The following is a 228015-nucleotide window of genomic DNA, read 5'->3' on the forward strand; positions in this document are numbered from 1 at the left end:
AAGTTATGCCTGATGACCATAGCAAGTCGGTCCCACCCCTTCCCATCCCGAACAGGACCGTGAAACGACTTTGCGCCGATGATAGTGCTGCAACCAGTGTGAAAGTAGGTTATCGTCAGGCTAGTTATTAGAAAAGCCCCGCTCAGTTGATCTGAGCGGGGCTTTTCGCTTTGGGCGAACAGTATTCAACGATCGGGCAGGTCAATCCGGACTATTCTGCAATTTTTCCCTCTACCTTCGTTGCCGTATCTATACTGAGGCTTCTCTTTGCCACTTCTGGATACCAATGACGCTTCCATTCTCATTCCTGCTGAGGCGACTGACCCTGCTCGCGGCGATGATGTCGTCCAGTGCTGTACTGGCACAAACACTGCCTGCCGGTTGCGAAATGAACGAGCAGCAAACTGTCCCGCTTACCTTCACCGATGACATGCGGCCACTTGTCGATGCCAGCATCAACGGCAACCTGGTGTCGGCAATGCTCAATATCGGCTCGGGACAGCATACGGTTCTCAACAAGAAAATGCTGGATCGTTTTGGCATCAAGGTACGTCATGTCACGAGCAGTGTCTTCCGTAAAGAAGGTGAGGGAGAGTCGAGTAACAATATCACCAGCAATCTCGTGTTCAGGGAGGGACTCTCTGCCTTCGTCGACGACTTCTCGTCAGGTGTCGTCAAGGGCAAAGCAGCCTCGTTCCCGGTCGAGGATTTTATCGATGACGCGTTCGGGGCCAGGATTGGCGCAGGCAGCTTGTTACAGGCGGATCTCGAGATCGCTCTCGACGAAGGTTTCGTCAAGCATTTCAAACCGCGCGGATGCAATACCGCGCACCTTGCCTACTGGGACCCGGCAGCGATATCGGTCCCGATCATTGTCGACGTCTGGAAGCGCGATCCGCGACCGCTGCTGCGCATCCAGATCAATGGCAAGGACGTTTGGGCACTATTATCGACCGCGACCCCATACTCCTATCTCCCACTCGTCGCAGGCAGCCATCTGGGACTGACCCCGGCATCGCCCGGCGCCGCGCGGGAACAGCCTGTGCCAGGCCATGGCCAGGACCAACCGGTATGGCGCATTCCCGTCCAGCAGATGGCGATTGGCGGGATGGAGATCAAGGATTTCGATATGCGTCTCGTCGAGCTGGGGTATTCGGGCGAGATCGCAATCCTGGGCGCCGACTTCCTGCAGCGCCATCGGGTTTATATCGCCATGGGACAGAGGCGGGCGTATTTCTCTGCAGTCGAGATAGACGCCAACCGCAAACGCGGTTCGGTGGATGTCATTCCGCTTCCCGACAATTAACGTATGCCCAAGGCGCACGTATTACTGCGCCGTCACCGTCACCGGCTCCACCGTCTTGACCACGTCCTGCCCGCGACTGATGCTGTCGCCATCGTCACGGCGCAGGCGCCAGAAGACCAGGGACGAGAACAGTGTCAGGATTGCCAGCGCCATGAACCCGTGGTGCATCGCCTGCGTCACTTGCCCCTGATTCGTCTGTGACACGTCACCCAGGAACCACGCGGTAACGAGCGAGCCTGCTGCCAGGCCAAAGCTCATCGACAATTGCTGCAGAGAGCTCGAGATCGTGCTCGCCATGCTGGAGTCCGCCGGCTCGATGTCGGCATACGCCAGCGTATTCATGCTCGAGAACTGCAGCGAGTTGAAGAACCCCAGCATCAGGCTGATGCACACGATCATGATCAATGGTGTGCCGGCATCGACCAGCGTGAACATGGCAATCGTCACGCCAATCATGATCGTATTGGCCAAGAGCACCTGGCGATACCCGAAGCGCGCCAGTAACCGCGGCGCGAACAGCTTCATCCCCATCGCGGCCAGCGCCGACGGCATCATCATCAGCCCCGACTGCCATGCCGGCATGCCCAGGCCCAACTGATACAACAGCGGCAGCAGGAACGGCAGGCCGCCCACGCCAAGACGGGTGACAAAGCCACCCAGAACCGCGATACGGAAGGTGCGCACCTTCAGCAGCGTCAGGCGCAGCAGCGGAAACTTTATGCGACAAGCGTGCCAGGCGTACGCGCCGAGCAGACTCAATGCCAGCAAGAACAGCAACCCGGCCGTCATGCCGCTGAGTGTGTGCTCACCAAACACTTCCAATACCCACGACAAGAGCGCCGTGCCGCTGCTGAACAGGAGCAGGCCAACGACATCGAGCGGGCGTCGCTGCTCTGCGCGGTAATCCGGCATATGGCGCCAGACAAAATACAGCGCGATCAAGCCCACCGGAATATTGACAAAGAAGATCACGCGCCACGACGTCCAGCTCACGATCAGGCCGCCAATCGTCGGCCCCAACAGCGGCCCGATCAGCGCCGGAATGATCACGAAGTTCATCGCCCCCAGCAATTCGTTCTTGGGAAACGTGCGTACGATCGCCAGTCGCCCGATCGGAATCATCATCGCGCCGCCCAACCCTTGCAGCAGGCGTGCGCCCGTCATCATGTGCGCATTGAGCGACAGGCCGCACAACACGGAGGCAAAGGTGAAGATCGCGATCGCAGTGAAGAAAACGCGCCGCGTGCCGAAGCGGTCGGCCATCCAGCCACTGAGCGGAATCCCGACGGCCAGGCCCAGGATATAGCTGGTGACAACCGATTTCAGGCTCAGCGGCGTGACACCGAGACTGGCGGCAATGCTGGGAATAGCGGTGTTGACGATGGTCGCATCGAGCTGCTCCATGAACAGGGCGATGGCGACAAGCCAGGGAAGATAACGTTTGAGGGTGGGCGAAGGAGTCAATCGGGCCTCGAAAAACAGCGCGCGGACAGCGCCGCGAAAGGCCCGATTGTGTCACGAATTGCTATTTGCCCGCGCCATATACCCACAGTGGATGCGAGTATGCGGCGGGCAACCAAACACATCAGAAGCGGTAAGCAGCCTTGGCGACCAGCCAGTTAGCGCCGGCATTCGGGCTCTTGATGCTGCCGTTCGAATAGTGCTGGTACTTCAGGCCGAAGTCCCACTTGGCGGTGGTGTAGCCCACACCAATATGGTCGCCGAACTGGAACGCCGTCGAGAGTTCCTTGTCTTCATTCTTGTACAGCGTCGACAGCAGGTTCAGGCCGATACCGATTTCGCCGTACAGGCCCAGCTTGTTATCGTTCTGGTAGCGGAACACCGGCGTAAAGCCCAGCACGCCGATATTCTTGTTGCGGCCGCGGACGTTCTCGTACGAGTTCAGGCGCCACAGGGCCAGGTTCGTTTCAAAATAGCCCGACAGATGGCGGCCATTGCTGGCAAACCAGCGCTTGTCCCAGTCGGACTGGATCGCGACACGGCCCATGCGCTGTTGCGGATTGGTGCCGTATTCGAACGAGACGGAGTCGATATAGCCATTGGCCACGGTGGACTGGGCAAACGCGGCAGGCGCGCACAGCGCGGCGCTGGCCAGCGCCAGCATGCTGATTTTTTTGAAAGTGATCATGGTCTACCTGGAAAGGGGGAGGGATGACAGTTTGAACAATGCGGTATTGTACTAGCGAGAACAATAGCGTGCTGCCAGCCACGCAAGCGGGCAGCGCGGGTATCATAGGCGCCCGCCGCAACGACATCGATCAATACTCATGGCCGAACCAACCATCACCCCGCTGTATCCTTTGACCGCGCCAATGCAGCGCCAACCGGACACCGTCGTGCTGCCGCATGACCCGGTCGCCGAACACATTGCCACGCACCTCGGCGCGCCCGCGCTGGTCTTCCACGAGACAGACGCCGGCGCCATCCAGGTCGACATCCACGTGATCGGCCCGACCCCGGCCTTCCCATTTGTGCGCCTGGTGACTTCGGGCATGAGCAGACGCCCGATGACGACGCCGGAAGGCGCGCCGCCGTTCGCCGAACTGATCATGACCTTGCCGGCGGACTGGCAGCTCGATGAAGCGGCGGTCAAGGAAGAGCGCTGGTACTGGCCAGTCGCGTTGATGCGCCACCTGGCGCACTATCCGCACAACCAGGGAACCTGGATTGGCCTGGGTCATGCGATGCCCAATGGCGCCCCGCCCAAGCCATACACCGACAGCGTCGGCTTCTGCGGCGCCATCTTGCTGCCGCCGGTCTCGGCGCCGGAACCATTTCACTCGGTGACGGTCGACGGCAGGGACGTCTATTTCCACTGCGTCGTGCCGTTGTTCAAGGAAGAACTGACGTTGGCGCGTCACCGCGGCTTTGCCATCCTGATCGACAAGTTCAACGACAAGAACGTCACCGACGTCGTCGATCCGGCGCGCAAGAACACAGTTAAAAAGAAATTCCTCGGCCTGTTTTAGGCGAGAAAAAAGGCCGGGCGCATGCCCGGCCTGCCACGCCATCAGCCAACCGGCAGACGCATCTCCGCCAGGCGCACCCAGTAACTCGCGCCAATCGGCAGCAGGTTGTCGTTGAAGTCATAACTTGCATTGTGCAGCTGGCACGGCCCAAGACCGTGCCCGCCAGCGCGATGGTCGCCTTCGCCATTGCCGATAAACACATAGCATCCCGGCTTGGCCTGCAGCATGAAGGCGAAATCCTCGGCGCCCATGGTCGGTTCGACATTCGCATTGACCCGGCCCGGGCCCACTACCGCGCGCATCGCCTCGATCGCGAACGCCGTGTGTTCGGTGTGATTGACCAGCGGCGGATAATTGCGTTTGAAGCCGAAATCGATCGTCGCGCCAAAGCCGGCCGCGATCCCGCCCGCCATTTCTTCCATGCGACGCTGGATCAGGTCGAGCACCTCGGTCGTAAACGTGCGCACCGTTCCCACCAGCACTGCTTCGTCCGGAATGATGTTGGTCGCACTGCCCGCGTGGATCTGGGTGATCGACAACACCGCCGTGAGCAGCGGATTTTTTTCGCGCGAGATGATGGTTTGCCACGCTTGCGCGATCTGCACCGCGACCATGATCGGATCGATGCCGCGGTGTGGCTGCGCCGCATGGGCGCCCTTGCCGCGCACGGTCACGCGAAACTCGTTACTCGACGCCATCATCGGCCCGTCGACCACGGCGAACGTGCCCTCGGCGATGCCTGGCCAATTGTGCATGCCATACACGGCGTCCATCGGGAATTGCTCGAACAGGCCATCCTCGATCATGCGCCGCGCACCGCCGCCGCCTTCTTCGGCCGGCTGGAAAATCAGGTACACGGTGCCGTCGAAGTTGCGGTGCTGCGCCAGGCGTTGTGCGGCGCCCAGCAGCATCGCGGTATGGCCATCGTGGCCGCAGGCGTGCATCTTGCCGGCGTGGGTCGATGCGTGCGCGAAGCCATTGAGTTCTTGCATCGGCAGTGCGTCCATGTCGGCGCGCAGGCCGATCGCGCGCGCGGACGTGCCGTTCTTGATGATGCCGACGACGCCCGTCACGCCCAGCCCGCGCACGACGGGAATGCCCCACACTTCGAGCTGGTCGGCCACGATCTGCGCGGTGCGGTGTTCTTCGTAGCTCAGTTCGGGATGCGCGTGCAGGTCGCGCCGGATTGCCTGGATTGCGGCGTGCGACGCCAGGATAGGTTCAACCAGTTTCATGATGTTCTCCGCGATGGGGACCTCGGTGACGCTGCCGCGCGCTGCCTCGCGTGATGCGATGCAGGCAGGGGGAGCTGGAGGCCCCTCGGTTATCTTGCCACCCTTGCATGGCATGGTTTTAACTATTGTAGCGTGCCTTAAACAGACTTGACAGGGGAGGTCACGAAGCCCGCCCGAATCGTATAAAGTATTGGTTTCACGCAGTTTTTTCAGCGCAGCCTGCATTTTCAAGCCCAAATAACAATATGACCACCACCATCGTCCGTGCGACCTGTCCCCACGATTGCCCCGATACCTGCGCGCTGCTCGTCAAAGTCGAGAATGGCGTCGCGACAGAAGTGAAAGGCGATCCGGAGCATCCCACCACGGCCGGCGTGTTGTGCACCAAGGTCTCGCGCTATGTCGAGCGCACCTACCACCCGGACCGCGTGCTGTATCCGATGCGCCGTGTCGGCCGCAAGGGCGAAGGCAAGTTCGAACGTATCACGTGGGAAGCCGCCATCGACGAAATCGCCACGCGCTTGAGCGCCATCGCGGCGCGCGACGCCCAGGCGATCCTGCCATACAGCTATTGCGGCACCATGGGCCTGGTGCAGGGCGAATCGATGTCGCTGCGCTTCTTCAATCAACTGGGCGCATCGCTGCTCGATCGCACCATCTGCGCCACCGCCGGCGCCACCGGCTATCGCTATTCCATTGGTAGTTCGATCGGCACCGACCTCGAACAGTTCCAGAACGCCAAATTGATCCTGATCTGGGGCGGCAACCCGATCGCCTCGAACCTGCATTTCTGGATGCGCGCGCAAGAAGCCAAGCGCAATGGCGCCACGCTGATTGCCATCGATCCGTATCGCTCCCTCACTGCCGAAAAATGTCACCAACATATTGCGCTGCTGCCTGGCACGGATGCGGCGCTGGCCCTGGGCATGATGCACGTGCTGATCAAGGAAGATTTACTCGATCACACCTACATCGACAAGCACACGCTCGGCTTCGAGCCACTCAAGGCGCGCGCCCTCGAATGGACGCCCGAACGCACCGCCGAAACCTGCGGCATCACGGTCGATGAAGTGGTGAGCCTGGCGCGCCTGTATGGCCAGATCGTGAAGAATGGCGAGGCCGCCGCGATCCGCATCAACTACGGCATCCAGCGCGTGCGCGGCGGCGGCATGGCGGTGCGTAACATCGCCTGCCTGCCGGCCCTGGTGGGCGCCTGGCGCCAGCCGGCCGGCGGCATCCAGCTGTCGAGCTCGGCGTCGTTCCCGACCAACCGTCCGGCGCTGCAACGCCCGGATCTGCTGGCTGGCCGCACTCCGCGCACAATCAATATGACCACGATCGGCGACGACTTGCTGAGGGACAGCGCGCCCGATTTCGGCCCGAAGATCGAGGCCGTCATCGTCTACAACGCCAACCCGCTGGCGATCGCGCCCGATTCGCGCAAGGTGCAGCAAGGCTTCGAGCGCGAAGACCTGTTCACTGTGGTGCTCGAACACTTTCACACCGACAGCGCCGACTACGCCGACATCCTGCTGCCGGCCACCACCCAGCTCGAACACGTCGATGCGCACCTGGCCTACGGCCACCTGTACATGATGGCCAATAACGCCGCCGTGCAACCGGTGGGCGAATCGAAGCCGAACACCGAATTCTTCCGCCTGCTGGCAGCGCGCATGGGCTTTACCGACCCGTGCTTTGCCGAGAGCGACGACGCCATCGCCGCCAAGGCCTTCGACAGCAAGGATGCGCGCGCGGTGCACTTCGACTGGGAATCGCTCAAGCGCACCGGCTGGAGCAAACTCAAGATGCCCGACGCGCCGTTTGCCGAAGGCGGTTTCACGACGCCATCGGGCAAATGCGAGTTCTTCTCCGAGAGCATGCTGGCCGACGGCCTCGATCCGGTGCCGACGTATATCCCGCCGTACGAGTCCGTCGCATCGAACCCGGCGTTGGCGAAAACCTATCCGCTCGCCATGATTTCTCCGCCGGCGCGGAACTTCCTCAACTCAACGTTTGTCAATGTACAGAGCCTGCGCGCAACTGAGGGCGAACCGCACCTCGACATCCACCCGTTTGATGCCGCCGCACGCGGCATCGGGCACGGTGACATGGCGCGCATTTATAACGACCGCGGTTCGTTCCTCGCCCGTGCACGCGTGACCGACAAGGCGCGCGCTGGATTGGTGGTGGGCTTGTCGATCTGGTGGAAAAAACTGGCCACCGACGGCAAGAACGCCAACGAAGTCACCAGCCAGCGTTTGACCGACATGGGCCGGGCGCCCACTTTCTACGACACCCTGGTGCAGGTTGAAAAAGCTGCGCCCCCATTGCGAGATGACACCCTCTAGATTCTCACTGGCCTTCCGGCCCCTCATGGCCGCGGCAGCTGCGGCCCTCATGTTGACAAGCTGCTCATCCCTCTCGTACTACACCCAGGCCGCGCAAGGCCAGCTGCAATTGCTGTCCGACGCGCGCCCGATCGACGACTGGATCGCCGATACCAGCACCAACGTCAAATTGCGCCACCGCCTCGAGGCGGCGCGCCAGATCCGCCGCTTCGCGATCGGCGAAATGAAGCTGCCCGATAACGGCAGCTACACCAACTACACGAGTTTGAAACGCCCCTACGTGCTGTGGAACGTGGTGGCCACGCCCGAGCTGTCACTCAAACCAATTCAATGGTGCTTTCCGGTGGCCGGCTGCGTGAATTACCGCGGCTACTACAGCAAGAGCGACGCCCAGGCGTATGCCAGGCAACTGCGCGCGCAAGGCCACGATGTGGAAGTGAGCGGCGTAAGCGCTTATTCGACGCTCGGCTGGTTCAGCGATCCGTTGATGTCGACCTTCATCAATTACCCGGACGCCGAACTGGCGCGCCTGATCTTTCACGAACTGGCGCACCAGGTGGTGTACATCGCGGGCGATTCGCAATTCAATGAATCGTTCGCCAGCGCCGTGGAGCAGGCTGGCGTGGAAGCCTGGCTCGAACGCTTTGGCAACCCGGCGATGAGCGACGCCTATGACCGCTACAAGGCGCGCAAGAGCGACTTCCTGGCCCTGCTGCTGCGCTATCGGGGCGAACTCGAGCGCACCTACAAGAGCATGGAGCCGGACGACACCAAGCGCGCCACGAAAGGGCGCCTGTTCATCGCCCTGCAAAACGACTACCAGGTGCTCAAGGCAAACTGGGGCGGCTACGCCGGTTATGACCGCTTCTTTGCCGAGCCGCTGTCCAATGCCCACCTTGCCTCGGTGGCGACCTACAACGATCTGGTGCCGGCATTTCGCGCATTGCTGCGGCGCGAGAAGACCTGGAACGGGTTCTACAAGGCCGCCAACCGCATCGCCGCACTCGATAAGGAAGAGCGAACCCGTGTCTTGAAGCGCCTGGCTGCGACGACGCCGCCCGGCATGCAGGTGGTGCAGCGCACCATCGGAGCTCTGCCGTAGAGGGGCGGTTCCAATCGGCGTAAAACCGCTTGCGTACACGGGCGCTGCCCGATAGCATCACACCCAGCGATAGCAAAGGCATAAGCTTCGTGCGCATGCGAGCCGGCAACATAGCACGGCCGCCGACAAGAACGATCACGATCCGATCAGGATCACGAGACAGAGGCAACCCATGGACAAGATTTGGCTGCAGTCGTATCCCCCGGGCGTGCCCGCAGAGATCAATCCTGATCAGTACTCATCCCTGGTGCAGTTGCTGGAAGAATCCTTCAGCAAATTCGCAGACCGCAATGCCTTTGTCTGCATGGACAAGTTCATCACCTACCGCGAGCTCGACGCCTGTTCGCAAAAGCTCGCTGCCTGGCTGCAAAGCCGCGGCCTGACGCCGGGCGCGCGCGTGGCGATCATGATGCCCAATGTTCTGCAATATCCGATCGCGCTGGCCGCCGTGCTGCGCGCCGGCTACGTCGTCGTCAACGTCAACCCGCTCTACACCGCGCGCGAACTCGAACACCAGATCGCCGACTCGGGCGCCGAAGCGATCATCGTGCTGGAAAACTTCGCCCATACCGTGCAGAAGGTGATGGGCAAGACCCCGCTGCGCCACGTGGTGGTGGCCAATATGGGCGAGCTGCTGGGCGGCGTCAAGGGCATGGTGGTCAACCTCGTCGTTCGCCACGTCAAGAAGATGGTGCCCGACTTTTCGCTGCCGAACATGGTCACCTTCAAGGATGCGCTGGCGCAGGGCGCCCGCATGACCTTCAAGCCGGCCACGCTCAAGGTGGGCGACGTCGCCTTTTTGCAGTACACGGGCGGCACCACCGGACCGTCGAAAGGCGCCACGCTTACGCACCGCAACGTGATCGCCAATGTGCTGCAAAGCGAAGCGTGGTCGCAGCCGGCGCTGGGCGAAGCGGGCGGCGAGCAGCTCACGATCGTGTGCGCGCTGCCGCTGTATCACATCTTCGCGCTGACCGCGTGCGCCATGTGGGGCATCCGCATGGGCGCGCTGAACGTGCTGATCGTGAACCCGCGCGATATCCCCGGCTTCGTGAAAGAGCTGGCCAAGTACCGCTTCAACATGCTGCCGGCGGTGAACACGCTGTACAACGCGCTGGTAAACAACCCTGATTTCGCCCACCTCGATTTTTCGGGCCTGCGCATGTGCAATGGCGGCGGCATGGCCGTGCAAAAAGCCGTGGCCGACAAATGGCGCGATGTCACGGGCGTGGCGATCATCGAAGGCTACGGCTTGTCGGAGACATCTCCTGTGGCCACCTGCAACCGCGCCGACGGCACTGAATTTACCGGCACCATTGGCCTGCCGGTTCCATCGACCGACATCGCCATCATCGACGACGACGGCAAGCACATGGCCCTGGGCCAGACCGGCGAGATCGCGATCCGCGGCCCGCAGGTCATGCTCGGCTACTGGAACCACCAGGGCGAAACCGACAAGGTCATGACGACCGACGGCTTCTTCCGCTCGGGCGACATCGGCGTCATGGATGCGGGCGGCTACGTCAAGATCGTCGACCGCAAGAAGGACATGATCCTGGTCTCGGGTTTCAATGTCTACCCGAACGAACTCGAAGGCGTCATTGCCGGCCATCCGGGCGTGCTCGAATGCGCCGTGATCGGCGTGCCGGATGCCCATTCGGGCGAGGCGGTGAAGGTATTCGTGGTAAAAAAAGACCCGGGCCTCACGACGGACGACCTGCTGGCCTACTGCAAGCAGGAGTTCACCGGCTACAAGCGACCGAAGTACATCGAGTTCCGCGACGAGCTGCCCAAGACCAACGTCGGCAAGATCCTGCGCCGCGCGCTGCGGGATGAAAAGCAGGCCGAGGCGGTGGCGTAAAAAAATCAGGTAGCGTCAGATACGTCGTTCCCGCGCAGGCGGGAACCCAAGTTTGCCGGTGTTGACGATACGCCGGCAAAATTAGGTTCCCGCCTTCGCGGGAACGACGTTTTTAAGCCCACAGGGCGGTATGTGCGTTTTATTGGCATTAACAAGGAAGGCAGTGGAATACATGGACAAATTCTGGCTCACGTCGTACGAGAGCGGTGTACCGGCGGAGATCGATGCGACGCAATACCGCTCGCTGTCGCATTTGCTGGAAGAGGCGTTTCGCAAGTACGCCGACCGCAAGGCCTATGCCTGCATGGGCAAGTCCATCACGTTTTCCGAACTCGACACGATGTCGCAGCGCATGGCCGCCTGGCTGCAGGCCAAGGGCCTGAAACCCGGCGCGCGCGTGGCGCTCATGATGCCCAACGTGCTGCAGTATCCGGTGGCGCTGGCCGCCGTGCTGCGCGCCGGCTACGTCGTCGTCAACGTCAACCCGCTCTACACCCCGCGCGAGTTGCAGCACCAGCTGGCCGACTCCGGCGCCGAGGCGATCGTGGTGCTCGAGAACTTCGCGCACACGCTCGAGCAGGTGATAGGCCAGACTGCGGTCAAGCACATCGTGCTGGCCACGATGGGCGACCTGCTGGGCGGCGTGAAAGGCACGCTGGTCAACCTGGTGGTCCGCAAGGTCAAGAAGATGGTGCCGGCCTACTCGCTGCCAAGCGCCATTGCCTTCAACAAGGTGCTGGCCGAGGGCGCGCGCGAGACCTTGGGGCCGGTCGCGATCGGCCATGACGACATCGCCTTCCTGCAATACACGGGCGGCACCACGGGCGTCTCGAAAGGCGCGGTGCTGCTGCACCGCCACGTGATCGCCAACGTGCTGCAGAACGAAGCCTGGTTCGCGCCGACCCTCAGCCGCATGAAGGCAGGCGAGCAGGCGCAGTTCGCGTGCGCGCTGCCGCTGTATCACATCTATGCGCTGACGGTCTGCGCGCTGCTCGGCCTGCGCGTAGGCGGCATGAACCTGCTCATTCCGAACCCGCGCGACATCAAGGGCTTCATCAAGGAGCTGGGCGGCTACCGCATCAACATCTTCCCGGCCGTGAATACGCTGTACAACGGCCTGCTGAACAACGACGATTTCTCCAGGCTCGATTTCTCGGGCCTGATGGTGTGTCCGGGCGGCGGCATGGCGGTGCAAAAAGCGGTGGCCGACAAGTGGCTCAAGACCACCGGCATCCCGATCGTCGAAGGCTACGGCTTGTCCGAGACCTCGCCCGTGGTCACTGCCAACCGCTGCGACATCAGCGACTTCACCGGCACCATCGGCCTGCCGCTGCCATCGACCGAACTGCGCATCCTGGACGATGCCGGCAACGCCGTCCCATTCGGCACCGCCGGCGAGATCGCCGTGCGCGGCCCGCAAGTGATGGCCGGCTACTGGCAGCGCGACGACGAGACGGCCAAGGTCATGACGCCGGACGGCTTCTTCAAGACCGGCGACATCGGCATCATGGACGAGAAGGGCTACACACGCATCGTCGACCGCAAGAAGGACATGATCCTGGTCTCGGGCTTCAATGTGTACCCGAACGAAGTCGAAGGCGTGGTCGCGGCGATGCCCGGCGTGCTGGAAGTGGCGTGCGTGGGCGTGCCAGACCAGAACTCGGGCGAAGCGGTCAAGCTGTACGTGGTGAAAAAGGACGCGAGCCTCACCGCCGACCAGATCACCGCGTTCTGCAAAGAGCAGCTGACCGGCTACAAGCGGCCGAAGTTCGTCGAGTTCCGCGAGACGCTGCCGAAGACGAACGTCGGCAAGATTCTGCGGCGTGAACTGCGGGATGAGAAGAAGCCGGGTTGATTTTTAATCTATCTTGGCGCGACTGACTTGGATCCCCGCCTTCGCGGGGATGACGTGCTGGGGCAAGCTGCTAACGCAAGTCGTGGCGACTAGCCTCTGAACGTCGTTCCCGCGGAGGCGGGAACCCAAGTTGCACGCACCCCCTATCGCATCACCGGTTCGCAATCAGCGATTCCAGCGGCGGCAACTGGCGCGGCTTGCGATCCGGGCCCGTGGCCACATACGTCAGCGTCGCCTCGGTCACCTTCACCACCTCCGCCGCCAGTCGGTTGCGCTCGGCGTACACCTCCACGAACACCGTGATCGACGTATTGCCCACCTTGGTGATATCGGCATAGAACGACAGCAGGTCGCCCACGAACACGGGATTCTTGAACAGGAACGAGTTCACGGCGATGGTCGCCACGCGGCCATTGGCGCGGCGCGTGGCCGGCAGCGAGCCGGCCAGGTCGACCTGCGCCATGATCCAGCCGCCGAACACATCGCCATACACATTGGCGTCGGAAGGGGCGGGCATGACCCGCAGTTCCGGCATCTTGCCGGCGGGGAGTCGAACGGTGCTGGGCGTGGTAACGGTATTTTCGGGCGTGGTCATCGTGAATTCTCGGTAAAAGCTACAATCGACCCGAATTGAACCACAAAAGTCTCTCCATGCGCCGTAATACCTCACTTCCGCCCGAACCCTCGGGCATGCCCCGCAACGACTGGGCCACGCTCAAGACGCTGTTTCCCTACCTGTGGGTCTACAAATGGCGCGTGCTGGCCGCCATGGGCGCGCTGGTCGCGGCCAAGATGGCCAACGTCGGCGTGCCGCTCGTGCTCAAGCGGCTGATCGACGGCCTGGCCATCGACCCCGCCCATCCGCACGCGCTGATGGTGCTGCCGGTCGGTGTGCTGGTCGCGTATGGCCTGCTGCGGCTGTCGATGACCGTCTTCACCGAGCTGCGCGAATTCCTGTTCGCACGCGTGACGCAGCGCGCCGTGCGCACCATCGCGCTGCGCGTGTTTCGCCACCTGCACGCGCTGTCGCTGCGCTTTCACCTGAACCGCCAGACCGGCGGCATGACGCGCGACATCGAGCGCGGCACGCGCGGCGTGAACTCGCTGATTTCATACTCGCTGTTCAACATCCTGCCGACGCTGGTCGAGATCACGCTGGTGCTGGCCTACCTGGTGCTCAATTACGACATCTGGTTCAGCATCATCACCGCGGTGGCGCTGGCGTCGTACATCACCTTCACCGTGATCGTCACCGAATGGCGCACGCACTTCCGGCGCACGATGAACGACCTCGAATCGAAAGCCAGTACCAAGGCCATCGACTCGCTGCTCAATTACGAGACGGTGAAATACTTCGGCAACGAAGACTACGAAGCGCACCGCTACGATGAAGGCCTGAAGAACTACGAGAACGCCGGCGTGCGCTCGCAGACGTCGCTGTCGTTCCTGAACACCGGCCAGTCCCTGATCATCGCCGTGGCCGTCACGCTGATCCTGTGGCGCGCCACGCAAGGGGTCATCAACGGCACCATGAGCCTGGGCGACCTGGTGCTGGTCAACACCTTCATGATCCAGCTGTACATGCCTTTGAACTTCCTGGGCGTGATCTACCGCGAGATCAAGCAAAGCCTGGCCGACATGGAGCGCCTGTTTGGCCTGCTCGACCAGAACCGCGAAGTGGCCGATGGCCCCAAGGCCCTGCCGCTGGCGGTCAAGGGCGCAGAGGTCGAGTTCTCGCACGTGGATTTCAGCTACGAGGCCAAGCGCCAGATCCTGTTCGACGTCGACTTCACCATCGCCGCCGGCACCACGACGGCGGTGGTGGGCCACAGCGGCTCGGGCAAGTCCACGCTGTCACGTCTGCTGTTTCGCTTTTATGACGTCAATGGCGGCGCGATCCGCATCGACGGGCAAGACCTGCGCGACATCACGCAGCAGTCGCTGCGTTCGGCGATCGGCATCGTCCCGCAAGACACGGTGCTGTTCAACGACACCATCGAATACAACATCGCCTACGGCCGGCCCGGCGCCAGCCGCGACGATATCGTCGCGGCCGCACGCGCGGCGTCGATCCACGACTTCATCGATAGCCTGCCCGATGGTTATCAAAGCATGGTGGGCGAACGCGGCCTGAAACTGTCGGGCGGCGAGAAGCAGCGCGTGGCGATCGCGCGCACGCTGCTGAAAGACCCGGCACTGCTGATTTTTGATGAAGCCACGTCAGCGCTCGATTCGCGCGCCGAGCAGGCGATCCAGGCGCAGTTGAAAGAGATCGCGAAGAACCGCACGACGCTCGTGATCGCGCACCGCCTGTCGACGATCGCCGACGCGCAGCAGATCATCGTGCTCGATCACGGCAAGATCGTCGAGCGCGGCACGCACGGCGCGCTGCTGGCGGCGCGCGGCCTGTATGCGCAGATGTGGGACCGGCAACTGGCGCGGCCGGATGAAGACGTGGCGTCGCCGGTTGAGCATGTCGGCGACGCAGGGTTGGCAGCTTCGCTGCCGACGCGTTCAAACCTGCTGCCGTGAGCCCGTCAGCTCACGGCTTCTTGTAGACCACGCCATCCTTCATCACGAACCTGACCTGCTCGAGCAGCTTGATGTTGGTCAGCGGATCGCCCTCGACTGCGATGATATCGGCCGCGAATCCCGGCGCGATCGCGCCCAGGCGCTTGGGCTGATCGAGCAGCACGGCAGCATTGACGGTGGCCGCGCGGATCGCCTCGAGCGGCGTCATGCCGCCTTCGACCATATACCCGAACTCCTTCGCGTTCTCGCCGTGCGGGAACACGCCGGCGTCGGTGCCGAACGCCATCTTCACGCCGGCCTTGTGGGCGCGCGCGAACGTGGCCTGCAGTTGCGGCCCGATCGCGGCCGCCTTCGGCTGCACCAGCGCCGAATAGTAATTCGGGATCTTCGCTTTATCCGCCACGAAGCGGCCGGCCGAGATGGTCGGCACGTACCAGCCGCCGGTTTTCTTGAACAGCGCGATCACTTCGTCGTCCATCAGCGTGCCATGTTCGATCGAGTCGACGCCGGCGCGCAGCGCGCGCTTCATGCCTTCGGCGCCGTGGGCGTGGGCCGCAACCCGAAAGCCGTAATCCTTCGCGGTCGTGACCACGGCGCGCAGTTCATCCTCGGTGTACTGCGAGTTCTGGCCGCTGGCGGCCTGGCTCAGTACACCGCCCGTGGCCGTCACCTTGATCAGGTCCGCACCATCCTTGTAGCGCTGGCGCACCGCCTGGCGCGCTTCTTCCGGACTGTCCAGCACACCTTCGGTCGGGCCGGGCGTGCCAATTTTTTCGCTCAGGAAGTGCGACAGATTGTTGGTCGGGTCGGCATGCCCGCCCGTGGTAGCCAGCGATTTACCGGCAGTGAACATGCGCGGGCCCGGCACTTCGCCGGCGGCAATCGCGCGCTTGAGCGAGATATTCAGGTTGTCTGCTGCGCCCAGGTCGCGCACCGTCGTGAAGCCGGCCATCAGCGTGCGCTCGGCATACTTGATCGAGCGGTAGGCCATGTCGGCCGGGTTGGCGATGAGACGGTCGCGGTACGAGTCGACGACCGGCTGCGTCTCGCTGGTCAGGTGCACGTGCATGTCGATCAGGCCGGGCAGGCAGGCGTGGCGCGACAGGTCGATGTTCCCGGCCGCGCCGGTCATTGGCCCGACCGAGACGATGCTGCCGTTCTCGATGACGATGCTGACGCGCTCGCGCCAGGTGCCCTTTTGCATGTCCAGCAAGCGGCCGCAATCGACCGTCTGGGTGGCGGCGTGGGCGCCGTTCAAGGCCAGCAGCATGCCGGCGGCCATCATGATTTTCATCGTTCGTTCCTCTTGTTTTTCATGAAAAAAAAGGCCCTCCATCGCTGGAAGGCCTTCCGGTATCAGGCACTTGCCCGCCGCGCCTAGCGCAGCGGTGAAATGGCGGGATCGGCGTTCGGGTCGCCGAGTTCGCCTTCCCACTTGGCGACGACGGCGGTGGCGATGCCGTTGCCGATCACGTTGGTGGCCGAGCGGGCCATGTCCAGGAAGTGGTCGATCGCCAGCAGCAGCAGCAGGCCTGCTTCAGGGATGTCGAACTGGTTCAGCGTTGCGGCGATCACGACCAGCGACGCGCGCGGCACGCCGGCCATGCCCTTGGAGGTCAGCATCAGCACCAGCATCATCGTGATCTGGGTGCTCAGCGACAGTTCGATGCCGTAGGCCTGGGCGATGAAGACGGCGGCGAAGGTGCAGTACATCATCGAGCCGTCGAGGTTGAACGAGTAACCGATCGGCAGCACGAACGAGGCCAGGCGGTTCTTGACGCCGAAGCGCTCGAGGCCTTCCAGCGTTTTCGGGAATGCCGCTTCGGACGAGGCGGTCGAGAAAGCCAGCAGGGTCGGGCCACGCAGTTCGGCGATCAGGCGCAGGATGCGCGGGCCGATGAAGGCCATGCCGATGCCGATCAACACCACCCACAACAGCGCGATGCCGAAGTAGAACTGGGCCATGAAGACGCCGTAGGTCGACAGCACGCCCAGGCCGCTCTTGGCGATGATGCCCGACACCGCCGCGAGCACCGCGATTGGCGCGAAGTTCATCACGTAGCCGGTCAGCTTGAGCATGACGTGGGCAACGCCGTCGATGGCGTCGATCAGCGGCGTGGCGCGCGCGCCGACGGCGGCGGCGGCGGTACCGAAGAACACCGAGAACACCACGATCTGCAGGATCTCGTTGCGCGCCATGCCGTCGACAATGGACGTCGGCACCAGGTGCGTGATGAAGTCCTTCATCGTCAGGCCGGTGGTGGCGAAGCCGGCATCGGTGCCGACCGGCGGCATCATGCCGGCGGCGAACAGCGCGTCGCCCGGACGGAACAGGTTCACCAGGATCAGGCCCAGCGACAGCGAGATGAGCGAGGCGATGAAGAACCAGCCCAGCGCCTTGACGCCGATGCGGCCGACTTCCTTGGCGTCGCCCATCTTGGCGATGCCGACCACCAGGGTTGCGAACACGAGCGGCGCGATGATCATCTTGATCATGCGAAGGAACAGCGTCGTCACCAGGGACATCGTGTCGGAGAAGCTTTGCGCGCCGGCCGTATCCGTATTGGCATTGACCAGATAGCCGACCAGAATACCGATCACCAGCGCGATCAGGATATAAGTGGTCAGGCGGTTTCGATTGTTCATAAAGCTTCCTGTCTTGGGGACCTGTGCGACACCAGCGGCAACGGTGTTGTCGCTGGCGAATTGTTCGGGCAGTGGCTGGCTGTCGAGGACCGAAAGACCAGTTGGTTCTGAAGATTATGGCAAGTTCCGCAGTATCCTAGGCGCTGTTAGTGCTGTCAAGCATGCTGTCGGGTGTGTCATTACGCCACGTCGCGCGGCGCTCCACGGCGCCCCGGCACAGGTAAAATACGCCATTCGTTATCCGAGAGCCGCCATGTCCACCATCGAAATCCCCGACACCATCACCATCACCCGCCCAGACGACTGGCACCTGCACCTGCGCGACGGCGCAGCCATGGCCAGCGTGCTGCCGCACAGCGCGCGCCAGTTCGCGCGCGCGATCGTGATGCCGAATCTCCGGCCGCCCGTCACCACCACCGCCATGGCGCTGGACTACCGCGCCCGCATCCTGGCCGCGCTGCCCGAGGGCATGCAGTTCGAGCCTTTGATGACGCTGTACCTGACCGATAACACCAATCCGGACGAGATCCGCCGCGCGCAAGACACGGGCTTCATCCACGCCGTCAAGCTGTACCCGGCCGGCGCGACCACCAATTCCGACGCCGGCGTGACCGACCTGACCAAGTGTTATAAAACGCTGGAAGTGATGCAGGAAATCGGCATGCCGCTGCTGGTGCACGGCGAAGTGACCGACAACGACATCGACCTGTTCGACCGCGAAGCCGTATTCATCGAGCGCGTCATGCGTCCGCTGCGCCGCGACATGCCGGCCCTGCCGGTCGTGTTCGAGCACATCACCACCAAGGACGCGGCCCAGTACGTGGCCGAAGCCGAAGGCCCGATCGCCGCCACCATCACCGCGCACCACCTGCTGTACAACCGCAATGAGCTGTTCCGCGGCGGCATCCGCCCGCACTTCTACTGCCTGCCGGTGCTCAAGCGCGAAGAACACCGCCTGGCGCTGGTCACCGCCGCCACCAGCGGCGACGAGCGCTTCTTCCTGGGCACCGACTCGGCGCCGCACGCCGTGCATACCAAGTACGCCGCCTGCGGCTGCGCCGGTTGCTATACGGCGCTGCACGCGATGGAAATGTATACCGAAGCGTTTGCGCAGGCCGGCGCGCTCGACCAGCTCGAGGCCTTCGCCAGCTTCAATGGCCCGGCGTTCTACAACCTGCCGCGCAACGAGGGCACCATCACGCTCAAGCGCGAAGCCTGGACCCTGCCTGAATCGGTGCCGATGGCCGAGCACCAGCTGGTGCCGCTCAATGCGGGCGAGAGCATCAACTGGAAGATGCTGTAACAACGATGGCATTGCCGCCGATCGACTGGGCGCAGCCGTGGTACGACACGGTGCGCCCGGCCTTTGAGCGCGCCGCGCCGCCGCAGGACGGCTTCATCGACGCATTCAATGCGGCGGCGCGCGCGCTCGATCTGCGCAACGGCGCCGGCCAATCGCTACGATTCGTGCCGCAGTCGAGCCTGCCCGACGGCACGGCGTACGAACAATTCATCGGCGCCACCGGCCAGGTGCCCACGCGCGACAACCTGCACGACTTCTTCAATGCGCTCGTGTGGCTGACCTTCCCGGGGATCAAGCGCGCGCTCAATACCCTGCAGGCGGCGCAGATCGCGCAGGCCGGCGTGGGCAAATCGCGCGGACCGGCGCGCGACGCCGCCACGATCTTCGACGAGAACGCCGCGCTGCTGGTGGTGCGGGCCGATGCGGCGGGCCGCGCGCTGGTGGACGACTTGCGTGCGCATCGCTGGCGCGAAGCCCTGTACGATCAACGCGCCATGTTTGGCCGCGACGCCGAGGTCTGGCTGTTTGGGCACGCGCTGATGGAAAAGCTGGTCACGCCGCGCAAGGCGATCACCGCGCACACGCGCGTCGTGTTCGTGGACGATGATTATTTCGCGCTGGCGCCGGCTGCGCGGCGCGCGCGGATCGACCGTGACGTCGCCGCCATGCTGGCGAATGAAGCATTGACGCCGGGCTCCTTCACGCCGCTGCAGGTACTGGGTGTGCCGGGCTGGTGGCCCGGGCAAGGTCCCGATTTTTATGGCGATATCACCGTGTTCCGTCCACGCCGGACGGACTGATTTGACAAACTGACCAAGGAGAATGTGCATGGCTGAAGCGGTACGCTGGGGAATCCTCGGCACGGGCAAGATTGCCCGTGCCTTTGCCACTGCACTCAAGGACGTGCCGGGCGCGGTGCTGGCCGGCGTGGCGTCACGCAGCCAGGCATCAGCCGACACGTTCGGCCACGAATTCGGCGCGCTGGCCAGCTACGGCTCGTACGACGCACTGGTCGCGGACCCGGGCATCGACCTGGTCTACATCGGCACGCCGCATCCGCAGCACGTCGAGAACGCCTCGATGGCCCTGCGCGCCGGTAAGGGCGTCTTGTGCGAAAAACCGTTCACGATGAACCTGCGCGAAGCCGAGCAGGTCGTGACGCTGGCACGCTCGAAACGGCTGTTCCTGATGGAAGCGATGTGGACGCGCTACCTGCCGGCCTACCAGGAAGTGCAGCGCATCCTGGCCTCGGGCGAAATCGGCACGCCACGCCACGTGGTGGCCGACCTCGGTTTTGCCGCCACCTTCGGCCCCGAGCACCGCGTGTTCAATCCCGAACTGGGCGGCGGCGCGCTGCTCGACCTGGGCATCTATCCGCTGTCGATCGCCGCTGGCCTGCTTGGCCCGGTGACAGAAATCCGCGCGCAGGCCGAGATGGGCCCGACCGGCGTCGACGTGCAAACGGGCTTCACGCTCAAGCACGAAGGCGGCGGCATGTCGGTGTGCAGCTGCTCGCTGCTGGCGCGCACGCCGGCCGAACTGACCGTCTCGGGCGAGCGCGGCCAGGTGCGCATGAACACGCGCTTCCACTGCGCGACGTCGATCACGGTCTCGCTGGACGACGGCACGGTGCGCACGATCGACACGCCGTTCCTCGGCAATGGGTATGTGCACGAAGCGATCGAAGCGCAGCGCTGCTGGCAAGAGGGCTTGCTGGAAAGCCCGGCGATGACGCTGCGTGAGACGCTGGCGCTGATGGGCGTGATGGACGAGATCCGGCGCCAGATCGGGCTGCGCTACGAGGCCGACCGGGTACGCTGATGCGGCGCGCTTACGCGACGCGCTGACCGTATGCATGTTGACAACAAATCCGGCTGAGCGAATACTGGGGCGCTGTTTTGATCCCACACCTTTGCCCGGAGATGTCATGCATACCGTTCGCTTCCTGTTGCTGGCCACTTGCATGCTGGCCGGCGCCGCCCACGCCGATCCTGTTCCAGAGTCCAGGCTGGCCTACGTCGGGCACTGGCAGGGCCAGGACATGGAAATCACGCTGCACAAGGATGGCAAGCTGCTCTACAAGCGCAGCAAGCCGAAGTTCAAGGCCGACCTCACCATGGACATCGGCGGCTTCGAGGGCAACGATTTCTATGCCGGCGTCGGACCGTTTCGTTCTACCTTCGTGGTCAGCAAGCCGCCAAGCCGTGTCGGCAAGGCGTGGAAAATGACCGTCGATGGCGTCGAGCTGACGAAAGCAGAGCAATGACCATCACCGCATTGATCCGATGACGCTGGGCGCCGTCACCCCGATCCTGCGCATTTTCGATGACGCCAGGGCCAGGGAGTTCTATGTCGGCTACCTGGGCTTCAAGGTCGACTGGGAGCACCGCTTCGCGCCCGATCTGCCGCTGTACCTGCAGGTCGCGCGCGGCGATTGTGTGCTGCACCTGAGCGAACATCATGGCGATTGCTGTCCCGGTGCCGCGCTGCGCATTGCGGTCGATGATATCGATGACCTGCATGCCGAACTGACGGGCAGGCAGTATGGCTACGCACGGCCGGCGATCGAGGATACGCCATGGGGCTCGCGCGAGTTGAGCGTCAAGGATCCGTTCGGAAACCGGCTCACGTTCACACGTTAAAACATCCAGGGAAGCCATGGGATGCTTTCTGTCTCCGCACCATCTGGCGTCACTACCGCCATCCAGCGGCGAGACCCGGAATGGGCATGATCGTACCCAATAAGGGAACGTTCGAAGTCAGACGACTGGTTGCTTCGCCGCGATCGCTGCGTCCAGCCGCCTGAACAACTCCCGATGCAGATCCCGCGTGTGCTTTCCCATGTGCTTGCGTGCGTGCACGATCTCTTTCAGCTCGCGTTGCGCAACGTCGTCGCTGCCATTGGCAATCGCCCATAGCACCAGTTCGACGCGCGCTTCGACACTACCGAAGCGTTCCACTAGCGCCTCGAACTGGACGCCGGCCTCGTTCTGCTGATTGTTGGCGGCATACGCGCGCCCCAGCGCCAGCCCGACATCGTCGGCGCGAAAGCCCGGCTGCCTGTCTTGCAGCGACACGAGCAATGCGATTGCCGCCGCCGGCCGACCATGTGCCGCGTTGGCGCGCGCGGCGCCCAGCGCCACTTCCGGATCGCCCGCGAACGGCCCGCCCAGGCAGGCATCGTAATGCTGCACGGCCTCGTCGGACTGGCCGGCGTCGAGCAGGGCCGCGGCCAGGCGCATCTGGTTATGGGCAGTCGGGGTCAGGTCGAACACGCGCCGCGCATCGCGCACGTCGCGGCCCGGGTCGATGCTTTTCTGCAGCGCGCGGCCGGCGATGCGGCCCTGGCGCTCGAGGCGCGACGCCGGCAGGTACTCGGCCACGAAATAGGCCAGGCTGCCGAGAAGCGGAAACGAGAACAGGATCAGCAGCCAAACCATCTGACGCCCGTTGCGTAGCGCATGCACCGCGAAGAACAGCGCGATGAGAAAGTGCAGTGCAAGTCCGATGATTGGCATTCCAGGCTCCGTGTCTTGTATGAAGAGACGCTGCAACGCTGCCTGGCAGGCGCTACACCGCAGCTACGATAGCTGCAAATGGTGGGCAAATTTCTAACGGATTGTCACAGTGCGTTTGTACAACACGGTGACTGCCCAAGCGCGAAATGACGCGACCCGGCTGTCAATACCCTGCTAGAGTTGGCGTAGTTGCTCAACGGGAATTCTCATGCCGATGGAACCGAATGTCGCTGTCCTCGTGGACTGCGAAAATGCGCAGTCTGCCGTGCTCGATCGCGCGATGCAGCATGCCACCACTCTGGGACGCGTGGCATTGCGGCGCGCGTATGGCAATGCGGCGTCGCTGACAAACAAGTGGCAGGATGGGTTGATCCGGCATGGATTTGCCCCATGCCTCCAGTTCCAGTACGTGGGAGGAAAGAACACAGCCGACATTGCGCTGGCGCTCGATGCGCTCGAGATGCTGCTTGATCGGCGCGCCGATCAGTTTGTGATCGTGACAAGCGACTCGGATTTTGTCGGCCTGTGCCGGAAATTGCAGGAGCGTGGCGCCGGCGTGCATGTATTCGGCGAGGCGAAAACGCCGGCGGCCCTGCGTCATGCGTGCGACCGGTTTCATGAAGCGGCACCGCAGACAATCGACGCACCGCGTGCGATGCCAGTTGCGGTGGAGGACAAGGCGACCAATCCGGTCAAGCGCAGACCGAGATTCGTCGTTGAGGCAGTGCGTGTGCTGGCAAGTTCTGCTGCCGATGGCAGAGTCGATCTTGGCGCCTTGGGTAACCACCTGCGCCAAACACATGCCGGATTTACCCACGCTGCGAATGGCTACAAGAATCTGCGCTCCATGCTGGAGGCCTATGATCTTCTGTGCATTCATCAGGATGACCGGGGACACTGCCGGGTAGGGCTTGCGTCGGCAGTGCCACCGGCTGCGCCCATCCTGCGCGCCGTCTAAACCTTCAAGAACTCTTCACGCCCACCGAGCCAGCGCGCCAGATGCGCATCGACGACGGCCATCTTCTCGGCCGATTCGCCATCCAGTAACCACTGCGCCACGTCGCGCGCCCGATCCACCATCCACTGGTCGATCTCCAGGTCGGCAAAGCGCAGCATCGCCTGCCCTGACTGGCGCGCACCCAAAAATTCACCGGGCCCGCGAATTTTCAGGTCGCGCCGCGCGATCTCGAAGCCGTCGGTCGTCTCGCGCATCGTCATCAAGCGCTGCTTGGCCACCTGGCCCAGCGGCGACTGATACAGCAGCAGGCACACCGAGGCCGCCGAGCCCCTGCCCACGCGCCCGCGCAACTGGTGCAGCTGTGACAGGCCGAAGCGCTCGGCATGCTCGATCACCATCAGCGACGCATTCGGCACGTCCACGCCCACTTCGATGACGGTCGTCGCCACCAGCACATGCACCTGGCCGGCCGTGAACGCGTCCATCACTTCCTGCTTCTCCGCTGGCTTCATGCGGCCATGCACCAGTCCCACCTGCAGGTCGGGCAGCGACTCGGCCAGCGTTTCGTACGTTTCGGTCGCGGTCTGCAATTGCAGCGCCTCGGATTCCTCGATCAGCGGACAGACCCAGTACACCTGCCGCCCTTCGAGCGCCGCCGCGTACACGCGCTCGACGACTTCGTCGCGCCGCATCTGGTCGATCGCGCGCGTGACGATCGGGCTGCGACCCGGCGGCAGTTCGTCGATCACCGACACCTCCAGATCGGCGTAATACGTCATCGCGAGCGTGCGCGGGATCGGTGTGGCCGACATCATCAGCTGGTGCGGCACCAGGCCGTCGCTGCCCTTGTTGCGCAAGGTCAGGCGCTGGCCGACGCCGAAGCGGTGCTGTTCGTCGACGATCACCAGGCCCAGTTTTGCAAACTGCACCGAGTCCTGGATCAGCGCGTGCGTGCCGATCACCAGGTTCGCTTCGCCCGATTCGATCAACGCGTTCGATGCGGCCTTGTCCTTTTTCTTCAGGCTGCCGGTAAGCCATGCGACCTTGACGCCCAGTGGCTCCATCCACGCGGCGATCTTTCTGAAGTGTTGCTCGGCGAGGATCTCGGTGGGCGCCATCAGGGCCGCCTGGTAGCCGCTGTCGATCGCCTGCGCGGCGGCCAGCGCCGACACCACCGTCTTGCCGCTGCCGACGTCGCCCTGCAGCAGGCGCTGCATCGGGTAACCGGCGCGCAGATCGGCGCGGATCTCTTGCACCACGCGTTGCTGCGCGCCGGTCAGCGCAAACGGCAGGCCGGCCAGAAAACCTTCGGACAGCTGGCCCACTGCGCGCAAGGGCGGCGCGCCTTTTTCGCGGCGCGCACGCTGCGCGCGTTTCAGCGACAACTGCTGCGCCAGCAGTTCGTCGAACTTCATGCGGTCCCAAGCCGGATGCGAGCGCTCGATCAGCGCGTGCTCGTCGACGTCCGCCGGCGGGTAGTGCAATAGTTTGACGGCCGGCTCGAAGTCCATCAGCTCCATGCGCTTGCGGATCGCGGGCGGCACGGTATCGGCCCAGTCGATGCGCTTCATCGCGTCGGCGATCGCGCGCCGCAGCACCGTCTGCGACAAGCCTTCGCCGGCCGGGTACACGGGCGTGAGCGAGGCGGGCAGGGGCGCGCCTTCGTTCACCACCTTGTAAGTCGGGTGGACCATCTCGGCCCCGAAAAAGCCGTGCTTGAGTTCACCGCGCGCGCGGATGCGCACGCCTTCGGCCATCTGCTTGACCTGGCTGCCATAGAAATTCATGAAGCGCAGCAGCAGGTCGCCCGATTCGTCGGCGATCGTCACCAGGAGCTGGCGGCGCGGCTTGAACGAGATCTCGTTCTTGGTGACGATGCCCTCGACCTGCCAGGTCTGGCCGCCGCGCAGGCAGGCATCCCGGATCGTGATGATCTGGGTCTCGTCCTCGTAGCGCAGCGGCAGGTGCAGCACCAGGTCCATGTCGGTGCGCAGGCCAAGGCGGGCGAGCTTGCTTTCGAGCGTTTTTGGGGGCGTTGTGGTTTTTGGGGCGGGCATATTGCGGCAAAGTGGCGCTTGCTGACGTAAAATAGAAGGTTCGCCGTATGCGCTTCAAGCCTCTATTGTAAAGCTGGCAGCACTGATTTGCCGAGATTTGCCTAACCAATTGAACATCATGTATTCGCTATCCGATTTCGACTTCGACCTGCCACCCGAGCGCATCGCGCAATTGCCGCTGCCGGACCGCAGCGCCTCGCGCCTGCTGCATCTCGATGGCGAGCAAATCATCGACCGCCAGTTCGCCGACATCGTCGACCAGTTGCAGGCCGGCGACCTGCTCGTGATGAACAACACGCGCGTGCTCAAGGCGCGCTTCTTTGGCGTCAAGGCATCCGGCGGCCAGGTCGAGGTGCTCGTCGAGCGCGTGCTCGACAACCGCACCGTGCTGGCCCAGGTGCGCGCGTCGAAGTCGCCCAAGCCGGGCAACCGCATCCGCCTGGCCGACGCCTTCGACGTGGTCACGGGCGAGCGCGCCGGCGAATTCTTCACGCTCCATTTCGAGGGCGACGTCTTCGACCTGATCGAAGCGCACGGCCGCCTGCCGCTGCCGCCCTACATCGAACACACGGCCGACGAATTCGACGAGCAGCGTTATCAGACCGTGTACTCGAAAGAGCCGGGCGCCGTGGCCGCGCCCACTGCCGGCCTGCATTTCGACCAGCCACTACTCGACAAGCTGGCTGCGAAAGGCGTGAACTTCGCCTACGTCACGCTGCACGTCGGCGCGGGCACCTTCCAGCCGGTGCGCGTCGAAGACCTGAGTGAACACAAGATGCACACCGAGTGGTACACCATCGCGCAAGAGACGGTGGACGCGGTGCGCGCCACGAAAGCCGCCGGCCGCGACGTGGTGGCGGTGGGCACCACCAGCCTGCGCGCGCTCGAATCGGCCTCGCAAAGCGGTGAGCTTGCCGCCGGCAGCGCCGATACGGCCTTGTTCATCACGCCCGGCTACACCTTCAAGACGGTCACGCGCCTGGTGACCAACTTCCACCTGCCCAAGTCGACGCTCCTGATGCTGGTGTCGGCCTTTGCCGGCTACGCGCCGATCCGCGCGGCGTATGCGCACGCGATCGCCAACGAATACCGCTTCTTCAGCTACGGCGACGCCATGCTGCTGACGACGCAGTCACGCTAATCACCCGTTAAAGAAAAACGATGCTCGAATTTACCCTGCTTAAAAAAGACACCAGCGGCCTGTCGCACGCCCGCCGCGGCCGCCTCAAGCTGAACCACGGCACCATCGAAACCCCGATCTTTATGCCGGTGGGCACGTACGGCTCGGTCAAGGCGATGGACCCGATCGAACTCAAGGACGTCGGCTCGCAAATCATCCTGGGCAATACCTTCCACCTGTGGCTGCGCCCGGGCGTGGACGTGATGAACAAGTTCGGCGGCCTGCACAAGTTCATGGGCTGGGACGGTCCGATCCTGACCGACTCGGGCGGCTTCCAGGTGTTTTCGCTGGGCGCGATGCGCAAGATTACGGAAGAGGGCGTCAAGTTTGCCTCGCCGATCGACGGCTCGAAACTGTTCCTGTCGCCAGAAATCTCGATGCAGATCCAGCGCGCGCTGAACTCGGACATCGTGATGCAGTTCGACGAATGCACGCCTTACGAGATCGACGGCCGTCCGGCAACGAGCGAAGAAGCAGCGAAATCGATGCGCATGTCGCTGCGCTGGGCCCAGCGCTCGATGAACGAATTTACCAGCGGCGAGAATCCAAACGCGCTGTTCGGCATTGTCCAGGGCGGCATGTACGAGCACCTGCGCGATGAGTCGCTGGCGGGCCTGGAAGACATCGACTTCCCGGGCCTGGCCATTGGCGGCCTGTCGGTCGGCGAGCCAAAAGAAGACATGAAGCGCATCCTGGCCCATGTCGGCCCGCGCCTGCCCGAGAACAAGCCGCACTACCTGATGGGCGTGGGCACGCCGGAAGACCTGGTCGATGGCGTGGCCAACGGCGTCGACATGTTTGACTGCGTGATGCCGACCCGGAACGCCCGCAATGGCTGGCTGTTCACCCGCTTCGGCGACGTCAAGATCAAGAATGCGCGCTATAAAGAAGACATGGCGCCGCTCGACGAGAGCTGCACCTGCTACTGCTGCCAGAATTTCTCGCGCGCGTACCTGCACCATCTGCACCGCTCGAACGAGATCCTGGGCGCGCGCCTGAACACGATCCACAACCTGCATTACTACCTGAATCTGATGCAGGAAATGCGCGATGCGATCGATGCGGATGGCTTCCAGGCCTTCCGCGTGCAGTTCGCAGCCAACCGTGCGCGCGGCGTGTAAGCACTTGCTTGCATTGAAAAAGCGATACCAGCACCGCTAGCCTCAAGACCGTCGTTCCAGCGGAGGCTGGAACCCAAGTGTGCGCGCATATCGGCTACGTTTGACTGTAGGAGCTGCGCATCAAACTTGGGTTCCCGCCTCCGCGGGAACGACGTGGTATTGCGAGTGGTATTGACAAACGCTACCAGATACCAATTAGGTGCGGCCAGATTTGGTTTCCAGCCTCTGGCCGATGCTAGAATACACCGCTTATTTTTTTAACTTCACCATCGGAGTTCTTGTGTTCATTTCCAACGCGTACGCGCAAACTGCCCCTGTCGCCGATGCTGGCATCATGGGTAGCCTGACGACTTTCCTGCCGCTGATCCTGATGTTCGTGGTCATGTATTTCCTGATGATCCGTCCTCAGCAAAAACGTCAGAAAGAGGCGAAAGCCATGATGGACGCACTGGCCAAGGGCGACGAAGTCGTCACCGCCGGCGGTATCGTCGGCCGCGTGTCGAAAGTGGCCGAAGCCTATGTGACGTTGGAAGTCGCCGTCGGCACCGACATCACCGTGCAAAAGAATTCGGTGACCACGCTGCTGCCAAAAGGCACGCTGAAAGCCCTGTAAGCCAAGCTGTGCGGGGTAACCCGCACTGCCTAACCTGAACGCCGGAACACTATGAATCGCTATCCCGTCTGGAAATACATACTGATCGTCATCGCGCTGCTGCTCGGCGCCTTGTACACGGCGCCTAACTACTTCGGCGAAACGCCGGCGTTGCAGGTGACATCAGGCCGTTCGACCCTGAACATCACGAGTGCGTCCACCACCGTGGTCGAGGATGCGCTCAAGCGTGCCGGCATTCCCTCCACCGGTATCACCCTCGAAGGCACGGGCCACACCACCTCGGTGCGCGCGCGCTTCGCCGGTACCGAAGAGCAGTTCAAGGCCAAGCTGGCGCTTGAACGTGAACTGAACCGCGACCCTGCCAATCCCGATTACATCGTCACCGTCAACCTGGTGAAGAACACCCCGGCCTGGATGACGGCCATTGGCGCAGCGCCGATGAGCCTGGGCCTGGACTTGCGCGGCGGCGTGCACTTCCTCCTGCAGGTCGACACCAAGGCGGTCCTCGACAACAAGGTCAAGGCCCTGCAGTCGAGCGTGCGCAGCAACCTGCGCGACAAGAACGTGCGCCACAGCGGCATCGAGCGCGTGCGCGACAGTATCGAAGTGCGTTTCAGCGATGCCGCCACCCGCAGCGCCGCGCGCAACGTGCTGGCCGCCCAGTCGAACGAGCTTAACTTCGCCGACGCCGCCGATGGCGCCGACATGAAGCTGGTCGTCAGCCTGAAGCCCGATGCCATCAAGCGCACCGTCGAAGACGGCATCAAGCAGAACATCATGACGCTGTCCAAGCGCATCAATGAGCTGGGCACCACCGAGCCGATCATCCAGCAGCAGGGCGCCGACCGCATCGTGGTCCAGCTGCCGGGCGTGCAGGACGTCGCCCGCGCGAAAGACATCATCGGCCGCACCGCCACGCTCGAACTGCGCATGGTCGATACTACCGTAACCCCGGGCACCGAGCTGTCGGCCGCGATTCCGCTGAACTCCGAACTGTTCACCGAAGGCCGCGGCGCACCGATCGTCGTCTCGCGCGACATCATCCTGACCGGCGAATCGATTTCGAGCGCCACCGCCAGCTTCGACCAGAACCAGCAGCCAGCCGTCTCGCTCGACCTGAACGGCGACGGCGGCCGCCGCATCCGCATGGCCACGCGTGAAAACGTCGGCAAGCGCATGGCGATCCTGCTGAAAGAAAAAGGCGTCTACAACGTGCTGTCGGCCCCGACCATCCAGAGCGAACTGGGTTCGAGCTTCCAGATCACCAATATGGGCACCTCGCAAGACGCCAACGAACTGGCGCTGCTGCTGCGTTCGGGCGCGCTGTCGGCCCCGATGGAATTCGTCGAAGAACGCGTGATCGGCCCGCAACTGGGCGCCGAAAACATCGAGCGCGGCCTGCATTCGACCATCTGGGGCTTCGTGGCGATCGCGATCTTCATGGTCATCTACTACCACCTGTTCGGCGTGTTCTCGGCGCTGGCGCTGGCGGCCAACGTGCTGTTCCTGCTGGCCCTGTTGTCGATCCTGCAGATCACCCTGACCCTGCCGGGCATCGCCGCTATCGCGCTGGCGCTCGGTGTGGCGATTGACTCGAACGTGCTGGTGAACGAACGTATCCGTGAAGAGCTGCGCGCCGGCGCGACGCCGCAGGCAGCGATTGCGGCCGGTTCCAAGCACGCCTGGGACACCATCGTCGACTCCAACGTGACCACCCTGATCGTCGGCCTGGCGCTGTTGATCTTCGGTTCGGGTCCAGTGCGCGGCTTTGCCGTCGTGCACTGCCTGGGCATCCTGACCTCGATGTTCTCGGCCGTTGTCGTGGCGCGCGGTTTCGCCAACCTGTGGTACGGCCGCAAGAAGAAGCTGACGAAGATTTCGATCGGCACGGTCTGGCAGCCTGGCATGTCGCCAAACAAGAAGTAAGTACCGGGATACGACAATGGAATTTTTCAAGATCAAACGGGATATCCCGTTCATGCGCCACGCCCTGATCCTCAATGCGATCTCGGTGATCACATTCGTGGCGGCGGTGTTCTTCCTGATCACCAAGCCCCTGAACTTCTCGGTGGAGTTCACTGGCGGCACGGTGATGGAGCTGCTCTATCCGAAGGCGGCGGACCAGGAAAAGATCCGCAACACGCTGCGCGGCATGGGCTATTCGCACCCTGAGGTGGCCAGCTTCGGCACCGCGCAGGACATCATGCTGCGCCTGCCGATCGTCGAAGGCGCGCCGGCGGCAAGCAGCTCGACGGCCGTGTTCAACGCCATTTGCCGCGACGAGCAGGGCACCACCAAACAAACGCAGACCACCACTGACAAGGGCGAAGTGCTCAACCGCACCAGCTGCGTCGCGCCAGGTGGACAAGAGCTGATCGGCCTGCAGCAAGTGCAGTTCGTTGGCCCGTCGGTCGGCGACGAGCTGGCCCAGAACGGCCTGAACGCGCTGTTGATGGTCATCCTGGGCATCGTGGTCTACCTGGCGATCCGCTTCGAATGGAAATTCGCCGTCGCCGCCGTGGTCGCCAACCTGCACGACGTGGTCATCATCCTGGGCTTCTTCGCGTTCTTCCAATGGGAATTCTCGCTGACGGTGCTGGCGGCAACGCTGGCGGTGCTGGGCTACTCGGTCAACGAGTCGGTCGTCATTTTCGACCGGATTCGCGAGATGTTCCGCAAGCAGCGCCGCATGAGCGTGCCCGAAGTCATTGATCACGCGATCACCAGCACCATCTCGCGCACGATCATTACCCACGGCTCGACGCTGATGATGGTCATGTCGATGCTGTTCTTCGGCGGCTACGCGCTGCACTACTTCGCCATTGCGCTGGCCATCGGCATCTGCTTCGGTATTTACTCGTCAGTATTCGTGGCGGCGGCCGTGGCGATGTGGCTGGGCGTGAAACGTGAAGACCTGATCAAGCCGGTCAAAGAGAAAGACGACACCGACGGCGCCGTGGTCTGATCGCTTTTGAATTTGCGGCTTTGTGTGTGTCAGCGCACGGAGTCGCCAAGTCCATGAACTTATAGTGGAACTGTCTCTTTCAGGACATCCCTAGTTTTGGACTTCACCCGCTCCGGCAACGGCGCGGGTTTTTTTTATCCTGCTTTCTCTACAACTGCCACGGATGGTTGTTCCTGCCATCGAGTGCGCTGTCGAGATACGTCGCGGCGCTGATCAGGGCCAGGTGCGTGAACGCCTGCGGGAAGTTACCGAGCAGCTCAGCCTTGCTGGTGAACTCCTCGGCATACAGGCCCACATGGTTGCCATAGGCGAGCAGCTTGTCCATGTTCTCGTGCGCCTGCTCCAGGCGCCCGGCGCGTGCCAGGCATTCCACATACCAGAACGAGCAGGCCGCGAACGCGCCTTCCTCGCCCTCGAGGCCATCATCGCGGTCATAGCGCAGCACCAGCGCGTCGTCACCCAGCTGCTCGCCGATGGCGTCGAGCGTGGCCAGCCACTGCCGATCGGTCGAGCCGATGAAACGCACCAGCGGCATCATCAGCATCGCCCCATCGAGGTCGGTGGAGTCCTTGCTGCGCACGAAGTGGCCCAGGTCCTTGTTCCAGAACGTGGCCCAGATATAGTTGGAGATGTCGTTGCGCGCTGCGATCCAGCGGTCGAACGGGGCGGTCAGTGAGCGCTTGCTGGCCAGCCGGATCGCGCGGTCGACCGCCACCCAGCACATGAGCTGCGAGTGCAGGTGCTCGCGCGGCGCTTCGCGGCCCTCCCAGATGCCGGCATCGGGCCGGCGCCAGTGTGCGCACACAAAATCGACCACGCGGCACACGCCGAGCCAGTCGGCATGCGAGATCGCCTCGCCATACTTGTTGCTCAGGTAGACCGCGTCGAGCAGCGCGCCGAAGATGTCGAGCTGCAGCTGCGTCGCCGCGCCATTGCCGATGCGGACGGGCGTCGACCCCGCGTAGCCGGCCAGGTGATCGAGTTCGATTTCTTCGGCGACTTCGCCACCGTCGAGCGCATACATGATCTTCAGGTGGCCGTCCTGCGGGCCGTGGCTGGGCCGGTCGGCTGCCCAGCGCGTGAACGCCTTGGCTTCGTCGACATAACCGAGCCGCATCAGCGCATACACGGTGAACGACGCATCGCGGATCCAGGTCGAGCGATAATCCCAGTTGCGCGAGCCGCCCAGCACTTCGGGCAGGCCGAACGTGGCGGCGGCCACCATCGAGCCGTGCCGGCGCGACGTCATGAGCTTGAGCACCAGCGCCGAACGGGTGACGTCTTCGCGCCAGCGGCCCTTGTAGCGCGAGTGCCCGGCCCACTTGCGCCAGCATTTGATCACCTCGGCCACCAGTGCATCGCGCGCTTGCCCGTCCAGCAGCGGGTCGCCATCCTGGTCCATGACGATGTCGATCGTCTCGCCGGCACGCAGCGTGAAGCTGGCGCTGGCGCCCCCCTCCGTAGACGTGAAGTCGACTGGTGCGTACAGGCGCAGCGCCGGTGCGCCGGGGGCACTGAACACGGCCTGGCCTGCGCTGATGGCGACTTCGGGCTGCTGGCGCGCGTAATCGAAGCGCGGCTGGCAATCGAGCCGCATGTGTACCTCGCCCTTGGTCACGTGCACGCGCCGCAGCAGGCATGCAGCGCCATGGCCGATTTCTTCGGGGCCGGCCATCAGGTCGGTGATCTGGACGCCGGCATCGATGCCCAGCCATTGCGTAAGCAGCACGTTGGTATCGGGCAGATAGGTCTGCACGACGCGCGCCCCCTCGATCTCCGGGGCGAGCGTGAAGTGGCCGCCTTGGTCCGGGTCGAGCAGGGCGGCGAATATGCTCGGGCTGTCGAAGTCGGGCCAGCATAAAAAGTCGATCGTGCCGTCGGTGGCGACAAGCGCCATCGTGGCCAGGTTGCCGATGGCGCCGTGGGCGGCGATCGGGCGCGGTGGCGCGGTGGGCTCAGCCATTGTCTTCAAAGCCCGGATACAGCGCCATGCCGCCGTCAACGTACACCGTGGTGCCGGTCATGTAGTCGGCCAGGTCGGACGCCATGAACAGCGCCAGCGCCGCCACGTCTTCGACGTCGCCGATGCGGCCATACGGGATCAGCTTCAGCAACTTGTTGCCCGCCGCGCCTTCGGTGGCCTCGGCATTGATCGGCGTACGGATCGCGCCCGGCGCGATGGCGTTGACGCGGATGCGGTCGGGCGCCACTTCCTGCGCCAGGGAGCGCATCAGCATGCCGATGCCGCCCTTCGATGCGGCGTAGTTGACGTGGCCGGCCCACGGAATCGTCTCGTGTACTGAGCTCATGCACAGGATGGCGCCGTTGGCGCGCATGCGGCCGCGGTTGCCCTGCGCGCGAAAATGCCGGATCGCCGCGCGCGTGCACAGGAACTGGCCGGTGAGGTTGACGTCGATGACCGCTTGCCAGTCCTTGAGCGTCATTTCGGCGATCGGCGCGTCTTTCTGGATGCCCGAGTTGGCGACCAGGATGTCGATGCCGCCAAGGGCCTTGACCGTTTCGTCGAACAGGCGCTCGACATCGGCTTCAACGCCCACATTGGCCTGGACCGCCATGGCGCGCCCACCGCCAGCGGTGATCTGTTCGACGACTTCTTCCGCCTTGTCGCGGCTGCTGTTGTAGTTGACGACCACGTGCGCGCCGGCATCGGCGAAGGCGAGACTGATGCCGCGTCCGATGCCGGAATCGCCGCCGGTGACGAGCACTACCTGGTCCTGCAAGCTGATGTTCATGGGATTCTCCGGAAGGCCTGGGCGCACAGGTACGTGCGCCAGCTATTGGAACGACCTTAGCAGAAAGCGGCGATGCGACCGGTACGCCTGTGCCGGCAATGTCGTACGGAAAAAGAAGCGAAGAATAATGTGCCGTGAGTGTGAGTCAACGCACCGAGCTGGCTGCCCACAGGGCATAAGATCGACCTGTCTCTTTCAGGACATCCCTAGTTTTGGACTTTTGCCCGCTCCTCACCGAGCGGGCGTTTTTTTGCCCAGGGAAACGCTGATTTATTCTGGGGGTTGGGATTGGCCAGCAAAAAAGGTGGCCTGCAAGGCGCGAAATCGCAGCAATAGCTAGCTATTGCAAGATTTTGCAACGCCGCAGGACGCCTGTTTTTGCGGCCAAGTCCGCCCTCATGAATAAATCAGCGCTTCCCTACAGCAGCGCCGAGGTCAAACTCTTGACCTCTTCGCCCGACTCTTCCATCACGCCCTTGAGCGTGCCGTGGCCGAATACGAAGTCAATCGTGGCCGCGCCTGCATAGGTCGTGGCGCCCACCGGTGCAAACAGCGGCGACGGGAACGGCGACAAATCATTTGCCAGCAGCAGCGTGTCGCCCAGCGTTTCGGGCGGCAGCGCGCGCATGCCGTCCCACAAGGCTTCGATGGCGCTCATCACCGGCGCCGGCACGCCGAGTTTGCCCAGCACGCCGCGGCCGATGACGGCTTCGCCATGGTCGAGCCAGGCGTCGAGATTATCGTCCAGCAGGCCCGGCATGGCTTCGGCGCGCGACAGCAGATAAAAGCCGCCGACCTCGTGCACGATGCCGGCGAACAGCGCGGTTTCATGATCGACAAAGGAGACGCGGCGCGCGATCACCTGCGCCAGCGCGGCGACGTGCGCCGAGTGGGTCCAGAGTTGATCGGCCTTCTTGCGCAGGCTTGGTTCGCGGATTTCGCTGGCCAGCTGGCGCACGATGACGGATGCTGCCAGTGCACCCAGGGTGCGAAAACCCACCCGTTGCACGGCCGCGCGCACATTGGTGACGTCGTTCCCGGACCGGTTATAGGCGACCGAGTTGGCGATCGCCACCGTGCGCGCGGCCAGCAGCGGCTCGGCCTGCACGAGGCGCGCAGCGGCGTCGATGTGGCAGTCGGGTTCGCTCAACGCCCGCTGCAGCTTGAGCGATGCGTGTACGCTGGTGGGAAACGTGAGTTCGCCACGGTTGGCTTCCGCAGCGATGCTGTCGAGGGAGGAGAGTTGATCCATGAAAAAATTATACCCCCAACGCATCGGAACGCCGCCAAATATATTGCTCTAGAGAACCACCGGCACCGGCATGTGGCGTCCCGACGACCGATTACGCTTCGCTGAAGATCGCGTCGCAGCCTTCTTTTGGCTCTTCGGTGTTTTCCAGTTCGTCGGCCAGGCCCAGGTCGAACAGTTCTTCGCACGCGTTCATGTAGCTGTTGGGCTTGGTTGCGCCGATGAGGCGATAGATCTCGCCGGCCTCATTGCGCACGCCGATCAGCATCGCTTCCTGCTGGACTTCATCCAGTGGGGCGACGTCGAGCAGGATATTGCCGATGATGTGCTTGTCGAAATGGGCGGGCTTCTTGTCGTCGATGAGGGCGGTTTTCAAGGCATTTCCTTCAGGTGGGGTGGTGATGGCGGGGGACCGTCGCCGTGGCTGGTGATGCGGGTGCGCAGCAGCGCCAGTGCCGCTTCGAGCGTGGCGAAGTCGGTGTCGCTGTACGCGTGAAACAATTCTTTGCCGCGTGCAATCACGATCGGGAACACGTCGCAGAATACCTGTTCGCCGGCCGGCGTGAGGCGCACGAAGAACGACCGCTTGTCATCGCAGCTGCGCTCGCGCAGCACCAGGCCTTTGTGCTCGAGCCGCTCGATGACGCCGGTGAGCGTGCCCTTGGTAATCAGGGTGCGCTCGCCCAGTTCCTTGTAGCTCATGCCGCTGGTATTGCCGAGCGTGGCGATGATGTCGAACTGCGCATGCGTCAAGCCATTCTGGCGCACCGCATCGCCCGAGACGCGCTCGAAGCCCTGCATGCACTCGGCCAGCAGTCGGACGCTTTTTAGATATCGTTCCCCCATGGGCGGGGATTATAGCTGCCCGCCGCGCCGTTCGTTGCTCCGCCCGTTACAGCTCGTGCAATATTGCGCTATTGGCAGCCACAGGGCCATTGACGGCGATTGTTCTCCGGTATGATAGACGACCATGTCGTTTGCACAGGCCTGTGGCCCTCTACCGTTAGTGAACCTGCCCGTCCGCCGCGATGCAGCCTGACCTGTCCCTGCTGGCGCAGGAGCGGCTGTTGCGCGTGCTCCTGGTCAATGCCGGCGAGCCCGATGCGCTGACCTGGTCCGGGCTGTACCAGCCGCTACGGCTGGCCGCCAAGGTGCTGGGGCCCGAGCGCCTGCACGTCGACGTGCGCAGTCCCGATAAATTCATGGGCGACGCCCAGCGTCACTGGCACCTGGTGCTGCTGGTCGCCGACGAGGCCGAAGCGGCGCTGCGCCCGGCCAACCTGCGCGCCCTGGTCGAACGCTGCCGCGCCGCGCCGTTCTGGGGCGGCGTCGGCGCCGGCGTGCTGTGGCTGCTTGACGCCGGCGCGCTGCATGGCGTGCGCACCGCGCTGCCGTGGGCGCTGTACCCGGACGTCAATGCCCAGGCTGCGCAAGCCCTGATCACCCCCAACCTGTACGAATTCGACGTTAACCGCCTCACGTGCTGCGGCGGCGCGGCCAGCATCGACTTCGCCCTGACACTGGTCGACCTGCTGTTCGGCGCGACCGTCCAGGCGCAGGTGAAAGAAACGCTGTGCATTGACCGCGTGCGCGGCCCGGACGAGCGCCAGCGCGTGGCGCTGCAAGCCCGCTTCGGCGTGCTGCAACCGCAGTTGTCCGAGGCGGTGGCGCTGATGGAGGCCAATATCGAAGAGCCACTCTCGACCGATGAAATCGCGCAGTTGTCAGGCATCTCACGACGCCAGCTCGAGCGCCTGTTCAAGCAATACCTGGGCAGCCTGCCGTCACGCTACTACCTCGAACTGCGCCTGCGCCGCTCGCGCCAGCTGCTGCTGGACACCAATCATTCGATCGTGCAGGTGGGGCTGATGTGCGGGTTTTCGTCGGGGTCGCACTTTTCGACGGCGTTCGGGGCGCTGTTTGGCAATACGCCGCGGGAAGAGCGGCAGAGGAAGCTGGCGCAGTAATCTGGAGGCAATGAATCGATTGATCACGCGTTGTACATCCAGTCGCGCAGGTTGAACACGTTGGCGGCGTAGGGTTGGCAGGTTTCCTGCCGACGCGTTCACGCCCCAACGACCGCCGGGAGACTTGATCCCACTTTCACGCAAGGAGCCGCCATGACCGAACACGATCACACCCCGGTATCCGCTTGGCACGCGGGCGAAATCACTCTGCAGCGCCACGTCGGCGTAGATGAGCAAATGGCGCGGGTCGGCCACGCGATCTTTCGCCCGGTGATGCAGCCCCAGCAGCAGGCATTCTTCGCGCAGTTGCCTTTTGTTGTCATCGGCGCCGTCGACCCGCACGGCATGCCATGGGCGACGCTGCGGGCCGGCTTGCCGGGCTTTCTCGGTTCGCCCGATCCGTCGCTGCTGAGCGCCGAACTGGCGCGCGATGCCGCCGATCCGGCCGAACGCGGCATGGAAGAGGGCGATCAGGTCGGCCTGCTCGGCATCGACCTCGCGACACGCCGCCGCAGCCGGCTCAACGGCACACTGCAGCAACGTGATGAGCAAGGATTGTCGGTGGCTGTCGGCCAAAGCTTCGGCAATTGCCCCCAGTACATTCACCGTCGGGGGCTGACGTTCGTCCGTGAGCCATCGGTACTGTCGTCCGTGCCGGCCCTCGTCGCGACTGCACTGGACGAGTCCGCGCGCCGCATGATCGCCGCCGCTGACACCTTCTTCGTCGCCTCGTACGCCGACCGGCCCGACGCCGGGCGTCAGGTCGATGTCTCGCACCGTGGCGGCCCGGCTGGCTTTGTCCGCATCGCGCCCGATGGCGGCCTGGTCGTGCCGGATTACAGCGGAAACCAGTTCTTCAACACGCTCGGCAATTTTGTCGTCAATCCCCGCGCCGGCTTGCTGTTTACCGATCCGGCCAGCGGCGATGTCCTGCAAATCAGTGGCAAAGTCGACATCATCCTAAGCGGCCCCGAGGTGGATGCCGTTGAAGGCGCCGAACGCCTGTGGCGCGTGTTTCCTGAAAAGATCGTCCTGCGGCGCGACGCCTTGCCGTTTCGCGCCACAACCGTCCTCGTCCAAAAATGAAAATGCCTGTCGCACTTCTAAAAGAAGTTGTCATCAAGCGTTTCTATAATGGATCGATCATGCGGGAGAACTGACCCCGCGCCATTCACAATGATTGATGAGGACAAAGCCATGAACGCACAGCTTGATTCGGGTATCGCCACGCGGTCTGTCACCCGGCAGACCTTCGACGAGGTCCTGGTCCCGACCTACGCCCCGGCTGCCATGGTGCCGGTGCGCGCGTCGGGCCTGGACCTGTGGGACCAGGAAGGCAAGCAGTATCTGGACTTCACCTCTGGCATCGCCGTCACCTCGCTGGGCCATGCCCATCCGGAAGTGAACGCCGCGCTGACCGCGCAACTGAACACCCTCTGGCACCTTGGCAACGGCTATACCAACGAGCCGGTGTTGCGCCTGGCCAGCGCGCTCACCGAAGCGACCTTCGCCGAGCGCGCGTTCTTCTGCAACTCGGGCGCCGAAGCCAATGAAGCTGCCCTGAAGCTGGCGCGTAAATACGCGCATACCAAGTTCGGTCCGCACAAGTCGCGCATCGTCTCGTGCCTGGCCTCGTTCCACGGTCGTACGCTGTTTACCGTGTCGGTCGGCGGCCAGTCGAAGTACACCGAAGGCTTCGAGCCGCTGCCACCTGAACTGAGCCACATCCCGTACAACGACGTCGAGGCCGCGCGCGCCGCGATTACCGACGATGTCGCGGCCGTGATCGTCGAGCCGATTCAGGGCGAGGGCGGCGTCATCCCGGGCAACCCGGATTACCTGAAAGCGCTGCGCGAGCTGTGCGACCAGACCGGCGCGCTCCTGATCTTCGACGAAGTCCAGTCGGGCATGGGCCGCACCGGCACGCTGTTCGCCTACGAGCAGATGAACGTCAAGCCGGACGTGCTGACCTCGGCCAAGGCGCTGGGCAACGGCTACCCGATCGGCGCCATGCTCACCACCACCGAGATCGCCCAGCACCTGGGCGTGGGCAGCCACGGCACGACTTACGGTGGCAATCCGCTGGCCACTACCGTCGCCCTCAAGGTCCTGGAGATCATCAATCAGCCGGCCTTTTTGGCGCGCGTGAAAGACGCAAACCTGGCCATCATGACCAACCTGCTGCAACTGGCGGCGGACTTCCCGCAAGTGTTCGGCCAGCCACGCGGCATGGGTCTGCTCCTGGGCCTGCCGATGGCTGACGCCTCGAAAGGCCGCTCGAAGGATTTCACCAAGATCGCCGAGAAGATGGGCCTGATGCTCCTGATCGCCGGCCCGGACGTCGTGCGCCTGGCGCCGGCGCTGATCGTCTCGGACGCGCAGATCGCGGAGGCCGACCGCATCATGCGCGCCGCCGTGGCCGAATTCCTGGCTGAATCCGACGCCATCTGAGTCTGGCCTGGCGGACCACGCCAGCGGCGCTTTACCCAAGGCGCCGCTGGCAGCACCGTCGTTCATGAGGGAGTCCCTATGTATGTTGTCCGTCCGGTCGATCGCGCGGATATCGGCGCGCTCGAAGCGATGGCCGCTATCTCGATGCCGGGGGTGCACACGCTCCCGCGCACGCGCGAAGGCATCAACGCCGCCGTCGAGCGCTCGCTCGCCTCGTTCGCCGCGCAAGTCGATATCCCCAGCGAAGAATCGTATCTGTTCGTGCTCGAAGACCTGCGCTCGCGCGAGGTGCTTGGCACCGCCGCCATCCACGCGTCGGCAGGTTCGAATGGCACCTATTTCGCGTTTCGCAACGACGTGATCCAGCAGGTCTCGCGCGACCTGAACATCAGCCACAACGTGCATGCGCTCACGCTGTGCTCCGAGCTGACCGCCTACTCGCACTTGTCGGGCTTTTTTGTCCGCAACCGCGACAGCGCCGGCATCGAAGCCGCGCTCTTGTCACGCGCGCGCCTGCTGTACGCGATGCTGGCGCCGCACCGCTTCGGCGACCGCTTCTTCGTGCCGCTGGCCGGGCGCGTCGATGCCGACGGCCAGTCGCCATTCTGGAATGCGCTGGGCCGCAAGTTCTTCAAGATGGACTTTCTCGAAGCCGAGCGCCTGATCGAAGGCGCGCGCAACCGCACCCTGATCGTCGAACTGATGCCGCACTATCCCGTCTACGTGCCGCTGCTGCCGGGCGACGCCCAGGCGGCACTGGGCCAGATCCATCCGGGCGGCCAGATGGCATTCGACCTGCTGGCCGAAGAAGGTTTTGAGGCCGACGAGTACATCGACATCTTCGATGGTGGCCCGATCCTGCAAGCGCACAAGAACGCGCTGCGCTCGTTCGGCGCCTCGCAGCGCCTGCGCGTGGCCGCCGGCGGCCAGGAGTTGGCTGGCAACGGCGCGCCGGTGGAATACGCCGTCGCCAGCGTCGACAATGGCTTTCGCGCCGTCACGCTGCGCTGCGCACCGCTCGATCATGCGTCGACGATCGCGCTGCCGCGCGACGTCCAGCAAGCCCTTGGCGTATCTGCCGGCGACGAGGTCGTGTGCCTGCGCATCGAAGGAGAATCGTCATGCTCGTGATCCGCGCCGCCAAAACGTCCGACCTGGACGCTCTGATCGACATGGCGCGCCAGGCCGGCAGCGGCATGACCACCCTGAAGCCCGATCCCGAGATGCTCGGCCAGCGCCTGGCCACGTCCGAAGCGTCGTTCGCCGAGATCATCCGCCCGGAGCAGCGCGACTACATGTTCGTGCTCGAGCAGCCGCAGGACGGCAGCATCGCCGGCGTGTGCGCGATCAAGGGCGCGGTGGGCCTGACCGAACCGTTCTACAACTACCGCATCGGCACGCTGGTGCACTGCAGCCGCGAGCTGAACGTCTTCACGCGCATGGAGACGCTGTACCTGTCGAACGATCTCACCGGCTCGACCGAACTGTGCTCGCTGTTCCTGCTGCCCGAATACCGCGTAGGCTTCAACGGCAAGTGGCTCTCGAAAAGCCGCTTCCTGTTCATCGCCCAGTTCCAGCAGATGTTCACTGAAAAGATCATCGCCGAGATGCGCGGCTACCAGGACGAGGCAGGCGATTCGCCGTTCTATGAGGGCCTCGGGCGCCACTTCTTCAAGATGGATTTCAACCACGTCGACGGCCTGACCGCGATCGGCAAGAAATCCTTCATCGCCGAACTGATGCCGCGCCAGCCGCTGTACGTCGACTACCTGCCGCAATCGGCGATCGACGTCATCGGCAAGGTACACACCTCGACCCAGCCGGCGCGCCGCCTGCTCGAGCAAGAAGGCATGTACTACGAAGGCTATGTCGACATCTTCGACGCCGGCCCCGTGCTGCAGGGCCGGGTGTCGGAACTGCGCGCCGTGCGCGACAGCGTGCTGGCGGTGGCGGCCGAAGGTTTGCCGGCACTTGACACCGGCGAGAGCGCCGTCGATTCGCCACCGGATTCGGCGGGCGACACCGAGCATATGCTGGTGTCGAACACCCGTCTGGACGACTTCCGGATGATCCTCACGCGGGCCGTGCCGGGCGCGAGCAGCGTGGTCCTGAGCCCCGACGAGCTGGCGCTGCTGCGCATCGACGCGGGCGACAACGTGCGTACCCTGACACTCAATACCAGGAAGAACACCCATGGCTAACGTTTCCAACTATATTGCCGGCGAATGGCTCGCCGGCAGCGGCCCCGAACTCGCGACGATCGACCCGTCCACCGGCCGCCAGACCTGGACCAGCAATGCGTCGACCGCTGACGACGTCGCGCGCGCCGCGCAAGCCGCGCATGCCAGCTTCGAAGCGTGGGCCTTGACGTCGCTGGCCGAACGCGTCGCGATTGCCACGCGCTTTCGCGATCTGCTGAAAGAGAACGCCGAGTCGCTCGCCGCGACGATCGCCGAAGAAGTGGGCAAACCCCTGTGGGAAGCGCGCACCGAGGTGGCCACGATGGCCAACAAGATCGACATCTCGGTCCAGGCGCACGACGCGCGCACGGGCGAGAGCGCAGCCAAAATCGCCGACGGCACCGCCGTGCTGCGCCACCGTCCGCACGGCGTGTTCGCGGTCTATGGCCCATATAATTTTCCGGGCCACCTGCCGAACGGTCACATCGTGCCGGCGCTGATCGCCGGGAACACGCTGGTGTTCAAGCCAAGTGAGTACGCACCGCGCACGGCGCTCAAAACCGTCCAGCTGTGGGAACAGGCCGGCCTGCCGAAGGGCGTACTCAATCTGGTCAACGGCGGCCGCGACACCGGCATCGCGCTGGGCCAGGAAGCGCTGATCGATGGCGTGCTGTTTACCGGCAGCAGCCAGACCGGCGCCGCGCTGCACAAGCAGTTCGGCGGCCAGCCGGGCAAGATGCTGGCGCTGGAAATGGGCGGGAACAATCCGCTCGTGGTGTGGGGAATCAGTAAACACCCCGAGGACATCGACGCGGCCGTGCACCACACCGTGATGTCGGCCTTTATCTCGGCCGGCCAGCGCTGCACGTGCGCGCGCCGCCTCGTGATCGAAGATAGCCCGGCAGGCCAGGCCTTCCTGGCGCGCCTGATCGAGGTGGCCGCACAACTGCAGGTCGGCCCGTCGAACGCCGAGCCGCAGCCGTTCATGGGCCCAGTGGTCTCCAGCGCCGTCGCCGCCCGCCTCGTACAGGCGCAGGCCGACATGGTCGCCAAAGGCGGCAAGGTGCTGCTGCAAATGCGCCAGCTTGATCCGAACACCGGCTTCGTCACGGCCGGCATTGTCGACACCACCGATGCCCAGGGCATCCCGGACGAAGAATGGTTCGGTCCCTTGCTGCAGGTGATTCGCGTGGCGAGCTTTGACGACGCGCTGCGCGTGGCCAACGCCACCGAATTCGGCCTGGCGTCAAGCCTGCTGTCGCCATCAGAAGAACTGTGGCAGCGCTTCGCCGTGCGCGCCCGTGCCGGCATCGTCAACTGGAACCGCCCGACCACGGGCGCAGCCAGCTCGGCGCCGTTCGGCGGCGTGGGCAAGTCGGGCAACCATCGCCCGAGCGCGTATTACGCCGCCGACTATTGCGCCTATCCCGTCGCCTCGATCGAGAACGCCGCGCTGGAAATGCCGGCCAAGCTCTCGCCGGGCTTGACCTTCCCGGCCGCAGGAGCGTAATCATGCGTGACGCACGCGAGTTCAATTTCGATGGCCTGGTCGGGCCGTCGCACAATTACGCCGGCCTCTCGTTCGGCAACGTGGCCTCGTTCAGCAATGTGCGCAGCAGTTCTAATCCGCGCCAAGCCGCCTTGCAGGGCCTGGCCAAGATGCGCGAACTGGCTGCACGCGGTTTCGCGCAGGCGGTGATGCCGCCGCAGGGCCGGCCGAACTTCCGCTTGCTGCGCAGCCTGGGCTTTTCGGGCACCGACGCCGATGTGCTGGCGCGCGCCTGGCGCGAAGCGCCGGTGATCCTGGCCTGCGCCTGGTCAGCCGCGCCGATGTGGACCGCCAACGCGGCCACTGTCAGCCCGTCGGCCGATTCGCTCGACGGGCGCGTGCACTTCACGGCCGCAAACCTGAACAACAAGCTGCATCGCTCCGAAGAACACGTGCAGGCCACGCGCACGCTGCGCGCGATCTTCGGCGACAGCGAACATTTCATGGTGCACGACCCGCTGCCATCGGTGCCGGCGTTCGCCGACGAAGGCGCGGCGAACCATACGCGCTTTGCCGCCAGCCATGGCGCCGCTGGCGTCGAATTGTTTGTGTATGGCCGCGTCGAGTTCGACCCGTCGGCTCCGGCGCCAAAAAAATACCCGGCGCGCCAGACGCTGGAAGCCTCGCAGGCCGTCGCGCGCCTGCATGGGCTGGATCCGGCGCGCACCGTGTATGCGTCGCAGAATCCCGACGTGATCGACCAGGGGGTGTTCCACAACGATGTGATCGCGGTCGGCAACGGCAATGTGCTGTTCTATCACGAGCAGGCCTTCGCCGATGAAGCAGGCACGCTCGACGCGCTGCGGCGCGCGCTGGCCGTCGCCGGCACCGAGCTGCATCCGGTGCGGGTGGCGAGCAGCCAGGTTGCTGTCGGCGATGCCGTGACGAGTTACCTGTTCAACAGCCAGCTGCTGTCCAAGCAGGACGGCCGCATGGCGCTGGTGGTGCCGCACGAATGCCGCGAGAACGCCGCGGTCGCCGATTATCTGGCAGGCTTGCTGGCAGGGCGTGGCCCGATCGATGAGCTGATCGAATTCGACCTGCGCCAGAGCATGCGCAACGGCGGCGGGCCTGCGTGCCTGCGCCTGCGCGTGGCATTGACCGATGCCGAAGCAGTCGCGATGCACCAGGGCGTGATCATGACCGAGGCCCTGTATGCGCAACTGGTCGCGTGGGTCGAACGCCACTACCGCGACCGCATCGAGACGCAGGATCTGATGGACCCGCAGCTGGCGCTCGAATGCGCCGCCGCGCTGGAAGAACTCACACGCATCCTCGGCTTGCCGGGGCTGTACGACTTGTAACGATGTAGTATTCGGACCGGTAATCCCTGTCCATATAAGGCAGGCGGCGCCATGCCACGAGCTGCGGCGCCCCAGGCACACAACTTTGGAGAAGCAAGATGAAAGATATGCCCAACGATTTGCGCAGCCAGACGCTTGCGCTGGTGAATGAGAACGGGTCGGCCAGCAGCGCGCAGGTCAATGCCCTGATCGCCGCCTGGCTCGAGTCGCTCGACGACGAAGACCTGGCCGGCACCGCGCCACAGAGCCTGGCGCCGGTGCTGATGGACGGGTTCTCGCAGCTGGCCCAGCGCACTGGCCCTGGCGCGCAGATCGCCACGATGGGTTACTCGGACGGCCGCGGCGGCAAGGCCACCGCACTCTTGATTCTGAACGATGACCGCCCGTACCTGGTGGACTCCTTCGTCATGGCATTGCGCAAGGAGCGCATCGTTGCCGCAGGCGTCATGAACGCCGTGCTGCCGGTGCGCCGCGATGCGTCGGGCGCCCTGGTCGCCATCGGCGAAGCGGGCAGCCCGCTCGAATCCATCGTGCTGTGCCTGCTGAACGACGAACTGCAGTTCGAAGAACTCGACAAGCTGACCGCGCGCATCCGCATGGTCGCCAGCGACGCTGCCACCGTGCAGCGCGACGCGGTGGCCATGGGCGACCGCATGACCGCCGTGGCCGCAGCCGCTGCCGCCGCCGGCACGCCGGACGGCCAGGAAGCCGCCGCCTTTCTCGAGTGGGCCAAGAACGAAGGGTTCGAACCGTTCGGCTACGCCTACTACGTCGTCAAGGCGGGCGAGCGCGAACTCGAACGCGACCTGGCCAGCCGCATCGGCGTGCTGAAAGACACCACCCATCCTGTGTATGGCGATTGCCTGGCCAGCATCCCGGGCGACCTCGAGACGCTGTCACGCCGCGCCGATACGCTGTCGATCGTCAAGGCCGACGTGGGCGGCACGCTGCACCGCGACCAGCCGCTGGATTTCATCGGCGTGCGCGATACCGACACGCAGGGCCGCATTCTGGGCGAGCATTGCTTCATCGGCCTGTTCACCCGCGCCGCGACCTCGACCCCGCTGGCGCGCCTGCCGTTCGCACGTGGCCGCGTGGCCAAGGTGCTCGGCATCGCCGGCGTGCGGCAAGAGGGGTTCCGCGCCGAAAAATTCATCGAGATCCTCGAATCGCTGCCGCGCAACGAGGCGCTGGAAGCCGAGCCGGAATGGCTGGCCGAAGTCTGCAGCGCCGTGGTGTCGCTGTACAAGCAGCCGCGCGCCAAGGTGTTCGCGCGCCGCGACGTGTACCGCCGCCACCTGAACGTGCTGGTGTACCTGCCGCGTGAGCGCTTCAGCGCCGCCGTGGCCGCAAGTCTGGCCGGCGCCCTGAAAGAAAGCTCGGGCGCGCGCGACGTCGATGTCCAGACGCTGGTGGCCGATGGCCCGCTGGCGCGCGTGTACCTGATCGCGCATGCGGCCCGCTATCCGCTCGACCTGGAAACCGATCTTCAGGCGCCGCTGCTGGGCGTGCTCGATGGCTGGCATGACCGCTTCGCGCAACTGACCAATACCGTCGATGAAAGCCGCCTGCGCAGCCTGATGCGCAAGGTCGTGCCGACGCTGCCGGTGGGTTTTGTCGCCGCCACCGCGCCCGAAACGGCGTTCCGCGACGTGCACGCGCTCTTGACGCGCTGCCGTCCCGACCGCGTCACCGCGCGCATCGAGCAGGATGACGCCGCCGGCACCTCGATCCGCCTGTACTCGAGCGAGACCGTGCCGTCGCTGTCGCGCATCCTGCCGGCGCTGCAGAACGCCGGCATCGCGGTCGACCGCGAGCAGACCTTCCGTCACACGGGCCTCGATGGCGTGCGCCGTTACGTGACCGCGCTGTCGGTCGACGCCGAAAGTGCTGCCAAGCTGACCAAGCCGGGCATCGGCAAGGTGGCCGAAGAACTCTTCAGCGCCCTGTTCAACGACGAAGCCGAAGACGGCCGCATGAACGGCCTGACCATCGAAGGCGGCCTGTCGCTGCGCGAAGTGCAGCTGGTGCGCGCGTACATCAGCTACTGGCGCCAGCTCGGCTCGAAGTTCTCCGTACGCTACATGGCCGAGACGCTGCGCGCGCAGCCTGGCCTGGTGAAGGAATTCGTCAACGGCTTCATGCAGCGCTTCGATCCGGCGCTGACCGAAGAGCAACGCAACGAAGGCAGCAGCGCGCTGTACCTGCTCAAGACCAGCCTGCCGGGCGTGAACCACGCCGACACCGAAGAAATCATGGCGGCTCTGGTCGACCTGGCGCTGGCCACCGTGCGCACCAATTACTTCCAGAACGACGGCGAGAAGATCATTTTCAAGATCGACACGAGCGACCTGGCGCTGGCGCCCGAGCCGCGGCCGTTCCGCGAAATCTACGTGTTCTCGCGCCGCTTCGAAGGCGTGCACCTGCGCGGTGGCCCGGTCGCCCGCGGCGGCCTGCGCTGGTCGGACCGTATGGAAGACTACCGCACCGAGGTGCTGGGCCTGGTGAAGGCGCAGATGGTCAAGAACGCGGTCATCGTGCCGGCCGGCTCGAAAGGCGGCTTTGTCTGCAAGCAGATGCCGAAGGATGCGGCGCGCGACGTCGTTGCGGCCGAGGGCGAGGCAGTGTATCGCCTGTTCATCGCCAGCCTGCTGGAAGTGACGGACAACCGCGTGCGCGGCGAGATCGTGCCGCCGGAAGCGACCGTGCGTCATGACCAGGACGATCCATACCTGGTGGTGGCGGCCGACAAGGGCACCGCGACGTTCTCGGACATCGCCAACAGCATCGCCGTGCAGCGCGGCTTCTGGCTGGGCGACGCGTTCGCATCGGGCGGCTCGAACGGCTACGACCACAAGAAGATGGGCATCACCGCCAAGGGCGCGTTCGAAGCGGTCAAGCGCCACTTCTATGAACTGGGCCACGACCTGGCCAACAACCCGATCACCATGACCGGCGTGGGCGACATGTCGGGCGACGTGTTCGGCAATGGCGTGCTGCTGTCGCGCCAGCTGAAACTGGTGGCCGCGTTCGATCACCGTCATATCTTCCTGGACCCGACCCCGGATGTCGAAGTGTCGTTCAAGGAGCGCGAGCGCATGTTCGCGCTGCCACGCTCGTCGTGGGAAGACTATGACAAGAGCCTGATCTCGGCCGGCGGCGGCGTGTACCCGCGCAATGCCCGCTCGATCGAGCTCTCGCCACAGATCCGCGAAGTGCTGCAGATCGAAGAAGCAGCGCTGTCGCCGCAGGAACTGATGCACCGCATCGTCAAGGCGCCGGTCGACCTGTTCTACAACGGCGGCATCGGCACCTATATCAAGGCCTCGACCGAGACGCACGCGCAAGTGAAGGACCGCGCCAATGACCAGATCCGCGTCGACGGCAATGAGCTGCGCTGCAAGGTGGTGGCCGAAGGCGGCAACCTGGGCGCGACCCAGGCCGGCCGCATCGAATTCGCCCTGGCGGGCGGCCGCATCTTCACCGACGCGATCGACAACTCGGCCGGCGTGGATTGCTCGGACCATGAAGTCAACGTCAAGGTCTGGCTCGACACCGAAGTCAATGCCGGTGAATTGTCGGAAGCTGACCGCAACCGCACGCTGAACGAAATGACGGGCGAGATCGAACGCCTGGTCCTGCGCGACAACACGCTGCAGACCCATTTGCTGACGCGCGAAGTGCAGGCGCAGGCAACGGGCGCGGTGGTCGACGGCTACATCGCCCTGATCGCCAACCTGGAAGCCGACGGCGCCGTGTCGCGCGAGCTCGAACAGCTGCCGACGGACGTCGAGCTGCAGCGCCGCAAGTCGCTGGGCCTGGGCTTGAGCGCGCCGGAACTGGCGGTGGTCATCGCCAACGTCAAGAACCGCTTCAAGCGCACGCTGGCCGCGCTGCCGCTGGTCGAGGAAGTCTGGGCCGACACGCTGCTGCGGCCGTACTTCCCGGCGCAGCTGGTTGCCACGCGCGATCCGCTCGACCATCCGCTGGCCAACGCCATCCTGGCCACCGTGCTGGCCAACGAAGCCGTGAATCGCTGCGGTCCGCTGATGCTGCGCGACCTGGCGCTGGAACACCGCATCGACGACACCGAAATCGTCAAGGCGTGGGCCAAGGCCTGGGCCGCGCTGCACCTGGCGCCGGTGTTCGACGCGCTCGACGCCGACGCCCTGGTGGTGCCGCGCGACGTGTCGGTCTCGGTCGACAACCGCACCCGCGCGCTGCAACGGGCGACCATTGAAGGCGTGCTGTCGCTGCCACTAGGCTCGCAAGGCCTGGACGAGCTCTCGACGCTGTTTGCCCAAGCCGACGAGAGCGCAGCTGCCAAGTTCCGCTCCGAGGCCGATGGCCACACCGGCCTGCCGACCGGGTTTGCGAAAGCCTGGAAGGCCGTCGAGATCATCGAGTCGCAAGCCTCGTTCCTGTTCGCGGCGGTGTCGGTGTCGCGCCCAAGCGGCATGACGCTGCTGCAGTTCCTGCAGGTGGGCACGCTGCTGCGCCAGCAGGTCGGCATCGACACGCTGGAACTGGGCCTGAAGCTGCCGGCGCAGAGCAAGTCGCAGGAACAGCTGCGCAACTACGCGCTGCAGTCGCTGCGCCGCGCGCAACAGCGCCTGCTGCTGCAGGTGATCGAGCATGCGGGCCAGAACGGTAACGACATGCAAGGGGCGGTGGACGAAGTCACTGCTGCACGCGGCCTGACGGGCTTTGCCCCGCCGGTCGAACTGGAGCAGGCGATGCTGGACGTGTGGGCGCTGTCGGAAGGCCTCACGCCGGAACGCCTGGCCGCGTGATATGAGCACCGTGCCTGGTTCGAACCTGCCGGAAGCGGTGCGCGCGCTGGCGGAAGCCGATTTCGGTGCGGTCGCGCAGCGTTTTCGTGATGCCGGTTTTGTTGTCGCCTTGCCTGCGCCGGGGATCCTGACGGTGCGTTCGGCAACCCCCGACGCAGACCGGCCCAGCGTGCTGGTGTCGGTCGGTGTGCATGGCGACGAGACGGGGCCGATCGAGATGGTGGCGTATCTGGTCGATGCGCTGTCGCGCTCCGCGCACGCGCTGGCGGTGGATCTGATGCTGTGTGTCGGTCATATCGACGCTATCCGTGCCGGCAAGCGTTTCATCGACGCGGACCTGAACCGGATGTTCCGCGCCGAGCGTGGTTCGCTGGCCGGCACGTTCGAGGCGGGGCGCGCCGATGTGCTGATCGAAGCCACACGGGCGTTCTTCGAGGGCAGCGGGCCGGCGCGCTGGCACGTGGACCTGCACACGGCGATCCGTCCGTCGCACTATCCGATGTTCGCGATCGTGCCGGAGCTGATTGCGGATGCTGCGCGCGAAGGCTTGATGACGTGGCTGGGCGAGGCGGGGATCGAAGCGATCATCATGAATCCCGAGTCGGCCGGCACCTATAGCTACTTCACGTCCGAGCATCTCGGCGCGGCCGGCAGCACGGTCGAACTGGGCCGGGTGGGCACGCTGGGGCAGAACGATCTGTCGCAGTTTGCCGATGCCTCTGGCGCGCTGGATCGCCTGCTGCGCGGCCAGCCGGCGCAGGCAGCCAAAGTGGGGCCGCGTGTGTTCGCGACGGCGCAGTCGATCATGAAGCTGTCCGACGCATTCAGCATGCGCGTGGGGCGCGAGACCTGGAACTTCACGCCGATGCACAAGGGCGACGTGATCGCGCAGGATGGCGATACCGTCTACACGGTGCAGCATGATGAAGAACTGGTGGTGTTCCCGAACCCGGATGTGCGGGTGGGTTTGCGCGCCGGGATCATGGTGGTGCGGATTTCATAGTTACACCTCGCACGTCGTTCCCGGCCTCGTCGGCCACCTTGGCGGGAACCCAAGTTATTTGGCGCAGCCACTACGCTCGATGCAGCCACAGTGCTGACAAGCTTGGGTTCCCGCCTCCGCGGGAACGACGTTTCCAGGCAGCGTGCAGCAAGGACTTCTCCACCGCGCTAGACTGGTGCTCTTGATTTGCAGGAGCCATCATGACCATGCTGTTTTCCCCTTACGCGCTCGGCCCCCTCGAGCTGTCCAACCGCATCACCATCGCGCCGATGTGCCAGTATTCCGCCGTTGACGGCCTGGCCACCGACTGGCACATGATCCACCTCGGTCACCTGGCACTGTCCGGCGCCGCACTGCTGACGCTCGAAGCCACCGCCGTCGTGCCCGAAGGGCGCATTTCGCCGAATGACCTGGGCCTGTGGTCCGACGCCCACGCCGAGGCGCTCGCGCCCATCGTCGCTGCGATTCGTCGCCACTCGCCGATCAAGGTCGCGATCCAGTTGGGTCACGCCGGTCGCAAGGCCTCGACGAATGTGCCTTGGGAGGGCGGCGCGCAGATCGCACCGGATGCGCCGAATGGCTGGCAGGCCGAAGGCCCGTCCGCAGTTCCGCATACCGAAGGCGACGCCGCGCCGCTGGCGCTCGATACCGCCGGCCTGCTACGCGTGCAGGATGCGTTCGTCGCCGCCGCGCGTCGCGCGCAGGCGCTTGGCCTGGACGCGATCGAGCTGCACGCCGCCCACGGCTACCTGCTGCACCAGTTCCTCTCGCCTCTGGCCAACCACCGCACCGACAACTACGGCGGGTCGCTCGAGAACCGCATGCGCTATCCACTTGAAGTGTTTGCCGCCGTGCGCGCGGCGGTGCCGTCCATGACGGTGGGCGTGCGCATCTCGGCCACCGACTGGGTCGACGGCGGCTGGGACATCGAGCAGAGCGTGCGCTTCGCCGACGAACTCAAGACCCTTGGCTGCGATTTCATCCACGTCTCGAGCGGCGGCGTGTCGACGGCCCAGAAGATCCCCGTGGAGCCGGGCTACCAGATCGGCTTTGCCGAACGGATCAAGCGCGAGACTGGCCTGCCGACGATCGGCGTGGGCCTGATCACCGAAGCGCGCCACGCCGAAGCGATCCTGCAGCAGGGCCAGGCCGACGTCATCGCCCTGGCGCGCGCGATGCTGTACGACCCGCGCTGGCCGTGGCATGCGGCGGCCGAACTGGGGGCGCACGTCAGCGCGCCGCCGCAGTACTGGCGCTCGCAGCCGCGTGAATTCAAGACGCTGTTCGACACCACGCGGCCCGGCGAGGGCTGATACCGTTCGCGTCGCGGGCGAAGCAGTTCAGGCCGCGCTTCCTGCAATCCGTCGCATGCAGCGTGCTGCAGGGCAGGGCGATTGTTAGAGTGCCATCACTCGAACAACCACCTGTCAGGACTGCCATGCGTACCCTCTTCGGCCTTGCCGCTCTCGCCGCCCTTGCCGGCTGCGCCATCATCGTCGCGCCGCAGGATGGCAGCGACATGCGTGTCCATACGTCGTGGAGCAGCGGTACGAAGGAGGGTGACGGTGTCGCGCTGCGCGATGCCCGCGCCACCACGGCGCTGCCGGCGCTGGACGTGAGCGGCGCGCTGCCGGTCGAGGTGCGCGTGGGGCCGGTCGCGTCGCTGGTGGTGGAAGCCGACAGCAACCTGGTGCCCTTGATCCGCACCGAGACGCGCGGCGACACGCTGCGCATCTGGTCCGAGCAGGGCTTGCGCAGCAAGACGCCGCTGCGCATCGTCTACACGACGCCGCGCCTGAGCGAAGTGCGCGCATCGGGGGCGACGCGTGTCGACGTCAGTGGCCTGAATGGCGCGCCGCTCGACGTCCGCAAGAGCGGTTCGGCGAGCGTGATGCTGGCCGGTACGGTCGACAATCTGAATGCCCGTGCCAGTGGGTCTGGCTTGCTGGACGCCGCCCAACTGCGCAGCAACAGCATCGACATCACGCTGTCGGGGTCGAGCCGGATGCGTCTCGGGCCGGTCACGGGCGATGTCGCGCGCGCCGAGTTGAGTGGATCGAGCTCGCTCGATGCCAGCGGCGCGGTGCGCTCGCTCAGTACCCGAGTGAGCGGTTCGGCCAGCGCCGATCTGGCGGGGCTGACAACGCAGGACGCCGATCTGAGCGCGAGCGGCGCCGGCAGCATCCGGGCCACGGTCAGGCAGTCGCTGTTTGCCCGCACCTCGGGCGCGGGCGGCATCCGCGTGTATGGCCAGCCGGCCAAGCGCAGCATCACGGGCGAGCGTGTGCACCTGCTTGACTAGAGCAGTGCCTGGCCTCTAAACAAAATATCTGCAGCGACGGCAGAGTCCCATATAATCGCAGCTTCGTTTTGAGACTGTGTTTCGGGACTGCTTACCGGCGGCGTCGAAGCGCGATTGCAACCGCGTACCGAAGGACTCGCCGTGAATCAGACCCTGGGCCAAAAGCTGCTACGTACCAAACCGGCGGGACGCCATCACGACGAGGACACGCCTGTCGGTGTTGCCGGCGCCTTGCCTGGCCTGCAACGATCGCTCGGGCTGTTCCCGCTGACGATGATCGGCGTGGGCGCCACGATCGGCACCGGCATCTTCTTCACGATGGTCGAAGCGGTGCCCAAAGCCGGACCGGCAGTCGTTCTCTCATTCTTGCTTGCGGCGATCACCGCCGGCCTGACCGCGCTGTGCTACGCCGAACTGGCCGGGCGCGTGCCGGCATCAGGATCCTCGTACTCGTTCGCGTACGCGACGCTCGGCGAATTCGCGGCGTTCGTCGTCGCGGCCTGCCTGCTGCTCGAATACGGGCTGGCGGCCAGCGCGACATCGATCGGCTGGTCCGATTACCTGAACAACTTCCTGCTCAATGCCTTCCACTGGCAGATACCGGCCGAACTGCGCTCGCCGATGTTCGTGTCGGACCACCATAACGTGTCGTTCAATCCGGGGAACATCAACCTGCCGCCGATCATCCTCGTGATCATGTGCGGCATCATGCTGGTGCGCGGCACGAAGGAATCGGCCACGACCAACGCCATCATGGTGATGATCAAGCTGGCGATCCTGGTGTTCTTCGCCGCGATCGCGTTCACGGGCTTTGACGCCAACAATTTCCAGCCGTTCTTCAATCTCGACGAGAGCAAGGGCTACGCGGGCATGGCCGGCGTGACCGCCGCCGCCGGTACCGTATTTTTCTCGTTCATCGGCCTGGACACCATCGCCACTGCCGGCGAAGAGGTCAAGGACCCGCGCCGCAACGTGCCGATCGGGATCCTGTCGGCGCTCGTGATCGTGACCGTGTTCTACATGCTGGTGGCGGTGGCCGCGATGGGCGCACAGCCCGCGCACCTGTTCGAAGGCCAGGAAGCCGGCCTGTCGGTGATCCTGCAGAACGTAACGGGCCAGGCCTGGCCGGCGCTGGTGCTGTCGGCTGGCGCCGTGGTGTCGGTGTTCTCGGTGACGCTGGTGACGATCTACGGCCAGACGCGCATCCTGTACGCGATCAGCCGCGATGGCCTGATCCCGAAGGTATTCCAGAAAGTCAGCCCGCGCACCCAGGCGCCGGTGGGCAATACGATCATCGTGTGCAGCGTCGTGGGCCTGGTGGCCGGCACGGTCGACTCGACCTTCTTGTGGGACATGGTGAGCATGGGGACGCTGACGGCGTTCATGGTGGTCTCGATCGCTGTGCCGGTGATCCGTCACAAGCAGGGCGCTGATGCGCCGGCGGGCTTCCGCGTGCCGTTTGGTCCGTATGTGGTGCCGGGGCTGTCGGTGCTGGCCTGCCTGTACATCATGAAGGATTTATCAAGCACCACGTTCCGCGTGTTCTTCATCTGGATGGGCGTGGCGGTCGTGACCTATTTCCTGTACAGCATGCGCAACAGCCGCCTGAACAGACAACAGGCGTAACAGGCGGTTGCGGATGATGGAAAAGTTTGAACGACGGCGCGACCGTTTCGCGCTGTTTGACAGCATGGACAGCCCGGCGCTGAACCTGTGCTTCACGCTCGAGTTGCCGGACTTTCGGCCGTGGTGCCGCGCACAGGGCCTGGCACCATTTCACGTGCTGCTGTGCGCCACGCTGCGCGCGGTGCTGAAGATCGAAAACTTCTGCTACCGCATCCTGGACGGCGAAGTGATCCGGATCGAGCGCCTGACGCCATCGTTCACGGTCACGAACGCCAACGACGACCTCAATTTCGCGACGTTCGCGTGGTCCGATGACCTGCACGATTTCGTCGCCCGCAGCCGCGCCGCCGGCGCCGAGGCCGCCAGCATGGCAGGATTGAATGCCACCTACGCGACCTTGTCGCCGCGCGCCGCGAAAGAACAAGTCTTCGTCACCTGCATCCCCTGGCTCGACTTCACATCGATCCAGCACCCGACCGCGCACCTGGCGCAGCCCGACATCCCATCACTGGCCTGGGGGCGCTTCCGCGACGCCCCGAACGGCAAGCTGACGCTGCCATTCTCGGTGCAAGCCCACCACGGCTTCGTCGACGGCCTGCATATCCACCGCCTATCCCAACAAATCGCCGCCGAACTCACCACCATCCTCCAATTAGGGTCAGAGTAGAATTATTGGCCAATTGCCCGGCAGATAACTAGGGTCGGAGTCGAATTAACGGCTCATCCGCAAAAGTTGTCAAAGAATTCGACTCTGACCCTAATTGATTTTGGGGTTATTTTCTGCTTGAGTTTGGTAGAAATTTCGAAGCGTTTAGATACTCTTGCCATTAATTTCTGGCGGCTAATAAAATAGCCGATTTCGACCAAAAATTAATTAGGGTCAGAGTCGATTTATTGGCCAATTTCCCATGGGATAACTAGGGTCGGAGTCGAGTTAATGCCTCATCCGGGAAAGTTGTCAAAGAATTCGACTCTGACCCTAATTGATGAGCAATTGTTTTGGGAACTAATTGGGTCGGCGTTGCGTTATTATTTTCGATTATTGATTACAAGGTTGACTGATGGCTTCTTCTTCCCCGCGCACCGGCAATGTTAGCCATGTTCTCTTTATCGTGATCGTTGCCCTGGCTGGGTTGCTGCTTCCGGCTGTGTTCGGCCAGACGGTCACGGTGTCGCCGCTGGTGCTATTTGCCGTGGCGGTGGTGCCGAATTTCATTGCGTATCTGATTCCGGCGCAAGGCGGTGACGATAATGGGATGTTTTCGCGCGTGTTCTTTTTTCGCCTGGGGCATCGTGTGCTTGTGCGCTGATGTTTTATGCCATTGATCGGATTGCTTACGCTGTTGGCGCGTAACCTCCTGCGCAACCTTCGCCAACTAAAAAGGCCGCGCCCCTTTCGGTAGCGCGGCCTTTATCAACAGCAGAAAACGCGGAATTTACAGCGCGTTCATTTCTTTCAGCAGATTATCCGCCTTGTCCACATACTGCATATTCCACAGCATGTAACGGGTGTCGACCTGGATCGAACGGGTCATCGCCTTGTTGAAGTCCCAATCCGAAATGATCGAGTCGAGCGTGCCGTCGAAGGCCAGGCCGATCAGCTCGCCCTTGGCGTTCAGCGCGGCCGAACCCGAATTGCCGCCGGTGATGTCCAGCGTTGCCAGGAAGTTCACCGGCAGCGTTTTCAGCTTCGGATCGGCATACTTGCCGAAGTCCTTCTTCTGGATCGCGGCCAGCTGGTTGTCTGGCGCGTCGAACTCGCCTTCGCCCGTGTGCTTGGCAGTGACGCCCGCCACGGTGGTGAAGGCGGTCCAGCCGGTGGTGCCGTCGGCGCCTTGCGGGCGGCCGGCGATCTTGCCGAAGGTGACGCGCAGCGTGCTGTTGGCGTCAGGGTAGACGGCCTGGCCGCGGCTGTTCATGTAGGCGATCTTGGCCTTCATGTAGTTGCCGTAGGCTTGCTGGATCTTGCCAGCCGATTCTTCCTGCTTGGCTTCATCGGCCATGTCGGCGTCGTACATCGCCACGGCTGCCTTGATGAAGCTGTCGTTCGATGCCTTGAACTCGGCTGGGGTCTTTTTCAGCCACGCGGTGCGCGCTGTCTTGTCGGCCATCTTCGAGCCGGCATAGATGCGGTCGAGTGCGGCCTTCAGTTCGGCGTCGCTCATGCCGGCGCGGATGCCCAGTGCGGCGTCGAATGCCGCGTCGTGTTCGGCGGCCGGCTGCGCGTTGTACTTGGTCAGGAAGTTCAGCACCAGCGCCTTGTCGACTTTTTCGTCGTAGGTGCGGTCCTGGCCTTCGACGACCGATGTCAGGCGCGGCAGGTCGCGATCCTGGTAGCCGGTCTTGCGCTCGGTGTCCGGCTTGGTGCGCTCGTTGGCCAGGCGGTACAACGTGCGCGCCGACGACAGGAACTTCGGCTGAGCATAGGTCTGGAAGAAACTCTTCCTGGTGCCGGCATCGCGCTCGGCGATCAGCTTTTCGGCCGTGTCGATGTCGGCCGCGTACTGCGCCTTGCGCGCCGCATCGCCATTGACCCAGACCTTGAGCGCATTGTGCTCGGCCGTTTTACGCTGCAGGAAGTCGCTGCCCTGGTACGAGACCAGCATGCCCTTGCGGTTCTTGTAGTAGTTGTTCACGCCCGCGATCTGGCCGGCGTATTTCAGCTTGGCGGCCGGGTCGGTCTTGGTTTCGCGGTCGATGATCGCCAGCGTTTCGCTCGAGGCCTGGATGAAGGCCGGATAGTTCCAGTCGAACGTGAACGCCACTTCGGACGGCAGGCGGTGCCGGTTGGTGCGGCCCGGGTAGCCCAGTACCATCACGAAGTCGCCTTCTTTGGCGTTGTCCTTGGCGACCTTGATGATGTGCTTTGGTTGGTACGGCACGTTGTCCTTCGAGAACTCGGCCGACTTGCCATCCTTGCTCACGTAGGCGCGGTAGAAGCCGTAGTCGCCGGTGTGGCGTGGCCACATCCAGTTGTCGGTGTCGCCGCCGAACTTGCCGACGCCCGACGCCGGCGCATGCACCAGGCGCACGTCGCGGATTTCGAGCTGCTTCAGGCGATAGAATTCCAGGCCGCCGTAGTAGCTGGCCACGGTGCAGCGATAGCCGGCGTCTTGTTCGCAGGCTGCCACCAGGGTCTTCTGGTTCTTTTCGATGGCGTCGATGCGGGCCTTGCCGGTCAGCTTGGCCACTTCTGGCGTGATGATCTGATTGCTGACATTGGCCACTTCGTCGGTGACATAGATGCGGCTGCCGGGCGAGGCCGGCAGTTCATCGGCCATGGTCTTGGCCAGGAAACCGTTGGCCAGCAGGTCGCGCTCGGGCGTCGAGTTGACGGCGATGCTGTTGTACACGCAGTGGTGGTTGGTCACGACCAGACCTTGCGGCGAGACGAACGAAGCCGAGCAGCCGCCCAGGCTGACGATCGCACCCATCGGGAATTCGGTCAGCTTGGTCAGGTTTGCCGGGTCCAGCTTGAGGCCGGCGGCTTTCAGTTGCTTGGCTACTTGTGGCAGCTGTTGCGGCATCCACATGCCTTCGTCCGCGTGTGCGGCGAAGCTGGTGAGGATGGCGAGCGAGAGAAGGGTCTTTTTCATGCGCTTTGGTCTGGTTGGGAAGGGGATGAGATGAACTCATGGACTCCTGAAGAGTGTCCATGAGTATCGTTAATCCCCTATCGGATCGTCAACCAGTATTTCAGCCATGGCAATGAAAAAGCCCACGTGTGCATATACCTGTGCCTACAGCTGCGCCTCGAACAGCGACACGAACCAGGTCGTCCCACGTTCCCACCACGGCCGCTTGGCGAGTTGGCGCGCCGTCACCGGCTTGGCCAGGGCCCAATCGGCCTCGTAGACCTGCGTCATTTGCGCGGCGAAGCCAGGGTCCAGCACATTCAGGTTCGCTTCGTCGTTGATGGAAAACGAGCGGTTGTCGAAGTTGGTCGAACCCACCGATACCAATAGCTTGTCGACGATCAGCGTCTTGACGTGGTACATCGTCGGCTGGTACTCAGAGATCTGCACGCCCGCCGCCAGCAGTTCGGGCCAGCGGTCGCGCGAGGCGGCCCGGACCAGGTCGGAATCGATGATCTCGCCCGGCGTGATCAGGCGCACCCGCACGCCGCGCCTGGCGGCCGCGATCAGCGTGCGCACCGTCAGTTCATCCGGCACGAAATACGACGCGGACAGGTCGATCGTCTCGCGCGCGGCCGTGATCGCCATCAGGTACATCAAATGCATGCTTTCGCTGCCGCCGGTTGGCGAGCTGGAGAACATCTGCGCCGGCATCGTCCCCTTCGGCACGAGCGCCGGGAAGTATGCCGGGCCGTCGAGCACCACGCCCGTGGCCTTGGTCCAGTTGTCGTTGAACACGGCCTGCATCTGGCCGACCGCCGGGCCTTCGACGCGGAAATGGCTGTCGCGCCAGTGGTCTTCGTCCTGCGCATTGCCGCGCCATTGATCGGCGATGCCCACGCCACCCGTAAAGCCGACCGTGCCGTCGACAACGAGCAGCTTGCGGTGGGTGCGGTTGTTCATGCGCGCCAGTTTCCACCACACGGGCTTGTGATAACGCTGCACCTGCACGCCGGCCGCTTTCATCTTCTCGACCTGGGCATTGTCCATCTTCATGCTACCCATGAAGTCGAGCATCACGTGCACCTTGACGCCGGCGCGTGCGCGCTCGGACAGCGCTTCGGAAAACTCGGTGCCGATCGATTCCGACCAGTAGATATAGGTTTCCAGCGTGATCGTCTTTTTTGCCCCGCGAATGGCGTCCAGCATCGCGGGGAAGATCTGGTCGCCATTGAGCAGCGCCTCGACCTTGTTGCCTTCGATGATCGGTGGCCCGAGCAGCACGCCGAGCGAGCGGCGGAACTGCGGATCGGCGGTATCGTATTGCCGCGTCAGCTGGCGTTCGATCTGTTTTTCGCCCGGCATGAAATTCAATGCGAGCACCCCGATTACAAGGGTGGCGGCCACTGTCAGCAACAGTGTCCAGAACATTTTTGAGCTCATCAGTAAAACCGCAGAGGAAAAAAAACCAACGCAGCCGGCGTTGGTTTTTTAGAAGTGGCGAACCACCGTATTAGCGAACGCGACCGCGACGCAGCAGATTCACGATAGCCAGCAGGATGACTGCGCCCAGGAACGAAACCAGGAGCGAAGCGACACTGAAGTCATCGGAGTTGATGGTGCCGGTGCCGAACAATGGCGAGAGCAACCAGCCGCCCAGGAAGGCGCCGATGATACCGACCACGACGTTCAGGATGATGCCTTGTTCTGCATCGGTTTTCATGACCATGCTGGCCAGCCAACCCAGAATACCGCCGACGACGATCCAGATAATAAATAACATGGTGCTTCCTCCTCAAGTGAAAAGACATAACCCCCAGGCCCAACAAATGCCGTGACCATGTGAAAAAGTCTAGAGAAGGGTCGACCACGGGTCGGTGCGGCAGCGTACCTTCGATGCCGATTTTGCATCGTCATCGCCATGCGGCCGGACCCGATCCCAGCAGGCGTTCCAAGCGTGCGTCATCGAACAGAGCCATGCCGCTGCCGGGCCTATGGTGGAGGTCCTTGCCAGCCACCGCTCACCAGCGTTCGGCTGCCGAAACCAACCAACAAAGGATTCATCATGAGCAGCTTCGACACCACCCGCACCACGGATAATCAGCGCATGGTCACCGGCCTGTTCCCTGACCGCGCCAGCGCCGAACGCGCCTATGGCACCGTGTCCGAGCGCGGCTACAACCGCGACGACGTCAACCTGATGATGTCCGACGCCACCCGTCAAACCCACTTCGCCGATAAAGATACGGAACTGGGCAGCAAGGCTGCCGAAGGCGCGGGCATCGGCGCCGGTATCGGCGGCACCATCGGCGCCGTGCTGGCCGGTATCGCGGCCGTTGGTACCACCCTGGTACTGCCAGGCCTGGGCCTGGTGGTTGCCGGCCCGCTGGCAGCGGCCCTTGCCGGCGCTGGCGCGGGTGGTATTACCGGTGGCCTGATCGGCGCGCTGATCGGCGCCGGCATTCCTGAAGAACGCGCACAACACTACGAAGACGGCATCAAGGGCGGCGGCATCCTGCTCGGCGTGAATGCCCGTTCGGATGAAGACGCAGCGCATATCCACAAATCGTGGACTGACCAGGGCGGCTCGCATGTGATCGGCGCCGGCCTGGGCGTGGCAGGCGGCGCGGCGCTGGGCGCCACCGTCGGCACCGTTGCCGGTCCGATCGGCATGGCTGCGGGCGCCGTCGTCGGCGGCATCGCTGGCGGCATCGCCGGCCAGGGCGCAGCCGAAGTGGTCAATCCAAAAGCGAATGACGATCTGGCCGAGCACCATCTGGCCAAGGGCGTCGGCGCAGGTTCGGGCGCGGCGATGGGCGCGGCAGTGGGCGCCGTTGGCGGTCCGATCGGCATGGCGGCCGGCGCCGTGGTCGGCGGCCTGGCAGGCGGCGCAGCCGGTCGTGGCGCGGGCGAAGTGGTCAATCCAAAAGCAACCGACGAACTGCACGACCATAACCTGGCCCAAGGCGTCGGCGCTGGCGGCGGTGCAACGGTCGGCGCAGTGATCGGCGCAGCAGCCGGCCCACTGGGCGTTGCGGCCGGCGCGGCGATCGGCGGCATGGTCGGCAGCGCGGCAGGCAAGGGCGTTGGCCACGTGGTCAATCCACACGCCGAGAACGAATACTGGCGCACCCAGTACCAGACCCAGCCGTACTACTCGCCAGGCTACACCTACGACGACTACGAGCCAGCCTACGCACTGGGTTACAACAGCTACGACAAGTATGACGGCGGCTACGATGCCAACGAAGGCCAGCTCTCGACCGAATGGGATCGCTCAAAAGGCAATTCGCGCCTGAGCTGGGACCAGGCCAAGTCGGCCACCCGCGCCGGCTGGCACCGTGTCGAGCGCGCGATTCCGGGCGACTTCGACCGTGACGGCCGCTGATCGCAACTAATCGATAGAGCGCGCAATAAAAAATCCCCGCCGGTGCGAACCGGCGGGGATTTTTCATGGTCGAACCAGATTACTTCTTGACGGCTTCAACCTGGATCGCCAGCTTCACTTCCGGCGAGAAGTTTGGCAGGCCGAAGCTGATGCCGAAGTCATCGCGCTTGAAGGTGCCAACCACATCGGCGCCGCACGCTTCTTTCTTCAGCATCGGGTGCATGACGCACTTGAACTTGTTGATCTGCAGGGTCAGCGGCTTGGTCACGCCGTGCAGGGTCAGTTCGCCGTCGACCGAGGTCGGCACGTCGCCGGTGAACTTGATCGCTTTCGACTTGAAGGTGGCGGTCGGGTACTTGGCAGCATCGAAGATGTCAGGCTTTTTCGCGTGCTCGTTCATCTTTTCGTGGCCGAAATCGATGCTGTTGATATCGACGGTAATGTCCAGCGAGCCGGTCTTGGCTTCGCGGTCCAGCGTGACGCTGCCGCTCGACTTGTTGAACTTGCCGCGCCATACCGACAGGCCCATGTGGTCGGCTTCGAAGCTCGGGTACGTGTGGTTCGGCTCGATGTCATAGGTGACTGGCGCAGCGAAGGCCGAGGTGGCGGCAAAGGCGGCGGCTGCCGCGATCAGGTGCTTGATGTTCATGTGGCGCGATTCCTGTAAAAAGGGTGGTGAAACGGATTATTTTGCTGCAACGGCAGGTGAGGCGGTAACGCGAAACTTGATGACGACTTCATCGGCGACCATGCTGGTGTCTTTCCACTCGCCTTCGCCGATATTGAACGCCAAACGCTTGATTGGCAACTGGCCTTCGAACACGGTTTTCGCGCCGGCAGCCTTGACCGTCAGCGGGAAGGTCACGTTGGCGCTCTTGCCCTTGAGGGTCAGCTGGCCCGTCACGGTCAGCTTGCCGGCGCCGGCCGGTGCGATGCTCGTCGAGACGAAACTGGCTTTCGGGAACTGCGCCGAGTTAAACCATTCTTTCTTGGCCACTTCCTTGTTGTACATGGCGTCGCCAATATCGAAGCTGGCGGTCGTGATCTCGACGCTGGCCCTGGCCGCCGCCGGCTTGGCCGCGTCATAGTCGATCTGCGCGGCGAAGGTGCGAAACGGCGCTTCCACCGGCACGTTCATCTGCTTGAACACGGCCGAGACGCCACTGGCCGCAAGCTCGGTCTTGAGTGGCGCGGCTTGCACGGCGACGCTGCCGGCAACCAGGCCGGCCAGCATCAGTGCCTTGATCAATTTCATGGTTTTTCCTTCGGGGTAGGGACGGGGAGCATGCGCTGCATGATGCCGTCGCGGTCGATGAGCAGGTGCTTGAATGCGGCCAGCACGTGCAGCGCGACCAGGGCGGCCAGCAGCATATTGAGCCAGTAATGCAGCTCGCGCAGTGTGTCGCGCAGTAGCGGATCGGGGCCGATCAGCACCGGCAACGGGATTTTGCTGAAATACACGACCGGGTAGCCCGCCGCCAGGCTGAAGAAATAACCGGACAGCGGCACCGCGAACATCAGCACGTACAGCGTCAGGTGCAGGCCGTGGGCGGCGCCATGCTGCCAGCGCGGCATTCCGGCCGGATATGCTGGCGGCTTGTTGAACAGGCGCCACAGCAGGCGCAGTGCGGCCAGCGCGAGCACGGTCACGCCGGCCCACTTGTGCCAGCTCGTGTAGCGCAGCTTGGCCATGCTGATGCCCTGGATATCGGTCATCACCAGGCCCAGCGTGAAGGTGCCGATGATCGCAATGGCGATCAGCCAGTGCAGCATGATCGCGGGGATGGAATAGCGGCGCATATTTCCTGTAGATAACTAGTACGGGTTAGAACTAAGTCACTATATCAAAAAAGTGGCGTCGTGGTATTGCCGCGCTTTTCCACGACTGCTTACCCTCGCCGCATTGCAAAAGATACACCAACGGACGCGCCGAATGTAATATCCGGTTATGACCGCATTTATACGCCGCAGGCCGTTCGCCGTCGCTCACTGCACAGCCGCTGCCTGCATTTACCTTGCCTGCGCGCTGCCTGTCGTGGCCGTTGAATACGGGCAGACGAGCCAGGCCGATCTCGCCGATCTGTCGATCGAAGAACTGGCCAATATCCAGGTGACGTCGGTCTCCAAGCGCCCCGAGCGCCTGCAGGATGCGCCGGCGGCAGTGTTCGTGATCACCGCCGACGACATCCGCCGCTCCGGCGCCGACTCGTTGCCCGAGGCGCTGCGCCTGGCCCCCAGCCTGCACGTGGCGCGCGTCAACGGCTATGCCTATTCGATCAGTGCGCGCGGCATGAACAGCGGCGCCAGCGTCCTGTCGAACAAGCTGCTGGTGCTGATCGACGGCCGCTCGGTCTATACGCCGCTGTTCGCCGGCGTGTTCTGGGATGCGCAGGACGTGCTGCTCGAAGATATCGCCCGCATCGAAGTGGTCAGCGGGCCTGGTGGCATGATGTGGGGCCTGAACGCCGTCAATGGCGTCATCAACATCACCACGCGCTCGGCGCGCGACACGCAGGGCAGCATGGCGGCGCTGCACGGCGCCAGCGATGGCGCGGCCGGCGCCGCGTTTCGCCAGGGCGGCACGAGCGACAACGGCGTGGCCTGGCGCGCCTTCGGCAAGGTCACGCGGCGCAGCGACAGCGAACGCGCTGGCGGCGGGCGTATCGACGACAGCTACCGGCGTGCGCTGGCCGGCGTGCGCGCCGACTGGGCGCAGGGCAGCGACGCCTTCACGATCATGGGCAATCTGATGCGCGGCCGGCTCGATCAGCCGGCGCCGGGCGAGCTGGCCACGCCGAATGGCCCCACCGCATTCGGCCGCGTGCGTTCCGACGGCGCCAACCTGTCGGCGCGCTGGCAGCGCACGCTGGATGCCGGCGCCAGCGTCGCACTGCAAGCTGTTCTCGACCACACGGTGCGCGACGCGCCGCCGCTGTTTGCCGAGCGCCTCACCACCGCCGACATGCAGTTCCAGCACACGCTGGCCACGATCGGCCGCCATGACATCATGTGGGGCGCCAACTACCGCAACACGCGCGACCGTGTCAGCAACAGCCGCTGGGTCGCGTTCCTGCCGGCGAACACCACGCAGCGCTGGGGCAGCTTGTTCGTGCAGGACGCCATCGCGCTGCACGACGACTGGCGCCTGACGCTGGGCGGGCGCGTCGAATACAACTACTACACCGGTGTCGAATGGCTGCCGAGCGCGCGCCTGTCGTGGCGCATCTCGCCGCAGCATGCGCTGTGGGCGTCGGCCGCGCGCACGGTGCGCTCACCGGCGCGGCTCGACGTCGACGCCTGGGTGCCGGGCCAGCCGCCGTTCATCCTGCGCGGCGGGCCGCAAGTGCGCAGCGAAGTGGCGCGCGTGCTCGAACTGGGCTACCGTGGCCAGCCGGCGCCGGCGCTGTCATACACGGTCACGCTGTACCACAACGACTACGACCACCTGCGCACGCAGCAGCGCGATCCGAGCGGAAGCTTCGTCGTGTTTTCCAGCCTGATGGAAGGCCGCGCCAGCGGTCTTGAAGCGTGGGGCAACTGGCAGGCGCTGGCGCGCTGGCGCCTGTCGGCCGGCTGGACGGCGCTGCACCAGCGCCTGCGCCTGAAGCCCGGCGGGAATGACGTGGCTGGCCTGGCGACGGCGCGGCGCGACCCGTCGCACACGCTGCAACTGCGCTCGAACTACAACATCGACGATGCGCGCGAGATCGACGTCACGCTGCGCCGCGTCGGCGCGATGCCGGCCTCGCTGATCGCGTCAACGACGGCGCTCGACGCGCGCTTCGGCTGGCGCCTGCGGCCGGGCCTGGGGTTGTCGGTGTATGGAGAGAATCTGAATGGCGGGCGCCCGGAGTTCGGTTCGAGCACGTACTGGGCGGAGTTCGAACGACGGGTGGGGGTGAAGCTGCGGTGGGATTATTAAAGGGCGCACAGCGTGTGCACTGTTTTTTTTCGCCGCCCTCAAGACCGTCGTTCCAGCCTTCGCTGGAACGACGGTCTTGAGGCTAATGAATACTGCGGATATTACTCAGATCTCCGCAGCCAGCTTCGCCGCCAACCCGATGTAATTCGCCGGCGTCATCGCCAGCATCAGGTCTTTCGCTTCCTGCGGCACGGCCAGCGTCTCGATGAATTCACGCAGCGCGTCGCGGGTGATGCCCTTGCCGCGCGTGAGTTCCTTGAGCTGTTCATACGGGTTCTCGATGCCGTAGCGGCGCATCACGGTTTGCACCGGCTCGGCCAGCACTTCCCAGTTCGCGTCCAGGTCTTGCTCGAGGCGCGCCGCGTTCACTTCCAGCTTGTTCAGGCCGCGCAGGCAGCTGTCGTAGGCCAGCAGCGCGTAGCCGAAGCCCACGCCGATATTGCGCAGCACCGTCGAATCGGTCAGGTCGCGCTGCATGCGCGAGACCGGCAGCTTGTCGGCCATGTGGCGCAGCAGCGCGTTGGCCAGGCCCAGGTTGCCTTCCGAGTTCTCGAAGTCGATCGGGTTGACCTTGTGTGGCATGGTCGATGAACCGATTTCGCCGGCCTTCAGCTTCTGCTTGAAGTAGCCCAGCGAGACGTAGGTCCAGATGTCGCGATTCAGGTCGAGCAGGATCGTGTTGGCGCGCGAGAATGCGTCGAACATCTCGGCCATGTAGTCGTGCGGCTCGATCTGGATCGTGTATGGGTTGAAGGTCAAACCGAGGCGCTGTTCAATGACTTCTTTCGAGAACGCCGGCCAGTCGAAGCCTGGATAGGCCGACAGGTGTGCGTTGTAGTTGCCGACCGCGCCGTTCATCTTGCCCAGGATTTCGACGTCGGCGATGCGCTTGGCCGCGCGCTGCAAACGGGCGACGACGTTCGCCATTTCCTTGCCCAGCGTGGTCGGGCTGGCCGTCTGGCCGTGCGTGCGCGACAGCATCGGCAGCGCCGCATTGGTGTGCGCGATCTCGGTCAGCTTGGCGATGATCGCCTGCAGCGCAGGCAGCATCACGCCGTCGCGCGCCGCTTTGAGCATCATGCCGTGCGAGGTGTTGTTGATGTCTTCCGAGGTGCAGGCGAAGTGAATGAATTCACTGGCCGCGACCAGTTCCGGCACGTCCTTGACCTGCTCCTTGAGCCAGTACTCGACCGCCTTGACGTCGTGGTTGGTGACCGCTTCGATTTCCTTGATGCGGGCTGCGTCCTTCTCGCCGAAGTTCGCCGCCATGCCGTCGAGGTGAGCGACCGCTGCGCTGGAGAATGGCTTGATCTCGGCGAAGCCGGCCTGCGACAGCGCCTGCAGCCACGCGATCTCAACCTTCACGCGGTGGTGCATGAAACCCGTTTCCGACAGGATGGGACGCAGCTTGTCGGTTTTGGTGGCGTAGCGGCCGTCGAGCGGGGACAGGGCCGACAGGGTCGGCGACAATGCAGTAGAGGTCATGGCGGGCGTGTCGGTCAAAAACGCGGATTTTACCACTGGCCGGCTTCCCACCCGTTGCGCATGCCGCGTTTTCGCGGCGCTCAGGGCCGGCGGCGGCGCAGGTTTTGCGGCAGGGGCCGATGCTATACTGAGGGTCGATTTCCACTTGCCTACATCCATGAAACTCATCGGTTCCGTTGCCAGCCCCTACGTGCGCAAGGTGCGTGTCGTGCTGGCCGAGAAAAAGCTCGATTGCGCCTTCATCCTCGAAGACGTCTGGTCGGCCGACACCACCATCGCGCAGACCAACCCGCTGGGCAAGGTGCCATGCCTGATCATGGATGACACCAGCGCGCTGTACGACTCGCGCGTGATCGCCGAATACCTCGACACGCTCACCCCGGTGTGCAAGCTGCTGCCGCCGAACGGGCGCGAGCGGGCCGAGGTCAAGGTGTGGGAAGCGTTGGCCGACGGCGTGCTCGATGCGGCCGTGCTGGTGCGCCTTGAACACGTGCTGCGCCCCGAGGCCCAGCAAAGTCCCGAATGGATCGCCCGCCAGTGGGGCAAGGTGCATGCCGGCCTGCGCGTGATGGCCGAGCGCCTGGGCGAAGGCGCCTTTTGCCGCGGCAACCAGTACACGCTGGCCGACGTCGCCGTCGGCTGCGCGCTGGGCTGGCTCGCGTTTCGCTTCCCCGAGATCGACTGGCGCGGCGACTACCCGAACCTGGCGCGCCTGTTCGACAAATTGTCCGAACGCCAGTCGTTCAGGGACACCGCGCCGTTCGTCGCATGATGACCATGAACGCACCGACCACCGTCGTCTTCGGCGAAGCGCTGGTCGACGATTTCAATAACGAACAGATCGTCGGCGGCGCACCGTTCAATGTGGCGCGCCATCTGTCGGCCTTCATGGCGCCATGCCTGGCCATCACGCGCATCGGCGACGATCGCAGCGGCCACCTTGTGCGCGCCGAATTCGAACGCTTCGCGATGAGCGACGCCGGCCTGCAGATCGATCCGATCGAAGAGACCGGCCGTGTGCTGGTCGAGCGCGGCCCGCGCGGGCACCGCTTCACGATCCTGCCGCACCAGGCCTACGATTTCATCGACGCCGCCGCAGCCGGCGTCGCGCTGGCGGGCGTGCAGCCGGCCATGGTCTATTTCGGCATGCTGGCCCAGCGCAACGCACAGTCGCGCGCCGCCCTGAGCGCGGTGCTGGCCGCGAGCGCCGCGCCACGCTTTCTGGATCTGAACCTGCGCGACGGCCAGTACGACGAAAAAGGCGTCACCCGCTCGCTGCAGGCGGCCAATATTGTCAAGGTCAACGAAGAAGAATTGCAGGTGCTGTTCGGCTGGCACTTCCAGATCCAGCCCGACGCGCCGGCGCTGTCGGCCGACGAAGTGCGTGCATCGTGCCAGGCCTTGCTCAAGATGTTTTCGCTCGACGCGCTGATCGTCACGCTGGGCCACCGCGGCGCGGTGTACTTCGGCCGCGACGGCAACGTGATCACGCAGCACGACACCCCGGCGCCGCCGTTCGTGATCGACACGGTCGGGGCGGGCGACGCCTTCGCGGCGATCTTCCTGCTCGGAGCGGCGCGCGGTTGGGCGCTGGACGTCACGCTCGCGCGCGCGAACGAATTCGCCGGCGCGATCTGCGCGATTGCCGGCGCGGTGCCAAGGGATATGGGGTTCTACGACAAATGGATGACGCGCTGGCGCTGAAGGTGCGTGGTGGTGCGGGCGAACTTGGATTCCCGCCTGCGCGGGAATGACGTCGTTCCCGGCCTCGTCGGCCACCTTGGCGGGAACCCAAGTTGCAAGATCTGCCAGTAGCGATCGATATCACCACCAGCAAAAATAGCTTACTCGCCGATCTGGCTTTGCAGGTAGTTCTGGATGCCGACCTTGACGATCAGGTCGAGCTGCGTTTCGAGCCATTCGATATGCTCTTCGGTGTCTTCCAGGATCATCAGGAACAGGTCGCGCGAGACGTAGTCGGCCGCCGCTTCACAGGCGCCGATGCCTTCCTTGACCGTCGCGTGCGCGGCGCGTTCCAGTTTCAGGTCGCATTCCAGCATCTCTTGGGTCGACTCGCCGATCAACAGCTTGTGCAGCGCCTGCAGGTTCGGCAGCGCGTCGAGCATCAGGATGCGGTCGATCAGCTTGTCGGCGTGCTTCATCTCGCCGATCGATTCTTCGTATTCTTTCTTCGCAATCTTGTCCAGGCCCCAGTGGCGGTACATACGCGCGTGGAGGAAGTACTGGTTGATCGCGGTCAGTTCGTTGGTGAGCTGCGCGTTCAGCAGACGGATGACGTTTGGATCGCCTTTCATGGGGTGCCCTCGATAGTGTTTTGAATGACCTCCATGATAGCAAACAGACGGCCATTAAAACGCTATAAATTGCGCCAAAAGAGGTAAATAAGCGCATTAAATGACAGTAAATGCGACAAATTGCGCGTAATAGCAACCGTTCTCACTCAGTTGTGCGAACGGTTCTCACTACCCCGCATCACGGTCACAATGGACGAAAAAAAGCCCCGCGAAATAGCGAGGCCAGTGACCGGCAGAAAGCGAAAGAGAGTGGAAGAATCAGGCGGCCTGTGGCAGGCGGCGCACTTCGGTGATCGTGGTCTTGCTGTCGATGTGTTCGTGCAGCACTTCGCGTGCATAGCTGACGCATTTGCCGCACATGGTGCCCACGCCGAGTTCCTTGCGCAGCTCGGCCATCGACGAGATGCCCAGGTCGGCCGCCTGGCGGATTTCACGATCGGAGATGTTGTTGCAGACACAGACAATCATTGAAGCGACCCTTTTGAAGCAACCATTGCAGTTTAGTCTATAAAATGCGAATCATTCTCATTTGCGTTGATATTCTCTGTAAACTCGACCACGAACGCAAGCGGAATTTGCGGTTCGAACGCACTTTATTTGCGCGTTACCTCCAAGCGATGACAAGCTGCAAATAGAAATAATTCCTATTTAGGTTTATGATACCGGCATCGTTCCAGTCGCTGTCTCATACGCGCAACAACTATTTGGAAGCTCTCATGAACCACGCTGCTTTGCCCACACTCGACTCGCTCACGACGGGGCAGAGTGCTACCGTCGTCCACCTTGCGCCCGGCGCGCAGGAGGGCGGCATCGATGTCCAGCGCCGCCTGATGGAGCTGGGCTTCGTGCCGGGCGAACGTATTCGCGTGATCAAGCGCGTGATGAAAGGCCCGCTGGCCGTCAAGGTCGGCGAGTCGACCTTCGCGCTGCGCCGCTTCGAAGCGGCCCTCGTCTCGATCAAGGCCGACTGATGGGTGTCATGGAATCGCAAGTCGCGTCGCGCACGCCACTGGTCGCACTGCTGGGTAATCCCAACTGCGGCAAGACCGCGCTCTTCAACCGCCTGACCGGCGCGCGCCAGAAGGTCGCCAACTATGCCGGCGTCACCATCGAACGCAAAGAGGGCAGCTTCACGTCGCCCGCCGGGCGCGCGTTTCGCGTGCTCGACCTGCCGGGCGCGTACAGCCTGAATGCGCAGACGCCCGACGAAGGCATCACGCGCGACGTGGTCGCCGGCCTGCGCGCCGGTGAAGTGGCACCTGACGCCATCCTGTGCGTCGTCAACGCCACCAACCTGCGCCTGAACCTGCGCCTGGTGCTCGAACTGCGCCGCCTCGGCCTGCCGATGGTGCTGGCGCTGAACATGGTCGACGTGGCGAAAAAGCGCGGCATCGAGATCGATACCGCCAAGCTGTCGCAAGAATTGGGCATGCCGGTGGTCGAGACGGTGGCCATCCAGTCTGGCGGCGAGAAGGCCTTGCTGGCCCAGCTCGACGCGATGCCCTTCGGCGTGCCGGTCGCACCGAAGCCGCTGTCGGCAATCGACGAAGTGTCGGTCGAAGACACCCAGCGCGAAGTGCGCCGCATTCTGGCCATCGCCGTGTCGTCGGCCAAAGATACCGGCAACCTGAGCGAAAAGATCGACAACGTCGTGTTGCATCCGATCGCCGGCCCGGTCATCCTGGCGCTGCTGATGTTCGTGATTTTCCAGGCCGTGTTCAGCTGGGGCGACGCGCCCATTGAACTGATCGAAGCGGGCATGGGCGCCTTTGGCGAGATGGTCGGCTCGTGGATCGGCGAAGGCCTGCTGCATAGCCTGATCGTCGACGGCATCATCGCCGGCGTGGGCAGCGTGCTGGTGTTCCTGCCGCAGATCCTGATTTTGTTCTTCTTCATCCTGCTGCTGGAAGACGTCGGCTACCTGCCGCGCGCTGCGTTCCTGCTCGATCGCATCATGGGCAGCGTGGGCCTGTCGGGGCGCTCGTTCCTGCCTTTGCTGTCGTCGTTCGCCTGCGCGATTCCCGGCGTGATGGCCGCGCGCACGATCCAGAACCCGCGCGACCGCCTGGTGACGATCATGATCGCGCCATTGATGACGTGTTCGGCGCGCCTGCCCGTGTATGCGCTCCTGATCGCCGCGTTCATTCCCGACCAGACCGTAGGCGGCTTCATGAACCTGCAGGGCATCGTGCTGTTCGTGCTGTACCTAGCTGGCATCCTGTCGGCGATGGCGGTGGCCTGGTTCATGAAGCGCCGCAATGGCTACAAGCAGCACGCCCTGATGCTCGAACTGCCGGCCTACCACTGGCCGCATCCGCGCGGCCTGGCCGAAGGCCTGCTCGAGCGCGCCAAAATCTTCCTGATGCGCGTCGGTACCTTGATTCTAGCCATGATGATCCTGCTCTGGCTGTTCTCGAGCTTCCCGGGCGCACCGGAAGGCGCGACCAATCCACCGATCTACTACAGCGTGGCCGGCATGATCGGCCGCGCACTCGAAGTGGTGCTGGCCCCGATTGGCTTCAACTGGCAGATCGCCATCGCGCTGGTGCCGGGCATGGCCGCGCGCGAAGTGGCCGTCGGCGCGCTGGGCACCGTGTATGCGCTGTCGGGCGGCGACGAAGTCGGCGACACCCTGGCGCCGCTGATCGCCCAATCGTGGTCGCTGGCCACCGGCCTGGCGCTGCTGGCCTGGTATGTCTACGCGCCGCACTGCCTGCCGACGCTGGCCACTGTGGCGCGCGAAACAGGCAGCCGCAAATATGCCTGGATCATGGCCGGCTACATGTTCGCGCTGGCCTACGTGGCGGCGTTCATCGTCTACCGCGTCACGCTGGCACTCACCGGAGCATGATCATGGCAATCCCCATGCAGGAACTGGCCGTCATCGTCATCGTGTCCGTCGCCGCGCTGTACCTTGGCGCGAAGTACCTGCCGGTTACACTGCGCGCGCGCCTGGTGCTGCGCCTGACGAAGGACGGCCGCCAGTCGGCGCTGGCGCGCTGGTTTGACGCCAGCGCCGGCGGCGCCTGCGGTGGCGGCGGCTGCAGCAGCTGCGGCCCGAAGACCGCAGCGCCGGCCCCCGGCAAGCACCGCGTCATCAAGCTGCACCAGCGCTAGCGTGACAGGTGTGCGTGGCCAACGGTGCTAAGCTGGCCGCCACATCCACTTCACCATTCACGCCATGATCGTCGTCCACCACCTGAACAACTCGCGCTCGCAGCGCATCCTCTGGCTGCTCGAAGAGCTCGGACTGGATTACGACATCAAGCGCTACCAGCGCGATCCCAAGACCATGCTGGCCCCGCCCGAACTGAAGGCCGTGCACCCGCTGGGCAAATCGCCCGTGATCACCGACGGCGACCTGGTGGTGGCCGAATCGGGCGCCATCGTCGAGTACCTGACTGCCCGCGCGTCTGGTGCTGAGTCCGGCCGCCTGGTGCCCGCCGCCGGCACGCCGGCGCGCCTGCGCTACACGCACTTCCTGCACTTCGCCGAAGGCTCGATGATGTCGCCGCTGTTGTTGAAACTGGTGTTCGACAAGATCGAAAGCACGCCGATGCCGTTTTTTGTCAAACCGATCGCGCGCGGCATCGCGCAAAAGGTCAAGGGCACGTTCGTGCTGCCGCAGATCGCGCTGCAGCTGGGATACCTCGAGGCTGAACTGGGCAAGCACCCGTGGTTCGCCGGCGAAGAGTTCACCGCCGCCGACATCCAGCTGAGCTTCCCACTCGAAGCGGCGGCCTCGCGCGGCGGGCTCGATGCCAGGTACCCGAACCTGACCGATTTTTTGGCCCGCATCCATGCGCGGCCGGCGTATCGCCGCGCGCTCGAGCGCGGTGGCGAGTACGCCTACGCGAAGTAGGCAATGCCGCTTGAAAGTCATGCGGCGATAGCAAAAAATAGCTGTTGTAAATACACATCCTTGTAATTTTTGTATTTACGGGCATGCCATACTTCCCGCATAACCTGCCGGAGTCAACATGTCCATCAGATCGTCCCGTCGCTTGCGCCGCTGGCGCTTGCTGCCGTTCCTGTGCGTGCTGTTTGCCTGTAGCCGCGACGGTGAAGAGGCGCCGCCGACGGCACTGAGCGCGTCGAGCGGTCAGGTCCAGCCGGCGTCGGGCGGGGTGGTGTCGCGCCACGCTGCGGCGCGGTTTGCCGACCAGGCCAGCTTCGGCGCCACGCCGGCCCTGGTGGCCGAGATCCAGGCCAAAGGGTTCGAGCGCTGGATCGACGACCAGTTTGCGCTGCCGGTATCGAGCATCGACACCAGCCCGATCGCGCGCTACGACAGCCAGATCGCGGCCGAAAGCACGCGCGGCTACGCATACGCGACCAACGCGCTGTACGTGTCGCTCCTCGGTGCGCCGGACCAGCTGCGGCGCCGGGTAAGCTGGTCGCTGTCGCAGTTCGTGGTCACGGCGATGAACAAGATCGAGCCGTATGGCGCCCTGACCTGGTCCAACCTGCTGCAGCGCCAGGCCTTCGGCAACTACGGCGCGTTGCTGCGTGCGGCCACGGTCAGCCCCGCCATGGGCTGGTACCTCGACAACCTCTCCAACCGTCCGACCAGCGAAGAATGTCCGTGGTGCGCCCCCAATGAGAACTACGCGCGCGAGTTGCTGCAGCTGTTCGCCATTGGCGTGGTCGAACTGAATATCGATGGCACATTGCGGCGCGACGCCGCCGGCAAGCCGGTCGAAACCTACACGCAGAAAGATGTCGAGGAACTGGCGCGCGCACTGACTGGCTGGTCGGTGAACGGCAACTTCGACCGCACCGATTTTCGTCGCTACGACGGCGAACTGGTGCCCGACACCTGGGGCGCCGCCCACGACCGCAAGGCCAAGACCGTCATGGGAACGGGCTTTGCGCCCAACACCGAGGCGGCGCAAGAACTTGATGCCGTCATCAGGCTGCTGATGGCGCATCAGAACATCGCGCCATTCGTCAGCCTGCGCCTGATCCAGCACCTGGTCACCAGCGACCCGAGCCCGGCCTACCTGGCGCGCGTGGCCACGGTGTTTCGCGATAACGGACAAGGCGCTGCGGGCGACCTGCGCGCCGTGGTCAAGGCAATCCTGCTCGACCCTGAGGCGCGGCGCGGCGACCAGATCGGCGCCGATGGCGTCGGCTTCGGCAAGATGCGCGAGCCGGTGCTGTGGTACACCGGCCTGTTGCGCGGCCTTGGCTGCACGGCGCCGCCACGCTGGAACAATGGCGCCGATTCCGGGCTGGCGGCGCCGGCCCAGCGCCCGTTCGACCCGCCCAGCGTGTTCAGCTTCTATATGCCGACCGACCGCGCGCCCGGCAGCAATCTGCTGGCGCCCGAGCAGCGCCTGCTCAATGCCGAAGAGCTGTCCTGGCGCCTGAACAATACGATTGCCGAAGGCGTGCTGCGCGCCGGCACCGGGTGCGACGCCAGCACGTTCGGCCGCGCGTATGCCGCCTCGCCAACTGCCTTTGTCGAGCTGGTCAACCAGCGCTATTTTCGCGGCGCGATGCCGCCGGTATTGCGCCAGAACCTGATCGAGCTGGCCCCCACCACCTGGGGCAATACGCCCGACCAGAAAGCCATCAGCCTGCTGCAGTTCGCACTTGCCACCCCCTACTATGGAGTGATCCGTTAATGGACCGTCGCCATTTCTTGCGTTATGCCGGCGCCGCGCCGGTTGTCAGCCTGCTCGGGGGCACCGGCCTGATGGGCGAGCTGGCCCATGCCGCCGGTGACGACTACCGCGCCGTGGTCGTCATCTTCCTCAACGGCGGCAACGATGGCCTCAACAGCCTGGTCCCGCTCGATGGCGCTTATGGCGACTACGCCACTGCGCGTCCCGAGCTGGCGCTGGCCAGGAGCGTGCTCACGCCGCTGGCCGGCAGCAGCGCCGGCCATACCTTCGGCCTGCATCCGGCACTGGCGCCGCTGGCGCCTTTGTACGATCGTGGGCGCCTGGCCTGGATCGCCAATGCCGGTCCGCTGGTGGCGCCAGCCAGCGCGCGCCAGGTGATCGAGCGCGCGGTGGCGGTGCCGTCGTTTCTGCTGTCGCACAGCGACCAGGTGATGTGGCAGCAAGGCTGGCTGGGCGATGCCGACAACAGCGGCTGGGCCGGGCGTGCCCTTGAACTGCTGCCGGGCGGGCTGCGCAACGCGACCAATGCCGTCACCATGAACACCGACCGCACCCTGGTCCTTGGACGCAATACGCCGGTGTCGTTCCTCAGTCCCTGGGATTCGCGTTATTGGGGGCAGGCCGACCTGGCCCAGCCACAGACGCCGGCGGCGCAGTCCCTGAACCGGATGGCGCGCTGGCAGTTCGCCAATGGCTACGAGGCCGAGTACGCACGGACCTTCGGGCGCAGCGTGCAGGAATCGACGCTGTTTACCGAGGCGGCGTTGCAGGCCGCCGAACCGCAGGGCGACTTCGGCAGTGACGACCTGTCGCGCAGCCTGCGCAAGCTCGCCTCCCTGCTGCCGGTGTTCAAGCGGCGCGGCTTCAAGCGCCAGGTCTTCCTGGTCCAGTGGGGCAGCTTCGACACCCACGCGGCCCAGCGCGGCACCGCACCGACCAGCCAGGATGCCCAGCTGGCGCAGTTTGCGCGCGCGCTCGCCGCGTTCGACGCGGCCAACCAGGCATCGGGTATGGACAGCAATGTGGCCTCTCTCATGATGAGCGACTTCGGGCGCACGCTGCGCCAGGCCTCGGGCGGCGGCAGTGACCATGCCTGGGGCAACCACTGGCTGGCGCTGGGCGGGCCGGTGCGCGGCGGCCAGGTGCTGGGCGAGTTCCCCAGCCTGGTATTGGGCGGCGCCGACGACAGTGACCCCAACAAGGGCGGGCGTTTCGTGCCGACCACCTCGACCGACCAGGTCGGCGCGACGCTGATGCAGTGGCTCGGCCTGGCACCGTCGGATCTCGAGAAAGCGTTCCCGAACCTGGCCAACTTCAGCCAGAAGACCATCAACCTGCTGCACGCATAGGATCGCCATGGACATCAACGGCAGCGAGAATGACGACGTCATGACGTCGCCCGACGACGGCGACACCTGGCACAACTACTTCGGCAAGGGCGGCAACGACACGATCCGCATCCGGCAGGGCACGGTCATCGGCGGCGCTGGCAACGATGTCATCGAACTGCTGCCCAGCCCCGACTGGTGGAGAAACGTCCAGGCGGCTTACTGGGACAGTCCGAACGGCGTGGTCGTGGACCTGGCCGGCGGCTGGGCCGAGGATGGCTGGGGCACGCGCGATACCTTGATCGGCGTACGCAACGTCAGCGGCACATGGCGCGACGACCGCCTGTATGGCGATGCTTACGAGAACGTGTTCTATGTCGGTGGCGGGCGCACGCTGGCCGACGGCCGCGCCGGCGACGACATCGTGTGGCTGCCCGAATTCAACGAGGGGATGGCGCTGTCCGAGTTCACGATCCTGGCCAGCATCGACGGCGCCAGCGCGCTCGTGACCTGGTCGGGCCGGCCGGAGTTTCGCGCCGAGATCACCAATGTCGAACGTATCGGCGTCGGCTATGACGTGTCACAGCAGGTGGCCGACTTCATCCAGCCCGCGCAGATGGCGCGCGAAGGCTTGCTGGGGACCGACGGCCAGCGCTGGAACGCCGGCCGCGCGCTGGGCACGGCGATCGAGCTGACCTATGGCTTCGTGACCGCCGCGCCAGCGGGCGGTCCGGGTGCAACGGGCTTTGCCGCGTTTGACGAAGCGCAGCGCGCGGCGGTGCGCACGATCCTCGACGAGGTGGCGCGCGCGACCGGCCTGAGTTTTCGCGAAACGCCCGCCGCTGGCGCCAGCCTGCGCTTTGGCGCGAGCAGCCAGGACGCCACGCGTGGCCTGGCCGCCATGCCTGGCCAGGTCGATGCCGGCCAGGTCTGGATGGACATCGACTCGCTGCGCGACCTGCGCCCCGGGAGCGAAGGGTATGCTGCGTTGCTGCACGAGATCGGTCACGCGCTGGGACTGCGCCATCCACGCAACGTCGAACCGGGCGATGCCTGGAGCGCGCAATGGCGCGCCATCGATGACGTCTCGGGCTCTTCCGTGATGGCGCACGGCGCCAGTTCCGACGGGCTGTTTGCCGCCACCTGGGGCGCACTCGATATCGCTGCGCTGCGCCACCTGTACGGCAGCCGCGCCGTGAATGCCGGCGACACCAGTTACCGGCTCGACGCGGCGCGCTTCGGCGCGCAGACCAGCATCGCCGACGATGGCGGCTTCGATACCATCGACGCGTCCGACTCCGGCGTCGGCGTCGAGATCGACTTGCATCCCGGCGCGCTGTCGAGTGTCGGGGTGACCGGCGCGGGTATCGCTGCCGTCGACAATCTGGGTATCGTCCCCGACAGCTGGATCGAGGCCGCGACCGGCTCGTCCCACGACGATGTCCTGCTCGGTAACGCGCGCGACAACCTGCTGCGCGGAGGACTCGGCAACGACTGGATCGACGGCGGCGCCGGCCGCGATACCGCCCTGTTCGAAGGGCGGCGCTTCGATTACCTGCTCGACGCCGCATTCGGCAAGTTGTTCGTCACCGCACGCGACGGCAGCAGCGGCTTCGATACCCTGCAGGGCATCGAGGTGCTGCAATTCGCCGATGCCGGGATGGTGCTGGGCATTGATGCCGGTTCCGCGCGCATCGATGGCGGCGTCGGCTTCGACCTGGTGCGCTACGAGGCCGCGCGCGCGGGCTTTCGCTTCGTGCTGCGCGCGGACGGCGGCTTCGATGTCGCCAAGGGCGCAGGCAGCGACCAGCTGGTCGGGATCGAACGCGTGCTGTTCGCCGATGGCGCGGTGGCGCTCGATCTCGACGGCGCCGCGGGCAAGGCTTACCGGGTCTACCAGGCCGCGTTCGATCGCGTGCCGGATGCCGGCGGTCTGGGGTTCTGGATCGACGCCATGGATCGCGGCGCATCGCTCGAGTCAGTGGCGGGCGGCTTTGTCGCTTCGCAGGAATTTTCTGACCTGTATGGCGCCAACGCGACCGCGACCGAGTTCGTCGCCAGGCTGTACGCCAATGTACTGCATCGCCTGCCTGACCAGTCGGGCTTCGATTTCTGGGTCGGGGCGCTGGACCGGGGCCTGTCGCGCGCCGGCATGCTGGCGGAGTTCTCCGAAAGCCCCGAGAATCGCACGCAACTGATCGGGGTGATGCAGGACGGGATCGATTACGCCCCGTACGGCGTATGAGCGGGCCGCGCCGCGCGGGCGCGATGATCGCCGCCATGCTGCTGGCCGGGTGCGGCGGCGAGGGCGCCGCACCAGTGGCGCCGCCGGTGCGCGCGGTGCATGCCGACGTGACCGTGCTGCCAGTGGCGAGCGTCGACGCCGAGGCCCTGGCTGCGCGCCTCTACCTGGTCTATCTCGGCCGCCCCGCCGAGCCGGCCGGACTGGCCTATCACGCCAATGCGATCCGGGTGGCCGGCTTGCCGGCCGCGCCGGCGGCCCTGCTGGCGCGCTATCGCAGCGACCCGCAAGCGCGCCAGGTGCTGGACAGCCTGGCCGCCAGCGCCGAAGCGCGGGCGCTGGCGCCGGACGACGCGACAGCGCTGCTGCTCGCCTATCGCCAGCTGTTCAACCGGGCGCCCGATCCGGGCGGCGCCGCTTATTGGAGCACGCTGCTCGCCAGCAGCGTCATCACGCGCGTTGAGTTGCCGCTGGTGCTCCTGGCCAGTGCCCATCCGCTCGACGTCGCGCAGTTCGAACGCAAGCTTGCCGTCGCCATGGCGTTCACGGCGGCGCTCGACACGCCGACGCGGCTGGCCGCTTACCAGGGCAGCGCCGCCGGTGCGGCCGTGCGCGAGGTCCTGGCCGAGGTAGACGCCGCCACCGATCCGAACGGCACCCAGCGCCTGGTCGATGCCGCACTGGCGCGCCTGGCCAGCGTGCCTGTCTTCTCGCAGGTCGAAGCGATCGTGCAGACCCGCTGTCTGGGCTGCCATTCGGTCACGCCGACCATGCCGGGCTTTGCCACCGCGCCGCGCGGTATCCGCTTCGACAGCGCCGACCAGATTCGCGCCGACGCGCGCCGCATCTACGTAAACGTTGTCCAGACCGAGTTCATGCCGTACGGGAACCGGACCGCGATGACGCCGGCCGAGCGCGCGCTGGTGCGTACCTGGTTCGAGCTCGGGCAGCCGTAGGCCGGCGGGGCAGGCTGGCGGGACGCTGCCGTTGTCCGGCGCGGCTTCCGGCGCGGCTTCCGGCGCGGCTTCCGGCGCGGCTTCCCGCGCATCTTCTCGTAACTGCGCAACCGGTTTATCATGGGCGCCTTCGACCTTCTCCATGCCCACACCACATGCCTAACCCGGGAAAGCTGCTCGCGATCGACGGCCTGAACATCGTGCGCCGCGTCTATGAAGCCAGCCCCGAGCCCGATTCCGACCTGAAGGCCAGTATCGCGCTGCGCCACGCGTTTTCGTCGTTTCGCCATGTGCTCGAGGCGCATGCGCCGACCCACGTGCTGGCTGCGTTCGACTACGGCGGCCCGACCTGGCGCCACGCGCTGTATCCGCGCTACCGCGAGGGCCGGGCGGCGATGCCGGCCGAACTGCGCGCGGCGCTGCCCGAGTTTCATGACCGCCTGCGCGCGGCCGGCTTGCACGTCTTGATGGTGCCCGAGGTAGAAGCCGACGACGTGATCGCCACCGGCGTGATGCGCTGGCTGTCCGAAGGGCGCGGCGAAGCGGTCGTGGCCACCACCGACAAGGACCTGCATCCCCTGATCGCGCACGGCGCGCTGGTGTGGGACCATTTCAAGAACGAGTGGCACGACGACGCCTGGGTGCGCACGCGCTTTGGCGTGGCCCCCGAGCAGCTGCACGACCTGCTGGCGCTGATGGGCGACCCTACCGATGGCGTGCCGGGCGTATCGAAGGTAGGCATGAAAACCGCGGCGCGTCTTCTCAATGCGTACGGCAGCCTCGAGGCCGTGGTGGCCGGTGCCGGCATCCTCAAGACACCGCTTGGCGAGAGGCTGCGCGCCGAGCGTGAGATACTGGAGATGTCGCGCTGCCTGGTGTCGCTGAAACTGGATGTGCGCCTGGGCGTGACCTGGAACACACTGGCGTACGAAGGCTGATTTCTCCGGCAAACTGAATGGAATTGTGACGCTATGCTCAAGGCAGTAATCGTGGATGGAAACGCCGTCTCGCGCGCGATGCTCGGCACCGTGCTGGCCGATGGCAGCTACGACGTGGTCGGCGCCACGCACACCAGCGCGCTGGGATTCGCGCTGGCGCTCAAGCACCATCCGCACGTGATCTGCATCGCGCGCGAACAGGTCGAGGATGGCAGCGACGTCGTCGAGCAGTTGCGCGCTGCGCTACCCAAGACGCTCGTGTTCCTGGTCTCGGGCACGCTCGATGCCGCAGCGGTCCAGAATGCCCTCGCGCGCGGCGTGCAGGGCTTTATCGTCAAGCCCTTCAAGGCCGACACCGTCCTCAAGACGATCCGCAATACCGTGCTCGCCTTCATCAAGCAGCAGCAGGCGCCGGGCAACCCGGGCTGACACTGGGTGGGCACATTGTGACCTGGCGTTGAATCACGTGCGCCGCCGGACCTCGTCCGACGCGATTGCGGCCAGTTCGCGCAGCGCGCGCATCTCGCGCTCGCGCAGGCGGCGCGGCTCGGTATCGAGCACGCACAGTGAGCCCAGCGCGAGCCCGTCGGCGGTGCGTACCGGGTAGCCGGCATAAAAGCGGATGTACGGCGCGCCCACCACCAGCGGATTGTCGGCAAAGCGCGCGTCGGCCGTGGCGTCCTCCACCACGAACGGTTCGTCCTGCATCAGGGCGTGACTGCAAAAGGCTGCTGCACGCGCGGTTTCGCGGCCCTCGATCCCGGCGCGCGACTTGAACCACTGGCGCTGCGCCGACAACAGGGTGACCAGCGCCATGGGACAACCGGTGGCATGGGCGGCGAGCCAGGTCAGGCGATCGAATGCGTCGTCATCCGCCGAATCCATCAAGCCGCTGGCGCCCAGCGCCGCCAGGCGCTGCGCCTCGTTGCCTGGCACTGGATAGTCCGGCGCGGTGGCCGGCAAGAACTCTCCCGTCAACTGCGGTAACTGCACCGGCGTTCCCGGTGGCGCCGCACGTTGTTTCACCAGGCGCATGACGGCACTGTAGCGCACCCGGCGGTGGCCGCCCGGCGTTTTCCACGCCGGCAGATCGCCGCTTTCCATCCATACCTGCGCAGTACTGACGGCAACGCCGAGCAACTGCGCCGCTTCGCGTGTCGTCAGGATCGGATCGTTGAATTCATGCGGTTTCATGACATCTTTATGAGGTGATTTCGCGACTTATTTTACATGAAGCAACAAAAATTGACGAATTTAATGTTCCGGCCGCAGAATTCGATTGACCCAGGGTTTATTTTTGGCAACAATAGATTCCCGTTCGTCATTTTCGTCATATTTAGGTGCATCCGCGCGTCTTCTCCATGAATTCTCCCACCGCTATCCTGCCCTGTGCGCCGTCGCCATACGAGACTGCCCGTCTCGATGCCTTGCGTCGCCTGGAATTACTGGACAGCGCGCCAAGCGAGGCCTTCGATCGCATCACGCGCATGGCCGCGCAACTGTTCGGGTTGCCGATCGCGGCGGTGTCGCTGACGGACGCCAACCGCCAATGGTTCAAGTCGAAGGTCGGCATCAGCCATGACACGATCCCGCGCGTACAGGCGCCATGCGCGGTGGTGTCGGACAAGCGCGAAGTACTTGTCGTGCCGGATCTGCTGCAGGACCCGGACCTGCATGACAGTCCCCTGGCCGCCAGCGGCATCCGCTTCTATGCCGGCGCGCCGCTCACGACCAGCGAAGGCTACTGCCTGGGCGCGATGTGCGTGCTCGGCACCGAGCCGCGCCAGGTCAGCCAGGCCGAGCGCCAGGCACTGAAAGACCTGGCGACGATGGTGATGGCGCAGATCGAACTGCAGCATGCGTTCGGGCGCGTCGATCCGGTCAGTGGCCTGCCCAACCGGAACCAGTTCATCGTCGACTTCAACGACCTCGAATTGTCCGAGCCGCACGGCGACGTGCGCATCGCCGCTTTGATCAGCCTGGCCAGCCCGCAAGAACTGAGCGACGCCCAGCGCGTGATGGGTTCCGGCTATCTGGATGACATGGTGCGCGAGACGGTGCCGCAGCTGCGCCTTGGCGGCGCCGGCAAGATCTATCATGTCGGCAGCACCCAGTTCGCCTTCCTGGCGCCGCCCGGGCTGTCGATCGAACCGTTCTGCGAGCAGATGCAGTCGTGGCTCGATGCGCGCGCCAGCTATGGCCAGGCGCGCCTGATCACCACCACCACGGTGGGCATCGCGCCGTTCACGGTCGGGCAGACCGAAGGCCTGGATTTACTGCGCAATATGCACAGCGCCGCGCACGATGCGCTGGCCGCCGAGCGCTGCGTGCGCGTGTTCTCGTCCGAGCACGACGCGATCCTGCAGCGCCGCTTCTGGCTCGTGACCGAATTCGGCGCTGCGCTCGAGGGCGGCGACGAACTGCATCTGGTGTTCCAGCCCAAGGTCAGCCTGACGGACGGTGTCTGCGTCGGCGTCGAAGCGCTGCTGCGCTGGAACCACCCGACGGCCGGCGCCATCTCGCCCGGTGAATTCATTCCGGTGATCGAGACGACGTCGCTGGCGCGCGCCACCACCGAGTGGGTGCTGCGCGCGGCGTTGCGCCAGATGGTGGCGTGGCGCCAGGACGGTCTGGCGTTGCAGGTGGCGGTGAACGTCTCGGCGGTGAACCTGGAAGAACCGGATTTTTGCGACCGCGTGCTGATGGAACTGCAGCACCACGGCCTGGCGCCATCGTGCCTGGTGATCGAGCTGACCGAGAGTGCGCTGATGCGCAATCCGAAGATCGCGCAGGCCACGCTCGAGCGCCTCGCGCGCGCCGGCGTGCAACTGGCGATCGACGACTTCGGCACCGGCTACAGCAGCCTGTCTTACCTGCAAAGCCTGCCGGCGAACGTGGTCAAGATCGACCAGAGTTTCATGCGCAACCTGGCCCAGGACGAACGCCGGCGCGCGCTGGTGGGCACGATGATCAAGCTGTCGCACGACCTCGGTCACAAGGTCGTGGCCGAAGGCGTCGAGACGGTGGAGGTGGAAGACTTTCTGCGCAGCGCGGGCTGCGACGAGATCCAGGGCTATCTGCACGCGCGGCCGCTGGCGCCCGGTGTGCTGGTGGACTGGCTGGTTGCGCGCCAGCCCTGAGGCGCTCAGGCGGCGCTTGAGCGCAGGTCGATGATGCCGCCGCCCAGGCACACGTCGCCGTCGTACAGCACGGCCGACTGGCCCGGCGTGACTGCCCATTGGGCTTCATCGAAGTCGAGCGCGAAGCGCGCGTCGCCGTCGGCCAGCACGCGGCACGCCATGTCGGCCTGGCGGTAGCGGGTCTTGGCCGACAGTGCGCCCGGCGCAGGCGCGTGGCCGGCGATCCAGCTGGCCTGGCCGGCCTCCAGGCGGTTCGACAGCAGCCACGGATGGTCGTGGCCCTGCACGATATACAGCGTGTTGGCCTCGATGTCCTTGCGCGCCACGAACCACGGCTCACTGATGCCATCAGCGGTCTTGCGTGACTTCAGGCCCCCGATGCCGATGCCCTTGCGCTGGCCCAGCGTGTAGAACGACAGGCCCACGTGCTCGCCCACTTGCGTGCCGTCGTCCAGGCGAATCGGGCCCGGCTTGTAGGCCAGGTAGCGGTTGAGGAAATCGCGGAACGGCCGCTCGCCAATAAAGCAGATGCCGGTCGAATCCTTCTTGGCCGCGTTGGGCAGCTGGAGTTTCTCGGCGATCTTGCGCACTTCGGTCTTCGGGATTTCACCAAGCGGGAACAGCGATTTGGAGAGCTGCGCCTGGCTCAGGCGATGCAAAAAGTAGCTCTGGTCCTTGGTGGCGTCGAACGCCTTGAGCAGCTCGAAGCTGCCGCTGGCCGTGTTCTCGCGCACGCGCGCATAATGGCCGGTGGCGATCAGGTCGGCGCCCAGCTTCATCGCATGGTCGAGGAAGGCCTTGAACTTGATCTCGGCGTTGCACAGCACGTCGGGGTTCGGGGTGCGGCCGGCCTGGTATTCGCGCAGGAACTCGGCGAACACGCGGTCCTTGTATTCGGCGGCGAAGTTGACCGCCTCGATGTCCACGCCGACCACGTCGGCCACGCTGGCCGCATCGATCCAGTCCTGGCGCGTCGAGCAGTATTCGGAATCGTCATCGTCTTCCCAGTTTTTCATGAACAGGCCGACCACGTCGTAGCCTTGTTCCTTGAGCATCCAGGCCGCGACCGAGGAATCGACTCCGCCCGACATCCCGATCACGACTTTTTTCTTGCGCATGTTACGTCCGTATTGAATTCTTCAGATCCCGCCTTCGAACACCGAAGGGTGGGTGTGCAGCAGGGACAGCGGCGTGCTCTGGCCGGCCAGGTAGTCGTCCACGCAGCGCAGCACGATCGGGCTGCGGTGGCGATCGACAGTGGCGGCGATTTCATCGCGCGTCATCCACATGGTGCGCAGGATGCCCTCGTCAAGGGGCTGGTCGAACTGGCGTCCGACGCTGCCGGCAAAGGTAAAGCGCAGGTAAGTGACATCGGCATTGCGCGATTTCGAGTGGTAGCGCGACATGTACATGCCCACCAGCGAACGCGGGATGAACTCGTGCGCGGTCTCTTCGAGCGCTTCGCGCACCACCGCCTGTTCAAGCGATTCGTGCGGGTCGAGATGGCCGGCGGGCTGGTTCAGCTTGATGCCTTCGCTGGTCTCTTCTTCGATCAGCAGGAACCGGCCCTCGTGCTCGATGATCGCTGCCACGGTAACCGATGGTTTGAAGATGTCGCTCATGCCTGTCCTTGAAAATGAGCCGGTATTCTACCTTGACAAGGCCGGTGTTTGCTCAGCCTGGCCTTTCCTTCAACGCTTGCCTGTCGTTAATTGGGCTTGATCTGTCGCAAAAACAACCGTATTCGTCTGGCAAGCGCTGCGCCGCATCAAAAGATTACCAAATTCGCCACTGAAAATTAATATTTGAACAATGGTTGTAAAGACGTGATAGATTTGCTGGCGCGGCAGTTCAACGAATGGAGGGATCCATGAGGATAGGCATTCCGGCCGAGACCCGGCCGGGCGAGACCCGTGTTGCAGCGACCCCCGAGACCGTGAAAAAGCTCGCCGCGCGCCATGCGGTCGCGGTGCAGGCTGGCGCCGGACTGCATGCGGCGGTGCCGGACGCCGCCTTCGAGGCCGCCGGCGCCGTCATCGTCGATGCTGCCGGCGCATTCGACGCCGAGCTGGTGCTCAAGGTGCGCAGCCCCGCCAGCGCCGAACTGGCCATGATGCGCTCTGGTGCGGCGCTGGTCGGGATGCTCGATCCGTTCGATGGCGATGGCCTCTCTGCGCTGGCCGCCGCCGGTATCACCGCCTTTGCACTGGAAGCCGCGCCGCGCATCACGCGCGCGCAGTCGCTCGACGTGCTGTCGTCGCAGGCGAATATCGCCGGTTACAAGGCCATCCTGCTCGCGGCGAATACCTACGGGCGCTTCATGCCGATGCTGATGACCGCCGCCGGCACCGTCAAGGCGGCCCGCGTGTTGATCATGGGCGTGGGCGTGGCCGGGCTGCAGGCGATCGCCACCGCCAAGCGCCTGGGCGCCGTGATCGAAGCGTCCGACGTGCGCCCGCCGGTAAAAGAACAGGTGGAGTCGCTGGGCGCCAAATTCATCGACGTGCCGTATGAAACCGATGAAGAGCGCGAGATCGCGGCCGGCAGCGGCGGCTATGCGCGCGCGATGCCGGCCGACTGGATGCGGCGCCAGGCGCTGCTCGTGCACGAGCGCGCGAAGCTGGCCGACATCATCGTCACCACGGCCCTGATCCCCGGGCGGCGCGCGCCGCTGCTGATCGGCGAAGAGACCGTGCGCGCCATGAAGCCAGGGTCGGTGATCGTCGACATGGCGGTGGCGCAGGGCGGCAACTGCGCCTTGAGTGAACCGGGACAGACCGTGCTGAAGCACGGCGTGCACATCATCGGCGAGCCCGATCTGGCCACGCTGGTGCCGGCCGATGCCTCGGCCCTGTACGCGCGCAATGTGCTTGATTTTCTCAAGCTGGTGATCGACGCTGAAGACCATTTCCATCTTGACCGCGAAGACGAGATCGTGCGCGCCACCCTGATGTGCAGCGGCGGAGAACTGCTGCGCAAGTAAGACCTTGGCACCGTTGAACAAGAACAGACAGGAGACCAGCATGGACATCAGCCACACCGTCATCAACCTGATCATCTTCGTGCTGGCGATCTACGTCGGCTATCACGTGGTCTGGACTGTCACTCCCGCGCTGCACACGCCGTTGATGGCGGTGACCAATGCGATTTCGGCGATCGTCATCGTGGGCGCGATGCTCGCCGCCGGCCTCACCGAAGGCATGACCGGGCGCGTGGCCGGTACGCTGGCCGTCGCCCTGGCGGCGGTGAATGTGTTCGGGGGCTTTCTGGTCACGCAGCGCATGCTGGAGATGTTCCGCAAGAAGGAGCCGAAGGCGGCATTGAAGCCCGGGGTGCAGTCCGTCGTGAAGGAGGAAGCGGCATGAATGCCATCAGCATGAACCTCGTCACGCTGTTCTATCTCGTCGCCTCGGTGTGCTTCATCCAGGCGCTCAAGGGTCTGTCGTCGCCGTCGACGGCGCGCCTCGGTAACGCGTTCGGCATGGCCGGCATGGCGATCGCGGTGGTCACGACGATCGCGCTGATGCTCAAGCTGCAAGAGAGCCTGCAGCAGGGCGGGGGCCTGGGCTTCGGCCTGGTGCTGCTGGGCGTGATCGTGGGCGGCGCGATCGGCGCCTTCGCCGCGAAAAAGGTCGAGATGACCAAGATGCCCGAACTGGTCGCGGCGATGCATTCGCTGATTGGCCTGGCCGCCGTGTGCATCGCGATCGCGGCGGTGTCGGAACCGTGGGCCTTCAACATCACGACACGCGGCGCGCCACTGCCGTTCGGGAACCGGCTCGAACTGTTCATCGGCACGTTCGTCGGCGCGGTGACGTTTTCGGGCTCGGTCATCGCCTTCGGCAAGCTGTCGGGCAAGTACAAGTTTCGCCTGTTCCAGGGCGCTCCGGTGCGCTTTGCGGGGCAGCACATCCTCAACCTGCTCGTCGCGCTTGCCATCGTCGCGCTGGGGCTGATCTTCTGCTTTGCCCACGGCCTTGAACCGGCGTGGGGCGCGTTCATCGTGATGGCCGCACTGGCGTTCGTGCTGGGCGTGTTGATCATCATCCCGATCGGCGGGGCCGACATGCCGGTGGTGGTGTCGATGCTGAACTCGTACTCTGGCTGGGCGGCGGCGGGGATCGGTTTTTCGCTCAACAACGCGATGCTGATCATCGCCGGCTCGCTGGTGGGCTCGAGCGGCGCGATCCTCTCGTACATCATGTGCAAGGCGATGAACCGCTCGTTCTTCAATGTGCTGCTGGGCGGCTTCGGTGGCGAAGCGGTGGTCGATGCCGGCGGCGCGAAAGAGCAGCGGCCCGTCAAATCCGGCTCGGCCGAAGACGCCGCGTTCATCCTGCAAAATGCCGAGTCGGTGATCATCGTCCCCGGCTACGGCCTGGCGGTGGCGCGCGCGCAGCATACGGTCAAGGAACTGGTGGACAAGCTGACCGCCCACGGCGTCACGGTACGCTACGCGATCCACCCGGTGGCCGGCCGCATGCCAGGCCACATGAACGTGCTGCTGGCCGAGGCCGAGGTGCCGTACGACCAGGTGGCCGAGATGGAAGACATCAACGGCGAGTTTGGCCAGACCGACGTGGTGTTGATATTGGGCGCGAACGACGTGGTGAACCCGGCCGCGAAAGACCCGAAGTCGGCCATTGCCGGCATGCCGATCCTGGAGGCCTACCGGGCCAAAAGCATCATCGTCAACAAACGCTCGATGGCCTCCGGCTACGCGGGCCTGGACAACGACCTGTTCTACCAACCGAACACGATGATGGTCTTCGGCGACGCCAAGAAAGTCATCGAAGCGATGGTCAAAGCAGTCGAATAGGCTGGTTTTTGCCTTTTTGGCCGACCTGAAATTAACTCTAGACGACTGGTCTAATTTGGTCTATAGTTCGTTCATGGCAAAAGCAATGACAACCGATACCTCTGGCGTTCGCGACAATATCGTCGCGGTGGGGCAGCGCATCATGGCCGGGAAAGGGTTCTCGGCCGTGGGCCTGAACGAGATCCTGGTCACGGCCGGGGTGCCGAAGGGTTCGTTCTACCATTACTTTGGCTCGAAGGATGCATTCGGCGAAGCGCTGCTGGCCAAGTATTTCGACGATTATCTGGCGGACATGGACATCACGCTCAGCGACGCGGCCACGACGATGGCCGAGCGATTGCTGACCTACTTCGGGCAATGGCGCGCGAACCAGTCATTCGAGGATTGCCAGGGCAAGTGCCTGGCCGTCAAGCTGGGCGCCGAAGTGGCCGACCTGTCCGAGCCGATGCGCTTGACGCTCAAGCAAGGCACCGCCGGCATCGTCGACCGGTTGGCCGTGGCGCTCGAAGGCGGCGTGGCCGATGGTTCGTTGACGGTGGAGGGCGACGCATCGCAGGTGGCGCAAAGCCTGTACCAGCTCTGGCTTGGCGCCAGCCTCATGGTCAAGATCGTGCGTGACGCGGCGCCGTTCGACGCCGCGATGACGAGCACGCAACGCATGCTGCATCTGCCTCGATAAAAGAGGCAATGATCGAACGCTTCTCAGGAGGCGTTTTTTTGACCGAAAAACTAGACGACTGGTCTATTAATATCACCAAGGAGCCACACCATGAACATCCTGATCGTTCTCACCTCGCACGACACCCTGGGCAACACCGGCCGCAAGACCGGCTTCTGGCTCGAAGAGCTGGCCGCCCCCTACTATGCGCTGAAGGAAGCCGGCGCCAACATCGTGCTGTCCTCGCCCGCCGGCGGCCAGCCACCGCTCGACCCGAAAAGCAACGAGCCATCGTTCCAGACCGATGACACCCGCCGCTTCGAAGCCGATGCCGCCGCCACCGCGCAACTGGCCGCGACCGTGCGCCTCGATACCGTCTCGCAGGCCGATTTCGACGCCGTGTTTTATCCCGGCGGCCACGGCCCGCTGTGGGACCTGGCCGAAGACCGCCATTCGATCGCGCTGATCGAAGCGTTCATCGCCGCCAACAAGCCGGTGGCGCTGGTGTGCCACGCACCGGGCGTGCTGCGTCATGTGAAGAGCCCCGACGGCACGCCACTGGTGCAGGGCAAGCGCGTTACGGGCTTCACCAACACCGAAGAAGCCGCCGTCGAACTCACGGACATCGTGCCGTTCCTGGTCGAGGACGAGCTCAAGGCAAAAGGCGGGATTTATTCGCGCACCGATGACTGGGGCTCGTACGTGGTCGCCGACGGCTTGCTCATTACCGGCCAGAACCCGGGTTCGTCGGCCGCCACCGCCGCCAGGCTGCTGGACACGCTGTCGCGCGCCGCCTGATCCAGCGCCGTGGGCACTGGCCGCGTGGCAATTTTAAAAAAAGTTGTCAAAGAAATCGACACTGACCCCAATTGTTGGACAATTGATCGCTAGCGGCGGCCGAACATCATCAGGTCGGCCAGCAGCGTGCGGGCGGGGCGGGTCAGGTCGAGGGTGGCCAGGCCCAGGCCCAGCAGCGGCTGCAGCGGGCCGCTGCCGGTGAAGGCGCGGGCCATCGTGTCGGTCAGGTTGATTGTCGTGCGGCGGTCGCCTGTGCGGTTTTCCGTGAAGCGGGTGATCGCTTCGGCGTCCGGTCCGCGCGCCAGTTGACGTGCCAGCACGGCGGCGTCGCGCAGGCCCAGGTTCAGGCCCTGGCCTGCCACCGGGTGCAGCGTTTGCGCGGCGTTGCCGATGGCGACCGTGCGGGCCGTGGCGCGCGCTTCGGCGTTCAGGCCGAGCGGGAAGGCAATGCGCGGTGAGACTTTGGTGAACGCGCCCAGGCGGGTGCCGAAGGCGGCGCTCAGGTGCTGCAGGAACTGGGCGTCGTCCAGGGGCAGCAGTTCTTGTGCGCGCGCCGGGCGCATGCACCAGACCAGCGCGTACCCATGGCCGTCGGCGCCGTCTTCGGGCAGCAGCGCCAGCGGGCCTTCGTCGGTGAAGCGCTCGAACGCGCGGTGGGCGATTGGCAGCGATGTCGTCACGCGTGCGATCACCGCGCTTTGTTCGTAGTCGCGGCTGTGTGCGCGCTGTTCTTGCGCGCCGAAGATGCCGCCCTCGGCCTGCACCGCCACCTGCGCGCGCACCGTGCTGCCGTCGTCCAGGTGCAAGAGGGCCGCATCGGGTTGTTCGTCCAGAGACGTTACGCGCGCCGGGCGCAGCATCTGCACGCCCGCCTGCTCGCACACCTTCGCCAGTGCATCGACCACCGTGCCGTAGCGCGTGACGTAGCCCAGCGCCGGCACGTCGTGATCGAGCCGGTTCATCAGGCTGCGGCCAAGCTGGCCGCGGCGCGAAACGTGGATCTCGTGGATCGGCGTGGCGGCCAGCGGCCAGGCGCCCACTTCTTGCAGCAATTGCGCGCTGCCCCATGACAGCGCAATCGAACGCGGGTCCGAGATCGCCTGGCCAAGGGACTTGCCGTCGATGAGCGTGATGCGCGCGCCCGCGATGCCGCGCCGGACCAGGAAACCCGCCAGCGCCACGCCCACCGGGCCGGCGCCGCAGATCGCCACATCGACCTCGTGCACTTGCTGCGTCATCATGCTGCCTTCATCCATGCTTCAATCTCCGCCACGTCTTTCGGTACGCCGTTCGTCAGGATGCGCGCGCCTGTGTCGGTAACGATCACGTCGTCCTCGATCCGGATGCCGATGTGCCAGTATTGTTCGGGCACGCCCTCGGCCGGCCGCACATAGATGCCCGGTTCCACCGTCAGCGCCATGCCCGGCTGCAGCGCGCGCGATGGTTTGTCCGCTTGCGAGACGTCGCGGTACACGCCGACGTCGTGCACGTCCATCCCGAGCCAGTGACCTGTCCCGTGCATATAGAACTGGGCGAACGCGCGTGTGCCGATCGCGTCGTCGAGCGTGCCGACCTTGCGTTTGTCGAGCAGGCCCAGGTCGAGCATGCCTTCGGTGAGCACCCGCACGGCCGCATCGTGGATGCCGCTGTACGGTTGCCCAGGTTTGACTGCCGCCAGCGCCGCCGCCTGCGCGCGCAGCACCAGTTCGTACAAGGTGCGCTGCGGCGACGTGAAGCGGCCATTGGCCGGGTACGTGCGCGTGATGTCGCCCGCGTAGCCATCGAATTCGCAGCCGGCGTCGATCAGTACCAGTTCGCCCTCGAGTACGCGCCTGTTATTGGCGTTGTAGTGCAGCACGCAGGCATTCGGGCCCGATGCGACGATGGACGAATACGCCGGCGCCTGCGCGCCATTGCGGCGAAACTCGTACAGCAGCTCGGCCTCGATCTCGTATTCAAGCATCCCCGGGCGCGTGGCGCGCATCGCGCGCGCATGCGCCGCCGCCGAGATGGCGCCGGCACGCGCCATCAAGCCCACTTCGTGTGCGTCCTTCAGTAGCCGCATCTCGTCGAGCAGCGCCAGCAGATGATGCATCGTCGCCGGCGCGGTCACGCCCGTGCGGCCCAGCGCGCGCACGGCGTTCAGCCAGCCGGCCACCTGCAGGTCGGGTTGCGCCCCGAGCGCGTAATACAACGCCGGCACGTTCGACAGGATGCCCACCATGCGCGCATCGAGTTCGTCGAACGGATAGGCCTCGTCGAAGCCGAACGTTGTGCGCGCCGCATCGGGCCCGTACCGAAAGCCGTCCCAGATTTCATGGTCGGGATTCTTCGCGCGGCAGAACAGGATGGCGCGGGCAGTGCGCTCGCCCAACGCCGCCACCAGCACGATGCAGCTTTCCGGCTCGGCGAACCCGCTCAGGTAATAGAAGTAGCTGTCATGGCGATACGCGTACTCGCTATCGCCGTTGCGCGTGACTTCGGGCGCCGTGCCCAGCACCGCCACCGCACCCGGCTGCATCTGCGCCAGCACGCGCGCACGCCGGTCCGCATACGGTGTCATGACCTTGACGCAGCCGGGCGCAGCGGCGCGTTCAGTTCTTCCAGCTGGCCGACCGTGCCGACATTGACCCACTGGCCGTGATACAGCTCACCGCCGATGCGGCCCTGCTCGATGTAGCGGCGCATCAGGGGCCCGAACTTGACGAACTCGCCGGCGCGGATGCCGTCGAACATCTCGGGCCGGTACACGCCGATGCCGGCGAAATTGAACTTGGCCTCACCGTCGTTACGCAACGTGTACATGTCGAGCGCGAAGTCGCCCTCGGGGTTGTGCCACGGGTTCGGCGTGAGCCACAGCCAGGCGATGTCGCGCTGGTCGACCGGATATACCTGGCCTACCGCATCTTTATCCTTGAGCGCGTCGAGCGCCTCGCTGAAATCGAAGTAGGGCGCATAGATATCGCCCGACACCGCCAAAAACGGTTCATCGCCCAGCAGGTGCAGCGCATTGGCCACCCCGCCGGCCGTCTCGAGCGGGCTCGGTTCGTGCGAATACACGATGCGCGCGCCGTAGCGGCTGCCGTCACCCAGTTCGGCCTCGATCATGTGACCCAGGTGCGAGTGGTTGATGACGATGTCGACGATCCCGGCGCGTACCAGGTTCAGCACATGCCAGGTAATCAGGGGACGGCCGCGCACCTTGAGCAGGGGCTTCGGGCAGGTGTCGGTCAGCGGCCGCATGCGCTCGCCGCGACCGGCGGCAAAAATCATCGCTTTCATGATTGTCTTCAGAAGGTGTAGCCGAACTGCTGCGGCTTGTCGTCGAATGCATCGAGCAGGCGCAGCAGCGGCTTGAGCTCGTTGTAGCGGTTGGCCGTCTTGCGCACGTAGTCGAGCACCGTCGGCAAGTCGCCCATGTAGTGGGCCTTGTTGTCGCGGTAGTTCAGGCGGCAGAAGATGCCGAGGATTTTCAGGTGGCGCTGCAGGGCCATGTATTCGAAATCGCGGTAGAACGCGTCGATGTCGGGATTGACCGGCAGGCCGACGCTCTTGGCGCTTTGCCAGTAGCGCACCACCCAGTCGAGCACCATGTCTTCGTCCCACTGGATGTAGGCGTCGCGCAGCAGCGAGGCCAGGTCGTACGTCACCGGCCCGTACACGGCATCCTGAAAATCGAGCACGCCCGGGTTGTTCTGGTCGAGGAACATCAGGTTCCGCGAATGGAAATCGCGGTGCATGAAGACCTGCTGCTGCGCCAGCACGTTGGCGGCGATCGCCTCGAACACGCCGTCGAGCTGCGCCTGCTGCTTGGCGTCGAGCGTCACGCCCAGGTGCTTGCCCAGGTACCACTCGGGGAAGATGCCCAGTTCGCGCATGACGAAGGCGCGGTCGAACTCGGGCAGCACGTCCGGCTGGCTGGCCATCTGGAACTTGAGCAGCGCGTCGACGGCGTCGGAATACATGAAGGCGGCATTGTCGATCGACAGGCGCGCCAGGTAGGTGGTGGTGCCCAGGTCGGACAGCAGCAAGAAGCCTCGCTCGACGTCACGCGCGGCGATCGCCGGCACGTTGACGCCGGCGTCCAGCAGCAAGCCCTGCACATGGATATAGGCCGGCACGTTTTCGCGCTCGGGCGGGGCATCCATCGCGACCAGGGTCGCGCCCAGCTTGTCTTGCAGGCCGGCGGGAACGTCGTAGCGGAAGTAGCGTCGGAAGCTCGCGTCGACCGAGGCCGGGCGGCCGGAGGCGACGTCGACCAGGCCGGTCGTGGCCAGCCAGTCGTTCAGTTGCGCCAGCCGGGTATCGGACACTGCGTCGGCGGAAGCGGGGGAGTTTTGAGACAAAGATGACATGAAGCGGCCTGATGAATCCGGTTGGTTGAGCTAATTCCCCTATAATAAGGGATTCATCCCAAAAAAACCGCCCTTTATGGCGCACGTCGATTCTCCATGAGCTGCGATTTTCCATGAGCTGGTCCTCGGCCCAACCATTCCCACCACGACACGTGCTCGCACTGTATGCAATGGCTTCGGTCACTGCGATGCCTGCGTTCGCCCAGACTCCCGCCACCGTCAACGTTACTGCCCCCGCGCCCACCGCGCAGACCGAGGACGAGTTGCCGGTCACCGTCAAGGCCGAGGACATCGCCGGCCGGCCCGACCGCCGGCTCGACCTGAATCGCAACGTCGAGATCACGCGCGGCCAGACCGGCATGAAGGCCGATACGGCCTGTTATCTGATGGTCGAAGACGAGGTCACGGCCGCCGGCAACGTCGATATGTGGCGCTTTGGTGACCGCTATAAAGGCGACGAGCTGCAGCTGAACCTGGAAACCGGCAAGGGCTACCTGCTCAACCCGACGTACTTCATGGCCTCGAACAATGGCCAGGGCCAGGCGAGCCGCATCGACTTTCTGGGCGAGCAGCAGGCCGTCGTGCGCGACGGCACCTACAGCACCTGCGAAGGGCCGGATCCCGACTGGTATCTCAAGTCGAGCACCCTGCGCCTCGACAAGGGCCGCGACGTCGGCACCGCCGGCAAGACCGTCATCTATTTCAAGGACGTGCCGATCATCGGCACGCCGGCGATGTCGTTCTCGCTGTCGGGCCAGCGCAGGTCGGGCTGGCTGCCGCCGACCGTGGGCTTCGGTTCGCAAGGCAAGGCCGAGGTGATGGTGCCGTACTACGTCAACATCGCCCCGAACCGCGACCTGACGCTGTACCCGCGCATGATGTTCGACCGCGGCTTCCAGCTGGGCGCGACCGGCCGTTACCTGGGCAGCACCTACAACGGCGAAACGCACGTCGAAGTGCTGCCGGACGACCGCGAAACGGGCACCACGCGCTGGCGCGCCGACTCGCTGCACAGCGGCGTGATCAAGCCGAACTGGTCGTACGGCTGGAACCTGCATGGCGCGTCGGACGATGAATACCCGTCCGACTTTTCACGCACCGTCGCCGCCAGCGCCGAGCGCCAGCTGCTGCGCGAACTGCGCACCGATTATTCGGGCCAGTTCTGGAGCCTGTCGGCGCGCGCCCAGAATTACCAGGTGCTGCAAGACCCGGCCGCCGCCACCAATCCCAGCCTGACGGTGCCGCGGCCGTACGACCGCCTGCCGCAGATTAACTTCCGCTCGGCGCGCTACGACGTGGCGGGCTTCGACTGGGCGGTGGACGCCGAGGCGACCCGCTTCGCCCACCCCACCGACGTCGACGGCTCGCGCGCCGTGATCCAGGGCCAGGTGAGCTACCCGATCGTGCGGCCGGGCTGGTTCGTCACGCCCAAGGTGATGTACAACGCGGCCAAGTACGATCTCGAAGATCATGCGACGCGCCTGGGCAAGCCGACCAAGCTGTCGCGCACGATTCCGACGGTCTCGCTCGACAGCGGCATGGTGTTCGAGCGCGACGCGTCGCTGTTCGGCAAATCCACCACGCAGACGCTCGAGCCGCGCCTGTTCTATGTCTACACGCCATACGAGAACCAGGACGACGTGCCGCTGTTCGACACGGGCCGCGCGGGCTTCAACTACGCCCAGCTGTTTTCCGAGAACCGCTACGTCGGCCTGGACCGCGTGTCCGACGCCAACCAGCTGACCGCGGCGCTGGTGTCGCGCTTCATCCAGGAAGACGGCGCCGAGCGCCTGCGCCTGGCCTTTGGCCAGCGCCTGTACTTCGAAGAGCCGCGCGTGCGCATCGCGGGCGAAGCGGCGCAGCAAAGCCGGTCCGACCTGCTGCTGGCCGCCGCCGGTACCATTTCCGAGTCCTGGACCTTCGATAGCGGCGTACAATACGATGCGGCCGGAAGCAGTTTGTACAGCTCGAACGTGAGCGTACAGTGGCGTCCGGGGAAGATGAAGGCGGTGAATGCGGAGTATCGTTATCAACGTGACAGTTTCCGCAATATCGACCTGTCGGCGCAGTACCCGATCTCGAAGCGCTGGTATGGCGTGGCGCGGGTCAGTTACGCGCTGCGCTCGTATGGCGTGGGGCAAACGGTCAACCCGTCCACCGGCGGCAAGCTGATCGAGAGCCTGATCGGTCTCGAGTACCAGGCCGATTGCTGGGTGTTCCGGATGGGCGCGCAGCGTTTCGTCACTGCAGCCCAGACCGAATCGACGCCGATCTTCTTCCAGCTCGAGCTCAATGGCTTGTCGCGCCTGGGCCTGGGCAATCCGCTCGAGTCGTTCAACAAGAGCGTGCCGGGCTATACGCGACTGAATGCGGCGAATTCGCGCCCCTAAGGCAAAATTCAGACTCGGTGTCCATACTTCGTCGTCCAACCTGACGTGAACAATCCTCAAATGAGTGCTTTCCAGATGATGCGTACTACCCGTTTGCAGTCTCTCCAGTTGGCAGCCGCGCTGCTGTGCGCGCTGAGCGCGGGCCAGGTCCTGGCCCAGGCCGCGGCGCCCGCCGCCGCCACGCCTGCGCCTGCCGCCGGCTCCGGCTTCCTGCCGCCAGCCTCGGCCAATGCCAAGGTGGTCGACTCGATCCAGGTCGTCGTCAACGACGAAGTCATCACGCGCAACGAAGTGGCCGGCCGCCTGGTCCAGGTGACGGCGAACATGAAGGCGCGTAACGCCCAGATTCCCGACACCGCCACGATGGAGCGTCAGGTGCTCGAGGCGATGATCGTCGAGCGCGCCCAGCTGCAGCTGGCCAAAGAGATGGGCGTCAAGGTCGACGACCGCACCCTCGACGCCACCATCGGCCGCATCGCCGAGAACCAGAAGCTGTCGGTGCAGGACATGCGCAACCAGATGGAAAAAGAAGGCATGCCGTTTTCGCAGTTCCGCGAAGACATCCGCAACGAGATCATGATGCAGCGCCTGCGCGAGCACGAGGTCGACAGCAAGGTGCAGGTCTCGGAAGCCGAGATCGACACCTATATGGCCGCCGCCAAGGCCGCTGCGGCCGACCGCATCGAAGTCGACATCGCCCAGATCCTGGTGCGGGTACCAGAGAACGCATCGCCCGAGCAGATCGCCGCCCGCGCCGCACGCGCGGAAGAAGTGATGCGCCAGCTGCGCACCGGCGCCGACTTCGCGCGCATGGCCTCGACCTATTCCGACGCACCGGACGCGCTCAAGGGCGGCGAAATCGGCTGGCGCGACGCCGACCGCCTGCCGCCGAATTTCTCGGCCGAGCTGCGCAAGATCGAGCCGGGCCAGGTCACGCCGATCCTCAAGACCAACGTCGGCTTCCACATCCTCAAGCTCGCCGGCAAGCGTTCGCTGGCCAGCGAGACCGACAAGGCGATCGTCGAGCAGACCCGCGCGCGCCACATCCTGATCAAGGTCACCCCGACCATGACCGAGGGCGAGGTCAAGCGCAAGCTGCTGGAAATCAAGGAAAAGATGGCCAACAACGCCGGCACCTTCGAAGAGCTGGCGCGCCTGCACTCGCAGGATGGTTCGGCCAGCAAGGGCGGCGACCTGGGCTGGCTATATCCGGGCGACACCGTGCCTGAATTCGAGACCGCGATGAATGCCCTCAAGCCGGGCGAGACGTCCGATATCGTGCAGTCGCCGTTCGGCTTCCACCTGATCCAGGTGGTCGAGCGCAAGAGCGAAGACGTAACGCAGCAGAAAGAGCGTAACGTGGCCCGTCAGGTGCTGCGCGACCGCAAGATGCAAGAGGCGATGGAAGACTGGATGCGCCAGGTGCGCGACCGCGCCTACGTCGAGTTCCGCGAGGAGCAATAAGCCATGGTTGCGCCGCAGGCGCCTGCGCGCCCGCTGGCGCAGAATCGTCCCGTAATTCGTCCCACCCTGGCGATCACGGTCGGCGAGCCGGCCGGCATCGGCCCCGAGATCGCGATCCGCGCCGCCTGGGCCTTGCGCGATGACGCCAACTGCGTGCTGGTGGGCGACGCGGCCTTTCTTGCGCTCACCGCCAGCCTGATCGATCCCGCCATCCGCCTGGCCGCCTTGTCCACGCAAGCGCTGCGCAACGGCGGCCTGCCGCATTTCGGCGCCGAACGGCTGGCGGTGATCGACGTGCCGCTGGACGCCCACGTGGTGCCGGGCCGGCTTGATCCCGAGAACGGCCGCGCCGTGCTGGCCACGCTCGACCTGGCCATTGAAGGGTGCCAGCGCGGCTGGTTCGACGCCATCGTCACCGCGCCGCTGCAAAAAAGCACCATCAACGATGCCGGCGTCGCGTTTTCCGGGCACACCGAATACCTGGCCGAACAGACCGGCACGCCGAAGGTGGTGATGATGCTGGCCGGTTCGCCGCAGGGCGATCAACCGTACCTGCGCGTCGCGCTGGCCACCACCCATCTGCCGCTGAAGGATGTCCCGGCCGCGCTCACGCGCGAGAACCTGACCCAGGTGCTGAACATCGTGCACAGCGATCTGACACACAAGTTCGGCATCGCCGCGCCCGTCATTCTGGTGACCGGCCTGAACCCGCATGCGGGCGAAAACGGTTACCTGGGCCGCGAAGAAATCGATGTCATCACGCCGGTGCTCGAGGCGGCGCGTGCGCGCGGCATCGATGCGCGCGGTCCGTATCCGGCCGACACGCTGTTCCAGCCGAAATACCTGAAAGACGCCGACTGCGTGCTGGCGATGTACCACGACCAGGGCTTGCCGGTGCTCAAGCACGCGACCTTCGGGCGCGGCATCAACGTCACGCTCGGCCTGCCCCTGATCCGCACCTCGGTCGACCATGGCACCGCGCTCGACCTGGCCGCGCAGGGCCTCGGCCTGGCCGACTGCGGCAGCATGATCGAAGCGATCCGCGCCGCCATGCAGATGGTGCAGGCGCAGCGCGCTGCCGGCGCAGTAAACATTTAAGAAAGCATTCATGAAACACGTTGCACGCAAGCGCTTCGGCCAGAACTTCCTGACCGACAAGCAAGTTCTCTCCGACATCATCGACGCCATCGCGCCGCGCCAGGGCGAGACGATGGTCGAAATCGGGCCGGGACTGGCCGCGATGACGGCGCTGCTGCTCAAGCAGCTCGAGCACATGCATGTCGTCGAGCTCGACCGCGACCTGGTGACGCGCCTGGAAAAAGCGTATCCGCGCGAGCGCCTGACGGTGCACTCGGGCGACGCCCTGAAATTCGACTTCGGCGCGATTCCGGTGGCCGAGGGCAAGAAACTGCGCGTGGTGGGCAACCTGCCATACAATATTTCCAGCCCGCTGCTGTTCCACCTGGCCGACTTCGCGGACCAGATCGAGGACCAGCATTTCATGCTGCAAAAGGAAGTGGTCGAGCGCATGGTCGCCGAGCCGGGCAGCAAGACCTATGGCCGCCTCTCCGTGATGCTGCAATGGCGCTATGACATGTCGCTGATGTTCATCGTGCCGCCAACCGCGTTCGATCCGCCGCCGCAGGTCGAATCGGCCATCGTGCGCATGGTGCCGGTCAAGCAGCAGCTGCCGTGCGACGCCAAGCGCCTCGAAGCGGTGGTGGCCAAGGCGTTCTCGCAGCGGCGCAAAGTGATTCGCAATTGCGTGGCGGGGATGTTCACCGAGGCGCAACTAGTGGAAGTGGGCATCGATCCGGGCGTGCGGCCGGAAGCGGTGAGCCTGGCGCAGTATGTGGCGCTGGCCAATTTGCCTGCCCAGGCATAAGCCACGCCAAAAACGCGGTTGAATCCCCGAAGCGCCTGATCGGCGCTTTTTTCATATCTGGAAGTTTGCGTGAGCGGCCAAAAAAAAGGCCCGCTACAAGAGCGGGCCGAAATCCAATTCTTTTCTGAGGAGAGTTGGAGGAGACAGGTCCAGTATGCTGCGTTACAGCATATAAGTCCAATCATCCTTTCGCATACTCGACATAAGAATTACGTATAACTTTCAAATTACGTGGCAACGCAGGTCACGTTGATGTTGCTGACAGCGGCATCGCCCATGGTGCCGGTCGGGTTCACGATCGTGCACACCTGGCCGGCTGGCTGGGCACTGATCGTGACGCCGTACGTGGTGTTGTAGGAAACGGTTGGCAGTTGATAAACGAACGGCGTTGCGGTGGTGCCGGCAGTCGGCGCGGTCGCCGTGTAGGTGCCGCCGGTGCTACCGTTGGCCAGCACCAGGCCGGCGCCGGTCAGCCCGGTGATCGTGCCGCCGATGGCGTAGGCATTGATCGCGCACGAAATCGCGATGTCGATCGTCACCAGGCGGCCGGCCGTATCGGCATTGTTTGAGTAATACGCGCCTTCCGGCACGCCCGGTGCGCAGGTCTGGTGCGCCGGTTGCGTGCCGACGGTGACGTCATAGGTGTCGCCGTATTCCAGCTTGTCGGCGAAGGCGAATCGTACAGCTGCGCCGGCCGTGGTTGGCGGCGCGACCGTCAGTGGTACGCCGGCGTTACGCAGCACCAGGCCATCATAGGCAAGACCGGTTACCGAACCGGCAACGGTGAACTCGGCTTTGTCGCTGCCGCCGCAGGCGGCCAGGCTTGCAGCCAGCGCCAGCGCAAGCGCCGGGCGGATCAGGGAAGACTTCATGCGTTTGACTCCAGGAAAAATTAAGGTGCGCACGTGACGGCCACGTTGGTCACATCGGACTCGCCCATCGTACCGACACCGTTGGCGATGGTGCAGCTCTGGCTGGCCGGGTTCGTCAGGATCGAGACGCCATACGGCGCATCTTGGGCAACACGGGCCATGGCAAACGTCGTTGCACCGGCCGGCACAATGACGCGGTCGGAGCCATTGATCAGGACCAGGTCGGCCTTGAGGTTGCTGACGGTGCCGGTCAGGGCGTGGGTCTTGAAGCCGCAGGCAATCTGGATGGTCGTGACGTCGAAGCCGGCGCGGCCCGAATTATAGAGCAGCTGGCAAGTCGACCGGTCGACATTGGTCGGCACGCTCTTGATTTGCACGTCGTACTTGTCGTCGGACGAAATCAGGCCGGGGAAGAAGAACGTCGTCACGCCGGTGCCGTTCGACGGCACCGGAATTTCATAGTCCGAACCGCCGTTATTGGTCAGGACCATGCCGGTCTTGGTGACACCGGAAATCGTGCCGCCCAGCAGCAGTTGGCCATCGTCGCCACCGCAAGCAGTCAACAGGACCGCGCATGCCAGCGCTGCGCTTGCGCGCAGGTAGGAACTCTTCATATATTCTCCAAAAAATCTAGCGGGAAAGCGCAGGCTGCGCGGTTGGAATTAAAAAATCGCTCAACATTTTAGTTCATTTATTAGGCAGTCGGACCATTTGCGTCCGATTTGCATGTGTATCAGCTTGTAAGCGCCATGTCACAAAAGCAACTCAGGTCGGTGTACATTGCTTTTGAGCGGACGCCTCGCTATGCTGGCGTAGCGCAATTCTCCTGCCTGTCCCCAAAAGCCGATGACCCGCCGCCCCTGGCCCAAAGCCGTACTGTTCGACCTCGACGATACCCTGTGGCCGATCGCGCCGGTGATCCGGGCCGCCGAAACCAATCTCTACGCGTGGCTGCAGCAGCATGCGCCGCGCGTGGCCGCACACTTCACGATCGACAGCCTGCGCCAGGCACGCCTCGAATTGCTGGCGCGCCAACCCGAATACGGCATTGACCTGGCCGCGCTGCGCCGCGCCGGCCTGCTCGCCGCGTTCGAACAAGTGGGCGAAGACATTGCAAAGGTGGGCGACGCCATGACCCTCTTCAGCGCCGCCCGCAATGCCGTGACGCCCTACGCTGACGTGGTGCCCGGCCTGGCGCGCCTGAGGCAACGTGCGCTGGTTGGTTCGGTCACCAACGGGGTGGCCGACCTGGCCGCCATTGGCCTGGCCGCGCAGTTCCAGGCCTCGGTGGCGGCGCGCGACTTCGGGCGCGCCAAGCCCGACCCGGGGATTTTCCTGGCCGGCTGCACGGCGCTGGGCGTGCTGCCTGCCGATACCGTGTATGTGGGCGACGACTTGCTGCTCGACGTCCAGGGCGCCCAGCAGGCAGGCTTGCGCGCCGCCTGGATGAACCGCAGCGGCAAGCGCAATGACCTGGCCGACCAGGTGCAGCCCGATGTCGAGGTCGACAGCATCGATGCGCTGCTCGATTGGCTCGACAACCAGCACGAACATCCACACACACAACAGCAGATACGCGTATAACACGGGGATCGGTCGTGTGGACGAGTAAGCCTTGCACTGCCATGCCGCGCCCCAATCTTATAATGCAGCGTCACAAACCGTTTCCTGGACCCATGCAACTCGATCACCGTGCCCAAACCCTGCTCAAAGCGCTTGTCGAACGCTATATTGCCGACGGCCAGCCGGTCGGCTCGCGCGCGCTGTCCAAGCTGTCGGGCCTGGAATTGTCGCCCGCGACGATCCGCAACATCATGGCCGACCTCGAAGAGATGGGTTTTGTTGCCAGTCCCCACACGTCGGCAGGCCGGATCCCGACGCCGCGCGGCTATCGCGTATTTGTCGACACGCTGCTCACGGTCAAGCAGCTCGATGAAACGACGGTCGGCGCCGAACGCATGCGCCTGCCGCTGCAGCATCCGCAAAAGCTGATCGCCAATGCGGCGCAGATGCTGTCGTCCCTGTCGCAGTTCGCCGGCGTGGTGCAAAGCCCGCGCCGCGAATCGGTGTTCCAGCAGATTGAATTTTTGCGCCTGTCCGAAAAGCGCATCCTGCTCGTGATCGTCGATCCGCGCGGCGACGTGCAGAACCGCCTCTTGCTGACCGATGTCGACTACACGCCGACGCAGTTGTCGCAGTCGGCCAATTACCTGAACCAGAACTTTGCCGGGCAGTCATTCGACGGCGTGCGCCAACGCCTGAGCGGCGAGTTGCGGCAACTGAGCGACGATATGGGGCGCCTGATGCATGCCGCGGTCGAGGCCGGCAGTGAGGCGATGGCCGAAAGCGACGACGTGGTTATTTCCGGCGAGCGCAACCTGCTGTCGGTGACCGACCTGTCGTCCAACATGAGCTCGCTGCGCCAGATGTTCGAGATGTTCGAGCAAAAAACCGGCCTGATGCAATTGCTCGACATGTCGAGCAAGGCCGGCGGGGTGCAGATCTTCATCGGCGGCGAATCGAACCTGGTGCCGATGGACGAGATGAGCGTGGTCACGGCGCCGTACGCCGTCGATGGCCGCATCGTTGGCACCCTTGGCGTCATTGGCCCCACCCGGATGGCCTATGAGCGGGTCATTCCCATCGTCGACATTACCGCCAAGCTGCTGTCGAACGCACTCAGCCAGCCTTGACCGTCTTGTTCTGCCAGACGAAAAAAGGGCGCACGGTAACTAACCCGTGCGCCCTTTTTGTCGTCAGCCCTGCCGGCTGCGGATGGCTTAACTTGTCTTGCGCGCCGCCTTGCATTGCGGGCAGCTGCCGTAGATCGCCAGCGCATGGTCGACGATCGTATAGCCGTGGGTTTCGGCGATCATCTTCTGGCGCTGTTCGATTTCGTCGTCGTAGAACTCTTCGACCCGGCCGCAGGTGACGCACACGAGGTGGTCGTGGTGCGAGCCGGCGTTGAGCTCATAGATGGCCTTGCCGGTTTCGAAGTGGTTACGGTTGAGCAGGCCGGCCTGCTCGAATTGCGTCAGGACGCGGTAGACGGTGGCCAGGCCCACGTCCATGTTTTCGGCCAACAGGATCTTGTAGACGTCTTCGGCGGTGAGGTGACGCACGGCGCTGTTCTGGAAAATTTCCAGAATTTTCAGGCGCGGGAGCGTGGCCTTGAGGCCGCTTGCCTTCAGGTCGGTCGGATTGTTACTCATGTTTGTTACTCGCATATTGGCGGAGTGCTTTATGATATAGCGTTTTGAAAGCTCCCGCTCGAACGATTTGAGGTTACCTATGCGCGTCAAACAAGCCGTACCCCATCGATTTTCCGCCAAGGCGGTGCTGGCGGCAGGTCTCGTCTGCACGCTGACGCTGTCCGGCTGCGCCTCCTGGCGCAACCAGACCCGTCCGGCGCCGCCGGTGGCAACGGACGCTGCGGCCACCGCCGCCGACGCTGACAAATCGGCCGCCATCGCCAATGCCGGCGCGCAGACCGTGCAAGCCTCGCGCCTGCAGAAATTCTTGTGGGTGTTCTCGCCATACCGCCCGGACATCCAGCAAGGCAACTTCGTCTCGCAAGAGATGCTCAACCAGCTGAAGGTCGGCCAGTCGCGCGATCAGGTGCGCTTCCTGCTCGGCTCGCCGCTGCTGGTCGACGTGTTCCACGCCGACCGCTGGGATTATCCGTTCTACCTGGCCCGCGGCAATGGCGAACTGACCACCAGCCGCGTCACCGTATTCTTCAAGGATGACGTGGTCGAGCGTTTCGAGGGCGGCAACCTGCCGAGCGAGCGCGACTACATCAACCGCATCGCCGGCCCGGCCAAGGTGCCGGAAAAGAAAGACAAGCCGGAAAGCCGTCCAGTTGCACCGATCACGGTGACCGCGCCGGCAACCCAGCAGTAAGGAATCGCCATGACGATGTTGAATATCGCCGTTGCCGGCGCCAGCGGCCGCATGGGCCGCATGCTGATCGAAGCCATCCAGTACGCCCCCGACGCCCGCCTGGCCGGCGCCCTCGACCTGCCCGGTTCGCCGTTCATCGGCCAGGATGCCGGCGCCTTCGGGGGCTTTCTCACCGGCGTGATGATAGAAGACAGTATCAAGCACGGCCTGCACAATGCCGACGTGCTGATCGACTTCACCCGTCCCGAAGGCACGCTGGCGCACCTCGCGTACTGCGCCGCCAACGGCAAGCAGATGGTGATCGGCACCACCGGTTTCGATGACGCCGGCAAGGCCGCCATTGCCGCCGCCGCCGAAAAGGTCGGCCTCGTGTTCGCGCCGAACATGAGCGTGGGCGTGAACGTCACGCTCAAGCTGCTGGAACTTGCGGCCAAGAGTTTCAATGAAGGCTACGACATCGAAATCGTCGAAGCACACCATCGCCACAAGGTCGATGCGCCGTCGGGCACCGCGCTCAAGATGGGCGAAGTCATTGCCGACGCCATCGGTCGCGACCTGAAAGAATGCGCCGTGTACGGGCGCGAAGGCGTCACGGGCGAGCGCGACCCGTCGACGATCGGCTTTGCCACCGTGCGCGGCGGCGACGTCGTGGGCGACCACACCGTCATGTTCCTCGGCACGGGCGAGCGCATCGAGATCAGCCACAAGTCGAGCAGCCGCGTCACCTACGCGCACGGCGCGCTGCGCGCGGCGCGCTTCCTGGTCGACAAATCCAGCGGCCTGTTCGACATGCAGGACGTGCTGGGCCTGAAAGCCTGATATGGCCGTTGCAGAACTGAACGGCGCCGCCATCGTCGACGAAGCGGCGTTTCATGCGCAAAGCCGGGACGCATTCGGTTTCCCGGCGTCGTACGGCAACAGCATCGATGCCTGGGTGGATTGCCTGAGCTACCTGCGCGACGACGAAAACATGACCAAATTCCGGCTTGGGCCGGACGAAGTGCTTGAAGTCGTCATCACCGGCGCCGACGCCATGAAGGCGGCGGCGCCGGATCTGTTCGAGGAGCTGGCCTTTTGTATCGGCGGCATCAACGAGCGGTATGAGGATTATGGCGAAAAGCCGGCACTGGAGTTGGTGCTGCGCTGAGGTTGTTGGCGGCTTGTCGACACTTGGGTTCCCGCCTTCGCGGGAACGACGGTCTCAATAGCAGAGGTACTAACGCCGTTACCCTGCAGCGCTCGCACGTCGTTCCCGCGGAGGCGGGAACCCAAGTCAGCCAGCATCACCGCAAACCCCGCTTCCCCCACCTGCACCACGCCACGCGTTAGTGCAAAATCAACAGGTTATAATGACCGGTTCCATCCCCCACATTACGTCTGCAGAAATCATGCAAGAAAAATATAGTCCAGCTGAAGTCGAACAGGCCGCCCAGGCCTACTGGAAATCGATCGACGCCTACAAAGCCGTCGAACACGATCCGCGTTTCCCGAAGGGCAAGTACTACGCCTGCTCGATGCTGCCTTACCCATCGGGCAAGCTGCACATGGGCCACGTGCGCAACTATACGATCAATGACGTGATGTACCGCTACCTGCGGATGAACGGCTACAACGTGCTGATGCCGATGGGCTGGGACGCGTTCGGCATGCCTGCCGAGAACGCGGCGATGGCCAACAACGTGCCGCCCGCCGAATGGACCTATTCGAACATCGCCCACATGCGTGGCCAGATGGAGTCGATGGGCCTGGCGATCGACTGGTCGCGCGAGATGACCGCCTGCAAGCCGGACTACTACAAGTGGAACCAGTGGATGTTCCTCAAGATGCTCGAAAAAGGCATCATCTACCAGAAGACGGGCACCGTGAACTGGGACCCGGTCGACCAGACCGTGCTGGCCAACGAGCAGGTCGTCGACGGCCGCGGCTGGCGCTCGGGCGCGCTCATCGAGAAGCGCGAAATCCCGATGTACTACGTGCGCATCACCGAATACGCCGACGAACTGCTCGAGCATGTCGACAACAAGCTGCCGGGCTGGCCCGAGCGCGTGCGCACGATGCAGGCCAACTGGATCGGCAAGTCGACCGGCGTGCGCTTCGCGTTCCCGCACACGATTGCCGATGACGCAGGTGACTTGATCGACGACGGCAAGCTGTACGTGTTTACCACCCGCGCCGACACGATCATGGGCGTGACTTTCTGCGCCGTGGCGCCGGAACACGCGCTGGCCCAGCACGCCGCAAAGAACAACCCGGAACTGCAGCAATTCATCGCCGAGTGCAAGCTCGGTTCGGTGATCGAAGCCGACATGGCGACGATGGAAAAGAAGGGCATGCCAACCGGCCTGTTCGTCACCCATCCGGTCACGCAGGAACAGATCCCTGTCTGGGTCGGCAACTACGTGTTGATCACCTACGGCGATGGCGCCGTGATGGGCGTGCCAGCGCATGACGAACGCGATTTCGGCTTTGCAAAAAAATACAATCTGCCGATCAAGCAGGTGGTGGCGGTCGAAGGCCAGGCATTCTCGCTGGACGCCTGGCAAGAATGGTACGGCGACAAGGACAACGGCCGCACGATCAATTCGGGCAAGTACGACGGGCTCGATTACATCTCGGCCGTCAATGCGGTGTCGGGCGAACTGGCGAGCCAGGACCTGGGCGCCAAGAAGGTCACGTTCCGCCTGCGCGACTGGGGCATCTCGCGCCAGCGCTACTGGGGCACGCCGATCCCGATGATCCACTGCGCCGAGTGCGGCATCGTGCCGGTGCCCGAGGCCGACCTGCCGGTCGTGCTGCCCGAACACCTGGTCCCGGACGGCACCGGCAACCCGCTGAACAAGGACGAAGCGTTCCTGAAGTGCGACTGCCCGAGCTGCGGCAAGCCGGCGCGCCGCGAGACCGACACGATGGACACCTTCATCGATTCGTCGTGGTACTACATGCGCTATACGTCGCCAGGCTCCAACGACGCAATGGTCGATGAGCGCAATGACTACTGGATGCCGATGGACCAGTACATCGGCGGCATCGAACACGCCGTCATGCACTTGCTGTACGCGCGCTTCTGGACCAAGGTGATGCGCGACTTCGGTCTGGTGAAGTTCGACGAGCCGTTCGTGAACCTGCTCACGCAGGGCATGGTGCTCAACGAAACCTACTACCGCGAAGAAGCCTCGAGCAAGAAGACCTGGTTCAACCCGGCCGACGTCGAACTGACCTTCGACGACAAGGGCCGCCCGCAAAGCGCCGTGTTGAAGAGCGATGGCCAGCCAGTGCAGATCGGCGGCACCGAAAAGATGTCGAAGTCGAAGAACAACGGCATCGATCCGGCAGCGCAGATCGAGCAGTACGGCGCCGACACCGCGCGCCTGTTTACGATGTTCGCGTCGCCGCCGGAGCAGACGCTCGAGTGGTCCAACAGCGGCGTCGAAGGCGCCAGCCGCTTCCTGCGCCGCGTGTGGGCCTTCGGCTACGCGCAGCGCGCGCGCATCGCCGCGGCCCTGAGCGGCGAAGTGCAGGGCACGCACAGCGACGAGCAAAAAACGCTGCGCCGTGAAGTGCACAAGGTGCTGCAGCAGGCCGACTATGACCTGAAGCGCATCCAGTACAACACGGTGGTCTCGGCCTGCATGAAGATGCTCAACACGCTCGAATCAGCCAAGCTCGATGACAGCGCGGCGTCGAACGCCATCATCGCCGAAGGCTTCTCGATCTTCCTGCGCTTGCTGAACCCGGTCGCGCCGCACATCACGCACGCGCTGTGGCAAGAGCTGGGCTTTGCCGGCGTCCACGGCGACCTGCTCAACGCGCCATGGCCAGAAGTCGACCCGCAGGCGCTCGAGCAGTCCGAGATCGAGATGATGATCCAGGTGAACGGCAAGCTGCGTGGCTCGGTCAAGGTGGCCAAGGATGCCGACAAGGCGTCCATCGAAGCGGCTGCACTGGCCAGTGAAGCGGTGCAGAAGTTCATCGAAGGCACGCCGAAGAAAGTCATCGTCGTGCCGGGCAAACTCGTCAACATTGTGGTCTGATGATGAACATGTCGAATAATTTCCTCGTGCGCGCCCTGGGCGCAGTGCTCATGGTTGCGGTCCTTGCCGGCTGCGGCTTCAAGCTGCGCGGCAGCGACGGCCAGTACAACGTGCCGTTCAAGAGTATCTGGCTGTCGTTCAATGAAGCCTCGCCCCTGGGCACGGAGCTCAAGCGCAACCTGCGCGCGGGCGACAACCTGCGCATCGAAGCCGATGCGTCCAAGGCCGAGGCGTTGTTCGACGTGATCAGCGAGTCGCGCGGCAAGTCGATCCTGTCGCTCAACAGCCTGGGCCGGGTGCGTGAGTACTCGCTCAGCTACACGCTCGTGTTCCAGGTGCGCGACGCGAACAACCGCCAGTTGCTGGCGCCAACCGAGATCACCCTGCGCCGCAATATCGCGTTCGATGAATCGCAGGTGCTGGCCAAGGAATCCGAAGAAGCGCTGCTGTACCGCGACATGCAATCCGACCTGGTGCAGCAGATCCTGCGCCGCCTGGTGGCGATCAAGCCGCTGGAGCCCGTTGCGGCGCCAGCGACACCGGCGGCTGCTTTGCCGACGCCATAAGCGATGCAACTGCGGCTTGAAGCGCTCGACGGGCACCTGACCAAGAACCTGGCGCAGCTGTACGTGATCGCCAGCGACGAGCATCTGCTGGCGCTGGAAGCGGCCGACCGCATCCGCAAGGCGGCGCGCGCGCAAGGTTATACCGAGCGCGATGTATTGAGCGTCGAGCGCACCTTCAAGTGGGGCGAGCTGCTGGCGGCGAACCAGGCCTTGTCGCTGTTCGGCGACAAGAAGCTGATCGAGCTGCGCATCCCCACCGGCAAACCGGGCAAGGATGGCAGCGCCGCACTGCAGGCGTACGCGAAAGACCTCAGCCCCGACAACCTGACCCTGATCACGCTGCCCAAGCTCGATTGGCAAACGGCCAAGGCGTCATGGGTGACGGCGCTGCAGCAGGCGGCCGTCTACATCGACATCCCGAATATCGAGCGCGCGCAGCTGCCGGCCTGGATCGGTAACCGCCTGGCCGCGCAAGGGCAAAGCGCCGAGCGCCAGAGCCTGGACTTCATCGCCGACCGCGTCGAAGGCAATCTGCTGGCGGCGCACCAGGAAATCCAGAAGCTCGGGCTGTTGCACGAGCCGGGCAAGCTGAGTTTCGAGCAGGTGCACGATGCAGTGCTGAACGTGGCGCGCTACGACGTGTTCAAGCTGTCCGAGGCAATGCTGACGGGCGACACGGCGCGCCTGGTGCGCATGCTGGAAGGCTTGAAGGGCGAGGGCGAAGCGCTGCCGCTGGTCTTGTGGGCAGTGGCCGAAGAAATCCGCACGCTGCTAAAATTGAAGAGCGGGATGGGGCAGGGGCGGCCGTTGAACGCCCTGCTCAAGGAATACCGGATATGGGGCCCGCGCGAGCGGATGATGGAGCCGGCGCTGCGCCGCGTGTCGCTCGCGACGCTGGAAGCGGCGCTGCAAGAAGCAGCGCAGGTCGACCGCATGGTCAAGGGCCTGCGCGCCAAAAAATTCGCGGGCGACGCGTGGGACGCGATGTTGCAGCTGGCGTTGCGGGTGGCGCGGTAAATCGCGATCGGCCATCGCGTTCAACGCACGCCTGAATACCGATAACGTAACGGAAATCACGATGGACATCACCGCACACATGCACCTGCTGGGCCAACAAGCCCGCGCCGCTTCGCGCGCCATGGCGCGCGCCGACACCGCCACCCGCAACCGCGCCTTGCACCTGATCGCCGATGCGATCGAACGCGATGCCGGGATTCTCCGCGCCGCCAATGCCAAGGACCTCGAAACCGCGCAAGCGGCCGGCCTGGCGCCGGCGCTGATGGACCGCCTGGCCTTGTCCGATGCTGCAATCTCGACGATGGTCGCCGGCCTGCGCCAGATTGCAACGCTGCCCGATCCGGTCGGCGAAATCTCGAACATGAAGGTGCGCCCGAGCGGCATCCAGGTCGGCCAGATGCGCGTGCCGCTGGGCGTCATCGGCATCATCTACGAAGCGCGCCCGAACGTCACGGTCGATGCGGCGGGCCTGTGCATCAAGAGCGGCAATGCGGCGATCCTGCGCGGCGGCTCGGAAGCGATCCACTGCAACCGCGCGCTGGCCAGGCTGGTGGCCGAAGGCCTTGCTGGCGCCGGCTTGCCGCAGGCGGCGGTGCAGGTAGTCGACACGGTCGACCGCGCGGCGGTGGGCGCCCTGATCACGATGCCGCAATACGTGGACGTGATCGTCCCGCGCGGCGGCAAGGGCCTGATCGCGCGCCTGATGGCCGAGGCGACGGTCCCGATGATCAAGCACCTCGACGGCATCTGCCACGTCTACATCGACGACAAGGCCGACATCGACAAGGCGCTGGCCATCGCGTTCAACGCCAAGTGCCACCGCTACGGCACCTGCAACACGATGGAAACGCTGCTGGTGGCGCGCGGTATCGCGCCGACCGTGCTGCCACGCCTGGCCGCGTTGTATGCGACGAAGGAAGTCGAACTGCGCGCCGATCCGGAAGCGTTCGCGCTGTTGAACGGCTATCCGCACCTGGTTGCGGCGACGGAAGAAGACTGGAGCACCGAATACCTGGCCCCGATCCTGGCCGTGAAGGTGGTGGCCGGCATCGACGAGGCGATGGACCATATCGACGCGTACTCGTCGAAGCACACCGAAGCGATCGTCACCGAAGACCACAGTGGCGCGATGCGTTTTTTGCGCGAAGTCGATTCGGCCTCGGTGATGATCAATGCGTCGACCCGTTTTGCCGATGGCTTCGAGTACGGCCTGGGCGCCGAGATCGGCATCTCGAACGACAAGCTGCACGCGCGCGGCCCTGTGGGTCTTGAAGGCCTGACCTCGCTCAAGTATGTCGTGTTCGGGCACGGCGAAGTACGCAACTGACATTCAACGTTCACCACAAGGAAAGCATGTATCTCTGGATCAAAGCACTGCACATCGTCTTCATCGCGTCCTGGTTCGCCGGCCTGTTCTACCTGCCACGCCTGTTCGTCAACCTGGCCGAGGAAACCAACCCGGCCGCGCGCGAGCGCCTGCTGGGCATGGCGCGCCGGCTGTACCGCTTCTCGCTGATCCTGTCGGTGCCGGCGGTGCTGCTCGGCCTGTGGCTATGGATGGGTTACGGCATCAAGGGCGGCTGGCTGCACGCGAAACTGCTGCTCGTGTTCCTGACGATCGGCTACCATCATATGTGCGGCGGCATCCTCAAGAAATTCGAACGCGGCGTGAACACGCGCAGCCACACGTGGTATCGCTGGTTCAATGAAGTGCCGGTCGTGCTGCTGCTGGCGATTGTCGTGCTGGTGACGGTCAAGCCGTTTTAAGTGGTAGCAGAGCGCAGGACGTACGGCGCAGGGCGCATGGCGTCCATCGGCCCGCGCCCTGTAAACGTCATTCCCGCGGAGGCGGGAATCCAAGTCCTCAGCGCAGCCACAAGCGCATGCCCGTCTGGCTGCGCGGGCACCTTGGATTCCCGCCTCCGCGGGAATGACGGTTTTGAAGTTAGCGGTATAAATAATCCAACGGTCATCCACCTTCACGGCTGACGCGTTATCTCCACAGAACCACCAACGGACAAAGGGTACACCTCATGGCCTCATATTTTTGCCCATGCCCGCGCGGCATGGAAGCGGCGCTGGCCGAAGAAATCGGCGAGATCGCCGCACAAAGCACCACGCTGAAGGTGCACAACCAGGTGCCCGGCGGCGTGCACTGCTCGGGCACGATGCAGGACGCCTGGCTGCTCAACCTGCACTCGCGCATCGCCTCGCGCGTACTCATGCGCATGGGCCAGCGCAGCTACACCACCGAAAACGACATCTACGACCTGGTGCTCGAGCAGGTGTGGGAAGACTGGTTCGGCCCCGACCACACGATCCGCGTCGACGTCACCGCCGTCAAGTCGCCGCTGCGCAGCCTTGAATTCACGACGCTCAAGATCAAGGACGCTATCTGCGATCGCTTCCGCGACCAGTATGACAAGCGCCCGTCGGTCAACACGCGCGAACCCGACATGCGCATCGTGGGCTTTCTCGATTCGCGCAACTTCATTGTCTACCTCGACACCTCGGGCGAAGCGCTGTTCAAGCGCGGCTGGCGTGAAGAGACGGGCGACGCGCCGCTGCGCGAGAACCTCGCCGCCGGCTTGCTGCGCGTGTCGGGCTGGAAGCCGGGCGTGCCGCTGTTCGACCCGATGTGCGGTTCGGGCACCATCCTGGTCGAAGCCGCCCAGATGCTGCAAGGGATTCCATCCGGCGCGCGCCGCAGCTTCGCCTTTGAAAAATTCGCCGACCACGACCGCCAGGCCTGGGCCGCGATGAAGGCGGCGGTCAAGCCGAACGTGCTGCCGCAAGAACCGACCATCTTCGGCTCGGACATCTCGGGCGACATGGTCGAAATGACGCGCCATAACCTCAGGATCGCCGGCATCACGTTCGACGTGCCGCTCAAGCAGATCGAGGCGCAGCACGTGGCGGCGCCGACCACCGAGCCAGGCATCCTGCTGACCAACCCGCCGTACGGCGAGCGGATCGGCGTGCGCGGCGACAGCACCGTGCCGCAAGACGACATGGCGGCCGGCTTCTACGCCGCCTTTTCCACCACGCTCAAGCAGCGCTTCGCCGGCTGGACCGCCTACCTGTTCACGGCCGATCTGGGCTTGCCGAAGATGCTGCGCTTGAAAGAGTCGCGCAAGACGCCGTTCTTCAACGGTGCACTCGAATGCCGCCTGTTCCGCTTCGATATGGTGGCGGGCTTCAACCGCCGCGAGGAAGCAAAACCAAAGCAGGACTGACCCGGACCGCCACCATGCTGCCAGAACCATCCGATCTGCCCAAGGACCCCGTCACACCCGTGCCGGCGCCCATGCCCCACAAGATTGCGATGCTCTCGGCCGGCGGCCTGGCAACGCTGCTGGCGGCGTTGTCGATGCTGGGGCCATTCTCCATCGACGCCTACCTGCCGGCCTTCCCGCAGATCCAGGCCCAGCTGGCCGCCACCCCGCTGCAGGTGCAGCAAACCCTGACCGCCTACATGCTGGCCTTTGCCGGCATGGTGCTGTGGCATGGCGCGCTGTCCGATGCGTTCGGGCGGCGCAACGTGATCCTGGTGGCGCTGGTGGTGTTTGCAATCGGCAGCTTCGGCTGCGCCTCGGCGGCGTCGGTCGAGTACCTGTGGGTGTTTCGCGTGCTGCAGGGCGTGTCCGCCGGAGCCGGCGTGGTGGTGGGGCGCGCGATCATCCGCGACCTGTATTCCGATACGGCGGCGGCGCGCCTGCTGTCGATGGTCACGATGATCTTCTCGATCGCCCCGGCCATCGCGCCGGTGGTGGGCGGCTGGATCGTGACCCTGCTCGACTGGCGCGCGATCTTTCTGGCGCTGTCGATCTACACCGTGCTGCTGTTCTGGTTCTGCTGGAAGCACCTGCCCGAAACCGTGCCGCGGGATCAGCGCCAGCCGTTCAACCCGCGCTTCCTGGCGCAGAGCTACGGCGCCATTTTCAGCTCGTTCCTGTTCCACATGAAGGCCGGCGTGACGGCGCTGAACTTCGCCGGCCTGTTCCTGTACATTGCCGCGGCGCCCGTGATGCTGCCCGAAAGCCTGGGCCTGGGCCCGTCGCAATTTGCCTGGCTGTTCGTACCGACCGTGAGCGGCATCTTCCTCGGTTCGCTGGTGGCCAACCGGCTGGCCGGCAAGATGGATTTCGCGCGCCAGATCCGGATGGGCTTTTTCTTCATGCTCGGCGCGGTGACCTTCAACGTGACCTACCACGCGTTCTTCCCGCCGGCCCTGCCATGGACGGTGGCGCCGATGTTCTTCTTCACCTTCGGCAGTTCGCTGATCGCGCCCGGCGCCACGCTGCTGGCGCTCGACCTGTTCCCGCGTATTCGCGGCACGGTGGCGTCGTGCCAGTCGTTCATCGTCACACTGCTCGGCGCGATCGTGGCTGGCGCCGTTGCGCCGGCGCTGTCGCATTCGGTGCTGGCGCTGGCGCTCGGCCAGGCATTTTTCGTGCTGCTGTCGCTCGCCTTCTGGGATACCGCGCGCCGCCATCGGCGCAAACTGCGCGCCAGGGGCGAATCCACACCCTGATGATTCGCACCCATCAAGCATGAATCAAAAGAAACAGTCGTATCGTTGCAACAAGTTTCGACGTGCGGCTGCTTTTACTACTAGAGGACATCCTCAGCAAGCGGTATTCGTGTAACTATTGTTCCTGATCAGAAATGTATATATGCTACGATACGTTTTTAACATCCGGAGCAGTGGGCACAACCCTTGCCTGTTCCATGCACTGAAGTGCACGGCGACGTGGCATGCCTGTTTGGGCGCGATCGCCACCTACCTGAACCCTTCGACAAGTGGCGGCCGTGTTTGATAACATGCTCCTATCCGACCAGGATATTCGCAATCGTTTGCTGATCGCCCGGCTGCCGGCCATGCCGCAGATCCTGGTCAAGCTGATCGAGCACCTGCAGGCCGACGATCTCGGCATGCCAGAACTCGCCGGGCTGATCGCGAAGGATGCCGGCATGACCGGCAAGCTGCTGGCCGTCGCCAACAGTTCGGCGTATCACCGCAGCACGCGCAGCGCCAACCTCGAACAATCGCTGGTGGCGCTTGGCACCGACATGATCAAGACGCTGGTGATCAGCGATTCGGTGTTCCAGACCTTTAACAGCTTCCCGCACGCCGGCAGCATCGACCTGCGCGCATTCTGGAAAAACTCCCTGACGGCGGCGGTGATCGCGCGCGATGCGGCGCGCATGCTCGACTACGTCCATCCCGAAGAAGCCTACCTGGCCGGCCTGCTGCACAATGTCGGCCGCCTGGCGCTGCTGGCGGCCGCGCCCAAGGAATACGCCTTCAACTTCACTGCGATCGATGACGAAGACCTGTGCGCGGTCGAGCAGCGCACGCTCCAGATCACCCACACCGAAGCCGGCGCCTGGTTGATCGAGCGCTGGCAGCTCGATTCGTTCCTGGCCGACGCGGTGCTGTACCACCACGAGCCAGGCGACCGCCTCGAAGGCAGCCATCCCCTGATCCGCATCGTGCGCCTGGCGCATGTGCTGACCAGCCATGCGGGCGACGAGGCAATGGTGCTTGATGCCTGCGCGCTGTGCGGGATCGACGCCCCACGCGCGGCGCAACTGATGGCCGGCGCCGCGCGCCAGGTCGAGCAGGCCGCCGCGCACCTTGGCATCGACCTGGCGGGCGCCGACGACATGCCGCGCCCACCGGCCTATGCGCCGCCGCCGCCGGTCGACCCGGTGCAGCAGCGCCTGAACGAAGAAGTGCGCAATATGGTGCTGGTGTCGGAAGTGGGCCAGACCCTGGCGCGCCAGCAGGGCGAATCGGGCCTGCTCGACGCGATGACGCGCACGGCCCGCATCCTGTTCGATTTCGAGAGCGCCGTGGTGCTGCTCGAGAACCCGACCGGTCACCTGCTGGCGGGCGCCCCGGCGCCGGGCGTGGCGCGCATCGCCGACTTTTCGGTGTCGCTGGCCAAGGGCGGCCCGGTCGCGCGCAGCGCACTGGAGCGCCGGCCGGCGTTCGTGGGGCGCGAGCGCCAGCCGCTTGGCCTGGCCGAAGAGCAGCTGCTGCGCATCCTCGGCACCGACAGCCTGGTGGTCGTGCCGCTGGTGGCCGGCGCGCGCTGCCTGGGCGTGCTCATTGGCGGCGTGCCGGCCTGGCAGCTGCCGCATTGCCAGCGCCGCGAGCGCTTCATGCAGGCCTTCGGCGCGCAGGCCGCCGGCGCCCTCGAGAATCTGTTGTCGGAGCGCGGTCACGCGCGCCGCCAGCTGGCCAACGTGGCCGAAGAGTTCCGCGACGCCTCGCGCCGCGTGGTGCACGAAGTGAACAATCCGCTGGCGATCATCAAGAACTACCTCAGCATCCTGGACGGCAAGCTGGCGCGCCAGGAGCCGGTGGGCGGCGAGCTGTCGATCCTGAACGAAGAGATCGACCGCGTCGGCCAGCTGATCGGTTCCCTGGCCGAACCGCAGGCGCAGGATGCCGGCCCGCGCCCGGTCGATGCGACCCGCGTCGTCGACGACGTGCTGCGGCTGTTTCGCACCAGCGGCTTCGTGCCTGGCGGCGTGCAGATCGTGGCGCGCATGGACGGCGACAGCGCGATCGAGGGCGACCCCGATGTGCTCAAGCAGATCCTGGTCAACCTGGTCAAGAACGCGGTCGAAGCGCTTGGTCCCCAGCACAAAGAGGGCGGGCGGATCGAGATCGTCAACCGTGGCCATGTGAACCGCGAGCGCCACCTGTACCTCGAACTGGGCGTAAACGACAACGGCCCCGGCCTGTCGCGCGAAGTGCTGGCCAATCTGTTCATGCCGGTCAAGAGCAGCAAGGAAGGTGCGGCCGATGGCAAGCGCGGCCTGGGCCTGTCGATCGTCCATGGCCTGGTCAAGAAGATGGGCGGCCATATCGCCTGCCGCAGCGCCAGTTCCGGCACCTCGTTTGAAATTCTCCTGCCGGCGTACACCGGCGCCGGCACGGCGCTTGCGCTACCGGCGCGCGCGCTCGGTTCCGTTTAAACCTCACCATGCAAGCGCACCCTGCCACCATGCTCCCTGGTGAACCGCTCCCGTTTTCCCCGACCCTTGACGCCGACAGCCAGCCACGCCTGCTGCTGGTCGACGACGAACCCCGCCTGCTGTCCTCGTTGTACGAATTGCTGCAGGGGCGCGGCTACCGCCTCGTGACCGCGCCATCGGGCACCGAAGCGCTGGCGCAGCTGTCGCGCCAGCGCTTCGACCTGGTCCTGCTCGACCTGCGCCTGCCCGATATCGGCGGCCACGAGATCATGGACTTCATCAACGAGAAGGGGATCGACGCCGACGTGATCGTGATGAGCGGCGAAGTAGGCATCGACGCCGCGATCGGCGCGCTCAAGCGCGGCGCCTACAGCTACCTGCGCAAGCCTTACAGCCGCGAAGAGCTGCTCTCGACCGTCAGCAATGCACTGCAGCGCCGGCGCCTGGCGCTGGAAAACACGCGCATCGCGAACCAGCTCGAGAACTCCGAGAAGATGTACCGCTACCTGGTGGATTCGTCGCCGGACATCATCTATACGCTCAACCACGAAGGCCGCTTCACGTTCGTCAACGACCGCGCTTACCAGCTGCTCGGCTACGCGCGCGAAGAGCTGATCGGCCAGCATTACTCGATCGTGGTGCACGAAGAAGACCTGGAGCGCGCGCGCTATGTCTTCAACGAGCGCCGCATCGACGAACGCGCCTCGCGCAACGTCGAACTGCGCCTGAAGTGCAGGGGCGGGAATGGCAACAGCAGCAACGACCGCACCTTCAACACGACGTTGATGACGATTTCGCTCAACGCGATCGGCATGCACGTGCCGGACCAGGAAGTGAAAAAGCTCGAGTTCTTCGGCACCTATGGCGTGGCGCGTGACATCACCGACCGCAAGCGCGCCGAAGAAGTCATCGCCTATCAGGCCTATCACGACATCCTGACCGACCTGCCGAACCGCATCCTGTTCAAGGACCGCCTGGGCCTGGCCGTGATCCAGGCCAAGCGCAAGCAGACCGAACTCGCGGTGATGTTCATCGACCTCGATCGCTTCAAGCTGGTGAACGACACGCTGGGCCATGTGAAGGGCGACGAGCTGCTGCAGCAGGCGGCGGGCCGCCTGAAGGAATGCCTGCGCAAGGGCGATACGCTGGCGCGCCAGGGCGGCGACGAATTCACCATCGTGCTGCCCGAATTGCTCAGCCACGACGACGCGCGCATGGTCGCCGACAAGTTCCTCGAGTGCCTGCAACTGCCGTTCGATCTCGATGGCCACGAAGTGCACATCTCGGCCTCGATCGGCATCGCCATCTACCCGAAAGACGGCGAATCGATCGACGAACTGCTGCGCCACGCCGACATTGCGATGTACCAGGTCAAGGCGCTGGGCAAGAACGGCCACAGCTTCTATCACGACTCGATGCTCGAAGTGTCGCACCAGAAGATCGCGCTCGAGCAGGCGCTGCGCCGCGCGCTCGAGCACGACGAGCTGGAGATGTTCTACCAGCCGCAGATCGACGCCATGACCGGCAACATCACCGGCGCTGAGGCGCTGATGCGCTGGAACCATCCGACGCGCGGGCGCCTGTCGGCCGGCGAATTCTTGCCGTTCGCCGAAGAGAATGGCCTGATGCTGCCGATCTCGGACTGGATGATCGGGGCGCTGTGCCGCGACATGCTGCGCTGGAACGCCGTCGGCGGCAGCGACATCCGGCTCTCGCTGAACCTGTCGCCGCAATACCTCGACCGCGGCGACTTCTTCGAGAAGATGCGCGGGGCGCTGGCGCGCTATGCGATCTCGCCGCAGCAGATCGAAGTGGAGATCACCGAGAACATCTGCATCCGCAACCCGCAGTATGCGATCGAGCAGCTCAATAAACTGTGCGAGCTGGGCGTGTCGATCGCGATCGACGACTTCGGCACCGGCTACTCGTCGCTGTCGTACCTGCACCGCTTCCCGATCCACACGATCAAGATCGACCAGTCGTTCGTGAAAGAGATCCACGAAGAGGACGGCCACTATCCGGTCATCCTGGCGATCATCTCGATCGCGCGCGGCCTGGGCCTGAACCTGATTGCCGAAGGCGTCGAGACCGAAGAACAGGCGCGCTACCTGCGCGCCAACGGCTGCATGACGATGCAGGGCTACCTGTTCTACCGCCCGATTTCGCTGGGCGACTTCATGGTGGCGCTGCGCACCCGGCCCGGATCGAACCTGCGCGCCGTGCTGGCATAAGCCGCCATGCCCGACGCACCTTCCTATAGTGCTGAGTTCTTGCGTGTAAAAGGGCTGGCCGAGCGCGGCGTGGCCGAGGCCCAGCACAGCCTGGGCTTCATGTATGTCAATGGCCAGGGCGTGGCGCAAAGCGACGCACTGGCCGTGAGCTGGTACCGCCTCGCGGCGGCAGCCAACCTGGCGCAGGCCCAGTACAACCTTGGCGTAATGGTGCAAAAGGGCCAGGGCGCGGAGCAGGACTTCGCGCTTGCCGCGCACTGGTACGAGCGCGCGGCAAGCCAGGGCTATGCGCTGGCCCAGTACAACCTGGGCTGGCTGTACGCCAAGGGCCAGGGCGTGGCGCAGGACGTGGGCCGCGCGCTGCACTGGTTCAAGCTCGCCGCCGAACAAGGTGAACCGGGCGCCCAGCACAATCTGGGCATGATGTACGACACCGGCAAGGGCGTGGCGCAGGACCAGGACGCGGCCCTGGGCTGGTATCGCTGCGCGGCAGAGCAGGGCTACTCCCGTTCGCAGTACAGCCTGGGCCTGCGCTACGACAGTGGCCAGGGCGTGGCGCGCGACCCGGCGCAGGCGCTGGAGTGGCTGCGCAAGGCCGCGCTGCAGGGCTATGCGCCGGCCCAGTTCAATCTGGGGCTGCGCTACGACAAGGGCCAGGACGTGGAAGCCGACGGCGAACAGGCGATGCTGTGGTACGGGCGCGCCGGCATCCAGGGCCATGCCAGCTCGCAGTTCAATCTGGCGCTGATGTACGACACCGGCCACGGCGTGCCGCAGGACGACTCACTGGCCGCCACTTGGTACCGGCGCGCCGCGCAGCAGGGCCACGCGGGCGCGCAGGACAGCCTGGGCATGCGCCACGAGCACGGCCAGGGCGTGGTGCAGGATGCGGCGCAGGCAGCCATCTGGTACCGCCGCGCGGCCGAGCAGGGCTTGCCGGTGGCGCAGTACCATCTCGGGCAGTTGCTCGATACCGGCAACGGCGTCCCACAGGATCCGGTCGAGGCCACCGAGTGGTATCGCAAGGCGGCCGAGCAGGGGCATCTGCACGCGCAGTTCAACCTGGGCCTGCGCCATGAAAATGGCGAGGGCGTGGCGCAGGACGGCATGCAGGCATTGACCTGGTACCGGCGTGCGGCGGCGCAGGGTTACGCGGCGGCCCAGTACATGGTGGGCGCGCTGCTCGACCGGCTCGATCTGGGCGATCCGGCGGAAGCGACCGACTGGTTCCACAAGGCCGCCGAGCAGAAGCACGCGCTGGCGCAGTTCGAGCTGGGCCTGCGCTACGACTGCGGCAAGGGCGCCGAGCGCGATTACGAAGCGGCCCATTTCTGGTACCTGTGCGCGGCGCGCCAGGGCCATGCGCGTGCCCAGTTCAACCTGGGCGTGATGTATGCGGCGGGGCAGGGCGCGCAGCGCGATCTGGTCGAAGCGTATGCGTGGCTGCACCGGGCCGGTGGCGCCGGTGTGGGGCCGGCGCTTGATTATCTGGCACGGACCGCGCGCCGGATGGATGCACAGCAGTTGTCGCTGGCCGAACGCTTGCTGCTGGCGTGAGCTGCCCCGCCACACGTACCGGATTTGAACCGGCGGTTCGTGCGCACGCCTGGCGGGCGCACCCTGTGTCATGACGCGCCACGGTATACTGTATGCCCATACAGCCACGGGCGTCCAATGGAACTCAACGACAAGCTCGAAATCCTGGCCGACGCGGCCAAGTACGACGCATCCTGCGCCAGCAGCGGTGCGCCCAAGCGTGGCTCCGAGGGCAAGGACGGCCTGGGCGCCACCACCGGCATGGGCATCTGCCACAGCTATACGCCCGATGGCCGCTGCGTCTCGCTGCTCAAGATCCTGCTCACCAATTTCTGCATCTACGACTGCCAGTACTGCATCAACCGGCGCACGTCGAACGTGCCGCGCGCGCGGTTCGCGGTCGACGAAGTGGTCAAGCTGACGCAGGATTTTTACCTGCGCAACTATATCGACGGCCTGTTCCTCAGTTCCGGCATCATCCAGTCGGCCGACTACACGATGGAGCAGCTGGTGGCGGTGGCGCGCACGCTGCGCGAGGTGCACAACTTCCGCGGCTACATCCACCTCAAGACGATTCCCGATGCCGATCCGCTGCTCATTACCGAAGCGGGGCGCTGGGCCGATCGCCTGTCGGTCAATATCGAGCTGCCCACGCACGACAGCGTAACGAAGCTCGCGCCCGAAAAGAGCGTGCACACGATCAAGCTGGCGATGGGCTCCATCCGCCGCAAGCTCGATGAAAAGGCCGAAGAACCCAAGGCGCCCGCATTTGCGCCAGCCGGCCAGAGTACGCAGATGATCGTCGGCGCCGACGCCAGCGACGACCACACGATCCTCAATACGGCCGAGACGCTGTACGGCAGCTATAAGCTCAAGCGCGTGTACTACTCCGCGTTCAGTCCCATCCCGCAAAGCCCCAAGAGCGTGCCCCTTGCGCCGCCGCCGCTGCTGCGCGAGCACCGCCTGTACCAGGCTGACTTTTTACTGCGCAGTTATGGCTTCACGGCGGGCGAGATCATGCCGCAGACGGGCAACCTGGCGCTGGACATCGATCCCAAGCTGGCCTGGGCGCTGTCGAACCGCGACCAGTTTCCGATGGACCTGAACCGGGTCGATGCGACGCTGATTGCGCGCATTCCCGGCATCGGCCTGCGCAACGCCAAGCGCATCGCCGACCTGCGCCGCCTGCGCCGCATCCGCTGGGAAGATCTGTCGCGGCTGCGCTGCAGCCTGAAAAAACTGGCGCCGTTCGTCGTCACCGCCGACTACAAGCCGGCGCAGGGCGCGACCAGCTCCGATCTGCTGCGCAAGCACATGGCCGACGCGCCGCAGCAGATGAACTTGTGGCCGGAATTGCAGGCCGCGTGAATCCCATGGTTGCCGCCAGCGAGGCGGTCGCCGCAGTGCGCGCGGGGCAGCCACTGCTGGTGTCGACGTTCGTCGAGTGGCGCGCCACGGCGCGCGCCCTGCTGCGCGCCGGTGTGCCGCCCGAGGCGGTGACCTGGGGCGCGCCCGGCGCCGACCTATTTTCAAGTGCGCCGGCATCAGCACGGGAGACGGTGCATCCGAGCGGCGATCTGCTTGCGACACCCGCGCCGGCACTCACCGAACGCACGCTTGAGGCCACGCCAAGGCCGCAAGTGCCGCGCTCCCTGATGGAGATGCTGCAAACCGCCGCCTGCTACCGCGACCATGACCGCTGGGCTTTCCTGTACCGCGTGGTGTGGCGCTGGCAGCAGGGCGAGCACGATGTCCAGTCACCTGCCGATCCCGATGGCGCGCGGCTGCACACGATGGTCAAATCCGTGCGGCGCGAAGTGCACGACATGCACGCCTACATCCGCTTTCGCGAGCGGCCGCTCGAGGCCGGGCCGCCGCAGTTTGTCGCCTGGTTCGAGCCGGCGCACGATGTGCTGCCGCAGGTGGCCGAACACTTCGTCGCGCGCATGGGCAAGATGACCTGGATGATCGCCACGCCCGAGGCCAGCGTGCTGTGGGACGGCGCCACGCTGCACGATGCAGGCCCGCTGATGTCGGGCCCCGCTGACCTGGAAGACGACGGCGAGGCGCTGTGGCTGACGTACTACCGCAGCATCTTCAATCCGGCGCGCCTGAACACGCAGGTCATGCAAAGCCATATCCCGTCGCGTTTCTGGAAGAACCTGCCCGAGGGCGCGCTGGTGCCGTCGATGGTCAGCCAGGCCGGCCTGGGCGCGCGCCGTATCGGCCAGGTATCGACGGTGGGCCAGCGCGGCGGCACCACGATCCCGATCACCGCCGAGAAAGCGCAGCCCGACCGTGAGCAGCCGTCGAAACTCGACGAATGCCGGCGCTGCGAATTGTGGCAGCACGCGACCCAGGCTGTCGGCGGCATCGGGCCGGGGCACGCACAGATCATGGTCGTCGGCGAGCAGCCGGGCGACCAGGAGGATTTGTCCGGCCAGCCGTTCGTCGGCCCGGCCGGGCAGCTGCTCGATCGTGTATTCGCGCAGGCGGAGGTGGACCGCAAGGGCGTCTACATCACCAACGCGGTCAAGCATTTCAAGTGGGAGCCGCGCGGCAAACGGCGCCTGCACAAGACGCCGGCGCAGAAAGAAATCGAGGCCTGCCATTACTGGCTCGAAAAAGAAATCGCCACCCGCAAACCCAAGGTGATCGTGGCGATGGGCGCGACGGCGCTCAAGTCGGTGCTGCAGACAGGGAGCGTGACGCTCAAGGACAAGATCGGGCAGCCGATGCGGCATGGCGATGCGTGGGTAGTGACGATCTATCACCCGTCGTATGTGCTGCGCGTGCCCGATGAAGCGACCAAGCACGCGGCGTTTGCGGCGATGGTGGAGGGGCTGCGGGTGGCGCAGTCGCTTGTCGACCGGATAGAGGACAACTGATCGCCATACGGCGCATATGCATTCAAATGTCCTTGTTGGTGCTGAGCATCCAGCGTCATAATCGGCGCAAGCTCTGGTTACTTTCACAACAGGATGTCTCATGCGCGCACTCGTCGTTCCAGTACTTTGCCTGTCATTGTTGGCCGCCCCGGCACGGGCGCAATCGCTTGATGCGGTGGATGCGACGCCTGCCGCCAGCATCGTTGTCGCGGACGGTTCCGAGCCGGCTCCTGAACAGATCCACGTTGTCGCCCAGCGCCCCGGCCCAGGCATGTGGAAGGTGACGAAGGGCGATCACGTGCTGTGGGTCTTCGGGACCTACGCGCCGTTGACGAAGGATATTGCGTGGCGCTCGCAGCAGGTCGAAAACGCCATCAGGAATTCGCAGGAGTATTTGGCGCCTCCGGGCGCCACTATCAAACCGGGGTTCTTCAAGACGATCACTTTGCTGCCGAGCCTGATCGGCGTGCGCAAGAATCCCGATGGGGCGCAGCTGCGCGACGTGATGCCGCAAGAGGATTACGCGCGCTGGAGAACCCTCAAGGCCAAGTACCTTCCGACTAACAGCGACGTCGAGCGCGAGCGGCCGATCTTCGCAGCCCAGACCTTGTCGGAAGCGGCGCGCAAGCAAGCTGGGCTGGTGTCAGGCAACGTCGTGCGCAAGAAGGTCATGGATCTGGTCAAGCAGAACAAGCTGACGGAAACGTCGTCCACCTTTGTGATTCCGTCGGACAATGCCGGCGCCTTGCTGAAGAACTTCAAGAAGACGACGCTGGCTGATGCCGCTTGCCTGACGCAGACGATGGCCACGCTGGAAGCCGATATCGACGCCGCCAGCGCGCGCGCCAATGCCTGGGCCAAGGGCGATATCGACGCCATGCGAGCCTTGAACCATGCCGAGCGCAAGGCCTGCTTCGAATCCCTGGTCAACAGCGCCGCGTTCGATGCCGAACCCGAGGTCAAGAATATGGAAGCGCGCGCCAATGCCAAGTGGCTCGTCTCGGCCGAGAATGCACTGGCAGCCAATACGTCGACGTTTGCGATGCTGCCGATCGACGATGTGTTCGATCCGAAAGGCGTGATCGCGGCGCTGGCGGCGAAGGGGTATGTGGTGGAGCAGCCTGATTGATTGCAGGCTGCGCGCGCAGGTGGGTTGAGAATTTGTCAAAGCTTCCCAAACGCGCGTAGAATGCTGGCAACGCGGGTGTAGCTCAATGGTAGAGCAGAAGCTTCCCAAGCTTACGACGAGGGTTCGATTCCCTTCACCCGCTCCAGCCTTGCCACATCATCCGCACCACAATCCCCTTCACCGCATCCTGATCACCACCTTGCCCTTCGCACGTCCCTGCTCGACGTAGGTGAGCGCCTCGGCCGCCTGCTCGAACGGCACGACACGATCGATCGTGGGCCGAAGATGCCTGGCATCGACCAGCTCTGCGATCCAGGCCAGTTGCTCGCCCTCGGCGCGCATGAACATGAAGGTGTAGTCGATGCCGCGCCGCCTGGCCGCGCGCCGGATACCGTGGCTGAGTAGCCGCAGCACTTGCTGCAGTGGCCAGGCCAGGCCTTGCGCCTGTGCAAACTGCGGCGTCGGCGGCCCCGAGATCGAGATCAGGCGACCGCCAGGCTTGAGCACCTTGACTGACCGTTGCAGTTCGCGGCTGCCCAAGCTGTGCAGCACCACGTCATAGTCGCGCAGCACGTCGGCGAAATCCTGCTGTGTGTAGTCGATGACGCGATCGGCGCCCAGCCCCGCCACCCAGGCGAGGTTGCCGGTACTGGTCGTGGTGGCGACAAAGGCGCCCAGGTGTTTGGCCAGCTGGATGGCGATGCTGCCGACGCCGCCCGAGCCGGCCTGGATGAACACTTTCTGACCGGGCGCCAGCCCGGCCAGTTCAACCAGCGCCTGCCAGGCGGTCAATGCCACCAGCGGCAGGGACGCCGCTTCTTCCATGCTGAGCGTGGCCGGCCTGTGCGCCAGCGCGCCCTCGCGCACGGCGGCGTATTCGGCGAAGGCGCCGATGTGCATGTCGTCCAGTCGTGCAAAGACTTCGTCGCCCGGCTTGAAGCGGCGTACCTCCGGCCCGACGCGCACGACCTCGCCGGCGATGTCGTGGCCCAGTACCAGCGGCACGCGGTAGGGCAGGATCAGCTTGAACTCGCCATTCTTGATTTTGGCATCGAGCAGGTTCACGCTGGCGGCGTGGACCCGCACCAAAATCTCGTCGGCGCCCGGCTCGGGCTGCGGCACATCGCGAATCCGGCAGTCTGCCTGCTTGCCATAGCGGTCGATCGTCAAGGCTTTCATCGTGGGTCGGCTTTCATGGTCAAGGATCATGCGACTGCGCGGTATCGTTCCGCAGCCTGTGCTTGCCGGATGTCGCCAAGCAGTTGCTGGCGCGCGCCGTCGAGGGCGTCCCAGCGCGCCGCCACGTGCAGCGGCGGAATGGTGACGGCTTCGCGCCGGTCGAATCCCGCCAGCGCGGCGTCGACCAGTTCGCCCACGTCCATCATGTCGGCCAGCGTGGCGACGTCGATCCCGGCGCGCGTCCAGATTTCGGTGCGGGTTGCCGCCGGCAGCACGGCCTGCACATACACGCCCCGCGGCCCGAGTTCGTGCGCCAGCCCCTGCGACATGAACAGCACGAACGCCTTGCTGGCGCCATACACCGTCATGCCGAATTCAGGTGCAAAGCCCACCACCGAACCGAGATTGACGATGGCCCCGGCGCCGGCCTGCACCAGGCGCGGCGCGATGGCGGCGGCCAGGCGCGTCGGCGCGGTGATGTTGAGCGCGACGAGGCGCTCGATCGCGGCGCCGCCTTGCTGCACGAAGCCGCCCGACTGGGCCATGCCGGCGTTGTTGATCAGGATGCCGATGCGGGCATCGTCGCGCAGGCGCGCCTCGACCAGCGCCAGGTCGTCGGCATCGGTCAGGTCGGCTTGCAGCACGTCGATCGCCACGCCGCAGCGCGCCGTCAGGCCAGCGGCCAGGCTATCGAGGCGGCCGCGGTCGCGCGCGACGAGCACGAGATCGTGGCCGCGCAGGGCGAGGCGCTCGGCATAGGTGGCGCCGATGCCGCTGGATGCGCCGGTAATGAGGATGGCAGGAAGTGCAGTCATGGTGGTTTCTCTGACATTGGATTGAGCAGGTGCTGATGCCGACCTGCTGGAACGGGATTAATAATGACGATCATAATCTTTAAAGTCAAGGCTTTGATGATGGTCAACATCAATGTACACTGGCGGCTGATGCAATCACCAGGCGGAGCGATCACACCATGAAGGTCACCAAGGCGCAGGCGCAGGCCAACCGGGCACACGTCGTCGAGACCGCGTCCACGCTGTTTCGCGAGCGCGGCTACGATGGCGTCGGCGTGGCTGACCTGATGGCGGCAGCCGGCTTCACGCACGGCGGCTTCTACAAGCATTTCCGTTCCAAAGCCGATCTGATGGCCGAGTCGGCAGCCTGCGGGATCGCGCAAACGGCGGCGCTCAGCGTCGGCGCGGCGCGGCCCGACTTCGTGCGGGCCTACCTGTCGCGCCAGCACCGCGATGCCCGCGCTACCGGCTGTACGATGGCGGCATTGGGGGGCGACGCCGCGCGCCAGCCGCATGAGGTGCGAACCAGCTTTGCCGACGGCATCGAACGTCTGCTCGCCACGCTTGCACTGACCGATGCCGATGCCGAGCCGGCAGCGCGGGCAGTCACGCTCGACCAGCTTGCCCATATGGTGGGCGCGATCGTCATGTCGCGCGCCTGTCCCGATGATTCGCCGCTGGCCGACGAAATCCTGGCCGTGTGCCGCGACCGGATCCTGGCCGGGGCAGGCTGAAAGCGCGCAAGCGCCAATCTGGACCACCTGGAGAATGCGATGCAATACACCGTCTTTGGCAACACCGGCCTGCGGGTCGCGCAAGTGGCGCTTGGTACCGGCAATTTCGGCACGGGATGGGGGCATGGCGCGGATCCTGCAACTGCAGAAGCGATCCTGCATGGCTACGCCGAGGCCGGTGGCAATTTCATCGACACGGCCGATGCCTACCAGGCCGGCCAGTCCGAAACACTGCTTGGTACTTTGCTGCAAGGACGGCGCGACGACTTTGTACTGGCCACCAAGTTCAGTAACGGCGCCGGGCCAAACGCCAACCGGCTGGTGACCGGCAATAGCCGACGCGCGATGATTGCGTCGGTCGAGGCCAGCCTCAAGCGGCTCAAGACTGACCGGATCGACATCTACTGGGCCCACCATCCCGATGGCGTCACGCCGCTCGACGAGATCGTGCGTGGCTTCGACGACCTGGCACGCGCCGGCAAGATCGTGTACGCCGGCTTGTCGAACTTTGCGGCCTGGCGCCTGGCGCGCGCGGTCACGTTGGCCGAGCTGACCCGCGCCGTGCCGATCGCCGCGGCGCAGTTCGAGCACAGCCTGGTCCAGCGCGTGCCGGAAGCCGACCTGTTCCCCGCCAGCCGGGCCTTGGGCCTGGGCGTAGTGACATGGTCGCCGCTCGGTGGTGGCATGTTGACCGGAAAATACCGGCAGGGTGAAACCGGCCGCGCCGAGGGCTTTGGTGGACGCGTGTTCCAGCCGGAGAACTCGGCGCAGCGCACGCAGATCCTCGACACCGTGCTGGCGATCGCCGGCGAGGTCGGGGCCAGTGCGGGCCAGGTCGCCATTGCGTGGGCCGGTTCGCACGGTGCGATACCGATCATCGGACCGCGTTCGCCGGCGCACCTGGCTGACAATCTTGGGGCACTGACGATCAACCTGTCGCACGAGCAGCTGGCCCGACTGGATGCCGCCAGCAACATCGTCCCTGGCGCGCCGGCGCGTGTTCCCGTGACATGGGGAGAGGCTCCGCCGCGGGACGTGGCCTGAACTGCACAGCGGAGCGCCCCCTGGTCCCTGGCTACGCTATGCTGCGCTGTCCAGTCCAGGCCAGGAGGCCGCATGCTACCGCATCGCCCTGCACGGCGCCGCCTGTTGGCGTCGTTGCTCGCCATCCCAGGCGCGATCGCACTGCCATCGCTGCAGGCAGCGCCGGCGCCTTTGCTCACCCGCGCAATCCCCTCGACCGGCGAACACATCCCCCTCATCGGCCTTGGCAGCTGGATCACCTTCAACGTCGGCCGCGACCCGCAAGGCCGCCGTGAATCGATCGACGTGATGCGCCAGTTCTTCGCCGGCGGCGGCAGGCTGGTCGATTCGTCGCCCATGTACGGCTCGGCCCAGGATGTGATCGGCGAAGCGGTGCAGGCGCTCACGCCCACAAAGCTGTTCGCTGCCGACAAGGTCTGGGTCAGCGGAGGCGCGCGCGGCGTGGCGCAGGCCGAAGCCTCGCGCAAGTTGTGGCGCGTGGCGCGCTTCGATCTGCTGCAGGTACATAACCTGCTGTCGTGGGAAGAGCATCTGCCGATCTTGCTCAAGATGAAGCGGGATGGCCGGCTGCGCTACGTCGGCATCACCACGTCCGAAGGCCGGCGCCACGCCGAGATCGAGAAAATCATGGCGGCACAGCCGATCGACTTCGTGCAGATTTCGTACAACGCGCTCGATCGCGACGTTGAGCAGCGCATCCTGCCGCTGGCGCGCGAGCGCAAGATCGGCGTGATCGTCAACCGGCCGTTTCGCCAGGGCGACCTGACGCAGGCGCTGGCCGGCAAGCCGCTGCCCGGCTGGGCGGCCGATATCGGCTGCACCACCTGGGCGCAGGCGCTGCTCAAGTTCATCGTGGCGCATCCGGCCGTCACGTGCGCGATTCCTGCGACATCGAGCGTGGCGCACGTGCGCGAGAATCTGCTGGCCGGCACCGGCCGCATGCCGGACGAGGCGCTGCGCAAGCGCATCGCCCAGGATGTCGGAAGGCTGGCATGAGCGAGTGGTGGACGTATTCGCTGTTCGACTTCTTGATGTTTTCAAGCCGCAGCTATTACCGGCTTATCGAGAGCTATAACGAGACCATGTGGCCTGCGCATCTGCTGGCGCTGGTGGCCGGCGTGGTGGTGATCAACGCCATCGCGCGGCCAAGCCAGCGCGCGCAGACGACTGCCGCGCTGGTGCTGGCCGCAGCCTGGGGCTGGGTCGCGTGGGCGTATCACCTGGAGCGCTATGCCGACATCAACACGGCGGCGCCATGGTTCGCGGCGGCGTTCACAGTGCAGGCACTGCTCATGGGCGCGATGGCGTCAAGGCCGATCAACGCAGCGGCGACGCGCATGCCGCTGAGTCTCGTCGGCCTGGCCGTCTTCGCCTATCCCTTGCTGGCGCTTGCTCGCGACAACGGCGGCTGGCGCCAGGCGGAAGTCTTCGGCATCGCGCCCAATCCAACGGTCTTGGCGACCCTCGGCGTACTGCTCGCATGGCGGGCACCCATGATCTTGTGGCTGATCCCCGTGAGCTGGTGCCTGGTCAGCGGCGCCACCCTGATGACACTGAAGATCGGCCACGCGTGGCTGCTGCCCGCGCTCGCACTTTCAGCCATTTTCGCCCGACTAATGCGCAACCGCGCCGGTGACATCAGCTCGACAACAAATCCCCGATCCTGAACGAATCCGTCCCCGCTACCTTACACACATGCATCCCGCGCAGCAGGTGCCGGTGCGCCGTGCACGCAAACAGCAACCCTGGCCGACTCGCGGCCACCGGCGTGACCTGCCCGCTGACCGGATTGACGATATCCGCAATCGCCTCGCCCGCCTCGACCCGGTCCCCAAGCTGTTTGCGCAGCACCAGCACGCCCGCATGCGGCGCGGCCAGCGGCTCTACTGCGTCAAGGGGCGTCGGCGCGCACGCGTAGGCGGGCATGTGGCCCAGCGGGATATCGAGCACGCCCTGGTGCGCCAGGTATTGCAGAAGCGCGTCGGTATCCTTGCGGGCGTAGTCGTACGTGACGTCGTTCTCGCCCCGCAGTTCGACCGTGACGGCCACGCAGGCCGGCGGAATCGCGGCGTCGGGATAGTGGCGCGCCAGGTCCCACCACAGGCGGCCGCACGCTTCGTCGAACGGCTCGCCGCCCGATTCCGTCGCCACCAGCAGCACGCGCGCTTCCATCAGCGCGGCCAGCGGCAGCACCGCCTCGACCAGCGGTGTGCCGGCGTACATGTGCAGCACCGCCTCGGTGTCGCAGTGCAGGTCGAGCATGATGTCGGCGTCGATCGCCATCGTGAGCAGCGTTTTCTTGAGCACGGACGTCGCGTTGCCAGACTCCCAGCTGGCGACCGAGCGTCGTGCATGTTCGCGGATCAGCGCGACGTTGGCGGCGGCGTCCTGCCCGAGCCGGCCGTCGACTGCCGCCTTCACATCCTGCGCCACGTGGCGGTAGGCGCGATTGAAGTTGGTGCCGGTCGCCAGGTCGTAGCGGCCGAACGGCGCGCCGTGGATCACCTGGGCCAGCCCGATCGGATTGGCCACCGGCACCAGGATCACCTCGCCCTTGATGCGGCCTTCGGCGTCCAGGCGTTCCAGTTCCTGGCGCAGCACGTGCGCGACCAGCATGGCCGGCACTTCGTCGGCGTGCAGCGAGGCCTGGATATAGACCTTCTTGCCGCTGCCAGGCGCGCCGTAGTGGAACGAGGTCAGGTTGACGGCGGCGATATGCTCGTCGATGGCGATGGGGTGGGTCGTGGAATGCATGGGCAGGCTCCGGCAATGCTGAGGTGAATGCACGATTATGGCCGATCCGGGCGGCGCGGCGCGTCGGCTATAATGACAGCCGCTTTTTCCTCTTCACTTTCTTCGTCCTCGAATCCCATGTCTCTTGATAAGCCCAACAATGGCCCGGCGCGGTCCATGCTGTACGATCCCACCGAACACCGCATCCGCAGCTTTGTCACGCGTGCGGGCCGGCTGTCGACCGCGCAGGCGCGGGCCTTCGATGAACAGGGCCCGAAGTTCCTGATCGAGTACAAGAAAGAACCGCTCGACATGGCGCAGGCCTTCGGCCGCAGCGCGCCGGTGATCCTGGAAATCGGCTTCGGCATGGGCGACACCACCGCCCACATCGCCAAGCTGATGCCCGAGAAGGACTTCATCGGCGTCGAAGTGCACACGCCGGGCGTGGGCAGCCTGCTCAAGCAGATCGGCGAGCAGGACATCGCCAACCTGCGCCTGATCCAGCACGATGTGTTCGAGGTGTTGAATCACATGATCGCCGACGGCTCGCTCGATGGCGTGCACGTGTTCTTCCCGGACCCATGGCACAAGGCGCGCCACAACAAGCGCCGCCTGATCCAGCCGGCGTTCGTCAAGCTGCTGTGCCAGAAGCTGGCGCCGGGCGGCTACCTGCACCTGGCGACTGACTGGGAAGACTACGCGGTGCAGATGCTGGAAGTGCTGGGCGCCGAGCCGGAACTGACCAATACCGCCGAGGGCTATGCGCCGCAGCCGGCGTACCGCCCACTGACCAAGTTCGAGAACCGCGGCATCAAGCTCGGTCACGGCGTGTGGGACCTGGTCTTCACGCGTAAATAAACAAGTCAGTCGTCGTTCGCACCACCGCCTTCGTCGTTCGTCACCCGCCGCTGGCCACAGCGGCGATCCTTTCCTAGACTGGTCTCGTTGCTATACATTAACGGGAACGGAGGACGCCATGTGGGCACGGATTGTGAAGTGGTACAGAACGTGGGAACAGGAGCAGCTGGCGGTGATGCAGAACCCGGGCCTGGCCCAGCAGGCGCCGGCCGGCTACCGCCGCTATGTCGCCTGCAAGCTGGCGGCGCTGTCCGCGAACGAGCGCGGTGAGTTGTACAAGTTCTCCACCACGACCCGCGGATCGCAGCTGTTGCTTGCGTTGCTCAAACTGTGCGTCATCCTGTCGGCAGTCGGTCTGCTGGTCAAGCTGGCGTTCCTGCCCGATACGCACTGGTGGCGGGCAGTCGTTGTCGCCAATGTCATCGGCGTGGCGCTGGCCGCGTCCCTGCTCGGGGTCTGGTTCAACTACCGCAAGATCGCGCATGCCAAGGGCAGGGCGCTCGTCAAGATGGTCGGCCTGGGCGTGATCGGGGGCGTGTATGGCGGTATCGTCGCCACGCTCGTCAAAGGCGAACCGTTACAGGCCGTACTCGAGACGCTGCCCCGCACTATCGCCATCGTGACCATTGCCGCGACTGTGCTGGTGGCCGCGCCCCTGATCCTGGTCGCGACGCTGCGCAACCGCCACTACCAGGCGCTCGCCATGCAACTGCAGCGCGACGCCGAGCAGGCCCGCCTTGCGCGCGAACTGAGCGAAACCCAGTTACGCCTGCTGCGCGCACAGATCGAGCCGCATTTTCTGTTCAACACCCTCGGCGCGGTGCAGCAACTGGCCGAAGACAAAGCGCCGCGCGCGGCCGAACTCACGTCGCACCTGATCGATTTTCTGCGCGCCAGCATGAGCGATATGCGCCGCGAGCAGGTAAGCCTAGCAACCGAATTCGGCCTGGTCGAATCGTACCTGGCCGTGATGCAGATCCGGATGGGCGAGCGCCTGCGCGTGCGCATCGATTTGCCGCCTGCGCTGGCAGCCACGCCCATCCCCAGCATGCTGGTGCTGACGCTGGCCGAGAACGCGATCAAGCACGGCATCGAGCCATCGCTGCGCGGCGGCGAAATCACGGTCACCGCCCATGAAGATGCCGATCACATTCGCGTCGCGGTGCACGACAGCGGCCTGGGCATGAGCGACACGCCCGGCAACGGCACGGGCCTGGACAATGTGCGCAGCCGCCTGCGCCTGGCCTACGGCGACGATGCAATCCTGGCGCTGAGCGAAGCCGAACCTGGCCTGCTGGCCGAGATCCTCATCCCGCGCAAGGAAGAACAATGACGGTCACGCTACTGGTCGCCGAAGACGAACCGTTGATGCGCGAGCGCCTGACGGACATGCTCGCGCGCGCCTGGCCCGGGGCGCAGGTGGTGGCCGCCGTCGACAACGGCCTCGATGCCTGGGACGCGTATCTGGAGCACACGCCGCGCGTGGTCTTCCTCGACATCCGCATGCCCGGCCTGACCGGCCTGGAAGTGGCCGAGCGCATCGGCCGCAAGGCGCACGTGGTGTTCGTCACCGCCTACGACCAGTACGCGGTCGACGCGTTCGACGCCGGCGCGGTCGACTATCTGCTCAAACCCATCCAGCCGGGGCGCCTGGACAAAGCGCTGGCGCGGTTACGTGAAAAACTCGACAGCAGGCCAACTGACATGAGCGCCATCGTCAGGCAGGTGCAAGCCGCGTCGCCCGCGCCGGCACGCGAAAAACTGAAATGGCTCAAGGCCAGCGTGGGCAAGCAGATACGCCTGATCGACGTGAATGAGGTACTGTTTTTCCAGGCCGATACCAAGTACACGCGCGTGGTGCTGGAAGGCTCGGAGGCGCTGGTGCGCATCCCGCTGAAGGATTTACTGGGTGGGCTCGATGCCGACAAATTCTGGCAAATCCACCGCGGCACGGTGGTGAAGGTGACGGCGATCCGCGCCGCCGAGCGCATCGACGCCGAACGCATGCAGGTGCTGCTGCGCGGCAGCAGCGAAGTGCTGCCCGTCAGCCGCAGTTTCACGCACCTGTTTCGCGAATAGGACTACAGCATCTCGTTGATGATCGCGACAATCTCGTCGCCATACGACACGAGCTTTTTCTCGCCCACACCGGTCACGCCGCGCAGCTGGTCGATCGAGGTCGGCTTGACCTTGGCGATCTCGCGCAGCGTCGCATCCTGGAACACGACATACGCCGGCACGCCGTGCTCGCGCGCGGTGCCCATGCGCCACGAGCGCAGGCGGTCGAAGATGCCCTGCTCGGAGCGCGACAGCTCCACTTCGACAAATGTCGAGCGTGCCGTGGAAGGGCGCTTGGCCTTGACCGGTTTCTGGTACTGGCGCAGCTGCACCGTCTGCTCGCCCTTGAGCACCGGACGCGCGGCGTCGGTGAGCTTGAGCGAGCTGAAGGCGTCGTGATCGACCGTGACCAGGCCCAGCGCAATCGCCTGGCGCAATATTGCGCGCCACTCTTGTTCGCTGCGGTCGGCGCCGACGCCGTACACGGTGAGCTTGTCGTGGTGCCACTGGGTGATGCGTTCGGTGGTCGCGCCGCGCAGCACGTCGATCACGTGGCCGCCGGCAAAGCGCTGGTCGACCCGGTAGATGGTGGAGAGCAGCTTTTGCACCGGCACCGAACCGTCGAAGCTCACCGGCGGGATCAAACACGTGTCGCAGTTGCCGCAGGGGCCGGAGCGTTCGCCGAAATAGTCGAGCAGGCGCATGCGGCGGCACGACAGCGTTTCGCACAGGCCGAGCATGGCGTCGAGCTTCATCGACAGCACGCGCTTGAAGGTTTCGTCGGCCTCGGATTCGTCGATCATCCGGCGCTGCAGCACCACGTCTTGCAGGCCGTAGGCCATCCAGGCGCTGGCGGGGCCGCCGTCACGGCCGGCGCGGCCGGTCTCCTGGTAGTAACCCTCGATGCTTTTTGGCAGATCGAGGTGGCACACGAAGCGCACGTCGGGTTTGTCGATCCCCATGCCGAAGGCGATGGTGGCGACCATGACGATGTTTTCTTCGCGCAGGAAGCGCGCCTGGTTCTTGGCGCGCACGGCGTAGTCCATGCCGGCGTGATACGCCATCGCGCGGATGCCGTTTTCATTCAGGAAGTCGGCCGTTTCTTCGACCTTCTTGCGCGACAGGCAGTAGACGATGCCCGAATCGCCCGCGTGTTCGCCGGCGATGAAGTCGAGCAGCTGCTTGCGGCCGTTGGCTTTCTCGACAATGGAGTAGCGGATATTGGGGCGGTCGAACGACGAGACGAACTGGCGCGCTTCGCCCAGTTGCAGGCGCAGCGCGATTTCGGCGCGCGTTTGCTGGTCGGCCGTCGCCGTGAGCGCGATGCGCGGCACATTGGGAAAGCGCTCGTGCAGGATCGACAGGCGGATGTATTCGGGCCGGAAATCATGGCCCCACTGCGAGACGCAGTGCGCCTCGTCGATGGCGAACAGCGAGATATTCGATGCGTCGAACAGCTCAAGACAGCGCGTGGTCATGAGGCGCTCGGGCGCCACGTAGACCAGGTCGATCTCGCCGGTGCGCACGAGGCGCTCGATGCGCATGGCTTCTTCGAACGTCTGCGTCGAATTGAGGAACGCGGCGCGCACGCCGACTTCTTCGAGCGCATCGACCTGGTCTTGCATCAGCGCGATGAGCGGCGAGATGACCACGCCGACGCCGTCGCGCAGCAGCGCCGGAATCTGGTAGCACAGCGACTTGCCGCCGCCGGTGGGCATCAGCACCAGCGCGTCGCCGCCGCTGGCCACGTGCTCGACGATCTCGCCCTGCTGCCCGCGGAAGGCGGGATAGCCGAAGACGGTTTCGAGCACATGGAGCGCGCGCGTGCTGAGGTCGGCGCCAGTGTCGGCGCCGGTATCGGGATTCATGCTTTCGATGTCGGACAAAGTGTTCAAGCTGTGTGTTGGACCGGCTGTTGCTGCAGGTTTATTCCGCCCAGGTGAGCAGGTTGAATTGGGCGGTCACGAGGATCAGGATACCGAATACGATACGGTACCAGGCGAAGATCGTGAAGTCGTGCGTGCTGATGTAGCGCAGGAGCCAGCGCACGCACAGGAAGGCGGAAATAAACGCCGAGAAAAAGCCCAGACTAAACAGCGGCACGTCGGCCATCGACAGCAGGTCGCGTTCCTTGGCGACCGAGTAGACGGTGGCGCCAAGCATCGTCGGCATGGCCAGGAAGAACGAGAACTCGGTGGCCGCCTTGCGCGACAGGCCGAACAGCATGCCGCCGATAATGGTCGAGCCCGACCGGCTGGTGCCGGGAATCAGCGCGAAGGCTTGCGCGCAGCCGACCTTGAGCGCGTCGAGCATGGTCATGTCGTCGACCGTCTCGACCCGCGCCGGCTTGGGGTTCTGGCGATTGCGATGCTCGACCCACAGGATAATGACACCACCGAGCACCAGGGCAATGGCCACCGGTACAGGGTAGAACAGCACTTCGGTGATGGCCGCACTGAACAGTACGCCGGCGATCGCGGCGGGGAAGAACGCGATCACGACATTGCGCGCAAAGCGCTGCTGGACGGGATCGGAACCCAGCCCGCTGGCCACCGTCGCGATGCGCGCGCGGTATTCCCAGACCACGGCCAGCATGGCGCCGGCCTGGATCACAATCTTGAACACGGTCGACTTGGGGCCGGTGAAATCGAGCAGGCTGCCCATCAGGATCAGGTGGCCGGTCGATGAAATCGGAAGGAATTCAGTGAAACCCTCGACCAGGCCCATGATGATTGCCTTGATGGCGAGAACAATATCCATGGTTATTTTTAGCTGTGGAAGTGAACTGTGGAAGGTACGTGCGCGGGGGCAAAGCTTACCATGAGCGGCGTGGCTGCCGTCGGTCTAACTGAACCGTACGAGACGGCCGGGCATGCCGCAAGGCCGTTTTTAATCTCGCCGTAAAGATGTGTCATGCGCAAAAACGCGTGCTACACTCAACCCATGAGTCTTTTTCTTGTCCTCATTCTTGCTGCGCTGGCCTGGGTAGCATTTCATGATTGGCAGTTGCCCAACGCCTTGCGTTACCGTCCTTTTCAAGGCCGGGCGTGGCGCAGTTCTTTCCCTTCCGCTTCCCGTAAAGACATCCGCGAATTCCTGACCGTCTTCGGCAAGGCCTGTGCCTTTGGCGACTGCGATCGCCTGCATCTGCGCCCTGATGATCCGGTGCTCAATGTCGTGCGCGCCGCCAGGCCGTCGCGCTGGATGCCCGACGCCGCCGACATCGAACCGCTGGCACGCGCGCTGCGCGAACGCTACGGTGTCTTGCTCAGCGATATCTGGCACGACGGCCTGACGCTTGGTGGCTTGTTCCAGCGGGTGCAGCAGGCGCGCGGCAAGCCGGCGGTGTAAGCTCCGGCCTCATGTCTTGTCGGGCGCCGTCAGTCGCTCCAGCTCGCTCAACCAGAACATCGCCTGTGCACGGGTATCGCCACACATCTCGTGCGAGGGTTGCAGACCGCCGCAAAAGGCTGGCCGCTCCGGTTGCCCGAAAATGCGGCAGCGCTCGTCCTCTCCCAATTGCACGCAGCGTACGCCAGCCGGCTTGCCATCGGGCATACCCGGTATCGGGCTGGTGATCGACGGCGCGGTGCAGCAGGCGCCGCATTGGGGGCGGCACTGGAAGGGGGCGGAGGTGGAAAGCATGGATCGTGGGCGTGGACAGGGCGCCAGTATACATCGGCCCCGGCGCCGCCAGGCGAGAGTGACTTTAGCGACCGCTTGTGGCGCGCAATTAATATAGTTTCGGTTGCGCAACGGCCGCTTGACGACATCAATAAGACAGGTCTATATTGGTTGTTCCTTAGATAATTTCCGGGTGGGAAAATGGACTGCCAAACAGACGGTAAGCCACGCTGGGAACGTCGCAAGGAAGCGCGGCCGCAAGAGCTGCTCTCTGCCGCGATCGAGCTGTTCGTGGAACGGGGATTTGCCTCGACCCGCCTGGAAGACGTGGCCAAGCGCGCTGGTGTCTCCAAGGGCACCTTGTACCTGTATTACGCCAACAAGGAAGACCTGTTCAAGGCTGTCGTGCGCCAGAGCATCGTGCCGATGCTGGGCCAGGCCGAAGTCTCGGTGGCCGAGTTCGAAGGACACAGCGCCGAGCTGTTGCGCAACGTGATCCTGTCGTGGTGGCATAGCGTGGGCGCCACCAAGGCGTCAGGCATCAGCAAGCTGATCTTCGCAGAAGCCGATAATTTCCCCGAGCTCGCGCGTTTTTACCAGACCGAAGTGATGAGCCGCGGCATGCGCATGATCTCGAGCATGCTCGAGCGCGGCGTACAGCGCGGCGAGTTTCGCGCCATCGATATCGCGCAGACGACCCAGGTCTTGATCGCGCCGATGCTGATGCTGTCGACCTGGAAGCACACCATCGCCCCGTGCGAACGCTGCGACCTGCAGCCGGAAGCGTTCCTCGACGCCTTCCTCGACATTACGCTCAATGGCCTCGTGCCGAGTACCCCGGCAATTTCCCACTGAGTTCGTCCACTGAGTTCCCCCACTGAGTTGCCCTTCACGCCAAGGACGGTTTTCTGGCGTTCATCCCCTCCAAACTGCAGACTGTCGCAATTTACCGCTGGGGACGCCGTGCGTCGATAAGATGTGCATCGAGACATCTATTCAGATAGGTTCCAGCACCGTTCACGGATTAGAATATCGGATTGTTTATTTTTCCACCGAGAACTGAAATGAATATCGAACAAGCCCGCTTCAATATGATCGAACAGCAGATCCGTCCTTGGAATGTGCTGGACCAGGACATCCTCGACCTGCTGCACGTGGTCAAGCGTGAACAATTTGTCCCACAGGCCTACCAGAACCTGGCATTTGCCGACACCGAAATCCCGCTGCCGGGCGGCGAAGCCATGCTCAATCCGAAGGTCGAAGCGCGCATGGCGCAAGAGGCCGCGGTCAAGCAGGGCGACAACGTGCTGCAGGTCGGCACCGGTTCCGGCTACCTGGCTGCACTGCTGGCAAGCAAGGCGCGTCACGTGACGAGCGTTGAAATCCTGCCGGACACCGCAGCCCAGGCCAAGCAGAACCTGGACGCCGCCGGCATCACCAATGTGTCGGTCGAAGTGGGCAATGGCGCGCAAGGCTGGGCCACTGGCACCGACTACGACGTGATCGTGGTCTCGGGCGCGCTGCCGCTGCTGCCGGAAGCACTGATCAAGCAACTGAAAATCGGCGGTCGCATGATCGCGATCGTCGGCGCGGCGCCGGCCATGACTTGCCAGCTGATCACCCGCACGTCGGCCACGGCGCATGACGCGGTCACCGTGTTCGAGACCGTCGCCAAGCCATTGACGGGCGCATCGAAGCCGTCGGGCTTCACGTTCTAAGGGCGCCGCAATGCAACAGATTACTGCTCCCGAATTGGCCGCCCGGCTGGCCGATCCGGCGCGCGAGCAGCCGCTGCTGCTCGACGTGCGCGAGAACTGGGAATTCGAAACCTGCCAGATTGCCGGCTCGACCCAGATTCCGATGAACCTGATTCCGGTGCGCGTGACCGAGATCGACGACGACCGCGAGGTCGTCTGCATCTGTCATCACGGGGCGCGCAGCATGCAGGTCGCTGCCTTCCTCGAGCGCAATGGTTTTAGCAACGTAACCAACTTGACGGGCGGGATACACGCCTGGGCCTTGCAGGTCGATCCGTCGATGCCGACGTACTGACCTGATCGAAAAAACTTGATGACCCCTGTGGAGATAGCAATGCAGAAACCCCTTATCGCCGTGCTGCTTGCGAGCGCGTGCTTCTCGCTCAACGCCAGCGCTGCCGACCTGATCCAGGTGTACCAGCAGGCGCTGGCCAACGATGCGACGTACGCGAGTGCGCGCGCGTCGCTATCCGCGGGCCGCGAGCGGATCACGCAGGGGCGTGCGGGCTTGCTCCCGACCGTTGGTATCAGCGGTGGGTTGTCCAAGAACGACAATGATTTCGATCCATGGAACGTTGGCCAGCTCGGCACCTTGCCGAATGGCCAGCCGGGCATCATCGGCAGCAGCGGTTCAAACCTGCGCACCAATGAATACACGCTGTCGCTGCAACAGCCTCTGTATCGCTGGGATCGTTGGGAAACCTACCAGCAAAGCAAACTCCAGCAAGCCATTGCCGAAGCGCAGTTTGCGCAGGCCCAGCAAGACTTGATCACGCGCGTGGCGCAAGCCTACTTTGACGTACTGGCCTCGCAAGACGCGCTCGAATCGACCCGCGCCCAGAAGGACGCGACCACCGAGCAACTGGCCTCGGCCAAGCGCAACTTCGAGGTCGGCACCCAGACCATCACCGACACGCACGAGGCGCAAGCGGCGTACGACCTGGTGCTGGCGCAGGAATTCGCTGCCGTCAATGATCTGGACAACAAGCGCAATGCGTTGCAGGCGATCATCGGCACCGCACCGGGCAATCTGGCGGCACTGAAACCTGGCACCACGCTGGCCGTGCCGCAGCCGGCCACGGTCGATCCATGGGTGTCGTCGGCCGAGAACCAGAACTATGGCGTGACGGTCGGCCAGCTCCAGGTGGAAATCGCCACGCGCGACATCTCGCGCAACCGCGCCGGCCACTTGCCGACGCTCGACCTCGTGGCCAGCTCGACCCGCCGCGACGTCAACGGCCGCACCGGCAGCTCGGGCGACACCAATAACAACGCCATCGGTCTGCAGTGGAGCGTGCCGATCTTCAGCGGCTTTGCTGTCACCAGCCGTGTGCGTGAATCGATCGCGCTGGAAGACCGCGCGCGCAACGATCTTGAAGCAACCCGCCGCAATGCAGCGCTGCAGGCGCGTCAGTCTTTTTTGGGTGTGAACAGCGGTCTGGCGCAAGTAAAGGCATTGGAAGCGGCGGAAGTGTCGAGCCAGTCGGCGCTCGAATCGAACAAGCTCGGTTACCAGGTTGGCGTGCGGATCAATATCGACGTGCTCAATGCGCAGCGCCAGCTGTACCAGACCCGCACCGACCTGTCGCGTGCGCGCTATGACGTGATCATCAATGGCCTGCGCCTGAAGGCAGCGGCCGGTTCGCTGCGCGAGGCAGATCTGACGCCGGTGAACAGTCTGCTGGCCGAATAAGTCTGCTGCAAGATCATTCGAACGTCGCTCCCGCGGAGGCGGGAGCCTAAGTTTTCTCAGCCAACCTCTACGCTTACAGCGCGCGCGCCCGGCGCCACTGAATCAATTCAGCGATCGTCAGGATCGGAAAACCGCGCTCTTCGGCGAACTGCTCGATCTGCTCGCCGCGCATCATGGTGCCGTCAGCATTCATCAGCTCGCACAGCACCGCTGCCGGTTGCAGGCCCGCCAGCCTGGCCAGGTCGACCGAGCCTTCGGTATGGCCGGCACGGGCCAGCACGCCACCAGTCGTCGCGCGCAGCGGGAACACATGGCCTGGGCGCACGACGTCATCCGGTTGGGCATTGCGCGCGATGGCGGCCTTGATGGTGGTAACGCGGTCGGCGGCCGACACACCGGTGGTCACGCCATGGCGCGCCTCGATCGACACCGTGAACGGCGTGCCGTAGCGGCTGCCGTTTTCCGGCGCCATTGGCGGCAGTTCCAGCGCGCGCACCTTGTCATCCGACAGGCACAGGCAGACGATGCCGCTGCATTCGCGGATCATCAGGGCCATGGTTTCATCGTTGATTTTCTCGGCGGCGACAATCAAATCGGCCTCGTTCTCGCGGTCGAAATCGTCGAGCAGGATGACCGGCACGCCGGCACGGATGGCTTGCAACGCGATGGCGATGCGACCTTCGAGATCGTTACTGTAGAGGGTATAGGTAGGGACCAGCATGTGAAACGCTCCTCGCATAAGTTGGCGAAAAACGCATCAGGGCACAGCGAAGCCGCGCACCCGGCCCACCGCAAGTGAGACTTGTGGCAGGCCGGGCGCGTGAAAGCGCACATCTTCTTTCATCCGGACTATACCGTCGGCTCTGGCATCGCACCAGATCTGCTGACCCTGCCCGGCAATGCCAGGCAGGCGCTCGCGGGCTCGACCGTTGCCGGTCATACCGCCGGTGGGGAATCGCACCCCGCCCCGAAGACGTCATTGTAAGTTGTTGCCTGCAACGTGCAGGCGCGGCGATTGTAGCAGCGCCGCGCGATCTCTGCAGGCGGCCGGCTTGGTTGCTCAGTTAGTTGCTCAGTTACCTGCTCAGGCCGCCACCGCTGGCATGGTCGGCACGTTCGATCAGCTCGACCTTGTAGCCATCCGGATCGGTAATGAAGGCGATCACGGTGCTGCCGCCCTTGACCGGGCCCGGCTCGCGCGTGATGTTGCCGCCGGCTGCGCGCACCTGGTCGCAGGTAGCGTAGATGTCGGTCGCCGAGATGGCGATGTGGCCGTAGGCCGTGCCCATATCGTAACTGTCGGTGCCCCAGTTATAGGTCAGCTCGAGTTCGGCGTGATCGGGATTGCTGCCATAGCCGAGGAAGGCCAGGCTGTATTTGTATTCGGCGTTCTCGCTCGTGCGCAGCAATTTCATGCCCAGCACGTTGGTGTAGAAGTCGATGGAGCGTTGCAGGTCGCCGACCCTCAACATGGTATGCAGGATGCGCATCGTGTGTGCCTTATCTGGTTCGCAAAAGACCGTCATTTTATGCGTTTGACGGTTTCCTTGCCGGACAAGGGCGGATGCGCATCGGGTTGAGCGTTTTAGCTCTCGAGCTTGGCGTCGAGCGTGATGGTTGCGTTCAGCAGCTTCGACACCGGGCAATTTTCTTTTGCATTGGTCGCGGCTTTGTCGAAGGCTTCCTGGGTCGCGCCCGGAATCTTCGCGCGCAGTTCGAGGTGCACGGCGGTGATCGAGAAGCCGCCTTCGACTTTTTCCATCGACACGGTGGCCTTGGTGCGCAGCTCGTCGGCGGTCAGGCCGGCCGCGCCGAGCTGGCCCGACAGCGCCATCGTGAAGCAGCCGGCGTGCGCCGCACCGATCAGTTCTTCGGGGTTGGTGCCCGGTGCATCTTCAAAGCGGGTGTTGAAACCATATGGCTGGTCTTTCAGTGCGCCGCTACCGGTCGACACCTGGCCCTTGCCATCCTTGATGCCACCACTCCATACGGCGCTGCCGTCGCGTTTGATCGTCATGTGTTATTTCCTTTCGCTGTTGTTGTCGGGGTCGTCTTCTTTTGCTTCGGGCGCCGGCTCGGCCTCATGGTCGCGCATGTCGCGATGCCGGTCGGGCAGCGGCTTGGCCTGGCCACTGGCGCCGGGCGCGGCATTGACTGCCTGCGAAATGCCCGGCGTGCCGCGCGCTTCGGTGTCGATCAGGCCTTGTTCCAGGTCGCTGGCTGCCTGCTTCATGACGCCGCGCGGCTCGGTATCCTGGCCGTCGGGCGATTCATCGCGTTCATGCGGTTGGCGTTTCACGCCATCGTTGCTCATCGGTTCGTCCGTATTCACGGCACGATCTTTTGCATTGGTCGCCATGGCGATCTCCTTTTTTTGTATTTTCGTCATCCCCATCCTAACTGCCTGCGCCCGAAACAGTCGCTCGATTGAATCTTGCAAATATGATGCTTTTTTGCAATTACTTGGATAAGATGTGATCTTGAGCGTATTGACCGAAGGCGCGCCGTGACCCCTGACACCCTGCCACAGCACGCGAGCGGCGTTTGCAAGAACTGCAGCGCAGCCACGAGCGGCAACTATTGCCATCAGTGCGGGCAGGCTGCGCACCTGCATGTGCCGACCGCGCGCGAGTTTTTGCACGAATTCATCGCCCACTACGTGGCGCTCGAGGGCGCGCTGTGGAAGTCGCTTGGCGGGCTGATCTTCAAGCCGGGCTTTCTCACTTGCGAGTACATCGAAGGCCGGCGCGTGCGCTATCTGCAGCCGCTGCGTCTGTACCTGACGTTCAGCATCATTTTCTTTGCGCTGTTCAAGTTCAGCGGGATGGCCGTGATCAATCTCGGCGATGACCGGCCCACCGCCGTCGTGGTCGTGACCGAAGACGATGCCGCCAAGGCAAGGCGGATGGTGGCCGGCACACCCGAGCACGCAGGTGAGTTCAAGCGCTCCATTGCGCCCATCGTCTCCGGTGTCGGTTCGATGAACGCGACGCTGGGCCAGAAAGTGCAGCACTTCCTCGACCTGCCGCGCCGTGAACAGGAAGCCGCCCTCAAGCAAGCCTTCTTCAGCTACACGCCGTACGCGGTATTCGGACTGATGCCGGTGTTCGCCCTGTATCTGCGGATCCTGTATGTGCGAACGGGGCGGCGCTATGGCGAGCATTTCCTGTTCGGATTGCACACCAATGCATTCGCGTTCCTGATGTTCAGCGTGCTCCTTCTCATACCGCCGAGCCTGGATTTCCTGGAACTACCGCTGTCACTGTGGCTGATGTTCTATCTGCCCCTGGCGATGCACCGCGTGTATGGCGGCCTGCCGCTGGCCACTGGCCTTCGCTGGATCGTGCTGAGTCTGCTTCATGTGCTGAGCCTGATCCTGGCCGTGGTCGCCGCCATGGCGCTCGCACTGATGGGCTGAACTTGCAGGAGTGGGGCGGCGCCCGGTATACTGTGCATCTGTACAGTGTTTGTCGAGCGCTGCTATGGCAGCCGCAGGAATTATCGGTTAATCTCCAGCGTGTTGTTAACCTACTACTGCCGAGACTGCTATGCCCGCTTCGCCCCAACCGCAACAGATCATCGCGCTCGTGGTGCGGCATAACACGGCAGGCGTCGAAGAGCCGGTCGGCCGCATCCGCGATTTTCTGAGCGAAGCCGGCTACCGCGTCGTGTTCGAGGCCGACACCGCCGCCAATCTCGCGCTCGAGAACATCGAGTCCATGACCGTGGCCGAGATCGGCGTCCAGGCGCGGATCGGCATCGTGGTCGGCGGCGACGGCACCATGCTCGGCATCGCGCGCCAGCTGGCCCAATACGATATCGCCCTCATCGGCATCAACCTGGGCCGCCTGGGGTTCATCACGGATATCGCGCTCGGCGACATGCTGCCCGAGTTGAGCGGCATCCTGCAGGGCCGCGCGCGGCGCGAAGAGCGCACGCTGCTCGAGGCGCGCGTGATGCGCGATGGCGCATTGATCTTTTCCAGCGTGGCCGTCAACGATGTGGTCGTTGCGCGCGGCACCGGCGCCGGCATGGTCGAACTCAAGCTCTCCGTCGATGGTCAATTCATGTACAACCAGCGCTCCGATGGCCTGATCGTGTCCACGCCCACCGGCTCGACCGCGTACGCGCTGTCGGCCGGCGGGCCGTTGCTGCATCCGAGCCTGGGCGGCGTGGTACTGGTGCCGATCGCGCCGCATGCGCTGTCGAACCGGCCGATCGTGGTGCCCGATACCAGCGAGATCGTGGTCGAACTCGTGAGCGGGCGCGACATCAGCGTCAACTTCGACATGCAGACGTTCACGAGCCTGCAACTGGGCGACCAGATCGTGATCTCGCGCTCGCCGCACACGATCAGCTTCCTGCATCCGCAAGACTGGAGCTACTACCACACGCTGCGCCAGAAACTGCACTGGAACGAGTACCCCACCAACGACGGCATGCTCAAATAATCCGCCCCTCGCAGCCGCCCGCATTTGCCACAGAATCGCCAAGCATCGCCCTAACCGCCGGAGACCCGATTTTTCATGCTGCGCACACTTACCATCCGCGACTTCGTCATCGTCGACGCCATCGAACTGGAATTCTCGAACGGCTTCTCGGTGTTCACCGGCGAAACCGGCGCCGGCAAGTCGATCCTGATCGATGCGCTGCAGCTGGCGCTGGGCGGGCGCGGCGACGCCAGCATGGTGCGCGAAGGCGCGGCCAAAGCCGACATCACGGCCGACTTCGCGCCGACCGAGGTCGCCAGGGCGTGGCTCGACGAGCATGAATTCAGCGTCGACGAGGGTGGGGCGCTGCTGCGCCGCGTGATCGACAACGCCGGCCGCTCGAAGGGTTATATCAATGGCGTGGCGGCCACGGCGGCGCAACTGCGCGAGCTGGGCGAGATGCTGGTCGATATCCACGGCCAGCACGCGCACCAGAGCCTCCTGAAACCCGACGCCCAGCGCGCGCTGCTCGATAACCAGATCGGCGTGCGCGACCCGGCCGCGCGCATCGAAGCGCAAGAGGTCTCGCAAGCCTGGCGCGCCTGGCGTGCGCTGGTGCGCCAGCGCGAAGAATACGAAGCCGACGCCAAGAACGTGCTGATCGAGCGCGAGCGCCTCGAGTGGCAAGTGGCCGAGCTCGACAAGCTGGCCCCAAAGGCCGGCGAGTGGCTCGACATCGGCAACGAACACAGCCGCCTGTCGCACGCCGCCAGCCTGCTCGAGGGCGCGCAGGAAGCGCTGGCCGCGATCTCGGAATCCGATCACCCGATCCTGTCGCAACTGTCGGCGCTGAACGCCAAGCTGGGCAAGCTGGTCGACGTCGATACGCAGTTGCAGGCGGTGCTCGACTGCATGGAACCGGCGCGCATCCAGCTGCAAGAAGCGGTGTCCGAACTGAACACCTATATCGACAAGGTCGAGCTCGACCCGGCGCGCCTGCGCGAAGTCGATGCGCGCATGGAAGCGCTGCACACGGCGGCGCGCAAGTACCGCGTCACGCCCGAAGAACTGCCCGAAGAACACGCGCTGCTGGCCACCAAGCTGCGCCAGCTGGCCGACGCCACCGACATCGACGGCTTGCGCAAGCAGGAACAAAAGGCCGAAGCGGCGTACATGGACGTGGCCGGGCGCCTGTCGGCGCGGCGCGAGCAAGCCGCGCACGAACTGGGCACGCAGGTGACGGCGGCGATGCAAGAGCTGAGCATGAGCGGCGGCAGTTTCGCCATTGGCCTGAATCGCGGCGAGCCGACTGCGCATGGCCTGGAGCAGATCGAATTTCTGGTGGCCGGCCATGCGGGCGTCGTGCCGCGCGCCTTGGCCAAGGTGGCCTCGGGCGGCGAGCTGGCGCGCATTTCGCTGGCGATCTCTGTGATCACGTCGAATGCAACCACCGTGCCGACGCTCATTTTCGATGAAGTCGACACCGGCATCGGCGGCGGGGTGGCCGAGGTGGTGGGGCGCCTGCTCAAGCGCCTGGGCCAGCAGCGGCAAGTGCTGTGCGTGACGCACTTGCCGCAAGTGGCGAGCCAGGCGAACCAGCACTTCCAGGTGGCCAAGGGCACGACCGACGCCGGCCGCACGGTCTCGCGCATCGACGTGCTCGACAAGCGCGCCCGGGTCGAAGAAGTGGCGCGGATGCTGGGCGGGATCGAGATCACTGAGACGACGCGCAAGCATGCGCGGGAATTGCTGGCGTCGTGATCAGTTGAAGAGCACTGATTACGAAGACCATGCCATTACCTTCTGCTACGTACATGAGCACGTCGTTCCAGCGGAGGCTGAAACCCAAGTATTGCATGCACAGTGCCTACGTTCGAGCTCGCATCTGCGCTAACGAGCTTGGATTCCCGCCTCCGCGGGACGTCATTGCCGCCAGTGGCGGGAATGACGTGCTGAGGCAGGTGGTGACGGGATAAATTCGCCCACTTTTTTAAGTGCGCCTTAGTCACACGCCTTTCTTCAAACTGTGGCAAAGTCGAGTTCGATCCTGACCCACCACCCCACTGAAAGGAACTCGCATGAGCATCGAAAAAGTCCTGTACCGCGCACAAGCCACGTCGCAAGGCGGCCGTGAAGGTACGTCGAAAAGTTCAGACGGCGTTCTTGATCTGACCCTCTCCACCCCAAAGGAACTCGGCGGCGGTGGCGGCGCGGGCACCAATCCTGAACAGCTGTTCGCAGCCGGTTACTCGGCGTGCTTCCTGGGTGCGCTGAAATTTGTCGCGGGCCAGGCCAAGGTCGCGCTGCCGGCCGACCTGACCATTACCGGCGACGTCGGCATCGGCCAGATCCCGACCGGCTTCGGCATCGAAGTCGACCTGGCCATCAAGGGCCCGGGCATGGACCAGGCCCAGCTGCAAGAGCTGGTCGACAAGGCCCACATCGTGTGCCCGTACTCGAACGCCACCCGCAACAATATCGACGTGCGCCTGCACGTGAGCACCTGATTTTTCGCTAGACACGCCGGTCCGTGGTTCGAACACCACGGACCGGCAGCCCAAAGTCCGCTGACCCGCTGTTCCTCCCTGCGGCATGAGCATGCCACCCATATAATGGTTGGATCCTGTCTTCAACATTCCCTCATGCCATTTCGTCCCGAACCGTCTCACACCCACGGCGCCGTGCCGCACAGCGCGATCGTGCTGGTCAACCTCGGCACGCCCGACGAACCCACGCGTTCAAAAGTCCGCAACTACCTGAAGCAGTTCCTGTCCGACCCGCGCGTGGTCGAGATTCCGCGCCTGGTCTGGTGGTGCATCCTGAATTTGATCATCCTGCCGTTTCGCTCGGGCCAGTCTGCCGCCAAGTACCGCACTATCTGGACCCGCGAAGGTTCGCCCCTGCGCGTGAACACCGCCCTGCAAGCGACGCGCCTGGGGGCGATGCTGACCGAGCGCGGCCATGAAGACGTGACCGTGACGATGGCGATGCGCTATGGCTCGCCATCCTTGCCCGACGTGCTCGACCGCCTGAAAGCAGAAGGCGCCGACCGCATCGTCGTGCTGCCTGCTTACCCCCAATATTCCGGCACCACCACCGCCTCGATCTGGGACGCCGTATTCCAGCACTACGCGCAGGTGCGCAACATTCCCGAGCTGCGCCTGGTGAAGCACTACCACGACCACGAGGGCTATATCAACGCGCTGCGCGACAACGTGCTGGCCCACTGGGACAACCACGGCCGCGGCCAGAAGCTGGTGATGAGCTTTCACGGCGTGCCCAAGCGCACGCTGCAACTGGGCGACCCGTATCACTGCGAGTGCTACAAGACAGCGCGCCTGCTGGCCAATGCGCTCGACCTGACCCAGGACGAGTACCTGGTCACGTTTCAGTCGCGCTTCGGCAAGGCCGAGTGGCTGCAGCCGTACACCGCGCCGACCGTGCAGCAACTGGCGCGCGATGGCCTCGAACGCGTCGACATGATCTGTCCCGGCTTTACCAGCGACTGCCTGGAAACGCTGGAAGAAATCTCGATGGAAGTGCGCCACGATTTCGAAACCGCCGGCGGCAAGCAATTCCACTACATTCCATGCCTGAACGCGTCGCCGGCCTGGATCCGCGGGCTGGCCGAAATCGCCGAACAGCACCTGATCGGCTGGCCAACCATTCTCACGCCGGCCCAGCGCGAAGAGCGCCGCATCGACGCCGAACGCGGCGCCGCGCGCGCTGCCAGCCTCGGCGCCCCGGTCTGAGCCAACCCCATCCCGAGCTTGCCTGTTGACAACCTGCTAAAATGGCAGGTTGTTGGCGCTGATTACCAGAATTTCAGATGGTGTTCTTGCAATATCCCTTGAAATTGTAGGAGATCGCCCCATCTGGTGCGCTGTGTATCAATCAGGATACGTTTCCACTTCAGCCAAGTCCTTGATTCCAGGAGTTTTTCCGATGCAAGACCAAGAAAACAAAGAGATGAACAATGAGCAGGACGCGCAGGCGCCTGTTGCTGACGTCAATGACGCCGCTGCCACTGCTGGCGCGAGCGCACAAGCCGCAGCGCCGACGGGCGAACCGGGCCTCGAAGAACAACTGAGCGCCACCGAAGCCAAGCTGGCCGAGATGCACGACGCCTTCATGCGCGCCAAGGCCGACGCGGAGAACATCCGCCGCCGCGCCCAGGAAGATGTCAGCAAGGCCCACAAATTCGCCATCGAAAGCTTCGCCGAGGCCATGGTGCCGGTGCGCGACAGTCTTGAAATGGCACTGAAGGTCGAGGCGCCGACGGTCGAGTCGATCAAGGAAGGCGTCGAGATGACGCTCAAGCAGCTCACCAGCGCGTTCGAGAAGAACCGCCTGGTCGAGGTGCTGCCGCAAGCGGGCGACAAGCTCGATCCGAACAAGCACCAGGCCGTTGCCGTGGTGCCTGCAGAGCAGGAAGCCAACACCGTGGTCACCGTGCTGCAAAAGGGCTACATGATCGCCGACCGCCTGCTGCGGCCTGCCATCGTGACGGCGGCAGCACCAAAATAAGAATGGCCGCGTGCCGCGTAATGCTCTTGAAAGCACGCCGTTTTTCCCAATATTGAATCCATCAGAAACTCAGCATATAAAAAGGAATACATCATGGGCAGAATTATCGGTATCGACCTTGGCACCACCAACTCGTGCGTCGCCATCATGGAAAACGGTCAGCCAAAAGTGATCGAGAACGCCGAAGGCGCGCGTACCACGCCATCGATCATCGCTTACCAGGAAGACGGCGAGATCCTCGTCGGCGCGCCGGCCAAGCGCCAGGCCGTGACCAACCCGAAGAACACCCTGTTCGCGGTCAAGCGCCTCATCGGTCGCAAGTTCGATGAAAAAGAAGTACAAAAAGACATCTCGCTGATGCCTTACGCCATCGTCAAGGCCGACAACGGCGACGCATGGGTTGGCGTGCGCGACAAGAAACTGGCTGCCCAGCAGATCTCGGCAGAAGTGCTGCGCAAGATGAAGAAAACCGCCGAGGACTACCTGGGCGAAGAAGTCACCGAAGCGGTCATCACCGTGCCGGCCTACTTCAACGACTCGCAGCGCCAGGCAACCAAGGATGCCGGCCGTATTGCTGGTCTGGACGTCAAGCGCATCATCAACGAGCCGACCGCCGCCGCACTGGCGTTCGGCCTGGACAAGACCGACAAGGGCGACCGCAAGATCGCCGTGTATGACCTGGGCGGCGGCACGTTCGACGTCTCGATCATCGAAATCGCCGATGTCGATGGCGAAAAGCAGTTCGAAGTGCTGTCGACCAACGGCGACACCTTCCTGGGCGGCGAAGATTTCGACCAGCGCATCATCGATTACATCATCGACGAATTCAAGAAGATCAACGGCCTGGACCTGTCGAAAGACGCGATCGCCCTGCAGCGCATCAAGGCTTCGGCCGAGCGCGCGAAGATCGAACTGTCGTCGTCGCAGCAGACCGAAATCAACGAGCCGTACATCGCCATGGCGAACGGCGCGCCGGTTCACCTGAACCTGAAGATGACCCGCGCCAAGCTCGAGTCGCTGGTGGAAGAGCTGATCATCAAGACGATCGAGCCATGCCGCATGGCCATCAAGGATGCCGGCGTCAAGGTTTCGGACATCGACGACATCATCCTGGTTGGCGGTATGACCCGCATGCCGAAGGTGCAAGAGAAGGTCAAGGAGTTCTTCGGCAAGGATGCACGCAAGGACGTCAACCCGGATGAAGCCGTCGCTGTCGGCGCCGCGATCCAGGGTTCGGTCCTGTCGGGCGAGCGCAAGGATTTGCTGCTGCTGGACGTGACGCCACTGTCGCTGGGTATCGAAACCCTGGGCGGCGTGATGACCAAGATGATCCACAAGAACACCACGATCCCGACCAAGTTCTCGCAGGTGTTCTCGACCGCCGACGACAACCAGCCGGCCGTGACCATCAAGGTGTTCCAGGGCGAGCGTGAAATCGCGGCCGGCAACAAGGGCCTGGGCGAGTTCAACCTCGAAGGTATCCCGCCAGCATCGCGCGGTACGCCACAGATCGAAGTGACCTTCGACATCGACGCCAACGGCATTCTGCACGTCGGCGCGAAAGACAAGGCCACCGGCAAAGAGAACAAGATCACCGTCAAGGCGAACTCGGGTCTGACGGAAGAAGAGATCCAGAAGATGGTCAAGGACGCCGAGCTGAACGCCGAAGAAGACAAGAAGGTCAAGGAAATGGCGGAAGCGCGCAACCAGGGCGACGCCCTGGTGCACTCGACCCGCAAATCGCTGACCGAATACGGCGACAAGCTGGAAGCCGGTGAGAAAGAGTCGATCGAAGCAGCCATCACCGACCTCGAAGGCGCGATCAAGAGCGGCGACAAGGCCGACATCGATGCCAAGACGGCAGCCCTGTCGAGCGCGTCGCAGAAGCTGGGCGAGAAGATGTACGCCGACATGCAGGCGCAGCAAGCGGGTGGTGCTGGCGCGGCTGGCGGCCCGGGTGCTGGCGCAGCCGGTGGCGAGCAGTCGGCCAAGCAGGACGACGATGTCGTCGATGCCGACTTCAAGGAAGTCAAAGACGCGAAGTAAGCGTCTCCGGCGCGAAGGCTTGATGCCTTCGCGTACAGGCCGAGCCGCAACCTTCCAGGTTTGTCGGCTCGGTTTTTTTGGTTTAAAGAATCCAGTTAGTAGACAACTTTAGGTGCCGACCATGGCGAAGCGTGATTTTTACGAGATCCTCGGGGTCGCAAAGGGTGCGTCGGAAGACGAGATCAAGAAGTCTTATCGCAAGCTTGCGATGAAGTACCACCCTGACCGCAACCCGGACAACAAGGAAGCGGAAGAGAAGTTCAAGGAGGTCAAAGAGGCCTACGAGATGCTGACCAATCCGGAGAAGCGCGAAGCGTATGACCGTTACGGTCACGCGGGCGTCGATCCGAACAGCGGCATGGGCGGCATGGGCGGCGGCGCCGGTGGTTTCGGCGATGCGTTCGGCGACATCTTCGGCGACATCTTTGGTGGCGGCCGCGGCGGGCGCAGCGCCGGCCCGCAGGTGTACCGCGGCGCCGACCTGCGCTACAACCTCGAAATCACGCTCGAACAAGCGGCCCACGGCTTCGACACGACGATTCGCGTGCCGAGCTGGGACAAGTGCGACACCTGCCACGGCAGCGGCGCCAAGCCGGGCACCCAGCCCGTGACCTGCACCACCTGCGCCGGCCACGGCCAGGTGCGCATGCAGCAGGGCTTCTTCAGCATCCAGCAGACCTGCCCGAAATGCCACGGCAACGGCAAGATCATCCCCGAGCCGTGCGCGGCCTGCGGCGGCGCCGGACGCATCAAGCGCAACAAGACGCTGGAAGTGAAGATCCCGGCCGGTATCGACAACGGCATGCGCATCCGCTCGTCGGGCAACGGCGAACCTGGCACCAATGGCGGCCCGGCAGGCGACCTGTATGTGGAGATCCACATCAAGCCGCACGCCGTGTTCCAGCGCGAAGGCGACGACCTGCATTGCGAAATGCCGATTTCGTTCTCGAAAGCGGCCCTGGGCGGCGAAATCGAAGTGCCGACGCTCACCGGCAAGGTGTCGTTCACGGTGCCTGAAGGCACCCAGACCGGCAAGACCTTCCGCCTGAAGGGCAAGGGCATCAAGAACGTGCGTTCCGGCTACACGGGCGACCTGTTCTGCCACGTGATCGTCGAAACGCCGGTGAAGCTGACCGACAAGCAGAAGGACATGCTGCGCGAGTTCGAGCGCCTGACGATCGAGGGTGGCGCCAAGCACAGCCCGCAGAGCAAGGGCTGGATGGACAAGGTCAAGGACTTCTTCGAGTAAGACGTCGAACCGCCGACCGGCACATGCCCTCGGCGGTTTTTTTTGCCTTCGCATCTGGCACCGGCGCCCCTGTATTGACGACCGCGGCCGCCAACACGGGTATACTCCCCCTGTTTCGAGACGTACCCGCCGGCAAGCCTGCTCCAGAACAGGCCTGGCAACGTCCCCTGTCGGGACGGCAACAAAAGAACAAGGAATCATGATGGATAAATACAAGACCAAGGGATTGACCGCGGCAGAGCTGTTCGAACGCAACCGGACCTGGGCCGCCTCGATGGTTGCCGAAGACCCGACCTTCTTCAAGGCGCTGTCGGAACAGCAGGCACCGGAATACCTGTGGATCGGCTGCTCGGACAGCCGCGTTCCCGCCAATGAGCTGCTGGGCATGGCGCCGGGCGAACTGTTCGTTCACCGCAACATCGCCAACGTCGTCGTGCACTCCGACCTCAATTGCCTCTCGGTGCTGCAGTTCGCGATCGACGTGCTCAAGGTCAAGCACATCATCATCTGCGGCCACTACGGCTGCTCGGGCGTGCACGCGGCGCTGACCGATGCACGGGTTGGCCTGGCCGACAACTGGCTCGGCCATGTGCGCGACGTGCGCGACAAGCACGGCAAATACCTCGGCAACGTGAGTGGCCGCGCGGCCACCAACCGCCTGGTCGAACTGAACGTGGCCGAGCAGGTCATGAACACGGCCCACACCACGATCGTGCGCGACGCGTGGGAACGCGGCCAGCCGCTGACCATCCACAGCTGGGTCTACGGCGTGCACGACGGCCTGCTGCGCGACCTGGGCATCACCGTGAGCAGCTTCGAAGAAATCGCACCGAAGCTGCACCGGGTGCTCGACGGCTATATCGACGATGGCGTCGTACGTGAAGAACGACGCGGACAGTGACCTGCATCGGCTGCGCGCGCTGGTGCGCGTGTTCGTCGACGAGCGCGACTGGGATCAGTTCCACACGCCGAAGAACCTCGCCTCGGCCCTGACGGTTGAGGCAGCCGAGCTGCTGGAGCATTTTCAATGGCTGCAGTCGGGTCGCGCCGAAGAACTTGGCGCGGCCAAGCTGGTCGAAGTACGGCACGAGATGGCCGACGTGCTGGTCTATCTGGTGCGGCTGGCGGACAAGCTCGACGTGGATCTGTTCGCGGCGGTGGAAGAGAAGATGGTGCTCAATCGCGCGAAGTATCCGGCCGAGCTGGTGCGCGGGGATGCGCGCAAGTATGACGAGTACAAGAAGTAACGCTATTTCTCGGTTCGACCCGCGGCCCTTGCACGTCGTTCCCGCCCTCGCCGGGCGCCTTGGCGGGAACCTAAGTTTTTTGCGTGCCACATACTTTTAACATGAGTGGTGCGCACGCAAACTTGGGTTCCCGCCTCCGCGGGAACGACGGTCTTGAAGTAGTGAGCTAGTTCTTACACCCCACCCATGCAAATGTATTTCACCACCAGGTAATCATCCATCCCATAGGTCGAGCCTTCACGCCCCAGACCCGATTGCTTGACCCCACCGAACGGCGCGATCTCGGTCGAGATAATCCCGGTATTGACCCCCACCATCCCGCTCTCGATCGCCTCGGCCACGCGCCAAACGCGCCCGATATCGCGCGCATAGAAGTACGACGCCAGCCCGAACTCGGTGTCGTTGGCCAGCGCGATCACTTCTTCCTCGGTTTTAAAACGGAACAGCGGCGCCAGCGGCCCGAAGGTTTCTTCACGCGCCACCAGCATGTCGGATGTCACTTCGGTCAGCACGGTCGGCTCGAAGAAGCTGTGGCCCAACGCATGGCGTTTGCCGCCCAGTTGCAGCCTGGCGCCTTTGCCCAAGGCATCCTCGATATGCTGCTCGATCTTGCGCACGGCTTTCTCTTCGATCAGCGGGCCTTGCGTGACGCCTTCTTCGCGCCCGTCACCCACCTTCAGCTCGCCCACCGCCACGGCCAGCTTGCGCGCGAATTCGTCGTACACGCCATCCTGCACATACAGGCGGTTGGCGCACACGCAGGTCTGCCCGGCATTGCGAAACTTCGACGCGATCGCGCCTTCGACCGCCGCATCGAGATCGGCATCGTCGAACACGATGAACGGCGCATTGCCGCCCAGTTCGAGCGAGACCTTCTTGATCGTCGGCGCGCACTGTTCCATCAACAGGCGCCCCACGGCGGTCGAGCCGGTAAAGCTCAGCTTGCGCACGAGCGGGTTGCCCGTCATCTCGCCGCCGATGGCTTTCGAGTCGCCAATCACCACGCTGAATACGCCTTTCGGCAGCCCGGCGCGTTCGGCCAGCACGGCCAGCGCCAGCGCCGACAGCGGCGTGAGTTCGGCCGGCTTGAGCACGATGGGGCAACCGGCGGCCAGGGCCGGCGCCACCTTGCGGGTGATCATCGCGGCCGGGAAGTTCCACGGCGTGATCGCGGCGCACACGCCGATCGGCTCCTTTGTCACGACGATGCGTTTGTCGGGCCAGGGCGAGGCCAGCGTCTCGCCGGCAACGCGCTTGGCTTCTTCGCCAAACCACTCGAAGTACGACGCAGCGTAGGCGATTTCGCCCTTGGCTTCAAGCAGCGGCTTGCCTTGTTCCAGCGTCATCAACAGCGCCAGGTCGTCGGCGTTTTCCAGCATCAGGTCGGACCAGCGGCGCAGGATCGCGGCGCGCTCCTTGGCCGGCAGCTTGCGCCAGGCGGGCCAGGCGGCATTGGCGCCGGCGATCGCACGTTTCGTTTCAGCGGCGCCCATATGCGGCACGCTGGCGACCGTCTCGCCGTTGGCGGGATTGATCACCGCGATGGACTGGCCGGCGTCAGCGTCGCACCAGGCGCCGTCGATAAAGGCTTGCTGGCGCAGCAAGGAAGGGTCGTTCAAATTCGGCATACATATCCTCGTTAGTTCATCACGAGCATCGGCTGCAGAGCGCGGATGCAAGCTGTCATGGTAGACCCATTTGCAAGCGAACGTGCTGGAGCGCCCAATTCCTGCATACTAAGATTCTCAAATTATTGATGACCATTGGAAACGTGTTGGCAGACGCTCCCGATTGAAGTTAAGGTTTTGACATGAAATTTCCCCTGCGTTCGACATCCTGATTCTTTCGGGGTCGCGCGCCCTGAAGAGAAGGACTACACCATGCGCCCCATCGTTATTGTCCCCGCATGCACCCGTGATTTCGGCGAACACCCTTATCACGCGGCCCAGCACAAGTATGTCGACGCCGTCACCCTGGGCGCCGACTGCGCATCGCTGATTCTGCCGTCGGCCGGCGAATCGCTGGATCTGGAAACCATCTTCGGCACCATCGACGGCATCATGCTGACCGGTTCGGCATCCAACGTTCACCCGAGCTACTACTCGGAAGAAGTGCTCGACCCGTCGCTGCCCCAAGACCCGGCGCGCGACCAGACCACCCTGCCGTTGATCCGCGAAGCGGTGCGCCGCGGCGTGCCAATCATCGCGATCTGCCGCGGCTTTCAAGAGATGAACGTGGCGCTCGGCGGCAGCCTGCACCAGGCCGTGCAGACGGTGGCCGGCAAGTTCGATCACCGCGAAAAGGCCGAGCTCGGCATGGATGAGCAGTACGGCGACGCGCACAACGTGACCGTGACACCAGGCGGCATGCTCGAGGGCATCCTGGGCGCGGCCGAGATCCCCGTGAATTCGCTGCATGGGCAGGGCGTGAACGAACTGGCGCCGGGTCTGACGGTCGAAGCGGTGGCGGAAGACGGCCTGGTGGAAGCGTTCACCGTGTCGACCTCGCCCGGCTTCACGCTGGCCGTGCAGTGGCATCCCGAATGGCGCATTCAGCACAACCCGTACTCGATGAAGATGTTCCGCGCCTTTGGCGACGCCTGCCGCGTATATCGCGAGCAGCGCCTGAGTCGTTCTTGAAGACCAATATGAGGCAATGATGGCAATACGCGAAAATTTCAGTTACACCGATATGGAAGAGTGGCTCGACGCAAAGCGGGTCACCGAAATCGAATGCCTGGTGCCCGATCTGACCGGCGTTGCGCGCGGCAAGATCCTGCCGCGCGTGAAGTTCACCGACGATCGCGGCATGCGCCTGCCCGAAGTCGTGCTGGGCATGACCGTCACCGGCAATACGCCCGAACGCGATGACGCCTACGAGCGTGCCATCTCGAGCATCGACCGCGACATGATTCTCAAGGCCGACCCGACCACCATCACGATGGTGCCGTGGGCTGCCGATCCCACCGCCCAAGTCATCCACGATTGCTACTATTCCGACGGCCGCCTGGTCGATTTCGCCCCGCGCAGCGTGCTGCGCCGCGTGCTGAAGCTGTACGAGCAGCGCGGCTGGAAGCCGCTGGTGGCGCCCGAACTCGAGTTTTATCTCACCGCAAAAAACATCGACCCCGACCTGCCGCTGGTGCCGCCGATCGGCCGCAGCGGCCGCGCCGAGACGAGCCGCCAGGTCTACAGCATCGATGCGGTGAACGAGTTCGATCCGCTGTTCGAAGACATCTACGATTACTGCGAGCTGATGAACCTGGACGTCGACACGCTGATCCACGAGATCGGCGCCGGCCAGATGGAAATCAACTTCCAGCACGGCGAGCCGCTGGGCCTGGCCGACAAGGTGTTCTACTTCAAGCGCACCTTGCGCGAAGCGGCGCTCAAGCACGACATGTACGCGACCTTCATGGCCAAGCCGATGGCCAACGAGCCTGGTTCGGCGATGCACGTGCACCAGAGCGTGGTCGATGCCGGCACCGGCAAGAACATCTTCAGCACCGAAGATGGCGCGCCGTCCGAGCTGTTCCACCACTACATCGGCGGCCTGCAGCGCTACATGCCGTCGGCGATGGCGATCGTGGCGCCATACGTGAACTCGTACCGCCGCATCGTGCGCCACACGGCCGCGCCGATCAATCTGCAATGGGGGATCGACAACCGCACGGTGGGCTTCAGGGTGCCGGTGTCGGGCTCGCAAGACCGGCGCGTGGAAAACCGCGTGATCGGGGCTGACGCCAATCCGTACCTGGCCGTCGCCATCACGCTGGCCTGCGGCTACCTGGGGATGGTGGAGGCGATCGAGCCGTCACCGATGGTGGAGGGCAGCGCCTACGACATGCCGGTGGAACTGCCGCAAGGGCTGTCCGAGGCGATCACGGTGCTGCGTCGCGAAGACCGTCTGCGCGACGTGCTGGGCGAGCGCTTCATCGATGTGTATACGGCAGTGAAGGATCTGGAGCACCAGGAGTTCATGCGGGTGATCAGCCCGTGGGAACGGGAGCATTTGTTGTTGCACGTTTGATGGGGTGTGCGAGCGAACTTGGGTTCCCGCCTCCGCGGGAACGACGGTTTCAAGGTTGCGGGCCACTGTCGTTGATCATGGCCCGCGTCATTTGCCCGTCGTTCCCGCAGAGGCGGGAACCCAAGGTAAGCAAACCGTAGCCGCAGACTACGCTTTAGCCTCGACATCCACTTCCCGATAATTAACAAACACCTGCGGCGCCAGCGACCCCACGACCATCCCCACAAACGCCATCATCAACCCGGCCAGCTGCCCCGGGAAATGCACGCCCCAGCCGGTAATCTGCTCGAAGAACAGCACCCACGTCAGCAACCCGCCCCCGATCGACAGGATCGCGCCCTGCGTCGTCGCGCGCTTCCAGTACAGACCCATCACCAGCGGCACGAACGCCCCCACCAGCGGCACCTGGTAGGCGCTCGAGACCAGCTCGTAGATCGACGTGCCTTCCATGGCGATTGCATACATCAGCACCAGCGCGGCGAAGATCACAATGGTGATGCGCATCGCCAGCAGTTGCTGGCGGTCGCTCATGCCGGGGCGGATATTCTTGAGGATGTTCTCGACAAAGCTCGTCGAGGGCGCGAGCAGCGTGGCCGACGACGTGCTCTTGATCGCCGAGAGCAGCGCGCCGAAGAACAGGATCTGCATCACCAGCGGCATCTTGGTCATGACGAACGTCGGCAGCAGGCGCTGGTAGTCGTTCTGCGCGATGTCGAGCGCCTGGCTGCCCATCACCACCACGGCCGCGGCCACGATGAACATCGGCACGAAGGCGAACAGGATGTAGCTCATGCCGCCGATGATGGCGCCGGTGCGCGCGGTCGGCGCGTCCTTGGCCGACATCACGCGCTGGAACACGTCCTGCTGCGGGATCGAGCCGAACATCATCGTCACTGCTGCAGCGATGAAGAACATGATGTCGGTGAAGCCCGGCTCGGGCAGGAAGCGCCACAGGTCGGCGTTCTGCGCCATCGCCATCACGTTGCCGGCGCCGCCGGCCAGGTCGGCCGCGAACCAGGCGATCACGCTCATGCCCACGACCAGCACGATCATCTGGATGAAGTCCGTGATCGCCACCGCCAGGAAGCCGCCCACTACCACATAGATCAGCACCGTCAGCGTGCCAATGATCATGCCGGCCGCCGGCGACAGCGCGCCGGCCGTCAAGACCGTAAACACCAGGCCCAGCGCCGTGATCTGCGCCGCCACCCAGCCCAGGTAACTCATGATGATCGCGACCGAGCAGAAGATCTCGATGCCCTTGCCGTAGCGCTGGCGGTAATAATCGCCGATGGTCAGCAGATTGAGTTTGTACAGCCTGGCGGCGAAGAACATGCCGACCAGGATCAGGCACATGCCGGCCCCGAACGGGTCTTCGATCACCGCATTCAGGCCGCCCTGCACGAACTTGGCCGGGATGCCCATCACGGTCTCGGCGCCGAACCAGGTGGCGAACGTGGTGGTGATCACCATGACCAGCGGCAGGCTGCGGCCGGCGACGGCGAAGTCGCTCGTGTTCTTGATCCGCGTGCCCGCCCACATGCCGAGCGCCAGCGTGCCGAGCAAATACAGCACGACGAAAGTGATCAAAGTGGGATTCATGCGGTCGATGCTCCGGGGCCAGGGAATTTATGAGTGGAAAATTCCGCGATTATAAATGCAGAACCCGGCCGGCGGCCTAAATCGACATCTCGCGCAACAGTTTGGAGGCTTCGCGGTTGGCGCCGATGCAGGTCCCGTCGCGCATGAAGATCTGCAGCTGCGACTGGTCGTCGGCGCGCATCGATTCGACGAAGTCCAGGTTTACCAGCGCCGAGCGGTGCACGCGGATGAAGCGCTGCGGGTCGAGCTGCGCTTCGAGCTCCGAAATCCCGATCCGCACCAGAAAGTGCTGGCCGCGCGCATTGATCACGGTGTACTTCGAATCGGCCTTCATGTATTCGATCTCGTGCGCCGCGAGCGGGAAGATGCGGCCCCGGTCGCGCACCAGGATGCGGTTCAACCGCGCCGGCCCTGCGCTGGCGCGCACGAGCGCATCCTCGACGGCCGCGCGCTCGGGCTGTGCGCCATCGAGCAGGCGCGCCACGCTGTCGGCAAAGCGCGCCCGCGTGAATGGCTTGAGCAGGTAGTCGACCGCGTGCAGCTCGAACGCAGCCACCGCATACTGGTCGTAGGCCGTGGTGAACACGATCTGCGGCAGGTAGTCGAGCTGGCGCAGCACCTCGAGGCCCGTCATCTCGGGCATCTGGATATCCATGAACACGACGTCGGGCCGCAGCGCCATGATGCGTGCCAGCGCGCTCGCACCATCGGCCGCTTCGCCCACCAGGCGCAGGCCCGGATGGGCATAGATGGCATCGCGCAGCACATCGCGCGCGAGCGGTTCGTCTTCGGCGAAAAATACGGTCTTCATGGCGTTGTCGGCAAGGTGACGCAGGCGGCAAAGCCGGCGCCGGGTCGGGAGTCGATGCGCAGCGCGGCGCGGCCGGCGTAATCCAGGTCGAGGCGCCGGCCGATGGTACGGATGCCCAGGCCGGGCGAGGCGGCAATCGTCGCGGGCGCGGCGCCGGGGCCGTCGTCGCGCACCGTCACGCGCAGCAGGCCGGTGTCAGGCTCGCGCCGGCTTTCGATGCGCAGCAGGCCGGTGCGGGTGAACGGATTGAAGGCATGCTTGATGCTGTTCTCGACCAGGGGCTGCAACGTCAATGCCGGTACCAGGCAGTCGCCCAGCGTCGGGTCGAGATCCCATTCGACCTGCAGGCGCGCGCCCAGGCGCAGGCTTTCCAGCTCCAGGTAGTCGCGCACGAAATCGAATTCGGCGTCCAGCGTGACGCGGTCGATGCCGGCGCGCTCGGTGTCGAGCACATAGCGCAGCATGTTTGAAAACTGGAACAGCGCCGTCTCGGCCGCCTGCGGATTGCGCTGGGTGAGGGCGATGATCGAGTGCAGGGTATTGAACAAAAAATGCGGATTGAGCTTGCTGCGCAGCGCGCCCAGTTCGGCCGCCACCAGCAGCGTCTGCGCCTGCTGCGCCGCCAGTGCCTGGCGCTGCGCAGCCGCATTGGCGCGCACGACATGGAAGACGCCGGCGACCACGGCGTAGCTCATCACGTTGTACAGGAACGGCCAGATGTGCCACGACAGCGGATGGGATGGCGGCTTCTGGGTGACGATCAGCACCGTGTGCGCATAGGTGGCGAATGCCAGCGCCGCCACGACGTGAATGGCGAAGCGGCGCGCACCCGTGACTGCGCGCCGATCGAACCAGCCGCTCAGTGGCCACAGCAGGGCCAGCATGCCGGCGGATGGCGCAAGGCTGATGAACGATCGCCAGAGCAGGTGCGGGTTGAATTGCCCGGCCACCAGCGTGTCGGCCTGGTTGACCAGTGCGACCACCAGCATGTAGCCCAGCCACGCAGCAATGTACAGGCGCCACATCGGCGAGAGGAGGGAAGACTTGGTCGTGGTCATCCATAAAGTATCGCGCACAACGCCGGCCTTGCGGCAAGTCTTGCGCTGAAATGCGGGAATCGGACGCCGTTTGCAAAACGATGGCAATGAAAGTGACGATGTCAGCGGGCTTGCCTGTCATTCCAGACCTGTCTACAGTAATCGCTACCGAACCAGAAAGGCCTTGAATGAACCATGTCCCCACCCTCGAGCCCCGCAGCATCGACGCCGCGCGCTGGGCCATCTCCACCGTGTTCCTGCTCAACGGCGCCGGCATCGGCCTGTGGGCCGCGCACGTGCCGACCGTGCAGGCGCGCATGGGGATCGATACCGGCATGCTGAGCATGGTGCTGCTGACCATCGCCGGCGGCGCGCTGCTGGCGATGCCGCTGATGGGTGGGTTGACCGGGCGCTGGGGCACGCGCCGCATGGTGCTGCTCTCGGGCTTCGCGTTTGCGGCGATGACGCCGCTGATCATGGGAGCGCCCAGTTTGCCGCTGCTGTTCATCGCCGCGTTCCTGTTCGGCGTCAGCAACGGCGCGCTGGACGTGGCGATGAACGCCAACGCCAGCGAAGTCGAAACCGCGCGGGGCCTGCCGACGATGTCGTCGTTCCACGGCTTTTTCAGCCTGGGCGGCTTGTTCGGCGCGGGCTTGGGCGGGCTGCTGGTCGGGCAGGGGCTGGGCCACGGCCAGGGCGCGCTGATGGTGGGCGTGGTCACGGCGGTGGCGCTGGCGCTGGCTGCGCCGCGCGTGATGGGCTTTGCGGCCACGCACGGGGCGGGCAGTCACTTTGCGCTGCCACGTGGCGCCGCGCTCGGCCTGGGTATGCTGGCGCTGCTGTGCTTTGCGGTCGAAGGCGCGCTGGTGGACTGGAGTGCGTTGTTGATGGAAGAGCGCACCGGCGCCACGCCGGCGTCGGCGGCGCTGGGGTTCTCGGCGTTTTCAATCGCGATGGCGGCCTGCCGCTTTGCCGGCGACCGCCTGATCGTGCGCTTCGGCGCGCTGCGCATCATGGTGAGCGGCGGGCTGGCGATGTTCGCCGGGCTGGCGCTGGCGGTGGCCAGCACGCACTTTGTGCTGTCGGCGCTCGGCTTCGCACTGGTGGGGCTGGGCGCGGCCAACGTGGTGCCGCTACTGCTGGGCGCCGCCTCGCGCATCCCCGGCATGAGCGCGGGGAGCGGCGTGGCGGCGGTGGCCACGCTCGGCTATGGCGGGTTGCTGCTCGCGCCGCCGGTGCTGGGGTGGGTTGCCATGCAGTCGAGCGTGATGGTGGCGCTTGGCGCGCTGTCGCTGTCAGGGCTCGTGATTGCCGCGAATGCCCGAGTGATCAGGCGCTAGCCCAAAGACCGTCGTTCCAGCGAAAAAAACAGCCGGTGTCAGGTCTGACATTCGGACACGTTCTCGGCAGTGATCAGGGTTTGAGAGCCAAAAACTGTAGAGCTTGTGTCCGAATGTCAGACCTGACACCGGCTTTTTTGACACCGGCTTTTCCGGCGTTATCAGAAGCAGTGCTCGGCTGCCGGGAAGCTGCCATCTTTTACCGCCGTCACATAGCTCGTCACGGCCGCGTCGATGCTGGTCTGGCCGTCCATGAAGTTCTTCACGAACCTCGCTTTGCGGCCCGGGAACACGCCCAGCAGGTCGTGCATCACCAGCACCTGGCCCGAGCAATCGGGCCCGGCGCCGATGCCGATCGTCGGCACGGACAGCAGCTCGGTGACTTCCTTGCCCAGCGCCGCCGGCACCGCTTCGATCAGGATCAGCGCCGCGCCGGCCGCCTGCAGTGCCAGCGCATCGTTCTTCAGGCTGTCGGCGCCGGCATCGGTCTTGCCCTGCACCCGGAACCCGCCCAACTGGTGCACGAACTGGGGCGTCAGGCCGATGTGCGCACACACCGGGATGCCGCGCTCGACCAGCAGGCGCACGGTGTCGGCCAGCCAGGCGCCGCCCTCGATCTTGATCATCTGCGCGCCGGCGCGCATCAACTGCACGGCGCTGTCGTAGGCTTGCTGCGGATTGCCGTAGGCGCCGAACGGCATGTCGGCCAGCACCAGCGCATGCTTGTTGCCGCGCGCGACCGAGGCCGTGTGATAGACCATGTCGGCCACCGTCACCGGCAGCGTCGAATCGTGGCCGGCGCAGACCATGCCGAGTGAATCGCCGATCAACAGGATCTCGACGCCGCAGCGGTCCATCAGCGAGGCGAAGCTGGCGTCGTAGCAGGTCAGCATCGCGATCTTGTTGCCGGCTGCGCGCATGGCCAGCAGCGACGGGACCGTGACGGCCTTCGGCGTGGCCGGCACGGGGGCGGGCGCGGCAGCCGGGGCCGCAGCCGCGCCGGTTGTCATCTCGTTACCCTGCAAATATCCGCTCATGATAAATCCTTTGTAAAACAGTCCGTCCAGAGGTCAGGAACGGAAGATGAAATAAACAGCGCCGACCAGGCACAGGCCGGCCCAGACGTAATCGAGTTTGAACGGTTCGTTCATGTAGAACATCGCGAACGGGACGAACACCGTCAGCGTGATCGCCTCTTGCATGATCTTGAGCTGGGCCAGCGAGTACTGCGTGTGGCCGATGCGGTTGGCCGGCACCTGCAGCAGGTACTCGAACAGCGCGATCCCCCAGCTGATCAGGGCCGCGACATACCAGGCGCGGTTCTGCAGGCCTTTCAGGTGCCCGTACCAGGCGAAGGTCATGAAAATGTTCGACAAGACCAGCAAGCCGGTCGTCTGGGCCCAGACAGGAAGATTCATGCTTAGTTCGCGGTTTATGACAGTTTGGCGATGGTCTGGCCGGCCACCAGTTGCGCGAAGTCGCGCGCGGGGCCGTGGCCGGGAATGACGACGTCCGGTGCGATTTCAAGTAGCGGCGCGATCACGAACGCGCGTTCGTGCATGCGCGGATGCGGCACCGATAACGTGGCGCTGGCGATGGTCTCGTCGCCGTACAACAGCAGGTCAAGGTCGAGCGTGCGCGGCGCATTGTGGTACGGCCGCTCGCGGCCATGGGCCCGTTCAATGGCTTGCAGGGCCGCCAGCAAATCGTGCGCGTTCAGCGACGTATCCAGACACGCCACGGCGTTGATGTAATCGTCGCCGGTTGATTCGATCGGGGCGGTGCGGTACATGCTCGACGTGTGCAGCAGGGTGCTGCCGTCCATGCGCGCCAGGCGCGCGAGGGCATCGAGCACGTTGGCACGCGCGTCGCCCAGGTTCGCACCGATGCCGATATAGGCGATCATTTGCCGCGCGACGCCCGATACTTTGCTTCTTCGTGCGCGGCGTACGCTGCGTCACGGGCGCGGTCTTCGGCGGTCAAGCCATCGTCAGGCTCGGGGGCGCGTGTGGCGACCTCGCCGCCTTCCACATCGCCTTCGCCGCCGGTCTTGCGCGCGCCGCGTCGTGGCCGGCGTTTCTTGGCCGGGCCGCCTTCGCGCTCGCGCGAGACAGCCACTTCGACCAGGCGTTCACGGTCGCCCCCTTCGGCGGCGTAGAAATCGGTCCACCATTCGCCGATTTCAAAGTCGAGTTCACCCGATTCGCAGCGCAGCAGCAGGAAGTCGTAGCCGGCGCGAAAGCGCGGGTGTTCGAGCAGCTTGTACGGCGCGCGGCCGGCGCGGCGCTCGAAGCGCGGCTGCATGGCCCAGATGTCGCGCATGTCGGTGGCGATGCGGCGCTGCAGCGCCAGGTTCTCGGTCTGCGTTTCGAGCACGTCGTCGGCTGCCAGGTGCAGCGCGGGGATCGGCGACTCGCCGGCAGCAACGTACGCTGTCCATTTTTCGAGCACCTGGTGCCACAGCAGCGAGGCAAACAGGAAGCCCGGCGAGACGCCCTTGCCGGCCTTGACGCGGTTGTCGGTGGACTCCAGCGCCAGCGTGACGAACTTCATGCCGATCGGCTGCTCGAGAACGACGTCCAGCAGCGGCAGCAGGCCATGGTGCAGGCCGGCCGAGCGCAGCTCTTGCAGGCACGCCAGCGCGTGGCCCGACATGAGCAGCTTGAGCATCTCGTCGAACACGCGCGCGGCCGGCACGTTGTCGATCAGGGGCGCCATGACGGGAATCGGTTCGCGCGTGGTCTCTTCGATCGAGAAGCCCAGCTTGGCCGCGAAGCGCACCACGCGCAGCATGCGCACCGGGTCTTCGCGGTAGCGTTCTTCAGGCACGCCGATGATGCGCAGCAGCTTGTTGCGGATGTCTTCCATGCCGCCGTGGTAATCGAGCACCTGCTGGCTGGCCGGATCGTAGTACAGGGCGTTGATGGTGAAGTCGCGGCGCGCGGCGTCTTCGTGTTGCGGGCCGAAGCTGTTGTCGCGCAACACACGGCCATGTTCGTCTTTTGGTGCGTTGTCGCTGCCGTTGCCGCGGAAGGTGGTCACCTCGAGCAGATCCTGGCCAAACATCACGTGCACGATCTGGAAGCGCCGGCCGATGATGAAGGCGCGCCGGAACAGTTTTTTCACCTGTTCGGGCGTGGCGTCGGTGGCGATGTCGAAGTCTTTCGGCCGCACGCCCAGCAGCATGTCGCGCACGGCGCCGCCGACGACAAAGGCTTTGTAGCCGGCTTCCTGCAACGCCTGCGTCACGCGGATCGCGTTGGACGACACGCTGCGCGGATCGATGCCGTGTTCGTCGGGGCCGAGGATTACCGGCTCGGTCGGGTCGCGCTGGTCTTTCACACCCAGGATTTTACGGATGAAGGTTTTAATCATTGAATAGTTGGATGGTTGGCCAGCCCTGCTCGCGCGCGTGGCTCGCGAGCGCCTTGCCGGGATTGGTGGCGACCGGATGGGACACGACCGACAGCAGCGGGATGTCGTTGTGCGAGTCGCTGTAGAAGTAGCTGCGCCCGAAGCTGCCGAATGGCTGCCCCAGGCGTTCGAGCCAGGCGTGCATGTGAACGACCTTGCCCGGGCCCGACGTTGGCGTGCCGGCCAGGCGCCCGGTGAGCATGCCTTCGGCGTCGAATTCGGGCATCGCGGCGATGTGGTGCTCGACGCCGAAGGCCGCCGCGATCGGCGCCGTGATGAAGTGGTTGGTGGCGGTGATGATGGCCACCAGGTCGCCCGCTTGCTGGTGATCGCGCACGAGCTTCAGGGCTTGCGGCTTGATGGCCGGTTCGATCACTTCACGCATGTAGCGCGCATACAGCGCGTCGAGCTCCGGGCGCGGAAACGCCGCCAGCGTGCCGATCGCGAATTCAAGATACTCGACCGGGTCGAGGACACCGGCGTTGTACTGGGCAAAGAAGGCGTCGTTGCGGGCGCGGTAGGCGGCGCCATCGACCGCACCGACACGCGCCAGGAATTCGCCCCATTCGTAATCGGAGTCGATCGGCAGCAGCGTGTGGTCGAGGTCAAACAGGGCGAGGTTTTTCATTCTTTGGATTCGAGCGGCAGGTTCTCTTGCAACAGCAGGTCGCGCAGCAGGGGCAGCGTGACCGGGCGCTGGGTTTCAAGCGAATACTGGTCAAGCGCATCGAGCATCGTCGACAGGGAACGCATGTCGCGTTTGAAATGAGACAACAAATAGGGTAACACGCTGGCCGACAGCGTCAAACCGCGCGCCTCGGCGGCGTGGGTCAGCGCTTCGATCTTCTGGTCGTCGGACAGGCCGTGGATCTGGTACACCAGGCCCCAGCCCATGCGCGTGCGCAGGTCTTCGCGTACCTGCAGTACCGCCGGCGGCACGGGGCCCGTGCAGACCATGTAGGCGCCGTGTTCGCGGATCTGGTTGAACAGCGCGAAGGCGTCGATCTGGCGCCGGGCACTGAGCCGGTGACAATCGTCGAGCAGGTACAGCGTGGTGCCGGGGGCATGCACGAAATCGGCGGCCGGCGCATCGAACGGGATGTAGCGCGCGCCCTGGCTGGCGGCCAGGCCGTGCAGCAGGTGGGTCTTGCCGGCGCCGGTGTCGCCCCACAGATAGGCGAAATGCTCGCGCGAGCTGCGCTCGGCGAACAGGTGCATCAGGTGCGTCAGCTCGGCATTGGCCCCCACCTGGAAGGTGTCGAGGCTCTGGGCCGGTTCGGCGCCTAAATCGAGCACCAGCTGTTTCATCGCGGGGGCCGATTCATGCCGGAAGATGGAGGAATGGGCATGCCAGTAAGGTCGAATTTTCGTTGTTATGTACGTTAAACGGCCGTAAAAGGGATACAGGGGAAGCCGTTTTGCTAAAATAGTGGATTGACCAGTTTCGCCGGTCGCCTCCTATTTTACCGCCTCCGCTGCCAAATACCATGAACCAACCATCTAATGTTTCTCTCTCCTACCGCGATGCGGGTGTTGATATCGATGCCGGCGACGCGCTGGTCGAAGCGATCAAGCCACTTGCCAAGCGCACCATGCGTGAGGGCGTACTGGGCGGTATTGGCGGCTTCGGCGGTCTGTTCGAGATCAGCAAGAAATTCAAGGAGCCGGTCCTGGTCTCGGGCACCGACGGCGTGGGCACCAAGTTGCGCCTGGCATTCGACCTGAACCGTCACGATACGGTCGGCATCGACCTGGTGGCCATGAGCGTCAATGACATCCTGGTGCAGGGCGCCGAGCCGCTGTTCTTCCTCGACTACTTCGCCTGCGGCAAGCTGGACGTGGCCACCGCCACCGCCGTGGTCAAGGGCATCGCCCAGGGCTGCGAACAGTCGGGCTGCGCGCTGCTGGGCGGCGAAACCGCCGAGATGCCGGGCATGTACCCGGACGGCGAATACGACCTGGCCGGCTTCGCCGTCGGCGCCGTCGAAAAATCCTCGATCATCGACGGCAGCAAGATCGTCCCGGGCGACGTCGTGCTGGGCCTGGCTTCGTCGGGCATCCACTCGAACGGTTACTCGCTGGTGCGCAAGATCATCGAAGTGGCCAAGCCAGACCTGGAAGGCGATTTCCACGGCCGCAAGCTGGCCGACGTGCTGATGGAGCCGACCCGCCTGTACGTCAAGCCACTGCTGGCGCTGATGGCGTCGATGGAAGTCAAGGGCCTGGTGCACATCACCGGCGGCGGCCTGGTCGAGAACATCCCGCGCGTGCTGCAGGATCACCTGACCGCCGTGCTGGATGCCACATCGTGGACGATGCCGCCGCTGTTCCAGTGGCTGCAGCAGCATGGCGGCGTGGCTGACGCAGAAATGCACCGCGTGTTCAACTGCGGTATCGGCATGACGGTGATCGTGTCGAAAGAAAACGCTGACGCGGCGTTTGCGCAGCTGGAAGCGGCTGGCGAGACCGTGTATCGCATCGGCGAAATCCGCGCTCGTGCGGATGGCGAAGCGCAGACGATCGTCGTCTAACCCACGCCCGATGCCCTGGCGCCTTCCATGTCCATCCGCGACAAGGAACGGCGGCAGCGGGCTGGCCACGACGGCGCCGTGGTCTGTATCACCGGCCTGTCCGGGGCCGGCAAGACCACGCTGGCCGACGCACTCGCCAGCTGGTGCCGGCGCCTCTGTTCGTTGAGGTGTATTGCTGCTGTCCGCTGGCGGTGCGCGAGGCGCGCGATCCGAAAGGGTTGTATCGGCGTACGCGCGCCGGGCAACTGCCGGAATTTACGGGGATTTTGTCGCCTTATGAGGCGCCGGATGCGGCCGAGGTGGTTATCGACAGCGCTACCTCGTCGGTAGATGATGAGGTGGCGAAGGTGCTGGCTGAGTTGTGGCGGCGCGGGATTATTGATATCGCATCGACGCTTTGAGCGCGCAGATGAATTTCTTGGCTGACAAATTGACCGTACTCTGCGTCCTTGTTGACTAATAACGCTTCTATTTAACGGAAGTTATCAAGTGCGCACCGCATGCTGTCGTGTCACCGTCGTAGGCATATGGTTTGCCCTTGTGCCGCGCGCCGTTGCCCTCAGGCTGGATTGCAAAGTTACCCTTGCATTTGGGGCAAAAGGTCATGTCGGTGGCCAGCGCCGCCTCAACTCCCATGACAATGGTTCCGGAAGATACGGCGATCACCTTTCCGCCATGATTGGTCATATCGTTAAGGCGAATAACGCCGCGGCCCATGTGTTTCATGAACAATCCTTATCGTGTGTAAAGTCAGCATCCGGAAATCGGGCTTTGAGATGCGCTGACTCGACCGGCGCGGTTGCTTGCCAGTATTTTGCGAACGGCGCTTCTGTTTCGCCTGCCTTGTCTTCGCTCGGGATCAAGTTGTACCCCGGGTCGAGGTAGTGCCGGCCTTGCCGTTGCGAGGCAGCGCTTGCTTTCGGTTCGGTTGGCCGGGCTGTCACGCCTTTTGCGGCGTCGATGAGCGTTTGCTTGTCGCCATCCCATGGCGAGAGTGGTGCGGGTGGTAAGGGAAGAACCTTGTCTAGGTTGGGGAAACGAAGCAGGGGATTGAGATTGAGGGCGTTGTGGAGTACGGCGTAGCGCGCGGATCGGGCCTCATCGAGATGGGGAACGAGCATATCCTCCAGGTCATGTGGGTTACGGAACTCGCCGGACAGACTTCTCGCGCACTCAGAGCAGCCGACGCTGACTCCTTTGTGTAAAGTTATTTGTGCTAATGCCCTAGTTTCAGATGTTCGCGATCCTCCTATCTTGCCGTCTGCTGCACGGGGCCACCCTCGGAGGCGAGCTAAAGTATATGCAGCTGGGCCATAACCCTGACTCATTGCACACTCCAGCATCTTGGTCGCAATCGGAATATTTGCCCAAAACCCCTCACTCGGATTATTCCAAGTTGCAGCGATCATGTCACCGAGATAAGCCATTGCTTGTGGGTTACCCATCTCTGCTGCCTTCTGCCAGAAGGCGTGCGCCCTAGTCACATCACTAGATACACCGATGCTGTTCATATAATAAGTTCCCATCCGATCATAGGCCGCAGGTACGCCAAGCCGCATCGCCTGCTCAACCAGCGCAAGCGCTTCCATTTCGCCTTGTGGCGGATCGCGATGCTCTAGATAGAGGCTGGCCAGATTGAGCATGGCTTTCCAATGTCCTCGCTCGGCAGCCTGGCGCGCTAACAGGACGATCTTTTTGTAGTCGCGGTCTTCTTCCCATGCATCGGGTTCGTCCAGCGCCTGCGCTTCTAGGAACCACTTTTCGGCCTGTGCATCGACAGGCGGCACTCGTGTTACTTCAATCTCGCAAGTGAAGCTGCGGCGGTGCGGATCGAAGAGGGGAAGTTTTTCATTGCGGGGCAGGGCTTGGGTCGTTTTGTATTGGGCTCGTACGATGCTGAATGCGTTGAAAGAGCAGACCAGGAAAACCGCCGTCAGCAGAATGTACGAAATCTTGCGAAGCAGAGGTAACGTCATTGTCAGCTCATGATCTCGTTGAGAGGTGGGCGCGCTTGCCGGTCAACCCAGCTTCGGTGCCGCACTGTTCATCAGGTGCCATGTCAGCGCATTCAGATCAAACGGAAGGTGGCCGCCATCGTCAAGTTGTGGAAACGGTTCTCCGGCGACCATCCAGGCTTGGCGCCATGGCTGGTTAATGATGTGATGCAGCGGGTGTTCAGTTGAAACCCAGGGTTGCCAGGTGCCAGTCACAGGGCAAGGCGTGCGCGCATCGCAGGAGCTGTGTGGTTGTGCGCGCAACACTTCGCGCGTCATGCCGGAGGCGGCCACAGGGTCGACTGCGCCGTGATCATGGCGAACGGTGAGGAAATGCTGCCACACCAGTCCGGTGACGGCTCTGCTACCCATGCCGTGCGGATATCGTGGCATATCGAACGCTTCTCCCGGCTGGTACAGACCTGGCGGGATGTCGTCGAGCCAGGCTCGCAAATGCGCTGACTCTGCCGGCGCGGTCGCTTGCCAGTATCCTGCGAACGGCGCTTCGGTTCCGCTTGCCTTGTCTTCGCTCGGCATCAAGTTATACCCCGCGTCGAGGTAGTGCCGGCCTTGCCGTTGCGAGGCAGCGCTTGCTTTGGGTTCGGGTGGCCGGGCTGTCACGCCTTTCGCGGCATCGATGAGCGTTTGCTTGTCGCCATCCCACGGCGAGAGTGGTGCGGGTGGCAAGGGAAGTACCTTGTCTAGGTTGGGGAAGCGAAGCAGGGGGTTGAGATTGAGGGCGTTGTGCAGCACAGCGTAGCGCGCGGATCGTGCTTGATCGAGATGCGGAACGAGCATATCGGCCAAGTCGTGTGGGTTACGGAACTGAACGGACAGCCTTCGCGCGCAATCATTGCAGCCAAACTTCACACCTTTTTGCAAGATCAGCAGTGATAACTCTTTGTTTTCGGATGTTCGCGTTCCCGAAATTTTACCATCCACTGCACGGGGCCAGCCTCGAAGCCGCGCCAGAGTAAGTGCAGCTGGGCCATAACCTTGAAGCAGCGCGCAATCCAGCATCTTGGTCGCAACTGGAATATTGGCCCAGAACCCATCATTTGGGCTGTCCCATGTGGCAGATAGCATGTCGCCGATGTAAGCCATGGCTTGAGGATTTCCCATTTCAGCCGCCTTTTGCCAGAAAGCGTGGGCCTTTGTCACGTCTTTAGGCACGCCAATGCTGTTCATGTAGTAGGTCCCCATACGGTCATAGGCGGCTGGAACGCCGAGCCGCATTGCTTCCTCGATAAGCGTGAGCGCATCCGTTTCACCATGCGGTGGATCACGATTTTCCAGATAAAGGCTGGCTAAGTTGAGCATTGCTTTCCAGTGGCGTCTTTGAGCCGCCCTACGTGTCAACTGAACTATTTCCTTGTAGTCGCGGTCTTCTTCCCACGCATCAGGATCGTCCAGTACTTGGGCTTCTTGGAGCCATAATTCAGCCTGTGCATCGACGGGGGGTACTTTTTTCGATTCGATTTCGCAAGTGAAGCTGGACCGGTGTGGATTGAAGAGAGGCAAGTCTTCGTTGCGGGGAAGGTTTTGAATTGCTTTGTATTGGTCGTGTACCACGCTATATCCTTTGAAAGAGCAAAACAATAGGGCCGCTGTTAACAGGAAGCAGGAAAACTTACGTGATGAAGTAGTATTCATCGCTAACCCAGCCTGATCGTGGAGCTACGATTGTCCCGTATTGGTAGCAAGAAGCCGGTCATAGGTTTTGACTCACGTTTTTGTTCTGAGTTAATCATCGTGATTTCGGTCCAATCAGAGAATGCCTCCTTAATGTCACTGGCCGAACCACCCTTCCCGTCAACGGTGCCACCGCTTAACTTGCCCCAAATCTTCTGCCGCAAATCCGCCGCCTTCTTCGCATCATTCGTCGCCAAATTGATCTCACTATCAACTGCCATACTCCGCTGGTTCAGATTCGCGCTGCCCAGACTGAAAAAGCTGTCGTCCACCAGCAGCAGTTTCGAGTGAATGTAAATTTCGCGATAACGCATGCGGCGTCCGTCCAATCTCGATGTCTGCAACATCGCCACGGCCACTTTCAACCCGTACTTCTTTTCCAACGCATCCACGCTCGGCTTGTCGATGCCATTCGCGTATTCCACGACGGTCGGTTTTGTGTACACGGCGCCGGACGAGTTTCCGAGTTCGTCGCGCCTCACGCCCGTGTGCGCTTTCTTGTTTTCCATGTCGATCAGTGCCGACTGCCCGGTCATACCGACCTGCTGGCCAAGCACGGCAAGCGCGTCGTAGGTGCGCGGAACCATCTGGGCACGTTCCGGAACCGGAATAACGATGAATACGTGCAGCAGTGGCATGTCGCCCTTGGTCTTGCCAGCCTTCGGTGCAGCGGCTTTCCAACGCGCCATGACGTTCTTGCGCGCCTGTATCAAGCGTTCCGACCATTCCTGATATTGGAAATACTGGTTTTCGATGTAGAGATAGCCAGTCGCTGCCGCAGCCACGTCGGTGGCAAGGAAATACATTTCCTTGGCGGTTTTGTCCTTCTCATCGGGTTGGGTTCGAATGATCTGGACCGATGAATTCGAGCCGGGCGCACCTTTGCGCTTCAATGCGGAGGGAATGTCAGGGTTTTCATAAAGCGTATCGCCGCCAGCGCGGCGCCATGCGCTGATAAAGTTTGCGTGGACACTGACAAGTGCGCCGCCTCTGATACGACAGGCATAGTCTCGATAGGGCTTGAAGGTTTTGAAACCGGTGTCTGCCTTCGCATTTTGGTCGAATTGCACGGCTTCTCCACGTTCACGGTTGCCACCCGCTTCGCGCTTCGGATTCTCAAGAAGATGATCCTCGGTATCCCAGTAATCCGTCACCGAATTCAGGCCCTTCACATACCCTACTGCTTTCGCGCCAGCGTTAAAGTCATAATCGATGAGAAGCGTTTTCTGGTGGTGGGTACCAACCCACGCCATGCCATGTCGCTCGACCTCCCATTTGTCGATGCCATCGGGTTGGTACTTTTCATGGCCCAGGCTCGCGCTGATCGCGGCTGCATCGCCGGAACGCGTCAGTATTTTGATCCCGTGGAAAAGTCCGGCGAATGCCGCCTGGTACCAGCTATGGCAGTATTCCTCTCGCGCGATGGAGGGTATTGAATCCGGGGTGATGGCGCGCGGCGTGCCCATTCCTCGCAGCGGTGATCCCGAGGCAAAGAATGTCAATTTGGGCGTTCTGAAATTTTTTTCAGCCAGAGCAAGACTTCGCTGTGCGCTGATTCTGTCAGCTTCAGTGCTGCCGCTGACATAGCGCCACGCTGTTGTCCCATGCGAATATCCGGGCATATTCATGGCGAGCGGACTGCCGATCTTGCCGTACCAGACGAGCAGGCGAACTTGCACGTGCCTTTTGCCTGCTGCAATCAGCAGGTCGCCATACGTTTCGCCGCGCGGCCATTCAGTTCCTTCACGGATCAATTCCATGCCTGGATCGAACCCCCAGCAACATATATCGATCGAATTCTTTGCCGCCTTGATCTGCGCCGCGATATCGGCAAACCCGGTTCCGCCACAAATGAATACTTCAAGTTCGTTGTTGTGGGTAATGGGATGGGTTGCGCTACGTTTTTCCAGGAACCACTGCACCGTGCTCGTCGCCTTGCAACTAAGCTCATCGATATGAACTTTTTCAGCACGTTTTATGGGATCAGGCATACGACGTCCTCCGAGAAACGGTTGTGTTGGTTGTCAGAGATGTTCGCGACTATCGGTCGAGCCATCGAGGGCCCGTGCGCCTGCACTGGAAAGCGTTTGCTCCAGATATTCCGGCGAGGCGGGCGGCGCGGATTGTGGAAGCGCCGCCAGGTCGTAAATTTCGCCATTCGGAAGTTCGACCTGGTAGTCCCTGGTTCCCGCCGTGTGCTCGATGGCGATCTGGCCCAGGTCGTCGGTGATGCCATCTTCGATTTTTGTCCCGTTCTTCAATAGCGAGTAGGGGACATTGGCGAACGGACGGCCATTCTCGGGATGCGTCAGTAAAGTGAAGACCAGCTGTTGGGGGTCTTCCGTCGTCGCCGGCTCTGCGATGTTGATCTTGTGCTCCGTCGATGGGTGCGGACGGTTCTGCGGAGACAGGGTTTCAAGGTTGCCGTGAAACAGTGCCGGCTTGGATGCAAAGACCTGCAAGCGGTCGGTGATTTCAATCATGCATTCCGTGCCGTGAAGGCGCACACCTTTTTTGCCCTTGATATCGACCCAGTCAGCCTGGCTGATCAGGGACAGAACCTTGTTGGCGATGACCTGGATGTCATCGTCGTGCGCCTGCACCGTGATCTTGCCGGATGCTGCAATCAGTTTCATGCCCGCCTTGTGGACGAAGAGGCGCAGCGTCTGCCTGATGCTGGCGAACAGGCTCTCGCCAGTGGCGATCGACAGGCTGCGGCCAGATGTCAATGCCGTGTGCTCGGCGCTGGCGATGTGGGTTGATTGCGCAGTGCTCGTTTCGATTCCCGCCGGGCTGGCCAGCACAAGGTGGGGTAGTGCAAGCTCTGGAAAATCTTTACCAGCGCCACGCACGACGTCATTTTGTGCCTTGAGCGCATCGGCGATGATGTCCTGTTGTCCGCTTTCCTGCGCCATCCCCTCCATTGCCGCTGTCGCTTGTGCATCGTGCAGTTTGTGCGCGGCGTCGAGCCGCTTCGCCGTCTCATCCATATCCTTGATGGCCCCGCGCGCAGCCTGCCTTGCCTCGGTCGTGATCAACAGCCCCTTGGCCGCCCGCGCAACGCCATGCCCGTCCGTGCGCAGCTCCCAGCCTTCCCCGCGCGCATCCTTGCGTCCAGTCGTATCCTCGATCCGCGTGATGTGCCCAAGCGACAACTGACTGCACTGGTGATCGCTTTTGAGCTGCGCCTGGATCATCTCTTTCGTATCATCCAGCACCAGATGGTTGCCGCGTGCACCACCACCAAGCTCGCGGCTGCGCAGGCCCGCCAGCGCCGCTTGCGCCGGCAGCTTCCATGGCGGCATATGCGTGCCGTTATACAGCGCGCCCAGGATCAGTGGATGGTCGATATTCCCGTTCGGATAAACGACAGCGACTTCCTCGCCCACGCGCGGCAGGCGGACGTGGCCGAACTCCTTTCCTGCAGCCGGGCTCAGCACCCGGATCCACGGCGAGCTGTTCTCGTCTTGCTGGCCCAGCCGGTCCCAGTGAAACTGCAGCTTGACCCGGCCGAAGCCATCGGTGTGAATGTCGGCGCCGGCCGGACCGACGACGGTCGCAGTGTGCAATCCCATGTAGGCGCCTGATTCGCTGTTGAAGTCGCGTCCCGGCCGCCAGCGAATGTCCTGGTGGATGCAGGTGAAGCTGTTCTCGTAGTGCGACGGCCCGCCTGTTCCGGCCTGGTAGTTGTTGGTCGCCTCATGCACGGCTGACAGGATCAGGTAGCTGCGCTCGCCAATGCTGCGGCGCGGTTCTGGGTCGTAGTCCATCGAGCGCGGTTCGGCGCTGAAATGGCCCCCGAGTTTGAACGTGCGCCCGGGCATGACGCTGCGCGCATTGCTGGTGGCCTCGAACGTCTGCGTATCCTTGTCCTGCTCCACCATGCGCTGCATTGCGAGCAGTTCGCCATCGCTGCGCATGCGAAAACCGTAGGTGCCGGCGTCCTCATACACTTCGTAGGCGAATATGTCGCCCTGGCGGTTGGCTGAATAGCCGGTGGCGCGCTGCGCGGCGGGATTCTTGTAGTCGAAGCTGGCCAGTGTGGTGGTGCCAGAGCCAAGGCGCCGGTTCGCACTCCAGAGATGGATGCCGTCGTCTTCGAGCGAGCCGCTTTTGTCGTGGAATGCAAGGACGTCCACACCGTCGTAGCTGGTGGCGTCGATCGGCTCGTTCAGCAAGCTCATGTCGGAAATTATGAGCTTGTGGCCATCGAAGCGGTGCTCGTACCAGTAATGCATGCCCCGTGCTTCCCAGCGCCGGTGCAGATGGTTGTAATCGGCCTCGTTATGCTGATTGGCGACGGTCAAGGGCGGATCTTCTTCGAAGACGTTCATATGCCATTCGGCCTGGCGATAATGCTTGAGCGTTTCTTCGGTAATCTGCCGCACGCTCTTGCCGTGGAACGACACGCTGTTTTTGCGCAGGCGTGCGAAGGCCAGCCAGGGCTCGAGCACCATCCGGTAGAAGGCAAAGCCGCCGTCGGCGCGCTCGAAGCCGAACTCGGTGATGTAGCCGTTGAAGTAACGCAGCGAGCCATCCTGGCGCACGAGGGAAATTGTGACCATCCGGCCCATCAGCATCTTGAGCGGAATGCGCGGGTCGTCCGACAGCACTTCGACCTCGAACCGGAATCCGCGCGAGACTTCCTCGCGGGCGACCAGTTGATTGGGCAGCAGGATGGCCGGGGGGCCATCGTCAAGAGGAAAGTCCAGCCGCATCAGCCGGTTGTGCTGCGAGTTGCCGCGGAATGCAGACAGGGCGGCGCCGGCGGCGATGATGTGGCTTTCGTCCATTGACTGCCTCCAATGGCCATTTGCACGGCCAGAATTGAAATGAACCACATGTCCAACAACTACGTTAGCCCGCTGTCGCTCAGTTTCAATTGATTGGCGTCAATGAGTTTTTTTAAGCCCTGTCTACAGTTTTCCTGTTTGTATCTTTTCCGAGTCACATCAGCAGGAGGCGGAATGGGAACCAAGCCGAAGAAGCCAAGGCCAGTGCCAGGCGTTCGCCCTGCGCCTGACGCTTCAGGTAGCCGCTCGCTGCGCGCCGGTTACGCTGTCGACGCCGGGCCAGCGCTGGACGTGAGCCGTGTGCACAAACTGTTTGGCAGGCCGCACCCGGTGCAGTTTCGCGCCCAGGGAGCGCTCGCTGCCTGGACGCAAGCGTTCAGTGGTACCGGATTCTGGAATGACTGGCAGGATCCCGGCACGTGCTGTTGGGCTATCCGGGAAAAAGTTCTCGAACAACTCGTACAGATAACGGAGCCGCACCTGACCTCTGCGGAAGAGGCCGTGGGTGTGATGAAGGATATCCAGATTCTCGCAACCGATATCGCGTTGAACCTGAGGTACTTTTTGCACAATGGAACGGTAATTGAATCCACGCCCGCGCTGGAAACGCTGCTGGCCAATTCCGATGTCGACCTCAGTGTGCCGATGAGCTCTGTCGCACCGCCCTATCCGGCGCTGTACCTGCGCTTTGGTGACGCGGCAATGCGCCACCTGACGCCACCGCCGTTCACGGACGTTGCCAGCGGTGTCTTCGATGGGGTGTACTGTTTCCTCACCCGGCATCGTGAACACCTCACCGCGATGGCGTCGTGCTGGACACTCGAATTCGTTTTCATCAGCAAATCAGGCGACCATTGCAACGGGAATGTATCGTTGCTCGGTGATACTGATCGCGGTGATACCACGGTCGGTGAGTGGCTTGACGGCATTCTTGGCACATGTGGGGATCCAGACGTCGAACAGCTCTGCCAATCAATGCATGCTGCCATGAGCTATGTGGTCAAAGTCTTTTTGTACATGACCTTGCGGCAGGCGCGGGTAGTCGACCGCCCGGATCACGATGTCGCCGTGCGTCGCGCGGCCGGTCTTGGCGAGCGCAAACGGGTAAAACTATTGCGCGGTGCGGCGTCACGATACAACAGCATTCTGGTTGGCCCGGCATCCATGCCGGCCAGTGGCGCGCCAGGGCTGCCGGGAGGCCCGGTGGCGCCGCATTGGCGCCGCGGGCATTTCAGGATGCAGCCTTGCGGTGCCGGCAGCCGGCAGCGCAGACTCATCTTCGTCGCGCCAGTATTGATTCATGCCGCCCAATTGAAGGGCGAGGTACTTGCGCCCAAAACTTACCGGGCCGGTGTTGCGGCCTAAACGCCGCCGCGATCCGTCACTGGCGCGGGAGCAGGCGTCGGAAGGTGCAGCATCAAGCTGACGTCGGGCCGGTCCGTGACGCCCGGTGTCGCGGTAAGAAACGTGCTCCAGCCCAGCTGACGCGCTGGGGTTCTCGTGCTCAGCGTGAGCGGCTTGACGGCAGGCGGCGCGAGCAGCAAGCGCAGTTCGTAGCGCAAGGTCGGCACGGCAAACAGGCTCGTCATTTCCGCCAATGCCGCCAGCGCCGCGCCGCCGGGCAGGAAATTGCGCGCCTGGGCTTCGTCCAGTGGGCCCACATGCAGGCGGGCGCGCAGGTCATGCCGCCACAGGCGTACGCCCAGCGCCGCACTGACGCCCAGTACCGGCTTGGAGACGCCCAGCGTGCTGCGCCGGTTTTCGGGAATCGGATCCCAGCAGCCGACGAATTGCTCGAGCCGGATGGGCACATCGAAATAGCTGCTCAACACCTGTTCGACGGTGCTGGCCGATACGGGGCGGGTGCGAAGCAGCCCGGCAAAATAGGCTGCGGTTTCTTGCCTGACTTGTTTGCGCTGGCCGGCTGGCCGCCCGGTCGTTGCGGCCGGTATCGGGCGTGCGCCCGCCATGGCAGTCAGCATCGGCAGCAACCGGTCCCCGTCGCCAATGGCCAGGTCATGCTCGACCCGGTACTTGACCGATGCCTCGTAGAACAGTCCGATCATCCGGGTTGACATGACATCGAGCAGTTCGCGCTGGCTGGCATCGTCACCGAACGACTTGCGCGCCGCGATCCGCTCGGTATCGTGCGCAGGCAGGGTGCCGCTGGTCCCAAGCAGGCCGATGAATGCGGGCGTGATGCGGATACGCTGCAGTGTGCCTGCGCGCAGCGCGCCGAGTGGATCCTGCGTTGCCGGCTCGACGTCGAGCGCTTCGATTTCGCTGGCAGGAAACGACAGCGCCAGGCTGGTGCGAAACGAGAGCACGGTGTGCAAGGCGCGTTCGCGACCGATACCGTGGCGCTGCAACGCTCGTAGCAGCAAATTGACCAGCTGGATAAAGCTGAACCGGTACGGCTCGGCCAGGAGCTGGGCGATTACAGAAGACGCATGCTTCCGCTTCGTGGCGCGCATCGGATCAGCTCCTTTCCGCTCTGATGTGAAACAGCGACGAGTTCCACGAAGCTGTTCAGGTGAACGTACAGCGCGAAGAACTGGTCGAGCACCTGGACGAACAGGTGCAGGCCTGCGCCGGCGTACGCTTCTTCGTCGAGCGTGACGCGCACCTCGGTACCGTGCACCAGCGATGTGCCGTTCCGGTGCCGGATCCAGGCCGTGGTGTCGTGCTGGTCGAGCGCGACGATGCCGCGGATCTGCCGGCGCGACACGGACGACGACGCCAGGTCATACAACGACAGCATTTCGCGCAGACCCTGCACGCCCTCGGCCATCAGCGAATGCTGGTTCAGCGTCAGATGCGAGATCAGGCGCCAGTGCATGCCCGCGTCATTCGTCAGCCGGGCAGGGCGGGTTGGCCGGCGCAGCATGCGGATGATGGCGCCGCCCGTTGCGCCGGGTACGAACAGGTCGCCATCTGGCTCACCGACGGTGAGCGCGCACGGCAAGTCGCGGTTCGTGCAGCTCAATTCGACCGATAGGACATTCCTCTCGATCTCGAGCGGATCGCAATCGGCGCCGACGAGCGTGATCGATTTTTCGTGGCCCGGACTGCACAAGGCGAGCGTCTCGTCGTGACGCATCAGCCAATAGCGGCCTCCCTGACCTGTGTGCTGGTCGCCATGCCGAAGCGCGTAGAACGGCTGGAATGCCGCGATCGACGTGTCGTTGCCGTGCTGGCGCACCAGGTGTACTGCATCGACCGAATAGACTTCGTACACCTGCGGGAAATTGCCATGCGCCAGCAGTGTGTAGTCGGTGGATCGCTGGTCGTACCTGATCGGAACGCCAGGCTGCTGGAACAAATTGACGACCGGCGTACAGCCTTGCACCAGATGCTGCATCGACAGGCCGGCAAGCATGCGCGCCTTGTCGGCGTCGGGCCGGATCCCGGCAATCGCCAGGCGCAGCGTGACGCTGGTGCTGCCAGCAGGTACACGTGCCAGGAGCAAGGCGATATCGATGTCGAAGAAATTGAATTTCTCTGGAAAGATGAAATACTCGGCAAGAATGCGGTACGCCTGGTGCGAGCGGGCCTCGAACGGGATGAGGGCATCGCCCGGCGCGAAACCAGCCGGCGTGATCGGACTATGGGGCAAGCGTTCCCAGGGGCCGTCATCGTCAAGCTGCACGTACGCCGCTTCGGTGTGCACGAAGATTGTATCGCGCAGCGCGGCGCAAAACGAGGCGTCGCCATCGGCATACACGCGCAGCGCCGTCGCCGTGTCGGGCAATGGCAGCGCGCCGGATCCTGCGGCGCCGAATGTCAGCGTCAGTGACGAGGTGACGTCCTCCGGCAGGCGCATCGCGACAGGGGCGTGGATGGTGGTGTCGAAACGTGCGGCGCGTAGCACGACCGGCGACGGCTTGACGTCGTAGATGGTCTTGAACTTGCACGCGACGCCGTGCACCGGCGCCGATTCAAGCAAGGTCCCGCGAGGCATGTCGGGAACATCCATTCCATCGGCCATGCGCGCGATCGCGCAGGAGGGAAACGGGCGCAGGTAGTGAGGATAAAGCAGGTTGAGCAGTGCTTCGGTGAACTCCGGATATGCGTCGTCCAGACGTTTCGAGACGCGCGCGCTGAGCAGAGCGACGCTTTGTACCAGGCGTTCGACGTGCGGATCGTCGCAGGTATCGCCGCCCATTTGCAACTTGGCGGCAACCTTGGGATAACGCTGCGCATACTCCCGGCACAGCGACCTGAGAATGACCAGCTCGCGCTCGTACTTCGTCAACAATTCATCCATGGGATCAGCGCGTGCGCCCTTTAGTTGGCACCTTCGATCGAATACTGCTGTAGCGACGGACGAAATACCGCGTTGAACGACAGCGCCCCTGGCATCGATGTATTTTTCAGCTGCGCAGTGATCACGAATTCCACGCGGTTGATACTGCTCCGTGCGCGCTGGAGCGCCACGGTGACGTTGTGCAGTCGTGGTTCATGGCGCTGGATGGCCAGCTGGACGGCTTTGCAGATCTCCTGCTGGTCGGCGTCGCTGTTCATGCACATGCCGGCGAAGTCGATCAGGCCGTAGTTCAGGATGGAGCCCGACACTGCCGGGTGTGGCGTAAAAGCGCCGGGAGGCAGGCCGCAGCGAGTGTTGAGCAGTGCCTGCAGGTCTCGGGTAACGCTGCGCATTGCATCGTCGACCGCCTGGGCGCGGGTGTCACGGCGGTTGCCCGCCGGCGGTTCAGTGGTCTCGTCAAGGCGGTCGAACAGACCGGCAGTAAAGCCGCGCATGGCGATCCTTTCGTCAAAGTCGGCAACATCCCCGGCAGCCATTATCGGATCTTGAATCTCGGAAATATTGCGCTGTCACAAGGGAACGGCCTTGCTGGTCGATACGACGCCTGGCTGCGCGAAATCAATATCGCGCATGAGGTGCCACGCCATTCTTCCGAGAATGTGTCCAGCCAAACTTCAGACGGAGGAACCATGAGCGCAACATCGAAGGTCATGTGGTCAGAGGGCCTGACGCTGGGGCCGCAGCATTTCCAGCGTCAGGATCTCTATCATGAAACGCGGCTCCAGCGCATCGCCTCGGCCCTCAATCCGTACTTCTGGGGCGTGTGCAAGGTGGCGTGGAATGTGGACGGATTGGGACACAACCGCCTGAGCGCGGAGACGATGTCGATCATTTACCAGGACGGGGAAATTTACGAGGCGCCGGGCGCCGACCTGCTGCCCGAGCCGGTTGATCTCTCGCGCCTGCCGCCAGAGGTCGATACATTCACGTTCCATGCCGCCCTCGCCCTGATCAAGCCGCATGGGGGCAATGCCGACGACAACAGCCGCTACGTGCGCTGCGACCTGGCTACCACCGACCTGGTCACCGACGCCATGGCGATCGAGGTGCCTTTTTTGAAAAAGCAGGCAAGGCTGCTGCTGCAGCCCGAGCCGCGTGGCGCGCAGGCCAGCATGCCCATTGTCCGGCTGCGGCGAGTGCCGGAAGGCGGATTCGAGATCGTGCCGGAGTTCATTCCGCCGAGCGTCGCGGTCAGCGCCGCGCCTGGCCTGGCGCGTATGCTCGATGGCCTGACCGGTGTGATGACGACCAGGATCGAATCGCTCCAGCGTACCCACCGCATGACCAACAACAGCATGTACGAAGTCGGCGCGGGCGATATCTCGTCGTGGTGGATGCTCAATATCCTGAGCACGGCCAATGCGCTGTTCATGCACTGTGCCAGGTCGCCCGGGTTTCATCCAGAGGTGATGTTCGGGCAAATGCTAACGGCTGCCGGCGGCTTGATGACGTTTTCCGATCGCTACAAGACGGCTGACTTGCCCGCCTATCGCCACGAGGCGATGGGCGAGGCATTTGCCGAGCTCGATGCGCTGCTGCGCGAGCTCGTCGATACGGCAATCGGCACCAAATACTTCATCATCCCGTTCGTGGCCGACAAGAGCCGGCGCTCGTTCTCACAGGCGGTACTCGATCCGGCAAAGGTCACGCAGCAAAGCCAGCTCTATCTGGCGATCAGCGCCGATATGGCCGGGCTCGACCTGGTGGCGACGGTGCCGGTCCGGCTGAAAGTGGCTGCACCCGAGAACATGGAAAGTATCGTCGGATCGGCGTTGCCAGGCGTACCGATCGCGCACATGCCGCAAGTGCCAGCGGCAATTCCGGTGCGGCCCAACACCTATTATTTTTCGTTGGCCATGAAAAATTCTTTGTACGAAAAGGCATTGGAGGCCGGGGTGCTGGCCATCTATGCGCCCGATGGTATGCCGGGACTCAAGATCGATCTCATTGCCGTGCTGTAGTCCCGTACCGCCGGGAAGCGCGCTGCGTCGATCAACGCACCGCACCACTGCCGATGTTCTTCTCCAAAAACCTCTCGACCCGCGTCCAGAAATCGATCCGGTTCTTTTCCAGCGCCCAGCCGTGGCCTTCTTCCGGATATTCAACCCATTCGACCTGCTTGTTGGTGCGCATGACGGCGTCGCGCAGGGCGGTGCCGTGGTTGATCGGCACGCGCCGGTCGACGCCGCCGTAGGCCAGCAGCAGTGGCTGGGTGATGCGGGCGGCCTGCTGGACGGGCGACGTTGCCTTGAAGCGCGCCGCATCCTTGACCGGGTCGCCCAGTAGTTGCGGCAGGCCGTAGGCCTTCCATTCGTCGGAGGCGTCCGACGTGAAGCTCCAGCCATTGTCGAACAGCAGGCCGATGTCGGTGACGCCGACCCAGTTGATGCCGCACTTGTACAGGTCAGGATCGTTAACCAAGCCCATCAGCGTGGCATAGCCGCCGTAGCTGGCGCCGGCGATGCAGATGCGTTTCGGGTCGACCAGGCCCTTGCCGATCGCCCAGCGCGCGCCGTCGGCGAGGTCATCCTGCATTGCCAGGCCCCAGGTTTTCATGCCGGCTTGGAAGTGCTTGACGCCGAAGCCCATGCTGCCGCGAAATTCCGGTTCGAGCACGGCGTAGCCGCGCGATGCCAGAAATTGCGATTGCGCATCCCAGCCCCACGAACCGCCACGAACATACGGCCCGCCATGCACCAGCACCACCAGCGGCAAGCCGGTGCGCTGCGCACCCGGCGGCAGGGTCAGCAGTGCTGGAATCTCCATGCCGTCGCGCGCCTTGTAGCGCACGAATTGTTGCCGGCCCATCTGTTGTGAATCGATGCCGGTGCGCGCGTCGGCTATCTTGTTGAGCACGCCGGTGCCGGTGTTGTACAGAGCAAAGCGGTTTGGGATCGTGTCCGAGTACGACGTCACCAGCACCCACGGCGAATCGGCCTGGGCCGGCACCGACACCAGATTGATCGTGGCCGGCAGCAGCTTGTCGAGCGTGGCCTGCAATGCTTTCATTCCTGGATCGAACCACTCGTTCGAGATCGCATCGGTACGAAACGCAACGCCAAGCAGCTTGTCGCGGTTGCGCACGAGGCTGCCTTCAAAATCGTAGCCGGCAGCGCTGAGCAGTGGTTCGGAGGCAAGTTTGCCGGCCTTGATGTCGTAGGTGTACAGCGACGTGGTCGGCTTGCTGCCGCGCGCCTCGACATACAGGGTTCCGTCCGGACCGAACCCCACTGGCGTGATGGCATCCTGGCCGGCGCCGAATGTCGCGTAGCTGGTCAACACGCGCCAGGCGCCGTCGGCCGGTTCGCGGTAATGCAGCGTAACGCGGCCGTCTTCACTGGACCACGCAAGGCGCGGCTCGCCCTGGTGATCGAGCAGCCAGCCCTTGACATTGCCCGGTCGCGGCATGACCTGACTCGAGCCCGTGCGGGTGTTCAGGCGGAGCAGGTCGACGTAACGGACGGTCTGCTTGGTGTCGAGCACCGGGTGGGTGACGTAGACCTCGTCCGATGTCTGAGCGCCCGGCTGGGGCAGCATGAATGTGTTCCAGGGTAGCAGGCGCCTGCTCTTGGGGCCGCCCGCGACCATGCCGCCGCCGGTACGTTCGGCCAGCTGCACGAACTGCGTGCCGTCGAGGTTGACTGCGTACAGGCCGGGCGCCTTGCTCATGTCGCCTTCGCCCACGTTTTTCTCACGGGTGTTGAAGACCAGGCGCTCGTTGTTGACCCACTCGAAATCGCCGACGTCGGCATCGTTGTAGGACGCGACGATCTTGCCCTTGTTGTGTTGCAGGTCGATGACGGTGAGGAAATCGCGGCCACCTTTCGCACTCGCGCGGGCGGCCAGATGGCGGGCGTCCGGCGAGAGTTTGGCACCGCCAAAGGCGGCGTTGGCGAAGAAGGCCGACAACGGCGGTGGCGCGCCCGGGGCAGTTGCCGGGGCTTGCGCCAGCACTGCCGCCGGCGTGCCCAGTGCGAATAGCGCGATGGCGGCGGCGCCCAGCACGCGGGTAATTGCAGACATGTGATAGTTCCGTGAAATGCGTGGTGATCGATAGGATTACGCCCTTGGAGGGCCGGCTCAGAATAGCATCTGGTTCACCGGAAAAATCTCTTCAATTCCCACTGCCGCCACGTCATTCGGGCGCACGAATATAGTCGACCATGCCAGCGCTGGCCCGGCTCGGGCGGGGCGTGAGCAGGCTCACCACTACCACGGTGAGCAGCCCCGCCGGCACCCCGAACACGCCGGCCGCCATCGGCAGGATGCCGAACCAGGTATCCAGCGCATTACCGCCCAAGGCCGGGCTGGCGCGCAGCATGTAGTACAGGCACACGGTAAAGCCCGCCACCATGCCGGAGATGGCGCCGATGTGGTTGGCGCGCTTCCAGAACACCCCCAGCACCAGCACCGGGAACAGCGTGGAGCCTGCCAGCGAAAACGCCGCCGCCACCAGCGACAGGATGTCGGCCGGCTTTTGCGACGCCACATATGCCGCGATAAAGGCGACCGCGAGCAGCAGCAGTTTCGAGATCGTTACCCGCTTCTGGGTCGACGCACCCGGTTCGACCATCTTGTAATACACGTCGTGCGACAGCGCGTTGGAAATCGCCAGCAGCAGGCCGTCGGCCGTGGACAGCGCCGCCGCCAGGCCGCCGGCCGCCACCAGGCCAGAAATCACATACGGCAGGCCGCCAATTTCGGGCGTGGCTAGCACCAGCACGTCGGCGTCGATGGCAAACTCGGCCAGTTGCACGATGCCGTCGCCATTGATGTCGGCCACGCTGATGAGGGGATTGGCCTTGTCGACATTGGCCCAGTATGAAATCCAGGTGGGCAGCGCCGAGAAATCGCTGCCGACCAGCGAGGTATAGATGTCGTACTTGGCCAGCACCGCCAGCGCGGGAATCGTCAGGTAAATCAGCAGGATGAAGAACAGCGTCCAGAACACCGACACACGCGTCTCGTGCACCGACGGCGTGGTGTAGGCGCGCATCAAGATATGGGGCAGGGCGGCGGTGCCGAACATCAGGCAGAACACCACCGCCAGAAAGTTGTTGCGGCGTTCGTCGGAGGCTTCTTGCGTGGCGCCGGGGAAGGGCTGCGCATGCGGCTCGGGCGGCCGCGCCCGTGCCAGGTTGGCATCGCGCCGTTCGAGCCACAGTGTGCGGGCATCGTCGACCGAGTTCGGGTAGGTGGTCAGCGCGCGCTCGGCCTGGCGCACTTCGGTCAATGAGGCGTTGCGTGCACGGGCCGCGGCCAGCTGGCGCTGGGCATCGAGCTTGCCGGCTTCCCACGATTCGGGCAGGGCCGCCACGCGCGCCGCGTAGCCGTCGGCGCGGCGCAGGAACTCGGCGCGCACCTGGGCTTCGCGCGGGTCGTTTGCCAGCTCGGCTTCGCGCGCAGTGAGTTTCGGCAGCAGCGAGCCATACGCTACCTGCGGGATTGGGTTGTCGGCGTGTTTCACCGACAGCCACATGGTGGGGATCAGAAACGCCACCAGCAGGATGATGTACTGCGCCACCTGGGTCCAGGTGATGGCGCGCATCCCGCCCAGGAACGAGCACACCAGAATACTGGCCAGGCCCAGGAAAATCCCGACCGAAAAATCAACACCGGTAAAGCGCGACGCGATCAGGCCGACCGCGTAGATCTGCGCCACCACGTAGGTAAACGAGACGAGGATGGTCGCGCCCACGGCCAGCGCCCGCACCGGGCCGCCGCGCCCGCCCGCGCCGCCGCCGTAGCGCGCCGCCAGAAAATCCGGCACCGTGTACTGCGCGAACTTGCGCAGGTAGGGCGCGATCAAGAGCGCCACCAGCACGAAGCCGCCGGTCCAGCCCATGATGAAGGCCAGGCCGTCGAAGCCCTGCAGGTACAGGCCCCCGGCCAGGCTGATGAAGCTGGCCGCCGAGATCCAGTCGGCGGCCGTGGCCATGCCGTTGAACATGGCCGGCACGCGCCGCCCGGCGACATAGTATTCGGTGACGTTCGAGGTGCGGCAGATCACGCCGATGATCGCGTACAGCGCGATCGTGGCGAACATGAACAGGTAGCCGATCCACAGGCGCGGCATGCCTTCCTGCTCGAGCAGCGCGACGGCGACCAGGAACAGCGCGAACGCGCCGGTGTACCACAGGTAGTAGCGCGACAGCTTCTTGAAATAACTGGTCTTGGTGCTCATGGGGGGGATGCCATCCGGTCGTGGTCATCGTGGTTATCGTGGTATTGGCGGTCGAGCCGGCGCATGCGCCAGGCGTAGATGGCAATGATCGTCAGCGACACGAGCGCGGCGCCTTGCGCGGCCATGTAGAACGACAGTGGCCAGCCGAACACCTCGAAGCGCGCCAGTTCGCGCGCAAAGAACACGGTGCCGAAGCCGGTGGCCAGCCACACGGCCAGCAGCAGCAGCGACATGCGCCGCGTGCGGTTCCAGTGGATTGCGCGGGCACGCTCCAGACGCCGGCGCGCCTCGATATCGTCGGTTGGATCAGTCGGCATGGTCAGGCTCGCCCACAGGCGGCGGGAAAGTCAGGCGAAACAGGCTGCCCGGAAAGCGCTGGGACCCGCTGCGTGGATTGTTAAAAATGTCGATGTCGGCGCCGTGCTGCTGGGCGACCTCGCGGACGATCGCCAGCCCCAGGCCGCTGCCCTGGGTATTGCTGCCCAGGATGCGGTAGAAGCGTTCGAACACACGCATCCGTTCGGTCGGCGCAATGCCCGGGCCCGTGTCTTCTACTTCGAGCAGCGCATGGTCGCCATCGCTGCGTACGCGCACCGTGACGCTGCCGCCGGGCGGCGTGTAGCGCAGCGCATTGTCGATCAGGTTCGACAGCATCTCGCGCAGCATCAGCGGCTGGCCGGCGATCGTCACCCGCTCTTCGTCATTTGCCGGCGGCTCGAAGCCCAGGTCGATCTGGTACGCGAACGAGGCTTGCACCCAGTCCTGCACGGTTTCGCGCGCGACGACGGCCAGGTCGATCTCGTCGAACGCGAGGCCTGCCTGCGGTTGATTCTCGGCGCGCGCCAGGGCCAGCAGCTGGTTCACCAGGCGCGTGGCAGACTCGGAACTTTTGGCCAGTTGCTCGAGCGAGCGGTGGATTTCGGCCGGATCGACTTCGCGCAGGGCCAGTTCGGACTGCATGCGCATGCCGGCCAGCGGCGTTTTCATCTGGTGCGCGGCGTCGGCGATGAAGCGCTTTTGCATCTCCACCGTCTTGCCAAGGCGCTCGAGCATGTCGTTGAACGAGCCGACCAGCGGCGAGATTTCTTCGGGCACCTGGCGCGGATCGATCGGCGACAGATCGTCCTGCGGCCGCGCGCGGATGCGCTGCTGCAGCTCGGCCAGCGGGCTCAGACCGCGCGAGAGCGCAAACCACACCAGCGCCAGGATCACCGGCAAGATAATGAACTGGGGCAGGATCACGCCCTTGATGATCTCGTTGGCCAGGTGCGCGCGCTTGTCGAGCGTCTCGGCTACCTGCACCAGCGCCAGCGGCGGCGCCGGCAAGGCTGCGCGCTCGTGCAGCGGATCGAGGTTGATATAGGTGTAGGCCACGCGGATCGGCGTGCCGTGGATGGTGTCGTTGCGAAATTCGACGGCGCCGCTGCGGGCCGGCTCGCCAGCACTGTTGGCGCGCGGGCGGGGCAGGTCGCGGTCGCCGTCCAGGTGTTCGCCATCCGGGCCGGCCAGCAGGTAATACACGCTGTCGACGTCGTCGGCGCGCAGGATGTCGCGCCCGGCCGTGCGTAGCTGGCCGACTGTCTTGCCGTCCACGCTGCGGATCTGCTGGCTCAGCACCGTGACGCGGTCTTCAAGGGCATCGTCGAACGGTTGATTGGCGATCGATTTCGCCACCAGGTAGGTAATCGCGATGCTCATCGGCCACAGCAGCAGCAGCGGCGCCAGCATCCAGTCGAGGATTTCACCGAACAGCGAGTGACGGATGTTTTCGTCGGGTTCGGGATTGGGCGGAACGTAGAGCGGCTCGAACGTCGCCGCTACGTGCGAGCCCTGTTGCAGGTGCGGATGCGCAGGCTCGGACGTGATGCCGGCGTTCACTTGTCGGCAGCGGCGGTGGCGGCGATGCGGGCGTCGTTCGCCGCCACTTCGGCAGCGGCGGCGGCGGCAGCGGCGCTGGCCTCCGAGTATTTCTCGAGGCAATAGCCCAAGCCGCGCACGGTGGCGATGCGCACGCCGCCGACCTCGATTTTCTTGCGCAGGCGGTGCACGTAGACCTCGATGGCGTTGTTCGAGACTTCTTCGCCCCATTCGCACAGGTGATCGACCAGTTGTTCCTTGGAGACCAGGCGCCCGGTGCGCGCCAGCAGCACTTCGAGCAGGCCCAGTTCGCGCGCCGACAAGTCGAGCATCTGGTCGTTGATGTAGGCGCTGCGGCCGACCTGGTCATAGACCAGCGGGCCATGGCGCACCACGGCCGCGCCGCCACCGGCGCCGCGCCGGGTGAGGGCGCGCACGCGCGCTTCGAGTTCGGACAGCGCAAACGGCTTGGCCATGTAGTCGTCGGCGCCCAGGTCCAGGCCCTCGACGCGCTGCTCGACCGAATCGGCCGCGGTAAGGATCAGGACCGGCAACAGGGAGGCGCGGGCGCGCAGGCGCCGCAGCACTTCCAGCCCGGACATTTTTGGAAGACCGAGGTCGAGAATGAGCAGATCGAACTCTTGCGTGGACAGTGCGGTATCGGCATCCTGGCCGTTCTTGACGCAATCGATGGCATAGCCGGATTGGCGCAGGGAGCGCGTCAGGCCGTCGGCAAGTACGCTATCATCTTCGGCGAGCAGAATTCGCATGGGGACACCTCATCATTTCTTAGTTGACACATGCACGTCGTTCCCGCGGAGGCGGTAACCCAAGTTTTCAGCACTCTGACTGCATTTCGCGCAAGCGACCTGCATGCGACTTGGATCCCCGCCTCCGCGGGGATGACGACCGTAGCGTATTGTGTTTGATTTAACTCAACAATGCGAGTCCTGAGCGATTGTTGATAAAATTGCCACATCTTTTCGCTTGCAAAAACCACTGGATTTTTATACAGTAGTGGATCTTGAAGTGCGCGTGACCGCCCACACCTTGCCTACTCCACGACAGAAAGTACACCATGGACGACAAAAAAACCGCATTGAACGCCGCTGAAAAGGGCAAGGCGCTGGCTGCCGCCCTGGCGCAGATTGAAAAGCAGTTCGGCAAGGGCTCGGTGATGCGCATGGATGCGAACACGCCGGTCGAAGAAGTGCAGACCGTCTCCACCGGTTCGCTGGGCCTGGACATCGCGCTGGGCGTCGGCGGCCTGCCGCGCGGCCGTATCGTTGAAATCTACGGTCCTGAATCGTCGGGTAAAACCACCCTGACGCTGCAAACCATCGCCCAGATGCAAAAGCTGGGTGGCACCTGCGCGTTCATCGACGCCGAGCATGCACTCGACGTCACCTACGCGCAAAAGCTGGGCATCAACCTGAGCGATCTCCTGATCTCGCAGCCCGATACCGGCGAGCAGGCGCTTGAAATCACCGACGCGCTGGTGCGCTCGGGTAGTGTCGACCTGGTCGTCATCGACTCGGTCGCGGCCCTGACGCCACGCGCCGAGATCGAAGGCGATATGGGCGATTCGCTGCCAGGCCTGCAGGCGCGCCTGATGTCGCAAGCGCTGCGCAAGCTCACCGGCTCGATCAACCGCACCAACACCCTGGTCATCTTCATCAACCAGATCCGCATGAAGATCGGCGTCATGTTCGGCAGCCCGGAGACCACCACCGGTGGTAACGCGCTGAAGTTCTACGCGTCGGTGCGCCTGGACATCCGTCGTACCGGTTCGATCAAGTCCGGCGATGAAGTGATCGGTAACGAAACCAAGGTCAAGGTCGTCAAGAACAAGATCGCCCCGCCATTCAAAGAAGCGCACTTCGACATCCTTTATGGAGAAGGCACGTCGCGTGAAGGCGAAATTCTGGACCTCGGCGCGGATAACAAGATCGTCGAGAAGTCGGGCTCGTGGTACAGCTATAACGGCGAGCGTATCGGTCAGGGTAAAGACAACGCACGGCAGTTCCTGCGTGACCGTCCAGCCCTGGCGCGCGAGATTGAAAACAAGGTCCGTACCGCCCTGGGCGTGCGCGAACTGCCACCGGCGATCGGCGGTGACGACAAGCCGAAGCTGCAGGCGGTCGGTGAATAATCGGCCCGGCGCCGGGCTCGATGGCGGCAATCTGCCATCGGCGCCTGGCGCCAAGCTGATGGTCTGACGTCACCCATGCCCGCTCCCGCACTCAGTCTCAAAGGGCGCGCGCTGCGCTATCTGTCGCAGCGCGAGCACAGTCGCTTCGAATTGCGCCGCAAGCTGTCCAAGTATGCGGAAGAAGGCGACGACGTCGATGCCCTGCTCGATTTTCTTGAAAAAAATAACTGGTTGTCGCAGGAACGCTTCGCCGAATCCCTGGTCAACCGTAAAGCCAGCCGTTATGGCGACAGCCGTGTAATGGCCGAATTGAAAAGTCATGGATTAACGGGTGAGGCGCTGGTCGAGATCAAGGCCAACTTGTCCGACAGCGAAACCGCGCGAGCCGTCGAAGTCTGGCAGCGCAAGTTCGGCACCGTCGCCGTCGATGCAGCGGCGCGGGCCAAGCAGATGCGGTTCTTGCTGCAGCGCGGCTTTTCGCAGCGCGCCGCCCGCGTGGCGATGCAGGGCGCGCCGGCCGACGACGAGTTTTTGGAATAGTCACCGCTTCATGTTGCGCACAGGCGCCAGCGTGGAGCGTCATCCCCGATATGCCAAGGCATATTCCTCAACGGGCGATGGCGCTGCACGCTGGCGCCTTTTTCACGTTCCCATGCCCGCAGCGATACCTGTCATTCAGCAAGTGAATGACCTTGAGATGCAATTGCCTGCGCCAGCCGTCCACCGTTTTAGCGATGCGCCAGTCCGGACGCTGTGATAAACTTTACGGGTTTAAGCAGCGCCGCATGAGCGGTTGTTGCCGCAGAAGCTGCGGTGACGTGCACTAGCACACCGGCTGCATCACTAACCGCCGTCCCCGACGGCACTGGTATTTATGCCTTTGTCTCTTCCCGTATCGCGCTCGCTCCGGCATACGCGCGCCATCACAGTCGACGCCTATGCGCGCGACGATGGCTTGTGGGATCTTGATGCCAGCATCCGCGATGTGAAAACACGCACTGTTGAACTTGCTTCCGGCGAACGGCCTGGCGGCACGCCAGTGCACGACCTGAAGCTGCGCGTCACGATCGACCGTGACCTGAACATCGTCGATGCCGAAGCCGCATCCGATGCCGTCCCGTATCCGGGCTTTTGCGATACCATCGGCCCTGCCTACAAGAAGTTGATCGGGCTCTCGCTCGTGAACCATTTCCGGTTGCATCTGAAAGACCGCCTATCCGGCGTGCTCGGCTGCACCCATCTGACCGAATTGGCTCAGGTGCTGCCTACCGCAGCGCTGCAAGCCTTTGCTGACGACAGCGTCGATGCCCCAGGCGGGCACGGCGCCACGTCATCCGACCGTCCATTTGAGCTCGACCGTTGCCACGCCCTGCGTAGCGACGGCCCCGCCGTGGCCAAATATTACCCGCGCTGGTCCATCAAGGCCGTCTCGGGTTAGCCGTCGTCGTTTTTGTTTTTTTTGTAGTTCAACCGTTTCTAATTCAGTAATCGATAGAAGGGAAGCCAGCATGAAGATCCATGAGTATCAGGGCAAAGAAATCCTCCGAAAGTTCGGGGTGACCGTTCCGCGCGGTATTCCGTGCATGTCCGTGGAAGAGGCTGTCAAAGCTGCTGAAGAACTGGGTGGTCCGGTCTGGGTCGTCAAGGCGCAGATCCACGCTGGTGGCCGCGGCAAGGGCGGCGGCGTGAAAGTCGCCAAATCGCTCGAGCAGGTCAAGGAATACGCTGACCAGATCATGGGCATGCAGCTGATCACGCATCAGACCAGCCCGGAAGGCCAGAAAGTCCGTCGCCTGATGGTCGAAGAAGGCGCCGACATCAAACAAGAACTGTACGTTTCGCTGGTCACCGACCGCGTCAGCCAGAAAGTCGTGCTGATGGCCTCGTCCGAAGGCGGCATGGACATCGAAGAAGTCGCGCACAGCAACCCGGAAAAAATCCACAACGTCGTGATCGACCCGAAAGTCGGCCTGACCGATGCGCAGGCTGACGACGTCGCCGCCAAGATCGGTGTGCCAGCCGGCTCGATCGCCGATGCACGCGCCAACCTGCAAGGCCTGTACAAAGCCTACTGGGAAACCGACGCATCGCTGGCTGAAATCAACCCGCTGATCGTCACCGGCAGTGGCAAGATCATCGCCCTGGACGCGAAATTCAACTTCGACGCGAACGCCCTGTATCGCCGTCCTGAAATCGTCGCCTACCGCGATCTGGACGAAGAAGATGCAGCCGAGGTCGAAGCCTCGAAATTCGACCTGGCCTACATCTCGCTCGACGGCAACATCGGTTGCCTGGTCAACGGCGCCGGCCTGGCCATGGCCACCATGGACACCATCAAGCTGTTCGGCGGCGAGCCAGCCAACTTCCTCGACGTCGGCGGCGGCGCCACGGCCGAGAAAGTCACCGAAGCGTTCAAGATCATGCTGAAGAACCCTGACCTGAAAGCCATCCTGGTCAACATCTTCGGCGGCATCATGCGTTGCGACGTCATCGCCGAAGGCGTGATCGCTGCATCGAAAGCCGTTTCGCTGCAAGTGCCGCTGGTCGTGCGCATGAAGGGCACCAACGAAGACCTGGGCAAGAAGATGCTGGCCGAATCGGGCCTGCCAATCATCGCCGCAGACACGATGGAAGACGCAGCGAAGTCGGTCGTCGCCGCTGCTGCCGGTCAAGCCTAATTGCTAAGGAAATAAAAAATGTCGATTCTGATCAACAAAGATACCAAAGTAGTCACCCAGGGCATCACCGGCAAGACCGGCCAGTTCCACACCCGCATGTGCCGTGAGTACGCGAACGGCAAGGAAGCGTTTGTTGCTGGCGTGAACCCGAAGAAAGCCGGCGAAGATTTCGAAGGCATCCCGATTTTCGCGACCGTCTCGGAAGCGAAAAAAGAAACCGGCGCCAATGTGTCGGTGATCTATGTCCCACCAGCAGGCGCAGCCGCTGCAATCTGGGAAGCCGTCGAAGCCGAGCTGGATCTGGCAATTTGCATCACCGAAGGCATTCCAGTCCGTGACATGATGGAAATCAAGGACCGCATGGCCAAAGCTGGCTCGAAGACCCTGCTGCTGGGTCCTAACTGCCCAGGCCTGATCACCCCTGACGAAATCAAGATCGGCATCATGCCAGGTCACATCCACCGCAAGGGCCGCATCGGCGTCGTCTCGCGTTCGGGCACCCTGACCTATGAAGCAGTCGGTCAATTGACCGCACTGGGCCTGGGCCAGTCGTCGGCAGTCGGTATCGGTGGCGATCCGATCAACGGCCTGAAGCACATCGACGTCATGAAGATGTTCAACGACGATCCTGATACCGACGCGGTCATCATGATCGGCGAAATCGGTGGTCCTGACGAAGCCAACGCGGCTTACTGGATCAAGGACAATATGAAGAAGCCAGTCGTCGGCTTCATCGCTGGCGTCACCGCGCCACCAGGCAAGCGCATGGGCCACGCCGGCGCGCTGATCTCGGGCGGTGCGGATACCGCGCAAGCCAAGCTGGAAATCATGGAAGCCTGCGGCATCACCGTCACCAAGAACCCGTCGGAAATGGCGCGTCTGCTGAAAGCCATGCTGTAATCCTGACGATCTCGTGATCGAAAGATAAAACGGGGAGCGCGAGCTCCCCGTTTTCTATTTAGTGCGGCAGTTTTTGTTGACACAGGCCGTGTGTGACAAAAATTGCCGTACGGCACTGACAAATTTTGTCATCCGGGGTGCCGTTTTTTGTGCTGGAACAGGGTTTTGTTGGCTTCATGTTCATAAAATCGACCGTTTTCCACCATTTTTGGGCTGGCACAGCGCTTGCATATAAGAAAGCGTAGCAGCGAGCAGCACAAGATACGTAGGTCCACTTTTTTGAAATACCCACCCTGGAGATTTAAAATGAACTTCAAGCAAATGCAAACCAAAAAGGCCGAAGGCGGCTTCACCCTGATCGAACTGATGATCGTCGTTGCGATTATCGGTATCCTGGCTGCTGTTGCAATTCCACAGTACTCGAACTACACCGCACGTGCTAAAGCATCGAACGCGCTGAGCGTTGTCACCCCATACAAAACCGGCGTGGCAATGTGCGTGCAAGAGGATGGCGCTGCGACTGATTGCACCACCGCAAAGAAACCAGGTCTGTTCCCTACCTTCGTCGCTACGACCGAAGCGAAGTCAGTTGTCGTCAACGAAGGGGGCGTGATCGTGCTGACCCTGAACAATATCGGCGGCGACAGTGCCGACAAGACCGTGACCTTCACGCCAGTTGTGAACAACACCTCGATCGGTTGGAACGTAGAGACCAACGCTACCAACGCAGCGATCAAAGAAGCATTCGAGAAAAACAGCGTCGCTATTGCTGACGAAGACTGATAGTTTTTCATAGTCGAAAAAAGCCCGCTTCACAGCGGGCTTTTTTCATTCCAGCATCACTTTGCTGGCTTCGCCTTCAAGTACCGATCCAGCCATCCATTTACTGTGTGATGCCACTGCACCGAGTTTGCCGGCTTGAGCACCCAGTGGTTTTCGTCCGGGAACACCAGCAATTTGCTCTCCACACCCTGGCGCTGCAGCGCAGTAAACGTCCCCAACCCCTGCGCCGTCGGAATCCGGAAGTCCAGATCCCCCTGAATCACCAGCATCGGCGTCTTCCATTTATTCACATGATGAACCGGATTGAAGCGCTCATGGTTCTCCGGCACCTTGAAGTAGGGCCCGCCATTCTCCCAATCCGTGAACCACTGCTCCTCGGTCGAGTAGGCCATGCCACGCGTATCAAACACGCCGTCGTGATTGACGATGCACTTGAACTCATCCGACCAGTTGCCCGCGATCCAGTTCATCATGTAGCCGCCGTACGACGCGCCCAGCGCGCAGTCGCGTGAACGATCGAGCCACGGGAACTTCTGCACTGCCGCGTCGTAGCCCTTTTGCAGGTCGACCAGCGGCTTGCCGCCCCAGTCGTTGCTGATCGAGTCGGTGAACTTTTGGCCGTAGCCGGTCGAACCGTGGAAATCGATGAACACGGCCGCGTAGCCCGCGCCCGCATACGTCTGCGGATTCCAGCGATAACTCCAGCTATTGCCGAAGCTGCCCTGCGGCCCGCCGTGAACGATGAACGCGACCGGATATGTCTGGCCCGGCTGCGCATTCCACGGCTTCATCACGTAACCGTACACGGTGTCGCCGTTCGCGCCGGCAAACGAGAACTGCTCGGCCTCGCCCCAGCGCACATCCTTCAACAGCTCGGTATTGAGCGTCGTGAGCTGCTTCGGCTTGGCACCGAGCTTCATCGAAAACAATTGCGCGCCGGATGACAGGTTCGCATGGCTGTAGACCAGCGTATCGCGGCGCAGGTCGAACGCGCCGACCGCGCCAGTGTCCGTCAGCGGCGTGACCTTTCCGCCGGCTACGTCAATGGAGAACAAACGATGCTGGCCGATGTCTTCCGCATCGACGATCAGCGCCTTGCCGTCGGCGCGCCAGACCAGGCTGCCGGCCGAGCGATCCCAATCAGCGGCCAGGGGGCGTTTCTTGCCAGTGGCCACGTCCATCAGCATGATCTGGTAGCGGTCCGCCTCGAAGCCGGGCCGCGCCATCGCCAGGTAAGCCAGCGTGCGGCCATCGGGCGAGAACGTGCCCTTGGTATCCCAGGCCAGGTTGTCGGCGGTCAGGTTGCGCGGCGCGCCGCCGCCGGCGGCAGGCACGGTGTACAGGTCGAAGTTGGTCGACCAGGCTTCGGTCTTGCCGGCGATGCGCGCCGAGAACACGACCGTCTTGCCGTCCGGGCTGAAGCGGTATTCTTCGCGGTCGCCAAACGGTTTTGAAGGTACGTCGCCGTCGAGCGAGCCCGACAGGCTGACCGGCTCGCCGGTGATCGTGCCTGCCGCGCCGATCGGCGCCGAGAACAGCACCGCGTTGCGGTGGTCGCTCCAGGTATCCCAATGACGCGCGAAGAGGCGGTCATAGACCTTGCCGCTGGCTTTTTCCTTCTCCTTGGCATCAAGACGGGCCTTGGTGCATGCCAGGTCGACGCAGTCGCGGAACACCGCCAGGCTGAACGCCAGGCGGTCGCCCGTTGGCGCCACGCGGAAGTTGTCGACGTCCAGCGGCAGGTCGGTGACCTTGACGGCGGCGCCGCCGGCGATTGGCTGGCGCCAAACCTGGGACGAGCCCGAGCGCGCGGACAGGAAGTACACGGCGTCGCCCGACGGCGACCATTCCGGGTCGGCGCTGCTGGACGCGTGGTCGGTCAGGCGCTGCGGCGTCGGCTTGGCGGCGCGCAGGTCGATCATCCACAGCTGGGTATTGCCGCGGTTCTTTTCCATGTCGGTGCTGCGCACGGTGTAGACCACGCGCGTGGCGTCGGGCGATACGGCCGGGCTGCCCACCCGCTCCATATTGACCAGGTCTTCCACGGTGAAGCCGCGCGGCGCGGCCATTGCGGTGGTGGCGGCCAGGGTCGCCGCTGCCACCGTCATCAAACGAAATTTCATGCCATCCTCGTCGATCAGTCCCGCGGCCGGGTGCCGCAGGCAAGCCGGCAATTTACCATGCGCACTGGATTGACTCATACGACAACGCCCCCGCCGCCGGCATTACCGGGGGGCGGGGGCGCTTCAGGGTTCTCTAACGTACAGGAACGCCGTGATTATTTTGGCATGATGACCGTATCGATCACGTGAATGACGCCGTTGTCGGCGACGATGTCGGTCTTGGTCACGGTGGCCTTGTCGACCATCACTTTGCCGCCTGCGACTTTCACCTTGAAGGCGCTGCCCTCGACGGTCTTGACGTCACCCGGCTTGACATCGGCTGCCTTCACGGTGCCCGGCACCACGTGATAGGTCAGCACCTTGGTCAGTGCGGCTTTGTCCTTCAGCAGCGCGTCCAGTTTGGCTTTTGGAATCTTGGCGAACGCTGCGTCGGTCGGTGCGAACACGGTGAACGGGCCCGGACCCTTCAGCGTCTCTGTCAGGCCGGCGGCCTGGACGGCGGTCACGAGCGTGTTGAACGTGCCGGCCGATTTGGCGGTATCAACGATATCTGCAGCATTGGCGGTACCGAAGGCGAGGGCGATTGGCAGTGCGATCAGAAATTTTTTCATTGTGACTCCGTAGGTTTTGCAGTTCGTTGTGAACCGCGTTGAGTCCAATGTAGGCCGATTTTTTCGTATTGTCTAACGTGTGCACCGTTTCTATAGCATAATTAAGGTTCAATCAAGGGACACTGAAATGGAAAATTCCTTAAGAGTAAGTCATGAACCGATCATGTACCGAACCGGCGCGGCAGCGCGTCTGGCTGGTCTGCCAGTGGAAACGCTGCGCGTCTGGGAGCGCCGCTACAGCCTGTCGGATGCCCAGCGCTCCGAGCGGGGCCAACGTCTGTATTCGGCCGAACAGGTCGCGCGCCTTGGCCTGCTCAAGCAGCTGGTCGACCAGGGCCATTCGATCGGCGTGCTGGCCGGTTTGAACCGCGATCAGCTGCAATCGATGCTGGGTCTGGACGGCCAGGCAAGAGCCATCGCGACGACGCCGGCACGCGTGCTGCTGGTGGGCGCCATGCTGTCGCGCCGTATCGCCGCCACCGGCCAGGGCGCGCTTGGCCTGGATGTGCGCGGCCATTGCGCCACCCTGGCGCAGGCGCTGGCGTTGCCGCGCGAAGTCGGCGCCGACGTGCTGGTGATCGAGCAATCCGAACTCGACGACAGCGGCCTGGCCCCGATCGCCGCGGCGCGCGAGGCCAGCGGCGTTGCTGCCGTGGTGGTGCTGTACCGCTTTTGTTCCAGTGCCACGATCCGTGCATTGCGCGCGCAGGGTTGTCTGGTGGCGCGCATTCCGGCCGACCTGTCCGAACTGGCGTTGCTGTGCCAGTCGGCCCTGACCGGCCACCGTCCGCCGATGCACGAGCAGTCGATGCCGCCCGTCGCGCCGCCGCGTTTCGACGACGAGGCGCTGGGCAATATCATTGCCGCCGGCAACCGCGTCGATTGCGAATGCCCGCGCCATTTGTCCGAGATCCTGATGATGGTCGCCAGTTTCGAGCGCTATAGTCAGCAGTGCCTGCATCGCAATCCCGACGATGCGGCGCTGCATGCGCGCCTGGCGCTGGCCGCCGGCCGGGCGCGGGTCGTGCTCGAAGATGCGATGGAGCATCTGGCCATCACGGAAGGGCTGCCGATGCCCAAAGGCTGAGCAGAAATAGGGCGATTAGACGATCTTGCCGCGATCGGCCAGCAACGCCTCATAGGTCATGTTTTGCAGCAGCGCGTAGTGCACCGGATCGAGGTCCAGGAACTGCACGCCATAGCTGTACACCTCCACCTGGCCGGCCGCTGGCTTGCCCACCGCCAGGTTCTTGATCGTGGCCCGGGTGAGCACCGTCGTTTCCCTGTTGCCAGGCGGGGTGAGCAGGTTGAATTGCAGGTCGACCGTGGATTCGTCCGGCGGCAATGGCTGCGGCGAATCGATCCGCGCACCCGTCACTGACACGTTGGCCAGAAGACATTCCATCGGCGGCACGTCGGGCTGCGCGCTGATCACCCGCACGGGAATCCCGGCCCGCACCCGCATCGCGCCACGCAAGCTGGTGCCCTGGATTAACGTTGGAAATGACAGGTGCACGTAGAACATGGGCCGCCCGAACACGCGCTCGACCGTGCAGGCAAATGAGCACACGCTCACGCCCGAGAACACCCTGACGGTCACGCGTTCGCCCTCGGTCAGGCCGATCGGCATACCGTCGTCGAATGGAATTTTCAGGATCAGGTACTCATCCCGGATGTAGCCGATGAGCGTCGAGAAATGCTGGACCGGTTTGACTTGCCGGTGGGTGATGAGTTGCAGGCGCAGGCCGACCTGCATATTCAACGTGTCGAATTCAACGAGGTGAGGCAGTTGTTCTTGAGGTAAGGCGCTGGTCATCGGGTGGGGACACGCTGGCGAATGTTGCTGCAGAAAAATGATAATATCAGTACCCAGCCAGGATGGGTATATTGACATTGCCCGCGTAAGGTTGCCTGTGTAAAAACGACGGCAGGCCAGGCGCCGAATGGCGTCTGGCCTGCCGTGTTGAATCGGGAGTGACGAGCGCGTGTTACCTGGCGGCGGGTTTCCAGCCGGCCGACATGGTGTCGACAACGCTCTGGCCCATGATCTCTGCTGCCTTCTGGTTGGCGCTGAGCAGCCGGCCGAAGGATTGCTGCTGGATATTCATCGCGTTTTTCGACAGCGCCTGCGTGCACGACTGGGACGCTTCGATGAAAGCCTTCATGGTTTCTTCCATGATGATCCTCGACGAGGTAAGCCACAGCTGTTCCATGCTGACGCGCGTGGAGTCCGCATACACATTGGCAATCTTGAAAAAAGCATCCTGGTACGGCAGGGAATTCACCTGGACAGTCGCTGCGGTGAAGGTGGGGATGGCGTTCATGGCACGTCCTCTCTCGGGCTTGATGCAGGTTGAGTAGGAAAGACGCGAGGGCCGCGTCGCCCATCAGTATAGGCCGAGTGAAGACGTTGTCTACAGCGCTGGACAGTCAGGCGTCGATGGCCGCCGACCAGTCCCCGCTCTTGCCGCCGTGCTTTTCCAACACCCGCACATTGGTCATCACCATCCCGCGATCGACCGCCTTGCACATGTCATACACGGTCAGCAAGCCCACCTGCACGCTCGTCAACGCTTCCATCTCGACCCCGGTCTTGCCGATAGTTTCCACCTGCGCGCGGCAATGCACCTGGGAGTTTGCTTCGTCGATCTCGAAATCGACCGCCACGCGCGTGATCGGCAGCGGATGACACAGCGGCACCAGATCGCTCGTGCGCTTGGACGCCATGATCGCGGCGATGCGCGCGATGCCGATCACGTCGCCTTTCTTGGCGCTGCCCGACGTGATCTGGGCCAGTGTCTCGGGCTGCATGCGGATGGTGCCAGCGGCTACTGCGATGCGGTGCGTGTCCGCTTTGGCGCCGACATCGACCATATGGGCCTGGCCGGTGGCGTCGAAGTGGGTCAGATGGTCTGCGGTCGGGATGGAAGTCGTCATGACGGAGTCGGTATCGTTGGGTAACAAAGTGTTCTGAGAGCAGCAGAGTGCATGCGGATACGGTTATCATAGCACCGTGAAATCTGTCGTCCGACCAGCATCCGCGCGCCGCTGGCGCCCCATCCTGACTGTCCTGGCCTTGTGCACGACAGCGGCATTTGCCGTTGCCGGGCAATCCGATCCGCTGGGGCGCCCCGATCGCATCCACTTGCCCACGCTGGGCGACACCGCGCGGGTCGACCTGTCGCCGGTCGTCGAACGTAAGCTCGGCGAAGAGATCATGCGCGATATCCGGCGCGACCGCGACTACCTCGACGACGAACCGATCGCCGAATACCTGAACCACTTCGGTAATGGCCTGGTCGCGGCGGCCCCCGGCGCGCGCGGCGAAACCAATGCCGACTTTCACTTCTTCGCCGTGCGCGATGCGGCCCTGAACGCGTTCGCGCTGCCGGGCGGCTTCATCGGCGCGCACTCGGGCCTGGTGATCGCGGCCCAGACCGAATCCGAACTGGCCGGTGTGATGGCGCACGAGATCGGCCACGTCACGCAGCGCCACATCGCGCGCATGCTGGGCCAGCAGCGCCAGGACATCTTGCTGCCGCTAGCCTCGCTGATCCTGGCGGCGCTGGCTGCCAAGGCCGGCTCGGACGCAGCGATGGGCGTGCTGATGGGCGGGCAGGGCCTGGTGGTCCAGCGCCAGCTGAACTTCAGCCGCGACGCCGAGCGCGAAGCCGACCGCGTGGGCTTCCAGATCATGGAGGCCGGCGGCTATGACACGACCGGCATCGTCGCGTTTTTCCGGCGCCTGCAGAATGCGTCCAAATTGTATGGCGACCTGCCGGCCGGCTTGAGCAGCCTGAGCAGCCACCCGCTGACCCAGGAGCGCATCAGCGACATGCAGGCGCGCATCCGCGAGATGCCGAAAAAGCAGCGCGTCGACAGCCTCGATTTTCACCTGGTGCGCGCGCGCATCCGCGTGCTGCAGGAACCAAGCGAGCAGGGCCAGCGCAACACGCGCACCGCCTTCCAGGCGCAACTCAAGGAAACGCACCGCCAGCAGCAGGCCGGCGCGCAATACGGCCTGGCATACCTGGCGCTCAAGCAGGGCAACCTGGCCGATGCGCAGAGCTGGCTCGACAAATCGCGTGAGACGATGAAGCCGCGCGAGGGCGTGCTGTCGGTGGCGTCGAATGTCGGCGATGGCGCGACCATGTACGCGGGCCTGGCGATCGAGATCAAGATGGCGCCGGGCCAGCCGCCCGCGAAGCTGGCCGAGGCCGTGAAAGAGGCCGAGGCGATGCATGGGCGCTTCCCGCTGTCGCGCGCGCTGGCGCACCAGTACGCCGATGCCATGATCGCGACGGGTAAACTCGACGAGGCCACGCGCTTCCTGCGTGACCAGTCGCAGCAATATCGCGAAGAATACAAGCTGCAGGATCTGTTGGCCAAGGCCTACGCGAAGCAGGGCAAGATCGCGCTGCAGCATATGGCGCTGGCCGAATCGTATGTGCTGGCCGGCGCGACGCCGGCAGCGATGGCGCAGCTCGAGCTGGCGCGCAAGGCGGGCGACGTATCGTTCTACGACCAGGCCGTGATCGATGCGCGTGCGCGCGAACTCGAAGCGCAGCAAAAGAAAGACAAGGAAGAGAAAGACGACTGACGGTCGCCGCTGTCGCCGTCGCTATGGCGTCGGGATCTTGTTGAAGCCGAACCGACCCTCGAACGCGTTGCCGTCGACCCGCTCCACCGTGAACCGCTTGCCATGCCACGGCAGCGTCAACGTGCCGGCGCCACCGTCGAGCCACGCCATCACGGCCTCGTCCGATGCGGCGGCGCCATCGGGTTCAAACTGACCCAGCACCTGCGCCACATCGCGGTCATCGAGCTGCGCCACGACGTCACCCGCGACAAACAGCACGGCGCCGGCATCGCTCAGGTACACCTGCTCGACGTCCGTCAGCGCCTGCCCCGTCTGCAACAACAAGCCCTGCTGCGGATCGGTGCGCGCAATGAACGGCGCCACTTCCAGGTTCACGTACACGCGCTGCGGTCCGTTCTGGAAATACCAGTTGCCCCGCTCGTCGTGCAGGTAGTTGCGGTTGATGAAGCCCACCAGTTTCTGGTTGTCCAGCCGGTCGCCGGGCGTGCCGGCCTGCTGGGCGGCTTCGTCGCGCATGCGCCAGTGACCGCGTGCATCGAGCGCGAGCCAGCCGTAGCAGTGCGGCACGTTCGGCCACTTGGCCATTGCCTGTTTTACGATATCGTCCATGGTGTCAGCCAGCATCGCATAGTTCGGCATCGCTCAGCGCGCGCCTGTCGTCCCGCCTGTCGTCCCAATTCCCATGCACCAGATCGAAATGCTGCAGGATGCGCTGCGACAGCCAGTCGATCCGCCCCGGAAACGGCCCGGTCGGAAAGCCGACGTGGCCGCCGGTGGCCGGATACTCGAGCGTCACCGCGCCTGAGGCCGCCGTCGGCAAGTGCACCCCCGGCAAGAATGGATCGTTGCGCGCATTGAGCACCAGCGTCGGCACCGTGATGGCGTCCAGCACGTGACGCGCGCTGGCGCGGTGCCAGTAGTCGTCGGTGTCGCGGTAGCCGTGCAGCGGCGCGGTGACTACATTGTCGAACGCGTACAGGTCGCGCGCGGCCAGCAGCGCAGCGCGGTCGAACAGGCCGGGAAATTGTTCCAGCTTGGCCAGGCACTTGGGTTTGAGCGTTTGCAGGAACATCCGGGTGTACAGCATATTGAAACCGGACGACAGCGCCGCGCCGCCGCGCGCCAGGTCAAGCGGGGCCGAGACCGCGCACGCTGCGTCAACGATCGATGCGCCATGGCCCGATTCGCCCAGCCAGCGCAGCAGCGCATTGCCGCCCAGCGACACACCGGCCGCGTAGAACACCCCGTCATGACGGGCGCGCAGGGCGCGCACGATCCACTCGACTTCCGCCGCGTCGCCCGAGTGATAAAAACGCGGCGCCAGATTCGCCTCGCCCGAGCAGCCCCGGAAATGCGGCACCACGCCCGACCAGCCGCGCGCGGCGATCGCCGCCATCAACGAGCGTGCGTAATGACTGTTGGATGAGCCTTCGAGCCCGTGAAACAGCACCACCAGCGGCTGGCCCGGCTGGCCGTCGACAAAATCGAGATCGACGAAGTCGCCGTCCGCACTGGCCCAGCGCTCGCGCCGGTAGGCGACGGGCGGCTTGGCGATGCAGGTCGCCGGATAGATGGTTTGAAGATGGCCGCCAGGCAGCCAGCTTGGTGCGCGGTAGGGCATGGGAAACAAGTTAGCGCAAGAACGTCGTTCCAGCGAAGGCTGGAACCCAAGTCCGATGCATAGCCAAGAGGTTCACAGTACCGGACATCTCGAGCAAACTTGGGTTCCCGCCTCCGCGGGAACGACGTGCGGACGCCTGCGGGGACAGGAAATACAACAAGATTAGTGGTTCTTGAGCACCGTGCCTGGCGCCAGACGATAGCCGGTGCCGCAGTACGGGCACTTCGCGTCGCCGTGGTGGTCGAAATCGAGGAAGACGCGCGGGTGCGACGACCACAGCGGCATGGCCGGGTTCGGGCAGTGCGCCGGCAGGTCTTTGGCCGTGAGTTCCACGATCGGCATCGTCTTTTGGGTCATCTGGTGTCTCCGTCTGGCAGGTGGGCAAAGACAGGATTCTAACGGATTCGCTCTATTGTCGAAATGACCGTAAAATAATGCGCTCAACATATTGAGCTTAAGCGCCCCTTTATCAAGTGGCGACACCCCCTGTCCATGCGTTTCATGCCCGCCCGTTTCAAGACCGCCGCTGTCGTACCAGCCGTCATGTCGACGCCTGTACGTTGCAAAAATGCAACGCGGGCATGCCCGTGAACGGCGGCGAGCCGGCCGGCCAGTCCCCGGTCACTCTCGGCGACGCACCCAATCCCGACGCATTCCGCGAAGGTTTCAAGACCGGCTTGCCGACCCTGTTCGGCATCGCCGCCTGGGGCCTGGTGGTGGGCATCGCCATGGTCAAGAGCGGCCTGTCCGTGCCGCAAGCGCTGGGCATGACCTTACTGGTATTCGCCGGCTCGGCGCAGCTGGCGTCGCTGCCGCTGATTGCGGCCCAGGCGCCGATCTGGGTCATCTTTGCCACAGCACTGGTGGTCAATCTTCGGTTTGTGATCTTTTCTGCACTGCTTGCCCCGCACTTCGCGCACCTGCCGTGGCGCCAGCGCCTGTATCTCGGCTATATCTCGGGCGATATCTCCGTCGCGCTGTTCTTGCAGCGCTATCCGAGTCCGACGCCGGCAATCGGTAAATTGTCGTACCTGAAAGGCTTGATGTTCCCGAACTGGGGCGCATGGCAGACCGGCTCGGTGATCGGCATCTTCCTGGGCAGCGCCGTGCCGGCCGAGTGGGGTCTTGGGTTTGCCGGCACGCTGGCCATCCTCTGCATCATGGTGCCGTTGATGATCAACCATGCGGCCCTGTGCGGCGTGCTGGTGGCGGGCGTGGTCTCGGTGCTGGCCTACGATTTGCCGTACAAGCTGGGCTTGCTGCTGGCGGTGTTGGTCGGTATGGTGACTGCGATGGTCATCGAAGAAACAATGGACAAGATAAAGGCGCGCCGTGGCTGATTGGGAAATCTGGGTCGTGATCGGCGTGCTGTGCGTGGCCACGGCCGCCACGCGCAGTTCGTTCTGGCTGATCGGCCACCGCGTGTCGATCCCGCCACGGGTGCAGGAAATGCTGCGCTACGCGCCGGCCTGCGCATTGGCGGCCATCATCGGGCCCGATTTTTTGATCGATCAGCAGGGCGAGGTGCAGTTTACGCTGGCCAATCCGAAGCTGCTGGCGGGGATCGCCGCGTTCGCGTTTTACGCGTGGCGGCGTAATATGTTGTTAACGATTTTATTCGGGATGCTGGTGTTTACAGCGCTGCGCGTCCTGCACATTTTCGGCGCCGCAGGCTAATGTACAATGACGTTTTTTCACTATTGCCACGCTGACCAATGGACGCTTCTCGCCGTTTCACCCGTTTGCAAGACCTGATCGATCAACATGCCCTGCAGGGCAAGCGCGTCTTCATTCGCGCCGACCTGAACGTGCCGCAAGATGACGCTGGCAATATCACCGAAGACACGCGCATTCGCGCTTCGGTGCCGGCGATCCAGGCCGCCATCAAGGCGGGCGCGGCAGTGATGGTGACGTCGCACCTTGGTCGTCCGACGGAAGGCGCGTTCAAGCCGGAAGACAGCCTGGCGCCAGTCGCCGCGCGCCTGTCCGAGCTGCTCGGCCAGCCTGTTGCACTGAAACAGGACTGGATCGACGGCGTCGACGTCGCGCCGGGCGCGGTCGTGCTGCTGGAAAACTGCCGCGTGAACGTGGGCGAAAAGAAAAACAACGACGAACTGGCCCAGAAGATGGCCAAGCTGTGCGACGTGTACGTCAACGATGCCTTCGGTACCGCGCACCGCGCCGAAGCGACCACCCACGGCATCGCCAAGTTCGCGCCGATCGTCGCGGCCGGTCCGCTGCTGGCTGCTGAACTCGACGCACTCGGCAAAGCCCTCGGCCAGCCGCAGCGCCCGCTGCTGGCGATTGTCGCCGGCTCGAAAGTCTCGTCCAAGCTCACCATCCTGCAAAGCCTGGCCGACAAGGTCGACAACCTGATCGTCGGCGGCGGCATCGCCAACACGTTCATGAAGGCCGTTGGCCTGAACATCGGCAAGTCGCTGGTCGAAAACGACCTGGTGAACGAAGCCAAAGAGATCATCGAGAAAATGGCTGCGCGCGGCGCGCAAGTGCCGATTCCCGTCGACGTCGTGTGCGCGAAAGAGTTCGCCCCGACCGCCGTCGCCACCGTCAAGCTCGTTGCGGACGTACAGGACGACGACATGATCCTCGACATCGGCCCGCAGACCGCCGCCATGCTGGCAGAGCAGGTCGCCAAGGCCGGCACCATCGTCTGGAACGGTCCGGTTGGTGTCTTCGAATTCGACCAGTTTGCCGAGGGCACCAAGACCCTGGCGCTGGCCATCGCAGGTTCACGGGGCTTCTCGATCGCCGGCGGCGGCGACACCCTGGCCGCGATTGCAAAATACAAGATTGCCGACCAGATCGGCTACATTTCGACCGGCGGCGGCGCCTTCCTCGAGTTCCTGGAGGGGAAAACGCTGCCAGCGGTCGATATCCTGCTGCAGCGTAGCGCGCAGTCATAACAATGAGACCCAAGCGCAGCTACCCGCTGCGCTTTGTTTTTTACAAGGACAATCTATGTACCGTGGCACCAAGATCGTTGCAACCATCGGCCCAGCGTCGACCGACTTCGATATTCTCGTCAAAATGATCCGCGCCGGCGTCGACGTCGTGCGCCTGAACTTTTCGCACGGGAAGGCCCAGGATCACATCGACCGGGCAGACTTGGTTCGCCGCGCTGCTGCGGAATGCGGCCGTGAAGTGGCCATCATGGCCGACATGCAGGGCCCCAAGATCCGCGTCGGCAAATTTGAAGAAGGCAAGATCTTCCTGACCAATGGCGACCGCTTCATCCTGGACGCCAAGTGGGGCGAAAACGGCGAACTGGGCAACCAGGAACGCGTGGGCTTGGACTACAAGGCGCTGCCGCGCGACGTCAAGCCGGGCGACAAGCTGCTGCTCAATGACGGCCTGATCGTGCTGGTCGTCGACCGCGTCGCCGGTCACGAAATCTGCACCACCGTCAAGGTTGGCGGCGAGCTGTCGAACAACAAGGGCATCAATCGCCAGGGCGGCGGCCTGACCGCGCCGGCGCTGACCTCGAAGGACATGGAAGACATCAAGACCGCGATGAGCTTCCAGGCCGATTACCTGGCCATCTCGTTCCCGAAAAGCGCGACCGACATGGAAATGGCGCGCCAGCTGGCCAATATCGCCGGCGAGCCGTACGGCCACAAGCCGATGATGATCGCCAAGATCGAGCGCGCCGAAGCGATTCCGCTGTTGCAAGAGATCCTGGACGCGTCGGACGGCATCATGGTGGCCCGTGGCGACCTGGCCGTCGAAGTGGGCAACGCCGCCGTGCCGGCGCTGCAGAAGCGCATGATCCGCATGGCGCGCGACTCGAACAAGCTGGCCATCACCGCGACCCAGATGATGGAGTCGATGATCGTCAACGCCGTGCCGACCCGCGCAGAAGTATCGGACGTTGCCAACGCCGTGCTCGATGGCACCGATGCCGTCATGACGTCGGCCGAGACCGCATCGGGCAAGTACCCGATCGAGACCGTCGAGATGATGGCCGCAGTCTGCCTCGAAGCCGAACTGTCCGAGTACAACAAGGTCGATGCCGACTTCTTGAACAAGGAATTCACCCGCATCGACCAGTCGATTGCCTACGGCACGCTGTTCACCGCACATCACCTGCGCGTGAAGGCGATCGTGGCCCTCACCGAATCGGGCTCGACCGCATTGTGGATGAGCCGTCACAGCATCGACACGCCGATTTTCGCCCTCACCCCGCTCAAGACGACGGAGCGCAAGGCGGCGCTGTACCGCAACGTGCGAGGATTCCACCTCGAGCAGGAAGGCGGCAGCCACGCCGTGCTGCGCAAGGCGGAAGAGCTGTTGATGAATCAAGGGTTCGTGCGCAAGGGCGATCTGATCGTGGTGACCTGGGGCTCGCCAATGGGCGAAGCCGGCGGCACCAATGCGCTCAAGATCGTGCGTGTGGGCGAATATGATTAACGGGAAGCGGCGCGCCGCCTGATGCGTCCACGGCATGCCGCTTGTGTGGCATGCCGCGCTCGGCGGCTGTCGCTTTCCGACAGGTTTCTTTATTGTTTGGAGTACTACCATGGCACTCGTATCACTGCGTCAGTTGCTGGACCACGCCGCCGAAAACGGCTATGGCCTGCCAGCATTCAACGTCAATAACCTGGAGCAAGTGACGGCCATTATGGCTGCCGCCGACGCCTGCAACAGCCCGGTGATCATGCAAGCGTCGGCCGGCGCGCGCAAGTACGCGGGCGAAGCGTTCCTGCGTCACCTGATCGACGCTGCGGTCGAAGCCTACCCGCACATTCCTGTCGTCATGCACCAGGACCACGGCCAGTCGCCGGCGGTCTGCATGGCCGCGATCCGCTCGGGCTTCACCTCGGTGATGATGGACGGTTCGCTCGAAGCCGATGGCAAGAGCGTGGCCAGCTATGAATACAACGTGGCTGTCTCGCAAGAAGTCGTCAAGTTCGCGCACTCGATCGGCGTGACCGTCGAAGCAGAACTGGGCGTGCTCGGTTCGCTCGAGACGATGATGGGCGACAAGGAAGACGGCCACGGCGCCGACGGCGCCATGACCCGCGAGCAGTTGCTGACCGACGTCGACCAGGCCGCCGACTTCGTCAAGCGCACCGGGTGCGACGCACTGGCCATTGCCATCGGCACCTCGCACGGCGCCTACAAGTTCACGCGCAAACCTACCGGCGACATCCTGGCGATCGACCGCATCAAGGAAATCCACGCGCGCATCCCGAACACCCACCTGGTGATGCACGGTTCGTCGTCGGTGCCGCAAGAGCTGCTGGCAATCATCCGCGAATTCGGCGGCGACATGAAAGAGACCTACGGCGTGCCAGTCGAAGAGATCCAGGAGGGCATCAAGCACGGTGTCCGCAAGATCAATATTGACACCGATATTCGCCTGGCGATGACGGCGGCGATCCGCAAGTACATGTTCCAGAACCCGTCGAAGTTCGACCCGCGCGACTACCTGAAGCCGGCGCGCGAAGCCGCGATGGACGTGTGCAAGGCGCGCTTCCTGGCATTCGGTTGCGAAGGCCAGGCTGACAAGATCAAGCCGGTCCCGCTGGAAAAGATGGCCGAGCGTTACAAGGCTGGCGAGCTGGCGCAGATCGTTCAGTAAGCGTCACCACCGCCCCCGAACAACGTCGTTCCCGCGAAGGCGGGAATCCAAGTTTGCATGAACCGTGGTTAAGTTTGAGCTTGCCACTGCGCTGAATAACTTGGGTTCCCGCCTCCGCGGGAACGACGCTTTGAGGGCGCGGGGCGAGTATCAAGGTCCGTGGTTGGCCGACGCCCCACCGTTTTGACGTAAAATATCGCATTGACCAGGCCATACCGCCTGACTTTCTCAACCGGCGGCCCGTTCCGCCGGTTCCGCTTTCCTGATACCCCATCTATGAACAGCCTCTACCAATCCTCCATTCAGTCCCTGCCACTGCTCGGTCACGGCAAGGTGCGCGATAACTACGCCGTTGGCGACGACAAGATCCTGATCGTCACCACCGACCGCCTGTCGGCCTTCGACGTGGTCATGAACGAGCCGATTCCCGGCAAGGGCAAGGTACTGAACCAGATGAGCGATTTCTGGTTCGAGAAGCTCGGCCACATCGTGCCGAACCACCTCACCGGCGTGGCGCCGGAGAGCGTGGTCGCGCCGAATGAGGTCGAACAGGTTGCCGGCCGCGCCGTCGTGGCCAAGCGCCTCAAGCCGATCATGGTCGAAGCCGTCGTGCGCGGCTACATCATCGGTTCGGGCTGGAAGGATTATCAGCAAAGCGGCGCCATCTGCGGCATCCAATTGCCAGCCGGTCTGCAACAGGCCGAAAAGCTGCCGGAGCCGATCTTCACCCCGGCCGCCAAGGCCGACCTGGGCGAGCACGACGAAAACATCTCGTTCGCCCAGATGGAAGAAAAAATCGGTGCCGAGCTGGCTGCGCAAATGCGTGACATCAGCATCAAGCTGTACACCACCGCTGCCGAATACGCCGCCACGCGCGGCATCATCATCGCCGACACCAAGTTCGAATTCGGCCTCGATGACAACAACGTGCTGCACCTGATGGACGAAGTGCTGACCGCCGATTCGTCGCGTTTCTGGCCAGCCGATTCGTACGCGCCGGGCATGTCGCCGCCGTCGTTCGACAAGCAGTTCGTGCGCGACTACCTCGAGACGCTGACCGAGTGGCCAAAGACCGCGCCGGCGCCGGCGCTGCCGCAAGATGTCATCGACAAGACACAGGCCAAGTATTTCGAGGCCATCGAACGCCTGACCGGCGAAAAGCTGAAGGCCTGAGCGATGAGCGAGCAGCAAGTCAAACCACTGGTCGGCGTCATCATGGGTTCGTCGTCCGACTGGGACGTGATGCAGAACGCGGTCGCGATCCTGAAGCAGTTCAATATACCTTTTGAGGCATCAGTCATCTCGGCCCACCGCATGCCGGACGAGATGTTCACCTACGCCGAGACCGCGCGCGCGCGCGGCCTGCGGGCCATCATCGCCGGCGCTGGCGGCGCGGCCCACCTGCCTGGCATGGTGGCCGCCAAGACCATCGTGCCGGTGCTGGGCGTGCCCGTGCCGTCGAAGTATCTGCGTGGCGAAGACTCGCTGCTGTCGATCGTGCAGATGCCAAAAGGCGTGCCGGTGGCGACGTTCGCCATCGGTGAAGCCGGCGCCGCCAACGCGGCCCTCACCGCCGTGGCCATCCTCGCCGCTGGCGACGACGCGCTGGCCGAGCAACTGGAGCAGTTCCGCCGCGACCAGACCGCCGCCGCCCAGGCGATGACTTTACCTGTTTGATCCGATGACCCAGCCGCAGCAGACTTCTTCTCCGTACCTTCCATCGGCCGAGCCGTCAACCTGGCTCGGCGTGATGGGCGGCGGCCAGCTTGGCCGCATGTTCGCGCACGCCGCGCAAAGCATGGGCTACAAGGTCGCCGTGCTCGAGCCAAGCGCCGATTGCCCGGCCGGGCAGGTTGCCGACCGCACGATCGAAGGCGCGTATGCCGATGCGGCCGCGCTGGCCAAACTGCGCGCGCTGTGCGCGGCCGTGACGACCGAATTCGAGAACGTCCCGGCCGACAGCCTGCAGCTGCTGGCCGAAGGCAGTTTTGTCGCGCCGGCCGCGTCGTGCGTGTCGATCGCCCAGGACCGCATTCTTGAAAAGCGCTTCTTTGTCGAGTGCGCGCCCACGTCGAAGGTGATGCCGGCGCCGCACAAGACGATCGCTTCGCACGCCGACATCGACGCCATCGACGACGATCTGCTGCCGGGCATTTTGAAAACCGTGCGCATGGGTTACGACGGCAAGGGCCAGGTGCGCGTGCGCACGCGCGACGACGTGCGCGCTGCCTTCGACGGCATGGATGGCGTGACCTGCCTGCTCGAAAAGATGCTGCCGCTCGCGTACGAGGTGTCGGTGCTGACCGCGCGCGGCCACGATGGCGCCTCGGTCGTGTACCCGATTGCCGAGAACGTGCACCGCGACGGCATCCTGTTTACCACCACCGTGCCGGGCCCGAACGTGTCTGACACATGCGCACGCCAGGCGCAGGATGCGGCGCGCGCCATCGTCGCCCAATTGGGTTACGTGGGCGTGCTGTGCATCGAGTTCTTCGTGCTGGAAGACGGCACGCTGGTCGTCAACGAAATGGCGCCGCGCCCGCACAATAGCGGTCACTACACGTTAGATGCGTGCATCACGAGCCAGTTCGCGCAGCAGGTGCGCGCGATGGCGCGCCTGCCGCTGGGCGACGTGCGCCAGCATTCGCCGAGCGTGATGCTCAACATCCTGGGCGACGTCTGGTTTGAAGCAGACAGCGACAGCGCGCGCGAACCGGCCTGGGACCGCGTGCTGGCGCTGCCGGGCGCGAACCTGCACCTGTACGGCAAGGACGATCCGCGCCGCGCCCGCAAGATGGGCCACGTGACCTTTGTCGCGCCAACCCTGGCAGAGGCGCAGGAGCATCTGCGCGCCGCCTGCGCCATCCTCGGCATCGACGCATAATATGCAAGACCAGCAAATCGACCAGTCGGTCATCGACACCGCCGCCCGCCTGCTCGAAGCGGGCGAACTGGTCGCTTTCCCGACCGAAACCGTGTATGGCCTGGGCGCCGACGCCGAAAACCCGGCCGCGGTGGCCGCAATCTATGCCGCCAAGGGCCGCCCGCAAGATCACCCGGTGATCGTGCACCTGGCCCCCGAAGCCCCGCTTGACTACTGGGCCTGCGACATCCCGCCAGAGGCCACCGCGCTGGCCGCGGCCTTCTGGCCCGGCCCGCTGACGATGATCCTGAAACGCGCCGCCAACATCCCCGATGCCGTCAGCGGCGGCCAGGACACGGTGGGGCTGCGCTGCCCATCGCATCCGGTGGCGCTGGCGCTGCTGCGCGCCTTCAAGGGCGGCAAGGGCGGCATCGCCGCGCCGTCGGCGAATAAATTCGGGCATGTCAGCCCGACGCTGGCCGATCACGTGGTCGACGAATTCGAACTGGACGATACCGTGGCGATGGTGCTCGATGGCGGCCCGTCGCAGGTCGGCATCGAATCGACGATTGTCGACCTGTCGCGCCTGGCCACGCTTGGTCCGGTACTGTTGCGGCCTGGTCACATCAGCGCCGAATCGATTGCCGCCGTGATCGAGCGCGTCCCGAGCGCGCCGGACGCCGCCGCACCGCGCGCTTCGGGTACGCTCGAATCGCATTACGCGCCGCACACGCCAGTGGCGATGCAGGAACGCAGCGTGCTGCTCGAGACGATCGCGCAACTGCACGCTGCCGGCCGCAAGGTCGCGCTGATCCACGTGAGCACGATGCCCGAGACCCATGCCGCGCAACGCCTGCCGCCACGCCCGGCTGGCTTCGCCCATGCGCTGTACGCCGCGCTGCGCGCGCTGGACGGGCAGGGCGCCGACGTCATCCTGGTCGAAGCACCGCCGCAGCATGGCGAGTGGCTCGGCGTCAACGACCGCTTGCGCCGCGCCGCGCACGGTTCCACCGGCATCGTCCACGGTTTGCTCAATAGTCAGCCAAAAGTTTAACTTATATCAACGAATCAATTGATGTGGGATAAGCACACTGCATATTGCCAGCCACCGTTACAAAATCGCCTCTTTCTGCAGAGAAAAGGCTGGTTATAATCCGATCCCGACAGCCAGACCCGTCCATTCCAACCGATGCGAATCGCAACAACCATTCCTGCAATGGATTTTGCTATACATGGGAAATGAACGCTGGCATAGTAACGAAGCGGCGAATAGCACGAGCGTTCGTTTAGAAAAAATTCAACTCAGGAGACACAATGCGTCAAACCAAATTTGCGCTGGCCGTGCTGACGGCAGCGCTGCTGACCGCGTGCGGCGGCGGCACGAGCCCAGCCGGTGGCGACCAGGCCACCAAGGTCACGTTCACCAACCAGGTTTCCTTCGGCGACAGCCTGTCGGACGTCGGCACCTACCGTGTCGGCGCCGTAGCGGCGGCCGGCGGCGGCAAGTTCACCATCAACGGTGACAGCACCGCCAAGAACGAAGACCTGAACGGCAAGATCTGGCTTGACTTCATCGCCGCCCAGCTGAAACTGCCGGCGCCATGCGCGGCGCAGACCGGCCTGCAGGGCGACGCATCGCTGGGCTTCTCGGTCCCGATCGTCAACCATGCCAATTGCTTCAACTACGCCCAGGGCGGTTCGCGGGTGATCAATCCGATCGGCCCGGGCAATGCCGCGACCGGTTCGCCGATCGGTGAAATGACCACCCCAATGGTCACCCAGATCGCCAACCACCTGGCCAAGACCGGCAACAAGTTCACCGGCACCGAGCTGGTGACGGTGCTGTCGGGCGGCAATGACGTGCTGATGCAACTGGCCGCCGTGACCAACGCCGGCACCGCTGCCGGCGCGCAAGCCTTCGCCGTCGCCCTGGCCACCCGCCTGGGCGCCACCGCCACCAACCCGCAGACTGCCACCCAGGCCATCCTGGCCGCAATCGCCACCGAGAATGCCCGCCCAGGCAAGACCGATGCGACGCTGGTCGCCGCTGCCGTGCGCGCCGCCGCCACCCAACCAGGCAACTCGGCGATTGCTGCGCCAGCCGTGTATGGCCCGATCGTGGCCGCTGCACAAGCCGATGGCACTGCCGCCGGTAACACCGCTGCGGGGGCCTACGCCACCGCAAACGCCACCGCGATGGTGACGGCGCTGGGCACCGCCGGTGCGCAGATGGCCGGCCTGGTCAAGACCGAACTGCTGGCCAAGGGCGCGAAGTACGTGATCGTCGCCAACCTGCCAGACGTGGCCAGCACGCCGACCGCGAAATCGCGGCCAGCCGCGATCCAGTCGCTGGTCGCCGCCATGGTCAACGCGTTCAACACGCAGCTCAAGGCCGGCCTGGGCGCCGACGATGCGCGCGTGCTGTACTCGGACCTGTACACCGTCAGCAATGACCAGGTGAAAAATCCTGGCCCGTATGGCCTGACCAACACCAGCACGCCGGCTTGCGCCGCCAATGCGCTGGGCACGACCTCGCTGATCTGCACCGCCAACAACACGGTTGCCGGTGATGTGAGCCGCTACATGTTCGCCGACGGGATCCACCCGACTCCGTTCGAGAACGACCTTATCGCCCGCTACGTCTTCAAGGACATGGCCATCAAGGGCTGGCTGTAAATCAGGTTATCGACAGCGGTGGGCCTGCCCCTGGCGGCGGGCCCTCACACATCTATCAGGAGAAGTCATGAAAGTTCGTTTCAACAGCATCGCTAAAGTCGCGGGTGTGGCTGCCGCACTGGCGTTCGCCACCGGCGCCTCGGCACAGTCGGCCGGCCAGATCACCGCCAAAGTCGGTTTCAACCGCCTGATGCCAAAAGTCGAAAGCGGCGACATCAGCGCGCCGGCACTGCCAGGCACCAAGGCCGACGTCGGCAACGACATGCAGCCAGTGCTCATCCTCTCGTACAGCTTCACCGACAATCTCTCGGTCGAAGGTGCGCTTGGCACGCCCTACAAGCACCAGATCTACGGTGCGGGCGCGATTGCCGGCGTGGGCTCGGTAGGCACGGTCGAGGCGCTGCCGCCGACCGCGTTCTTCCAGTACCGCTTCTTCGCGCCGACCGCGGCCTTCCGTCCGTTCATCGGCGTGGGCCCAACGTACGCGTACTTCATGAAGGAACGCGGTTCGGGCAAGCTGACCTCGATCACCAATCCGGGCAGCGACGTGCCAACCACCTTCAAGATCGACAACAAGCTGACCTACAGCGCGCAAGTGGGCGTGGCGATGAACTTCGACGAGCGCTGGTTCGCCGACGCGACGATCATCAAGACGCGCCTGCGCACCGACGTGCACTTCTCGACCGGCCAGACCCAGTTCATGAAACTGGATCCGGTGGCGATCGTGCTGGCGGTGGGTTACAAGTTTTAAGCGCGGCGCGAGCCGTGTGACGAGAGCCCGCCTAGTGCGGGCTTTTTTGTGTGTGTTGGCAGCAGCCCGTCGCTCCCGCGGAGGCGGGAACCCAAGTTGCGTGCGCAGCCCACTACGTTTGATGCAAGTGGTCGTTTAAAACTTGGGTTCCAGCCTCCGCTGAAACGACGTGCTGGCGTCAATGGGGCACAATCAATGCACCGTACTCGCGTACTGTGTGAACAAGTCGGCGCTGATCGCCCGCTGGTACAGGAAGCCCTGGTAGATATGGCATCCTGCATCGGCCAGAAACTGGCGTTGTCCATGTGTCTCGACGCCTTCCGCAATCACCTGCAGCCCCAGGCTGTCGCCGAGCGCGATGATCGAGCGCACGATCGACGCGTCGTTCTGGTCGGTGAGTACATCGCGCATGAACGAGTGGTCGATCTTGAGCTGGTCAAGCGGCAGCTTGCGCAGGTAGGCCAGCGACGAGTAGCCGGTGCCGAAGTCGTCCAGCGAAAACGACAGGCCCTGGCGCTTGAGCGTGGCCATCGTGTGCGCTGTTTGCGTGAAGTCGGTCACGACCAGGCTTTCGGTCAGTTCGAGCTTCAGACTTGAGGGCTGCACGCCTGTCTCGGCGAATATCGCCTCGAGCACCGCCACGAAATCGTGTTCGGTAAACTGGCGCGCGCTGACGTTCACCGACAGCGTCAGGCCGGCCGTGTCGGGATGGCGCTGCCAGCGCGCCAGCTCGGCGCAGGCGGTGCGCAGCACCCATTTGCCGATCTCGATGATGATCCCGCTTTCTTCGGCGGCGCGAATGAACCCCGCCGGCATTAACACCTTGCCATCGGGCTGGCGCCAGCGCAGCAGCGCCTCGGCGCCGATCACGCGGCCCGAGCGGTCGAGCTGTGGCTGGTAGTGCAGGATGAATTCATCGTGCTGCAGCGCGCGCCGCAAACCACCTTCGAGTTCGGCCCGGGCCGACCATGCGGCCTGCGCCGCCGGATCATGAAAGCGAAACGTGTTGCGCCCGGCCGCCTTGGCCTGGTACATCGCGGCGTCAGCCTGGCGCAGCGTCGATTCGACCGTGTCATGCGTGCCGCACAGCGTGACCACGCCGACGCTGACCGACAGGGTGTAATGCAGCTCGTTCAGCTGGAACGGCGCGGCCAGCGCGGCGACCACTTTCGCGGCCACCGTCTCGGCCTGCAGCGCGGCCGAATCGCGCGAGTCTTCCACCGGCTGGATCAGCACCACGAACTCGTCGCCGCCCAGGCGTGCCACCATGTCCGCTTCGCGCACGCAGCCTTCGAGGCGGCGCGCCACCGCCTGCAGCAGCAGGTCGCCGGCGGCGTGGCCCTGGCTGTCGTTGAGGTACTTGAAGTTATCGAGGTCGCAGAACATCAGCGCGCCGCAGTGGCCGGTGCGCGCGCTGCCGATCAGGGCGCGGCGCAGGTGGTCGAGCAGGTTTACGCGGTTGGGCAGGTCGGTCAGGTGGTCGAAGAACGCAAGCCGGAAGATGCGCGCTTCGCTGATCTTGCGCTCGCTGATATCGCTGGCGATCACGAGGATTTTCTGGCCTGCGCCCGTGGCCGCATCGGGCGCCAGCAGGGTCCAGCGGGTGTCGGTGTCGACAGCCGACCCGTCGCGCCGCACATGGGCCAGTTCGCCCGACCATTCGCCTTCGGCCAGCGTCTGCGCAAACGCGGCTTCGTACATTGCCGGCTCATCGCACAACAGCTCGCAGAACCGCCTGCCGACTGCCTCCTGGGCGCTCCAGCCATACAGGCGTTCAGCGCCCTGGTTCCAGTAGCTGATGCGCGAGATCATGTCCATCGCGATGATCGCATCGCGCGCCCGCTGTAGAAAGGACGCCTGCTCGAGAATCACGAGATCGGCCTGTTTCAGGCGCGTGAAATCGGACAGGAAGCCTTCGAGCCGGCCTGGCTCGCTGCCGCGCAGATTCAGCGCGCCCTGTTCGCAGAGCCAGCGCACGTCGCCGGCGGCGGTACGGATGCGGTACGTGACCTGGAATGGCTGCCCAAGGTGCAGGGCATTGGCCACCGCGCCGTGCACGCTGGCGCGGTCCTCGGGCAGGATGATGCTCGCGAACGACAGGCCAGGGTGGCCGGTGAAGGCAGCGGCCGAATAACCAGTGAGCTTTTCCACGCCGTCGCTGATGAACTCCATGCTCCAGTCGTCATCGAAACGACAGCGGTACGCGGCGCCAGGCAGGTTGCTGAGCAACAGGTCGAGCGACAACACTTGTCCATCGTCGGGTACGGACGGATCGGATACAGGGTGCGTCAAGCTCGTACCTCTCAGGCGAGGAGAAAAATGCATCGACATGAGACTGGTCATGCGGTGCGCATCTGATGGTAGCGCACTTCGGGCATGCGACACGGTTCGGACGTGATAAACACGCTCGGGAGCAACCGTGAGTTTTCTTTTTGGCAACCTGCATGCTAGACTGACCGGCTTCGTGTTCCGGTGCTATCCATGTCGCCCACTTCGTTCGCCTGTCTCGGCTTGCTGCTCTCCGCCGTCCTGTACGTGTGCGACGCGCGTGGCGCCGGCCTGCGCGCGCAGCGTATCGCGGCCGCCGACACGCCGCGCATCGATGGCATCCTGAATGACGTCGCATGGCGCCGCGCGCCCGTGTACGAAGACTTCCACAAGCACCAGCCGCGCGATGGCGCGCCGGCGCCCGGCGCCTTGAAAACAAGCGTGCAGCTGCTGGTCGATGACGGCGCGCTGGTGTTCGGCATCCGCGCCTGGGACGACGCGCCGGACCTGCGCCGCGGCCTGCTGGCGCGGCGCGACAAGGTCGCTGTCGACCAGGATTTCATCGGCATCTGGATCGACCCGGCCGGCCATGGCCGCAACGCCCAGTTCGTGCGCATCAACACGGCCGGCGTCGTCAGCGACGGCATGCACCGCGCCGAGGATGACGAATCCGATCTGGGGCCTGACTTCCCGGTCGAGACAGCGGTGACCATCCTGCCTGACGGCTACAGCATGGAAGTGCGCTGGCCACTGTCGAACCTGCGCTTTCCGTACGCCGATGGGCGCAACTGGCGCGTGATGGTCGAGCGCAGCATCCCGCACGCCGACGGCATGCTGCTGGTGTCGGCGCCGTTCCGGATCGACGCGCTCAGTCACCTGAGCTTCTTGCAGGAGATCGAAGGCATGGACGCGACGGTAGAAGCGGTGCGCGACCGGCGCTTTCTCGAGCTGCGCCCCGAACTGACGGTGCGCAGCGAACGCGCCGCCATGCCGGGGGCGCGCACGCGCGGCAGCCAGGCCGAACTGGGCCTGGAAATCAATGCCCGCCCGCGCGCCGACTGGGTCTTCAATGCGACCATCAATCCCGATTACTCGCAGGTCGAGATCGACGAGCCGGTGTCGCAGGGCGCGGGCAATATCGCGCTCTCGCTGCCCGAGAAACGCGGCTTCTTCCTGGAGAGCGCCGACGTGCTCGGCCTGCCGCTGCCGGCCTTTTATTCACGCACGGTGAACGATCCCGAATACGGCCTGCGCGCAACCTGGCGCGCGGCGCATGCCGACGCCACGGCAATGAGTCTGCGCGACGAGCCGGGCGGCCTGATCCTGCGCGGCAAACCATATGAGACGCTGGAATACGTGCAGACGAAGCGCACCGTAGCGAGTCTGGCGCGCGCGCGCTGGCATCAGGAGGGCCTGCTGCTGGGCGCTTTTGCCTCGCAGCGCGACTATCACCGCTTCGGCGGCAATGACGTCGTTGGCGTCGATGCGCAGTGGCGCGGTGAGGGTGACGATGGCGTGCAGCGGCAACTGTCCGGTGTGGCGATGATGTCGCGCACGACCGCCGGCTTTACCGACGATGACGAACCGGCCCGCCTGGCCGGGCGCTCCGGCGGCTACCTGTGGGGCAAATACCTGCACAAGTCCGAACGCTGGTGGCACGAAGCCGAAGTGGAAGCGATCGCGCCCGGTTTCGTGAACGACAACGGCTTCGTGCCGCAAGCGGGCATCGCGCGCGCCACCGGCTCGATCAACCGCATCTTCGGGCCGCAGTCGCTCGGTGGCGTCGAGCTATACGAGTTCGAGACATACCTGATCCTGCACGAGATGCGCACGCTGGCTGACGACATCACTGGTCAGAAGGGCGGCGAGACGGTCGAGCGCAAGCTGCGGCCCGGCGTCTGGATGGCTGCGACGCGGCGCACGGGCGTGTGGGCCGAGCTGGGGTTTGATCGCCAGCGCGCGCGGCCAGGCGGGCGCCTGCACGACACGCGTGTGATCAACTTTGGCGTGGAGACGACGCCGGCGCCGTGGATATCGAAGATCGCGCTGGAAGCGGCGCTGGGCCGCCAGCTGGACGCCGATGCCGACCGCGTGGGGCCGGGCGGAAACGTGATCCTGGACGTGGGGCTGCGCTTTCCGCTGGTGCGCGGCTGGTCGCTGGAGCTGGATAATCACGTGAACCGGGCCTGGGTGCAGGGCACGCTGGGCCAGCCGGCGTTTTCGGATACGGCCTGGCGCGCGCTGGCTATTGTCCACTTCAGCCCGCGCGATTCGGTGCGGCTGCTGGCGCAAAACACATGGGCAGCGCGTCGCGACGACGGCGTGACGCAGCTTGAGGCATGGAACGACAGGCAAGTGCACCGCTCGCTGCTGTATCGCTACCAGTGGCGGCACGGTCGGATCGTATCGCTGGGAATCGTCGACGACAAGCTGCCGCTGGTGGATGAGCGGAGCCGGTCGTTGACGTTCAAGTTGCAGTGGGAAGTGTAAAAAAAAAGCCGGTGTCAGGTCTGACATTCGGACACGACCTCAGCTTTAGGTTGTTGCCTGACAAACGAAGCCCAGTTTCAATTTTAATGTCAAACAATATGCCTGCAAATTGTTGCTCTTAAGATGAAACACAAAATATTAGGGCTGAGGCCGTGTCCGAATGTCAGACCTGACACCGGCTTTTCCAAGCGGTAACTTTTTGCGCTGTGGCGAGACGGCCACGCGTCCGGTAACGCACCATGAACGCTCGCGGTGCTATGCTTCCACCATGACTACTGATACCGATATTGAACTGTCCGGCGCCTTCCAGGCCAAGGACAGCAACGGCCGTACCCTCGACGTCAAGGCGATCCGCATCTTCGACGAGGGTTACGGGATCATCGATGTGTACGTGGAATTCGCTGCCAAGCTCGATCCCGGCGCCTACAAGGACACCGTCCTGGTACGCCAGCTGATCGAGCGCTTGCGCGCGGTCGGGTACAAGGGGCCCGATTTTGGCCACAGCGACCCGGGCCTGCAAGAAAGCCGCCTGATCGTGCTCGAGGCGCCGGAAGAGTTCGCCGCGTTCGCCAAGAGCCGCGGCTGGAAGAATCTGGCGGAAGAATTCGACGAGTAAGTTTCAACATGGACGGGCGAAAAAAGGGGCCGGGTTCGCGATGAACCCGGTCCCATTTTCTATCCAACGCTACGACGCTTTACGAACCCAGGCGCAGTTGCAGGCCCGTCTCGGTATACGTCGGCGTCACGGTGAAGCCGTCGACCGTGATGGTCTCGAACTTGCCCTTCAGGCTCGCCGCGCTGATGACGGTGAGGGTGTCGCCCACGGCCGGCTTGACGCCGTCCTGGAACTTGATGCGCAGCGTACCGCCGCCAATGGTGACGGCGCCCGTCACGCTCAGGCGTCCGCCCTGGGCCGCGCCCAGGCGCAGTTCCAGCGCCGCGCCGGTCAGCTGGGTGTACTTGCCGCCCACGACCAATGCACTTGCCGCGTTATTGATGACGGTGCCGCCGCCGGCCACATACACGTCGCCTGTGCCGAAGGCCGTTGCCGACAGTGCCTCGAGCGAACCGCCTTCCACCTGCGTGCCGCCGGTCCAGGCATTCTTGCCGCCCAGCTTCAACACGCCCGACCCTTGCTTGACCAGCTTGCCGCTGCCGGTGATGTCGTTGCGCCAGCGATCCGCTGCGTGGAAGCCGCCCTTGCTCGCGTCCATGTTCAGCACGACGTTGCCGGTGAAGACGGCGTAACCTTCGGCCGCAGCGAACAGGTTCAGGCGGCCCCAGCCTTCAACATCGTCCAGTGTCGGATAGCCCGAACCGATCGCGGTGGTTTTCAGCACCACGCGGCGCTGCGCGTCCGTCAGATACGGCAAGCGCGTTTCCAGCAGCACTTCGGCGCCTTTCGGCACGACGGCCGGGGCGGTGGTCGAACCGATCAACGGCAGGCCGTAGGTCATGCGGCGCACGTAGTTGGCGCGGCTGGCGGCGTAGTCGGCGAAGCGGTCGTTGGCAGGCGTGCCCGAGACGGCGTAGTCCGGGAAGGTGCTTGCGGTCGTATTGGTCAGCTTCATCAGCGTGGTCTGGGCCTGCTCGCGGGCAGCGGCGCGGGTGGCGGCGCTGGCTGCCAGCAGGTTGGCGGTGGCCACGGCTTGCGCATGCACGCGGCCGCTGATCACGTCGAGCGGCGAGTGCATGCCGGCCAGGATGCGGCTTTCGCCCAGTTCGAGGCCACGGCCGACCAGTTCCTGGTAGCGCTCCGGCAGTACGTAGGCCATGCCGATCGCGTTGCGGGTTGCTTCGGCCGAGTGGCCGCTGGTGAAACCGCCGTCGGTGCCGGGCGTGGCGCTTTTGGCCGGTTCCAGTTGCGGCACGACCTGAACCGCGCTGCTCCAGCGGAACGGACGCGCGTATTTGTAGAAGCGCTTGGCCGGCTCGGTCGAGCCGTTGCCGCCCATCGCGTTGACCAGGTCGACGACCTTGCCGAAGTCGGCATTGGCGGCGCCGCCGACGCCATTGTTGTTGCCGCCGTCTTCGTACTTGACGGTGGTCGCGTCCGCCGGCATGTCGTTGATGGTGGTAGTTGCGCGGGTGGCGCTGCGCCAGGCATCGGTCAGCGGACCCATACCGCCGGTGACGCTGTAGCCTTTGCCGCGACGGTCGTCGAGGTAGGCCAGCAGCGACTGTTCGGCGGTGCGGCTGGCGGTGGCGCGCACCACGTAGTCGATGTTCGCGTTGTGCACGGCGGCGTTGACGATCGTGCCGCCGTTGGTGCCGTCGTTCGGCACACCGGTCCAGGTCGAAGCGGCGACGGCCGGGAAGCCGTCGAGTGCTGGTGCGGTCTGGCCGGCATCGACGAGTTCGCTCACCGGCTTGAAGATGTCGAGCATCCCGCCCAGGATGCGCACGCCGGCATTGGTGGCCAGGGTGGCGTAGCGGGCGTCGCCGCGCTGGTTGGTGGCGGCGGTGTCGACAAAGGCGAGTACGCCTGGCACCGGCGCGGTATCGGCGGCGCCCTGGTCCAGAGGCGCGGCCGGGATGACGATGGCGACAGCAGCCGGTTCTTCGTGGTGGTCGGAGCCGCCGCAGGCGGAAAGCGCAAGGGCGGCGCTGATGGCGATGGCGAGCGGAAGACCGCGCAGAACGACGTGATGCATGCAATACCCTTCAATGGTGGTGAGGCGAAAAATTGAAGGGATGATATGGAGCGCGTGTGACGTGTTGATGACGGAAAGGCAAGCGGAATAAGCAGACCGTCGTTCCCGCGGAGGCGGGAACGACGGCTTTGGAGCTGACTTTATGAACAGCATTACGCCTCTGCGTACGCTGCTGTCAAACCATCAGAACGCGGCGATACCCGTCTGCGCGCGCCCGAGGATCAGCGCGTGGATATCATGCGTGCCCTCATAGGTGTTGACCACCTCGAGATTGACCATGTGGCGGATGATGCCGAACTCGTCCGAAATGCCGTTCCCGCCCAGCATGTCACGCGCCACGCGGGCGATGTCGAGCGACTTGCCGCACGAGTTGCGCTTCATGATCGACGTGATTTCCACCGCCGCCGTGCCTTCATCCTTCATGCGGCCAAGGCGCAGGCATCCTTGCAGGCCGAGCGTGATTTCGGTCTGCATGTCGGCCAGCTTCTTTTGCACCAGCTGGTTCGCGGCCAGCGGCTTGCCGAACTGGTGGCGGTCCATCGTGTACTGGCGCGCCGTGTGCCAGCAGTCTTCGGCCGCGCCCAGCGCGCCCCAGGCGATGCCGTAGCGGGCCGAGTTCAGGCAGGTAAACGGGCCCTTCAGGCCGCGCACGTCGGGGAACGCGTTTTCTTCCGGGCAGAACACATTGTCCATGACGATTTCGCCGGTGACCGAGGCACGCAGCCCGAACTTGCCGTGGATCGCCGGGGCCGAGAGACCCTTCCAGCCTTTCTCGAGCACGAAGCCGCGAATGGCGCCTTCGTCGTCCTTGGCCCAGACGACGAACACATCGGCCACGGGCGAATTGGTGATCCACATCTTGGCGCCACTCAAGCTGTAACCGCCGTCGACCTTGCGCGCGCGCGAAATCATCGAGCCGGGATCCGAGCCGTGGTTCGGTTCGGTCAGGCCGAAGCAGCCGATCCACTCGCCGGTGGCCAGCTTCGGCAGGTATTTCTGGCGCGTGGCTTCATTGCCGAATTCAAAAATCGGCACCATCACGAGCGACGACTGCACGCTCATCATCGAGCGGTAGCCGGAATCGACGCGTTCGACTTCGCGCGCGATCAGGCCATAGGCGACGTAGCCCATCGCCGGGCCGCCGTATTCTTCGGGAATGGTCGGGCCGAGCAGGCCCAGTTCGCCCATTTCGCGGAAGATCGAGACATCCATCGACTCGTTGCGAAATGCCTCGAGTACGCGCGGGCGCAGCTTGTCCTGGCAATAGGCGGCGGTGGCGTCGCGCACCATGCGTTCTTCGTCAGTCAGCTGGCTATTCAGCAGCAGCGGATCATCCCAGTGGAAAGTGGCTTTCTTGGGCGAGTCGGTACGGGTCATCGGAAATCCTGTCTCTGAATTCTGGTTAGGGAGTACCCAACCATTATAGAAACGCGGCGCAGCCCGATCTTTTCAAACTGCGACAGGCATTTTCATTTTTGACTGGCCGTGCTGCCGAACTTGCCGCCGTGGAAGATCAGCGCCGGCTGCGGGTGCACCTGGCATTCCTCGACCTCGCCGACAAAGATGACATGGTCGCCTTCCGGGTAGCGGCTGCGGTTGTGGCATTCGAACCAGGCCGACACGCCCTTGAGGATCGGCAGGCCGGTGCGCGACAGCTCGTAGTCGACGCCCTCGAACGGGTTCTCGCCGCGGCGCGCAAAGCGCATGGCCAGGTCTTCCTGGCCGCTCGACAGCACATTGATGACGTAGTGCGAATTGCCGGAAAAGATCGGCATGCTGTTGGCGCCGGCGCCCAGGCTCCACAGCACCAGCGGCGGGTCGAGCGAGACCGAGTTGAACGAGCTGGCGGTCAGGCCGCGGAAGGTGCCGTCGGCCAGGCGGGTGGTAATGACGGTGACGCCGGTCGCAAACTGCGACAGCGCCTGGCGGAAATGCGTCGTATCGAAGCCGCGCGTCGTGGCGCGGGCGGAAAGTGTATTCATGGCGATCCTGAACTGTGGCGCTTATTATGCCACCTCGATGCCACCTCGATGCCACCTCGATGCCACCGTCCCGCGCTAGCCTGCCCCGCCATGTCGTCAGCAAAAGCAGGGAACCATGCTTTGCGCTACATTAAGCTTATCCAACTAGCGAATGCAAGGTGAATCATGAGTGAGCAAACAGCCAGCGAAGTAGCCATCCTGGGTGGCGGATGTTTCTGGTGCATCGAGGCGGTATTCCTGGAAGCACGCGGCGTCACGTTGGTGGAATCGGGCTATATGGGCGGGCATGACGACCATCCGACCTACGAAGCCGTCTGCAACGGCACCACCGGCCACGCCGAAGTGGTGCGCCTGGAATTCGATCCGTCGGTAATCAGCTACCACGACATTCTCGAGATCTTCTTCACGATCCATGATCCGACGACGCTCAATCGCCAGGGTAATGATGTCGGCACG

202 protein-coding genes, 1 tRNA gene, 1 rRNA gene and 1 riboswitch (1 of these 205 only partly in view) are annotated in these 228015 nt (G+C 64.0%); of the genes, 127 read left to right on the forward strand and 77 right to left on the reverse strand.

Translation table 11 applies throughout. From position 1 onward, the window contains the following. The first annotated feature begins 8 nt into the window (after window positions 1–8). Window positions 9–121: ribosomal RNA gene (rrf, locus tag AB2N08_RS04555) — 5S ribosomal RNA — on the forward strand. A 165-nt stretch (window positions 122–286) separates the two neighbouring features. After that, window positions 287–1306, forward strand: a complete 1020-nt coding sequence (locus AB2N08_RS04560) for a retropepsin-like aspartic protease (protein WP_367609449.1) — start codon at window positions 287–289, stop codon at window positions 1304–1306. Between the two features lie 21 nt (window positions 1307–1327). On the opposite strand, the gene AB2N08_RS04565 is transcribed toward AB2N08_RS04560, so the two are convergent. Together AB2N08_RS04565 and AB2N08_RS04570 are read right to left on the reverse strand one after the other, a co-directional pair. Then, entirely contained in the window at window positions 1328–2770 is a 1443-nt protein-coding gene (locus AB2N08_RS04565) for a DHA2 family efflux MFS transporter permease subunit (RefSeq protein ID WP_367609450.1), read from the reverse strand. A gap of 121 nt (window positions 2771–2891) precedes the next feature. Next, window positions 2892–3455, reverse strand: a complete 564-nt coding sequence (locus tag AB2N08_RS04570) for an acyloxyacyl hydrolase (protein ID WP_367609451.1) — start codon at window positions 3453–3455, stop codon at window positions 2892–2894. Between the two features lie 139 nt (window positions 3456–3594). Between AB2N08_RS04570 and AB2N08_RS04575 the strand changes: the two genes are divergently transcribed. Then, window positions 3595–4296: a suppressor of fused domain protein gene (locus AB2N08_RS04575; protein ID WP_367609452.1), complete on the forward strand. Its 702-nt coding sequence runs from the start codon at window positions 3595–3597 to the stop codon at window positions 4294–4296. A 41-nt stretch (window positions 4297–4337) separates the two neighbouring features. Here the strand turns inward: AB2N08_RS04575 and AB2N08_RS04580 are convergent, their stop codons facing one another. Then, on the reverse strand, window positions 4338–5531 hold the full coding sequence (locus tag AB2N08_RS04580; RefSeq protein ID WP_367609453.1) for a M20 aminoacylase family protein: 1194 nt from the start codon (window positions 5529–5531) through the stop codon (window positions 4338–4340). 245 nt (window positions 5532–5776) lie between these two features. Between AB2N08_RS04580 and AB2N08_RS04585 the strand changes: the two genes are divergently transcribed. The 4 genes from AB2N08_RS04585 to AB2N08_RS04600 all read left to right on the forward strand — a co-directional run bounded on the left by AB2N08_RS04585 (window position 5777) and on the right by AB2N08_RS04600 (window position 12697). Next, window positions 5777–7879, forward strand: coding sequence for a molybdopterin-containing oxidoreductase family protein (locus tag AB2N08_RS04585; protein ID WP_367609454.1), 2103 nt, complete (start codon window positions 5777–5779; stop codon window positions 7877–7879). A 25-nt stretch (window positions 7880–7904) separates the two neighbouring features. After that, window positions 7905–8981 (forward strand): aminopeptidase, encoded by a 1077-nt coding sequence (locus AB2N08_RS04590; protein ID WP_367609455.1) that lies wholly within the window; start codon window positions 7905–7907, stop codon window positions 8979–8981. A 172-nt stretch (window positions 8982–9153) separates the two neighbouring features. After that, the gene (locus tag AB2N08_RS04595) at window positions 9154–10842 is read left to right on the forward strand and encodes a long-chain-fatty-acid--CoA ligase (protein ID WP_367609456.1); all 1689 of its coding nucleotides are present in this window, start codon (window positions 9154–9156) and stop codon (window positions 10840–10842) included. Between the two features lie 172 nt (window positions 10843–11014). Further along, a complete protein-coding gene (locus AB2N08_RS04600; protein WP_367609457.1) occupies window positions 11015–12697 on the forward strand; it encodes a long-chain-fatty-acid--CoA ligase in 1683 nt (560 codons plus the stop codon). A gap of 151 nt (window positions 12698–12848) precedes the next feature. On the opposite strand, the gene AB2N08_RS04605 is transcribed toward AB2N08_RS04600, so the two are convergent. After that, window positions 12849–13292: an acyl-CoA thioesterase gene (locus AB2N08_RS04605; RefSeq protein ID WP_367609458.1), complete on the reverse strand. Its 444-nt coding sequence runs from the start codon at window positions 13290–13292 to the stop codon at window positions 12849–12851. 56 nt (window positions 13293–13348) lie between these two features. Between AB2N08_RS04605 and AB2N08_RS04610 the strand changes: the two genes are divergently transcribed. Continuing rightward, complete coding sequence (locus tag AB2N08_RS04610; RefSeq protein ID WP_367609459.1) at window positions 13349–15229, forward strand: ABCB family ABC transporter ATP-binding protein/permease; 1881 nt, start codon at window positions 13349–13351, stop codon at window positions 15227–15229. A 10-nt stretch (window positions 15230–15239) separates the two neighbouring features. Here the strand turns inward: AB2N08_RS04610 and AB2N08_RS04615 are convergent, their stop codons facing one another. Both AB2N08_RS04615 and AB2N08_RS04620 read right to left on the reverse strand, forming a co-directional pair. Beyond that, window positions 15240–16523 (reverse strand): metal-dependent hydrolase family protein, encoded by a 1284-nt coding sequence (locus tag AB2N08_RS04615; protein ID WP_367609460.1) that lies wholly within the window; start codon window positions 16521–16523, stop codon window positions 15240–15242. 83 nt (window positions 16524–16606) lie between these two features. Continuing rightward, on the reverse strand, window positions 16607–17875 hold the full coding sequence (locus tag AB2N08_RS04620; RefSeq protein ID WP_367609461.1) for a dicarboxylate/amino acid:cation symporter: 1269 nt from the start codon (window positions 17873–17875) through the stop codon (window positions 16607–16609). A 253-nt stretch (window positions 17876–18128) separates the two neighbouring features. On the opposite strand from AB2N08_RS04620, the gene pyrC reads away from it, so the two are divergent. From pyrC to AB2N08_RS04645, 5 genes are all read left to right on the forward strand, one after another. Further along, complete coding sequence (gene pyrC / locus AB2N08_RS04625; RefSeq protein WP_367609462.1) at window positions 18129–19178, forward strand: dihydroorotase; 1050 nt, start codon at window positions 18129–18131, stop codon at window positions 19176–19178. Window positions 19179–19183: 5 nt separating this feature from the next. Then, the gene (locus AB2N08_RS04630; RefSeq protein WP_367609463.1) at window positions 19184–19978 is read left to right on the forward strand and encodes a DUF3025 domain-containing protein; all 795 of its coding nucleotides are present in this window, start codon (window positions 19184–19186) and stop codon (window positions 19976–19978) included. Window positions 19979–20006: 28 nt separating this feature from the next. After that, window positions 20007–20999, forward strand: a complete 993-nt coding sequence (locus AB2N08_RS04635; RefSeq protein WP_367609464.1) for a Gfo/Idh/MocA family protein — start codon at window positions 20007–20009, stop codon at window positions 20997–20999. A 106-nt stretch (window positions 21000–21105) separates the two neighbouring features. Next, a complete protein-coding gene (locus tag AB2N08_RS04640) occupies window positions 21106–21444 on the forward strand; it encodes a hypothetical protein (RefSeq protein WP_367609465.1) in 339 nt (112 codons plus the stop codon). A gap of 19 nt (window positions 21445–21463) precedes the next feature. Further along, window positions 21464–21820: a glyoxalase superfamily protein gene (locus AB2N08_RS04645; protein WP_367609466.1), complete on the forward strand. Its 357-nt coding sequence runs from the start codon at window positions 21464–21466 to the stop codon at window positions 21818–21820. 117 nt (window positions 21821–21937) lie between these two features. Here AB2N08_RS04645 and AB2N08_RS04650 read toward each other — a convergent pair whose 3' ends face one another. Continuing rightward, the gene (locus AB2N08_RS04650) at window positions 21938–22696 is read right to left on the reverse strand and encodes a tetratricopeptide repeat protein (RefSeq protein WP_367609467.1); all 759 of its coding nucleotides are present in this window, start codon (window positions 22694–22696) and stop codon (window positions 21938–21940) included. A gap of 208 nt (window positions 22697–22904) precedes the next feature. Here AB2N08_RS04650 and AB2N08_RS04655 point away from each other — a divergent pair, with 208 nt between their 5' ends. Beyond that, window positions 22905–23654 carry an NYN domain-containing protein gene (locus AB2N08_RS04655; protein ID WP_367609468.1) on the forward strand — a complete coding sequence of 250 codons (750 nt, stop codon included), beginning with the start codon at window positions 22905–22907 and terminating at the stop codon, window positions 23652–23654. Here the strand turns inward: AB2N08_RS04655 and recG are convergent. Beyond that, the gene (recG, locus tag AB2N08_RS04660) at window positions 23651–25711 is read right to left on the reverse strand and encodes an ATP-dependent DNA helicase RecG (RefSeq protein WP_367609469.1); all 2061 of its coding nucleotides are present in this window, start codon (window positions 25709–25711) and stop codon (window positions 23651–23653) included. The two genes, AB2N08_RS04655 and recG, sit on opposite strands and share 4 nt — an antisense overlap. Window positions 25712–25829: 118 nt before the next feature. On the opposite strand from recG, the gene queA reads away from it, so the two are divergent. The 5 genes from queA to secF all read left to right on the forward strand — a co-directional run bounded on the left by queA (window position 25830) and on the right by secF (window position 31590). Further along, window positions 25830–26852, forward strand: a complete 1023-nt coding sequence (queA, locus tag AB2N08_RS04665) for a tRNA preQ1(34) S-adenosylmethionine ribosyltransferase-isomerase QueA (protein ID WP_367609470.1) — start codon at window positions 25830–25832, stop codon at window positions 26850–26852. 20 nt (window positions 26853–26872) lie between these two features. Next, window positions 26873–28012 (forward strand): tRNA guanosine(34) transglycosylase Tgt, encoded by a 1140-nt coding sequence (gene tgt / locus AB2N08_RS04670; RefSeq protein ID WP_367609471.1) that lies wholly within the window; start codon window positions 26873–26875, stop codon window positions 28010–28012. A gap of 280 nt (window positions 28013–28292) precedes the next feature. Further along, on the forward strand, window positions 28293–28625 hold the full coding sequence (gene yajC / locus AB2N08_RS04675; RefSeq protein WP_367609848.1) for a preprotein translocase subunit YajC: 333 nt from the start codon (window positions 28293–28295) through the stop codon (window positions 28623–28625). 51 nt (window positions 28626–28676) lie between these two features. Then, complete coding sequence (secD, locus tag AB2N08_RS04680; RefSeq protein ID WP_367609472.1) at window positions 28677–30551, forward strand: protein translocase subunit SecD; 1875 nt, start codon at window positions 28677–28679, stop codon at window positions 30549–30551. Between the two features lie 16 nt (window positions 30552–30567). Beyond that, entirely contained in the window at window positions 30568–31590 is a 1023-nt protein-coding gene (gene secF / locus AB2N08_RS04685; protein WP_367609473.1) for a protein translocase subunit SecF, read from the forward strand. 148 nt (window positions 31591–31738) lie between these two features. Here the strand turns inward: secF and AB2N08_RS04690 are convergent, their stop codons facing one another. The 5 genes from AB2N08_RS04690 to AB2N08_RS04710 all read right to left on the reverse strand — a co-directional run bounded on the left by AB2N08_RS04690 (window position 31739) and on the right by AB2N08_RS04710 (window position 36393). Continuing rightward, entirely contained in the window at window positions 31739–33553 is a 1815-nt protein-coding gene (locus tag AB2N08_RS04690) for a glycoside hydrolase family 15 protein (RefSeq protein WP_367609474.1), read from the reverse strand. Continuing rightward, window positions 33546–34343, reverse strand: coding sequence for a 3-oxoacyl-ACP reductase FabG (gene fabG, locus AB2N08_RS04695; protein ID WP_367609475.1), 798 nt, complete (start codon window positions 34341–34343; stop codon window positions 33546–33548). The genes AB2N08_RS04690 and fabG overlap by 8 nt, the downstream gene beginning before the upstream one ends. Window positions 34344–34761: 418 nt before the next feature. Further along, window positions 34762–35595 carry an HDOD domain-containing protein gene (locus AB2N08_RS04700; protein ID WP_367609476.1) on the reverse strand — a complete coding sequence of 278 codons (834 nt, stop codon included), beginning with the start codon at window positions 35593–35595 and terminating at the stop codon, window positions 34762–34764. Window positions 35596–35686: 91 nt separating this feature from the next. Then, window positions 35687–35968: a hypothetical protein gene (locus tag AB2N08_RS04705; protein WP_367609477.1), complete on the reverse strand. Its 282-nt coding sequence runs from the start codon at window positions 35966–35968 to the stop codon at window positions 35687–35689. Then, the gene (locus tag AB2N08_RS04710) at window positions 35965–36393 is read right to left on the reverse strand and encodes a MarR family winged helix-turn-helix transcriptional regulator (protein WP_367609478.1); all 429 of its coding nucleotides are present in this window, start codon (window positions 36391–36393) and stop codon (window positions 35965–35967) included. Before AB2N08_RS04710 ends, AB2N08_RS04705 begins: the two co-directional genes overlap by 4 nt. Before the next feature lie 227 nt (window positions 36394–36620). Here AB2N08_RS04710 and AB2N08_RS04715 point away from each other — a divergent pair, with 227 nt between their 5' ends. The 14 genes from AB2N08_RS04715 to AB2N08_RS04780 all read left to right on the forward strand — a co-directional run bounded on the left by AB2N08_RS04715 (window position 36621) and on the right by AB2N08_RS04780 (window position 56077). Further along, window positions 36621–37559, forward strand: coding sequence for a GlxA family transcriptional regulator (locus AB2N08_RS04715; RefSeq protein WP_367609479.1), 939 nt, complete (start codon window positions 36621–36623; stop codon window positions 37557–37559). 153 nt (window positions 37560–37712) lie between these two features. Further along, a complete protein-coding gene (locus tag AB2N08_RS04720; RefSeq protein ID WP_367609480.1) occupies window positions 37713–38645 on the forward strand; it encodes a pyridoxamine 5'-phosphate oxidase family protein in 933 nt (310 codons plus the stop codon). A gap of 135 nt (window positions 38646–38780) precedes the next feature. Further along, window positions 38781–40010 (forward strand): acetylornithine/succinyldiaminopimelate transaminase, encoded by a 1230-nt coding sequence (locus tag AB2N08_RS04725; protein ID WP_370662399.1) that lies wholly within the window; start codon window positions 38781–38783, stop codon window positions 40008–40010. A 78-nt stretch (window positions 40011–40088) separates the two neighbouring features. Beyond that, on the forward strand, window positions 40089–41141 hold the full coding sequence (locus tag AB2N08_RS04730; protein WP_367609482.1) for an arginine N-succinyltransferase: 1053 nt from the start codon (window positions 40089–40091) through the stop codon (window positions 41139–41141). After that, window positions 41132–42211, forward strand: coding sequence for an arginine N-succinyltransferase (gene astA, locus AB2N08_RS04735; RefSeq protein ID WP_367609483.1), 1080 nt, complete (start codon window positions 41132–41134; stop codon window positions 42209–42211). Before AB2N08_RS04730 ends, astA begins: the two co-directional genes overlap by 10 nt. After that, entirely contained in the window at window positions 42204–43700 is a 1497-nt protein-coding gene (gene astD, locus AB2N08_RS04740; RefSeq protein WP_367609484.1) for a succinylglutamate-semialdehyde dehydrogenase, read from the forward strand. Before astA ends, astD begins: the two co-directional genes overlap by 8 nt. A 2-nt stretch (window positions 43701–43702) precedes the next feature. Then, window positions 43703–45043 carry an N-succinylarginine dihydrolase gene (astB, locus tag AB2N08_RS04745; RefSeq protein WP_367609485.1) on the forward strand — a complete coding sequence of 447 codons (1341 nt, stop codon included), beginning with the start codon at window positions 43703–43705 and terminating at the stop codon, window positions 45041–45043. Window positions 45044–45141: 98 nt separating this feature from the next. Beyond that, window positions 45142–49836, forward strand: coding sequence for an NAD-glutamate dehydrogenase domain-containing protein (locus tag AB2N08_RS04750; RefSeq protein ID WP_367609486.1), 4695 nt, complete (start codon window positions 45142–45144; stop codon window positions 49834–49836). Window position 49837: 1 nt separating this feature from the next. Next, window positions 49838–50839, forward strand: coding sequence for a succinylglutamate desuccinylase (locus tag AB2N08_RS04755; protein ID WP_367609487.1), 1002 nt, complete (start codon window positions 49838–49840; stop codon window positions 50837–50839). 200 nt (window positions 50840–51039) lie between these two features. Next, a complete protein-coding gene (locus tag AB2N08_RS04760; RefSeq protein ID WP_367609488.1) occupies window positions 51040–52152 on the forward strand; it encodes an NADH:flavin oxidoreductase/NADH oxidase in 1113 nt (370 codons plus the stop codon). Between the two features lie 125 nt (window positions 52153–52277). Next, the gene (locus tag AB2N08_RS04765) at window positions 52278–53141 is read left to right on the forward strand and encodes a head GIN domain-containing protein (protein ID WP_367609489.1); all 864 of its coding nucleotides are present in this window, start codon (window positions 52278–52280) and stop codon (window positions 53139–53141) included. Window positions 53142–53282: 141 nt separating this feature from the next. After that, window positions 53283–54767 (forward strand): APC family permease, encoded by a 1485-nt coding sequence (locus AB2N08_RS04770; RefSeq protein ID WP_367609490.1) that lies wholly within the window; start codon window positions 53283–53285, stop codon window positions 54765–54767. A 13-nt stretch (window positions 54768–54780) separates the two neighbouring features. Further along, window positions 54781–55434 carry a CatA-like O-acetyltransferase gene (locus AB2N08_RS04775; RefSeq protein ID WP_367609491.1) on the forward strand — a complete coding sequence of 218 codons (654 nt, stop codon included), beginning with the start codon at window positions 54781–54783 and terminating at the stop codon, window positions 55432–55434. A gap of 394 nt (window positions 55435–55828) precedes the next feature. Further along, window positions 55829–56077, forward strand: coding sequence for a hypothetical protein (locus AB2N08_RS04780; protein WP_367609492.1), 249 nt, complete (start codon window positions 55829–55831; stop codon window positions 56075–56077). Window positions 56078–56203: 126 nt separating this feature from the next. Here the strand turns inward: AB2N08_RS04780 and AB2N08_RS04785 are convergent, their stop codons facing one another. The 3 genes from AB2N08_RS04785 to AB2N08_RS04795 all read right to left on the reverse strand — a co-directional run bounded on the left by AB2N08_RS04785 (window position 56204) and on the right by AB2N08_RS04795 (window position 60125). Further along, window positions 56204–58363 carry a S46 family peptidase gene (locus tag AB2N08_RS04785; RefSeq protein ID WP_367609493.1) on the reverse strand — a complete coding sequence of 720 codons (2160 nt, stop codon included), beginning with the start codon at window positions 58361–58363 and terminating at the stop codon, window positions 56204–56206. Window positions 58364–58507: 144 nt separating this feature from the next. Continuing rightward, a complete protein-coding gene (locus AB2N08_RS04790; protein ID WP_367609494.1) occupies window positions 58508–59773 on the reverse strand; it encodes a phospholipase D-like domain-containing protein in 1266 nt (421 codons plus the stop codon). Window positions 59774–59855: 82 nt separating this feature from the next. Further along, the gene (locus AB2N08_RS04795) at window positions 59856–60125 is read right to left on the reverse strand and encodes a GlsB/YeaQ/YmgE family stress response membrane protein (protein WP_123067791.1); all 270 of its coding nucleotides are present in this window, start codon (window positions 60123–60125) and stop codon (window positions 59856–59858) included. A gap of 282 nt (window positions 60126–60407) precedes the next feature. On the opposite strand from AB2N08_RS04795, the gene AB2N08_RS04800 reads away from it, so the two are divergent. Next, entirely contained in the window at window positions 60408–61730 is a 1323-nt protein-coding gene (locus AB2N08_RS04800; protein ID WP_367609495.1) for a hypothetical protein, read from the forward strand. Between the two features lie 79 nt (window positions 61731–61809). Here the strand turns inward: AB2N08_RS04800 and AB2N08_RS04805 are convergent, their stop codons facing one another. From AB2N08_RS04805 to AB2N08_RS04815, 3 genes are read right to left on the reverse strand one after another with little or no spacing between them, the layout of a single operon-like run. After that, window positions 61810–62379, reverse strand: coding sequence for a YceI family protein (locus AB2N08_RS04805; protein WP_367609496.1), 570 nt, complete (start codon window positions 62377–62379; stop codon window positions 61810–61812). 36 nt (window positions 62380–62415) lie between these two features. Then, window positions 62416–62985 (reverse strand): YceI family protein, encoded by a 570-nt coding sequence (locus tag AB2N08_RS04810; RefSeq protein WP_367609497.1) that lies wholly within the window; start codon window positions 62983–62985, stop codon window positions 62416–62418. Beyond that, window positions 62982–63530: a cytochrome b gene (locus AB2N08_RS04815; protein ID WP_367609498.1), complete on the reverse strand. Its 549-nt coding sequence runs from the start codon at window positions 63528–63530 to the stop codon at window positions 62982–62984. Before AB2N08_RS04815 ends, AB2N08_RS04810 begins: the two co-directional genes overlap by 4 nt. Before the next feature lie 235 nt (window positions 63531–63765). On the opposite strand from AB2N08_RS04815, the gene AB2N08_RS04820 reads away from it, so the two are divergent. Then, window positions 63766–65652 (forward strand): TonB-dependent receptor plug domain-containing protein, encoded by a 1887-nt coding sequence (locus AB2N08_RS04820; RefSeq protein ID WP_367609499.1) that lies wholly within the window; start codon window positions 63766–63768, stop codon window positions 65650–65652. 105 nt (window positions 65653–65757) lie between these two features. Here AB2N08_RS04820 and purB read toward each other — a convergent pair whose 3' ends face one another. Then, window positions 65758–67137, reverse strand: coding sequence for an adenylosuccinate lyase (gene purB, locus AB2N08_RS04825; RefSeq protein ID WP_367609500.1), 1380 nt, complete (start codon window positions 67135–67137; stop codon window positions 65758–65760). A gap of 157 nt (window positions 67138–67294) precedes the next feature. On the opposite strand from purB, the gene AB2N08_RS04830 reads away from it, so the two are divergent. Beyond that, the gene (locus AB2N08_RS04830; RefSeq protein ID WP_367609501.1) at window positions 67295–67909 is read left to right on the forward strand and encodes a glutathione S-transferase C-terminal domain-containing protein; all 615 of its coding nucleotides are present in this window, start codon (window positions 67295–67297) and stop codon (window positions 67907–67909) included. Window positions 67910–67914: 5 nt separating this feature from the next. Beyond that, on the forward strand, window positions 67915–68841 hold the full coding sequence (locus AB2N08_RS04835) for a PfkB family carbohydrate kinase (protein WP_367609502.1): 927 nt from the start codon (window positions 67915–67917) through the stop codon (window positions 68839–68841). A 140-nt stretch (window positions 68842–68981) separates the two neighbouring features. On the opposite strand, the gene bfr is transcribed toward AB2N08_RS04835, so the two are convergent. Beyond that, window positions 68982–69452 carry a bacterioferritin gene (bfr, locus tag AB2N08_RS04840; RefSeq protein ID WP_367609503.1) on the reverse strand — a complete coding sequence of 157 codons (471 nt, stop codon included), beginning with the start codon at window positions 69450–69452 and terminating at the stop codon, window positions 68982–68984. Window positions 69453–69710: 258 nt separating this feature from the next. Further along, window positions 69711–69920 carry a (2Fe-2S)-binding protein gene (locus tag AB2N08_RS04845; protein WP_367609504.1) on the reverse strand — a complete coding sequence of 70 codons (210 nt, stop codon included), beginning with the start codon at window positions 69918–69920 and terminating at the stop codon, window positions 69711–69713. Between the two features lie 248 nt (window positions 69921–70168). Between AB2N08_RS04845 and AB2N08_RS04850 the strand changes: the two genes are divergently transcribed. The 10 genes from AB2N08_RS04850 (at window position 70169) to AB2N08_RS04895 (ending at window position 80975) form a co-directional block, all read left to right on the forward strand. Next, the gene (locus tag AB2N08_RS04850; protein WP_367609505.1) at window positions 70169–70423 is read left to right on the forward strand and encodes a FeoA family protein; all 255 of its coding nucleotides are present in this window, start codon (window positions 70169–70171) and stop codon (window positions 70421–70423) included. Further along, window positions 70423–72303, forward strand: coding sequence for a ferrous iron transporter B (gene feoB / locus AB2N08_RS04855; protein WP_367609506.1), 1881 nt, complete (start codon window positions 70423–70425; stop codon window positions 72301–72303). The genes AB2N08_RS04850 and feoB overlap by 1 nt, the downstream gene beginning before the upstream one ends. A 2-nt stretch (window positions 72304–72305) precedes the next feature. Next, window positions 72306–72569, forward strand: coding sequence for a DUF6587 family protein (locus AB2N08_RS04860; protein WP_367609507.1), 264 nt, complete (start codon window positions 72306–72308; stop codon window positions 72567–72569). 64 nt (window positions 72570–72633) lie between these two features. Continuing rightward, a complete protein-coding gene (locus tag AB2N08_RS04865) occupies window positions 72634–73314 on the forward strand; it encodes a glutathione S-transferase (RefSeq protein WP_367609508.1) in 681 nt (226 codons plus the stop codon). A gap of 118 nt (window positions 73315–73432) precedes the next feature. Next, window positions 73433–75082: a DUF1800 domain-containing protein gene (locus tag AB2N08_RS04870; protein WP_367609509.1), complete on the forward strand. Its 1650-nt coding sequence runs from the start codon at window positions 73433–73435 to the stop codon at window positions 75080–75082. After that, window positions 75082–76431 (forward strand): DUF1501 domain-containing protein, encoded by a 1350-nt coding sequence (locus tag AB2N08_RS04875; protein ID WP_367609510.1) that lies wholly within the window; start codon window positions 75082–75084, stop codon window positions 76429–76431. The genes AB2N08_RS04870 and AB2N08_RS04875 overlap by 1 nt, the downstream gene beginning before the upstream one ends. Before the next feature lie 7 nt (window positions 76432–76438). After that, a complete protein-coding gene (locus AB2N08_RS04880) occupies window positions 76439–78655 on the forward strand; it encodes a DUF4214 domain-containing protein (protein ID WP_367609511.1) in 2217 nt (738 codons plus the stop codon). Continuing rightward, window positions 78652–79608 (forward strand): DUF4214 domain-containing protein, encoded by a 957-nt coding sequence (locus tag AB2N08_RS04885; protein ID WP_367609512.1) that lies wholly within the window; start codon window positions 78652–78654, stop codon window positions 79606–79608. The genes AB2N08_RS04880 and AB2N08_RS04885 overlap by 4 nt, the downstream gene beginning before the upstream one ends. 155 nt (window positions 79609–79763) lie before the next feature. Then, complete coding sequence (locus tag AB2N08_RS04890; RefSeq protein ID WP_367609513.1) at window positions 79764–80546, forward strand: 5'-3' exonuclease; 783 nt, start codon at window positions 79764–79766, stop codon at window positions 80544–80546. A gap of 33 nt (window positions 80547–80579) precedes the next feature. After that, window positions 80580–80975, forward strand: coding sequence for a response regulator (locus AB2N08_RS04895; RefSeq protein WP_367609514.1), 396 nt, complete (start codon window positions 80580–80582; stop codon window positions 80973–80975). A gap of 33 nt (window positions 80976–81008) precedes the next feature. Here the strand turns inward: AB2N08_RS04895 and AB2N08_RS04900 are convergent, their stop codons facing one another. Continuing rightward, entirely contained in the window at window positions 81009–81740 is a 732-nt protein-coding gene (locus AB2N08_RS04900; protein ID WP_367609515.1) for a helix-turn-helix domain-containing protein, read from the reverse strand. A 167-nt stretch (window positions 81741–81907) separates the two neighbouring features. Here AB2N08_RS04900 and AB2N08_RS04905 point away from each other — a divergent pair, with 167 nt between their 5' ends. Further along, a complete protein-coding gene (locus tag AB2N08_RS04905; RefSeq protein WP_367609516.1) occupies window positions 81908–83686 on the forward strand; it encodes a sensor domain-containing phosphodiesterase in 1779 nt (592 codons plus the stop codon). A gap of 5 nt (window positions 83687–83691) precedes the next feature. Here the strand turns inward: AB2N08_RS04905 and mnmA are convergent, their stop codons facing one another. Both mnmA and AB2N08_RS04915 read right to left on the reverse strand, forming a co-directional pair. Continuing rightward, entirely contained in the window at window positions 83692–84804 is a 1113-nt protein-coding gene (gene mnmA / locus AB2N08_RS04910) for a tRNA 2-thiouridine(34) synthase MnmA (RefSeq protein ID WP_367609517.1), read from the reverse strand. A 21-nt stretch (window positions 84805–84825) separates the two neighbouring features. After that, entirely contained in the window at window positions 84826–85308 is a 483-nt protein-coding gene (locus AB2N08_RS04915) for an NUDIX hydrolase (RefSeq protein WP_258835919.1), read from the reverse strand. A 248-nt stretch (window positions 85309–85556) separates the two neighbouring features. Between AB2N08_RS04915 and AB2N08_RS04920 the strand changes: the two genes are divergently transcribed. The 5 genes from AB2N08_RS04920 to AB2N08_RS04940 all read left to right on the forward strand — a co-directional run bounded on the left by AB2N08_RS04920 (window position 85557) and on the right by AB2N08_RS04940 (window position 89961). Continuing rightward, complete coding sequence (locus AB2N08_RS04920) at window positions 85557–86669, forward strand: Re/Si-specific NAD(P)(+) transhydrogenase subunit alpha (RefSeq protein WP_367609518.1); 1113 nt, start codon at window positions 85557–85559, stop codon at window positions 86667–86669. 40 nt (window positions 86670–86709) lie between these two features. After that, window positions 86710–87051, forward strand: a complete 342-nt coding sequence (locus AB2N08_RS04925; protein ID WP_367609519.1) for an NAD(P) transhydrogenase subunit alpha — start codon at window positions 86710–86712, stop codon at window positions 87049–87051. Then, a complete protein-coding gene (locus AB2N08_RS04930; RefSeq protein ID WP_367609520.1) occupies window positions 87048–88505 on the forward strand; it encodes an NAD(P)(+) transhydrogenase (Re/Si-specific) subunit beta in 1458 nt (485 codons plus the stop codon). The genes AB2N08_RS04925 and AB2N08_RS04930 overlap by 4 nt, the downstream gene beginning before the upstream one ends. A gap of 85 nt (window positions 88506–88590) precedes the next feature. Next, complete coding sequence (locus AB2N08_RS04935) at window positions 88591–89184, forward strand: TetR/AcrR family transcriptional regulator (RefSeq protein WP_367609521.1); 594 nt, start codon at window positions 88591–88593, stop codon at window positions 89182–89184. Window positions 89185–89274: 90 nt separating this feature from the next. Beyond that, on the forward strand, window positions 89275–89961 hold the full coding sequence (locus AB2N08_RS04940) for a type 1 glutamine amidotransferase domain-containing protein (RefSeq protein WP_367609522.1): 687 nt from the start codon (window positions 89275–89277) through the stop codon (window positions 89959–89961). Window positions 89962–90050: 89 nt separating this feature from the next. On the opposite strand, the gene AB2N08_RS04945 is transcribed toward AB2N08_RS04940, so the two are convergent. The 4 genes from AB2N08_RS04945 to AB2N08_RS04960 are packed head-to-tail and all read right to left on the reverse strand — an operon-like array spanning window position 90051 to window position 94316. Beyond that, the gene (locus tag AB2N08_RS04945; RefSeq protein WP_367609523.1) at window positions 90051–91217 is read right to left on the reverse strand and encodes an FAD-dependent monooxygenase; all 1167 of its coding nucleotides are present in this window, start codon (window positions 91215–91217) and stop codon (window positions 90051–90053) included. Next, window positions 91199–92524, reverse strand: coding sequence for a Xaa-Pro aminopeptidase (pepP, locus tag AB2N08_RS04950; RefSeq protein ID WP_367609524.1), 1326 nt, complete (start codon window positions 92522–92524; stop codon window positions 91199–91201). Before pepP ends, AB2N08_RS04945 begins: the two co-directional genes overlap by 19 nt. Further along, entirely contained in the window at window positions 92521–93243 is a 723-nt protein-coding gene (gene murU / locus AB2N08_RS04955; RefSeq protein ID WP_367609525.1) for an N-acetylmuramate alpha-1-phosphate uridylyltransferase MurU, read from the reverse strand. The genes pepP and murU overlap by 4 nt, the downstream gene beginning before the upstream one ends. A gap of 8 nt (window positions 93244–93251) precedes the next feature. Continuing rightward, complete coding sequence (locus tag AB2N08_RS04960) at window positions 93252–94316, reverse strand: aminoglycoside phosphotransferase family protein (protein ID WP_367609526.1); 1065 nt, start codon at window positions 94314–94316, stop codon at window positions 93252–93254. Between the two features lie 113 nt (window positions 94317–94429). Between AB2N08_RS04960 and AB2N08_RS04965 the strand changes: the two genes are divergently transcribed. The 4 genes from AB2N08_RS04965 to rsmA are packed head-to-tail and all read left to right on the forward strand — an operon-like array spanning window position 94430 to window position 100055. Next, entirely contained in the window at window positions 94430–96706 is a 2277-nt protein-coding gene (locus tag AB2N08_RS04965) for an LPS-assembly protein LptD (protein ID WP_367609527.1), read from the forward strand. 60 nt (window positions 96707–96766) lie between these two features. After that, a complete protein-coding gene (locus tag AB2N08_RS04970) occupies window positions 96767–98170 on the forward strand; it encodes a peptidylprolyl isomerase (RefSeq protein ID WP_367609528.1) in 1404 nt (467 codons plus the stop codon). Between the two features lie 3 nt (window positions 98171–98173). Next, entirely contained in the window at window positions 98174–99268 is a 1095-nt protein-coding gene (gene pdxA / locus AB2N08_RS04975) for a 4-hydroxythreonine-4-phosphate dehydrogenase PdxA (RefSeq protein WP_367609529.1), read from the forward strand. A gap of 10 nt (window positions 99269–99278) precedes the next feature. Continuing rightward, entirely contained in the window at window positions 99279–100055 is a 777-nt protein-coding gene (rsmA, locus tag AB2N08_RS04980; RefSeq protein WP_367609530.1) for a 16S rRNA (adenine(1518)-N(6)/adenine(1519)-N(6))-dimethyltransferase RsmA, read from the forward strand. 227 nt (window positions 100056–100282) lie between these two features. Here rsmA and AB2N08_RS04985 read toward each other — a convergent pair whose 3' ends face one another. Together AB2N08_RS04985 and AB2N08_RS04990 are read right to left on the reverse strand one after the other, a co-directional pair. Then, window positions 100283–100927 (reverse strand): hypothetical protein, encoded by a 645-nt coding sequence (locus AB2N08_RS04985; protein ID WP_367609531.1) that lies wholly within the window; start codon window positions 100925–100927, stop codon window positions 100283–100285. 20 nt (window positions 100928–100947) lie between these two features. Continuing rightward, a complete protein-coding gene (locus tag AB2N08_RS04990; protein ID WP_367609532.1) occupies window positions 100948–101541 on the reverse strand; it encodes a hypothetical protein in 594 nt (197 codons plus the stop codon). Between the two features lie 232 nt (window positions 101542–101773). Here AB2N08_RS04990 and AB2N08_RS04995 point away from each other — a divergent pair, with 232 nt between their 5' ends. After that, window positions 101774–102511 (forward strand): HAD family hydrolase, encoded by a 738-nt coding sequence (locus tag AB2N08_RS04995; protein ID WP_367609533.1) that lies wholly within the window; start codon window positions 101774–101776, stop codon window positions 102509–102511. A gap of 92 nt (window positions 102512–102603) precedes the next feature. After that, entirely contained in the window at window positions 102604–103620 is a 1017-nt protein-coding gene (hrcA, locus tag AB2N08_RS05000; RefSeq protein WP_367609534.1) for a heat-inducible transcriptional repressor HrcA, read from the forward strand. A gap of 87 nt (window positions 103621–103707) precedes the next feature. On the opposite strand, the gene fur is transcribed toward hrcA, so the two are convergent. Beyond that, entirely contained in the window at window positions 103708–104139 is a 432-nt protein-coding gene (fur, locus tag AB2N08_RS05005) for a ferric iron uptake transcriptional regulator (RefSeq protein WP_367609535.1), read from the reverse strand. Window positions 104140–104218: 79 nt separating this feature from the next. On the opposite strand from fur, the gene AB2N08_RS05010 reads away from it, so the two are divergent. The 17 genes from AB2N08_RS05010 (at window position 104219) to AB2N08_RS05090 (ending at window position 125366) form a co-directional block, all read left to right on the forward strand. Continuing rightward, window positions 104219–104830 carry an outer membrane protein assembly factor BamE gene (locus AB2N08_RS05010; protein WP_367609536.1) on the forward strand — a complete coding sequence of 204 codons (612 nt, stop codon included), beginning with the start codon at window positions 104219–104221 and terminating at the stop codon, window positions 104828–104830. Window positions 104831–104839: 9 nt separating this feature from the next. Then, window positions 104840–105649, forward strand: a complete 810-nt coding sequence (gene dapB / locus AB2N08_RS05015) for a 4-hydroxy-tetrahydrodipicolinate reductase (RefSeq protein ID WP_367609537.1) — start codon at window positions 104840–104842, stop codon at window positions 105647–105649. 1 nt (window position 105650) lies between these two features. Continuing rightward, window positions 105651–105977, forward strand: coding sequence for a barstar family protein (locus AB2N08_RS05020; RefSeq protein WP_367609538.1), 327 nt, complete (start codon window positions 105651–105653; stop codon window positions 105975–105977). A 241-nt stretch (window positions 105978–106218) separates the two neighbouring features. After that, window positions 106219–108861: a leucine--tRNA ligase gene (gene leuS, locus AB2N08_RS05025; RefSeq protein ID WP_367609539.1), complete on the forward strand. Its 2643-nt coding sequence runs from the start codon at window positions 106219–106221 to the stop codon at window positions 108859–108861. Window positions 108862–108869: 8 nt separating this feature from the next. Beyond that, window positions 108870–109427: an LPS-assembly lipoprotein LptE gene (locus tag AB2N08_RS05030; RefSeq protein WP_367609540.1), complete on the forward strand. Its 558-nt coding sequence runs from the start codon at window positions 108870–108872 to the stop codon at window positions 109425–109427. Between the two features lie 3 nt (window positions 109428–109430). Next, the gene (gene holA / locus AB2N08_RS05035) at window positions 109431–110444 is read left to right on the forward strand and encodes a DNA polymerase III subunit delta (RefSeq protein ID WP_367609541.1); all 1014 of its coding nucleotides are present in this window, start codon (window positions 109431–109433) and stop codon (window positions 110442–110444) included. 13 nt (window positions 110445–110457) lie between these two features. Beyond that, complete coding sequence (locus AB2N08_RS05040; protein WP_441907059.1) at window positions 110458–111771, forward strand: glutamate-5-semialdehyde dehydrogenase; 1314 nt, start codon at window positions 110458–110460, stop codon at window positions 111769–111771. Between the two features lie 26 nt (window positions 111772–111797). Then, window positions 111798–112211 (forward strand): CopD family protein, encoded by a 414-nt coding sequence (locus AB2N08_RS05045; protein ID WP_367609542.1) that lies wholly within the window; start codon window positions 111798–111800, stop codon window positions 112209–112211. Between the two features lie 266 nt (window positions 112212–112477). After that, on the forward strand, window positions 112478–113680 hold the full coding sequence (locus AB2N08_RS05050) for a THUMP domain-containing class I SAM-dependent RNA methyltransferase (RefSeq protein WP_441906966.1): 1203 nt from the start codon (window positions 112478–112480) through the stop codon (window positions 113678–113680). A gap of 14 nt (window positions 113681–113694) precedes the next feature. Beyond that, window positions 113695–114978 carry a multidrug effflux MFS transporter gene (locus tag AB2N08_RS05055; protein WP_367609543.1) on the forward strand — a complete coding sequence of 428 codons (1284 nt, stop codon included), beginning with the start codon at window positions 113695–113697 and terminating at the stop codon, window positions 114976–114978. Window positions 114979–115268: 290 nt separating this feature from the next. Then, window positions 115269–117437, forward strand: coding sequence for an HDOD domain-containing protein (locus tag AB2N08_RS05060; protein ID WP_367609544.1), 2169 nt, complete (start codon window positions 115269–115271; stop codon window positions 117435–117437). An 8-nt stretch (window positions 117438–117445) separates the two neighbouring features. Next, a complete protein-coding gene (locus AB2N08_RS05065) occupies window positions 117446–119668 on the forward strand; it encodes an EAL domain-containing response regulator (protein WP_370662397.1) in 2223 nt (740 codons plus the stop codon). A 6-nt stretch (window positions 119669–119674) separates the two neighbouring features. Continuing rightward, window positions 119675–121225: a tetratricopeptide repeat protein gene (locus AB2N08_RS05070; protein WP_367609545.1), complete on the forward strand. Its 1551-nt coding sequence runs from the start codon at window positions 119675–119677 to the stop codon at window positions 121223–121225. Between the two features lie 117 nt (window positions 121226–121342). Beyond that, window positions 121343–122572 (forward strand): putative DNA modification/repair radical SAM protein, encoded by a 1230-nt coding sequence (locus tag AB2N08_RS05075; protein ID WP_367609546.1) that lies wholly within the window; start codon window positions 121343–121345, stop codon window positions 122570–122572. Between the two features lie 5 nt (window positions 122573–122577). After that, the gene (locus AB2N08_RS05080) at window positions 122578–124092 is read left to right on the forward strand and encodes a UdgX family uracil-DNA binding protein (RefSeq protein WP_367609852.1); all 1515 of its coding nucleotides are present in this window, start codon (window positions 122578–122580) and stop codon (window positions 124090–124092) included. Between the two features lie 100 nt (window positions 124093–124192). After that, on the forward strand, window positions 124193–125221 hold the full coding sequence (locus AB2N08_RS05085) for a TraB/GumN family protein (protein ID WP_367609547.1): 1029 nt from the start codon (window positions 124193–124195) through the stop codon (window positions 125219–125221). 71 nt (window positions 125222–125292) lie between these two features. After that, a tRNA-Gly gene (locus AB2N08_RS05090) sits at window positions 125293–125366 on the forward strand. Window positions 125367–125398: 32 nt separating this feature from the next. Here AB2N08_RS05090 and AB2N08_RS05095 read toward each other — a convergent pair. Together AB2N08_RS05095 and AB2N08_RS05100 are read right to left on the reverse strand one after the other, a co-directional pair. Beyond that, window positions 125399–126400, reverse strand: a complete 1002-nt coding sequence (locus AB2N08_RS05095; protein ID WP_367609548.1) for an NADP-dependent oxidoreductase — start codon at window positions 126398–126400, stop codon at window positions 125399–125401. 26 nt (window positions 126401–126426) lie between these two features. After that, window positions 126427–127215 carry an SDR family NAD(P)-dependent oxidoreductase gene (locus tag AB2N08_RS05100; RefSeq protein ID WP_367609549.1) on the reverse strand — a complete coding sequence of 263 codons (789 nt, stop codon included), beginning with the start codon at window positions 127213–127215 and terminating at the stop codon, window positions 126427–126429. Between the two features lie 158 nt (window positions 127216–127373). On the opposite strand from AB2N08_RS05100, the gene AB2N08_RS05105 reads away from it, so the two are divergent. From AB2N08_RS05105 to AB2N08_RS05120, 4 genes are all read left to right on the forward strand, one after another. Beyond that, window positions 127374–127928: a TetR/AcrR family transcriptional regulator gene (locus AB2N08_RS05105; protein WP_367609550.1), complete on the forward strand. Its 555-nt coding sequence runs from the start codon at window positions 127374–127376 to the stop codon at window positions 127926–127928. A gap of 39 nt (window positions 127929–127967) precedes the next feature. After that, the gene (locus AB2N08_RS05110; protein WP_367609551.1) at window positions 127968–128972 is read left to right on the forward strand and encodes an aldo/keto reductase; all 1005 of its coding nucleotides are present in this window, start codon (window positions 127968–127970) and stop codon (window positions 128970–128972) included. Between the two features lie 72 nt (window positions 128973–129044). Next, window positions 129045–129968, forward strand: coding sequence for an aldo/keto reductase (locus tag AB2N08_RS05115; RefSeq protein WP_367609552.1), 924 nt, complete (start codon window positions 129045–129047; stop codon window positions 129966–129968). Further along, a complete protein-coding gene (locus AB2N08_RS05120; RefSeq protein ID WP_367609553.1) occupies window positions 129965–130639 on the forward strand; it encodes a DUF6064 family protein in 675 nt (224 codons plus the stop codon). The genes AB2N08_RS05115 and AB2N08_RS05120 overlap by 4 nt, the downstream gene beginning before the upstream one ends. Here the strand turns inward: AB2N08_RS05120 and AB2N08_RS05125 are convergent. Continuing rightward, on the reverse strand, window positions 130611–131726 hold the full coding sequence (locus tag AB2N08_RS05125) for a succinylglutamate desuccinylase/aspartoacylase family protein (RefSeq protein WP_367609554.1): 1116 nt from the start codon (window positions 131724–131726) through the stop codon (window positions 130611–130613). The two genes, AB2N08_RS05120 and AB2N08_RS05125, sit on opposite strands and share 29 nt — an antisense overlap. A 156-nt stretch (window positions 131727–131882) precedes the next feature. Here AB2N08_RS05125 and trmB point away from each other — a divergent pair, with 156 nt between their 5' ends. The 3 genes from trmB (at window position 131883) to AB2N08_RS05140 (ending at window position 134642) form a co-directional block, all read left to right on the forward strand. Then, window positions 131883–132563 (forward strand): tRNA (guanosine(46)-N7)-methyltransferase TrmB, encoded by a 681-nt coding sequence (gene trmB / locus AB2N08_RS05130; RefSeq protein WP_367609555.1) that lies wholly within the window; start codon window positions 131883–131885, stop codon window positions 132561–132563. A gap of 118 nt (window positions 132564–132681) precedes the next feature. Next, on the forward strand, window positions 132682–133896 hold the full coding sequence (locus AB2N08_RS05135; protein ID WP_367609556.1) for a sensor histidine kinase: 1215 nt from the start codon (window positions 132682–132684) through the stop codon (window positions 133894–133896). After that, window positions 133893–134642 (forward strand): LytR/AlgR family response regulator transcription factor, encoded by a 750-nt coding sequence (locus AB2N08_RS05140; protein ID WP_367609557.1) that lies wholly within the window; start codon window positions 133893–133895, stop codon window positions 134640–134642. The genes AB2N08_RS05135 and AB2N08_RS05140 overlap by 4 nt, the downstream gene beginning before the upstream one ends. Window positions 134643–134644: 2 nt before the next feature. Here the strand turns inward: AB2N08_RS05140 and recQ are convergent, their stop codons facing one another. Beyond that, window positions 134645–136489 (reverse strand): DNA helicase RecQ, encoded by a 1845-nt coding sequence (gene recQ, locus AB2N08_RS05145; protein WP_367609853.1) that lies wholly within the window; start codon window positions 136487–136489, stop codon window positions 134645–134647. A gap of 58 nt (window positions 136490–136547) precedes the next feature. Beyond that, entirely contained in the window at window positions 136548–137381 is an 834-nt protein-coding gene (locus tag AB2N08_RS05150; RefSeq protein ID WP_367609558.1) for an undecaprenyl-diphosphate phosphatase, read from the reverse strand. Between the two features lie 153 nt (window positions 137382–137534). Between AB2N08_RS05150 and AB2N08_RS05155 the strand changes: the two genes are divergently transcribed. Continuing rightward, window positions 137535–137972, forward strand: a complete 438-nt coding sequence (locus AB2N08_RS05155; RefSeq protein ID WP_367609559.1) for a hypothetical protein — start codon at window positions 137535–137537, stop codon at window positions 137970–137972. A 9-nt stretch (window positions 137973–137981) separates the two neighbouring features. Here the strand turns inward: AB2N08_RS05155 and AB2N08_RS05160 are convergent, their stop codons facing one another. Beyond that, window positions 137982–138266 (reverse strand): YkgJ family cysteine cluster protein, encoded by a 285-nt coding sequence (locus AB2N08_RS05160; RefSeq protein WP_367609560.1) that lies wholly within the window; start codon window positions 138264–138266, stop codon window positions 137982–137984. A gap of 180 nt (window positions 138267–138446) precedes the next feature. Between AB2N08_RS05160 and AB2N08_RS05165 the strand changes: the two genes are divergently transcribed. The 4 genes from AB2N08_RS05165 (at window position 138447) to AB2N08_RS05180 (ending at window position 141695) form a co-directional block, all read left to right on the forward strand. After that, on the forward strand, window positions 138447–139100 hold the full coding sequence (locus AB2N08_RS05165) for a TetR/AcrR family transcriptional regulator (RefSeq protein ID WP_367609561.1): 654 nt from the start codon (window positions 138447–138449) through the stop codon (window positions 139098–139100). 209 nt (window positions 139101–139309) lie between these two features. Beyond that, on the forward strand, window positions 139310–139963 hold the full coding sequence (locus AB2N08_RS05170; RefSeq protein WP_367609562.1) for a protein-L-isoaspartate O-methyltransferase family protein: 654 nt from the start codon (window positions 139310–139312) through the stop codon (window positions 139961–139963). Between the two features lie 10 nt (window positions 139964–139973). Beyond that, entirely contained in the window at window positions 139974–140297 is a 324-nt protein-coding gene (locus tag AB2N08_RS05175) for a rhodanese-like domain-containing protein (RefSeq protein ID WP_367609563.1), read from the forward strand. 39 nt (window positions 140298–140336) lie between these two features. Then, the gene (locus tag AB2N08_RS05180; protein ID WP_367609564.1) at window positions 140337–141695 is read left to right on the forward strand and encodes a TolC family outer membrane protein; all 1359 of its coding nucleotides are present in this window, start codon (window positions 140337–140339) and stop codon (window positions 141693–141695) included. Window positions 141696–141768: 73 nt separating this feature from the next. Here the strand turns inward: AB2N08_RS05180 and ribB are convergent, their stop codons facing one another. The 4 genes from ribB to AB2N08_RS05200 form a co-directional block, all read right to left on the reverse strand. After that, window positions 141769–142416 (reverse strand): 3,4-dihydroxy-2-butanone-4-phosphate synthase, encoded by a 648-nt coding sequence (gene ribB / locus AB2N08_RS05185; protein ID WP_367609565.1) that lies wholly within the window; start codon window positions 142414–142416, stop codon window positions 141769–141771. 107 nt (window positions 142417–142523) lie between these two features. After that, window positions 142524–142674: riboswitch (FMN riboswitch) on the reverse strand. A gap of 97 nt (window positions 142675–142771) precedes the next feature. Continuing rightward, complete coding sequence (gloA, locus tag AB2N08_RS05190; RefSeq protein ID WP_367609566.1) at window positions 142772–143185, reverse strand: lactoylglutathione lyase; 414 nt, start codon at window positions 143183–143185, stop codon at window positions 142772–142774. 95 nt (window positions 143186–143280) lie between these two features. Next, the gene (locus AB2N08_RS05195) at window positions 143281–143712 is read right to left on the reverse strand and encodes an OsmC family protein (protein WP_367609567.1); all 432 of its coding nucleotides are present in this window, start codon (window positions 143710–143712) and stop codon (window positions 143281–143283) included. Window positions 143713–143715: 3 nt separating this feature from the next. After that, window positions 143716–144054 carry a hypothetical protein gene (locus tag AB2N08_RS05200; protein ID WP_367609568.1) on the reverse strand — a complete coding sequence of 113 codons (339 nt, stop codon included), beginning with the start codon at window positions 144052–144054 and terminating at the stop codon, window positions 143716–143718. Window positions 144055–144201: 147 nt separating this feature from the next. Between AB2N08_RS05200 and AB2N08_RS05205 the strand changes: the two genes are divergently transcribed. The 10 genes from AB2N08_RS05205 (at window position 144202) to AB2N08_RS05250 (ending at window position 155194) form a co-directional block, all read left to right on the forward strand. Further along, entirely contained in the window at window positions 144202–145113 is a 912-nt protein-coding gene (locus AB2N08_RS05205) for a DUF3667 domain-containing protein (protein ID WP_367609569.1), read from the forward strand. 130 nt (window positions 145114–145243) lie between these two features. Further along, a complete protein-coding gene (locus tag AB2N08_RS05210) occupies window positions 145244–146146 on the forward strand; it encodes an NAD kinase (protein ID WP_367609570.1) in 903 nt (300 codons plus the stop codon). A gap of 75 nt (window positions 146147–146221) precedes the next feature. Beyond that, on the forward strand, window positions 146222–147886 hold the full coding sequence (gene recN, locus AB2N08_RS05215) for a DNA repair protein RecN (RefSeq protein WP_367609571.1): 1665 nt from the start codon (window positions 146222–146224) through the stop codon (window positions 147884–147886). A 317-nt stretch (window positions 147887–148203) separates the two neighbouring features. After that, entirely contained in the window at window positions 148204–148632 is a 429-nt protein-coding gene (locus AB2N08_RS05220; protein ID WP_367609572.1) for an organic hydroperoxide resistance protein, read from the forward strand. Window positions 148633–148767: 135 nt separating this feature from the next. Continuing rightward, window positions 148768–149877 carry a ferrochelatase gene (gene hemH / locus AB2N08_RS05225; RefSeq protein ID WP_367609573.1) on the forward strand — a complete coding sequence of 370 codons (1110 nt, stop codon included), beginning with the start codon at window positions 148768–148770 and terminating at the stop codon, window positions 149875–149877. Between the two features lie 193 nt (window positions 149878–150070). Further along, on the forward strand, window positions 150071–150652 hold the full coding sequence (gene grpE / locus AB2N08_RS05230) for a nucleotide exchange factor GrpE (RefSeq protein WP_367609574.1): 582 nt from the start codon (window positions 150071–150073) through the stop codon (window positions 150650–150652). Between the two features lie 93 nt (window positions 150653–150745). Further along, complete coding sequence (dnaK, locus tag AB2N08_RS05235) at window positions 150746–152698, forward strand: molecular chaperone DnaK (RefSeq protein WP_367609575.1); 1953 nt, start codon at window positions 150746–150748, stop codon at window positions 152696–152698. Between the two features lie 121 nt (window positions 152699–152819). Further along, a complete protein-coding gene (gene dnaJ / locus AB2N08_RS05240; RefSeq protein ID WP_367609576.1) occupies window positions 152820–153947 on the forward strand; it encodes a molecular chaperone DnaJ in 1128 nt (375 codons plus the stop codon). Between the two features lie 202 nt (window positions 153948–154149). Then, entirely contained in the window at window positions 154150–154848 is a 699-nt protein-coding gene (gene can, locus AB2N08_RS05245) for a carbonate dehydratase (RefSeq protein ID WP_367609577.1), read from the forward strand. Continuing rightward, entirely contained in the window at window positions 154826–155194 is a 369-nt protein-coding gene (locus tag AB2N08_RS05250) for a nucleotide pyrophosphohydrolase (protein ID WP_367609578.1), read from the forward strand. The genes can and AB2N08_RS05250 overlap by 23 nt, the downstream gene beginning before the upstream one ends. A 173-nt stretch (window positions 155195–155367) precedes the next feature. On the opposite strand, the gene gabD is transcribed toward AB2N08_RS05250, so the two are convergent. Next, on the reverse strand, window positions 155368–156822 hold the full coding sequence (gabD, locus tag AB2N08_RS05255; protein WP_367609579.1) for an NADP-dependent succinate-semialdehyde dehydrogenase: 1455 nt from the start codon (window positions 156820–156822) through the stop codon (window positions 155368–155370). A 252-nt stretch (window positions 156823–157074) separates the two neighbouring features. Between gabD and AB2N08_RS05260 the strand changes: the two genes are divergently transcribed. Both AB2N08_RS05260 and AB2N08_RS05265 read left to right on the forward strand, forming a co-directional pair. Then, window positions 157075–157833, forward strand: a complete 759-nt coding sequence (locus AB2N08_RS05260; RefSeq protein WP_367609580.1) for a gamma-glutamyl-gamma-aminobutyrate hydrolase family protein — start codon at window positions 157075–157077, stop codon at window positions 157831–157833. A 19-nt stretch (window positions 157834–157852) separates the two neighbouring features. Beyond that, window positions 157853–159223 (forward strand): glutamine synthetase family protein, encoded by a 1371-nt coding sequence (locus AB2N08_RS05265; RefSeq protein ID WP_367609581.1) that lies wholly within the window; start codon window positions 157853–157855, stop codon window positions 159221–159223. A gap of 147 nt (window positions 159224–159370) precedes the next feature. Here AB2N08_RS05265 and AB2N08_RS05270 read toward each other — a convergent pair whose 3' ends face one another. From AB2N08_RS05270 to AB2N08_RS05280, 3 genes are all read right to left on the reverse strand, one after another. Continuing rightward, window positions 159371–160825, reverse strand: a complete 1455-nt coding sequence (locus AB2N08_RS05270; RefSeq protein ID WP_367609582.1) for a sodium:solute symporter family protein — start codon at window positions 160823–160825, stop codon at window positions 159371–159373. Window positions 160826–160901: 76 nt separating this feature from the next. Continuing rightward, window positions 160902–161636 (reverse strand): LytR/AlgR family response regulator transcription factor, encoded by a 735-nt coding sequence (locus AB2N08_RS05275; protein ID WP_367609583.1) that lies wholly within the window; start codon window positions 161634–161636, stop codon window positions 160902–160904. Then, on the reverse strand, window positions 161633–162694 hold the full coding sequence (locus tag AB2N08_RS05280; RefSeq protein ID WP_367609584.1) for a sensor histidine kinase: 1062 nt from the start codon (window positions 162692–162694) through the stop codon (window positions 161633–161635). The genes AB2N08_RS05275 and AB2N08_RS05280 overlap by 4 nt, the downstream gene beginning before the upstream one ends. Window positions 162695–162861: 167 nt before the next feature. Here AB2N08_RS05280 and AB2N08_RS05285 point away from each other — a divergent pair, with 167 nt between their 5' ends. After that, a complete protein-coding gene (locus AB2N08_RS05285; RefSeq protein ID WP_367609585.1) occupies window positions 162862–164013 on the forward strand; it encodes an MFS transporter in 1152 nt (383 codons plus the stop codon). A gap of 161 nt (window positions 164014–164174) precedes the next feature. Here AB2N08_RS05285 and panB read toward each other — a convergent pair whose 3' ends face one another. From panB to hda, 6 genes are read right to left on the reverse strand one after another with little or no spacing between them, the layout of a single operon-like run. Continuing rightward, window positions 164175–165050 (reverse strand): 3-methyl-2-oxobutanoate hydroxymethyltransferase, encoded by an 876-nt coding sequence (panB, locus tag AB2N08_RS05290; protein ID WP_367609586.1) that lies wholly within the window; start codon window positions 165048–165050, stop codon window positions 164175–164177. A gap of 33 nt (window positions 165051–165083) precedes the next feature. Next, a complete protein-coding gene (locus AB2N08_RS05295) occupies window positions 165084–165431 on the reverse strand; it encodes a DMT family protein (protein ID WP_367609587.1) in 348 nt (115 codons plus the stop codon). Between the two features lie 14 nt (window positions 165432–165445). Continuing rightward, on the reverse strand, window positions 165446–165919 hold the full coding sequence (gene folK / locus AB2N08_RS05300; protein WP_367609588.1) for a 2-amino-4-hydroxy-6-hydroxymethyldihydropteridine diphosphokinase: 474 nt from the start codon (window positions 165917–165919) through the stop codon (window positions 165446–165448). Continuing rightward, on the reverse strand, window positions 165916–167388 hold the full coding sequence (gene pcnB / locus AB2N08_RS05305) for a polynucleotide adenylyltransferase PcnB (RefSeq protein WP_367609589.1): 1473 nt from the start codon (window positions 167386–167388) through the stop codon (window positions 165916–165918). The genes folK and pcnB overlap by 4 nt, the downstream gene beginning before the upstream one ends. Next, window positions 167381–168055 (reverse strand): HAD family hydrolase, encoded by a 675-nt coding sequence (locus AB2N08_RS05310; RefSeq protein ID WP_367609590.1) that lies wholly within the window; start codon window positions 168053–168055, stop codon window positions 167381–167383. Before AB2N08_RS05310 ends, pcnB begins: the two co-directional genes overlap by 8 nt. Continuing rightward, window positions 168052–168735, reverse strand: coding sequence for a DnaA regulatory inactivator Hda (hda, locus tag AB2N08_RS05315; protein ID WP_367609591.1), 684 nt, complete (start codon window positions 168733–168735; stop codon window positions 168052–168054). The genes AB2N08_RS05310 and hda overlap by 4 nt, the downstream gene beginning before the upstream one ends. A 179-nt stretch (window positions 168736–168914) precedes the next feature. Between hda and purM the strand changes: the two genes are divergently transcribed. Together purM and AB2N08_RS05325 are read left to right on the forward strand one after the other, a co-directional pair. Beyond that, window positions 168915–169958 carry a phosphoribosylformylglycinamidine cyclo-ligase gene (gene purM, locus AB2N08_RS05320; protein WP_367609592.1) on the forward strand — a complete coding sequence of 348 codons (1044 nt, stop codon included), beginning with the start codon at window positions 168915–168917 and terminating at the stop codon, window positions 169956–169958. A 143-nt stretch (window positions 169959–170101) separates the two neighbouring features. After that, window positions 170102–170359, forward strand: coding sequence for an adenylyl-sulfate kinase (locus AB2N08_RS05325; RefSeq protein ID WP_367609593.1), 258 nt, complete (start codon window positions 170102–170104; stop codon window positions 170357–170359). A 67-nt stretch (window positions 170360–170426) separates the two neighbouring features. On the opposite strand, the gene AB2N08_RS05330 is transcribed toward AB2N08_RS05325, so the two are convergent. Genes AB2N08_RS05330 through AB2N08_RS05350 form a run of 5 tightly spaced genes read right to left on the reverse strand, consistent with a single transcriptional unit; the run spans window position 170427 to window position 178437 of the window. After that, the gene (locus AB2N08_RS05330) at window positions 170427–170684 is read right to left on the reverse strand and encodes a PAAR domain-containing protein (protein WP_367609594.1); all 258 of its coding nucleotides are present in this window, start codon (window positions 170682–170684) and stop codon (window positions 170427–170429) included. Then, window positions 170681–171934, reverse strand: coding sequence for a tetratricopeptide repeat protein (locus AB2N08_RS05335; RefSeq protein ID WP_367609595.1), 1254 nt, complete (start codon window positions 171932–171934; stop codon window positions 170681–170683). The genes AB2N08_RS05330 and AB2N08_RS05335 overlap by 4 nt, the downstream gene beginning before the upstream one ends. Before the next feature lie 42 nt (window positions 171935–171976). Beyond that, a complete protein-coding gene (locus tag AB2N08_RS05340; RefSeq protein WP_367609596.1) occupies window positions 171977–173605 on the reverse strand; it encodes a tetratricopeptide repeat protein in 1629 nt (542 codons plus the stop codon). Window positions 173606–173607: 2 nt separating this feature from the next. Then, on the reverse strand, window positions 173608–175635 hold the full coding sequence (locus tag AB2N08_RS05345; protein ID WP_367609597.1) for a phospholipase D-like domain-containing protein: 2028 nt from the start codon (window positions 175633–175635) through the stop codon (window positions 173608–173610). 33 nt (window positions 175636–175668) lie between these two features. Beyond that, window positions 175669–178437 carry a type VI secretion system Vgr family protein gene (locus AB2N08_RS05350; protein ID WP_367609598.1) on the reverse strand — a complete coding sequence of 923 codons (2769 nt, stop codon included), beginning with the start codon at window positions 178435–178437 and terminating at the stop codon, window positions 175669–175671. 174 nt (window positions 178438–178611) lie between these two features. Here AB2N08_RS05350 and AB2N08_RS05355 point away from each other — a divergent pair, with 174 nt between their 5' ends. Next, complete coding sequence (locus tag AB2N08_RS05355; RefSeq protein WP_367609599.1) at window positions 178612–179802, forward strand: hypothetical protein; 1191 nt, start codon at window positions 178612–178614, stop codon at window positions 179800–179802. Here AB2N08_RS05355 and tssG read toward each other — a convergent pair. Genes tssG through tssE form a run of 3 tightly spaced genes read right to left on the reverse strand, consistent with a single transcriptional unit; the run spans window position 179799 to window position 183240 of the window. After that, a complete protein-coding gene (gene tssG, locus AB2N08_RS05360; protein ID WP_367609600.1) occupies window positions 179799–180911 on the reverse strand; it encodes a type VI secretion system baseplate subunit TssG in 1113 nt (370 codons plus the stop codon). The genes AB2N08_RS05355 and tssG overlap by 4 nt on opposite strands. Then, window positions 180875–182704, reverse strand: a complete 1830-nt coding sequence (tssF, locus tag AB2N08_RS05365; RefSeq protein WP_367609601.1) for a type VI secretion system baseplate subunit TssF — start codon at window positions 182702–182704, stop codon at window positions 180875–180877. Before tssF ends, tssG begins: the two co-directional genes overlap by 37 nt. 20 nt (window positions 182705–182724) lie before the next feature. Next, window positions 182725–183240, reverse strand: a complete 516-nt coding sequence (gene tssE, locus AB2N08_RS05370) for a type VI secretion system baseplate subunit TssE (RefSeq protein WP_367609602.1) — start codon at window positions 183238–183240, stop codon at window positions 182725–182727. 9 nt (window positions 183241–183249) lie between these two features. Here tssE and tssK point away from each other — a divergent pair, with 9 nt between their 5' ends. Then, the gene (tssK, locus tag AB2N08_RS05375; protein WP_367609603.1) at window positions 183250–184725 is read left to right on the forward strand and encodes a type VI secretion system baseplate subunit TssK; all 1476 of its coding nucleotides are present in this window, start codon (window positions 183250–183252) and stop codon (window positions 184723–184725) included. Window positions 184726–184756: 31 nt separating this feature from the next. Here tssK and AB2N08_RS05380 read toward each other — a convergent pair whose 3' ends face one another. The 5 genes from AB2N08_RS05380 to AB2N08_RS05400 all read right to left on the reverse strand — a co-directional run bounded on the left by AB2N08_RS05380 (window position 184757) and on the right by AB2N08_RS05400 (window position 191575). After that, a complete protein-coding gene (locus AB2N08_RS05380) occupies window positions 184757–186787 on the reverse strand; it encodes an alpha/beta hydrolase family protein (RefSeq protein WP_367609604.1) in 2031 nt (676 codons plus the stop codon). A 112-nt stretch (window positions 186788–186899) separates the two neighbouring features. Then, the gene (locus tag AB2N08_RS05385; protein ID WP_367609605.1) at window positions 186900–188948 is read right to left on the reverse strand and encodes a sodium:solute symporter family protein; all 2049 of its coding nucleotides are present in this window, start codon (window positions 188946–188948) and stop codon (window positions 186900–186902) included. Further along, window positions 188945–189265: a DUF4212 domain-containing protein gene (locus tag AB2N08_RS05390; RefSeq protein ID WP_367609606.1), complete on the reverse strand. Its 321-nt coding sequence runs from the start codon at window positions 189263–189265 to the stop codon at window positions 188945–188947. The genes AB2N08_RS05385 and AB2N08_RS05390 overlap by 4 nt, the downstream gene beginning before the upstream one ends. Continuing rightward, window positions 189255–190826, reverse strand: coding sequence for a sensor histidine kinase (locus AB2N08_RS05395; RefSeq protein ID WP_367609607.1), 1572 nt, complete (start codon window positions 190824–190826; stop codon window positions 189255–189257). The genes AB2N08_RS05390 and AB2N08_RS05395 overlap by 11 nt, the downstream gene beginning before the upstream one ends. Beyond that, entirely contained in the window at window positions 190823–191575 is a 753-nt protein-coding gene (locus AB2N08_RS05400) for a response regulator (protein ID WP_367609608.1), read from the reverse strand. Before AB2N08_RS05400 ends, AB2N08_RS05395 begins: the two co-directional genes overlap by 4 nt. 308 nt (window positions 191576–191883) lie before the next feature. On the opposite strand from AB2N08_RS05400, the gene recA reads away from it, so the two are divergent. From recA to AB2N08_RS05430, 6 genes are all read left to right on the forward strand, one after another. Next, window positions 191884–192957 carry a recombinase RecA gene (gene recA / locus AB2N08_RS05405; RefSeq protein ID WP_367609609.1) on the forward strand — a complete coding sequence of 358 codons (1074 nt, stop codon included), beginning with the start codon at window positions 191884–191886 and terminating at the stop codon, window positions 192955–192957. Between the two features lie 75 nt (window positions 192958–193032). Continuing rightward, window positions 193033–193497 (forward strand): recombination regulator RecX, encoded by a 465-nt coding sequence (gene recX / locus AB2N08_RS05410; RefSeq protein WP_367609610.1) that lies wholly within the window; start codon window positions 193033–193035, stop codon window positions 193495–193497. A gap of 334 nt (window positions 193498–193831) precedes the next feature. Then, window positions 193832–194395, forward strand: coding sequence for a DUF2889 domain-containing protein (locus AB2N08_RS05415; protein WP_367609611.1), 564 nt, complete (start codon window positions 193832–193834; stop codon window positions 194393–194395). Between the two features lie 70 nt (window positions 194396–194465). After that, window positions 194466–195635: an ADP-forming succinate--CoA ligase subunit beta gene (sucC, locus tag AB2N08_RS05420; protein WP_367609612.1), complete on the forward strand. Its 1170-nt coding sequence runs from the start codon at window positions 194466–194468 to the stop codon at window positions 195633–195635. 18 nt (window positions 195636–195653) lie between these two features. Further along, window positions 195654–196535, forward strand: a complete 882-nt coding sequence (gene sucD, locus AB2N08_RS05425) for a succinate--CoA ligase subunit alpha (protein ID WP_367609613.1) — start codon at window positions 195654–195656, stop codon at window positions 196533–196535. Window positions 196536–196841: 306 nt separating this feature from the next. After that, window positions 196842–197318, forward strand: a complete 477-nt coding sequence (locus tag AB2N08_RS05430) for a pilin (protein ID WP_367609614.1) — start codon at window positions 196842–196844, stop codon at window positions 197316–197318. 56 nt (window positions 197319–197374) lie between these two features. Here AB2N08_RS05430 and AB2N08_RS05435 read toward each other — a convergent pair whose 3' ends face one another. Together AB2N08_RS05435 and AB2N08_RS05440 are read right to left on the reverse strand one after the other, a co-directional pair. After that, window positions 197375–199441: a S9 family peptidase gene (locus tag AB2N08_RS05435; protein WP_367609615.1), complete on the reverse strand. Its 2067-nt coding sequence runs from the start codon at window positions 199439–199441 to the stop codon at window positions 197375–197377. A gap of 155 nt (window positions 199442–199596) precedes the next feature. Continuing rightward, window positions 199597–200052, reverse strand: a complete 456-nt coding sequence (locus AB2N08_RS05440) for a fasciclin domain-containing protein (protein ID WP_367609616.1) — start codon at window positions 200050–200052, stop codon at window positions 199597–199599. A 163-nt stretch (window positions 200053–200215) separates the two neighbouring features. On the opposite strand from AB2N08_RS05440, the gene AB2N08_RS05445 reads away from it, so the two are divergent. Beyond that, window positions 200216–201139 (forward strand): MerR family transcriptional regulator, encoded by a 924-nt coding sequence (locus AB2N08_RS05445; protein WP_367609617.1) that lies wholly within the window; start codon window positions 200216–200218, stop codon window positions 201137–201139. Between the two features lie 15 nt (window positions 201140–201154). Here the strand turns inward: AB2N08_RS05445 and AB2N08_RS05450 are convergent, their stop codons facing one another. The 3 genes from AB2N08_RS05450 to moaC all read right to left on the reverse strand — a co-directional run bounded on the left by AB2N08_RS05450 (window position 201155) and on the right by moaC (window position 202989). After that, entirely contained in the window at window positions 201155–201808 is a 654-nt protein-coding gene (locus tag AB2N08_RS05450; RefSeq protein ID WP_367609618.1) for a flagellar brake protein, read from the reverse strand. A gap of 232 nt (window positions 201809–202040) precedes the next feature. Then, on the reverse strand, window positions 202041–202376 hold the full coding sequence (locus tag AB2N08_RS05455) for a type IV secretion system DNA-binding domain-containing protein (RefSeq protein ID WP_367609619.1): 336 nt from the start codon (window positions 202374–202376) through the stop codon (window positions 202041–202043). Between the two features lie 106 nt (window positions 202377–202482). Continuing rightward, window positions 202483–202989 carry a cyclic pyranopterin monophosphate synthase MoaC gene (gene moaC, locus AB2N08_RS05460; protein ID WP_367609620.1) on the reverse strand — a complete coding sequence of 169 codons (507 nt, stop codon included), beginning with the start codon at window positions 202987–202989 and terminating at the stop codon, window positions 202483–202485. 76 nt (window positions 202990–203065) lie between these two features. Between moaC and AB2N08_RS05465 the strand changes: the two genes are divergently transcribed. Further along, window positions 203066–204652: a M48 family metalloprotease gene (locus AB2N08_RS05465; protein WP_367609621.1), complete on the forward strand. Its 1587-nt coding sequence runs from the start codon at window positions 203066–203068 to the stop codon at window positions 204650–204652. 21 nt (window positions 204653–204673) lie between these two features. Here AB2N08_RS05465 and AB2N08_RS05470 read toward each other — a convergent pair whose 3' ends face one another. The 3 genes from AB2N08_RS05470 to AB2N08_RS05480 form a co-directional block, all read right to left on the reverse strand. Further along, a complete protein-coding gene (locus AB2N08_RS05470; protein WP_367609622.1) occupies window positions 204674–205261 on the reverse strand; it encodes a DUF2946 family protein in 588 nt (195 codons plus the stop codon). Between the two features lie 4 nt (window positions 205262–205265). Further along, window positions 205266–206273 (reverse strand): YheT family hydrolase, encoded by a 1008-nt coding sequence (locus AB2N08_RS05475; protein WP_367609854.1) that lies wholly within the window; start codon window positions 206271–206273, stop codon window positions 205266–205268. A gap of 162 nt (window positions 206274–206435) precedes the next feature. Then, a complete protein-coding gene (locus tag AB2N08_RS05480) occupies window positions 206436–206630 on the reverse strand; it encodes a zinc-finger domain-containing protein (protein WP_343026248.1) in 195 nt (64 codons plus the stop codon). 224 nt (window positions 206631–206854) lie between these two features. Between AB2N08_RS05480 and AB2N08_RS05485 the strand changes: the two genes are divergently transcribed. The 11 genes from AB2N08_RS05485 to AB2N08_RS05535 all read left to right on the forward strand — a co-directional run bounded on the left by AB2N08_RS05485 (window position 206855) and on the right by AB2N08_RS05535 (window position 218165). Further along, window positions 206855–207613 carry an AzlC family ABC transporter permease gene (locus AB2N08_RS05485; RefSeq protein ID WP_367609623.1) on the forward strand — a complete coding sequence of 253 codons (759 nt, stop codon included), beginning with the start codon at window positions 206855–206857 and terminating at the stop codon, window positions 207611–207613. Beyond that, the gene (locus AB2N08_RS05490; RefSeq protein ID WP_367609624.1) at window positions 207606–207950 is read left to right on the forward strand and encodes an AzlD domain-containing protein; all 345 of its coding nucleotides are present in this window, start codon (window positions 207606–207608) and stop codon (window positions 207948–207950) included. The genes AB2N08_RS05485 and AB2N08_RS05490 overlap by 8 nt, the downstream gene beginning before the upstream one ends. A gap of 38 nt (window positions 207951–207988) precedes the next feature. Further along, on the forward strand, window positions 207989–209197 hold the full coding sequence (locus tag AB2N08_RS05495; RefSeq protein WP_367609625.1) for a phosphoglycerate kinase: 1209 nt from the start codon (window positions 207989–207991) through the stop codon (window positions 209195–209197). 55 nt (window positions 209198–209252) lie between these two features. Then, window positions 209253–210701: a pyruvate kinase gene (gene pyk / locus AB2N08_RS05500; protein ID WP_367609626.1), complete on the forward strand. Its 1449-nt coding sequence runs from the start codon at window positions 209253–209255 to the stop codon at window positions 210699–210701. Between the two features lie 109 nt (window positions 210702–210810). Further along, window positions 210811–211875, forward strand: a complete 1065-nt coding sequence (gene fba / locus AB2N08_RS05505; protein ID WP_367609627.1) for a class II fructose-bisphosphate aldolase — start codon at window positions 210811–210813, stop codon at window positions 211873–211875. A gap of 276 nt (window positions 211876–212151) precedes the next feature. Then, window positions 212152–213048 carry a phosphoribosylaminoimidazolesuccinocarboxamide synthase gene (locus AB2N08_RS05510; protein WP_367609628.1) on the forward strand — a complete coding sequence of 299 codons (897 nt, stop codon included), beginning with the start codon at window positions 212152–212154 and terminating at the stop codon, window positions 213046–213048. A 3-nt stretch (window positions 213049–213051) separates the two neighbouring features. After that, window positions 213052–213552: a 5-(carboxyamino)imidazole ribonucleotide mutase gene (gene purE / locus AB2N08_RS05515; RefSeq protein WP_367609629.1), complete on the forward strand. Its 501-nt coding sequence runs from the start codon at window positions 213052–213054 to the stop codon at window positions 213550–213552. A gap of 4 nt (window positions 213553–213556) precedes the next feature. Then, on the forward strand, window positions 213557–214759 hold the full coding sequence (locus AB2N08_RS05520; protein ID WP_367609630.1) for a 5-(carboxyamino)imidazole ribonucleotide synthase: 1203 nt from the start codon (window positions 213557–213559) through the stop codon (window positions 214757–214759). A gap of 1 nt (window position 214760) precedes the next feature. Next, window positions 214761–215792 carry an L-threonylcarbamoyladenylate synthase gene (locus AB2N08_RS05525; RefSeq protein ID WP_367609631.1) on the forward strand — a complete coding sequence of 344 codons (1032 nt, stop codon included), beginning with the start codon at window positions 214761–214763 and terminating at the stop codon, window positions 215790–215792. A 260-nt stretch (window positions 215793–216052) separates the two neighbouring features. Continuing rightward, complete coding sequence (locus tag AB2N08_RS05530; RefSeq protein ID WP_367609632.1) at window positions 216053–217414, forward strand: SGNH/GDSL hydrolase family protein; 1362 nt, start codon at window positions 216053–216055, stop codon at window positions 217412–217414. A gap of 67 nt (window positions 217415–217481) precedes the next feature. Next, window positions 217482–218165 carry an OmpW/AlkL family protein gene (locus AB2N08_RS05535; protein WP_367609633.1) on the forward strand — a complete coding sequence of 228 codons (684 nt, stop codon included), beginning with the start codon at window positions 217482–217484 and terminating at the stop codon, window positions 218163–218165. 192 nt (window positions 218166–218357) lie between these two features. On the opposite strand, the gene AB2N08_RS05540 is transcribed toward AB2N08_RS05535, so the two are convergent. Then, complete coding sequence (locus AB2N08_RS05540) at window positions 218358–220457, reverse strand: putative bifunctional diguanylate cyclase/phosphodiesterase (protein ID WP_367609634.1); 2100 nt, start codon at window positions 220455–220457, stop codon at window positions 218358–218360. A 189-nt stretch (window positions 220458–220646) separates the two neighbouring features. Here AB2N08_RS05540 and AB2N08_RS05545 point away from each other — a divergent pair, with 189 nt between their 5' ends. After that, a complete protein-coding gene (locus AB2N08_RS05545) occupies window positions 220647–222923 on the forward strand; it encodes a hypothetical protein (RefSeq protein WP_367609635.1) in 2277 nt (758 codons plus the stop codon). Window positions 222924–223191: 268 nt separating this feature from the next. Next, the gene (locus AB2N08_RS05550; protein ID WP_367609636.1) at window positions 223192–223539 is read left to right on the forward strand and encodes a hypothetical protein; all 348 of its coding nucleotides are present in this window, start codon (window positions 223192–223194) and stop codon (window positions 223537–223539) included. 79 nt (window positions 223540–223618) lie between these two features. Here the strand turns inward: AB2N08_RS05550 and AB2N08_RS05555 are convergent, their stop codons facing one another. The 3 genes from AB2N08_RS05555 to AB2N08_RS05565 all read right to left on the reverse strand — a co-directional run bounded on the left by AB2N08_RS05555 (window position 223619) and on the right by AB2N08_RS05565 (window position 227559). Further along, complete coding sequence (locus AB2N08_RS05555) at window positions 223619–225577, reverse strand: phosphatase PAP2 family protein (protein WP_367609637.1); 1959 nt, start codon at window positions 225575–225577, stop codon at window positions 223619–223621. A gap of 183 nt (window positions 225578–225760) precedes the next feature. Then, window positions 225761–226954, reverse strand: coding sequence for an acyl-CoA dehydrogenase (locus tag AB2N08_RS05560; protein ID WP_367609638.1), 1194 nt, complete (start codon window positions 226952–226954; stop codon window positions 225761–225763). A gap of 92 nt (window positions 226955–227046) precedes the next feature. Beyond that, complete coding sequence (locus AB2N08_RS05565) at window positions 227047–227559, reverse strand: flavin reductase family protein (RefSeq protein WP_367609639.1); 513 nt, start codon at window positions 227557–227559, stop codon at window positions 227047–227049. A gap of 165 nt (window positions 227560–227724) precedes the next feature. On the opposite strand from AB2N08_RS05565, the gene msrA reads away from it, so the two are divergent. Then, on the forward strand, window positions 227725–228015 hold the 5' portion of the coding sequence (gene msrA, locus AB2N08_RS05570; protein WP_367609640.1) for a peptide-methionine (S)-S-oxide reductase MsrA. Its footprint extends 252 nt past the window's final position; 291 of the gene's 543 nt are visible here — the first part of the coding sequence; it begins with the start codon at window positions 227725–227727; the stop codon falls past the right edge of the window.

This window comes from Massilia aurea (assembly GCF_040790145.1).
In the GTDB taxonomy this organism is placed as follows: Bacteria; Pseudomonadota; Gammaproteobacteria; order Burkholderiales; family Burkholderiaceae_D; genus Telluria; species Telluria aurea_C.

Coding starts and splice junctions, on each gene's coding strand:
- AB2N08_RS05355 (WP_367609599.1), top strand. CDS start 178,612: ATGGGAACCAAGCCGAAGAAGCCAAGGCCAGTGCCAGGCGTTCGCCCT.
- AB2N08_RS04830 (WP_367609501.1), top strand. CDS start 67,295: ATGAAACTCATCGGTTCCGTTGCCAGCCCCTACGTGCGCAAGGTGCGT.
- AB2N08_RS05170 (WP_367609562.1), top strand. CDS start 139,310: ATGAATATCGAACAAGCCCGCTTCAATATGATCGAACAGCAGATCCGT.
- queA (WP_367609470.1), top strand. CDS start 25,830: ATGTATTCGCTATCCGATTTCGACTTCGACCTGCCACCCGAGCGCATC.
- AB2N08_RS04915 (WP_258835919.1), bottom strand. CDS start 85,308: ATGAGCGACATCTTCAAACCATCGGTTACCGTGGCAGCGATCATCGAG.
- tssF (WP_367609601.1), bottom strand. CDS start 182,704: ATGGATGAATTGTTGACGAAGTACGAGCGCGAGCTGGTCATTCTCAGG.
- AB2N08_RS05535 (WP_367609633.1), top strand. CDS start 217,482: ATGAAAGTTCGTTTCAACAGCATCGCTAAAGTCGCGGGTGTGGCTGCC.
- AB2N08_RS04875 (WP_367609510.1), top strand. CDS start 75,082: ATGGACCGTCGCCATTTCTTGCGTTATGCCGGCGCCGCGCCGGTTGTC.
- AB2N08_RS04590 (WP_367609455.1), top strand. CDS start 7,905: ATGGCCGCGGCAGCTGCGGCCCTCATGTTGACAAGCTGCTCATCCCTC.
- AB2N08_RS04585 (WP_367609454.1), top strand. CDS start 5,777: ATGACCACCACCATCGTCCGTGCGACCTGTCCCCACGATTGCCCCGAT.
- feoB (WP_367609506.1), top strand. CDS start 70,423: ATGGGTGTCATGGAATCGCAAGTCGCGTCGCGCACGCCACTGGTCGCA.
- AB2N08_RS05110 (WP_367609551.1), top strand. CDS start 127,968: ATGCAATACACCGTCTTTGGCAACACCGGCCTGCGGGTCGCGCAAGTG.
- AB2N08_RS04970 (WP_367609528.1), top strand. CDS start 96,767: ATGAGTGCTTTCCAGATGATGCGTACTACCCGTTTGCAGTCTCTCCAG.
- AB2N08_RS04805 (WP_367609496.1), bottom strand. CDS start 62,379: ATGAACATCAAGCACCTGATCGCGGCAGCCGCCGCCTTTGCCGCCACC.
- tssE (WP_367609602.1), bottom strand. CDS start 183,240: ATGGCTGCCGGGGATGTTGCCGACTTTGACGAAAGGATCGCCATGCGC.
- AB2N08_RS05050 (WP_441906966.1), top strand. CDS start 112,478: ATGGCCTCATATTTTTGCCCATGCCCGCGCGGCATGGAAGCGGCGCTG.
- AB2N08_RS05270 (WP_367609582.1), bottom strand. CDS start 160,825: ATGAATCCCACTTTGATCACTTTCGTCGTGCTGTATTTGCTCGGCACG.
- astA (WP_367609483.1), top strand. CDS start 41,132: ATGCTCGTGATCCGCGCCGCCAAAACGTCCGACCTGGACGCTCTGATC.
- hda (WP_367609591.1), bottom strand. CDS start 168,735: ATGAAACAGCTGGTGCTCGATTTAGGCGCCGAACCGGCCCAGAGCCTC.
- AB2N08_RS05100 (WP_367609549.1), bottom strand. CDS start 127,215: ATGACTGCACTTCCTGCCATCCTCATTACCGGCGCATCCAGCGGCATC.
- AB2N08_RS05340 (WP_367609596.1), bottom strand. CDS start 173,605: ATGAATACTACTTCATCACGTAAGTTTTCCTGCTTCCTGTTAACAGCG.
- AB2N08_RS05440 (WP_367609616.1), bottom strand. CDS start 200,052: ATGAAAAAATTTCTGATCGCACTGCCAATCGCCCTCGCCTTCGGTACC.
- hemH (WP_367609573.1), top strand. CDS start 148,768: ATGCCATTTCGTCCCGAACCGTCTCACACCCACGGCGCCGTGCCGCAC.
- tgt (WP_367609471.1), top strand. CDS start 26,873: ATGCTCGAATTTACCCTGCTTAAAAAAGACACCAGCGGCCTGTCGCAC.
- AB2N08_RS05335 (WP_367609595.1), bottom strand. CDS start 171,934: ATGACGTTACCTCTGCTTCGCAAGATTTCGTACATTCTGCTGACGGCG.
- recG (WP_367609469.1), bottom strand. CDS start 25,711: ATGCCCGCCCCAAAAACCACAACGCCCCCAAAAACGCTCGAAAGCAAG.
- AB2N08_RS04990 (WP_367609532.1), bottom strand. CDS start 101,541: ATGAAGAGTTCCTACCTGCGCGCAAGCGCAGCGCTGGCATGCGCGGTC.
- AB2N08_RS05430 (WP_367609614.1), top strand. CDS start 196,842: ATGAACTTCAAGCAAATGCAAACCAAAAAGGCCGAAGGCGGCTTCACC.
- AB2N08_RS05330 (WP_367609594.1), bottom strand. CDS start 170,684: ATGAAACACATGGGCCGCGGCGTTATTCGCCTTAACGATATGACCAAT.
- secD (WP_367609472.1), top strand. CDS start 28,677: ATGAATCGCTATCCCGTCTGGAAATACATACTGATCGTCATCGCGCTG.
- AB2N08_RS05165 (WP_367609561.1), top strand. CDS start 138,447: ATGGACTGCCAAACAGACGGTAAGCCACGCTGGGAACGTCGCAAGGAA.
- AB2N08_RS04595 (WP_367609456.1), top strand. CDS start 9,154: ATGGACAAGATTTGGCTGCAGTCGTATCCCCCGGGCGTGCCCGCAGAG.
- holA (WP_367609541.1), top strand. CDS start 109,431: ATGCAACTGCGGCTTGAAGCGCTCGACGGGCACCTGACCAAGAACCTG.
- AB2N08_RS05275 (WP_367609583.1), bottom strand. CDS start 161,636: ATGAAGACCGTATTTTTCGCCGAAGACGAACCGCTCGCGCGCGATGTG.
- AB2N08_RS04615 (WP_367609460.1), bottom strand. CDS start 16,523: ATGAAAATCATGATGGCCGCCGGCATGCTGCTGGCCTTGAACGGCGCC.
- AB2N08_RS04755 (WP_367609487.1), top strand. CDS start 49,838: ATGAGCACCGTGCCTGGTTCGAACCTGCCGGAAGCGGTGCGCGCGCTG.
- AB2N08_RS04925 (WP_367609519.1), top strand. CDS start 86,710: ATGGACATCAGCCACACCGTCATCAACCTGATCATCTTCGTGCTGGCG.
- AB2N08_RS04605 (WP_367609458.1), bottom strand. CDS start 13,292: ATGACCACGCCCGAAAATACCGTTACCACGCCCAGCACCGTTCGACTC.
- AB2N08_RS04570 (WP_367609451.1), bottom strand. CDS start 3,455: ATGATCACTTTCAAAAAAATCAGCATGCTGGCGCTGGCCAGCGCCGCG.
- purM (WP_367609592.1), top strand. CDS start 168,915: ATGAACCAACCATCTAATGTTTCTCTCTCCTACCGCGATGCGGGTGTT.
- AB2N08_RS05510 (WP_367609628.1), top strand. CDS start 212,152: ATGAACAGCCTCTACCAATCCTCCATTCAGTCCCTGCCACTGCTCGGT.
- AB2N08_RS04795 (WP_123067791.1), bottom strand. CDS start 60,125: ATGTTATTTATTATCTGGATCGTCGTCGGCGGTATTCTGGGTTGGCTG.
- AB2N08_RS05085 (WP_367609547.1), top strand. CDS start 124,193: ATGCGCGCACTCGTCGTTCCAGTACTTTGCCTGTCATTGTTGGCCGCC.
- AB2N08_RS05075 (WP_367609546.1), top strand. CDS start 121,343: ATGGAACTCAACGACAAGCTCGAAATCCTGGCCGACGCGGCCAAGTAC.
- pdxA (WP_367609529.1), top strand. CDS start 98,174: ATGGTTGCGCCGCAGGCGCCTGCGCGCCCGCTGGCGCAGAATCGTCCC.
- dnaK (WP_367609575.1), top strand. CDS start 150,746: ATGGGCAGAATTATCGGTATCGACCTTGGCACCACCAACTCGTGCGTC.
- AB2N08_RS04790 (WP_367609494.1), bottom strand. CDS start 59,773: ATGTTCTGGACACTGTTGCTGACAGTGGCCGCCACCCTTGTAATCGGG.
- AB2N08_RS04640 (WP_367609465.1), top strand. CDS start 21,106: ATGCATACCGTTCGCTTCCTGTTGCTGGCCACTTGCATGCTGGCCGGC.
- folK (WP_367609588.1), bottom strand. CDS start 165,919: ATGATCGCCTATATCGGCATCGGTGCGAACCTGGGCGACGCGCGTGCC.
- AB2N08_RS04600 (WP_367609457.1), top strand. CDS start 11,015: ATGGACAAATTCTGGCTCACGTCGTACGAGAGCGGTGTACCGGCGGAG.
- gabD (WP_367609579.1), bottom strand. CDS start 156,822: ATGCCGAATTTGAACGACCCTTCCTTGCTGCGCCAGCAAGCCTTTATC.
- AB2N08_RS05095 (WP_367609548.1), bottom strand. CDS start 126,400: ATGAAAGCCTTGACGATCGACCGCTATGGCAAGCAGGCAGACTGCCGG.
- AB2N08_RS04780 (WP_367609492.1), top strand. CDS start 55,829: ATGGCTTCTTCTTCCCCGCGCACCGGCAATGTTAGCCATGTTCTCTTT.
- AB2N08_RS04560 (WP_367609449.1), top strand. CDS start 287: ATGACGCTTCCATTCTCATTCCTGCTGAGGCGACTGACCCTGCTCGCG.
- AB2N08_RS04775 (WP_367609491.1), top strand. CDS start 54,781: ATGATGGAAAAGTTTGAACGACGGCGCGACCGTTTCGCGCTGTTTGAC.
- AB2N08_RS05160 (WP_367609560.1), bottom strand. CDS start 138,266: ATGCTTTCCACCTCCGCCCCCTTCCAGTGCCGCCCCCAATGCGGCGCC.
- sucC (WP_367609612.1), top strand. CDS start 194,466: ATGAAGATCCATGAGTATCAGGGCAAAGAAATCCTCCGAAAGTTCGGG.
- AB2N08_RS04890 (WP_367609513.1), top strand. CDS start 79,764: ATGCCTAACCCGGGAAAGCTGCTCGCGATCGACGGCCTGAACATCGTG.
- bfr (WP_367609503.1), bottom strand. CDS start 69,452: ATGAAAGGCGATCCAAACGTCATCCGTCTGCTGAACGCGCAGCTCACC.
- AB2N08_RS05180 (WP_367609564.1), top strand. CDS start 140,337: ATGCAGAAACCCCTTATCGCCGTGCTGCTTGCGAGCGCGTGCTTCTCG.
- AB2N08_RS04715 (WP_367609479.1), top strand. CDS start 36,621: ATGCAGCCTGACCTGTCCCTGCTGGCGCAGGAGCGGCTGTTGCGCGTG.
- AB2N08_RS04895 (WP_367609514.1), top strand. CDS start 80,580: ATGCTCAAGGCAGTAATCGTGGATGGAAACGCCGTCTCGCGCGCGATG.
- AB2N08_RS05105 (WP_367609550.1), top strand. CDS start 127,374: ATGAAGGTCACCAAGGCGCAGGCGCAGGCCAACCGGGCACACGTCGTC.
- AB2N08_RS05175 (WP_367609563.1), top strand. CDS start 139,974: ATGCAACAGATTACTGCTCCCGAATTGGCCGCCCGGCTGGCCGATCCG.
- pcnB (WP_367609589.1), bottom strand. CDS start 167,388: ATGATTAAAACCTTCATCCGTAAAATCCTGGGTGTGAAAGACCAGCGC.
- AB2N08_RS05060 (WP_367609544.1), top strand. CDS start 115,269: ATGCTCCTATCCGACCAGGATATTCGCAATCGTTTGCTGATCGCCCGG.
- AB2N08_RS04765 (WP_367609489.1), top strand. CDS start 52,278: ATGCGTACCCTCTTCGGCCTTGCCGCTCTCGCCGCCCTTGCCGGCTGC.
- AB2N08_RS05125 (WP_367609554.1), bottom strand. CDS start 131,726: ATGCATTCCACGACCCACCCCATCGCCATCGACGAGCATATCGCCGCC.
- AB2N08_RS05560 (WP_367609638.1), bottom strand. CDS start 226,954: ATGACCCGTACCGACTCGCCCAAGAAAGCCACTTTCCACTGGGATGAT.
- AB2N08_RS04655 (WP_367609468.1), top strand. CDS start 22,905: ATGCCGATGGAACCGAATGTCGCTGTCCTCGTGGACTGCGAAAATGCG.
- AB2N08_RS04800 (WP_367609495.1), top strand. CDS start 60,408: ATGAGCAGCTTCGACACCACCCGCACCACGGATAATCAGCGCATGGTC.
- AB2N08_RS05380 (WP_367609604.1), bottom strand. CDS start 186,787: ATGTCTGCAATTACCCGCGTGCTGGGCGCCGCCGCCATCGCGCTATTC.
- AB2N08_RS04620 (WP_367609461.1), bottom strand. CDS start 17,875: ATGAACAATCGAAACCGCCTGACCACTTATATCCTGATCGCGCTGGTG.
- AB2N08_RS04690 (WP_367609474.1), bottom strand. CDS start 33,553: ATGGCTGAGCCCACCGCGCCACCGCGCCCGATCGCCGCCCACGGCGCC.
- AB2N08_RS05220 (WP_367609572.1), top strand. CDS start 148,204: ATGAGCATCGAAAAAGTCCTGTACCGCGCACAAGCCACGTCGCAAGGC.
- AB2N08_RS05310 (WP_367609590.1), bottom strand. CDS start 168,055: ATGAAAAACCTCGCCCTGTTTGACCTCGACCACACGCTGCTGCCGATC.
- AB2N08_RS04630 (WP_367609463.1), top strand. CDS start 19,184: ATGGCATTGCCGCCGATCGACTGGGCGCAGCCGTGGTACGACACGGTG.
- sucD (WP_367609613.1), top strand. CDS start 195,654: ATGTCGATTCTGATCAACAAAGATACCAAAGTAGTCACCCAGGGCATC.
- AB2N08_RS05345 (WP_367609597.1), bottom strand. CDS start 175,635: ATGCCTGATCCCATAAAACGTGCTGAAAAAGTTCATATCGATGAGCTT.
- AB2N08_RS04710 (WP_367609478.1), bottom strand. CDS start 36,393: ATGCAGGGCTTCGAGCGCGTCTCGGGCGATGCGGTGCGCCAGAATGGC.
- AB2N08_RS04635 (WP_367609464.1), top strand. CDS start 20,007: ATGGCTGAAGCGGTACGCTGGGGAATCCTCGGCACGGGCAAGATTGCC.
- AB2N08_RS05080 (WP_367609852.1), top strand. CDS start 122,578: ATGGTTGCCGCCAGCGAGGCGGTCGCCGCAGTGCGCGCGGGGCAGCCA.
- AB2N08_RS05295 (WP_367609587.1), bottom strand. CDS start 165,431: ATGAATCTTCCTGTCTGGGCCCAGACGACCGGCTTGCTGGTCTTGTCG.
- AB2N08_RS05470 (WP_367609622.1), bottom strand. CDS start 205,261: ATGGACGATATCGTAAAACAGGCAATGGCCAAGTGGCCGAACGTGCCG.
- astB (WP_367609485.1), top strand. CDS start 43,703: ATGCGTGACGCACGCGAGTTCAATTTCGATGGCCTGGTCGGGCCGTCG.
- AB2N08_RS04720 (WP_367609480.1), top strand. CDS start 37,713: ATGACCGAACACGATCACACCCCGGTATCCGCTTGGCACGCGGGCGAA.
- AB2N08_RS04945 (WP_367609523.1), bottom strand. CDS start 91,217: ATGGATGAAGGCAGCATGATGACGCAGCAAGTGCACGAGGTCGATGTG.
- AB2N08_RS05445 (WP_367609617.1), top strand. CDS start 200,216: ATGTACCGAACCGGCGCGGCAGCGCGTCTGGCTGGTCTGCCAGTGGAA.
- AB2N08_RS04960 (WP_367609526.1), bottom strand. CDS start 94,316: ATGTCATCTTTGTCTCAAAACTCCCCCGCTTCCGCCGACGCAGTGTCC.
- AB2N08_RS05030 (WP_367609540.1), top strand. CDS start 108,870: ATGTCGAATAATTTCCTCGTGCGCGCCCTGGGCGCAGTGCTCATGGTT.
- AB2N08_RS05475 (WP_367609854.1), bottom strand. CDS start 206,273: ATGCCCTACCGCGCACCAAGCTGGCTGCCTGGCGGCCATCTTCAAACC.
- tssG (WP_367609600.1), bottom strand. CDS start 180,911: ATGCGCGCCACGAAGCGGAAGCATGCGTCTTCTGTAATCGCCCAGCTC.
- AB2N08_RS04845 (WP_367609504.1), bottom strand. CDS start 69,920: ATGATTGTCTGTGTCTGCAACAACATCTCCGATCGTGAAATCCGCCAG.
- AB2N08_RS05545 (WP_367609635.1), top strand. CDS start 220,647: ATGTCGCCCACTTCGTTCGCCTGTCTCGGCTTGCTGCTCTCCGCCGTC.
- AB2N08_RS05435 (WP_367609615.1), bottom strand. CDS start 199,441: ATGAAATTTCGTTTGATGACGGTGGCAGCGGCGACCCTGGCCGCCACC.
- AB2N08_RS04575 (WP_367609452.1), top strand. CDS start 3,595: ATGGCCGAACCAACCATCACCCCGCTGTATCCTTTGACCGCGCCAATG.
- AB2N08_RS05055 (WP_367609543.1), top strand. CDS start 113,695: ATGCTGCCAGAACCATCCGATCTGCCCAAGGACCCCGTCACACCCGTG.
- grpE (WP_367609574.1), top strand. CDS start 150,071: ATGCAAGACCAAGAAAACAAAGAGATGAACAATGAGCAGGACGCGCAG.
- pyrC (WP_367609462.1), top strand. CDS start 18,129: ATGTCCACCATCGAAATCCCCGACACCATCACCATCACCCGCCCAGAC.
- recX (WP_367609610.1), top strand. CDS start 193,033: ATGCCCGCTCCCGCACTCAGTCTCAAAGGGCGCGCGCTGCGCTATCTG.
- AB2N08_RS05045 (WP_367609542.1), top strand. CDS start 111,798: ATGTATCTCTGGATCAAAGCACTGCACATCGTCTTCATCGCGTCCTGG.
- AB2N08_RS04935 (WP_367609521.1), top strand. CDS start 88,591: ATGACAACCGATACCTCTGGCGTTCGCGACAATATCGTCGCGGTGGGG.
- ribB (WP_367609565.1), bottom strand. CDS start 142,416: ATGCTGGTCCCTACCTATACCCTCTACAGTAACGATCTCGAAGGTCGC.
- dnaJ (WP_367609576.1), top strand. CDS start 152,820: ATGGCGAAGCGTGATTTTTACGAGATCCTCGGGGTCGCAAAGGGTGCG.
- AB2N08_RS04865 (WP_367609508.1), top strand. CDS start 72,634: ATGATCGTCGTCCACCACCTGAACAACTCGCGCTCGCAGCGCATCCTC.
- AB2N08_RS04880 (WP_367609511.1), top strand. CDS start 76,439: ATGGACATCAACGGCAGCGAGAATGACGACGTCATGACGTCGCCCGAC.
- AB2N08_RS04930 (WP_367609520.1), top strand. CDS start 87,048: ATGAATGCCATCAGCATGAACCTCGTCACGCTGTTCTATCTCGTCGCC.
- AB2N08_RS04985 (WP_367609531.1), bottom strand. CDS start 100,927: ATGAAGTCTTCCCTGATCCGCCCGGCGCTTGCGCTGGCGCTGGCTGCA.
- AB2N08_RS05415 (WP_367609611.1), top strand. CDS start 193,832: ATGCCTTTGTCTCTTCCCGTATCGCGCTCGCTCCGGCATACGCGCGCC.
- AB2N08_RS04730 (WP_367609482.1), top strand. CDS start 40,089: ATGTATGTTGTCCGTCCGGTCGATCGCGCGGATATCGGCGCGCTCGAA.
- AB2N08_RS04885 (WP_367609512.1), top strand. CDS start 78,652: ATGAGCGGGCCGCGCCGCGCGGGCGCGATGATCGCCGCCATGCTGCTG.
- AB2N08_RS05530 (WP_367609632.1), top strand. CDS start 216,053: ATGCGTCAAACCAAATTTGCGCTGGCCGTGCTGACGGCAGCGCTGCTG.
- AB2N08_RS05385 (WP_367609605.1), bottom strand. CDS start 188,948: ATGAGCACCAAGACCAGTTATTTCAAGAAGCTGTCGCGCTACTACCTG.
- AB2N08_RS05020 (WP_367609538.1), top strand. CDS start 105,651: ATGGCCGTTGCAGAACTGAACGGCGCCGCCATCGTCGACGAAGCGGCG.
- AB2N08_RS04785 (WP_367609493.1), bottom strand. CDS start 58,363: ATGAAAAAGACCCTTCTCTCGCTCGCCATCCTCACCAGCTTCGCCGCA.
- AB2N08_RS04900 (WP_367609515.1), bottom strand. CDS start 81,740: ATGAAACCGCATGAATTCAACGATCCGATCCTGACGACACGCGAAGCG.
- panB (WP_367609586.1), bottom strand. CDS start 165,050: ATGAGCGGATATTTGCAGGGTAACGAGATGACAACCGGCGCGGCTGCG.
- AB2N08_RS05400 (WP_367609608.1), bottom strand. CDS start 191,575: ATGCGAATTCTGCTCGCCGAAGATGATAGCGTACTTGCCGACGGCCTG.
- AB2N08_RS05150 (WP_367609558.1), bottom strand. CDS start 137,381: ATGGATATTGTTCTCGCCATCAAGGCAATCATCATGGGCCTGGTCGAG.
- AB2N08_RS05495 (WP_367609625.1), top strand. CDS start 207,989: ATGGACGCTTCTCGCCGTTTCACCCGTTTGCAAGACCTGATCGATCAA.
- AB2N08_RS05555 (WP_367609637.1), bottom strand. CDS start 225,577: ATGCATCACGTCGTTCTGCGCGGTCTTCCGCTCGCCATCGCCATCAGC.
- AB2N08_RS05450 (WP_367609618.1), bottom strand. CDS start 201,808: ATGCAGGTCGGCCTGCGCCTGCAACTCATCACCCACCGGCAAGTCAAA.
- AB2N08_RS05265 (WP_367609581.1), top strand. CDS start 157,853: ATGGCAATACGCGAAAATTTCAGTTACACCGATATGGAAGAGTGGCTC.
- AB2N08_RS05455 (WP_367609619.1), bottom strand. CDS start 202,376: ATGAACGCCATCCCCACCTTCACCGCAGCGACTGTCCAGGTGAATTCC.
- AB2N08_RS04580 (WP_367609453.1), bottom strand. CDS start 5,531: ATGAAACTGGTTGAACCTATCCTGGCGTCGCACGCCGCAATCCAGGCA.
- fabG (WP_367609475.1), bottom strand. CDS start 34,343: ATGAACATCAGCTTGCAGGACCAGGTAGTGCTCGTCACCGGCGGCGAT.
- murU (WP_367609525.1), bottom strand. CDS start 93,243: ATGAAAGCGATGATTTTTGCCGCCGGTCGCGGCGAGCGCATGCGGCCG.
- AB2N08_RS05285 (WP_367609585.1), top strand. CDS start 162,862: ATGAACCATGTCCCCACCCTCGAGCCCCGCAGCATCGACGCCGCGCGC.
- trmB (WP_367609555.1), top strand. CDS start 131,883: ATGCTGTACGATCCCACCGAACACCGCATCCGCAGCTTTGTCACGCGT.
- AB2N08_RS05065 (WP_370662397.1), top strand. CDS start 117,446: ATGCAAGCGCACCCTGCCACCATGCTCCCTGGTGAACCGCTCCCGTTT.
- fba (WP_367609627.1), top strand. CDS start 210,811: ATGGCACTCGTATCACTGCGTCAGTTGCTGGACCACGCCGCCGAAAAC.
- dapB (WP_367609537.1), top strand. CDS start 104,840: ATGACGATGTTGAATATCGCCGTTGCCGGCGCCAGCGGCCGCATGGGC.
- AB2N08_RS05350 (WP_367609598.1), bottom strand. CDS start 178,437: ATGGACGAAAGCCACATCATCGCCGCCGGCGCCGCCCTGTCTGCATTC.
- AB2N08_RS05120 (WP_367609553.1), top strand. CDS start 129,965: ATGAGCGAGTGGTGGACGTATTCGCTGTTCGACTTCTTGATGTTTTCA.
- AB2N08_RS05525 (WP_367609631.1), top strand. CDS start 214,761: ATGCAAGACCAGCAAATCGACCAGTCGGTCATCGACACCGCCGCCCGC.
- recQ (WP_367609853.1), bottom strand. CDS start 136,489: ATGAATCCCGATACCGGCGCCGACACTGGCGCCGACCTCAGCACGCGC.
- moaC (WP_367609620.1), bottom strand. CDS start 202,989: ATGACGACTTCCATCCCGACCGCAGACCATCTGACCCACTTCGACGCC.
- AB2N08_RS05135 (WP_367609556.1), top strand. CDS start 132,682: ATGTGGGCACGGATTGTGAAGTGGTACAGAACGTGGGAACAGGAGCAG.
- purB (WP_367609500.1), bottom strand. CDS start 67,137: ATGACCTCTACTGCATTGTCGCCGACCCTGTCGGCCCTGTCCCCGCTC.
- AB2N08_RS05565 (WP_367609639.1), bottom strand. CDS start 227,559: ATGAATACACTTTCCGCCCGCGCCACGACGCGCGGCTTCGATACGACG.
- AB2N08_RS04810 (WP_367609497.1), bottom strand. CDS start 62,985: ATGAAATTGATCAAGGCACTGATGCTGGCCGGCCTGGTTGCCGGCAGC.
- AB2N08_RS04835 (WP_367609502.1), top strand. CDS start 67,915: ATGAACGCACCGACCACCGTCGTCTTCGGCGAAGCGCTGGTCGACGAT.
- pepP (WP_367609524.1), bottom strand. CDS start 92,524: ATGACACCGTATGCGGACCGGCGTGCGCGCGTGCTGGCGCAGATGCAG.
- AB2N08_RS05010 (WP_367609536.1), top strand. CDS start 104,219: ATGCGCGTCAAACAAGCCGTACCCCATCGATTTTCCGCCAAGGCGGTG.
- AB2N08_RS05260 (WP_367609580.1), top strand. CDS start 157,075: ATGCGCCCCATCGTTATTGTCCCCGCATGCACCCGTGATTTCGGCGAA.
- AB2N08_RS04610 (WP_367609459.1), top strand. CDS start 13,349: ATGCGCCGTAATACCTCACTTCCGCCCGAACCCTCGGGCATGCCCCGC.
- astD (WP_367609484.1), top strand. CDS start 42,204: ATGGCTAACGTTTCCAACTATATTGCCGGCGAATGGCTCGCCGGCAGC.
- leuS (WP_367609539.1), top strand. CDS start 106,219: ATGCAAGAAAAATATAGTCCAGCTGAAGTCGAACAGGCCGCCCAGGCC.
- AB2N08_RS04905 (WP_367609516.1), top strand. CDS start 81,908: ATGAATTCTCCCACCGCTATCCTGCCCTGTGCGCCGTCGCCATACGAG.
- AB2N08_RS05155 (WP_367609559.1), top strand. CDS start 137,535: ATGCGCAAAAACGCGTGCTACACTCAACCCATGAGTCTTTTTCTTGTC.
- AB2N08_RS04650 (WP_367609467.1), bottom strand. CDS start 22,696: ATGCCAATCATCGGACTTGCACTGCACTTTCTCATCGCGCTGTTCTTC.
- AB2N08_RS04920 (WP_367609518.1), top strand. CDS start 85,557: ATGAGGATAGGCATTCCGGCCGAGACCCGGCCGGGCGAGACCCGTGTT.
- AB2N08_RS05480 (WP_343026248.1), bottom strand. CDS start 206,630: ATGACCCAAAAGACGATGCCGATCGTGGAACTCACGGCCAAAGACCTG.
- AB2N08_RS04645 (WP_367609466.1), top strand. CDS start 21,464: ATGACGCTGGGCGCCGTCACCCCGATCCTGCGCATTTTCGATGACGCC.
- secF (WP_367609473.1), top strand. CDS start 30,568: ATGGAATTTTTCAAGATCAAACGGGATATCCCGTTCATGCGCCACGCC.
- AB2N08_RS04995 (WP_367609533.1), top strand. CDS start 101,774: ATGACCCGCCGCCCCTGGCCCAAAGCCGTACTGTTCGACCTCGACGAT.
- AB2N08_RS04760 (WP_367609488.1), top strand. CDS start 51,040: ATGACCATGCTGTTTTCCCCTTACGCGCTCGGCCCCCTCGAGCTGTCC.
- pyk (WP_367609626.1), top strand. CDS start 209,253: ATGTACCGTGGCACCAAGATCGTTGCAACCATCGGCCCAGCGTCGACC.
- AB2N08_RS05200 (WP_367609568.1), bottom strand. CDS start 144,054: ATGGCGACCAATGCAAAAGATCGTGCCGTGAATACGGACGAACCGATG.
- AB2N08_RS04700 (WP_367609476.1), bottom strand. CDS start 35,595: ATGGATCAACTCTCCTCCCTCGACAGCATCGCTGCGGAAGCCAACCGT.
- AB2N08_RS04965 (WP_367609527.1), top strand. CDS start 94,430: ATGAGCTGGTCCTCGGCCCAACCATTCCCACCACGACACGTGCTCGCA.
- recN (WP_367609571.1), top strand. CDS start 146,222: ATGCTGCGCACACTTACCATCCGCGACTTCGTCATCGTCGACGCCATC.
- AB2N08_RS04850 (WP_367609505.1), top strand. CDS start 70,169: ATGAACCACGCTGCTTTGCCCACACTCGACTCGCTCACGACGGGGCAG.
- can (WP_367609577.1), top strand. CDS start 154,150: ATGGATAAATACAAGACCAAGGGATTGACCGCGGCAGAGCTGTTCGAA.
- gloA (WP_367609566.1), bottom strand. CDS start 143,185: ATGCGCATCCTGCATACCATGTTGAGGGTCGGCGACCTGCAACGCTCC.
- mnmA (WP_367609517.1), bottom strand. CDS start 84,804: ATGCGCAAGAAAAAAGTCGTGATCGGGATGTCGGGCGGAGTCGATTCC.
- AB2N08_RS05390 (WP_367609606.1), bottom strand. CDS start 189,265: ATGCCGACTGATCCAACCGACGATATCGAGGCGCGCCGGCGTCTGGAG.
- AB2N08_RS05070 (WP_367609545.1), top strand. CDS start 119,675: ATGCCCGACGCACCTTCCTATAGTGCTGAGTTCTTGCGTGTAAAAGGG.
- AB2N08_RS05115 (WP_367609552.1), top strand. CDS start 129,045: ATGCTACCGCATCGCCCTGCACGGCGCCGCCTGTTGGCGTCGTTGCTC.
- AB2N08_RS05195 (WP_367609567.1), bottom strand. CDS start 143,712: ATGACGATCAAACGCGACGGCAGCGCCGTATGGAGTGGTGGCATCAAG.
- AB2N08_RS04860 (WP_367609507.1), top strand. CDS start 72,306: ATGGCAATCCCCATGCAGGAACTGGCCGTCATCGTCATCGTGTCCGTC.
- rsmA (WP_367609530.1), top strand. CDS start 99,279: ATGAAACACGTTGCACGCAAGCGCTTCGGCCAGAACTTCCTGACCGAC.
- purE (WP_367609629.1), top strand. CDS start 213,052: ATGAGCGAGCAGCAAGTCAAACCACTGGTCGGCGTCATCATGGGTTCG.
- AB2N08_RS05210 (WP_367609570.1), top strand. CDS start 145,244: ATGCCCGCTTCGCCCCAACCGCAACAGATCATCGCGCTCGTGGTGCGG.
- AB2N08_RS05280 (WP_367609584.1), bottom strand. CDS start 162,694: ATGACCACGACCAAGTCTTCCCTCCTCTCGCCGATGTGGCGCCTGTAC.
- AB2N08_RS04870 (WP_367609509.1), top strand. CDS start 73,433: ATGTCCATCAGATCGTCCCGTCGCTTGCGCCGCTGGCGCTTGCTGCCG.
- recA (WP_367609609.1), top strand. CDS start 191,884: ATGGACGACAAAAAAACCGCATTGAACGCCGCTGAAAAGGGCAAGGCG.
- hrcA (WP_367609534.1), top strand. CDS start 102,604: ATGCAACTCGATCACCGTGCCCAAACCCTGCTCAAAGCGCTTGTCGAA.
- AB2N08_RS04750 (WP_367609486.1), top strand. CDS start 45,142: ATGAAAGATATGCCCAACGATTTGCGCAGCCAGACGCTTGCGCTGGTG.
- AB2N08_RS04815 (WP_367609498.1), bottom strand. CDS start 63,530: ATGCGCCGCTATTCCATCCCCGCGATCATGCTGCACTGGCTGATCGCC.
- fur (WP_367609535.1), bottom strand. CDS start 104,139: ATGAGTAACAATCCGACCGACCTGAAGGCAAGCGGCCTCAAGGCCACG.
- AB2N08_RS04940 (WP_367609522.1), top strand. CDS start 89,275: ATGAACATCCTGATCGTTCTCACCTCGCACGACACCCTGGGCAACACC.
- AB2N08_RS05140 (WP_367609557.1), top strand. CDS start 133,893: ATGACGGTCACGCTACTGGTCGCCGAAGACGAACCGTTGATGCGCGAG.
- AB2N08_RS05550 (WP_367609636.1), top strand. CDS start 223,192: ATGACTACTGATACCGATATTGAACTGTCCGGCGCCTTCCAGGCCAAG.
- AB2N08_RS05485 (WP_367609623.1), top strand. CDS start 206,855: ATGCCCGTGAACGGCGGCGAGCCGGCCGGCCAGTCCCCGGTCACTCTC.
- AB2N08_RS05520 (WP_367609630.1), top strand. CDS start 213,557: ATGACCCAGCCGCAGCAGACTTCTTCTCCGTACCTTCCATCGGCCGAG.